Raw genomic sequence first — 230,686 nt, 5'->3', positions numbered from 1 at the left:
GAAGTATTCGATGAGGTTACTGATCCTGAATTCAAATACCGTCAACGTTATGTAGACCTGGTTATTAATCCGGATGTAAAACAGGTTTTCGTGAAACGCACGAAAATCATGCAAACCATTCGCGATTTCTACAATAACCTCGGCTATCTGGAAGTAGAAACACCTATCCTCCAGCCTATCCCTGGCGGCGCCGCTGCACGCCCGTTCGTTACACATCATAATGCACTGGATATGCCGCTGTATCTGCGTATCGCTAATGAGCTGTACCTGAAACGCCTTATCGTAGGAGGCTTTGAAGGAGTGTACGAATTTGCGAAAGACTTCCGTAACGAGGGTATGGATCGTACCCACAACCCGGAATTCACCGTAATGGAGATGTACGCTGCGTACAAAGATTACGAATGGATGATGACCACCACCGAAACCCTGCTCGAAAAAGTGGCAATTGCACTGCATGGTACCACCAAAGTACAGGTAGGTGACAAGGAAATCGACTTCAAAGCACCGTTCCGTCGTGTAACCATGTACGATGCCATTAAGGAGCATACCGGTTTCGATATTTCCGAAATGAATGAAGAGCAGCTGCGCGAAGTGTGCAAAAAACTGGATATCCACGTAGATCCTAAAATCGGCAAAGGCAAGCTGATCGATGAAATCTTCGGTGAAAAATGCGAAGGCCACTACATTCAGCCTACCTTCATCACAGATTATCCGGTGGAAATGAGCCCGCTGACTAAAAAGCACCGCAGCAAAGCCGGACTTGTAGAACGTTTTGAGCTGATGGTAAACGGTAAGGAAATTGCCAACGCCTACAGTGAGCTCAACGATCCAATTGATCAGCGCGAACGCTTTGAAGAGCAGATCCAGCTGATGGAGCGTGGTGATGATGAAGCGATGTATATCGATTACGATTTCCTCCGCGCCCTGGAATACGGTATGCCGCCAACCTCCGGTATAGGCATCGGTATCGACAGGCTCACCATGCTGATGACAAATCAGCCATCCATCCAGGATGTACTCTTCTTCCCGCAAATGAAGCAGGAGAAAATGGACTAACAAAAAATAACATTAAATAACATTTGTAAGAAGCTGGCCGGCATTAACTGGTCAGCTTTTTGCATTATATGCGTGGAACATTTTAGCGGCTACTTCGTTAAAGTAAATGTCATCCTTAAACTTACCCGACATGAAAACGATCCTCGTTCCTACCGACTTCTCCGACATTGCATACAATGCAGCTGCTTATGCAGTAGATCTCGCCCGCTCCATGGGAGCCGAAAGAGTGGTATTTTACCATGCTTACGAGCTTATAGTGCCCATCCCCGACGTACCTACAGCCGTGCCTATGGTAAATGCGGACGACCTGCGCGATGCCAGCCTGGAAGGACTCGATAAGATGAGGAAAGAATTACAGCCACTGGCAACGGAAAAGATATCCCTGCTTACCCGGGCAGACAATACCTTGCTGGCCGCCACCATCAATGATGTATGTAAACAGGAGGAAGTGGACCTGATCATTATGGGAATCACAGGAGGTAGTAAGCTGGAGGAAATCCTGGTGGGCTCCAATACGATAGATGTCGTAAAACAGACAACTACACCTGTCATGATCATCCCCGGTCAGGCTAAATTTAAACCCATCGAAAAAATCGTTTTCGCCTGCGACCTGCGCCAGGTGGTAGATACCACGCCAATGGAATTACTTAAAAAGCTCCTGAATCTGTTTAACGCGGAAATTCATGTAATCAACATTGACCACCAGAGCAAACATTTCACTACAGATACGCCTTTTGAAACGCTGATGCTGGATACCTTACTGGAAGGCTATAGCCCGGTGTATCATTTCATCGATAATCCGAATGTGGTGGATGGTATTGTGACATTTGCCGAAACTAACAAAGCCGACCTGATCCTGACCATTCCTAAAAAGCATGGCCTTTTTGAAAGTATTTTTAAAAGAAGCAGCACCAGCAAGCTCGCATTCAAAACTCACATACCTTTGCTCACAATACACGAATAAATTTATACTTTTGATTTATTATAGATAATCATCATAACACTATGCTAAAAAGATCACTGTTAGTAGTGCTGGGTGTACTCACCCTGCAGGCCAGCCAGGCGCAGATTTTGGATAAACTCAAAAAACTGAGCCAGCCAAAAACTACCACCACTTCTACTTCCTCTACCTCCACCTCATTGTCCGGCATTACCCAGGGAGATGCCGCTGCAGCTATCAAAGAAGCGCTGTCCAAAGGTGTAACTGCCGGTATACAGAAGCTGAACAAAACTGACGGTTTCTTTGGTAATGAAATCTATAAAATGCTGTTGCCGGAAGATGCAGTAAAAATAGGTAACACCCTGCGTCAACTGGGTATGGGTAGCCTGGTGGATAAGGCTATTCTGCAGATCAACCGCTCTGCTGAAAAAGCAGTAGGATTTGCAGCACCCATCTTTGTAGACGCTATTAAAGAAATGACCCTGACAGATGCGCTGAACCTGGTGAAAGGTGGTAACACCTCTGCAACAGATTATTTCAAAAGCAAAACAACAGAGAAGTTGAAAGCTGCTTTTTCACCTGTGGTTAAAAGCTCCCTTGACAGTACACTGGCTACCAAATATTATGGTGACGCTGTTACTACCTATAACAAGCTTCCTACTACCTTCAATAAAATTAATCCTGACCTGCAGGACTATGTAACTACAAGGGCAGTAGCAGCGCTGTTTGATCAGATTGGTAAGGAAGAGCAGAATATCCGTGCGAATCCTGTAGCAAGAACCACTGATATCCTGAAGAAAGTATTTGGTGCGAAGTAATTCAAATCTCTATAAACAAAAATCCCCGACAGTTCAGCTGTCGGGGATTTTTATTTTATACATTTCCGGAGAGTAGTACCTGCCAGGCCTCCTGCACTTTATTTTGTGCCAGTAGCCGTTGCGCGTAGGTATGTAGCTCTTTCTCCATTTCATCAGGCGTAATGCTGTAATACTGCACGATCTGCTTGAGGTGATCATCCTCAAAAGCAGGATCTATTACTGGAATCTCATGCACATTACCCAGTTGCCCGAGGTTGTTACCTGTGAGGATATTACTTTGGCGGATGGGTAACGGTAATGCATCAACGCCTATACCAAGTTGGGTATTTGGCTTTGCCACTTCAAACACGGCATCGCCGGAAGCGCGGCAATAGTAGTCGCCGCCCATACGCGCTACCAGATCTATTTTATGTGGGTCGATTTTACCCTGCGCGTCCAGTACACCTTCGTTAATGTGGATAAATACCGGTTCACAAATCACCAGGTTGCCGGCGCCACCTTCCTGTCCGGTGGCAATTACCTCTCTTACCACACATTCAAACTGTACCGGGCTTTCCTTTACCCGGAATGGCCTTACTTTTTCTGAAGCAAGAGCGGTAAATCCAGCTTTTTCAAATTCGTTTATGCCTGCGGGATATTCGCAACTGGCGAGGCTCGTTTGCTGTACCATGGCGTAGTTCACCACGTTGATCACCACCTGACCGGTAGCCTGTATGTTTTCCAGTGTATGCTTAACCGTATTATCACGCACACGGCGGGCAGGAGAAAATATCAGCGTAACCGGATTGCTGCCAAATACATTGAAAAAACTGAAGGGCGACAAATTAGGTACACCTTCCTTATTTACTGTACTGGCAAAGCAGATGGGCCGGGGCGAAATAGCCCCCAGCAGGTAGGCATGCAGCTCGCTGGTTTTGATGGACTTCGGATCGATCTGCATGCGATTATGGTTTTTTCTTTAAGGCGAGGATGGAGAAGTCGCTTTCTTCTTTCACGATGGTATTTTTCAATACACCCAGTCCGGCAATTTCCATTTCTACCACATCCCCTGGTTGCAGCCATTGCTCCTGGTAGGCAGGGTCATTGAGTTTGCCGGTGCCATTCAGCTCCAGGAAACAGCCCGTTCCTACGGTGCCGCTTCCAATTACATCTCCTGGGAGGATATTAGCACCATAAGCGCAACGTTCCAGGATTTCTGCAAAGGTCCAGTCCATATCTCCCATATTCCCTTCACTCACCTGGATGCCATTTACCTTACAGGTCATTTTCAGGTTGTAGTTATTGCCCGTATGACCTGGTTTGGCCGGTATCAGGAATGCTTCCAGTTCATCCGGTGTTACCAGCATAGGGCCGATAACGGTACTGAAATCTTTTCCTTTCGCAGGGCCCAGGTTGAGTTTCATTTCTTCCATCTGCAGGGTGCGGGCGCTCATGTCGTTCATGATCATGAAGCCACCGATATAGTAATCTGCTTCTGCAGCGGTGATATTGCGTCCCGGCTTACACACCACAATGGCGGCTTCCAGTTCAAAGTCGAGTTTGTCGAAGTGGTCCGGCATACAAGCCACTTTTCCAGGACCCTGAATCGCATTATGATTGGTGAAATAGAAGATCGGATATTCATCAAATTCCGGGATCATCTCTACTTTACGGTTCCTTCTGGCGGCCGCTACGTGCTGGCGAAAAGCGTATCCATCGCGGCAGGAAGTAGGGAATGGTATAGGTGCCAGTATCTGTACTGATTCCACCGGAATGCCGTTGGCCGGCTTGTTGCCTGCTTTCAAACGGGCGTCGGCATGTTTCGCAATGTCAATCACATCTTCCCAGACCATCAGAAACATCTGCATGTTGTTAGGTAATTCGGGGTGAAGATCCTGTGTGTTATACAGCAATCCGTCTACCAAAATGGCCAGCTGGTCGGTCTCTTCTCTTAAATAGGTTACGAGTTTCATGATTTTGTGTAAGTTCTGGTTGTATGATTTACAATGGTCAAATATAAGAAATGTGAAGAAGGGGCTTTAGCCGCCCGAATATTTTTTATAAATTCAGGTAGGGGAAAACTTCCCGGAGCACGTCTTTATTCAGAACCAACGGCTATATGCGCTATAAATTGTTGATAATCCTCAGTTGCTTACCATTGTTTCTCCTGGCCCAGGAGCGGACAGACAGTTTGCTGCAGCGCTTATTAACCGCTAAAGCCAGCCCTTTGCTGCAAAGGATTTTACAGCAACCGGACTCCTTTCGGTATCAATTAATTTATACAGAGATAAACAGGGACCGGCAGAACAAGCCCCATTTCAAAAACTATTATTTCCATGTCAACGCGGGCAGGTACTACAATCCTGCCAGTACGGTAAAACTGCCCGTAGCGGTGCTGGCATTGGAAAAGCTCAAAACGCTGAGAAGCAAAGGCATTGACCGCAACACCACCATGCTAACTGACAGTACTCGCACCGGCCAGGTTAATGTACATGCAGATACCAGCGCTGCCAACGGTTTGCCGTCTATAGGGCATTATATAAAGGAGATTTTTTTGATCAGCGACAACGATGCCTACAACCGGCTGTATGAATTCACCGGCCAGCAGCGGATTAATGAAAGGTTGCAGCAAATGGGGTATGAACATACCCGCATCGTACGGCGCTTTATGCCATCCACGGAAGAAGAAAACCGCTGCTCCCCCGCCATCCGCTTTGTAAATAAAGATAGTGTACTGCTTTACGCACAGGCGCCGGAATGCAGCACCATGCCATTCGACTACAGTAAATCCATTACTATCGGTAACGGCTACTTCGACAAAGATGATAAGCTGGTGCCACTGCCCATGGATTTTACCCGGCATAACATTTTTGCCCTGGAAGACCTGCAGCTGGTATTGCAATCCCTGCTCTTCCCCGCCTCTGTGCCCGCTGCCAGGCGTTTTGACCTGGATAGCGGCGACTATCGTTTTCTCTGTAAATATATGTCAGCATACCCCTCAGAAACCGATTACCCGAGGTACGATACCGCTGAGTACTATAATAGTTTTACAAAGTTTTTCTTTTTTAAAGCAGGGCATCAAAACATACCGGGGCATATACGTGTATTCAATAAGGCTGGTTGGTCGTATGGGTTTTTAACAGATGCGGCCTACATCATAGATTATAAAAATAAAGTGGAATTTATGCTTACGGCGAATATTTATGTTAATAGCGATGGAGTTTTGAATGATAATAAATATGAATACGAAGAAATAGGCTACCCTTTCTTCAGGGAAACAGGTGAAATAATTTATCAATATGAATTGGGGAGAAAACGTGCGTATACTCCTGATTTGAATGAGTTCAGAATAAATTATTCTCAGTAAATTTGCACCGCGTTTTTAATCAACCCTTAAAAGGGTAGTTAGGGGCAGTTTCCCAAATTGTATCACATAGATTAGATAGGTTTTATTCATTTCCCGTAATCCACTAAAAACTGGGGAGTCATGAAGTTTGAAAAGATCAAGAACAAAGGACAGGCAAGATTATTTGAGAGCCAATACCTCGAGATGCTCACTAAAACGCATCCACTGGTTATCTGGGGTATGTATTTGCCTATTATTGGCTACATGTTGTTTTATAGCCACGACACATTAGGATTCAAAGTAAGTACGGTAGCCATGGTATTTTTTGGGGCTATGTTTTTCTGGTCCTTTTTTGAGTACATCATGCACCGCTTTATTTTTCACTTTGCGAGCGACAGTCCTAAAGTACAGCGGTTTATTTATGTGATGCACGGTAACCACCATGAGTACCCGCGCGACAAACAGCGCTTATTCATGCCGCCGGTGCCCAGCCTGATACTGGCTTCTGTCATATTCGGTGCGCAGTATATTTTCCTGCGCCAGTGGACATTCATGTTTTTCCCGGGCTTTTTGTTGGGATACCTGATTTACGGTAGCATGCACTACGCCATTCATGCATGGAACCCGCCGTTCAGGTTCATGAAGCCGCTATGGCGTAACCACCACCTGCATCATTACAAAAGTGAGGACAAAGGCTTTGGCGTGAGCTCCTCCGTATGGGATGTAGTGTTTGGAACCTTCTTTGACCTGGATAAAGAGAAAGAGGACAAGGAAAAAGTAAAAGAACTGATGTTCAATAAGTAATTGACATCTTCATAAAAAAAGCCGGATAATCATATGATTATCCGGCTTTTTTGTTTACCATTTTTCTTCGTCATCTTCCGGCGGTTGCTGCCGGAAATGGGCCCTGGTGGCTATCTTTTGCAATTGCCGTTCAATGATGAGGGCGGCAATATCGTTATATGGTTCTGCCTGGGCAGCGTTGGCTTCACTGATGATGGCCTGTACCTTCTTTTCTGATACATCTATCCGGTACAGGAGAAATACGAACTGTTGAAAGTCGGTATTAATCAGTGTTTTAAGTCTTTCTGCGAGCAATTGCTGCAAAGTTTCGTAACTCACGTGGCCGGGTATACGCAGTTCAAATGTTTGCGACGCCCATTCCGCTGTTTCCTGTAGATGTACCGGCAATGCCATGGCTATTTCATTTGTTTGATCTTGTAGCTCGCGTTGGTAATGATTTTCACCGGAACAAGGATTTCTTTTTTAATACCTTTTGCTTTATTCACTTTGTACTTGTAAGTACCGTTTAATTCGGTGTTCTGTACGCAAATGCTGGGCAGGCCGGAGCTACGGTTAATCAGGTAGTTGGATTGTGTTTCCCCGTTAATTTCCGCAGTAGCTTTAATATCATCATCCAGTGTGAGCAGTTGTACTTTATCGGTTCTGATTTTTGAGGTACCGCTGATCTTGGCGGTTTGTGAATCCCAGGTTTGCAGGCTCCAGTAAAGGTCAATAGAGCCAATAAGCCCACCCCGCATTGGTACACTTTCTTCCCACTGGGTGCCGGATTTTATACCGTGTGCAGGATACATCACCAGCAGCTGCTCCAGCCAGCTTCTGAATGCTTCGGTACCAAACTGGTCCTTCATCAGCTTTTTATAGGCAGCCTGTTCGTCTTTTTTCAGTTTGTCGAAAGCCACGGAGGCATTGTCCAGGAGCTCATCCAGCCCTTCAATTTTATTGATCACGCCAAAGGAGTTGATCTCTACCGTAAATGGCTTCTTCAGAATCTGCTTCAGGCCTTCCTGGAAAGGTTCTTCAGAGGCCGGGCCTTTGGCATCTACTGCAATGTTGGTGTTTTTAGCGTTGAAGTTAAATTTCAGGTCTTTATAAGAAAATGTGAGTACAGATTTACCTGGGTTTACCTCTGTTACATCGATGGTGATAATGTTATTATAATCGCGGGTGGTACGCTGCTGTGCTTCGTTTACAGTCATGTACGTTTCGTTACGACTTTTCTGCTCCAGTTCAAACTGCTGACCTTTCTCGAACTTGTAGTTTAAGTCGGCGTATTCCTGTGCCTGCACCTGGAAGGTGGCAGCCATCATCGTAAGGGTAATGCCAAGTATTCTTTTCATCATTGCTGTATTTTATCAAACGTATTTTTCGATTACTCCAAGTCCAAACAGTGCGAAGTCATATTTCGCAGGGTCTTCCGGATCAAGCTTCTTCAGTTGGTGCGTCAGTGCCACGGCGGTTTTCCAGTCGGCCTTTGGGTCCTGGATGATGCCCAGCCTGGTGGCTACCCTGCTTACATGTACGTCCATCGGGCAAACAAGTTGAGCCGGAGATATGTGGTTCCACAGTCCAAAATCCACGCCATTTTCGTCTTTTCGCACCATCCAGCGAAGGTACATATTCAATCGTTTACAGGCACTGTTACGCGCCGGGGTGGAAATGTGCTTACCGGTTCTTTCCGGATGTTCGAGCGAAAAAAATACTTTGCGGAAACCGATCAGTCCTTTTTCCACGTTTTCATCGTTGGGCGACATATGACCGCTGAAGGCGAATTCTAAGGAAGTGACGTTTGTATAATAATGTTGCAGGAATTCAACGAAATAAAGCAGATCCAGTCCATTAAAAGTGCGGTGGCGGAAAGACATCAGTTTCATTCTTTCCCGCGGTTTATGGTGCCGTATATAATCGTACGGCGCATTGTCCATCATTTTCATCAGTTCCCGGCACTTGTTAATGATGGTGGTACGGTTACCCCAGGCGAGGATGGCGGCAAAGAGGCCGGAGATTTCAATATCCTGCAGCTTGGTAAAGCTGTGCGGTATAGTGATAGGATCGTTGGTAATAAAGTCCGGATGGTCGTACTGTTCGGCTTTGGCGTTCAGAAAATCCCGGAGCTGCTGAATCTTCATATTTTTTATAAATGTATCAACAGCCCGGCTGCATACACGCCCGTACGTATATACGTGCACGTATGCAGCTGGAAAACTGGCTGTGGATATGGTTTAGCAATCAGGTGTTGGTAAAGATAGTGCTAAACGCCTAACTTTTAACCCAGTGCCCGCTGCAGGTCTGCAATCAGGTCATCGGCATCTTCAATGCCTACGCTGAGGCGAATCAGGCTGTCGGCCAGGCCGTTTTTGATTCGTTCTTCTCTTGGAATGGAGGCGTGGGTCATCGTGGCTGGGTGACCGATGAGGGATTCTACACCGCCCAGTGATTCGGCGAGGCTGAACAGGTGCGTACTACTCAGGACCTTGTTAGCTGCCTCCACATTATCGTCTTTCAGTGTAAAGGAAATCATGCCTCCGAAGCCACGCATTTGTGCTTTGGCGATATCGTGGTTCACGTGGTCGGGGAATCCGGCCCAGTATACTTTATCCACTTTTGAGTGGTTGCGGAGATAATTGGCAATCACTGCACCGTTTTCGCAGTGGCGCTGCATGCGCACGTGCAGGGTTTTGATCCCGCGCAGCACCAAAAAGCAATCCTGAGGCCCCGGAACGGCACCGCAGCTGTTCTGGATAAAATACATTTGTTTGGCCAGCGCTTCGTTTTTCACAATAACGGCTCCATGAACCACATCGCTGTGACCTCCCAGGTATTTGGTCGCAGAGTGAACCACTATATCTGCCCCCAGGTCCAGTGGGTTTTGGAGGTAGGGAGATGCAAAGGTATTGTCAACAGCGAGGATTACTTCACTTTTGCGGGCTACCTGTGCAGCAGCCTGGATATCAATAATGTTGAGTAACGGATTGGTAGGGGTTTCTATCCATATCATCTTTGTTTGCGGGGTGATATGGGCTTCTATGTTTCGGGCGTCCTGCATATTGATGAAATTGAATTTGAGGCCGTAGCGCTCAAATACTTTCGTGAATATGCGATAGGTGCCGCCGTATAAATCGTTGGTTGCCAGTACCTCGTCACCCGGGTTTAGCAGTTTCAGCACCGCGTCGGTGGCGGCCAGGCCGCTGCCGAAGCAGATGCCATGGGTACCGTTTTCAATGGCTGCCAGTGCATTTTGCAGCGCATCGCGGGTTGGATTTTGCGTACGGGCATATTCGTAGCCCTTATGTTCCCCGGGGGCTGACTGCACAAAGGTAGAGGTTTGGAATATAGGAGTCATAATGGCCCCTGTGGACGGGTCGGGAGCTACACCTGCGTGTATGAGTTTGGTACCCAGCTTCATGTCTTAATTAATTTATAATGAACAATTCTGGTGGTTACCAAATATACATTCGTTTTGAGAAAGAGTAAGTAACAAAAACGAAGGGGTGAGCTGAGGTAAGGAGGGGTTTTACTTGTCCGTTTTAGCTAATATTATAATATTATCGTATTATTTTTTACGCTTACGAACTATTTTTTAGCGTTCACGGATTCGAAAGGAAGGCAAAAGATAATCGGATTAAATTTGTTTAGGTTTTTCATAGGATATGGTTAAAATTTTTAAGGCGGTATTCTTACCGCCTTTCTTTTTTTAAGTTGTTATTTGGATTTCTTCACCGTTGGTTTGGATGCATCTGTCCATTTAATCGGCATGTTTACGCTTACGCGGTCCCAGGCGATAATGAGGGTGGCACCTGCATCAGCTTTTTCGAAAGCCATGGTAAATGCATCAATCGGTGTATTGAGCGGGAGCACGGGCAGAGTTGTTCTTACCACGTCTTTGGCAGGGTCGTATTTGAAAGCGCCCCAGATATCTGTTTCCCTGTTGAGTATGATGGTCCAGTTCTTTTCTGTGGGGATAGCATACATAGTGTACCGGCCTTTAGGAATCGATTTGCCGGCAATTACTACAGGTCTGTAGAACTCGATTTCGGTGGCTTCGTTGGCACCTAATCTCCAGATTTTACCATACTCTTCGAGGTTACCGAAAATTTCACGGCCTTTGGTTTGAGGACGGCTGTAGATTACTCTTGCCACCAGCGGGCCGGCATTTTCACCTTTTACTTTTACTACATAAGGGTACATTACAGGGTAATAGGCCATGTCCATCGGGCTGGCGTCCATAGGAGGTAATTTCTTATCCTGTGCGCCTGCATTTAAACAAAACATGCCCATCATAAAGGCAACTACCATTGCTTTTTTCATCATCCGGATTACAATTTTTTCTTGATATGGAAATTGGGCCCAAACCTACCGCTTTTTGGCCAATCCAAAAAGTAGGACGATAGGGTGTTGGGATTCAGGACTTTGCATGGCCGCTAATGCCCCTTACATAACCTTCCAGTTCCGGGAAAAACGCTTCATAGCAGGCTTTCAGCCCGTCATAATGCTCCATAAATGCAGCGTAAATCACGTCCCCGGAGGTTTCCAGGTACTTTGCCCTACGGGCAATACCCCTCAGGGAACGGCCAATACCTTCTACATAACGGTAATTATATAACCAGTCGTATTCCTTCATGTAACCAAACATCTCCATAAATGCCGGTGGCAGCGTGCCCGCCCGTTCGCCTATCAGCTTATACACCTGCCGGCTGAAGGTATACAAGCTGTCGTCCGTAAACCTGGAAGTATCAGTGGCCAGGAAATGATCCATGACCAGGTCGGTAAACACGCCGCTGTAGAGTCGCGCCGCCGGCCTGAAATAAGCTTTGGCTTTCGCTGTTACCGGATGCTGGTCTGTAAAAGTGTCAATGGCCCGGTGGATTAATATTCCCTTTTGTACCGCTTTTTCCTGCAGTGCAAGTTGTCTTCTCCCTTTAACAAAATCCGCAATCAGGTTGCCGGTAATAATTTCAGGATCGCCAAAAGATAAATATGCGTGGGCCAGATGATTCATATAGTTAAGCTGCTGTTGAGTTCCAGCAAATGTAACACTCCTTCTTTTATTCTCATCTTATCCTATTTAACGTTCTTTTAACCTTAGGCCATGCAACTTTTTTTTAGTTCAGTCTACTTTATAAGTACAGAGGCTCCTGAAGGAAGCGGGTTACAGAAAACGCATTAGTTGTCGCAACATGTATCCAGCCACCCGCCTGAGTTCTGGCCGTTAATAAAGAATTATATCTGCGCGTATTTAGTAGATGTAGCTTTGAGTTATCGAACAAAAACCAATTATTAAAAATCAACTATTCGGAAACTAAAATTAATCTCCAAAAACCTCTAAAAGTAAGTACTATGAAAAAGTTCCTGATTGCAATCTTTGCAGCACTGACATTGACCTCAGCAAACCTATATGCTGTTTCTTACGAAACCACCGTTAACACGAAAGTGAAAACCGCATTCGACAACGCTTTCGCCAATGTAAGCGATGTGAAATGGTTTACTGATGATAATAAAACATTCACTGCGAAATTTACCCTTAACAATACCCGCGTGAATGCTTATTTCGATGCAAATGGTGAGTTGCTGGTTACCTCCCGCTGGATTGAAGCAGAAAGCTTACCGCTGGCCGTTGTGAATAAACTCATGAAAAAATATCCGGGTAATAGCATTCAGTCTATCGTGGAATTCGAATCTGCCGGAGGCACTATCTACATGATCATGCTGGAAGGCGAAAAAACCTGGATGAAAGTTAGGGCAGATGAGAACGGTAACCTCACCCTGAAAGAGAAGCTCCAGAAAGCTTAATACCACCACGCATGCCATCACCAGTAAATTTATCTTAACTTTGCCACCTGTTATGGCTTTATTAGCCAGGCTGTTAATGTATAAATGACTAAATGACATGAACAAGGGACCTGTTTCTCAATTTATCCAGCACCATTACCGCCACTTTAATGCCGCTGCATTGGTGGATGCTGCCAAAGGATATGAAACACACTTACTGGAAGGTGGTAAAATGATGGTGACTCTGGCTGGTGCCATGAGTACAGCTGAACTGGGCATTTCTTTCGCAGAGATGATCCGCCAGGGTAAAGTTGATATCATCTCCTGTACTGGTGCAAACCTGGAAGAGGATATCATGAACCTCGTAGCACATACACACTACAAACGTGTACCTAACTACCGCGATCTCAGCCCTCAGGAAGAGTGGGATTTGCTGGAACAGGGTTTCAACCGTGTAACAGATACCTGCATTCCGGAAGAAGAAGCTTTCCGCCGCATTCAAAAGCATATCTATAAAATCTGGAAAGATGCTGAAGAAGCCGGTGAGCGCTATTTCCCGCATGAATTCATGTACAAACTGCTGCTGAGCGGTGTGATGAAAGAACACTACGAGATCGATCCTAAAAATAGCTGGATGCTCGCTGCTGCTGAAAAAAATATTCCTATTATCGTTCCGGGATGGGAAGACAGCACCATGGGTAACATCTTTGCTTCTTACTGCATCAAAGGAGACCTCAAAACTTCTACCATGAAGTCAGGTATCGAATATATGATCTTCCTGTCTGAATGGTATCGTCAAAACTCCGGCGGTAAAGGCGTAGGTTTCTTCCAGATCGGTGGCGGTATCGCCGGTGATTTCCCGATCTGCGTGGTGCCTATGATGTACCAGGATCTGGAATGGACGGATGTTCCTTTCTGGGGTTACTTCTGCCAGATTTCTGACTCAACCACTTCTTACGGTTCTTACTCCGGCGCGGTTCCAAACGAAAAAATCACCTGGGGTAAACTGGATATTCACACGCCTAAGTTTATCGTAGAATCAGATGCTACCATCGTAGCGCCACTGATGTTTGCGTATATCCTTGGCTGGTAGTCAGTAAACAGATATTAAAGCGAAAAAGTCGTAACGCATGGGCGTCACGACTTTTTTTATTTTTTAGGGAGATATCAGATAAAGAGTTCGGCAGCTATCCCGTCCGCAAACAGTCGCCCGGCCTTGGTGAGCCGCAGGTGCGTATCCGCTTCTACCATCCAGCCCTTGAAAATAAATTCACGGCTGTTGGCCAGCAGCTGCCTGGCCAGGTCCACCCCAAACCGCTCTCCTACCCAACCGGTATCACATCCTGCACTGGTGCGCAGGGAAGTCATAATGTATTCGTTGAACTGCATTTCCGCAGTGAGGGTTTCTATTTCAAACGGAACCTCGCCGGCGTTGATGCGCTTGATGTACACCGCGTTGTTAGCCACATTCCATTGACGGGAATGCCCGTTGAAGCTGTGTGCCGATGGGCCCAGGCCCAGGTATGATAAGCCTTTCCAGTAGCTGCTGTTATGTCTGCTATGCCAGCCGGGAAGAGCGAAGTTGGAGATCTCATAATGTTCATAGCCGGCAGCTTCCACCCATTGCATCAGCAGCTCAAAATGCCTGGCCGCTTTTTCAGGGTCTACCGCTTCCATTTTCTTTTTGCGGATAAAGGAGTCCAGCGCTGTTCCGGGTTCTACGGTAAGCGCATAGCAGGAAAGATGTGGGACGCCCAGCCGGATGGCCTGCTGAACATTGTATTCCCAGCCTTCGTCGGAGAGGCCGGGGCCACCGTAAATCAGGTCGATGGTAATATTGCTGAACCCTGCGGCCTGCGCATTGGTGATACAATCTATCGCCTGCTGGCTGTTGTGCGCACGATTCATCCATTGCAGGTCCGCTTCATGAAAGGATTGCACGCCGATGCTGAGGCGGTTGATGCCGGATAGCTTCATCTCCAGCAGCTTTTCCATGCTCAGGTCATCAGGATTGGCTTCCAGTGTGATTTCTGCATCCGCTGCGATGGTGAAATAACGCCGGAGCTGTTCCAGAATGGCGTCTATATCTCCCTTAGCCAGTAAACTGGGCGTGCCTCCGCCAAAGTACACTGTGTGTACCGTATCTGTTCCCAGGTAATGCTGTTGCAGTTCAATTTCCCTGATGATGGCCGATACCATGGCATCTTTCTGAGAAACAGAAGTGGAGAAATGGAAGTTACAATAGTAACAAGCCTGCTTGCAGAATGGAATATGTATGTATATGCCCGACATGAATGCTTTCCTTATCCTTGGTGGCGCAGGGCCAACTATGGAGTATTTTAATATCTTTGCAAACATCAAAATTACGTTTCAATTTTGTTTTGTGAACAGGATGCCGTTATTTGCCATTCTTTCAATTCATTGAAAAATCATTTCCGGGTGCGCAACTGGTTATTGCTACTACTTACTATCTGTTATCTGCCGCTGATGGCCCAACAGGCAGACTCCGCGAAGGTGCCTGCTTCTACACATACTGCTGCCCGTCAGGCTGCGGATACGGTACGTCCGAAACCGAAGCCAAGGCCTCGTGTTGATTCCGCCACCAGAGCTGCTGCCATAAGGAGGGATACAGCGCATCGTGCTGCTGTGGCTGCTGCCGCACCTGCGGATACCGCCAAAAAAGCCGTTGACAGTACTGTGGTGGCTGCTCCCAAACCTAAACCCATCTCCTACTACGATCTGTACATGCAGAAGATCGCCGGCACCAATATGTTCCTGAAAGCCGGCAAGCCGGTATACAGGGATGTGAATATTGTACGGCCTTACAAAAACATGGACTGGCTGATATACGTGGTGGCTGGCGTGGTGCTGGTGATCAGTATCATACGGTTGTCGTACATGAAATATTTTACGGACCTGTTCAGGGCATTTTTAAACCCTACGCTGAGTCAGCGCCAGCTGAAGGATCAGTTGTCGCAGTCCCCGTTTCCGAACTTTTTGTTTAACGCCTTTTTTATCATTTCGCTGGGAATGTACCTGTACCTGGTGTTGTACCGCAAGCAGGTGTTTCCCCAGGCTGAGCCCTGGATGTTGATTCCGGGATTAATAGCCCTGGTGGGGATTGTGTATGGTACCAAGTATGTAGTGTTAAGATTTTGTGGCTGGTTGTTCGGAAATGCTGAGCTGGCGGATGCGTACATTTTTATTTTGTACCTGATTAACAAGATATTAGGTGTGTTACTGGTGCCCTTCGTGGTAATATTAGCCTTCTGTAGTGCTGAAATTGCGCAGACCTTTCTTTATATTTCAATATTTTTCATTATATTACTGGTTATCTATAGGTATATTAGGTCTTATTCATTGGTAAAGCAATACCTGTCCTTCAGTAAATTGCATTTTTTTCTTTACCTTTGCGCATTCGAAGTAGCACCGGTTTTAATACTAACAAAGGTGTTACTGAATATCTGGTTAACTGGTAATCCCTGATTACCGCCTATTGTTAACACTAGAGCATAAAAAAGTATGATTAAAGGCGGGCCAAAAAAAGATTTGCAAGGTAAACAAGTTCAGTCAATCCTAATTTCTCAACCTAAGCCTGAAACAGAAAAGTCTCCTTATTTTGATCTGGCCAGAAAGTTCAATGTAAAGTTGGATTTTTTACCGTTCATTCGAGTGGAAGGGTTACCTGCTAAGGAATTCAGGAAGCAGAAGATTGACATCCTGAATTATACGGCAGTAATTTTCACCAGTCGCAATGCCGTGGATCATTTTTTCCGCATTTGCGAGGAGATGAAGGTAAAGGTCTCTCAGGATTGTAAGTATTTCTGTATTACCGAAGCAGTAGCGTTGTACCTCCAAAAATTCATCCTGTACCGCAAGCGTAAGGTGTTTTATGGAGCGGATGGCTCTACCAAAGGTGTTCTTGAGGTGATGAACAAGCACAAGGACAATGAGAAGTTCCTCTTCCCTAGTGCGGATAGCCAAAAGAAGGACATTGAGGAATGGTTGAAGACAAACAAATGTGAGTATGCGACGGCCACACTTTACAAAACAGTTTCCAATGATGTAAAGGATGCGCTGTCGAATAACAAGTACGACATGATTGTTTTCTTCAGTCCGTATGGTGTTAAATCTCTCTTCGAAAATGTACCAGGTTTTGAACAGAACGGTACCCGTATCGGGGCGTTTGGTCCTACGACCTCTGCAGCAGTAGAAGAAGCTGGTTTAAGACTGGATGTTAAAGCTCCTGCTCCGCAGGCGCCCAGCATGGTAGCAGCCTTGGAACAGTACCTTGCTGCTGCAACTACCACTAAAAAATAAGCGCAGGACGCTTGAAATAACTGACTGGGACAGCCATAGTGCTGTCCCTTTTTTTATTGGCTGCAATTTTATTGCAGTTCTAACCCGGGCAGAGGTAAGGGCCTGCGGCCCTTACCTCTGCCCGGGTTTCAATCCCCTCGCCGCAGGCGAGGGGATTGAAACCCGCAACTTAAGTCAAAAAATAATTTCTATAAATCCCGAAAAGTAATTTCTTTGTACCACGTTACACTAACTAACTGTCAGATCCAATCTAAATCTAACCGGATTCCATGAATAAGTTGATAGGCGAAACCAGCCCTTATTTGCTGCAACATGCACATAACCCTGTTGAGTGGTATCCATGGGGGGAGGAAGCGCTCGAAAGGGCGGTGAAGGAGGATAAACCCATCCTGGTGAGCATTGGATATGCTGCCTGTCACTGGTGCCATGTGATGGAGCGCGAGAGTTTCGAAGATGAGGAAACGGCTCGTATCATGAATGAGCATTTCATTAATATTAAGATCGACCGCGAAGAGCGGCCGGATCTGGATCATATTTACATGGATGCCGTACAGGCGATGACCGGAGCCGGCGGCTGGCCGCTCAACGTGTTTCTGACCCCTGACAAAAAACCTTTCTATGGCGGTACCTATTACCCGCCGGTAAATGCCTATAACAGGCCTTCCTGGAAGGATGTACTCTTTTCTTTATCGGATGCTTTTGTGAATAAGCGCGATGAGATTGAGCAGCAGGCGACTACATTGACGCAGCACCTGGAACAGGCCAGCCAGTTTGGAATTCAGGCGGGTCTTAACCTGAAGGTGCCGGTGGACGAACTGTTTACCAAGGAACAGGCGGATACTATTTGTGAGAATATGCTACGGCAGGGAGATAAGGTATGGGGTGGTTTTGGTCGTGCACCTAAGTTTCCGCAGACTTTCACCATTGGTTATCTGCTTAGGTATCATCACTTTTATAAGCATCCGGAGTCATTGGAGCAGGCGTTATTATCGTTGGATAAAATGCTACAGGGCGGGATATACGATCACCTGGGTGGCGGGTTTGCCCGTTATTCCGTGGATGAAAAGTGGCTGGCACCGCATTTTGAGAAAATGTTGTACGACAATGCATTGCTGATCGATGTATTATGCGATGCCTACCAGCTCACAAAAAATGACGTATATGCGCAAACGATAAAGGATACACTGGATTTTATTTCCCGGGAGATGACAGCGCCGCAGGGAGGGTTTTACTCGGCTCTGGATGCTGATTCTGAAGGAGTAGAGGGAAAATTTTATACCTGGAGTAAAGCGGAGATCGCTCAGATTTTAGGGGAGCAGGCAGGCCTTTTTTGTGAGTATTATGACGTGAGTGAGCATGGCAACTGGGAGGAAACGAACATCCTGTGGGTGCAGCAGCCGCTGGTGCAGTTTGCAGCGGAAAAGGGCTATGATGCGGAAGTGCTGGGTGCGATGTTGCAGGGTTGCCGGGAAAAGCTGATGGCCGTAAGGGCCCGGAGGGTAAGGCCGGGGCTGGATGATAAGGTGTTGCTGGGATGGAATGCGCTGATGGTACATGCTTATTGCCGGGCCTATGCAGCCCTTGGGGTGGAGGCATACCGGGAAGCGGCTATACGGAATATGCAATTTTGTTTGCAGGAGTTCCGCATAAAAGAGGGAGGTTATGCGTTCTATCATACCTGGAAGGACGCAAAAGCGAAGTATCCGGCATTTCTGGACGACTATGCTTACCTGATCAGGGCGTTGATTGCCTTGTCGGAGATAACTGGTGACCAGGGTCATCTTTATACGGCCCGGGACCTTGCTACCTTTGTAATAGGGCATTTTTCCGATGAAAGTGGACAATATTTTTATTATACGATAGACGACCAAAAAGACGTTATAGTCAGGAAGAAGGAAGTATACGACGGAGCTACACCGAGCGGCAATGCGATAATGGCGCAGAACCTTTGGGCCCTTTCTGTTGTTTTCGGAGATAAAAGCATGGCTGACAAGGCCATAGGCGCGGTGTCCGGACTGTCACAAACCGCGGTAAGATACCCCACCTCATTTGGCGTATGGGCGTCTCAGTTATTACAGTTTGTACAAGGAACAGCCGAAATTGCGGTAGTTGGGCAAGACTACAGGGCCAGGTTATCTGAAGCAGGTAACTGGTTTATCCCCTATCGGGTTTTATTGGGAGCAGAAAAAAATAATGAGGAAATACCATTGTTGATGGATCGATATAAGGAAAATGAAACATTGGTCTACTTATGCAAAGATTACCATTGCATTAAGCCCGTTTTTTATATAAGCGAAATTATTAATTTAATATAATTATTATGTAACTTGCATGCTGTAAGGGATGCATATAAATTGAAAAATGTTATTATATGGATATAATAAAATGTTAAAAAATACGTTTAAATTAGTTACCGGGTCGCTGTGTGTAGAATTGAAAAAGTTGGATAAAAAGTAACTACGGATTAAAATTAATTATTACATTTGCTATCTTTCATATAAACGCAGCGGGTGACAATATGAGAAAAAGTGTTCCCTTGTTTACTGGCAAAAACACCTGGCTGGTTAATAGAAAAACATATTCTGATGAAAGCTACCCTTATGAAGCTTAACTATTTAAGAGGTCTGTTGGCAATTTTGCTGGTTTCCCTGCTTGCCAGCTGTGGTGGTAGTAAAACCCCCAAAAATGCGCAAGGGCAACTGATTGGCGTTAGTCCAAGGCCAAAGTATTATCCCCCTGTACCCTATGGAATGGTTTACGTACAACCAGGAACATTCCACATGGGACCTAGTGACGAGGATGTAAACTATGCGTTTACAGCCCGTAACAAGTCTATTTCCATTTCCGGCTTCTACATGGATGCTACGGAAATCACGAATAACGAATATCGCCAGTTTGTGAATTGGGTTCGTGATTCCATTGCGCACATCCTCCTGGGACACGTCAAGCAGGATGATGGTCAGGATGTGATTGACTGGAAGCAGAAGATCGACTGGAAGGATAAGGGTATCAATGAAAAACTTGACGCCATGATCTATTCTGAAGCAGATCGTTTATATGGCCGCAAGGATATTGATGTTGGAAAACTGATCTACCATCAGGAAACTTTTAACTGGGATAAAGCCAAACTGAGAGAAAATGCTGGTAAGCCACGTTCCCAGTTCATCGTGAAAAAAGACGTACCTATTTATCCGGACACTTTGTGCTGGATCAGGGACTTCTCATATGCCTACAACGAGCCGATGACACGTATGTACTTCTGGCACCCGGCGTTTGACAACTATCCGGTAGTAGGCGTAAACTGGCACCAGGCAACTGCTTTCTGCGAATGGAGAAGTAAGTTCTGGGAAGACTATCGTACCTCAAAGAAATTATTCACAGAAGATAAATTCCAGCTGCCTTCTGAAGCGCAGTGGGAATACGCCGCCCGCGGTGGTAGAGAACAAACCCCATACCCTTGGGGTGGTTACTATATCCGCAACAAAAAAGGATGTCTGCTGGCTAACTTTAAACCTGGCCGCGGTAACTATCCGGAAGATGGTGGATTCTACACCGTTCGTGCAGATGCCTACTGGCCTAATGATTACGGCCTGTATTGCATGGCAGGTAACGTAGCAGAATGGACTGCGGATATCTTCTATGAAAATGCTTATTCCTTTACCTCTGATATGAACCCGTATTTAAGAATGGACGTTCCGGATGATGCCCCGTTGAAAATGAAACGTAAGGCTATCAGAGGGGGCTCCTGGAAAGATATCGGCTATTTCCTTCAGACTGGTACCAGGACTTATGAGTATCAGGACAGTGCTAAGTCTTACGTAGGTTTTAGATGCACCATTGCCCTGAGCCGCAGAAGCAAAGGACGTCACTAAGGTAAAATGGCTCGTATTATTAAAACAAGAAAAGCCTTTTAGTTATGATGTACATTTTTCGCAAATCGTTGAGTATTAACTATTCCATACAGAAATTTAACACAAAACACTTTAACCAGATTAAATTTTAACCTATGGCTATGAATCCTAAGAAAGCTAGCTGGCTGAACTTTTTCGTATGTATTGCAGCCTCTATTGTTATTATAGGTGCACTTTTTAAATTACAGCACTGGCGCGGAGCTGATATCGCGCTGATCGTTGGTCTTAGCGTAGAGGCCCTGATCTTCTTTGTATACGCATTCGTACCAGACACCAGTGGTGGTCACGCAGAAGGTGGCGCTGTAGTAGTTGCTGGCAGCCCTGCTGTTGCCGGCCTCGACAAAATGCTCCAGGAAGCGGACATCACGCCTGCGAACCTGCAACGCCTGAGCGAAAACTTCCAGAAACTGGGTACTACCGTTGACAAAATGAGAGACATCAGCGATGTGGTAGCTGCAACCGGCGACTACACTGCTAAAACCCGTGAAGCTGCAGCTGCTATCGGTAACGTAGCAAATGCATACACACAGGCTGCTTCTGCTGTTTCTTCTTTCAACAGTGCTTCTGAATCAACTAAAGATTTCCATGTTCAGATGCAGGGTATGACCAAAAACCTGGCTTCCCTCAACGCTATCTACGAACTGGAAATGCAGGATACTAACAACCACCTCAAAGCAATGAACAAATTCTACAGCAACCTGCAGAATACTTCAGCTGCTATGAGCAACAGCATCGAAGATGCTAAGAAAGCCCAGGAACAAATCACGCTGCTTGCTAAAAACCTCAGCAACCTCAACACCGTTTACGGTAACATGCTGAGTGCTATGCACGGAGCGAGATAAGGAAATGCTATTAGTTTCGAATCAACATCATTCTTAAATTCTGAAAACAAACTATGGCACTACCTAAAGATCCCCGGCAGAAGATGATCAACATCATGTACCTGGTCTTGACGGCCATGCTGGCGTTGAACGTGTCTGCTGAAATATTGAACGCATTTACTATCGTTAATAACTCTATCAATACCTCCAACGGTTCCATTACTGAGAAAAACCAGGTTGTTTATGATCAGTTCGTGAAACAAATGGAGAAAGATGCTGCCAAAACAGGTCCTTTCAAACAGAAAGCAGATCTGGCTAAAGCAGCAGCTAAAGAAGCTTTTGATTATATCGAAGGCTTAAAGAAAACTATCATCACTGAAGCCGGTGGTTTAGATGAACATGGTGAAATCAAAGGTATGAGCGATCTCGATGCTCCTACCCGCGTAATGGAAAACAACAAAAAGGGCCCTGAGCTGGAAGCCAAATTGGTGGCGCTCCGCAATCAGCTCCTTAGCTACGTTACGCCAAAAGATAAAGCCGCTTTTGAAAAATCACTGCCGCTCAAAATTGAAGTTGGTAAATCCAGCAGCGGTCATGGGGACAGCAAAAAAACCTGGACAACCTATCACTTCAACATGGTACCAACTATCGCAGCTGTAACCATCCTGAGCAAATTCCAGAATGATATTAAAAACTCTGAAGCAGCTGTAATCGATAACCTGTTTGATCAGATCAGCGCTGACGACTTCAAATTCGATAAAATCAGACCTTTCATTTCCCTGAACTCCAAAAATCTGATGGATGGACAGGAACTGGTAGCAAGCATCGCAGTAGGTGCATACAGCTCTACTGTTAACCCTTCTATCACTGTAAACGGTCAGACAATTGAAGCACATGAAGGTTTGGGTACCTTCAGAGCAACAGCAAGCGGAATCGGCGAAAAATCTATCTCAGGTACTGTTACCCTGCCTAGCCCTAACGGCGGCGAACCACAGTCCTTCCCTTTTACCGAAACTTATAATGTAGGTGCTTCCAGCACTTCCATCTCTGCAGATAAAATGAACGTACTGTACATCGGTGTACAGAACCCGATTTCTATCTCCGCTGCTGGTGTACCAGCTGAAAGTGTTTCTGCTTCCCTCTCCGGTAGCGGTAGCATCACCAAAAAATCAGCAGGTACTTATGTAGTAAACGTTTCTTCTCCAGGTAAAGCTGTTATCAACGTTGTTGCTAACATCGACGGTAAAACCCGCTCCCTGGGCCAGAAAGAATTCCGCGTAAAACGTGTACCAGATCCTACCCTCCAGGTAGGTACCTATAAAGGTGGTAGCGTAAAAGCGGCTGAATTCAGAATCCAGCTCGGTGTACGCGCAGTACTCGAAGATTTTGAATTCGAAGGTGTTAAATACGATGTAGTTGGTTTCCGTGTAGGTATCGAGTCAAGAGGTAAAGAATACCAGGAAGGTGATGCTTCATCTCCTTACTTCCCTGCTAACCTCGCCGCTTCTATCCGTTCACTGCGACCAGGAGATATCGTTCACATCGATAACGTAAAAGTAAAAGGACCGGACGGCGTTGTTCGTACCATGCCTTCTACCATGTATAAATTAAACTAACGGATTTATTAATTGCTGAAATATGCGAGCAGTAATCTTTAACAGAATTGGTTGGTGCACAATGTTGCTGGTAATGCTGGCAACAGCAGCTGAAGCGCAGCGCCGCGGTGGTACTACCCGCCGCAGAACTGCAACCCAGGCTGCCCCCCCTCAACAAGATCCCAACGCACCGGTGGTGAACCCGGCAACTGGTAATGCTGTTGCTACACCCCCTCCTCCCCCTGCAGGCGCTGCTCCAACAGCTGCCGCCGCCCCAGTGGATACTCCGCGCAAGTCGCTGCGTATCGACGGCGTGGTAGAACGTAACCTCGCGAGAGAACGCGTACCTATCGTGTACGACTATATCCGCGAAGATGACCGCTTCTGGGAAAAACGCGTTTGGCAAATCATTGATGTGAGGGAAAAAATCAATCTGCCATTCCAATACAATGTAGAGGATGAAGCAGGTACCAATCAACTGTTTATCAGTATCCTGCTCAACGCAATTAAAAACAAGGAAGTAGAAGCCTTCAACCCAATCGACGATCGCTTTACTACCCTGATGCCGTACGAAGAGATCGAAAAGAAAATCTCCGGTGAAGAAAGACAGGTGCGTTCCATCGATCCTATTACCGGTGAGGAAAAACTGGTGTCTACCCGCGACGATTTCGATCCAAACACCATCAAGCAATACAAGATCAAAGAAGTATGGGTATTCGATAAAGAAGCCTCACAGCTGAAAGTTCGTATACTCGGTATCGCACCACTGATGTCCCGTATGAATGAAGACGGCTCCGTACGTGCCTCCATACCACTGTTCTGGGTTTACTACCCTGATATGCGCCCGGTACTGGCTAAATACGACGTGTATAACCAAAACAACGACGCATCTACCATCAGCTGGGAAGACCTCTTCGAAATGCGCTTCTTCGGCAGTTATGTAGTGAAGGAAAACAACACTTATAACCGCGAAATCAAAGATTACATCAAAGATGGTGTAATGCGCCTCCTCGAAGGTCAGGCCATCAAAGACCGCATCTTCAACAAAGAACAGGATCTCTGGCAATATTAATCGCTACATCTGACCTGATCATAAAAGAAAAGGCAATCAGTTTAAACTGATTGCCTTTTCTTTTATAGCTTTGTTGAAAATATTGTAGCAGATGGCCCCCGTTAATTCCCAGCAATTCCTGCAACAACTTAAAAATCAGGTCACCACAGCCCGTGCCCTCGCTGAAACTTACTTCGGCGGACAAACAGATGCTACCCTTCTGCAACAGCCGCAGCCAGACAGCTGGAGCGCCATCCAATGCCTCGAACATCTCAACTCCTATGGCCGTTTCTATCTTCCAGCATTGGGAAAAGCTATAGAACAGGCAGTGATTAAAGGAACAAGGGCAGATGCGGCCTTCCGCAGCGGCCTGGTAGGTGGCTGGTTTACCCGGCTTATGTTACCGGATGCCAGCGGTAAGCCTAAATCAAAAATGCAGGCCCCCAAAGATCATCAACCCACTCCCCGGCTTTCTGCCGATAAAGTATTGAAAGAATTTATTGAACAACAAATTGAAATGGAAAGTCTGCTGGTAGCGGCTACCCGTATCAATCTTGAAAAAGTAAAAGTCCCTACCTCCCTTTCTTCCTTTATTCGTATGTCCGCCGGCGATACCTTTGCCTTCCTCATCGCACACATGCAGCGCCACCTGCGCCAGGCAGAAAGGGCTATTGCGGCAGCGACACATTCGTAGTGCCTTCCTCCGGATGGAAATAATCCCAGATGATTTTGGCTTTCGCATTGCCAACCTCTTTCACCAGGTCATCCAAAGTAAGCTGCTTAATCTTATTCACCGAACGGAAGGTTTTCAGCAATTGGGTGGCAGTGGTTTGCCCTATGCCCTTTATGCCCTCCAATTCGTTTTTAAAGGTGCCTTTTGAGCGTTTATTTCTGTGGAAGGTGATACCGAAACGGTGTACCTCATCGCGGATGTGGCGTATCAGCTTCAGACTTTCACTGTTAAACGGTAACTTGATACTTTCCGAATCGCCAGGGAAAAAGATTTCTTCCTCGTTTTTCGCCAGGCCCACCACCGTCATGCTGCCTATCAGGTTGAGTGCACGAATACTGTCCATAGCGGCACCTAACTGTCCCTTACCACCATCAATGATCACCAGCTGCGGTAATGGTTCTCCTTCCGCCAGCAAGCGGCTATAACGGCGATGTACCACTTCCGTCATGGAAGCGAAGTCGTTGATACCCTGAACGGTTTTAATATTGAAATGCCGGTAATCTTTTTTAGAGGCCACCCCGTCTTTAAACACCACGCAGGCGGATACCGGGTAAGCCCCCTGGAAGTTGGAGTTATCGAAACACTCAATATGCAATGGCAGCACCGGCAATTCAAGGTCGGCCTGCAGCTGGTACAGCACCTGCTTTCTCTCCATATCACTCTTGCCTTCCAGGTGCAGGATCTTTTTGCGGTATAGTTCCTCTTTGAAATAGTTAACATTTTTCTCGGAGAGTTCCAGCAGCTTCTTCTTATCTCCGCTCTTTGGTACCGTCAGCGTTACTTCATGCTCGGGATACTCTACCGGAATCGGCACTACTATCTCCCTGTTAACACTTTTAAACACATCCCGCAGGTAAGCTATGGCATATACCAGCACCTCTTCCTCTGTTTCTTCCAGTTGCTTTTCCAGTGTAACGGTTTTTGTATCTGCAATGGTCCCATTCAGGATCCGCAGGTAGTTGACGTAGGCATGGTTGCCTTCACTGATAATGCTGAAAACATCCATATTCCCCAGGCGGGTATTCACAATGGTGGACTTGGCAGAGTACGCACGCAAACTCTCAATTTTCTTGCGCATGATTTCTGCCTTTTCGAACTCCATGTTAGTAGCGAAATGCATCATCTCTTCCTTAAAAAGATTCATCACAGGCGCCAGGTTTCCTTTCAGGATGTTTTTTACCTGGGAAAGGTTTTCCCGGTAATCTTCTTCCGTTTGCAGGCCTTCGCAGGGGCCTTTGCAGTTGCCCAGGTGATATTCCAGGCATACCTTGAATTTGCCTTTTCGTATATTCTGCTCCGATAGGTTCAGATTGCAGGTGCGCAGAGGAATATTGTATTTGATGATCTCCAGCAGCTCACGTACCCGGCCTACTGACGTAAATGGCCCCAGGTACTCACTCCCGTCCTTTACCACGTTCCTGGTAAGAAATACCCGCGGGTAAGGCTCGTGTTTGATGACGATATAGGGATAAGTTTTATCATCCTTAAGATTGATATTGTATTTGGGCTGGAACTGCTTGATGAGCGAGTTTTCCAGCAGAAACGCATCCTGCTCTGAGTCAACAATCGTAAACTCAATGTGATGGATATGTTCAACGAGTTTCCTCGTTTTATAATTATCGTGATTTTTTACAAAGTAGGAGCTGACTCTTTTGCGGAGGCTTTTGGCCTTTCCCACATACAATAAAGTGCCCTGCTCATCGTAGTATTTGTAAATACCTGCCTGTACCGGTATCGTGTGTGAAATGCTTTGAAATTCTGCTCCCGTCATGATTATAGCTGATTTTTGCCTGCCGCTTTTACTGATATTTCCAATTCTTTCGGTGAAAGAAAGGCAATTTTCTGATACGTATTAATGAGAATGGATTTCCCGCGCTGGTAAATCAAATGTTGCCGGTATTCATAAACCATGTTGGACGTGTAGGACTGTACGGTTACCTGTTGAATGGTACCATTTTTATCCAGTTCCATTGTAATTTCTTCCGGGCTCGTTTGTTCTCCTTTTGATTTGTAGATGACAGACTTGCGGCCTGAAAAAGGATCCGTCAGGCTGGTAGTGTCGTATGCATCACGCAGGGAGGGTTTATTCAGATCGATATCCAGAAATGGTTTCAGGAGGTGCTGTACTGCATTGGAGTCCTTACTGTCGAAAGTCGCTTCCGTAGATTGCCCATTCAGCAGTACTCTTTTTTCCATGGTGCTGCCTGACTGCACCAGCAGCTTTTCTTCTGATTTAAAGTAGCCGGGAAGATCTATGTATTTATCGGGTTGCCCTGTAACGGGCTTTTGAGTAATGTTGCTGCAGGCGGTAAAAGCCAGCAGAGATGCCAGTAAATAAAATGCCGGGTGGTTCCTCATACTGCAAAATTAATACTTATCAGGGGGCATAAAAAATGCGCCGTAAAAACGGCGCATCGATGCATGAGCAAATCTGTCGAGAGCACTAAAAATATGAATATCAGTCATGTAGACTGCATTATAATCAGTTTGGTAGATGTTAAACGTCAGTGAATGAGCAAAAGTTACAGGGCATCAGAAAAAAGGATCATTTATTTATCTAGTACCTTGTAAAGTTGGCCAGTACCGGGGTTTTGGAATAAAGAAAGGTTGTCACAAATGTATGCGACAACCTTCAGATTATGTGAAAAAAGCTAAAATATTACACCAATAAATTTCCGGTCATTTCAGCGGGAACAGGCAATCCCATGAAATGCAGAATTGTAGGGGCGATATCACCCAGTTTACCATCTTTTACCTTGCCCTGGAAGTCCTTGCTGATGATGAAGAACGGTACCAGGTTTAAGGTATGAGCGGTATTAGGTGTACCGTCCGAGTTGATCATATAGTCAGCGTTACCATGGTCGGCAGTGAGGAACACTACGTAATCGCTGGCGAGTGCTGCGGTCACAACGCGTTCTACACAGTGGTCAACGGTTTCTACCGCTTTCACGGCAGCTTCGAACACGCCGGTGTGGCCCACCATGTCAGCGTTGGCGAAGTTCAGTGCGATGAAGTCGGCCGATTTGCTTTCCAGCTCCGGCACGATCATATCGGTGATTTCGTTGGCGCTCATTTCCGGTTTCAGGTCGTAGGTGGCTACTTTGGGAGAAGGCACCATCAGTCTGCGTTCGCCGTCGAATTCTTTTTCCCGGCCGCCGGAGAAGAAGAAGGAAACGTGTGGGTATTTTTCGGTTTCGGCTATACGAATCTGTTTCAGACCGTTGTTGAATACTACTTCACCGAGGGTCATGTTCAGGTTATCGTTTTCGAAGATAACATGTACATTTTTAAAGGTTTTGTCGTATTCGGTCATGGTGGTATAGTACAAACTGAGCGGCTTCATACCGAATTCAGGAAACTCTTTCTGGGTGAGCACCTCGGTAATTTCGCGGCAGCGGTCAGTGCGGAAGTTGAAGCAAAGCACAGCGTCGCCTTCCCGGATGGTTGCCAGTGGCTGACCATCCGCATTGGTGGCGATGATAGGCTTGATAAATTCGTCGGTTACTCCTTCTGCGTAAGATGCTTTCACGGCGGTGATTACGTCCTGGGTAGGTGTACCGGTACCGTTTACCAGTGCATCGTAGGCGAGTTGCACACGTTCCCAGCGCTTGTCGCGGTCCATAGCGTAGTAGCGACCGGTAACACTGGCGATCTGGCCCACGGAAATTTTCAGGTGAGCGCTGAGGTCTTCCAGGTAGCCTAAGCCGCTTTTAGGATCCGTGTCCCTGCCATCGGTAAAGGCGTGTATAAATACTTTTTCAACACCGTTAGCTTTGGCAATGTCTGTCAGTGCTTTGAGGTGGCTGATATGAGAGTGTACACCACCGTCGCTCACGAGGCCGATGAGGTGTAACGCTTTGTTATTGTTTTTAGCATGTGCCAGGGTATCGAGCAGCACCTGGTTTTTCGCGAGCTCACCGTCGCGGGCTGCTACGTTGATGCGTTGGAGTTCCTGGTATACGATACGGCCGGCACCGATGTTGAGATGGCCTACTTCGGAGTTACCCATCTGCCCTTCCGGTAAACCAACGTCTTCGCCACAGGTGATCAGGTTACTGTGCGGGTATTTGTTATATAAACTACTTACAAATGGTGTCTTAGCGTTTGCAATGGCATCTGCTGAAGGTACTTTACCTTCGCCCCATCCATCCATGATGACGAGAATGGCTCTTTTCTTTTCCATATCCTAGTTAAGGTTATTTTTAAATTTGTTCCCGAGGGGTGAAAATACTCATAATGGATTGAAATACTTTCGAAATTTCGGAGCTGTTAGTATTTTCATGGCGGATAGAGGATGTCATTTGCAGGGTCGGGAGCTAAAACAGTTCGGCGCGAGGCACCAAGCGAACACTGGCAAAACCGAAGGTTTTGTATCTTTTTATATGTTTTAAAAAATAAATATAAAAAAGACGTGATGGCTATGCCTTTAAGTGCTACCACGATGGTGGGATTTTGTTGACTAACAGGGCCTTTGGCATAGTTTTCGCTTCTAATTTGAGTTAGAAAAATCACATTTTTAATTAAATAACTGACAATGAAAAAGCTTTTGATTGTGCTGGGGATATTGTTGGGAGGAGTTATTTCAGCATTTACGCTGTCGGCAAGCTCGTATGAAGTTTCAGTAGCAGGGCCTTTTGAAGATGTTGTAGGAGCTATCAAACAGGGAGATGTGAATGGCTTGTCCCGGTATATGGATTCTAACGTAGAGATTAACATGACGGGAAAATCCAATTCTTACAGCAAAGCTCAGGCTGAGATAATTTTGAAAGATTTCTTTTCCAAAAACTCGGTAAAAGGCTTCGAGCTGGTACACCAGGGTGGCGACGGTAGCCGCTTCGGCATTGGTAACCTGACTACCTCCGGTGGTAATTACCGCCTTTCCTTCTTTTTACAGAAGAAAGGTAATACCATGGTGCTCAATGAGCTCCGTTTCGAGAATAAATAGATGTACAACACATAAATTAGTTGAAAAACCCCGGTGCTCCGCATTTAATTGCGGGGCACTTTTTATTTTTGCGCAACTTGCGGGCAAGAAGCAACTAAAATAAACGCGTATGTTAGACCAAGCAGCGCTCAATGCATTTATCAGAAGTGCATTGGCGGAAGATATAGGAACAGGCGATCACTCCACCCTGGCGAGCATCCCTGCTGATACGAAAGGGAACGCCAGGCTCAAAATCAAGGAAGACGGTATACTGGCAGGTATGGAGGTGGCTGAAGCCATTTTCAAATGGCTGGATATGTTCACCGTATTCACCCCGTTTAAAAAAGACGGTGACGCCATGAAAGCCGGTGAAGTGGCCTTTGAAGTGAATGCAGCCGTACATACTCTCCTGATGGGCGAACGCCTTGTGCTCAACTGCATGCAGCGCATGAGCGGTATTGCCACCCTCACCCACCAATACACTGAAAAGCTTAAAGGCTATCATACACGCATACTTGATACCCGCAAAACCACGCCTAACTTCCGTATGCTGGAAAAAGAAGCCGTGCGCATAGGCGGTGGTGTAAACCACCGGATGGGACTGTACGACATGATCATGCTGAAGGATAATCACATCGATTTTTCCGGGGGGATCACCGCTGCGGTTACCAAAACAGTGGCCTACCTGAAGGAACGTAATCTCCCCCTGAAAATTGAGGTGGAAACCCGTAACCTGGAAGATGTAAGGGAAGCGCTTGCCGTAGGCCATGTAGATCGCATCATGCTTGATAACTTTACGCCCGATCAGATTGTTGAAGCTATGAAGCTGATCAATGGCAGGGTAGAAACAGAAGCCTCCGGTGGCATTAACCTCGATACCATCGAAGCATATGCAAAAACCGGGGTGGATTTCATCTCCGTTGGCGCTATCATTCACCACGCTGTGAGCCTGGACCTCAGCCTGAAAGCTATTATCCTATAAACCGCTATTTTGAAAAAGATTCTATTTATCATCAACCGGAAAGCCGGCACCGACAGGCAGAAGCGACTGGATGGCGCCATCAGCAGGTACTTCCCTGCCACTGAATACAGCGTGGAAATTACTCACCTGGCATATCTTGGCCATGGTAAAGATCTGGCAGCCGAAGCGGTGAAAAACGGCGTTCATACTGTGGTAGCCGTTGGTGGCGACGGTTCTATCAATGAAATTGCACAAGGCCTCGTAGGTACGGATACCGCCCTTGCCATCATTCCCCTGGGCAGTGGCAACGGCCTTGCCAGAGCACTTAAAATTCCACTGGACGTAAATAAAGCCCTGCAGCTGATTGTTGCTAACAAGCAAAAAACCATGGACGTAGGCTTTGCCAATGAACACCTTTTCCTCAGCAACGCCGGCGTAGGCTTCGATGCCCTGGTGGCCGAGGAATTCAGGCATACCACCAAACGAGGCCTGTATGGCTACGCCAAACTGGTGATACAACGCTTTAACAGCTATAGCCCCGAAGCCTATACGATCAATATCGATGGTAAGCAGCTGGAAGAAAAAGCATTCCTGCTCACCGTGGCCAACGGCAACCAATTTGGCTACGAATTTAAACTGGCTCCCGGCGCAAGCGTTTTCGACGGTATGCTCGACATATGCATCATGCCACCGGTAAAATTCCTGGAACTTATTCCGGTTAGTTTATATTCCCTGAAAGGAAATATTGATAAAACACGTTATCTTAAACATTATACAGGAAAAACAATTACCATCACCGGCAACAGCCTGGAGTTCCTGCAGGTAGACGGTGACGCAGTGCCTTTCACCGGCAATGAAGTAATGTTGCGGGTACAGGAAAAAGCGATCCGGGTAGTGGTAAATTCATAACTTTTAAATTGTTGGGAAGATGTCTAAAAAGAAAGCAAACAATAGTGGTATAGTATACTCAACAGATCCTAACTTCTCACTGGAGCCTGAGCCGCAGGAAGAACAGGAAACCCTGGCCCCTGCCAATCAGCTGCTGAAAGTTAAACTCGATACCAAACAGCGTGCAGGCAAAGTGGTAACCATTGTGGATGGATTTGTAGGAAAAGAGGAAGACCTGGAGAAACTGGGAAAAGAGCTGAAAACCAAATGCGGTACCGGTGGCAGCGTGAAAGACGGGATCATCCTGATTCAGGGAGATTACCGGGAAAAAGTACTGAAATGGTTGCAGGACTGGGGTTATAAAAAAACTAAATAAACAGAAGGGGCTGATAAACATCAGCCCCTTTTTCGTATTTGCTTTTTTAACTAAACCTTATCTGTTTGCCAGTTTCATACCGCCTTCCGAATACCGGTCGCCGGCTACCTGGTTGTTTTTCAGGATTTCATCAATGGATGCCAGATCCTGTGCATCTAACTTCACATCAGCAGCGGCAGCGTTCTCTTGCAGATACTTTCTGCGTTTGGTGCCTGGGATAGGGATGATATCATCACCCTGTGCCAGCAGCCAAGCCAGCGAGAGCTGTGCTGTTGTGATGCCTTTGTTTTTTGCGTAAGCGCCCAGCGCTTCTACTGTTTGCAGGTTCTGTTCGAAATTGCCATCCTGGAAGCGAGGCAGAATTCTTCTGAAATCGCTGGCATCCAGTTGGCTCGCGCTGGTAAGAGTGCCCGTACTCATACCGCGGCCGAGCGGACTGTATGCTACCAGGGAAACGCCCAGTTCCCGGGTGGTGTTCAGGATGTCGCCTTCCACATCTCTGGTGAAGAGAGAATATTCAGTTTGCAGCGCCGCAATTGGGTGTACAGCATAAGCCTTGCGGACAGAAGCGGCACTCGCTTCTGAAAGTCCGAGGTAGCGTACTTTTCCTTCTTTTACCAGTTCCGCCATGGCGCCCACCATGTCTTCCACCGGTACCTGATCATCGATGCGGTGTGCATAATATAAGTCGATCACATCTGTGCCCAGTCTCTTCAAACTGGCTTCACAGGCTTGTTTCACGTATTTAGGGGATCCGTCGAAGTAATAGGAATTATCCTCTTTAAAACGGAAACCAAATTTTGTAGCAAGAAATACTTTATCTCTTTTAGAGGCGAGGATTTTTGAAAGTAATATTTCGTTGGCGCCCTGGCCGTACATGTCGGCGGTGTCGAGGAAGTTAACACCTAATTCCAGTGCGAGTTCCAGTGTAGCCAGTGATTCCTGTTCATTGTCGGCAATGTCCTGTGGATTGCCGTAAGCAAATGACATTCCCATGCAACCCAGTCCGATAGCCGATACGGAGGCTTCTGTTTTTCCTAATTTTCTGTACTGCATAATCTTGAGGTTTTATGAATGCAAATTTAGTTGCAGGTACAGAGATATGGATTGTAGCCTTCAAAGTAAAAATTGTGAATTTCAAAGGTTAGTGCTGGCGAAATGCCTGGGGGGATTGCTGGCTATGATTTCTGAAGAAGTGGGTGAAGTTGCCGGGATCTTCAAAGCCAAGGCACCAGGCTATTTCAGCGATTTGCCAGTCGCTATGCATCAGGAGCAGCTTTGCTTCCAGCAGGATGCGCTGACGGATATGTTCGCTGATCGTGCGGCCGGTAGCTGTTTTTACGCAGGCGTTCAGGTGGTTGGGATGTGTATTTAATGCCGCAGCAAATTCTTTGGCGGTTTTAATACCGATCTGCTGGGTGGGATGCTCAATTGGAAACTGTTTTTCCAGTTTGTCCGTAAACCGGTAGGCCAGTTGCTGGGCGGCGGTTTGCGCACGTTCCGGTGCCGCTGTTTCCATCGCAATTCTTCTGCCTTCCAGTAAAAGTAATTTTATGTAGATCAGAATGGCTTCCTGTTTAAAAGCTGCATTTTCCTGAAACTCTCTTGCGAGTTGACGGAAGATGGAGCTCAGGTAGCCCGCCTGTTCATTAGTTATTGGGTAAATTGACTGGCTGCCGGCCTGGAGTAATGGATACGTTAATAGTTCCTGTGGTTGTTTGTAAAACAGTTCTTCCGTAAATAAACAATAGTAGCCATCCTGTTCTTTCGTAGTAGCAGTCCAGGTTTTAACGGTATGCGGGTTAATGAAAATGATGGTAGGTCCTTTCACTTCATGGCGCACACCGTCCATAGTGAAGATGCCTTCACCCGCGGTAACCAGTGATATCTTGTAGTAGTCACGCCGCGATGCTCCTATCTCTTCCTTTACCGGATGCTCCTGTCGGGAATACGCTGCAAAGGTACCGTTAACAGGTACTTTGGGTTGTACGTCGAAGTGCTGATAAAGGGAGAGGTTGTCCTGTATATCGGTCATTTTTAATGTCCGGATTTCATTGGAGCGGGTTATTCTTTTTGATGACATACTTCAAATTTACGCTAACTTCTTGTTAAAAAAACAATCAGGGAGAATGCGGGTGAAAAATTAAGATTGGCGGGAACGCCTGATTTTACTGGTGTTTTCATAAAAATGCAACTTCATTGCATTTTTATTTTTGATAATATTCAAAAGAATTCACAATTTGTTAACGCCTTTATCAACCAAAATCTTGTTATTGATAGAACAAGATAACTCATTCAACCAAATACAAAAAAGGACGCTGTTCAGCGTCCTTTTTCATTTATATTTTTTGTTATTCAGGAGAGAATAAATTCTATCTCACCGAAAGAAAATTCGTGACGAACGTTATCTATCTCCATCACCAGTACACCGGTTTCAAGTATATCGGTTATGGTGCCTGTAAATGCCACACCATCCTTACGGTAGCTGGCAGGGATGTTGATGCGGAAAAGCCGGCTTTTATATTCCTCCATAATAGCGGCGTAGTTGCCTGCTTCCAGCTGTTTAATCCTTTTATCCAGGCAGGCGCATAGTTCCTTTGCAAAAGCGGGGCCTTCCCAGGTTTTGCCGGTGATCTGGCGAAGGGACACGGCGTGTTTGAGTTCCTCCGGGAATTTAGCCTGGTTGAGGTTTACACCGATGCCTATGATGGCATATTGCCAGATAGTACCCCGAATGACGTTTTCGATGAGAATGCCGACTGCCTTTCTGTCACGCCAGTAAATATCATTGGGCCATTTAATAGTAGTTTCGTCGCCGGCGTATGTGCTGAAGAGGTCATAGGTTGCCAGGGCCGCTACGGCACTGAGTAAAAACTGCCGGGAAAGGGGCAAGGCAGCAGGTTGCAGGGCAACGGATAAAGCACTCACATCTCCGGGTTCTGCCAGCCATTTTTTACCTCTGGTTCCTTTGCCCGCAGTCTGGTACCCTGTAAACCAGGCTGATCCGGATGTCACCTCCCCGGAATTGACCTGTGCCATGGCATAGTTATTGGTGCTGTCTGTTTTTTCCAGGATATAAAACGGGTGTCCTATCACTTGAATCCTTTTTAAGTCTGTACAAAGGCCGGCAAAGTAGTTCATTTTATTGTTTTCTTAACATAATAGGAGGCCCTGAACGTATTTTTATCAGGCTGATATTAAGGCTTGTTTAGTAACTTTGACAATTAAAGATTATTTTTAACAAAAACGTGATTTATTGGCACCCTTAACCGTTCTGAGCACGAGGAAAAAAGCGCAGACGCGCTTAACCAGAGAAAGTGAAATTTTTACCACCATCATAAAGGCCATACAGGAGAAGAAGGGGGAAAATATCGTTTCCCTGGATCTGCGCCAGATTCCTGAAGCAGTGGCCGATTTCTTTATCATATGTGAAGGAAACTCCAATACACAGGTTCGGGCAATCGCCGACTTCGTGGCTGACGAAGTAGAAAAGAAGCTGGGGGAAGCGCCTTACAAGCATGAAGGCTTTACCGCCCAGCAATGGATATTGGTTGACTATGTGAATGTGGTGGTGCATGTTTTTCAGCCTGAAACAAGAGCTTTCTATAATCTGGAAGAAATGTGGAGCGACGCCGAGAGGATGGAGCACAATGACTAAACAAAATCAGTCGATTTCGTATTAATATAATTATAATTCTGATAGCAATAAACATCCGTTAAGGAGCGAAAGATTATGGAAAAAGGAGGCAATAACTTCAACAGAGGGTCAGACAAATCGCCTAAGAAAGGACCTAAGTTTACGATATACTGGGTGTATGCCTTTATTGGTATAGCCCTGCTTGCCATGAACTTACTCGATTTCGGCTCTCATCCTAAAGAAATCAGCTTCCAGGAATTCCAGGTTAACTACCTGAAACCTGGTGACGTAGAACAGCTGGTTGTAGTAAACAAGAAGTATGTAGAAGTCTACATAAAGAAAGACAAACTGAAAGATCCTCAATTCAAAGACGTTAATAAGAGCCGTTTGGGTGGTGATAACCCTGGCCCTCACTACCGTTTTACCATTGGTAGCGAAGAGAGCTTCAAAAAAGATATGGATAAAGCCCAGGAGGGCGTTGCACCTGAAAATCAGGTCAAAATCAAATACGACGAACGAACCAGCTGGTTCGAGCCTGTATTCCAGCTCCTGTTGCCTATTCTGTTGATCATCGGTTTGTGGGTACTGCTGATGCGCAAAGTTGGCGGCCCAGGCGGCGGCGGCAGTGGCGGCCCGGGTGGTATCTTCAACATCGGTAAATCTAAGGCTACCCTGTTCGACAAAGGCACCCGCGTAAACATCACCTTCAACGATGTGGCCGGCCTCGATGAAGCCAAAGTAGAAGTAATGGAAATCGTGGATTTCCTTAAGAATCCTAAAAAATATACTTCACTGGGTGGTAAGATCCCTAAAGGTGCATTGCTGGTAGGCCCTCCGGGTACGGGTAAAACCCTCCTCGCTAAAGCAATGGCCGGTGAAGCACAGGTGCCTTTCTTCTCTATGTCCGGTTCCGACTTCGTAGAACTGTTCGTAGGGGTAGGTGCCAGCCGTGTGCGTGACCTGTTTAAACAGGCCCGTGAAAAAGCACCATGTATCATCTTTATCGATGAAATTGATGCGATCGGTCGTGCCAGAGGTAAAAACGTAATGATGAGCAATGATGAGCGTGAAAACACCCTCAACCAGCTGCTCGTAGAAATGGATGGTTTCGGAACCGACAGCGGCATTATCATCCTGGCGGCTACCAACCGCCCGGATGTACTGGACAGCGCCCTGCTGCGCCCAGGCCGTTTCGACCGCCAGATCTCCATCGATAAGCCTGACCTGGCCGGAAGAGAACAAATCTTCCAGGTACACCTGAAGCCAATCAAAACATCTCCAAACCTGGACATCAAAAAACTGGCTTCCATGACGCCTGGTTTCGCCGGTGCCGATATCGCCAACGTATGTAACGAAGCCGCCCTCATCGCTGCCCGTAAAGGGAAAACAGAAGTGGAAATGGACGACTTCAACGATGCGGTTGACCGTGTAATCGGTGGGCTGGAGAAGAAAAACAAAATCATCTCTCCGGAAGAAAAAGAGGTGATTGCCTACCACGAAGCTGGTCACGCCATCTGTGGATGGTACCTTGAACATGCCAACCCGCTGGTAAAAGTAACCATTGTGCCACGAGGCGTAGCCGCTCTCGGATATGCACAATATCTCCCTAAAGAACAATACCTGTATAACACCGAACAACTGATGGATGATATCTGCATGACCCTCGGCGGCCGCGCAGTAGAAGAAATCGTATTCGGTAAAATCTCCACCGGCGCACAAAACGACCTGCAAGTAATCACCCGCATGGCCTACGCCATGGTGACCGTTTACGGTATGAACGATAAAGTAGGTAACGTATCCTTCTATGATCCAAACAACGATCAGGCATTTACGAAACCTTACTCCGAAGAAACTGCTAAACTCATCGATGAAGAAGTAAGAAAACTCATCGACAGCGCTTATATCAGAACTAAAAACCTGCTTACAGAAAGACTGGAACAGGTGAAAATCCTCGCTACCGAACTGCTGAAAAGCGAAGTGCTTTACCAGGCCGACCTGGAAAGACTGATCGGTAAACGTCCGTTCGATATAAACAGAGAACATCTTGCCAGTAAAGAAGGATTAACTACAGACGGAGTACATCCATCTGATATCATCAATCCATCACCATCACCTGCAAATGCGTAATTAGTCATATGAAGGTTTCTCCTGCCAAGGAAAATATTCTGAAGCGAGTACGAAATGCTTTAAGTCAGTCAGTACAGTTGCCCTTCCCTAACTCGGAGGGCAACACTGCTGTCTTTAAGACCGAGAGCGAAGGAATGGAGATCAGATTCGCTGAAGAGTTTACCCGCCTGCAGGGTAAATTTGTTTTTTGCGCAGGTAAAACTGAGCTGATCGAAAATTTACGCGCACTCTGCGACAACAAGGAATGGCATAATGTACATTGCCAGACCCCTTCCCTGCTTAAGCACCTGCATACCGACGAACTGCCCTGCCTCAACCAGGGTAACATGCACGATGCAGATGCTGCTATTACTGACGTAGAGTACCTGGTAGCACGCACCGGAACCGTAGTGCTCAGCGCAGCGCAGCCAAGTGGCAGAGCCCTGCCTGTATACGCGCCCGTGCATATCATGATTGCCTACACACACCAGCTGGTATTTGACCTGAAAGATGCCCTGCATAAACTCAAGGATAAATACGGTAACGACCTGCCTTCTGCCATTTCCTTTGCAACAGGGCCCAGCAGAACAGCAGATATCGAGAAAACACTGGTAGTAGGTATTCACGGACCAAAAGAAGTATACGTATTTTTAGTAGACGAATAGCATGGAGATCAATTTGCCCGCAGGCAGAAAAATATATTTCGCCTCAGATTTTCACCTGGGAGTGCCTGATGCCAACACCAGCAGAGAGCGTGAAAAGCTCATCATCAAATGGCTGGAAGAAGCTGAAAAAGACGCCGAACACATCTTCCTCGTCGGCGATATCTTCGATTTCTGGTTTGAATACAAACACGTAATTCCTAAAGGATATATCCGTATTCTTGGTAAACTCGCTGCTCTTCGCGATAAGGGTATCGGTATCTCCGTTTTTATCGGTAACCACGACATGTGGATGAATGGCTATTTTGAAGAAGAGTTGGACATTCCCGTGTACTATGAACCCCAAACCTATACCATCGCTGGAAAACGCTTTTATATCGGCCATGGCGACGGTCTCGGGCCGGGTGATCACGGGTATAAATTCCTCAAGAAAGTTTTCCGTAACCCCGTGTGCAGATGGCTGTTTTCGGCTTTACATCCCGCCATTGGGATAGGGATGGCCAATTACTTCAGTCGTAAGAGCAGAGCCGCTGTAGGTCAGGATTTAGAGAAATTCCTGGGCGAAGAAAATGAGTGGCTGGCGATCTACAGTAAAGAAATACTGCAAAAGGAACATTTCGATTATTTCATCTTCGGACACCGGCACCTGCCGCTGGATATCAAAGTGGGTGAAAACAGCCGCTATATTAACCTGGGCGACTGGCTGAACTATACTTCGTTTGCCGTTTTCGACGGACAGCAAACTACGCTGCAGTACTATACCGCCGCCGGTGAAAAAGCTGCAAAATCAGGCGTCAAGGATATCGTGTAGTATAGGAGGCGACTGCATCTCCACAAAATCCGGTAAGTGTAACCTGAAAAACTCCAGGTAGGCATACAATAGTTTCCTTCTTCTTTCTTTGTTCATCACAATACCTGCCAGTTCTTCCGTAGCTGTGCACTGGTAAAGTGCGTCCGTAAACTGACTGGCGTCCGGGTCCAGGTGGTGAATGTGGTGCGGCGGAAGATCCGTATAATGGCCCTCCTGGAGGTCCAGGTATGGCGTGTATTCTGAAAAGCGGCCGTTAATGCGGAAACCCAGGTACTCCCCTACTTTTAAAGTGAAAAACAGCGGCAGGTTGGCCACCACGGGCAAATCGGACTGGTCCAGTACCTGGAAGGCATTTTCCACGAAATAATACAATTCCAGGTGCTGCTCCGGCTGTTTCAGTGTTTTCTGCAACAGCTCGATCATATACAACGCTACGGTGTTCTTGACGATGTTGAAGTGCAGCGAGTTGAAGATATATGCCAGCTTAAATTCGGCTATCCTTTGCAGGTTTTTTATCTCCTGATGATAAACTACCAGATCGAGGATATTACCTGGCTGAAACAGATTGCCACGGGCAGCTTTGGGCTTGCTGGAGCGTACCCCGTTGACAATATAGGACTGCATACCGAACAGTTCTGTAAAAATGCTTACAATCATGCTCGTGTCGCCGTATTTGACGGTTCTTAGTACTATCCCTCTTGTCTTGTGTAACATATAATCAGCCTGCAATTTAGCTAAAAGCGGCGGTTAACAGCCAATAGCAATTTTAATTACCTTTACGCCCTTACTAAATTGAAAAATCCACATGTGGCAACGCTTAGCCAGCTTTGTGCTCAAATTTCGCCTAACACTATTATTGTTATTACTGGTTACAACTGGCGTGATGGCCTGGTTTGCCAGTAAAGTGCAGATGTCCTATGATTATGTGGCCACTATTCCGCATGATAACCCTAAGTATCTTGAATTTCAGCAGTTTAAGAAAAAGTTTGGGGAAGATGGGAACATGATGGTGCTGGGGGTACAAACCGACAAGTTCTTTCAGAAAGACTTCTTTCACGATTACATTCAGCTCAATAAGGATATCAAAAGTATCCATGCAGTGGAAAATATCCTGAGCGTACCTTCCGCTATCAACCTGGTGAAGAATGACAGCACCAGAAAGCTGGAAGCAGGGCTTTTGTTTAAAGGGGATTTATCGGGGCAGCAGGAGATTGATAGTCTTGCCAATGTGTTTAACACTTTACTGTTTTATAAAGGGTTGTTATATAATGCCGAAAGCCATGCTTATCTCATGGCTATTTATGTAAACAAGGATGTGTTCAATTCGCCGAAACGTACGGCTGTAGTGGATTCTATCTATAAGATTACCAAAGCATTTGAAGAAAAGCAAAAAACAACAGTGCGTTTGAGCGGACTGCCGCTGATTCGTACAGTCATGGCCGTTAAGGTGGCGGATGAGCTGAAATTGTTTTTGAAGATATCATTCCTGCTTACGGGATTAATTCTCTTTTTATTTTTCAGATCCTTCGGGGCAGTACTGATGTCGATGGTGGTGGTAGCCATTGGCGTGATCTGGTCTGTTGCCACCATCGTATTGATGGGGTATAAGATCACGTTGCTGACTGGTTTGATTCCATCATTAATTGTGGTAATTGGGATTCCTAACTGTGTTTATTTTATCAGTAAATATCATACGGAGTACGCGAAGCATAATAACAAAACGAGAGCGTTGGTACGCATGATTCAGCGGATGGGTATTGTAACGTTGTTTACCAATATTACTGCTGCTATTGGGTTTGGGGTGTTTTGCTTTACGAACAGTGCTATTCTGAAAGAGTTTGGTGTGGTAGCCGGTGTGAACATCATGCTGATATTCATGATTTCTTTTGTGTTTTTGCCGAGTGTATTGAGTTATTTGCCAGCGCCTAAAACGAAACATATTTCCTATCGTGAAAATGGGTTCTTCACTAAAGTGCTGAACCTGTTGGAAACGTTGGTGTTCAAATACCGCAAATTGGTATACGCGGTGAGTGCAGTGCTGGTAATTTTATCCATTGTGGGCATGATGCGTTTGCAATCGGTAGGTTACATGTTAGATGATATTCCGCATACGGACAGGTTATACACGGACTTAAAGTTTTTTGAGAAGAATTTTAAAGGGGTGATGCCATTGGAGATAGCAGTGGACACGAAGCGTAAGAATGGCGTGGTGAATTTGCAGACGCTGGGGAAGCTGGATCAGCTTACGCTGCTGATAGCGGCGCAGCCGGACTTTGCAAGGCCGTTGTCGGTGGTGGAAGGTATCAAGTTTGCAAAGCAGGCGTATTATAGTGGCGACAGCAGTAACTATGCCGTACCTAATCAGTTTGACCTGGGTTTCCTGGCGCCGTACCTGCGGATGAAGGCACCAACAGGAGCTGGTGCGAATACTACATTTTCGAAGCTGGTGAATTCGTTTATGGATAGTACGAAGCAGGTGGCCAGGGTAAGTGTGAATATGGCTGATGTTGGGTCGAGGCGTTTGCCGGAGTTGCTGGATTCGCTGCGGCCTAAGGTCAATGAAATTTTTGATAGCAGTAAGTATAACGTAACGTTTACCGGTACAAGTGTAATTTTCCAGGAGGGGACGCGATTTATCATCAGTGGTTTGACGGAGAGTATTGTGCTGGCGTTTGTGTTGATAATGGTGTGTATGCTGTATTTGTTCCGTTCGTGGAGGATGGTGATTATATCGTTGATTCCGAATTTAATTCCGCTGGTAGTAACGGCTGGTGTGATGGGCTGGGTAGGTGTGCCGCTGAAGCCTTCTACGGTGTTGGTATTTAGTGTGGCATTGGGTATTGCGATAGATGTGACGATCCGTTTCCTGGTGAATTTTAAGCAGGAGTTGCCGCATCATGATTTAAATATCAGTGCTACTGTAAAGCAGACGATTCATGAAACCGGGTTGAGTATCATTTATACTTCGTTGATTTTGTTTGCCGGCTTCATGATCTTCAGTTTTTCAGAGTTTGGTGGTACGAAGGCGTTAGGATGGTTAACCTCTTTAACCTTGATTGTGGCGATGATTACGAACCTTACAATTCTGCCGGCACTGTTGTTGTGGATGGAGAAGGCTTTGTTGAAACAGGCGAAGAAGAAAGCGTTATGGAAACCGCTGGATGAGGAGGAGGATATTGCTATAGATCAATTGGGTGTGGGCGATAAGGACTAGGAAAGTCTGGTCATATAACTAATCTGCTGAATGCAGTGATTACCGTTGGTAGTCACTGCATTTTTCGTTTTTGGGGATGTTTTTCTACAGGCCATGCTAAACTTTTAGCTAAAGCGGACAAAAAAAGTGCTTAAACTAATCTAGTAAAAATCGCTTATCCGTTTTAATTACCGTTCATCATAAAACTGTATATATCCACATAAAAAAATGAGAGGTTTATAATGCCATTCTAACCACTAGTTCATGAAAAACAAATACTTAAAGGGCGCTCACCTGAGTGAGCGGAAATTTAAGGAGATCCTACGGCTGTTCGCCGATGATCTGACAGCCACGCAGATAGCGAATATCAGTGGCGTAAGTCGGGTAACGATCAATAGTTACCTCAAAAAGTTAAGAGGCCAGATCGCGCGTTATTGTGAAACGTTGCATCCTGTGTCTATCCCTGTTGCTGCATTGTTTGAACGGGAGGATTCCCGTTTGGACCAGGATGATGATACCCTGGTCGCAGTGCAGTCCGATGTTGACAAGGCTGTAAGGCCTGTTATTTTCGGCATTGTCAAAATTGCTGACCGGTTACACACCGAATTACTACCTGATGTCAGCCGTTCCATGATTCATGCTGCCACCCGTGGCAGGTCTGTATTGGAGAAGATTAACACGACGGAGCGTTTGCGCAATTATTCCGGCGTGGTTGATCTGGGGCAGTATCGCCTGTACAGATTAAGCAGCAAGCCTACTGATGCATCCGGAACCCCTCAGATGGATGAGGTGGATGCTTTCTGGGGCCTAACTAAGCATCGTTTAGCCAAGTTCAAGGGGCTGAACAGGAATACTGCTTATTTACATTTAAAAGAATGTGAGTTCAGATTTAATTATCGTGGAGATGATTTGTTCACGGTTTTATTAGAGATGCTGAAATCATATCCACTCACTTTATCCTGATTTTTTCACCTAATGGCATTGACCCGGCCGAGCGTTTCGGCCGGGTTTTTTTGTTTAACCCTGTTTGTTAACTGTTTAACAGTTGTAAATTCTTCTATTTTTCAGGTTATCTTTTTTCAACATACTTTCCTTGAGTATTTATAAATATTTAATTATCAAGATATAAATGTAAAGTGATTAATATTTATATGTTAATGAAAAGTTAAAGCCTTGTTATCGGGTTGTTATTTGCAAGTTGCAACCTTTAAATTTTTGTTAATAAAGTCTATATTTACAGTCTGATTGGAAAATTATTAAGGAAACTGCTTGTGAGAAAAAGGATAACTACTTCTTTGTGTGATTTATTGAAATAATCACAACAAAGAAGTAATATTCTTGGTAATTGTCAACTTTGTGAACTCGACCATGCCATAGAAACCTGTGCATTCTCCACAACAATTTATTCAGTAAAAACCGAACCTGCTATTTAACCAGGGGTACTGTATCATTTGGCTCTTTTTAGAGCTCAGACGTAGCTTTTTATTTTAAAAAGATAGATAACAACAACGGAAACAAAACATGCTTATGAGGAAAGTATTAGTTCTCCTCCTGGCCGTGTTGTCCCTTGCCGGAAATGTATTCGCACAGGGTCGCACAGTTACGGGGAAAGTTACTGATGCTCGGGACGGCTCTCCTATCCCGGGTGTAACCATTCAAATTAAAGGTACCAACAAGGGTACTACTTCTTCTGTGGATGGTACTTACAAAATTGCAGTTGATGCTAATGCCGTATTGGTATTCTCTTTCGTGGGATATGCCAACCAGGAAAAGCCAGCTGCCAGCGACGTGTTGAACGTGAAACTTGGTGCTGACGACAAGCAACTGAGCGAAGTGGTGGTAACAGGTTATACGGTAGTAGACCGTAAAAAACTGGTAAGCTCCATTTCTGAAGTAGGTTCCAAGCAACTGGAAAACGTACCTATGCCGGATGTAAACCAGCTGCTGCAAGGCCGCGCCCCTGGTGTGGTATCTTCTTCTGGATCTGGTCAGCCAGGTGCTAAACAAAGCATCAGCATTCGTGGTATCGGGTCCCTGAGTGCGAGCGCTGATCCTATTTATGTGATCGATGGGGTGATTATTAATGCTGGTCAGGTGAATGAGGTAACTCAGACACAGAGTACTGATATCATGGCCAACATCAATCCAAATGATATCGAAAGCATCAACGTATTGAAAGATGCATCCGCTCTGGCGCTGTATGGTGCCCGTGGTGGGAACGGTGTGATCGTCATCACTACCAAAAAAGGTAAAGCGGGTCAGTCTAAAGTAGGCTTTAAAGCGCAGTATGGTTTCAATATGCCTAGCTTTGGCAACTGGAAGCAAATGGATGCCCAGCAGGCTTTTAACTATAAACGTGATGTGTATCGATTGAATGGCTTCTCTCAGGAAGATATTGAGGCTGCTGTTCCGGATTCATTATTGAAATACGCAACTGATTGGAGAGATCTTGCTTTCCAAAATGGTAAAACTCAGAATTACGAAATCAACTCCAGCGGTGGTAACGAGAAAACACAATACTACCTCTCTGGTGGTTATTTCAGCCAGGATGGGGCTATGATCAACTCTGGCCTGAAGCGTTATTCCGTTGTATCCAATGTGCAAAGTAAAGTTAGCGACAGACTGGATGTAGGTTTGAACCTGAACCTGTCTTATGCTGATATCAATAATGCCGGTGCCGGTAACCGTTACAGCAGCCCGCTGCTCGGAAGCTTCGCAAATAGTCCGCTGTTGCCTGCTTACAAGCCTGACGGCAGTCTGTACACCGGTCTGGAAGACTTGTGGCAGAATACCTCCAATACTGGAGACAACTTTGTGTACTCTTCTGCACTGAACACTAACCGCGTAGAAAACCTGCGTATACTGGGTAAAATGTACCTGAACTACAAAATTTTTGACTGGATGAAATTTGGTCAGAACATATCTGTAGACTATGTAAGCGCACAGCAGAAATCTTTCCAGGATCCGACTACCGGTGATGGTTATAACTTCTCTGATCCTAATCAGAGTGGTAGTGTGTACCAGGCACAGCGTAATCAGAGAACAATCACTTCTCAGACTTCTTTGAGCGGTAAGTTCAACGTGGGTCAAAAGCACCTGTTTGATTATCTGGCATTAATGGAATATGCTCCAACCCACTTTAACTCATTTAATGCGGAAGGTGTAGGATTTGCTACTCCTAAAACCCCGGTATTGGACGCTGCTGCAGTTCCACTCGGTGTTGGTGGTACGCAAACTGACAGTCGATTCCTGTCTTACCTGGGTCAGTTGAACTATACTTTCAATGGTAAGTATTATTTCACCGGATCATTAAGAAGAGATGGCAGCAGCCGTTTTGCACCGGGTCATAAATGGTCTAATTTCTACTCTCTGGGTGGTTCCTGGCGTATTATCGACGAGAACTTCATGAAGGATCAGCATATCTTCTCCGATGCAAAACTGCGTGTGAGCCATGGTACCTCTGGTATTGCGGGTGGAATCAGTGATTTTGGATGGATGTCTATTTATGGTTACGATGTGGCGTATGGTGGATCTCCTGCCAGTCGTCCAACTGAGCCAGGTACCCCTGACCTCACCTGGGAAAAGAGTATTTCCACCAACGTGGGTCTGGATATGGGATTCCTGAAAAACAGACTGACTGCTTCTGTGGATCTTTACTACAGAAAATCAGTTGACCTGTTGCTGAGGAACCCTTTGCCGCCGACAAGCGGATATCCTGATCGTCTCGTAAACTTGGGAACTATGGCCAATAAAGGGGTTGAAGCAAGTATTTCTTCCCGCAATATCGATCATAAAGACTTTCAATGGTCTACTGACGTGACTTTTGCTTATAACAAAAACAAAATTCTGTCAATGGGTGGTGCTGCTGATGTGAATCCTCCTACCAACTCTGACGGGACTACTTACACAGGAACTATTCACCGTGAAGGTTTGCCTGCATACAGCTGGTACCTGAAAGAGTGGGCTGGTGTTGATCCAAACAATGGCGATCCATTGTGGTACAAAGCAGATGGTACAACTACCAACAATATCAATCTGGCTAATTACAGAGTTTTTGGTACTACCATGCCCAAAATTACTCTTGGCTTCAATAATACCTTTAATTATAAAAACTTCACACTGTCTGCATTTATATATGCCTCACAGGGTAATCAGGTAATTAATGGTACTGCAAGATATGGTGATGCTGATGGCGGTCGCCTGAACTGGAATTATAATGTGGAAGCCGGCGAAAACTACTGGACTACCCCAGGTCAGAACGCCAGCAGACCTAAACCAATTCCTGGAGGTAACAAGAACTCTGCGGCATTGTCTACCCGTTATCTGGAAGATGGTTCCTACATCCGACTGCGTAACGTAGTACTGGGTTATAATGTGCCTAAATCCTGGCTCAATGCTGCTAAGATTCAGAATGTTCGCCTGTATGTGCAAGCACAGAACCTGCTGACTATCACTGGCTATTCTGGTGTTGATCCGGAAATCGACAATACCGGTTATGAGTTCTTCAAATACCCGGTTAACAAAACTGTAAGTTTTGGTGTGGATATCACTTTGTAAAAATTAATGGAGTTAACAATTATGAAAAAATTAATTATAGCAATAGCTGCAGCAGGGGTGTTTATGCAGGCCTGCAACAGCAAACTTGATATAAACCCATCTGATTCGGTTTCGTCAGACGAGGCACTTTCAGATTATTCTGGCATTACCGCTGCACTCAACGGGGTATATGATGTATTGCAGCAAACTGAATACTATGGTCGTAACTATCTGGTGATGACTGAAGCTAATGCGGACAATATCTACATTGCGGCTAGCAACAGTAACAGGTTTCTGAGCAGCTTCAGACATGATTATGCTAGCGTGGATGCGGATGTAAGAGATTTCTGGTCAGCGGCTTATACCGGTATTATGCGTGCTAACAGAGTACTTGAAGCAGTAGATGGTATTTCCGCTACGCAGGAGCAGAAAAATATAGCCAAAGGCGAGGCCTTATTTTTACGTGCCTTGATGCATTTTGACCTGGTGAATGTATTCGCCCGTCCGTATGCGCAGGGGGGTGGCAGTCAGCCTGGTGTTCCGCTGAAATTGAAATATGTGATTGATCAGCCTGCCCGCGCTACCGTTAAGGAAGTGTATGATCAGGTTATTGCTGATCTGGTTCAGGCGAAGGAGCTGCTGAGTGGCGTTGGTGAAGCCACAAAAAATCACGCCAGTAAATATGCTGCTGAGGCGCTGTTAGCCAGAGTGTACCTGCAGAAAGGTGACAAAGCTAATGCGATTGTGGAAGCGACTAATGTGATCAATGCAGGATTTACCCTGCAGCCATCTGGTGTGGACTATTATAATGTTCCAAATAGTAATGAGGAAATCTTCACACTGATTTACCAGGATGCAGAAACAACAGGTTCTGATAACCTCGGTAACATGTATCAGAAACCTGGTTATGGTGATTTTCGCGTGTCTCCGGATTTGATGAGTACTTTTGATGCTGCTGACAGCCGTAGGGTTTACTTTGATAAGCTTGGTGATGAGGATGTAAACAGGAAGTTCTCTGGTCAATCTGGTAAGCAGGGAATGACCAGTCCTAAACTGCTGCGTTTGGCTGAAATGTACCTGATTCGCGCTGAAGCGAACAGTACCGCTAATCCTGCTGCAGCCATTGAGGACGTGAATGTTATCAGGGAAAAAAGAAACCTGGATAAGCTGACCGGTGTAGCACCGGCTGCTGTGCTGGATTCTGTACTGGCTGAAAGCCGTAGAGAGTTCATGTTCGAAGGACATCGTTATTTTGACCTGATCAGAAATGGCAGAGGAGTGAACCGTAATTTCTGCGGCAGCATTCTGGCAATTAAGGCGCCATGTACTATTGAAGCGAACGCTTTTAACATAATCTGGCCAATTCCTGAAAAAGAGAGGAACACCAATCCAGGCATCGAGCAGAACCAGGGTTACGAATAACTAGACAAGCATGTTGTAACTATAAAGAGTGCTTCGCTACGGCGGGGCACTCTTTTTTAATGCCTATTTAACAGAACTTTATAATCAAATAGTTTGTTTGTTTAAATAAAAATTGTAGGCAATTTGATATTCTGATAAGGATTTATTTTATATTTGGTTAAAGGAAACAAAGTTTGAATTTTTCTGTTATTAACCTGTTATTTAACATTTATTTATTTCAAATCATATGATAAAATAATTAAACCTGTATAACTGCTAGTCACAGTTATATAGGTTCTAATGGTTAATGTTTATGAGAGCTTAACCCTGTTAGCTTATGAATATTTTGTAACTACTAGTCACAGTTATGAAAGAGTTAATGTGGTTATGCCTTGATAAGTTTCTAGCCTGCAATCTTCTTTTTATTAGTCAATCAAAACCAAGTCGCTTATGAAAAAAGGGCTACTACTTTGGCTGCTCCTGTTTGGCTGCATAGTAAACGCAGTCGCACAGCGAACGATCAGCGGAAAAGTTAGTGATGCAAAAGATGGCTCTGCTATTCCCGGAGTTACTGTTGTGATTAAGGGTACAACAAAAGGAGTGTTCACCTCTGGTGACGGTACTTACAAACTTAATGGAGTAGAAAATGGAGCCACACTGGTGTTTTCTTTCGTGGGTTATCTTACCAAAGAAGTACCAGTTGGTGCCGGCAACAGCGTTGATGTAGCGCTGGAAGCCGACAAGAAACAACTCGGAGAAGTTGTTGTGACCGCCGTCGGTCTGAAAAAGAATGAGGCAGCACTGGGATATTCTGTATCCACAGTAAAACCTGATCAGATTCTTCAGAAATCTGAACCTGATATGTTAAAAGGCCTGCAAGGTAAAGTTGCAGGTGTGGACATCAGGACCTCTCAGGGTACGCCAGGTGCGGCTACCCGTATCCAGATCCGTGGTAATACCTCGTTTTTTGGAAACAACCAGCCACTCATCGTTGTAGACGGCATCCCGTACAACAATGACCAGGTAACCACTTCTTCCCAAACCTCCGGTGGTGGTGCCTATGGTAGCGGTCTCTCTGCACTCGATCCAAATGACATTGCTTCCATGACTGTACTGAAAGGTGCTGCTGCTGCGGCACTGTACGGATCAAGAGCATCAAACGGTGCGGTAGTAATTACTACCAAATCTGGTTCTTCTAGCCTCTCTAAACGGAAAACAGAAGTAACCTATTCTTCTTCTATTGCATTTGAAACTGTAGCCAGTTACCCTAAATACCAAAATACATATGGTGCAGGTAGTAACTTTAACTACTCTGGTGTTTCGAATGGTTCCTGGGGTGCTAAATTTGGTTCCATTGACTCAGTTACTGTATGGGCGCCATACTCCGACGCCTATCCTGAGTTATATCCTCCAGGGTCTAAAATTCCTTACAGGGCTGTACCGAATAACGTAAAAGACCTGTTTCGTACTGGCTTTATCTCTGAAAATTCTATCAGTGTAAACGGCGGAAATGAGAAGTCTTCTGTAAGTGCAACTGCCTCTTATATGAGTCAGGATGGTTATGTACCACACTCTGACTTCAACCGGGCCAGCCTCGCGGTAGGTGGTATCACCAGGCTTACAAATGGCCTGAATGTAAGCGGTAACTTCAGTTACAGCACTACCAACCAGTTGGGTTCACAGTTCGGCGAAAACCAGATCGATGGTGCGGCTTCTTCCTTTGCCCGTAACCTCTTCCTGGCCAGAAACTGGGATATTGCCGGTTATCCATATGAGGATAAAAACGGTTACCCTGTTCAACCGCTCTATTCCCAGTTCGATAACCCGCTTTGGTCATTCATTCATAATACCGTTAGCACAAGAACCGACAGGTATGTTGCTGGTTTGAAACTGAACTACGATATTCTGCCATGGTTCAATGCCAGCTATCAGATTGGTACTAACGTAAACAACCTGACACGTAAAGAAATCATTGACCTTGGTTCCCGTGGTGCAGAAGGTTTAGGTCAGATCACCGAACAAAACTATCGTTTTGCAGAAATCGAGTCCAACCTCATTGGAACCTTCACGCCGAAGCTTAAAAATGAAGATTTTGGATTCAAGGCTATCATTGGTCATAACGTGAATCAACGTACCACCAACTCGGTTGTTAACATCGGTAAAGGTATTGTTGCACCTGGTATCTATAATCTCACTAATACCAAAAGCGTACTTCCAAATGAAGATGTCCTGATTCAAAGAAGGCTCTGGGGTATATTTGGAGAAATTGACCTCGACTATAAGAAGTGGTTGTTCCTGACTTTGACAGGTCGTAACGACTGGTCTTCTACCTTGCCCAAAGCAAATCGTAGCTACTTCTATCCAAGTGCTGCTGTTTCCTGGTTATTCACGGACGCGCTCAAAATTCAGAGCAGTTGGTTTGACTTCGGTAAACTTCGTGCGAGCTGGGCTAAAGTGGGCCGCGATGCAGATCCATACAGCCTGCAAAACATCCTGTCAGTTAACGTGCCATTCCTGGGTCAGTCAGGTGTAATTCAGAACCCTGGTGCCGGTAATCCAAACTTGAAACCAGAGTTCACTCAGGATATCGAAGTAGGTGCTACCTTGGAATTCCTCAGCAGAAGAATTGCTTTAGACTTTGCCTGGTATTCCAGAAAGTCCACCAACCTGATTGCACCAATTACCCTCGCTCCAACCTCTGGTTATACCACTTTCGTGGATAACTATGGTGAGATTACCAACAAAGGTTTTGAAATTGACCTGAACCTGGTTCCGGTTAAAACAGAAAGCTTTACCTGGAATCTCCACTGGGTATTCGCAAGAAACGTAAACATGGTTACAAAGCTGAGAGAAGGTGTTGATCGTCTTCGTTTGGCAGGTGTACTGGATGGTATCAGCCCATACCTGGAAGCAGGTAAGCCTTATGGTTATCTTAGAGGTACATACGATGCACGCGATGCCCAAGGCAATCTCCTGATTGACCCTAGTAGTGGATTACTCATCCCGGCTGGTGATCAGAGAATGATTGGTAATCCAAATCCTGATTTCAAAACAGGTTTGACAACCAGCTTCAATTACAAAGGCGTTTTCCTGAATGCTTTATTTGACCTCACAAGAGGTGGCGATATTTACTCCGTAACCGTGAGCAGCCTGCTGGGGCGTGGTGTAACCAAAGACACAGAAGATCGCGAAAAAATGATCATTCTGCCAGGTTACTACGGTAATGTGAATAATCCCGGCGAAGTGCTTAAAGATGATAAAGGTGCGCCAATCCCTAATAGTACACCAATATCTGTATTTGATGCTTATTTCGGAGAAAGTTTCGCTATTAACTCTGCTACCGAATGGAACGTTTACGATGCGACAGTGTACACACTGCGCGAAGTAACTTTAGGATATGATTTTCCTAAGTCCATGTTCAATAAAACATTTATCGGCGGTTTAACAGTGACACTGACTGGCCGTAACCTGTGGTACGTAGCACCTGGTATGCCAAAATATTCCAGGTTCAACCCAGAAGTTGGTAGCTTCGGTTCTACCAATACACAGGGTATTGAACTGTCTGGTGCACCAACTACACGTCGCTTTGGTTTCAACGTGAGAGTGACTTTCTAGTATTCATGAAAAAAAGACTATCGATGAAAAGAATTTGCATAATACTGTTAGGAGGACTTTTAGCAACGGTTAGTTGTAAGAAAGGCTTCCTTGACATAAACACAGACCCGAATAACCCGTCGAAGGCGACTTCAAGCCAGCTGCTGACTGCAAGTGAGCAGGGCCTCGCCTATGCTATGGGGTTCAGTAACCAAGGCCGAGGTGCAATAGGTTTCACCGAAGTGCTGTCAGTTTATATGCATCAGGTAACGGTGCGCGAATCTCAGGACCAATATGGAGCATTGGGTGATCAGTTTGATATCAATAATGCCTGGACGCAATTTTACAGTGCGCAGAGTAGCGGGTTTGGCTATGTAGGTTTTCTGGAGAATACCAATGTGTTAATCCGTCAGGCAGATGCTGAAGAAAACCACGTTTTTGCCGGTATCGGTCGTATTATGAAGGCGTATGGTATGAGCCAGATGGTGGACCTCTTCGGTAACGTACCCTACACTGAGGCAAACCTGTTCTATCTCACTAAAAACGGTTATCCTAAATTCGATGACGGTGCAACCATTTATCCGGAATTATTAAAAATGCTTGATACAGCTATTAATAATCTCGCACAACCTGGTGGAAACTCACTGTTACCAGATGGGGATGATCTTTTTTACGGTGGTGATGTGGACAAATGGACGCGCCTGGCATATAGTATCAAGTTGAAATTGTTGGTGCAGCAACGTTTAATCAAAGACGTATCAGCAGATGTAACAGCATTATTGAACAGCGGGAAACTGCTTGGAGAACTGGCGGATGGCTTTATGATGTCTTATGGCCCAAGCAATTCGCCTGATGATAGAAATCCAGGTTTCAACGATTACTATGCTACACAGCGTTCTCATTACGTGAGCCCTTGGTTTTATTCTATCTTGAAAGGCTATAACCCAAGACTGTTCACTGGTATTGAGGACCCTCGTATTCCGTATTACTTCTATAATCAGATTAAGACTACTGATACCACAACTGCTGGTGTAGGTAATACCGATTACAGAGACAGTGCTTTCGTTTCTATTCTCTTTGGTTCTGTAGGACCAAACAGAGACAGATCCAATGATAACAGTATTACTGTTTTCGGGATCTATCCTGTTGGTGGCCGTTACGACGATAACTACAAGAACTATAATATGAACGCTCAGACGAACGTGAGAGGAGTATCTTCTGCAAGCGCCACTGGTGCTGCTCCTCTGCGCTTACTGACTTACGCAGACGTATTATTCCTGAAAGCGGAATGTATGAATGCAGGATTATATCCTGATGACGGAGGTGCAACCTTGAAAAAGGCAATGGAAGAATCTTTCCTGCAGGTAGATTATGTTGCTGGCAGAGCGAATAAAAACCAGAATATTCCTAAGCTCGCTGGAGCAACTGCGGTAAACAATTATATCAACCAGATCATGGCGTTGTATAGTGGTGCATCAGCTACTGGCAAACTTGAGATTATTATGACACAAAAATGGATACAGAGTTATGGTTTCAGTTGTGATCAATATACTGATTATCGTCGTACTGGTTATCCTGTTCTGTTTGATCCAAATGATCCTACTCAGGCGCCTGGTGGAAGATATCAGCCTCCTATCCATGGTGATCCTACTCGCGGCGCCGCTAGTCAGCCTTCCGTAAGAGTTGTGTTAGGTAGAAAATATCCTGTTTCATTGCCTTACCCAGCTGATGAATTAAACGTAAACAGAAACGCCCCGCCGCAGAAACAGCCTGATGCTGCTTATGTTTTCTGGGATAAATAGCACCATTTAAGCATTAAAAAATTGTAAGTATGAAGAATTCAGTAACATTGATATTAATGCTTCTTACGGTCTGCATATTTAGTTCCTGCCGTAAGAACGATAATCCAAAGCTGCCGGATAATATTCGGGAAGGTGTATTGCCACTGTTTACTCAGACAGCAGGCAGTGCTAATCTCAATAACATCAGCACATTTACAGCAACATTTGATCTGGACTACTATTTTAGGAATGCTTTAAAAGCTACAAAAGTGGATATATATGCTGCTTACGATGGTGATTACGAGCATACTCACCTTATCCAGGCAAATGTTACGTTACCAGCTAAAAACATCACTGTAACAGGTGCACAGTTAATAGAATGGTTTGGTATTAATCCTGCGCAACTTGTTAAGGGTGAGTTTATCGAAATAGGTGCAGATATGACGCTGCCTGATGGTACATTAGTAAAAGCATTTCCATTCTACATAGATAGTGATGGTAATATGCAGGCAATTGCACCATATAGTAGTAACTCATATGGGATGGCAGGTTCTAACCCATCTTTGTATTGGGAGAAAAAGAATTAGTCCTTCACTAAGCTTAGCAATAATAATTAAAAATCCCGGCTGTAAGACACAGCCGGGATTTTTGTATTTTACCGTTCCTAAAAATTATTTAACGGCATACTACATTCTCATAGGGGATTCTTTAAGATTTTTCAGCACACATTAATCTTTGTAAACTGATTATAAATCAATATGTTGTTTATATTAACATTTCTTTAAGTTAAATTATGTTAAATTTTTACCACTAAAATGTTAGGGAATACAAAACCATTTACATTATATTTGTTTGATCATTGCGAGATGATACTCCTTTGATGTCGAAATCTAATATTGCTTATTAAGGGAATAGTTTAGTAGTCTAAAATGCTTATGAGGAAACGAATCGCCAACGAGTTCTCCATTACTTTATAGCAACCATAGTCCTTCAAACCTGACGCGAGGCTTGTTAATTCTTTTATTTGCTTAAAAGAAATACAAGGTCCGGGAGTTAATGGTATTGTTATGTGCTTATGTCAGCAAATAACCACTAGAAGTAGCGAAGTAAGTTTAGCTTAAGATGATAGAAGATTCAACCGAATTTGAACACAGTAGTATTTAATCACTGTTAAGGAAACATGATGGTAAATGTTATGCTTGTTTAGTATTCCAATGTAGCCCGCAGTAGCAGGGTTTGCAGTTACATGATATTGTATTTGGTGACAGTAACAAAAAAGACACGCGGAGTGTCTAAGGGCCATGCCATGCCTATACCACAACCAATTACGGACGTTTTACTTTTTATTGTCTAATCAAAATTGCTTATGAAGAAAGGATTATTCCTCGGGCTGCTCGCGGTCCTCAGTGTCTTCCAGGCACTGGCGCAATCCAGAACGATCACAGGTAAGGTAACCGATGCAAAAGATGGTTCACCACTTCCTGGCGTTACTGTAAAAATCCCTGGTACCAATATCGGTACATTAACCTCTCCTACTGGTGAGTTCAAGATTCCTGTAGATGCAAAAGTTGGAACATTGGAGTTTTCCTTTGTTGGTTATTTATTGCAGAAGGTAAACGTGACTGGTAAAGCTACCGTAAACGTGTTACTGGAAGGCGATCAGAAAGCATTAAGCGAAGTAGTGGTGGTAGGTTATGGTACACAGGAGCGTAAAAACGTTACTGCTTCCATCGCCTCTATCAATGGCTCTGCGTTGAAAAATACAGCAGCTCCCGCAATCGACCGTCAGCTGGCGGGTCAGGTAGCAGGTGTACAAGCCACTGTAGCAAGCGGTGTGTTAGGGCAACCTGCACGTATACGCATCCGTGGTACAAACTCCCTCAGTTCTGGTACAGATCCTCTGTATGTTATTGACGGAGTACCTATCATGACCGGCGACCAGAGTGGTGTTACCCCGTATAACCCACTGGGCGATATCAACCCTAACGATATCGAAAGCATGGAAGTTCTGAAAGATGGTTCTGCAACTGCCATCTACGGTTCTCGCGCTGCAAACGGTGTAATCCTCATCACTACCAAAAAAGGTAAACAAGGTAAAGCAAAACTGAATTATGATTCATGGTTTGCCTCTGCCTCCCCATCTAAAAAATTCGATCTGCTGAATGCTGATGAATTCATCACTATCGCAAACGAAAAATATACTAACGCAGGTAAAGCTGCTCCGGCAAAGCCTACTCCCATCCCTGGTGGTAACGGTAACTACGATACAGATTGGCAGGATGTTGTAACCAGAACCGGTTTCCAGCAAAATCACAACCTCTCTATCAGTGGCGCTAACGAAAACACTAACTACTACGTGTCTCTCGGATATGCAGATATGAAAGGTATGCTGGTTGGTAACGACCAGACGAAATACCAGGTGCGCATGAAAGTGGAGCAGAAAGCACTGGATATCGTAACCCTGGGTGTTAACTCTGCGGTTTCTTACGTTACCAACAACGGTTTCAATACCAGCGCTACAGGCCTGTCCGGTAGTATCACCAACTCACTGCGTGCACTGCCTAACGTACCTGTAATGTGGCCTGACGGCACCTACAATATCAACCAGCCAGCGAACCTGCTCGGTGCCGGCGCTAACCTGGTGAACATTGCAGACAACTACACTAACATCAAATATGTACTGGACAATAACATCTACCGAAATAAAAACCTGAACTTCACTGGTAATACTTTCGTAAACGTAGAAGTTATCAAAGGACTGAACGTGAAATCACTCGTAGGTATCAACCTGCTGAGCGGTGAAGATTACCAATACTGGAATCCAATCCATGGTGATGGTAAAAGCAGCGGTGGTTATGCATTCCAGCAACAAATCCCCAGCTTCCGTTACAACTGGGTAAACACTATCTCCTATAATAAAACATTCGGTAAACACAACATCAATGCGGTTGCCGGTATGGAGATTCAGAAGAGCAGAGAAAGATACTTCTATGGCCAGGCAAATGGCCTGAGCAGTACTTTCTTCGGTGAAAATAACCTGATCTCTAACAGTTACACTACACAGAAATCTGGTGGTGGAATCGTGGAAAGAGCATTCAGATCTACTTTTGCACGCGTAGGTTATTCCTATAAAGATCGTTACATCTTATCCGGAACCTTCCGTAGAGATGCGATTTCTGCACTGCCTCCGGGCCACCAGAATGCAAACCTGCCAGGTGTATCCGCCGGTTGGAGACTGTCTGAAGAAGACTTTTTCAAAGGTGGCAGCATCAGCAATATTGTCAGCAACCTGAAAATCCGTGGTGGATGGGCTAAAGTGGGTAACGTAGACATTGGTGCATATCCATATGTTGGTTCTTACAAAGCATCCGTATACGGCGCTAACGGTGGTTTGACTTACAACAACGTGTACAATCCTAACCTGACTTTTGAAACCAGTAAGAAAGTTAACATCGGTTTCGACCTCGGCCTGCTGAGAGATCGTATCACTGTAACTGCTGACTATTTCAAAAATAATATCGATAACATGGTATTGTCTGCTCCTGTTGCACCTTCTCTGGGTGTTCCAAGTGCCGGCGCTCCTAACCAGATCAACCTCAACGTAGGTAAGATGTACAACCAGGGTTATGAGTTCTCTGTAAATTCTACCAACATTCAGAAAGGTGACTTTACCTGGACTACTTCCTTCAACGTAACCTTTGTGCAGAACAGAGTTGAGGCACTGGTTAACAACCAGGACATCACTAAGAACTACAACGTAACCAGCGTGGGTCGTACCATCGGTGAGTTCTACGGTTATGTTTCTCAGGGTGTAAACCCTGCAAATGGTAACCCACTGTGGCTGAAAGCTGACGGTACTACCATTCAGGGCGATATCGCTACCAGCAAGTACAAGAAATACGATCCAACCCATCCTGAAGACGTATCACAGGCTGCAGCTGCATTAACTGCAACGGATAAACGTTTCCTGGGTAAATCTACTCCTACTTACTATGGCGGTTTGAATAACACTGTTTCTTACAAAGGATTTGATTTCAACGTATTCTTCTCCTTCGCAGGTGGTAACAAAGTGTACAACATCACTCGTCAGGAAGCACTGAACAACCAGAAATTCCTAAACAACGGTAAAGAGATCCTGAATCGTTGGACTACTCCTGGTCAGCAAACAGATGTACCAAAACTGTGGCAGGGTTCTGACAACTTCGTTCTGCAGAATGGTAACCTGAACAGCCGCTTCCTGGAGAAAGGTGACTTCATCCGCGCACAGAACATCGGCCTGGGTTATACCTTCCCTAAAGAGTGGATACAGCACGCAAAACTGAACAATGTTCGTATCTACGCACAGGTACAGAATGCGTTCGTTATCACTAAATACACTGGTGTGGATCCTGAGTTGAACTACAACGTTTCCGGTCAGGCAGGTAACATCGAGCCAGGTCTGGATTACAATACTTCTCCTGTTCCTCGTACCTATACAGTTGGTGTAAACATTGGTCTGTAATCTTCTGAAAAAAACTAATTATGAGAAATATATTCAAGTATCAATATAAAAGATATGTAGGTCTGGCGCTTGCTGCGGGTATTGTGGCTGGCTTGACTTCCTGCTCCAAATTCACAGAGCTGAAGCCTAAAAACCAGGTGGATGAAAATGTGGTGTTCACAGATTCTTCTTATATCGAGCTGGCATTAAACGGGGTGTACAACGCTGCTACCGTAGGTAGCTACAATGATACCTATTCAGGTCGTGGTTATCCTTTTGGTGCTGCTGCCATTGAGCAGGATGAAATGCGTGGCGAAGACATGGTGAACCTCGCTACTTTCTACGAGATCACTTACAAGGCACAATATTCTACTACCTCCGCCAACAACGTGGCCATGTGGGTAAACCTTTACTCGCTGATTAACCAGGCTAACGTGTTTATTGAAGGTATCCAGGCTGCGGCTGCGAAAGGCATTATCAGCGCTGGTAAAGAACTTCAACTGGAAGGTGAGGCAAGATTCCTCCGTGCCCTGGCGCACCACGAGCTCCTGATTCATTTCTGCCGCCCTTATGCTGACGGAAATGGTGCTAAAGCAGGTGTTCCTTATCGCACGCTTGCTACCAATACAGTGGATAAAATTCAGAAAAACCTGAGTATGCCAAGAGGTACAGTAGCTGAAGACTATACTCAGATTCTGACTGATCTGGATTTTGCTGAAAAGAATCTGAGCGCTACCAGCAGAGCATTCTCTAAAGCTACCCAGGGTGCTGCCATTGCACTGAAAACAAGGATCAAACTGCACATGCAGGATTATGCAGGTGTTATTGCGGAAGCTGCCAAACTGGGTGCTGATAAACCTGCTCCTACCAGCAGCATCAATTCCTATGCATTGGCTGCTGATGTAACTGCGCCTTTCGCCAGCTATGGTAATAACAACAACACGGAATCAGTATTTTCTATCGCCAACAGCGTAGCTGCTAACGGTGATGTGAACGGTGCATTGGCTCCAATGTTCGGACCAACCAGTACCAGCGGCCGTGGCCTTGTTGGTATGAGTCCTAACCTGTATAACGCTAAGTTCTTTGCGGCGGATGATGATCGCAGAAAACTGATGATCAGACAAACAGGTGCTGCTGATGTGGCGAAATATGTATTTTCTGCTAAATACACCGATTATGCAAACAGAAGCGACTGGGCGCCAATCCTCCGTTATGCAGAGGTATTGCTGAACGCTGCGGAAGCGTATAGCCGTACAGGTAATAATGTTCAGGCCTATAACCTGCTGAAGGTAGTACACAACAGATCCAATGCAAAAGCTGATCAAACCTCTCATCTGCCGGATGTGATGCCTGGTACAATTACTGACCTGACACTGGCTATCCTGAATGAGCGTCGTGTGGAATTCTTTGCCGAAGGTCGTCGTTGGCCTGATCTCCACCGCCTGGCGCTGGATGCAAAATATGGTAAAGGTGGTATCCCTGCGAAAGTGGATCCTGCTGCGCTGAAAATTGACGGTTCTGACTACGATGTAAATAAAACAACACCAGTAGCTACCGGTATTGCTGCCATCGAGTACTCAGATTACCGTTTCCTGTGGCCTTTCCCAGCTACAGAAACTGCTTCCAACCCTACGTTGAAAGCTGCTCAAAATCCTGGTTACTAATGGTTACACTGTATTTAATAGTGAATTAATAGATAATAATCAGTAAACGAGAAAGGGTGTACCGTGATAAGCGGTACACCCTTCTTGCTTTAATAGAGCAACACGTAACAACTTCGCTTCGTGTGCTTTCCTATCTCCATAAAAAAACTCCCGGTGGTAATTTCCACCGGGAGTTTTACATCTCTATATAAAAAATTTATTTCAGTACTTCCCTGAGTTTAGCTTCCAGTGCAGGACCGCGGAGATTAGCCGCAATAATTTTACCCTGCGGATCAATCAGGAAGTTAGCAGGAATGGCGTTGATACCAAAGGTAGTCACCACTGCAGACTCCCAGAATTTCAGGTCACTCACCTGGGTCCAGGCCAGGCCATCCTGTTTGATCGCTTCTACCCATTTATCTTTGTCCTTATCCAGGGAAACACCCAGGATGGTGAAGTTCTTATTTTTATACTGTTGGAAAGCCTTTACCACATTAGGGTTTTCGCCACGGCAAGGTCCGCACCAGCTGGCCCAGAAGTCCACCAGCACATACTTTCCACGGAATGAGCTCAGGCTCACCATTTTACCATTTGTATCGGGCAGTGTGAAATCAGTAGCGGTTTCACCGATTTTAACAGCGATTGACGGTTCTTCACCACCTGCGGCATCGCCACCGGCGCCCTGCATTTTCTCCATTTCATCCACTTTCCCTACCAGGCTTTTCACCAGTGTGTTCTCAGGGAAACGTTTCTGCATATTGGTAAGCACCTGCCTGTGACCGAGGATTTCGCCGGCGTCACGCACCTGGCTGATCGCAAACACTGCATTTGCAGGATATTTGGTTTTATCGGCAGTAATAAAGAAGTATTCTTCGAACTCTTTCTCTTTACGTTGCAGCTCTTCCACTTTCGGATGGAGGATACTATCCGGAGTTTTGATGCTATGGAGGCTATCCAGCGTGCGCATTTCTTCCGTGAGCGCGATGGACTGCTTGCTGATGCTGGCCAGGAACTGGTGCAGTTCAGCAGTAGATTCAGAACCTTCTACTTTCAGGTTGTCGAGGTTATCCAGGTCACCTTCCAGTTTCATATCACCGGCATCCAGGGAAAGGATGATGAACTTGCCGTTGCTGAAGCGGATGCGGTAAAGGCCCTGCTCCGGCACCATGCCTTTGAGACTGAATTTACCACCGGCATCTTTAACATTGGTGGAGTCCACCACTTTAATATCTGTGAGGCTAAGCTGCTCCAGTACTACAGGTCCAACAGGCAGGTTGGTCAGTTGCCCGTCAATCTTGAATTCTCCCTTTTCCTGCTGCTGACCGGCGCAACCTGCAAGGAAAGCGGCGGCAGACAGCCATAAGAAGTATTTTTTCATGCAATCAGTTTTTAAGTTTCATTATCTGCAAGCCCTCAAATTAGGTTAAATTCATGGATTGGCCTTAACCCTTCAATTTTTCGGCCAGCAGTTCATTGGTCAGGCGCGGGTCAGCCTTGCCTTTGGAGGCCTTCATGACCTCTCCCACAAACAATGCCAGTAATCCTTTTTTACCACCGCGGTAGGCGGCTACCTTGTCAGGGTATTTCGCCAGCACTTCATCGATGATAGGCGCAATGTTATCGGCATTGTTATCCTGGATGAGATTGAGTCTGGTAGCGATTTCCAGTGGCTCGGCAGGATCGCTGATCATTTCCGGTAAGATACGGGAGGAAGCAATGGAGAAGCTTACTTTTCCACTGTCTACCAGCGCGATCAAGCTGGCCAGGGCAGCTGGTTGCAGCGGGAACGCGGAGATGTCGGCCCCCTTTTCGTTGAGGTAAGACTTTACGGGTCCCAGGAGCCAGTTGGCCGCCGCTTTGTACTGGCTGGTGGTGGCGATCAATGCCTCAAAATAATCCGCCGTGGACTTATCATCACAAATCACGCGGGCGTCATATTCAGGCAGGTTATACTGTGTGATATATTTTTGAATCAGTTCCTCCGGTAAAGCCGGTAAAGTGGCTCTGATAGCGTTGATGAAATCATCGCTGAGGTGAAATGGCGCCAGGTCAGGCTCGGGGAAATAGCGGTAATCATTGGCTTCTTCCTTGGAGCGCATGCTGAAAGAGGTGCCGGTAGCGGCATCAAAGCTCCTGGTTTCCTGCACAATGGTGCCGCCGGTTTCCAGCAGTTCCACCTGTCGCTTTACTTCCAGCTCAATCGCACGTTTCACGTTGCGGATGGAGTTCATATTTTTCACTTCCACCTTGGTACCCAGTGTGGTAGCTCCTTTCAGGCGGATGGAAATGTTGGCATCGCAGCGCATACTGCCTTCTTCCATGTTGCCGTCGCAAACGCCGAGGTAGCGCACGAGGCGGCGTAATTCGGTAAGGTACTGATAGGCTTCTTCGCTGGTATGCATATCCGGCTCACTTACAATTTCTACAAGGGGCACGCCGGCGCGGTTCAGGTCTACATAGCTGTAGGCAGGGTCCTGGTCGTGCAGGAGCTTACCAGCATCCTCTTCGAGGTGGATGCGATTGAGTTTGATATCGCGTGTGCCCGCATCGGTGGTGATACGTACGTATCCGCCGTTGCAGATAGGCGCTGTATGTTGGGAAACCTGGTAACCTTTGGGGAGATCAGGGTAAAAGTAGTTTTTGCGTGCGAAGTAGTTATCTTTTTCTATTGCGCAATGGCAGGCCAGGCCCAGCTTAATAGCATACTCGGCGGCTTTTTTGTTCATACGGGGTAATGTACCCGGATGAGCCATGGTAATAGGACTGATATGCGTATTAGGGGCTCCGCCAAAAGCGGCACTGTCGCTGCAGAATAGTTTGCTTTCTGTCAGCAGCTGGGCATGCACTTCAAGCCCTATCACGGTTTCGTATTTACTGTAATCCAAGAGGTGACATTTTAAAAATTCCAATAAAATAAAATCGAAAGCAAATCACCACTATAATTGCTTGCTGATTAACGCAAATATATTCAAATAATGCTGTGTTTTCGGGCAAATTCCTGCCCGGAAAATGGTAAATTCGGCTATATCAAAAAGTTTAAATTCATCCCTATGATCAGTAATACCCAGGCCGGTGAGTTGTATGAAGCCCAGAAAGCATATTTTGATTCGGGGGCTACCCTGCCATATAATTTCCGGAAAGCCCAGCTGAAGCGGTTAAAGAAGGCCATTGAGCAGTACGAAACCCGCATCCTGGACGCGTTACATCAGGATTTACACAAGCATCCGATGGAAGCCTATTCCAGCGAGGTGGGGTTTTTATATGAAGAAATCAGTTTTATCCTGGAACACCTCAAAGAGTGGATGCAACCAGAAGTGGTGACCAGTCCGCTGGTGACGTATCCGAGTAGCAGCAGGGTATACCGGGAGCCGCTGGGCCTTACGCTAATTATAGCCCCGTGGAATTACCCCTTTATGCTGTTAATCAGCCCGCTGCTGGGCGCCATTGCCGGGGGAAATTGCGCGATACTCAAGCCTTCTGAACTGGCTCCGGCAACATCTGCCCTGCTAACAGCACTGATAAAGGAAACATTTGATCCAGCCTATATAGCCATTGTGGAGGGAGATGGCGGTGTGGTGATTCCAATGCTGATGTCGTACCGGTTTGATCATGTTTTTTTCACCGGTAGCATACCGGTGGGTAAAAAGATTATGGAGATGGCGGTGCCGCACCTGACGCCTGTAACGCTGGAATTAGGTGGAAAATCGCCCTGCGTAGTGGATGAAAAGGTAAATGTAACGGTAGCGGCTAAACGGATTGCCTGGGGGAAATTCTGGAATGCCGGCCAAACCTGCGTGGCACCTGATTATATACTGGTACATGAAAATGTGCAGGCAGCCTTTACGGATGCCCTTAAGCAGGCTATCAGGGAGTTTTTTGGAGATGACCCTGCTGCCAGCGCCGACTATGCCCGGATGATCAATGAAAAACGTTTCGACGTGGTGGCAAAGTACCTGGAACAGGGCCATATTGCCCATGGTGGCCAAACGGACCGCAACAGCAAATACATAGCCCCTACCCTGCTGACAGATGTGGAATGGGATGCCCCGGTAATGCAGGAAGAGATCTTTGGGCCGGTATTACCCATCCTGCCTTATAAAACGCTGGATCAGGCGATAGCAGCTATCCGTAAGCTTCCTTATCCGTTGGCATTATATGTATTTACAAAAAGTAAGAAAACGGAAAGGGCTTTAATTGAGCAGGTACGCTTTGGCGGTGGCTGTATCAACAATGCACTGGTGCATTTAACCAATCCTGAAATGCCGTTTGGAGGCACCGGATATAGTGGGATGGGGCAATATCATGGCAGGTACAGCTTTGAAACGTTTACACATCCGAAGAGTGTGTTGAAAACGGGTACCTGGCTGGATGTGCCAACGAAGTATCCGCCGTTTAAGAATAAGTTGAAGTTGCTGAAGAAGATTATGTAGATGGAGATGCGACCTTGGGTGTCATCTGGGCGGTTACGCCCTGCGCGCGGGGCCACTTTAGAAATTAATGCAGGGAATCAACAAACTTTAAATAAGAAAGGCTGCCAACCGGCAGCCTTTCCCTTTGCACACTATAAATTAACCTTGTTAATTTTCTTAGGAATCTTCACCTCTAACGTTTGAGATGCACCATTTCGTATAACCTTGGCCGTTATATTTGCCTTTTGCTGGTTAAAACGATAGGCATTTGCCACGTCGCGGGCTGATTTTACAGCTGTTCCGCCAAACTCAGTCACGATATCATCGTTTTGGAACCCTGCTTTTTCAGCAGCAGAGCCTTCCTCCACATCTGAAACCTTAGCACCTTTGCCATCTTCGGTATCTTCTACCTGCAAGCCTAAACGAAGATTGCTGCCTCCGCGGCGGAAGGAGAAATTATCATTCATTTCCGGTCCCTGGAAGTTAAAGAACCCGCCGCGGTTGCGATCAGGGGAAGGCATCAGCAGCTCCATGCCGCCTTGCTCCTTACGTTCGTCGAGGGTAACGGTTGCCTGCGTTTCTTTTTTATTTCGTGTGTACGTGATGGTTATTTTGTCGCCCGGGTCGTAAGTACCGATGGTTTCATACAACTCTTTAGGCTCGGCAATTTTTTTTGCGTCAACGCGGGTGATGACATCACCTGCTTTGATACCTGCTTTGGCGGCAGGACTGTTAGGAGAAACTGTTTTCACCGTAACGCCGGCTGCTTCTTCCTTTTCAGTTATTACGCCTAATAATGCTTTATTAGGTTTGATGTTGAATACCTGGGGTCCATCTCCTTCCTCCGCGTCATCATTATCGTTGAAGAAGTTGAATCCGTTCATGGAACCGCCCATCCCCAGGGAGTTGCCGTCCATTGGAGTGACCTTACGTTTGAAAACGGAAATGTCAGGGCTATTGTACTGGTCTACTTTTTTCCCGTCTACCAATACTTCCCCGTTTTTGATTTCTACGGTTACTTTGCCGTCGTTATTCCCTTTGCGTTTGATGATGATTTCATCAAATTCTCCCAGCTTGTCTTTTGACTGTTGTGCATGCACGGTGGTAGTCAAGAGGCTGAAGCAGGTGAAACCTGCAATAGATAATGTTTGCAGTAACTTGCTCATATGCTGTTCTATTTAAATTTAATTTACGCCAACAAATTTAATAAGCCAGTAAACTAAGGAAAAGTTAAAACCGCTGAATCAGCGGATTCATGCGACCAAAAGTAAACAGGGCGGACGTTTGTTACGCGTCCGCCCTGCATTATAAGGTAAATGTTAAAATCAGTTAATGAGCTGCTGGATAGCTTTGATCACCTGGTCGAGCTTATCAGTTTCCTGGCCACCTGCGGTAGCGAAGGATTTCTGACCACCCCCGCCGCCTTTGATCAGCGGAGCAACGTGTTCCTTGATCAGCTTAGGTGCTTCCCATCCTTTGCCGGCAACGAGACTTTCATCGATGGCGAGGGCCACACTTGCTTTGCCGGCGATGTTGGCAGCAAATACAAGCAGGTGATCCGGCAGGTCAGCTTTCAGTTGGGTGATCAGTTGTTTCAGGCCTTCGGCGTTGTTTACGCTTACTACCTGGCCGAGGAAGTTGATACCATTGATGGACTGAACTTTTGATTTCAGCTCATTACCCAGCTGGCGTACTTTCTCTGCTTCCAGGGCTTCCACCTGTTTTTCGAGGGAAGCTTTGTCCTGCACCAGTGTTTCCGCTGCCTTCACAATCTCTTTAGGATTTTTCAGGGCAGCTTTTACTTCTTTCAGTTGCTGGAGCTGGTTGTTAACGAATGCCAGGGCTTCAGCGCCGGTAACTGCTTCTACGCGGCGTACACCTGCGGCTACAGCACCTTCGGATACGAATTTGAATAAGCCCAGTTCGCCGGTAGCGCCTACATGCGTACCACCGCAAAGCTCTACGCTATAGGCAGGGTCTATCACCACCACGCGTACCACATCTCCGTATTTTTCGCCGAAGAGGGCCATTGCGCCGAGTTGCAGGGCTTCTTCCTTAGGCAGTTCCTTAATAACTACCGGAATGTTGGCGCGGATCTTTTCATTGACGATTGCTTCGATCTGTGCCAGTTCTTCGTCCGTTACTTTAGCAAAGTGGGAGAAGTCGAAGCGCAGACCTTCTGCATTTACGAGGGAGCCTTTCTGCGCTACGTGTGTACCCAGTACCTGGCGGAGGGCAGCATGCAGGAGGTGGGTAGCAGAGTGATGGCGCGCGGTGTCGCGGCGTTTTTCTTTTGCTACCACAGCTTTTACATGTGCCGCCGGGTTTGCAGGCAGTTTATCAGTAAAGTGAATGATCAGGTTATTCTCTTTTTTGGTGTCGGTCACGTGAATGATCTCGTCATCAAAGTAGAGGGTACCGGTATCGCCTACCTGTCCGCCGCTTTCAGCGTAGAAAGGCGTTTTGCTGAGTACCAGCTGGTATTGGTCTTTTCCTTTGGCACTTACGCTGCGGTATTTCAGCAGTTTGGTATTTGCTTCCAGGTTTTCGTAGCCAACGAAGATCACATCAGGCGTTTCGTCGAGTACTACCCAGTCGCTGGTATCCAGTTTGGTAGCAGCACGGGAGCGCTCTTTCTGCTGTTGCATGGCCACTTCAAAACCTTTCTCGTCCACGGAGAATTTGTTTTCCGCAGCAATCAGGCTGGTGAGGTCGAATGGAAACCCGTAGGTATCGTACAGTTCAAAGGCAGTTTGTCCGTCGATGGCTTTGCTGGCAGCTTGCTGCATAAAGTCTTCGATGCGGCGGATACCACTGTCGAGCGTACGGAGGAAGTTACTTTCTTCTTCAAACACTACTTTTTTCACGAAGTCCACCTGTTTTTCTAGTTCAGGGAACACGTGGGAGAACTGGGCAGCCAGTACGGGTACCAGTTCGGCGAGCAGTGGTTTTTTCACATCCAGGAAGGAGAAGTAATATCTTACTGCCCTGCGGAGGATGCGGCGGATCACGTAGCCGGCGCCGGTGTTGGAAGGCAGCTGGCCATCAGCGATGGTGAAGGAGATGGCGCGGATGTGATCGGCGATTACGCGGAAAGCGACGTCGGACTTATCATCGGTGCCTTTATATGTTTTGCCGGTGAGCTTTTCGGTGGTATGGATGGTACCCATGAAAAGGTCGGTATCGTAGTTGGAGGTTTTACCCTGGAGTACGCGTACGAGGCGTTCGAGGCCCATACCGGTATCCACATGTTTGGCAGGCAGTGGCACGAGGGACTTGTCTTTCATACGGTTAAACTGCATGAATACGTTGTTCCAGATCTCGATCACCTGCGGGTCGTCGTTGTTTACGCGGGTTTTACCGTCTACGGCCTGTCTTTCATTGTCCGGACGGCAGTCCACATGGATTTCAGAGCAGGGACCGCAAGGGCCGGTATCGCCCATTTCCCAGAAGTTATCCTTTTTGTTACCAAGGAGGATGCGGTCTTCCGCAATATGTTGTTTCCAGAAATCGTATGCTTCCTGGTCTTTTGGCAGGTTTTCGCTCGCATCACCTTCAAATACGGTTACGTATATACGATCCACCGGTATCTTGTAAACTTCGGTCAACAGTTCCCAGCTCCAGGCGATAGCTTCTTTTTTGAAGTAGTCGCCGAAACTCCAGTTGCCCAGCATCTCGAACATGGTGTGGTGGTAGGTATCGATCCCTACTTCTTCCAGGTCGTTGTGCTTACCACTTACGCGGAGGCACTTTTGCGTATCTGCCACCCTGGTGTGCGCCGGTACCTTATTGCCGAGGAAGTAGTCCTTAAACTGGTTCATACCCGCGTTGGTGAACATTAAGGTCGGATCGTCTTTCAGTACGATAGGGGCAGAAGGCACGATGGTGTGCCCTTTTGACGCAAAAAAGTCCAGGAATTGCTGTCTTATTTCAGATGCTGTCATAAAATATTGATGCGAATTAATATATATTTTATATCTTATTGCTATGTCGGCCAGCGCCAGACTTACGTCTGTATATCAACTAGTTATAAATTTGAACATCAAAAGGTTGATGTTTTAATCTAATTACATTAGGTTTGTGCGCCTTATTTCCCGTCGTGAAACAGGGAGTGCAAAAATATTGAAACCTGTAGGATTATTCAAAACAGGATAGCCTGGCCGGTAAAAAAGTTGGGGGAAAAGGCTGAAAAATATGCCAATTTATTCATCCGTTTTAACTCTAGTGTAATAAAATCTGCTGTCGCAGCGTATAGCTGTGGTAAGAAACGTACACCATTGGTGCAATGAAGAAGGTTAAATATTTCTACAATACTCAAACGTTAAAATATGAGAAGCTCGTAGTATCGCTGCGGGTGAAGGTGCTGCGCATCCTTGGTTTTGTATCGGCGGCTATTGTTACCGGGGCAATATTTCTCTCCTTTGCTTATCGTTTTTTTGCTTCTCCAAAGGAAAAGCTGTTGCAGCGTGATCTGGACGGGATGAAGGAGCGTTACGAAGCGCTGCAGGGCCGTATGAAAGAGGTAAGAACCAAGCTGACGGCGCTGGAAGAAAGGGATAATGATATTTATCGTGTGATATTTGAAGCAGAGCCTATTCCTGACAGCACCCGTATGGGTAAGGTGGTAGCGGATGAAGAGGCGGCACAGCTGCAATCATTTGCCAGCAGTGAAATCATTGCTTCCACCTCGGTATTGCTGAATGAAATTACCAATCGCATCAAGTCACAGGAAAAGTCGTTTGATGAAATTGACAAGCTGGTAAAAAATAAACAGGAGATGTTGGCGGCTATTCCGGCCATCCAGCCTGTATCCAATAAAGATCTTAAACATATCGCTTCCGGTTTTGGATACCGTATCGATCCTATATATAAGATGATGAAGTATCACTCCGGGCTCGATTTCGCGGCCCCGAGCGGCACGCCTATCTATGCTACCGGTAACGGTGTGGTGGAAGAGGCCAGCCTGAGTGATGTAGGTTATGGTAACCACGTGGTGGTGCGCCATGGCTATGGCTATAAAACACTCTACGGCCACATGCTCCGTATGAAAGTAAGGGCCGGCCAGGCAGTAAAGCGCGGCGACGTACTCGGATGGGTAGGTAGCACGGGTAAATCCACCGGACCTCACTGCCATTACGAGGTAATCAAGAACGGAACTAAGGTTGACCCGGTATACTTTTTCTTCAGCGATCTTACTGCTGAACAGTTCGAAACCCTCGTTAAGATGGCCAGATCAGGAAATCAGTCGTTCGACTAATTGTTGCTGATTGCATCCAGATCAATTGTAATATGATTGTTAATGAACTATAAATAGACGAAAGCTGGAGTATTTTGGCTAAATTCATGCTTGTAAAAGATATTTTTCAACGTGTTTTTTACTGCCATGCACCAATTAGACCTTTTCTCCGCAACAGGAAGTCCCCCTCCTTTGCCTTCGGCAAATAAGGCGGCACCCAAGTCTAAAGTAAAAGTGAAGGCGGTGGCCCCCTCCGCAACCGCACTCCCTGCCAATGGCAATGGCCGGAAGCGAGGGCGTAAATCATTGAAAGAATTTTCGGAAGACCCGGATCTGATTATGGAATTGGACAAACTGGCACTGGACAAACAATACTATTCCATCAGTGAAGTAGCTGCCATGTTTAAGGTAAATACTTCGCTGATTCGTTATTGGGAGAATGAATTCGATATACTCCAACCCAAAAAGAACCGCAAAGGTGATCGCCTGTTCCGCCAGGAGGATATTCAGCACCTGAAACTTATCTACCATCTCCTGAGGGAAAGGAAGTACACCATCGAAGGTGCCAAGCAAAAGCTGAAGGAAGACCGTAAGCTGGCAGCCCGCAATTTCGAAATGGTACAAGCTTTGCTAAAGGTTAGAGGTTTTTTGACCGAACTGAAAGATCAATTATAAAATACAAGGTTATGCGATTAAAAATGTTACTATTAGGTGGTGGCTTGCTGCTTTCCTCCCTGACATGGGCTCAATCCAACAGCAACGATAAGGTGCTGAAAGGAAAGATCGACATGAAAACGCTCATGAACGGTAGCGACTACACCTGGTTCTATAAAGGAGTAAACGACTACCAGCCTAATGATAATATGCTCAACTATATCAAATCAAACCGCAGCAACTTCAACGTGGTAGCGGTGCTCGGTACCTGGGATCAAACCAGCCGCGATGTAGTTCCTCAACTCTACAAAGTAATGATCATGGGTGGTAGCCCTGAAGAACAGGTTACCATGTTTGGCGCTGACCAGAAAATGAATACCGACGCGCCTACTGATTACAAAGTAAAAAAAGTACCTACCATCATCGTTTTTAAAGATGGAAAAGAAGAAGGCCGCATTGTAGGTGCACCTAAAGAATCCATCGAGGCGGACCTCTCCCGTATCCTGCTGAAAAGCAGCAAAGGAGATAAGCCTGCGAAAAGCGAAGAATAGATCACTCACCTGACGATATAAAAAAAGGCTGTATCATACTATGATACAGCCTTTTTTATGCAGTTACTTCCGGAAATACTACGATGCATTGTGCAACACCACATTGGTACTGCTGCCCGGCAGCTTGATGCCTTGCTTGTCAAGCGCCTGCATAATCGCCAGGTTTACTTCCTCGCGAAGTGCCGCATACTGTTGCCCATCGATAATGTAAGTGTTGAAAATTACCTGGATCAGTACAGTGTCCTTGTTAAAGTCGTGCAGGTTCACGGTATAGCCCTGCAGCACTTTTTCATTGTTGGACAAAATCGCACGGATATCTTTTAAAATAGCCATAATGCGCTCTGGTGGCGTATCTCCGCTTAGCTCCAGTTTCATGTTTACCCGTTGTTGGGTACGCAGGGAAAGATTATCCAGTATACTGTCCACCATTTTTTTATTCGGCACCGTCACAAAAGTCTTTTCCAGTGTACGTATGCGCGTGCTACGCAGCCCTATCTTCTCCACAGCACCCTGGTAGGAATCCACTTTAACGCTATCCCCTACCCGGAACGGTTTATCAAAGAAAATGATAAATGAGCCGATCAGGTTTTCAATGCTTTCCTTGGCAGCCAACGCCAGGGCGGCCGCACCGATACCAAGACCCGCAATGATCTTTTCCACCAGCGCCACCCCGAATAATATCCGTATAAACGCGATGGCCCCCATGATAAAAATGATGGCCTTGAAGAAGTCCCGGAAAAATATCACAAACTGGTTGTCCGTCATATCCGGGGTTTGATCCGCCTTCTTTTCCAGCACCAGGGCTATGAAATCGATCAGTCGCAGCACGATCCATATGATACTCATGGTCAGCGCCAGTTCCAGCAGCGTGTCAGTCACATGTTGCAGGGTGGCCTTGCCGTATACGTTTACATTCAGGACCGACGGGAACTTGAACCGGTCGATGGTAAACATAAAAGTTACCAGCAGGAAAAAGAATTCCAGTGGCTTCAGCAGCAATTCAACAAAGCTTTTTTGTTCTATCAGCGGCGACCACCGTTTCACCAGCTTGAACAACAAAGCAGCCACTATTTTAGACAGGTAGCGCTTTATAAAGGTCACAAAGAGTAATACCCCTATCAAAATCAGGTAGTCCCTGATCGGGTTATCGAGGATAATGGTATCCAAAAAATTCTTCATAGTCACGAGAGGAGAATGTTATAACCGGGCAATTTCCGGAAATTCTGGTGTATTTAGATCAGCCTGGTAATGTTTTCGGTGAGCAGGAGCACGCCGGGCCTGGTGCCAGGCGTAAAGCTGCCGTAGGTGTTGCCAATGCCCAATGCGGCGGCGCCATTGCTGGTGGCCCATTGGAGTACTTCTTCCAGTGGAATATCGGGGAAATGTTCCCGGATGGTTTTGACTTCTTCCCAAACAGACAACTGGTGATTAGACGCCAGGCTATCCGTGCCAATGGCAATATTGCATTGCATTTTCCGCAGCAGTGCAATGTCCGGAAGGCGATTTTCTATGTACAGGTTGGCGTTGGGGCACAGGCACCACCAGGTTTCCAGCGGTTGCGACTGTGCAAAGCGGATGTCCTGCTCATTGGAAAAAGTATTGTGCACCAGCAGTATTTTCTGGCCGGAAAAATAAGGCAGATAAGCTTCCAGGCTGTTGGTGCCGCTGGCCTGGAACCCGGAAATGTCCATTTTAAAAGTTTCGTAAAACGCCATAAAATCCCCTGATTTGCTGTTATACAGCTGGTTTTCGGCGGCTGATTCCTGGTTATGTATGCTTACCGGGGTATTTTTTGGGGTAGATGCCAGTTTCGCAAATAAAGTTTTACTCACAGAATAGGGTGCGTGCGGTACCAGTGAGCATTGGTGCAGGCGGCCGTTGATCTGCCGGAAAGCTTCCAATACGCCCATGCTGTAGTCATAGCGACTATCCGCGCCTGCATCTGCCACGCCCATGCATTCCACGAAAGTGTGGAAATAGAGGGGGCTGTTTTGTTTTTGTTCCAGGGAGATGTTACCGTTGCTGATATCGCCTACCGCGCTGATGCCGGCTTCCCACATGGCCTTTGCGGCGGAGGCCATGGCCGCTTCCTGGTTGTTGGCGCCATTACCCCTGAGCTGCATCACCTGCGTCAGGAAAGATGGCAGCCCTGTTTTTTCAGGAATCACCCCTTTCATGTGGGATAATTCCAGGTGACAATGAGTATTTACAAATCCGGGGAGGAGAATTCCGTCTACTTCCTGTACGTTTTCACCAGCGCTTGAATCGTCGGGAATGCCAGTCACCACGCCGGTTTCGTCGAGTATAAGCACTTTATTTTCCCCTAAAAAACGGTGCCCGTCAAATATGTCTTTTCCCTTTAATTTGATCTGTTTCAACAACCCTGGTGTTTAATTACGTGAATGATGTTAATTTTGCATCCCGATTGAGTAGCGTTTCTACCCCATTGGGTGGTATACTCAAAAGTCAAAGATAATTATGATAGACAAACTGGAAGCTATAAAAGGCCGATTTGAGCAGGTATCATTGGCCCTTACCAACCCTGAGGTGGTAAGTGATAACAAAAAGTTTGGCCAGCTGAGTAAGGAATACCGTCAGTTGGAGAAGATTGTGAAGGCGTATGATGCCTATCGTAATCTGCTGGACAATATTGCGTTTAATAAAGAAGTACTGGATAGCGGTGATGAGGAGATGCGGGAACTCGCAAAAGCCGAAACCGAGGAGCTCCAGGAGCAGAAAACGGCTCAGGAAGAGCTGATCCGCAACCTGCTGATTCCAAAAGACCCGCAGGATGAGAAGAACGCGATGCTGGAGATCCGTGCAGGTACCGGTGGTGATGAGGCCAGCCTGTTTGCAGGGGACCTGCTGCGTATGTACCTCCGTTTCTGCGAGCTGAAAGGCTGGAGTACCAGCGTGATCACTGAAAACCCCGGTTCTGCCGGCGGTTATAAGGAGGTAGTGCTGGAAGTAACCGGCGACGATGTATATGGTACCTTGAAATTTGAATCAGGCGTACACCGTGTACAGCGTGTACCAGCTACCGAGGCTTCCGGCCGTGTGCATACCTCAGCGGCAACCGTAGCGGTACTGCCTGAGGCGGAAGAGGTAGACGTGGAGATCCGTGATGCGGATATCAAAATGGATACTTTCCGTTCCAGTGGTGCAGGTGGTCAGCACGTAAACAAAACTGAATCTGCCGTACGTTTAACGCACATTCCTACCGGTGTGGTAGTAGAGTGCCAGGAAGGCCGTAGCCAGCACTCCAACCGTGATCTGGCGATGAAAATGTTGCGTACCCGTATCTATGAAGCAGCGGTACGCAAGCATGAAGATGCGATTGCCAGCCAGCGTAAGAGCCTTGTATCTACCGGCGACCGCTCAGCAAAAATCAGAACGTATAACTATCCACAGGGCCGTGTAACGGATCACAGGATCGGGATGACCGTATATAACCTGGATGCGTTTATGAACGGCGATATTAAAGATATGGTGGAGGCGCTTGCCTTTGCTGAGAATGCCGAAAAGCTGAAGCAGGGTTCCTGATAACCAGGCTGCTGCAGTTTTTGCCGGTGCCTGCGGCACCGGCAAAAACTGCGAGGGATAAAGTGCCGCAGGCACTTTATCCCTCGCAGTTTATTAACACAAATCTTTTCACTGATCTGTCCGTATCTACTGGAAAAATCCTACATTTAATCTAGTTCGTGAAACCATATTTTCTCCCCTACTTTTAAATCAAACTATCATGTTCGAGCAATTACTGCAACTGGTTCAGGAGCACGCGCAAACTGCCGTGGTGAATAATCCTGCTGTTCCTAATGAGCAAAACCAGGCGGTGGTGCAGGCCGCCACTGAATCAATTACTTCCAGTCTGCAACAGGAGCTGGCCAACGGAAATACTGCCGGCGTACTCAGCTTACTCGGCGGACAGTCGGACACCAATGCTAATCCGTTAGTAAACAACATTTCCAACAATTTCCTGGATACACTGTTAAAGAAATTTAACCTCGATAAAGGTGCGGCCACACAAATTGCCGGCAGCCTGATTCCGGCGGTGCTGGGTTCCCTGGTAAATAAAACAAATGACCCTTCCAATAAAGGTTTCAGCCTGGATGGAATCCTGGGTTCCTTAACCGGTGGTGCCTCCTCCGGCCTGGATCTGAATGGTATCCTGGGTAAGCTGAAAGGTGGCCTGGATAAAGACGGCGATGGTGATGTGGATTTCAACGACCTGAAAAATGTGCTGAGCAACGGTGCGAAGCAACAGCAGGGAGGAAACAGCGGAGCTGGTTTTGGTGATGTGCTGAAGAATCTGTTTGGGTAATCCCGGAGGTATATCGTTTATAATTGTTGATTTTTCTATATTTTTTAATACCTGTTAAACAGGTATTTGCCAGGTTGTTTGGACTTTGGCAGTATATTTGTTTAGCTGGAAAATGACGGAGAGCCGTCATCTTCATAATTACATAATACCTTCATATTTAAAATTACTATGATGAAAAAATTGAATGTTCTGGTAGCAGTGGTCTTATCCGTAACAATGCTGTTTAGTTGTAAAACCTGGCAGAGCATGGACAATACTAAGAAAGGTGCTGCGATTGGTGTAGGTGGCGGTGCTGCTGCAGGTGCCGTAATCGGTAAAGTAGCTGGTAACACTGCATTAGGAGCTATCCTCGGTGCTGTTATTGGTGGTGCCGGTGGTGCTATTATCGGTAAGAAGATGGATAAGCAGGCACAGGAAATTCAGAACGAAGTTCCAAATGCGACAGTAGAGCGTGTAGGTGAAGGTATTAACGTGAAATTTGATGCTGGCGTACTGTTTGGATTCGATAAATCCGACTTGTCTCCTGCTGCACAAACCAGCATTACTCAGCTGGCTGAAGTACTCAATAAGTATCCTGATACTTATGTTCGTGTGGAAGGACATACCGATTCAAAAGGTACAGATGAGTATAATATGGGTCTGTCACAGCGCAGGGTTAACAGCGTAACCGCATTCCTGACCAAACAGGGTGTAGCTGCTTCCCGTATTCAGGGTTTTGCATATGGTGAATCACAGCCAATTGCAGACAACGAAACGGAGGAAGGCCGCGCTAAAAACCGCCGTGTTGAATTCTCCATCTTTGCGAACGACAAAATGAAAGCTGACGCGAAGAAAGAAGCAGGCCAGCAATAAGAAAGCATTTTAAGTACACTTATTTCTCATAAGCTGAAAATACATTCCCTCCTGGTTTCAGGAGGGATTTTTATTTTCCGGGAGTTTGTTCTTTTTTGTTATCAGGGAGATGAAGAGCTTAAATACGAACACCCCTGCGATAGCGCCAATGGTATCGGCTACAGCGTCCACCATGTCGAAGCTGCGGCCTTCCGCATAATATTTTTGTATGAACTCGATTGCCAGGCCGTAAGCGGCCGCAAAAAGCACAAACAGGACCTGCAGGCCAGTGGAGACCTTCTTTTTCTGCCAATAGATCGCGAGGTTGAAAAAAAATACGATTCCGCCGAAAAGGCCGAAGTGCACGATTTTATCGAAATGGATTTTTTCAAGAAAGGAGTTGGACGGAACGTCCTTACCTGGCATTGTGCAAAGTACCATAATCAATATCACCCAGAAGGTAACAGGCAGGAAATATCTTTTCTTCATTTACCGTTGGCTCCTTTATGTATTTATGCACGAAGGACAACGAGGCGCATATGATAACGCGGCCTGTTGTCCTTCGTAAGTATAGTTAGTATGATTATCGTGGCTTATTCAGCTACCAGCTTAGCGTAAGCAGCAGCAGTCAGCAGACCTTCAACGTCTTTTGGATTCTTAACGGTAACTTTTACCATCCAGCCTTCTCCGTATGGATCTTCGTTAACCAGTTCTGGACTACCTTCCAGTTCTTCGTTAACCTCGTTGATAGTGGCTGCTACAGGCAGGAACAGATCGGAAACAGTTTTCACTGCTTCTACGGTGCCAAATACCTCTTCCGCTTCGAGGGATTTACCCACGGTTGGAATATCAACAAAAACGATGTCACCCAATTCACGTTGAGCAAATTCAGTGATACCGATGATAGCTGTGTTACCCTCTAACAGAACCCATTCATGGTCTTTGGTGTAGCGCAGATTGTCCGGAAAATTCATACAAGTTTGATTTTTGAGCCGTAAAAATACAGAAAGTTATTTTACAACGAGTTTAATACTAAAAGAATAGCCATTTTTTCTTGAGCCTTATTTTCATCGGGATATCTGTTACCGGGCGGTCGTTTTTATCAGTTTTGTTTGCTGCAATCTTGTCGATAATATCGATGCCTTTGATCACCTGTCCGAACACGGTATAGCTTTGATCCAGGTGTGGGGTGCCGCCCTGGGTTTTGTAAACTTCCCGTTGATCCACGGGGATTTTGCGGCCTCCCAGCCGGGTTCTTTCGAGGGTGTCCAGTTGCCCGTCAGTGAAAACTTTGCCCTGTACGAGGTAGAACTGGCAGCCGGAAGATGCTTTATCAGGCCGGTTTTCCCTGGCAGCAGCCAAAGCTCCTTTCCTGTGAAACAGGTCCAGTTCAAATTCCGCAGGCACCGTATAACCAACATCTCCTTCGCCTAATTGTTGACCAGGCTTAGCATGTTTTGAGTCCGGGTCGCCACCCTGGATCATAAAATCTTTGATCACCCGGTGAAACAGGGTACTGTCGTAGAAGTGACGGCGGGTAAGTTTGATGAAGTTATCCCGGTGCTGGGGCGTTTGGTCATAGAGCTTTACAATCATGGTACCGTAAGGGGTAATTATCTTTACTTTACGGTTTTTGGCGAAAGCTACAGCTACCAGTAACAGCAGGGTGCCAAGGAGTAACAGTTTTTTCATAAATAGCGGTTAGTCTTCGTGTTCGTTAAAGTAAACAATGATGTGTTCTTTTAAAAACTGCTCCTGTTCGGCCATTTCCATTTTCGGAACGGGCTGTACTTCCCTGAAGTGCGGCCATCCGTCCTTGTCGTAGCCTTCCAGCTCAAAGTAGCCACTCTGGCTGAGCAAGGTGCATACGGCTACATGCATCAGGTCCTGTTTCTGTTCTTTAGAATATTTCTTCTTAAGATTATTTAACTCGTTCATGCCTATGAGAAAAAGGATCGCTTCCATATTCGGGGTTTTACCGAATCTTTCTGTGAGCATTTCTTCTATAGGTTTCCAGCGTTGCGCAAAGTCCTCCATAGTCTATATATTTAGCTTGAGCAGCAAATGTACATCAAGCTAAAAATATTATGATAAAATGGGGTGCTTTATTAATTTGAGCGGCTTTAAGGGGGCAAATATGAGCAAGAACCGCCACGGTGGCAAGTTTAACAGCACTTTAACGGGGTATTCACATAGTGATAAGTTTTATTTGTTCTAAGAATGATTATTTTAGCACACCTGAAAAATAATTAGCATGGAAAATACATCATCCGACATCCGACAACTGAATGAGAAGATCCATCAGGCCAGCGCCTTTGTGGATCTGTTAAACATGGAGCTGGGTAAAGTAATCGTAGGGCAGAAATACATGGTAGAGCGCCTGCTCATCGGCCTGCTGGCCCAGGGCCACGTGCTGCTGGAAGGTGTGCCGGGTTTGGCTAAAACCCTGTCCATCAAATCCCTGTCATCTGCCATCAATGGTAAATTCAGCCGTATTCAGTTTACGCCGGACCTGTTGCCAGCGGATGTAATCGGTACAATGATCTATAATCAGCAACGCAATGAATTCATGGTGCGCCGTGGTCCTATCTTCGCCAACTTTATCCTGGCGGATGAGATCAACCGTGCCCCGGCAAAAGTTCAGAGCGCCCTGCTGGAAGCCATGCAGGAAAGACAGATCACCATTGGTGACAGCACCTTTAAACTGGATGAGCCTTTCCTGGTACTGGCTACCCAAAACCCTATCGAGCAGGAAGGTACCTATATGCTCCCGGAAGCACAGGTAGACCGTTTCATGCTCAAAGTGGTGATCGGTTACCCAACCAAAGAAGAAGAGCGTCATATCATCCGTCAGAACCTGAATCCACAGGCTACACCGGAAATCCGCCCTGTGATCCAGCCTTCCGACATCATGGAAGCCCGTAAACTGGTGCGTGAAGTGTATATGGATGAGAAGATCGAAAAATATATTATCGATATTGTTTTTGCTACCCGTAATCCGGAAGATTATAAACTGCAGAAACTGAAGCCACTCATCGCCTACGGTGGTTCCCCAAGGGCCAGCATTAACCTGGCACTGGCCGCCAAAGCCTATGCCTTCATGAAACGCAGAGGTTATGTGATTCCGGAGGATGTACGCAGCATCTGTTTCGACGTAATGCGCCACCGTGTGGGCCTGACCTACGAAGCAGAAGCCGAGAACGTAACCAGCGAAAATATCCTCAGCGAAATCCTTAACGCGGTAGAAGTGCCTTAATAACTGCACCCCTATCGGCTAATCAATTTCGTCACACAAATACTTATCAGGTGGATACTGCTGAAATACTTAAGAAAGTCCGACAGATTGAGATCAAAACAAAAGGTCTTACCAATCACATATTTGCAGGCGAATATCACAGCGCCTTCAAAGGCCGTGGTATGTCGTTCAGCGAAGTACGTGAATACCACTTCGGTGATGATGTGCGCTCTATCGACTGGAACGTAACCGCCCGCTTCAACACTCCTTTTATCAAAGTATTTGAGGAAGAAAGAGAGCTGACCGTTATGCTCCTGGTAGACGTGAGTGAAAGCTCCGCCTTTGGCACAAAGAAACAGGACAAACGTCATCTTATTACCGAACTATGCGCTGTGCTCGCCTTCTCCGCTATCAACAACAATGATAAGGTAGGCGTGATCTTCTTCAGCGATGGTATGGAAAGATATATACCTCCTAAAAAAGGTAAATCCCATATCCTTTTCATTATTCGTGAACTACTATCGTTTACGCCTAAACGTAAAGGAACCAACCTGAAAGAAACACTGCGTTTCTTCAATAATGCAACTAAAAAAAGAAGTATCGTTTTCGTACTGAGCGACTTCCTCTCCGGCGATTATCAGGATGCACTCAACATCGCTTCCAAAAGGCATGATGTAGTGGGCGTGCATGTGTACGACCAGCGGGATAAGGAGCTTCCTCCTGTAGGGCTCATACAGGTATCCGATGCTGAAACAGGAGATGTGCAGTGGATTGATACCAATGACAGACAGGTACGGCAGTACTACGAGCGGCAGTTTGCCCAGCACGCGCAATACTGTAAAAATGCATTTCTGAAAAGTGGTGCTGAACTCGTATCCGTACGAACAGACGAGGATTATGTAAAGGCATTGCAAACATTTTTCCTCAACAGAGCATAAAGCGGAGCAAAGAAATCATGTACAGACAAAAAATAATTATCCGTCTTCTTTTATGTCTTTTACCGGGCCTGATATTACCCGGCACGCTACTGGCGCAAACAGCGCCGGAAGTACATGCAGGCGTGGATACCACCAATATCAGAATCGGTGAACAGGTAAAACTCCGGTTGACGGCCACCATTCCGGCAGCACAGTTTAAGGACATCCGACTGGGATTCCCGGTACTGCCTGATTCGCTGGACCATTTTGAAGTAGTTTCCCGTTCTTCCATAGATACCAGCGGGGACGATCAGCTAAAAGTACTGGGGCAAACCTTTGTACTCACCAGCTTCGACTCCGGCCACTGGGAAATTCCTGCCGCACGTTTTGAAGTGCTGCAAAGCAACAGTGCCCTTGCCGACACCCTGTTTACCCTGCCGGTAGGCATCGATGTAGGCACCGTAGCGGTGGATACTACCAAGGCATTTAAACCGATCAAATCCGTTGTATCCGCCCCATGGAGAATATGGGACTACTGGATGGAAATTACCGGGGGCATGCTCCTGGTGCTGATCATTATCGGTATCATCTGGTTCCTGCGCACCCGCAAAAAAAGCGTACCGGAAGTACCAACGCCAACGGTTACACCGTATGAGCTGGCAACCCAGCAGCTGAAAGCGCTGAAGGCCGAAAAAGTATGGGAAAGCGGAGATATCAAAGGCTATTACACCCGCCTCACCGATATTTTGCGTACCTATTTTGAACATCAGTTCGGTATTGCTGCACTGGAACAAACTTCAGAGGAGTTATTACAGAATATCAAGCCGGTTACCAAACTCAATCAGCAACGCGATAAACTGCGTAGCATCTTATCCGTAGCTGACCTGGCTAAATTCGCGAAACTGCAGCCGAGTGCAGATGAACATCTCTCCAGCATGCAAAAAGCAGAGGAAATACTGGAATGGACACGTCCAAAATCAGAAGAAACCTCCGGCGAAGGCGTGGTAACACAGGAAGCATAACATTAACAGAAAGGATATAATCAGATATTAATGGATCTATCTACTTGGAAAAATATTGAATTTGCCCATCCGGCATTTTTCTGGCTGCTACTGCTGGTGCCGGTGATGGTCTATTGGTATATATCCAGGCGTAAAAAACAGCAGGGGGTAATGATGCTCTCCTCGTTACAGGGGCTTAAAGGCTTCCCTGTATCCTGGAAAGTACGATTCCGGCCATTGCTGCTAGTGTTTCGCTTGCTGGCTTTCACCGCCCTGGTAGCAGCGCTGGCACGCCCGCAAACAAGCAATACTTCAGAGAATATCGACAGTGAAGGTATTGACATCGTAATGGCGATTGATATCTCCGGGAGTATGCTGGCACAGGACCTGCAACCCAACAGGCTGGAAGCGGCAAAAAATGTGGCGATGGACTTTGTGGATAAACGCATCAGTGATCGTATAGGCCTGGTAGTGTTTTCTGGTGAAAGTTTTACCCAATGTCCTATTACTACGGATCACGGCGTATTAAAGAGCCAGATCATGCAGGTAAAAAGCGGCATGCTGCAAGACGGTACCGCCATCGGTATGGGACTGGCCACCTCGGTGGACAGGCTGCGCGGCAGCAATGCTAAAAGTAAAGTGATCATCCTGCTGACAGATGGGGTAAACAACACCGGATTGGTAGACCCGCTCACCGCGCTGGAAATCGCTAAGGCATTCAAGATCCGCGTATATACGATCGGGGTAGGTACCATCGGTAAGGCACCATTCCCAATGCCAATGCCGGATGGTTCCGTACAAACGGTGATGCAGGATGTACAGATCGATGAGCCGCTGATGAAGAAAATTTCCAAAGAAACCGGTGGTCAATACTTCCGCGCCACCAATACCGACGATCTGAAACATGTATACGACGAGATCGATCAGATGGAGAAAACCAAGGTAGAAATCACCTCCTACAAGAAGTTTGCAGAGCATTTCTTCCTGTTTGCCTTCATTGCGCTGGCTTGTATCCTCATTGAAGTCGTACTCAGATACACCCTCTTCCGTAGTTTACCATAAGAGGATTAACTTATACAGCAATGCCCTGCCCTACCCGGCAGGGCATTTTTTTTATTCTTACCTTTGAGCATCAATTATTAAACACGAGGCATTGCAAGCTACAATATACAAGTCCACAGGCAGCTGGTATGTGGTAAAAACCAACGACGGCGAGATTTACCAGGCGAGAATGAAGGGTATCTTCAAAAAGAATGAAGATATCACTTCCACTAACCCCGTGGCCGTGGGCGACCTGGTAGAAATTGAACCGGAAGAGGGTGACGCCGCCAATGCCATGATTACGGAGATCGGGGAACGCAGGAACTACATTGTGCGCAGCTCTCCGCACGGGCGACTAAAAAAGCATATTGTAGCAGCTAATGTGGATCAGGCGGTGCTGATCTGTACTTTGAAGGAGCCTAAAACGTCCCAGGGCTTTATCGATCGTTTTCTGGTAACGGCTGCGGCGTACCATGTTCCCGTTATTCTCATCTTTAATAAAAAAGATATTTACAGGGAGAAGGAACTGGAGCGCTTTGCAGAACTGGAGGAACTCTATACCGGTATTGGTTACCAGGTAATGCTGATTTCTGCGAAGGAAGAAGATGGTATCGACGAAGTGAGGGCCCTGCTGAAAGATAAAACTACCCTGGCTTCCGGCCACTCGGGGGTGGGCAAATCCTCGTTGATCAACGACCTCTTACCCGGCCTTGACCTGCGAACCACCGCTGTTAGCGGTTGGAGCGGTAAGGGCTTGCATACCACCACTTCTGCAGAAATGTATGACCTGCCTGACGGCGGCCGACTGATAGATACGCCCGGTGTACGCGAGTTTGGTATCGTGGATATCCCGAAAGCAGAGTTATCCCACTATTTCCTGGAAATGGTGCCTTACCTGAGCGAATGCCAGTTTAATAACTGTCTGCATATTAACGAACCCGGATGTGCCGTAAAACAGGCTGTAAACGACGGGGAAATTAATGTGGACAGGTATGTCAGTTATGCTACCATTCTGGAAACCATCAACGAAAAGGAATACTAATCACTACTACCTTCTTTTGGAGGGCGAGCTGAGCTCGTCCAGCACTTTTTCAGCACCCCAGTTGCGGCGTGGCTGCGGGCAGCCTTTTTTCTGTGTACGGCATGCGGTAGCGGCTGCGGTGAGCAGCAGGAGGATAAACAGGGTCTTTTTCATAGCAGATAAGGTTTAGAATAATCTCCCCATCTGCTTACCGGCTTTACGGTTGTGGGTTTTAATCTCTTTTGTATAGTAGTTGGAAGATGGGCATCCCTTTTCTTGCGAAGCACAACTTACCAGCAGGATACAACCCAATAAAAGCAGGCAAATATGAGATTTCATAGGAGGATATTTGCCTGCAATATAATGAATTTATTTAAAGCGTTTTTTCTTTAGGGATGACCTCCTCATACCAGGAGGCGTACATGGCATAATTCTTTGAAATACGGTTGATTTCGCCGTTGATCAGGGCCATATCGATGTCCTTTACCTTTTTAGCCGGTACGCCAGCCCAGATGGTACCTGGTTCTACATGCGTATCAGCGAGAATCACAGCACCTGCTGCAATGATAGAGTTGCTGCTGATGCGGGCATTATCCATTACGATGGCGCCCATGCCAATGAGTACATTGTCTTCTACCTTACAACCATGTAAAATAGCGTTATGACCGATGGACACGTTGTTACCAACGATAGTCTGTGATTTCTGATAGGTACAGTGAATAACGGCACCGTCCTGGATATTTACGTTTTCGCCTATACGTATGCTGTTTACGTCACCGCGCACAACGGCGTTGAACCATACGGTGCAGCCTTTTCCCATTACTACGTCGCCTACGATAGTGGCGTTGGGAGCGATAAAAATGTCGTCAGCAAGTTGTGGTGTGTGACCATTTAAGGGCAGAATATGAGCCATATATAAGAGTTTTAGCGCTTGGTGTACAAATATAACAATAAGTAATTAGCAGTTGTTTTCTAACTTCGCAGGTAATAGTGTGAATGAGATATGAACAACAGGCAACTTTTTTTGCAGCACGTAGCGCAAACAACAGACGCTCCGCTGGCATTGGAAATAGTGAAGGCAGCAGGCATGTATATGTGGGATGCAGACGGGAAGCAATATCTCGATCTGATAGCCGGCATCAGTGTATGTAACGTTGGTCATTGCCATCCGGCAGTGGTAACGGCAATACAGGAGCAGGCGCAGCAATACATGCATCTGCTGGTATATGGAGAGTTTGTGCAATCGCCCCAGGTATCCTATGCTAAACTGCTCACGGATCATCTGCCGGATCATCTCAATTGTGTATACTTTACCAACTCTGGTGCCGAGGCGGTAGAAGGTGCGATGAAGCTGGCCAAACGCTATACGGGCCGTCCGGAAATAGCGGCGTTTAACCGCAGCTACCATGGCTCTACACAGGGTGCACTCAGCATCCTCGGGGATGAATACTTCCGGAATGCCTACAGACCTTTACTACCGGGTATTCAACACCTGGAATATAACAATTTTGAATCCCTGGAGCTGATCACCGTCAACACGGCTGCCGTGATTGCGGAAAGTGTGCAGGCAGAAGGCGGTGTAATTGTGCCACAACGGGAATGGATACACGCACTTCGTAATAAATGTACCGCTACGGGTACTTTGCTGATCCTGGATGAGGTGCAGTGTGGACTGGGCCGTAATGGTACTCTCTGGGCATTTCAGCAACATGGTATCGAACCGGATATTCTTATACTAGGTAAAGCCTTAGGTGGCGGTATGCCGCTGGGTGCTTTTATATCTTCCAAAGAAATTATGTGGAGCCTCACCCATGCACCTATACTCGGCCATATCACAACGTTTGGCGGGCACCCGGTGAACTGTGCTGCGGGTAAAGCTGCGTTTCAGGCTTTGCTGAATGAAAATCTGGTGAAGGATGTGAATGCAAAAGGAGCACTTTTTTTACAACACCTGAAACACCCGCGGATCAAAGCAGTGCGCTCGCTCGGGCTCATGATGGCGGTGCAGCTTGAAAGCTTTGAGGTGAATAAGAAAACGATTGATTATTGTATTGCGCATGGCGTGCTGACGGACTGGTTCCTGTTTGCATCGGATTGTATGCGGATAGCGCCGCCATTGTTGATTACGGAAGAGCAGATTATTGAGGCTTGTAAAGTCATTTGCGAAGCATTAGATCAGATTTAATTATTTCGGAAAGCCCGTCGCCAAAGGCGACCTCCGACAATGGTTTAAAGCTGATGGGAGGGCCGGCTGGTCCTCCCATCAGTACTATTTAGAAGGTAAGTTTGAAAGAACCAAACACCCCGAACCGCTTACTCTTCGGCTCATCCGGTAAAGCCGCCGGCGCCACTCTCCATACAAAATCCACCCGCAGGAATTTGAAGATATTCTCAATACCGGTACCCACTTCCGCATATGGATTTTTTTCCAGCGTTTTAAACGGATAACCGTTGTAGAGGTTCAGTTGTTTATTGGCGGTAGATAGTGAACCTACCACCCCTTTGGCCGTCCAGAACTGGCGCCATTTCAATTTCTTGATCAGCGGGATATATGCAAAAATACCGTTACCGATGGTGTGCTCCACGTTGAATCCGGCGTATTGATCGCTGAGGAATTCGAAGCGGTTCATCATGTTAAAGGCATACTTGTTATAGTAATAGATCTCGTTACCGGGGTGTACTTCGAGAGAGGTATACGGCAGCGTTCCGAATATTTTACCACCGTACACGTTGTAGTAGAGCGTTCCGAATGGCGGCAGTTTAACGTAGTCGCTTACACTGAGTGCTACTTTATTATACTGCTGGCTGCTGCTGGCGATACCTGGGATACCGAGGGCGTATTTCAGTTCTACGATCGGGTATTTACTGCCCAGGCTATACCTGTAGAAATCCCCTTCCAGGAACTCTTCCTGGAAAGCGTACCGCAGCTTCAGCTCTACTTCCATGCTGGTCATCGGATCGCCTTTGGTACTGAAGTTTTTATACGCATCAATGGTAGGCAGTGGTTCGTATGGTCGTAAGCGTTTATGCGCCAGGGATATCTGGTGGGAGAAACCGCTGTAGTATTCCTTGAAAAACTCTACGCGTTTTTCATCGGCCATGAGGAATTTTTGTGGCACACCGTTTTTACGAATGGCAAGAGTGAAGATGTTGTCGGAGCCTACTTCATCGTAGTAGTGCGAGCCATTGTCGAGATCGCGGGCGTAGGCGCCGTACAGGTACATGCGCGGGTGGCGTTTCAGCAGCCACAGGGCCGACATCTTTCCTTTCCAGGCTTCATCCTTAAAGCCGTAGGCCAGGTAACCGTAGAGGTAAAGATCTTTGTTGAATTTGGTGGTGGTACCGAGGTCGAATCGCATACGGAAGCCTTCCAGCCTGTTCTGTGAAAATGCATACCAGTAAGGACCCCATTCTAACATGCCGAAGGGTTTGTAGCCGGTGGCGAGGAACTTAATGGTATTGGAATACTTCTGAAACAGCGGCATGTTTTGCAGGCTATCCACCATTTTGTAGATGCCAGCTTCGTTTTTGCTCAGCAGTTCCGGCCGGTTGTTATCCCAGAAGGTATCCTTGCGGAACCGGGCGCTGTCCAGCAGTGTGACCGCCTCAGGGTATCGTTTATCCCCGAAAATATTGGTGGCAGCGGTGTCGTTTGTAATAACGTCTGTATAGGTAGTTGTTTTACGGCCAATGAAGTCCAGCGTTTTACCGGGTTTTGGACTGGGCGCCCAGAAGTCGGCCACAAATTTATCTTTATATAAAAACCAGGTACTGTCTTCCAGCTGCCTGAATTCCTGTACCAGGCTGATTTTCCTGACGAAGTTGATATTGGCTGCTGATGGTACCGACAGGGTGGTTTTTTGTACCGCGTAGGTAGTATCGTGTACCCAGAGGTCGCCCACAAACACGTTTTCCCCTTTACGTTTAGGCGTGAAGTTAAGTTTGATGAAACGTTGGTTATTGACGTATTGGGTATCTGCAATTTTATAATCGTAGTAGAAGGCGCCGTTATTATTGATGGGGCTTACGAACTGTTTATCGAATACCGGGATGAAGTTATCGTAGATATTGATGTTCTGATACATGCCCCCGAGGAACTTATGTACGCTTTCGTTATCGATACCGGAGGTGCGGGCAGCCTTAATGACTTCTTTGGTTTTATGTGGTTTGGCCTGGTAGAAGTAATCGGATAAAGATTCGGTGAGGAAGATGGGCAGAAAGGGTTTGTCTTCCGAGGTGCTGTCTATATTTTCCAGTATGAATGCAAAAGGCTTGGTGAATCTGTTTTTGGATAATTTTTCTTTGTTAAGATTTTTCATATCCAGTTCCAGTTTATTATACACCTGGTACTTATAGTTATCTAGCCTGTTATAATTGTTTTCAGGTTTATGTTTTATGATCTGGCGCAGGAGGATCAGCGCAAAGTTAACGTTAGCCTTGATTTCATGAGTTTTGAGTGAAACGTCGGACCGGGTAATTTCGAAGTTGATTACCTGTTCCTTAAGGCTGCGGTCCACCTTCATTTTAGTGAGGTTATAGCCCATTACGCGCACCTGTAGTGAATCGGAGGGGATTACATTCAGCTCGAAGAGGTAGGTACCTTCTGCGTTGCTGACCATGCCTGTTTGAGTATTTGAAAACTGTAGGGTAGCAAAGGGAATAATTTCCTGGGAGTGGGCATCTCTGACAACTCCGCTTACCTTGTACTGTTGGGCCATTAAGCCTGAGGACCAGGCACATACGATAAAAATGATTGCTATAATTCTTTTCCAGTCTACCATATCAGAGAACAATATTAGCGCAATTTCACGTCTCCTGTACACCTGCCGGTTTCCTTAACGCTGGGATGACAAAAAAATATATTTTGATATATTGAAATTTAAGTTAGCTTTGTATTGCAAAGTGCTTTTTATCATGACAGATCATGAACATCTCAAGACATTAACGGACATCAGGAACATCATGGATCGCAGCAGCCGCTTCCGGGCGCTGAGCGGGTTAAGTGGTGTATCGGCGGGTATTATAGGCCTGGTAGGTGCGTATATTGCTCATTCCTGGATAGGGGATTATTATGATCGTTGGAATATGCGTGGGGGTTATGATGACTATGACTTCGCAGGCCTGCGTGGTAACCTGATTGTATTGGGATTTGTAGTGATGGCAGCGGCATTTTTATCAGGTTTCCTTTTTACTTACCGGAAGGCAAAACAAAATAACCTGCCGGTATGGGATCATACTGCAAAGAAGGTGTTGGTGAATTGTGCCATTCCTTTTTTGACCGGGGGCGTTTTTATACTGGCTTTGATATATAATAATGTCACGCAGATAATAGCACCCTGCTGCCTTATTTTTTACGGGCTGGCGTTAGTGAATGGTAGTAAGTATACCTTGCAGGATGTGCGTTACCTGGGCATTACTGAGATAGCATTAGGCTTAATCAACATGTTCTTTTTACGTAAGGGCATCATTTTTTGGGCCATTGGCTTTGGCTTTTGTCATATAATTTATGGAGCTTTGATGTGGTGGAAGTATGAACGTAAAGGAAGTCTTCAAACATGAGCATGAATCCGATAGGAAATTTAAATAAGATATTTGAAAGCCGTATACGCCTGGGAGTGATGAGTGTGTTGATGGTGAACGAGGAGATCAATTTCAATGATCTCAAGCAGATGTTGGAAGTAACAGATGGAAACCTGGCCTCTCACCTCAATACCCTGGAAGAAAACGGCTATATCAAAGTGCATAAGGGGTTTATTGGGCGTAAAACCAATACTACCTATGCGATAACTCCGGTGGGCGAAAAGGCCTTCAAAGGCCACCTCGCTGCGCTCGAGCACATGATCCGGTTTACGAAATAATTTTTTTTGTCTTTTTACTTTGAAATACAAAGCACTTTTAAATATTAGATTATGGAAAACTCCTCCGCTCCTCTTTCTTTCTTTGATCGATTTGCCTACGCCATCAAAGCGGCATTCATCTTTTTTTTAATGATCATTCTGCTGGTGCCTACCTTTAACATCGGCTCCCTTGTGGACGAGCGTAACCAGCTGCGCCAGGGCGCAGCCACTGAAATAGCCCGTACCTGGGGCGGTGAGCAACGGGTATTGTTGCCACAATTGAGCATTCCTTATCAAACAAGGGATAGCATCGTACATGATTATGTTTTTACCCTTAACCCCAGGTCTGTTAAGGTAGATGGTAACGTAAAGCCATCAGAACTCAAGCGTGGTATCTATACCGTTACCGTGTATGATACTAAAATGCAGATCAGCGGCAGCTTCTCCCTGGCCGACCTCAAAAAATCAGATAACTCTCCTTCCGCCATTTTCCTGGAGAAAACTAAGCTGTACCTAAGCCTCGAAGATATTGGTGGCGTTTATTCTCAACCTAAAATAACCTGGAATGGACAGCCCCTCACCACAGAGCCGAATGTTACCGGAGAAACTGCACCTGCCAAAGAGCATGCAGATGAATATCGGTCCACCAGCAACCCGGGTATTGTGGAAATAGCCATTCCGGTAGCAGCTATCAAGGAAGATGTAAACACTTTTACTATTGATATGGACCTGAAAGGCAGCACAGCACTCAGCTTTATACCTACCTCAAAAAATACGGAGGTAAACCTGCAGTCGACCTGGGATAGTCCTAACTTTTACGGCGACATCCCTCCGCACAGCCGCGAAGTATCCAAAAACGGATTTACTGCTAAATGGATCGTACAGAACATGAACTGGAATGCGCTGAAGCCAATGTCCTTCAACGTTAACACCAAACAGTTTGGCGTCAAGCTGATTACCCCGGTGGACATTTATCAGCAAAGCGCCAGGGCCATTAAATATGCCTTCCTCATCATCGGCATTACCTTCTTCCTGTATTATTTTGTGGAAATTGCACAGCGCCGCACCGTTCATCCCATCCAGTATGGCCTCATAGGTATTGCATTGAGCGTATTCTACATCCTGCTGCTGTCCTTATCGGAGCACACCAGCTTCCTCATCGCCTACATCACTGCCAGCGCTATGACTATCGGCCTGATTGTACTGTACACCTGTGCCGTGCTTAACCGTAGAATAGGGTTCACCATCGGTGGGCTGCTCACGCTGTTCTATACTTTCATTTACGTGATCATCAGTGCGGAAGATTATGCATTACTCATGGGTAGCTTTGGACTGTTCTTTACACTGGCAGGCATCATGTACTACAGCCGGAAGATTAACTGGAGCAGGACACAGCCGGCAGCGGTAAATGCCTAAATTCTAAAATTACTTTTATGTATGACGATAACACTTCTTTCGGATCATTCATATGGTATTTCATCACGCAGTGGCTCGGCCGCAACCCCTTGCTACTGCTAATGATATCTATCCCGGCGCTCGTACTCTTCTGTATGATGAAAGCAGAACAAAGGAGCAGTAAAAACTAATTTGCTACAATCAATGCAACGGCCCCTATGGTTGATATGACAAGCTTTATAATATGGTTCCGGGGCCGTTTTTTATCAGTAAATTTGATAACAGTCTTTTTAACAATTTCATCAAGCGCAGTGCCGGTAATATGCACTGCCAACGAATAGCTTTGACATGCCCGGATCTTATTTTAAAAATCGGTTAGCCAGTTTCGGATACGCATTTGCAGGCTTTATAGCCTTCGTAAAATCGGAACCACATGCACGCATACACGCAGTTGCTACCCTGGTGGTGGTGGCCGCCGGCTGCTGGTTTCATGTGACTAAGAGCGACTGGCTCTGGCTGATATGGGCGATGGCATTAGTATGGATAACTGAAATGCTCAATACCGTGATTGAAAAAATGATGGATCATTTGTCGCCGGCCATTCATCCAAAGGTGAAGTTCATCAAAGACCTGGCCGCTGCCGCTGTGCTGGTAGCCGCTATCGCTGCTGCTATTACCGGCGGCTGCATCTTTTGGCCTTACCTGCTTAGTTAACCGCTTTATCCCTATGCTATTCACTGTTTAATAGCTACATCATGAAACTGTTTAAAAGAAGACTGGCTGCCATTGGCAGTATACTCGAAAAGCCACAGGTACATCATATCCTGTATGCCTCCATTATTTTCAGCCTGGCACTGATTCTCTTTCGTATATACTATACCGGTAGTATGCTCCGGGCTTCGCTGGTATGGAATCTTTTCCTCGCCTATATTCCGTTTGCACTTACCCGCTGGATGGAGAAACATCCTGCTGATATGCAGCAGCGGCTCAACTGGTATGCCTGCTTTATCGTGTGGCTGCTCTTTATCCCCAATGCACCCTACATCATCACCGATCTGTTTCACCTTTTTGACGGTGGGGTGCCGGTGTGGTTTGAGTTGTTTCTGATCTCTTCCTTCGCATTTAATGGCATGATGCTCGGTTACTTATCCATTCGCAGTATGGAAAAAATGTGGAGCAGCAGGTACTCCCGCTGGCCGGCATGGCTGTTTTCCATACCGGTGATGTTCCTGTGCAGCATGGGCGTTTATATAGGCCGGTATCTGCGCTATAACAGCTGGGATGTGGTGAAAGACCCCATGACCCTCTCAAAAGATATGATCGCATTATTTATCCATCCCTGGGAAAACCGTCACGCCTGGGCCTTTACCATCTGCATGGGCGTGTTTTTGAGCCTGATATATCCGCTGGTAAAGCAGTTGCGAAGGGCCTGATATCAAACCATAAAAAAAGCCTGCGGAAAAGATCCGCAGGCTTTTTTGTATGTTAACTAAATACTGATTTAGAAGTCAACACCCATACCGAAGTACCAGATAGGCTTGCTCTTGAAGAAGTCAACCATTGGCCAGCCGGCATCCACGCGGAGGAAATAGCCCGCAATGGTGGTGCGTGCACCAAAGCCGTAACCACCGATGAATGGTCCGAGGAAGCCTTCCTTAATACGGGTTACTACTCCCGGCGCCTGGCCGTAGTTGCCATAGTTGGCATCTTTAAACGACAGCTTCTTATTCCATGCAGTACCGATATCCATAAAGGTGGTCAGCTGGAAGTTGCGGATCATGGCGGAGTTGATCGGCTTATCGATGAAGGTGGCAAATACCGGCAGTCGCAGCTCTGTATTCAGCAACATCACATTGTTACCGTTTTTAGCGTTCTGCTTGTAACCGCGGAGGTTTTCGGCCAGGGTTTGATAAGCATAGTTTACTGTTGGGTCCACAGGGTTGTTGCCGTGGATCTGAGGGTTCAGCCAGTTGTCGATACCACCGAGGTAGTAAATCATTTTGCGGCTGCCCCACGACATATCCATAGCAAACCTGGTAGCCCAGATGAAGTTGCGGTAGATTTTTTCGCAGTGGCGGATATCCACACCCATGTTATAGGTAAACCTGCCTTTGGCAGCTATAGCATTTGGATTAAAGAACTCATTGAGGCCACCGTTGGTTACCTGAGAATTGATATCGCCATAGATTTTATACCGCGTCCCATTCCAGATGTTAATAGCCGGGTTGATGGTGTTATCGTAAACATACTCGATACGACCGAGGATATAGCTTTCTTTACGATCCGGCTCGTCGAGACTGATACGTTTATCCGCCTGGAATACCATTTTATCCATACGGTAGCCAACGGAGAGGCGTACACTCCTTACCTGGTCAAAAGGATAGCGCATTTCAGCCTGGTAGAGGTTGGTCATCAGTTTTACCGGGTTCCAGTAAATCTGGTTATCCTGTGTAATCGGAACGGCGCCACTTTTATCCACTTTACGGTAGTAAGTGAATTTATAGTCGAACCGGCGTTTCAGGTAAGAGCCGGAAATGAAGTATTCAGAACCTTGCAGGTCAAAAGGAATACGGAAACCACCGTTGATCTTCACATCTTCAAACAGATCGCTCACGCCTATACGAATCAGTCCGTTTACCGGGTCTGTGAGTCGGATGGGTGAGGTAGGCTGTCCGGTAAAGATCTGGTATCTGTTGATCAGGATTGAGTTATCGATCTGGAGGATCAGGTAGTCGGAAGCAAACTTCCATTTATACGGCATCAGCCGGGTTTGCTTGAGTATCGACGGGGTAGCCGGTTTTTTATCGAACATGGAAAGGCCGCCTTCCTGTGCTGCCTCGTTTACCAGCTTGATTTCTGAACCGGAAGTAGCCTTGGCTGTATCGGCCGGCTCGTTGGCAAACTCGTTCTGGAAGAAGTTAGGCTGCGTGGAAGTATCCTTACGGGGAGCCATAAACGTAGGCAGCCCGAGGCGAACGCTGTCTGCATGCATCTGATCCTGGCGGAAGTGGGTATTGCGCGCAGTAACATTTCTTTTCTTCAGGGTGGTGGTATCCACTTTGAGTTTCATGAGGCGTTTGATGTCCGCATAGGCTACTACCTCGGATACTTCGCCTTTCTCACCGGTAACGCGTGATTCCAGGATACCATATGGGTAGTTGGAGATCGGGAACGTATAGGTGGAGTCGTTAGTGATTACCACTGCTTCTACTGAATCCGGTGCGCTGGTGCCGTAGGCTGCCAGGGCGGAGTCCAGCTCTTCTTTTTCAGGGTTATGGAGGATTTCAGATCCTACATAGAACAGGGAATCCACACCTACGTTCTGGGATTTGAAGAATCCGGCATAACGGTTACGGATACCGTTTGCGTCCGAAACGAAGGTGAAGTGGGTGGTGTTATACTGCATCGGCAGGCGTGCATCACCGTATTTGAGGTCGGTCAGCTGGGTAATCTGCCTGTCGGCACTCTTGGTCCAGTTGTCGACCATAAAGATGTTGTAGCTGTTGCGCAGCAGCGAGGTATCCGAGCCGCGGCCTTTAGGTGCCGGGCGGTTGGAGGCGTAGATAATACCGCTTTTACCAGGGAATGCTGCAAAGGATGGTTCCAGGTCATCATACACGTCGTTGGTGATCTGGTCGGTTTTGGAATTGCTGATGTTATAGGTGAAAATGTCTGTGTGTCCGTTTTTCACTGCAGACAGCAGCAGGGTATTTTCCATTACCGGCATGTATTTGAAGTCGATCACACGGTCGAACTGCGGCAGGTCCTGGCGTAGCGTGATGCGGGTAACCAGGTCATAAATCATCAGTTTGGTTTTGCCTTCGTGTTCATAGATCACTGCCAGGCGGTTACCTTTTGTATTCCAGGCCATCTGTGGATAGTTAGGGTCCATCTGGTTGGCCAGCTGCATAACGCCGCTTCTGAGGAGCACTTTAGGTTTATTCCATCCCAGCTGGATCTGTACTTTATACAGGCCTTTTTTGAATTCTACTACCGCGTACGAATTATTTTTAGGATTAGGGTTGAAGCGGAAGTAATCGGCCTTTTGGGTGATTTCCTGGGCTACGATGGTGCGACCTTTGGCAGATGTTTTTCTACGTTTGTTATCGTCAGCAAAGCGTTTGGTATAAAACAGCATAAAGTCCTGCGTAGCCTTTTTAGGGGTCATACTCAGCACCTGTTCGAAACCTTTTTTGAGGCCTCTGTTGATACGGGTGATGTACATCAGGTACGGAACGGCATCCTTCCCGTATTTAGCTTCTACATAATACCAGAAGGCATGACCTGCCAGCAGGGGATGGTCATAGGCCAGTTGGTTGTAGTTATTGTATTTTCCGGAGAGGATAATAGCTTTCAGCTGTTCATCTTCGCGGGCAGTCCAGTTTTCAGCGGCATAAGCGATAAAGCCATCGGTAAACCATTTCGGGAAGTCGATGAGGGCGGCGTTGCCGGCAAATTCCCCGATATCTTCTCCGAAGAGCAATGTTTCGAGCATAATGCGGGCAATCCCCTGGCGTATCTGGCGGCGCAGGTTTTCATGGTTGCCGTCAAAGTACACAATCATTTTGTTGCCTACCAGTTTGGTAACGCCACCGGTGTTCTGCCATTCTACGCCAATGCCTATATTGGATTGTTTCATTTCACCAAAGCTGTTGTACACAACGATGTTGATACGTTGGCGAGGGGTGGTTTCCATGAACTGTTCCAGCTGGGGCAACTCTTTTTCCGCGATTTGTACCACGTATTTTCCCAGCTCGAGGCCATTTTGGGCGAAGTAGGTGTTGAAATGCCGACTTTGGTAATACCGCCACTTAAAATTCTTGAACTGCACGCGATTCTGGCCGAATTCTACGGTATTGGTCTGAGCAAACGACACCGTCGTTCCAAGTAATAGGGCTCCGTGGAATAATAACCTGGTAATAAATCTGTTCATACAGAAAGTATTGATAATATTGTGATCTGTTTACAAATTAGCTAAAAATCGGGTAACATGATCGAACTTCACCATTTCACCTTCAGTCCTATGCAGGAAAACACGTACCTGCTTATTAACGAAAAAAAGGAATGCATAATTATAGACCCGGGCTGTTATTTTGAGAACGAAAGAAAAGAATTATTACAATATATACAAACGGAGGGGCTAATTGTTACGAGGCTGCTGAACACTCACTGCCATCTGGATCACATCTTCGGTAACAAACTTGTGTCAGAAACCTATAAGGTCAGACCGGAGATTCACCCCAACGAACAAACGATTTTGGACCTTTCCCAGCAGGTGGGGAATATGTACAATATGCCTTTTCCGCCCTCTCCCATGCCTGGCGCTTATCTGACGGCTGGTGAAATCTTTGATTTCGGGGATAATAAAATTGAGATTCTGCTGGTACCGGGGCATTCTCCGGGCAGTGTGGCTTTTTATTGTGCGGCTCAAAAAATTATTATAGGGGGAGATGTATTGTTCCGTGATAGTATAGGGCGTACGGATTTGCCTGGTGGCGACCACGAAACATTGCTGAACAGCATTCGTACCCAACTGTTTGTGTTGCCGGACGATGTGGTGGTGTATCCGGGGCACGGGCCTGCTACTACTATTGGGTATGAGAAGCAGCATAATCCTTTTCTGAACTAACCTCTTTCGACCCCATACCTTCGGTATGGGGTCGAAAGAGGTTGCCGGGACCTGCGGTCCCGGCAACCTCTTTTTTTTATTTAATGAATTTCCCTATCACCGGCAGTTTTGCAAACTCCCGCTTTTCCATCCGGAAGATAAACAACAGGTACCCCAGGAAGAAGACGGTAGCTACTGCCAGCGACGATCCCCTGATCGCATAAATGTTATTAGGCGAAAGGAAGGTGACATTGATCCAGTTATAGATGTAATACAGACCTATAGCGGATACCATGTAGGTAATTATTTTAGGGAGATGGTAAGGCACCGGATAATACTTTTGCCCCCACAGGTAGCAGATTACCATTTGTGCGAGGTAGCATACCATGGTGGCCAGGGCCGCCCCGAAGTAACCCATGATCGGGATCCACCACCAGTTGAGCAAAATGGCCATACCTGCTGAGATCAGGGTGATGATGGCGCCCGCTTTGGTATTATTGGTGAGTTTAAACCAGATGGTGAGATTGTAATATACCCCCAGGAACATGTATCCCATCAGGAGCAGTGGCACGATGGTAAGGCCTTCGTAGTACTCCGGCTTGCGGAGGAAGATCTTCCAGATATTCAGGTAAAGACTTACAAACAGGAACATACAGCATAGCAGCACCACAAAGATTTTCATGATACGGGCATAGGTTTTCTGCGGGTTACTGTCCGATTCCGCCTGCTTAAAGAAAAACGGCTCGGCGCCCAGTTTAAAGGCCTGGATAAACATATTGATGAGGATCGACAGCTTGTAGTTGGCGCTGTAGATTCCGATCAGGTATTTCTTTTTTTCTTCACTGTCCACCGGCAGGAAGGTAGGCAGAAACCACGCACGGTCAAAGGTTTCGTTTACCATTCCCGCCATTCCTACGATGATCAGCGGGAGGGAATAGGTGATCATTTCCTTCCACAGTGTTTTATCAAACTGCCATTTGAGGCCTTTGATCTGTGGGAAAAACATGAGCAGGGTGAGGCCGCTGGCCAGCAGGTTACTGAGGTAAACGTAGCCCAGGGTGGCGCCTCCTCCCATCACATCCGGCAGCCAGTGGTGGCCGGCGTCATAGAGTTTTGGGCAGAGGTAAAGGAAAAAAACATTGAAAAATACGTTGGTAACGATATTGGATATACGAATAAATGCATACTTCAATGGTCTGTTTTCCAGTCGCAGTTGTGCATAAGGGATGGCGGTGAGCGCGTCAAACGCCATGATCAGCACGATATAAAAATAAAACGAGGGATGCCCTGCTACCCCGGCCATTTCAGCGGAATGGGTGTTGAGAATGGGTCCCTGCAGCAGAAAGAGTAGTATGGTGGCTCCTATGGTGGAAAAGATCAGCGAAATCATAGAGGTGCTGAGCACCAGGTTTTCATTGTCTTTTTTGGCAAACCGGAAAAAAGCGGTTTCCATGCCATAGGTAAGTACGATGTTGGCAAAAGGGATATAGGCGTAGGCGGTATTCATTTCGCCGTAGGATACGGCGGTGAGTATGCCCAGGTAAAAGGGGGTCAGAAAATAATTGAGCAGTTTGCTCACTATATTACTGAGGCCGTAGAAGATCGTTTGTCCTGCCAGATTCTTTATGCTCAAAGCCTGTGATTTTTGTAAAGTTATTCAAAGTTTCTGCCCCTGCGTTGCTGCTTTTTATCCGACAGCCGCTTTTTAAACTGGATGCGTTTTTCGACCATGGCCTTGGTGGGCTTGGTAGCAATTCGTTTTTTGCGGGGAATGAGCGCTTTGTAAATCAGCTCGTTTATTTTGCGGATTACTTCCTGCTTATTTCCCAGCTGGGTGCGGGCTGTCTGGGATTTTACCAGCAGCATGCCTTCAGCGTTAATGCGGTTGGCGAGTTTTTCTTTCAGTGTGGCCTTTTGCTCGTCTGTGAGCAGTGTGGAGGCGGATATATCGAAATACCCTTCCACCATTGTTTCCACCTTATTCACATTCTGGCCACCTTTCCCTCCGCTCCTTGCAGTGCGGAAACTGAGTTCGGCCGTTACATCTATAGTCATTATGTATTATATCTCTCTGTAATATAAATTATATACTTAGCGGAGCAAGTTATTAAAAACTGTGCGTAATTTCCGGGCTGCAAAAATACACAATAATGAGAGCTGTAATACAAAGAGTAAGCAAGGCATCGGTAACGGTAGAGGGAACGGTAACAGGTGCCATACAAACCGGGCTGCTGGTATTGCTGGGGATAGAGGATGCGGACACCCACGAAGATATCCAGTGGCTAAGCAGTAAAATTGTGAATCTGCGCATATTTAATGACGATGCCGGTGTAATGAACGTGTCGGTAAAGGATGCCCATGGGGACGTTCTCCTGGTGAGCCAGTTTACATTACATGCCTCTACGAAAAAAGGCAACCGTCCATCTTACCTGAAAGCCAGCAAACCTGATGTAGCTATTCCCTTATATGAAAAAATGATCGCCCAGCTGGAGCAGGACATGGAAACCACGATCCAGCGCGGGATTTTTGGGGCCGATATGAAAGTGGAGCTGCTCAATGATGGCCCGGTGACTATAATTATTGATACGAAAAACAGGGAGTAAGTAACTATTTTTTGACCATGGACGTTTAACCAGGAAACCAGGAAAAGATGGGATGGTGGAAATACCAGTAACCATTTAAATATCCCACGTACAGGTGGGTGTCGCTCAGTTATTCTCCTGCACCATTTTCATCGTCGCTCATTAATCTTATCCTGTAACTCCTGCGCGCCAGGGACGTTTTATGAAAATACCGATGTATGAATAACTGATTAAAATACCCCTTTATGAAAGTAAATTTTTTATTCCTGCTGTTGTGTATCCTGGCTGTAAGCTCCTGTCGCAGAAGTGATAATAAAAAAGATTGTGCAGGCATTATTTGTGACTATTCCGGAATGGATTTCCGTTTCCGTCTGGTTGATGCTGCCGGTAAAAACCTGGTATATGGCCCTGATGCCCGCATCCAGGTGGAAAATATTTCATTGTCGTATAATGACATTAAGTTTGAACTGAAATCATCCCCGGATTCGGCTAAGGCCAGTGCTTATATCAGTACTTCCGTGCAACAGGTTTTGAGTGTTATGCAGATGCGCCCTGACACAAAAGAGTTTACTGTTCCGGTAGTAATGAAAATTAACACGGCCGGTGTGGAATCAAGTTATCTGCTGACCATTAAATACGGCCTGAATTGTTGTGGATACTCACTGTTGGGACTATATATGGACAAGGCAGGTACTTTTTACAAGCCCGTTAATGACTCTATCAGCCCTTATTTAATTAATATTCCTATAGGTTTATAACTTTAACGGATACACGAATTATACAAATGTTCAGGCCGGAAAAATCTTTCTGGCCTGAACATTGTTTTTACTCTTTCGTTATCTTTAGGACAATTAATAATTTTTGTAAAGATGACGATCAAAGAAGCACAGGAGCAGATTGACCAGTGGATTAACACTACCGGAGTACGCTATTTCAGCGAACTCACCAATATGGCTATACTGACTGAAGAAGTGGGGGAAGTAGCGCGGCTCATGGCCCGTAAGTACGGAGAGCAGTCTTTTAAGGAGTCGGATTCAAAAAAAGAACTGGCGGATGAACTGGCTGATGTGATGTGGGTGTTGCTTTGTATCGCCAATCAAACCGGTGTGGACATGACTGCCGCATTGGAGAAAAATTTCAACAAAAAGAATATCCGGGATGCAGACCGGCATATTAATAATCCCAAATTAAAGTAAGCGAAGTTATGCGGTTTTTAAACAGACTTAAAATCATCTGGCAGGTCCTGAAGCAATCGGGCGGCGAGTTTATTGATGATAAAGTACTGAAGTTGAGTGCCGCACTCTCCTACTATACCATATTTTCCATTGCCCCGATGCTGATCATCATTATTTTTCTCTGTGATATTTTCCTGAGTAAGGAATCCATAGAAGGCAGTATCTATACACAGATCCGTTCGATGGTGGGCGATGAGGCCACAGTGCAGATTCAGAATATGATCCAGAACGCTTCTTTGTCCGGCGATGTAAGCTGGGCAACCATCGTAGGGGTGGTGACGCTTATCATTGGTGCCACCGGGGTGTTTGCGGAAATTCAGGACAGCATTAACTTCATCTGGAAGCTGAAGGCTAAGCCTAAAAAGAGTGGTATTGTGAAGATGATATTAAACCGGTTATTGTCGTTTTCATTGGTGATCAGTATGGGTTTCATCCTGCTGGTGTCCCTGGCGTTAAACGGTTTAATGGAGGTATTGAATCACCGGTTACTTTCTTTATTTCCTGAGATAGAATATTTTACCCTGTATGTGGCTAACCTGGCGATCACGTTTCTGGTGATCACTTCCTTGTTTGCCATTATTTTCAAGGTGCTGCCGGATGCGCGCATCCGCTGGAAGGATGTGATGGTGGGCGCTATCGCCACAGCTGTGTTGTTTATGATCGGGAAGTTTGCGATTGGCTATTACCTGGGCGCCAGTAAAGTGTCTTCAGCCTATGGGGCCGCCGGCTCCATTGTTATTATACTCCTGTGGGTTTACTATTCCGCCGCTATATTGTATTTCGGCGCGGTATTCACCAGGGTTTGGGTACAATACTTCGGGTCCCGTATATACCCCAATGATTACGCCATCTGGATACGGGAAGTGGAAGACGGAAATACACCGGTTACACCCCTCTCAAAAAAATAATTTTATTTAATTACTAATTGATTACAGATGTAATAATAATTGCATCCGTATTTTCAATTTTGCCAATTATCTTTGCGCAACTATGTCTACAGATCAGAATACATTCCAGGCGATTATATCGCACTGTAAAGAATACGGTTTTATCTTTCAGTCCAGCGAAATTTACGATGGACTTAGCGCTGTGTATGACTATGGTCAGAACGGTGCCCAGTTGAAAAAGAATATCAGGGACTACTGGTGGAAGAGCATGACTCAGCTCCACGATAACATCGTGGGTATTGATGCTGCCATATTCATGCATCCTACCACCTGGAAGGCATCCGGTCACGTGGATAACTTCAGTGATCCGATGATCGACAACAAGGATAGCAAAAAACGCTACCGTGTGGACCACCTGATTGAGGCTTATGCAGCTACTTTGCCCGAAGAGCAGGGTAAGGCGCTCGTGGCTACCATGGAGCAACTGGAAGCAGCGCAGGACTACGCCGGCCTGAAAGCATTGATTGAAGAAAACAAAATTGCCTGCTCCGTGAGCGGTACTGTTAACTGGACAGATGTGCGTCAGTTCAACCTGATGTTCTCTACGCAGTTGGGTAGCGTTACCGATGAGGCAAGTGAAATATACCTCCGCCCTGAAACAGCCCAGGGTATTTTCGTTAACTTCCTGAACGTGCAGAAAACGGGCAGGATGAAGATACCTTTTGGTATTGCGCAGGTGGGTAAAGCCTTCCGTAACGAAATTGTGGCCCGTCAGTTCATTTTCCGTATGCGTGAATTTGAGCAGATGGAGATGCAGTTCTTTATCCGCCCTGGTTCTCAGAAGGAGTGGTATGAGAAATGGAAAGAAACCCGTATGCAATGGCACCTGAGCCTGGGTATTGATCCTGCTAAATACCGCTTCAAAAATCACGTGAAGCTGGCGCACTATGCTGATGCTGCGGTGGATATCGAATTCGAATTCCCGATCGGTTTCAAAGAGGTGGAAGGTATTCACTCCCGCACTGATTTCGATCTGAAACAGCACCAGGAATATAGCAAAAAGAAAATCCAGTACTTTGATACGGAGATCAACCAGAACTATGTACCGTACGTAATTGAAACCTCCATTGGTTTGGACCGTATGTTCCTACTGGTAATCTGTGCTGCTTATGCTGAGGAAGACCTGAGCACACCTGAAAAACAGGATAGTCGCGTAGTACTGCGTTTACCAGCTAAGCTGGCGCCTACCAAACTGGCTATCTTCCCGCTCACCAAAAAAGATGGCTTGCCTGAACTGGCACAGCAGCTGATGGATGAGTGCAAGCAGCATTTCTATTGTTTTTATGAAGAGAAAGATGCGATCGGTAAGCGCTACCGCCGCCAGGATGCGGTGGGTACGCCATTCTGCGTAACTATCGACCATCAGACTAAGGAAGACGGTACTGTTACCATTCGCCATCGCGATACCATGGAGCAGGAACGCGTTCCGATGTCGGAAGTCAGAAATCTCGTACTCAACAAGATTTTATAAATCGAAAGGTCCGGTAACTACCGGACCTTTTTTATTTTATGGCTAGCCGTATAATTCCTGGTGAATTTGTTTCCGGTCGTACCCCATAGCCAGTATGCGTTGTTTGGCTTCATCAATCATGTTTTTCCAGCCACAGAGATAGAAGTTGGCAGGCCTTTTATCCTGCAGCATTTCCTCGTAAATACTGTGTACATAACCCTTGCGGCCGTTCCAGTCCTCCTGGCGCGATAAAGTAGGTATGTAATGAAATCCCGGAAAGGACTGTTCCAGCTGTCGCATTTCATCTGCATACAACAGATCTTTTTCATACCTGCTGCCGAAGAGGAGATGGATGCCATTGTGTGGAATAGCATGATTTTTCAGGTAATGGCTCATAGCCCGGAAAGGAGCAATGCCGGTACCGGTGCAGATAAAGAAAATCTCCGTTTCTAACGTTTCCGGTAGAACGAAAACGCCAAGTGGTCCCCTGAGTGTGAGCTCACTCCCTTCCCTGATTTCATTAAAGAGATAGGTGCTGCCGGCACCACCTTCCAGGAGTACAATTACCAGCTCTATTTCATTGCTGCCATCCGGATGTGAGGCGATGGAATAGCTGCGCCAGCGTTTGTTTTTCTTTTCATGAATGGGCAGGTCGAGTGTCACAAACTGGCCCGGCTTGAAGTCGAACCGCTCCAGCTCAGGTATTTTAATCCAGAAACGACGGGTGTTGTGTGTGGCATCCACAATTTTTGTAACGATGCCGGTATACCAGTTTTCGACCATGTGGAATCAGGATTTTCTCATACTGAATATACCAAATATTCCCGTGGCAACGTATCGCATGTGCAATTAAATCTCTCCCCTTAATTTTATCATGTTTAATTATAAATGAGTTAGATATTTAATATTTATTAATTTTATATAATTATTGATGTATTTAATCCCGGTAAAAATTAACCTATGAATAAGAAATCATTGCTTGTAACAGGAACCATGTTTTCCCTGTTAGCCTTATCATTATTTTCTTGTAAAAAGTCGGACGATGCTACACCTGATCCTGAGCCACCGTTGGTAGTGGAATCTCGTCCCCTGTTGGACTCAGTTGTTACGATTGCTGCTGACCCAATTGGAAATGAGGCAACCGCTTTTAGGTATAACACGGATAGCACACAGGCTGCCGATATCTACATCGGATCTGAGGGAAACCAAAGCGGGAATTTTTTCCTTTACATCAATAAACAAATGACGAGATACGTCTTTTCTCCGACTGCTAACATCAAGGATTCGACGGATGGCTATGCGTGCAGCTACGATACGAAAGGCAGGCTGGTAATCATCAATCCTGATAACTGGGCGAATCGCGACTCTTTTGTGTACAATGATGCGAATCAACTGATAAGGAAGTATAAATTTTATGCGGGCGATATTCAGAATTCAGATACACTCACCTGGACAGGTAAAAACCTGACTAAATATACCGCTGCTACCCGCTATTACGGCGGAACGGAGAATGATGTGTACCTGGAAACCTATACATTTAAGTACGACGAAAAAAAGAATCCATATTTATGCGTTCCAGCCAGCACGCTGTTTTACGCTCAGGATAAATCCAGGCTGAGTGAAAACAATGTGGTTGAAATGAATTATGAGGTTAGAAATGGTCCTACCCGCAATACAAAATACACGTATACTTATAATGATAAAAATTATCCAACCAGTGCGACTTATGTAAAAACGGGTGAAGGGGTGGCCGACAATGGGACTATCCGGTTTGTGTATAAGAAGTAAAAACAGAATGATTACTTATCAGAGAAATCCTGCAAGCAGTTGATCTCTGATATTAAAAACAACTCATCATTATTTCCATTTACTATGAAAATGTCTAAAATCCTATTGGGATCCTTGCCAGCTTTATTGGCCCTTTGTATTGTTTCCTGCAGTAAGTCTGACGACCCAACACCTGATCCTGGTAATCCAGGCGGAGGGCAGCCTGGCGTTATTTCCGGTGCTCCATTGCTGGACTCTGTAATAGAAACAGAAGATAAAGGTGCTATAAACTGGTTGTTTAAATACAATGCAGACAGTACATTGAATGCACAACTTATTACCAACGATGCCGCAGATATTCCGAATGGCTACTACTTTACGTACGCCAGCGGAAAGCTTAGCAGGATCAATTATTCAGAAACCGGTAATATCAACGATACATTGTCTACCGACAGACAGCTGATCACCTACGATGCTAAAGGCCGTCCGGCGTTGATTTATAAAGTTGAAAACGTGTACAATACCAAAGACTCCCTGGTATATAACGACAATAATCAACTTATCCGCACCTTTTCGTTTGAAAATGGTAAGTTGACGTACCAGGATACGCTGACCTGGACCGGTAACAACGTAACCAAAATTGTTAGCCGTGAAAATATCAGTGGCAGCACCGAAACTTTCCTGAGGACAATGACCTACAGATACGACGATAAGAAAAATCCATTTGTAAGCGTACGTGCAGCCATGTTCACAGAGGGAGAGGTCAACTGGTTAAGTGAAAACAATGTGGTGGAATTAGTGGAAAAAACCTCGCAGGAAAACATAGAATGGAAAACAACGTATAGCTACGTATACAACGACAAGAACTACCCGGTTAGCGGTACATGGAAAGGGTCGTCAGATCTCCAAACAGGAAGCATCAGATTTGTATATAAAAAGTAAACGATATCTATCTATTTATTATAAAAAATCAATAATTGTAAAGGAGGCCTGATGGCCTCCTTTTATTTTAACATTCTCCCCGTTTCTGAAATTTTTTTTCTTTGTATCTTTGCATCCTTCATGAATTTACAAGGCGTATTACATCAGTTTCAGCGAGATAGCCGCCTCCATGCCCTGGTGAAAGGGATGCAATCCCCTACCCCACAGTACTTCCAGCTATCATCCCTTGCAGGGAGTGCCATTAACTTTGTGGCGGTAAGTGCATGGTCACAGGCAGAGGCCAATCACCTCTTTATCCTCAACGATAAAGAAGAGGCAGCCTATTTTCAAAACGACCTGGAACAGCTGTCGCAAGCGCTTGATATTTTCTATTTCCCCGACTCTTTCAAAAAAACAGGGCTCTTTGCCGACCTCAACAGTAGCCATAGCATGCTGCGCACTGAGGCGCTGATGAAATTCTCCGGCCCGGCCATTCATAAAAAGATCCTGGTAACTTACCCTGAAGCTTTGTGGGAAAAAGTAGCCGCCATCCAGGCCTTTAATACCAACATGGTACAGCTCAAAGTGGGCGATGTACTTAAGGTGGATGAGCTCCTGGAAAAACTGGTAACCTGGGGATTCCACTTTACCGATTTTGTATACGAACCCGGTCAATATGCACTCCGCGGTGGTATTCTCGATATTTATTCCTTCGGAAACGATAAGCCTTACCGTATTGAACTGTTTGGTGAGGATATCGACTCCATCCGCCTCTTCGACCCGGAAAGCCAGCTGAGTGAACGTAAACTCAACCAGGTTACGCTTATCGCCAACATGGACACCCGAGGTGTAGACCACCAGAAAACCTCCCTGCTCGAATTTCTTCCTGCCAATACCATCGTATGGATGAAAGATCCTGAATACGTTCGTGGTGTCATTGAACAAATGGAACAACGGCTGGACGATTTTCTGCAAACCGGCAATAAAGTTCGGGTAGACGAAGATGAAGAAATGGTGCTCAAAGAAGATGACTTTGTAAAAGCGGGTGTCATCATGGAACAGCTGACCAAGCGCACCTCCGTCATCTTCGGCAATAAAGACTGGTTACAGGAAAATGGCCTAGAACACCAGACAATCGCCTTTGACACGCAGGAACAGCCAGTGTTTAACAGGCAGTTCGATATGCTGCTCAAAGACCTCTCCACACATAACAAAAATAAATACGCGCTCTTCATATTCGCCGACAATCCCCGCCAGCTGGAACGTTTGCGCAGCATCTTCGAGGATCTGAAAGCCGATTTTGTATTTTATCCCATCCCGGTTCCAATCAGTAAAGGGTTTATCGACCATTCACTGAAACTGGTTTGCTATACTGACCATCAGATCTTCCAGCGTTTTCATAAATCCAAGGTAAGACAAGCCTATAACAAGAATAAGGCAATTACCATGAAAACCCTGCGGGAGCTGCAACCGGGCGACTACGTTACACACATCGATCATGGGGTGGGCGTATACAGCGGTTTGCAGAAAATTGAAGTAGGTGGTAAAATGCAGGAAGCCATCAGGATCATTTACAAGAACAATGATCTGTTGTATGTCAACATCAACTCCCTGCATAAAATCAGCAAACATACCGGCAAGGAAGGTGTGGAACCGCGCGTTAACAAACTCGGTAGCGATGCATGGGACAAGCTGAAAGAAAAAGCTAAAACACAGGTTAAGGATATCGCCAAAGACCTGATTCAACTATACGCTGTACGTAAGGCACAGCAAGGGTTCTCCCATACACCGGATACTTACCTTCAAACGGAACTGGAAGCCTCCTTCCTTTACGAGGATACGCCTGACCAAAGTAAGGCCACTGCAGATGTTAAACGGGATATGGAAGCTCCCGCTCCTATGGACCGCCTCGTTTGCGGCGACGTAGGTTTCGGGAAAACAGAAGTGGCCATCCGCGCCGCATTCAAATCAATTGTGGATGGAAAACAAGCCGCCGTACTGGTACCCACCACGATTCTCGCATTCCAGCATTATAAAACGTTCGCTGACCGCCTCAAAGATTTTCCGTGCACAGTGGACTACCTGAACCGGTTCAAATCTGCCAAAGAGAAAAAAGAAACACTCAAACGCCTGGAAGAAGGTAAGATCGATATCATCATCGGTACGCATGCACTGCTGGGTAAAGATGTTAAATTCAAAGATCTGGGCGTGCTCGTGGTGGATGAAGAACAAAAGTTTGGTGTAAGCGCGAAAGAAAAACTCAAACAGATTAAGCATAATGTAGATACACTCACGTTAACGGCCACGCCTATCCCAAGAACCTTACAGTTCTCCCTGATGGGCGCCCGCGACCTCTCCATCATCAATACACCACCGCCTAACAGGCAGCCTATTGAAACGGAAGTACACGTGTTTGATCACGACCTTATCCGCGACGCCATCTACTACGAAACCGAACGTGGTGGCCAGGTATACTTCGTATATAACCGCGTAAAAGGCCTCGGTGAAATGTCGGCCCTTATCCAGGGCCTCTGCCCTGACCTTTCCATCGCTACGGCCCACGGCCAGATGGAAGGCCATCAGCTGGAAGAAGTCATCCTCGATTTTATTGATCGGAAATATGACGTACTGGTATGTACCAACATCGTGGAAAGCGGTGTGGATATCCCTAACGCCAACACGATCATCATCAACAACGCACACCACTTCGGACTGAGTGACCTGCACCAGCTCCGTGGCCGCGTAGGACGTAGTAATAAAAAAGCCTTCTGTTACCTGCTCGCTCCTCCTATGAGCACGCTGCCCGGCGATAGCCGTAAACGCCTCCAAACACTGGAGCAACACAGCGAATTAGGCAGCGGTTTCCAGATTGCCATGCGCGACCTCGATATCCGCGGCGCCGGTAACCTCCTTGGTGGGGAACAAAGCGGATTTATGGCGGAAATTGGCTTCGATATGTACCAGAAAATCCTGGACGAAGCTATCCGCGAACTCAAACAAAACGAATTCCGTGAACTCTTTAAAGAGCAACTGGAAGAGAAAAAGGACTTCGTGAGCGACTGTACCATCGACACGGACCTCGAAATCCTGATCCCGGATACCTACATAGAAAGTATCCAGGAACGCCTGAACCTTTACCAGGAACTGGATAACATTGTGGAGGAAACCAAACTGAAAGCATTTGAAGCGGAACTGATCGACCGTTTCGGGCCTATGCCGGAACCGGTAAAAGACCTGCTGACCATGATCCGCTGCCGTTGGATGGCCATACAGCTGGGCTTCGAGAAGATGATGCTCAAAGAAGAAAACCTCCGCTGCTACTTTATCAATAACCCGGATTCACCTTACTTCGAATCCCCTACGTTCAATCACTTATTAACGTATATCCAAACCCGTACTAACAACGCCAAGCTCAAACAGGTAGGTAAAAACTTCATGCTGGTAGCCAGTCGAATCAAAAATATGAACGACCTGTACGACTTCCTCAAAGGCATGACCGACAGCAGAAACTGATAATTTCCTGTTAATGTTGATGGAGGGTGGATGAGGATCAGCCGAAAAAGCTAATTTTTCGCTGACTTAAATCTCTGTACATGAACAAATTCATACTGTTTGTAGCTGCAATGCTGCTGACTTTCAGCACGTTTGCCCAAAAAAACAACGAAAGAAAAATTTCCGTTAATGGCACCGCCGAAATAGAAGTCACTCCTGATGAGTTCTACTTTACTATCTCCCTAAAAGAATATATGAAGGGAAAAACCAAAGTAGAAATAACCCAGCTGGAAAAGGAACTGATTCAAGCAGTAACAAATGCCGGCATACCCAAAGAAAACCTGAACGTACAGGACCTGGCCGGCATGAGCTACACCAGGCGAAAGAAAGATGCAGCAGAGTTATTTACCACCAAAGACTTCCGGCTTAAACTTACGCAGCCTAATAAGTTAATCGCCATCCTGGATGCCATGGATAATGACGGTATAGTAGCCGCCAGACTAGCGCAATATACTTCCAGCAAAATGAAGGAATACCGCAAAAAAGTAAGGATAATGGCATTTGAAGCTGCCAATGAGAAAGCGGTGTACCTGGCAGAAGTTGCAAAGCAACAATTGGGAGAAGTACTGGAAATTGATGAAACCAAAAGTGATCAGTTTCCCGGACTATATTCACAGGTTAATACCAACGATTTCATGGTAAGTAAATATAATGCCATTGAACAGGCTTCTTTTACAACTATAAAAGTACAGGCTACCATCCAGGCGATATTCGCTATAAAATAACTGTGGGTGGAAACCCACCACGCGTTGCGCGGAAACTCATTTAAAGACACCATCGGTGTCTTTTTTTATGCCCAAATAAAAAATTCCTGTAACCTTTTATTGCCATAACCGTTTAAGAACCAATCTTAAACAGATTATCACATAACCTAAATCCAAATTTTTTTTATGCCTTTTATGGAAACATGTGGAAACACCGCATCATGTTGCTGTAAAACATAAAGAACAATCACTTTCAAACAAATAAAACTCAGAAACATGAAAAAGGTAATGTTATTAGCAGCAGGATTATTCTTAGCGATGAGCACATTTGCACAAACTGCAAACAACAAGACAACAGAAAAGAAAATTGAAGTAACCGGCTCCGCAGAAATTGAAATCACTCCGGATGAAATATATTTTAACATCTCCCTGAAAGAATACCTGAAAGGAAAATCAAAAGTAGAAATCACTACGCTGGAAAAACAATTACAGAAAGCAGTAGTGGATGCTGGTATTCCAAAAGAAAATCTGACAGTGGAAAATGTTTCAGGTTATAACTACGATTACCTGAACAAAAAGAAAAATCCTCAGGAATTTATGGCCAGCAAACAATTCCGTTTGAAACTGAACAAGCTGGATAAAATCAATATCATCCTCGGCGCAGTAGATGCAGAAGGTATTGAAAGCACCCGCATCACCGGCTATTCCTCCAGCAAAATGGAAGAATACCGTAAAGAAACTAAAATAAAAGCTTTACAGGCTGCCAAAGCCAAAGCTGGTTATATGGTTGGCGCCATTGGTGAGCAACTGGGGGGTATCATCGAAATCCAGGAAATCAATACCGACAGTTATTCTGACGTGCGTCCGATGGCTGTAAACTATATGGCCAAATCCGCTGATATGGCTGGTGGTATTTCAGATGTAGAATCTAAAACCATCAAAGTACGTGCAGAAGTAAGAACCGTATTCGGAATTAAATAAGTATTACCCGCCGCACCTTTTCTCCATGAAATAGCCGCCGGTGCGCGCAGTGCATCACCTCCCCGAATGACACCGAAGGTGTCATTCAAAATAAAACAAAACATACTTAAAAAGAGAAAGGCTCGCATACCGCGAGCCTTTCTCTTTTGCTTGTTATTTAGTTGTCTTAGAAGCTGTATCTCAGACCCAGCTGCATCTGGTAACGGGATGCAAAGAAGTCTGTTGCATACGGTACACCAGGGTTAGACCAGGTATAGATCGGATAACCATTTACAGGAGCATTCTTCGTTGCTTTCAGACCCACTGAAGAAGTAGAGTTGAAAGTGTTTGGAGAGAAGGTTTGTATACCCCAGTTTTTATTCAGGAGGTTGGTCAGGTTCACGATATCATAAGTAAACGTAATAGTGTGTGTACGTTTTGCTGTTTTGATATTCAGGTCCTGAGAGAAACGGAAGTCAGCCTGATAGTTCCATGGCGTGCGCCCACCATTACGCTCGGTGAAATCACCTTTACGACCACTCAGGTATTTATTGCCATCTACATAAGTCATGAACTCAGCGGCCTGCTGTGCAGCTGTTTTGCCACCTGCGATGTCCACAAAGAATTTCTGCGCTTCTGCCAGATCTTTAGGGATGTAAGCAAGGCTAACTTGCTGTGGTGTACCCTGGATGGTAGCATTTACGAAACCATAGGAGTAAGGCGTACCGGATTGGGCAGAGAAGAACAGGCTGAAGTTAGATACCCATTTGCCCTTGGAACCCCAATCCTGTCTGTAGTTAGCAGTTGCTACGATACGATGACGAACGTCGAAGTTAGAGTAGGCCAGTCCAGGGTTATTTGGATTCAGCGCCTGGTTCAGCTGCCAGTTAGACTCCATTGAGTTACGGATACCGTTGGTAATATCTTTCGCCTGACCATAAGTATAAGCAGTCATGAAGTTAAAGCCCCAAGGGAAGGTTTTCTGAATCTGACCAGTGATGCTGTAACGGTAGCCTTTGTTGGTGTTAGACAGCAGGTAAGCGTTTGTATACAGGCTGTTGATCTTTTTACCACTGTAGATAGGCTGTTGCTTATTAACATCATATGCATAATAAGTTGGATTATCTACCAGGTTGATCTGCTGGAACATCAGGTCGTGCACTACTTTGGTGTAAATACCTTCTACTGTGAATTTCCACTGGTCGTTGGTAGTGTAATCAAAGGCCAGACTGCTTCTCCATACCTGTGGCATTTTGAAGTTATTGTCGATCAGATCTACCTGCGTTGCACCGGCAGCGTTAGTAACGTCTACACCGTTTTGTTGCGCGAAGTCAGCGATACCATTTGGAGATGGTTTAGCTGCAGGCAGCGGACCATTTACGAAAGGTTTGTCGGAAGATTTCTGATCGTAAGCACCGTAAGTTACACCGTTGTTGTAGTATGCGTAACCCAGCCATGCGAAAGGAATACGACCGGTGAATAAGCCGCTACCACCACGCAGTACCATGGTGTTGTCACCTTTGATATCCCAGTTGAAACCGAGGCGTGGAGAGATCTGTACGTTATTCAGGAAGTTATTTTTGATATCCTGTGGTTTAGTATACGTGTAGGTGTTACCGTAGTTTGCATCTACCGGTGCTTTGGTAGTTTTATCGCTCAGTGGTTGTTTGTTAGGAATACCTGCGTAGTCTAAACGTACACCCGGAGTGATTTTGAAACGGTCTGTCAGTTGAATTTCATCCTGACCGTAGAGGCTCAGCAAGTTTACTTTGAACTGTGCCGGCGGGTTAGCCATGATGAAATCGCGGGAGTTATTCGCGTAGTTATAGTTACCGCGCACACGACTAGGATTGTTGTTCAGGAAGTCAGCAACGGAATTATAGTCCAGTCGGCCATTCCAGGAGTTTACAAAACCATAGGTGATGTTGTAAAACTCGTTGTGTGTACCAATGGTGAAAGTATTTTTTCCTTTGAAGATGGTAACGTTATCGGTTACTTCAAAGGTTTTCTGTTTCATGTTAAAGATACTTGCTTCACGGTCGGTACCGAGGAAGATAGTGGTACCAGGCGTTTTACCGGCAATCTGGATCTGCGGTGTCGCAGGGTCAGAAGCGGGATCACGGTAATCATGTACATAGGAGTAACCCAGAATCAGGCTGTTGGAAACAGTTGGATTGAAGTTACTTTTCAGTTCAGCTACTGTAGAAGTCTGGTTGTTCACCTGTTTGAAGTCAATACCGCCAAAACGGAAGTTCTGCTGGTCACGCTCCAGGTTAGTAGCTTCTGAGGTAATAGTGTTATTACGTACCGACAGGCTGTGTTTGGAATTGATGTGCCAGTCGAGGCGGTTAAAGAATTTATTGGAGTTGGAATAAATGCTGGTGTTTTTATAAGTACCTGCATCTACGCCGTATTCTTTCATTTTAGCGGTGATGTCCATCGCATCCTGTTCGCTGAGGATGTTGGCTACATCTTTAGAGCCGGCAGCGAGGATGATTGGATCTACGCGGCGGGTGATTTCTTCGTTGGTGAAGAAGAAGAGTTTGTTTTTGATGATAGGGAAACCGAGGCGAACACCAGCCTGGTAATCATGGAAGTCAGAAGGCAGTTTAGAACCGTCACCTGCATTGTTTTTACCAACCAGGCCTGCGGTACGGCCATAACCGTATACGGAACCATGGAATTCGTTGGTACCGCTGCGGGTTACCGCGTTGATGGAACCTCCGAGGAAGTTACCCACTTTCACATCGAATGGTGCAAGTAATACCTGTACATCCTGGATCGCATCGAGTGATACCGGGTTAGTACGGGTACTGCTACCTGGCTGACCGCTGGAGTTGGACTGACCGCCCATGGACGGACTGAAGCCAATTGCATCGTTGTTGATAGCACCATCCAGTGTTACGTTGTTGTAACGGTAGTTAGTACCGAGAAAAGAGTTGTTGCTGCTTTGTGGAGTCACTTTCGTCATATCCTGCAGGCTGCGGCTGATGGAAGGAATACGCTTCATCTGCTCCTGGCCTACGCGGGTGCCTTCTTTTTTACCTGCACTACCGGTGATCACAACTTCGCTCAGGGCTTTGGACTCTTCGCCCAGTTTAAAAGTAAAGGAAGAAGAACCTAAAGGAAGATTTACATCTGGTCTTACTTCTGATTTATAACCGATGAAAGAAACGGTAATCGTATAAGGACCGCCGGGATTGAGGTTGTTAATGATATAACGACCATCGGCATTTGTCTGAGTACCACTTTTGATGCCTGTAGAAACGTTGAGTATTACTACCGTTGCTCCGGGAATAGCGCCCCCTTTGGGATCGGCTACCTTACCGGTAATAGAGGAGGTGGTTACCTGGGCCATTGTATTCAAACTGAATAATACAATGACGCTAGCTAATAACGCAATAAACGATTTCATAAAAGTTGCTGTCTGTATTTACACCGCAAAGGTGAAATCCCAAAGCAACCAGAATGTTAACAGAACATTACGGAATTGTTAAGACCTTTCGGGTATTAACGCGTTTTGGCGGATTGGACCGCAAGAAGCGTTAATCCACTATCAGAATTTGGCGGGAGGCGTAAAGTGAATGTTAAATTTGGTGGCCGTTTACCACCAAAAAGGCCCCGCTTATATAAGCAGGGCCGCTGAAGAACTTAAAACGATGATTTACTTAATATTGACTATAAAAGTCCCGTCCGTTAAAGGTTTTTCAATTTCACCATTGGTTAAAGTGCCGGAGAAAGTCCCTTCGGCATGTTTACTATTGATGCTAGTTAAATTCACTTTTAAACCCTTGCCCATCGCGTAGGCGGTAACCTTGTTTTGCTGGATGTCAGACAAAACCATGGTAACAGAAGCCTCGTAGGTGCCCGGTTGTACAATGTTTTCCGGAAACCCTATCACCAGTTCCATATGATGGGACAGGTTGTTGGTAACCCCGTTGATGGAAAATAATTTCTCCCCGGTGGTGCTGTCCACTTCCATGAACGCATCTGTTTGGGAGGAATGATATGTTTGACCGTCCAGCGTGAAAACGAAAGTGCTGGCTGGTGTGGTGTCCTTTTTGGATTCACAGGATGATAATGCAGTTATAGCAGCAAATAAGGCTGCGAACCATAATTTAAAGCGCATAATGCAGATATTTTGAATGATAATATATGCACGGAGAAACCGCCATCATCAGGTGGCGTCAATTCATAGGTATGGAAAGCTGCTGGCCTGCGCTTATCCGGCAGGCCAGCAATCTTTTTAAATCGACATAGGTTGTCGGTTAGCTTCGTGGCATAGGGATAAAATACATTCGCAATATATGTAGATTTTTATAAATTATATAAATTTTTCATAAGAAATTTGTTTTCGGGAGATATCAGGGCACCTGGGATAGCGGCTACGGCTGATTAGCAAAGGCCCCCGGCTCCGCTCCTCCCCTTTTTCCCCTTCCATCAACGGTGGACGAGGAAACAGGAGCATCCTTCATTACTTTTAACAATATATTTGTGATAGCAAATCCCTATTATTACGATCTTACGCCATCATTTAACAAAGCGCATTATGTCATCGGAAGTGATTAAACAATTACAGGAAGCCGTGCAGTTTTCACCGGAGAACGTGCCCCTGCGCCTTCACCTGGCCCAGGTGCTGCTACAGGATTTTCAGTACCAGCAGGCAGAAGAACAATACAGAAAGGTGCTGGAATTATCGCATGACAATATCGCTGCCCAGCTGGGGCTCGCGCGTACCTTTTACCATCAGCAAAAATATTCTGTTGCCATCGTTGTATTGGAACAACTCGAGCACCAGGAGCCGGATAATTTCGATGCCCTCCTCCTCCATTGCCGTATTCTGGTAAAAGAAAACAGCATGGAAGGCGCACGTGACATCTACCAACACCTGCTGCAACTGAATCCAGGCTTCCGCGACGAAGCCCTGGACGGCTACTTCAGAGCACCTCAACAACAATATAATCCTGCATCTGACGAAGATGGTGAAGATATAGAGAAGATATTTACGCTGGAAAAACCAGAAATTAACTTCAACGATGTAGGTGGAATGGAACGGGAAAAACAGGAAATAGACCTGAAAATAATTAAGCCGCTTCAATTCCCCGACCTCTACAAAGCATATGGTAAAAAGGCTGGTGGTGGTATCCTGCTCTACGGTCCTCCGGGATGTGGAAAAACCTACCTTGCCAGGGCCACTGCCGGGCAAATACAAGCCGAATTCATCAACGTGGGCATCCACGACGTGCTCGACATGTGGATCGGCAACAGCGAAAAAAACTTACATAGTCTCTTTGAACTTGCCCGCGAATCCAAGCCCTGCGTCCTCTTCTTCGACGAAGTAGATGCGCTCGGTGCCAACCGCACCTCCATGCGCAACAGCGGAGCCAGTCACCTCATCAATCAGTTCCTTTCTGAAATGGACGGTATCGCCGCCAACAACGAAAATGTACTGATCATAGGTGCTACCAACGCGCCATGGAGCCTGGATCCGGCTTTCCGCCGGCCCGGCCGTTTCGACAGAATTATTTTCGTAGCACCTCCCGACCAGGAAGGCCGCGAAGAAATTCTGAAAATACAGCTGCGCAATAAACCGGTGGACAGCATCGATTACCGCGCTATCGCCAAAGCTACACCCGGTTACTCCGGCGCTGACCTGAAAGCGATCGTGGACCTGGCCATAGAAGATAAGCTGATGGAAGCACTACAGAAAGGCATTCCACAGCCCATCACGCAAAAAGACCTGCTGAAGGCTACCAAATTGCACCGCGCCACTACAAGAGAGTGGTTCAATACCGCACGCAACTACGCCCTGTACTCTAATGAGGCAGGCCTGTACGATGAGGTGCTGAAATACCTGGATATTAAGAAATAGATTATGGCTTTTTTGATTCAACGTGCTCACCTGTTGCTACAACAAGGCCGTTATAAGGATGCTGTTACCGCCTTGCGGCAGCATCTCAGCACTTATGCCAATGATATCGACGGACTTTATCTACTGGCATTGTGCTACCTCAATCTGAAAAACACGGAAGAGGCAGAACATATTATCAGTAACGCGCTGAGTCTCGCTCCGGCTGATGACCGGTTCTTTTACCTGCGCGCTAATATTGCTTTTCACAAAAGCCAGTATAACGCAGCTATCATCGCCATCGGTGAGGCGGTAGCGATCAATCCCCACGATGCGGCTTACTTCGCCCTGTGGAGTCAGATACTGCTGTTTAAGAAAGAATATAGTCAGGCCCTGACAAAGGCAGAGGAAGGCCTGGCCATAGACCCGGAAAACGAGGCCTGTTTAAACCTCCGCTCCAACGCCCTGTTCAACCTCGGCAAAAAAGAAGAAGCCTTCTCCAACTTGCACGAAGCGCTGGAACATAACCCTGAAAATGCGTATACTCACGCCAATATTGGCTGGAAATGGCTACAGGCGGGCGATCACAAACAGGCACTTGAACATTTCCGTGAATCCCTGAAGCTGGACCCAAATCAGCAATGGGCGAAAAGCGGCATGGTGCAGGCTATGCAGGCACGCTACTGGCTGTACCGCATGTTCCTGAAATATGCCTTTTTCATGAGCCGGCAGAAAGCAGGTGTGCAATGGGCAGTGATCATCGGTATTTTCGTGCTTTCCCGTATAGCCAGTACCGTATTTTTCCCGCTGTACGTGGTGCTGGCGCTGGCTGCTATCTCCACCTGGCTGATTGGTCCGGTGAGTAACCTTTTCCTGCGACTCAACCCATACGGCAGGTACGCGCTCACGCCGGAACAAACGAAGGTATCCACGCTGGTGGGCATCTTTATGCTGATCGGACTCCTGGCTGCCGGCGGCTATTGGCTTACGTCATTTGCTGCACTGCTGGCGCTGGCCATAGGTTCGGGAGTACTGCTGCTGCCGCTTTCCAGCTTATATACTCCTGATAGTCCCAAATGGAGAAAGGTATTCCTTATATATACAGTGGCGGTAGGTATACTGGGTGTTTGCGGCGTAGCCGAAGCCTGGTACGACGGTGATCCGTTTAATACCTTTATGACCATCATGCTGCTGGGTGTATTTGCCTACCAGTTCTTAGCGAATTATGTGATTACAAGGGAGAGCTAGGAAGGTTGCTGGCTCCGCTGGCAACTGTATTTGCCCCATATTGTTAATAACTGCACTTTAGCCGGCTCCGCGCGCAGCGCGGAATCGCGCCGGATGACACCGAAGGTGTCATCCCTTTCAAAAAAAATAAAGCCGGTAGATGTCAAATCTACCGGCTTTTCTATATCTCTAAAATAATATTAAGCATCGATCTTCGCATACTTCGCATGTGACTCGATGAACTCACGACGTGGAGGCACCTCGTCGCCCATCAGCATGCTAAACACGCGATCAGCTTCCGCAGCACTTTCAATAGTCACCTGTTTCAGTGTACGGTTATCAGGGTTCATGGTGGTATCCCACAGTTGCTCTGCGTTCATCTCACCCAAACCTTTATATCGCTGAACGTTCACACTGTCTTCACGGCCATTACCCGCAATACGTGCGATGGCTGCTTTACGTTGTGCTTCTGTCCAGCAGTATTCCTGCTCTTTACCTTTTTTCACGAGGTACAGTGGCGGTTGCGCAATGTACACATAACCCTGTTCTACCATCGCTTTCATATACCGGAATACGAAGGTGAGGATCAGGGTGGCAATGTGGCTACCATCCACGTCGGCATCCGTCATGATGATGAGCTTGTGGTAGCGCAGTTTTGAAAGGTTCAGTGCTTTATCGTCTTCTTCGGTACCGATGGTTACTCCCAATGCGGTGAAGATGTTCTTGATCTCTTCGTTTTCGTAGATCTTGTGTTCCATGGCTTTCTCCACGTTCAGGATTTTACCCCTGAGTGGCAGGATGGCCTGGAAGGAACGGTTACGGCCTTGTTTTGCTGTACCACCTGCGGAGTCACCCTCTACCAGGTACAGTTCACATTTTTCCGGATCGTTATCGGAGCAATCTGCCAGTTTACCAGGCAGGCCACTACCGGTCATCACGCTCTTGCGCTGAACCAGCTGGCGTGCTTTACGTGCAGCTTCGCGGGCCTGGGCAGCCAGTACCACTTTATTGATTACCAGTTTGGCTTCACGCGGATGCTCTTCCAGGTAGGCATCCAGTACAGTAGCTACAGAACTGTCTACCACACCCATTACATCGGAGTTACCGAGTTTGGTTTTGGTCTGACCTTCGAACTGAGGCTCAGGTACTTTTACGCTGATGATGGCGCTCAATCCTTCACGGAAGTCATCCCCGGTTACTTCCACTTTTGATTTCTCAAACAGTTTGTTCTTGTCACCGTAGGATTTAAACACACGGGTGATGGCGCGGCGGAAACCAGAAACGTGGGTACCACCTTCAATGGTGTTGATATTATTTACGTAGGAGAAGATGCTTTCACTGAATGAATCATTATACATCAGTGCAACTTCTACGGTTACATTAGAATCTTTATCGAACGCTTCGATGAAGATAGGTGCAGGCAGGAGGCTGCTTCTGCGACCATTCTTATCCAGCATCTGTACAAACTCCACGATACCGCCTTCACTGTAGAAAGTTTCCCTGAAAGGCTGACCATGTTCGTCTTTTTCACGGTCGTCAGTGAGGGTGATACGGATTTGTTTGTTCAGGTATGACAGCTCGCGTAAACGGCCTGCCAGGATTTCCCTGTTATAGGTAGTTTCCTTAAAAATCTCTCCGTCTGGTTTGAAGTGTACGGTAGTACCGGTAGTATCGGCAACACCGATCTCACGTACGGCATACTGGGGAACACCGCGGTGGTACTCCTGTTCAAATATTTTACCTTCACGGCGTACGGTAACGACCTGGCGGGAGCTCAATGCGTTTACGCAGCTCACACCCACCCCGTGCAAACCACCGGATACTTTATAGGTGTTTTTGTCGAACTTACCACCGGCGTGTAATACTGTCATTACAACTTCCAGTGCCGAACGTCCTTCCTTAGGGATAATACCGGTAGGAATACCACGTCCGTCATCCACTACACGGATGGAATTATCTTCACAGATAGTTACATCAATGTTTTTGCAATATCCGGCGAGGGCCTCATCAATGGAGTTATCCACCACCTCATATACCAGGTGATGTAAACCCTTGATTCCGATATCGCCAATGTACATGGCCGGGCGCTTGCGCACGGCTTCCAGACCTTCCAGTACCTGGATGCTGCCTGCATCATAGCCGTTGCTGGGGCTGGTTGCTTGCACTAATTCTTCGCTCATATGTTGGTGTAAAATCTATTAGAAATAAAAACAGTCGACAATCATGCAAAAATACGAAAAATAAGCCTGATTTCAATAAAAAAACTACTGTTTTTAAGTGGGATGGATGTGTGATTTTACTGCTATATTTTGTCGGCCCCCACGGTCTCTTTAACTCCCTGGAAAATAGTTTTCCACACCAGATTAAAAAACGACTTCTGAATGTCCCTTTGCAGGGCTGGGTGGGTGACCCGGGTTTTTTCACCGGGCAGCGGGTTGCTGTCGCGCACTACCATCAAATTGGCCAGGAGGCTGATCAGCCCTTTTCTTTCAAACTCTTTACTTTCCTTGTTCTGCTTCAGGATGGCAATTTTCAGGTGATCGTACAGTAGCTTTACCTCCCCGGCGGCCTTGCGCTCGTCGCCACGGATACGGAACGATAATTCATGAATATTGCAGCTCCTGATTTCTACCTTGCCCAGCGGCTTGGTAACCGGGTTAAGTTCGCGGCCATTCAGGTCTTTCAGTTCACCGGCTACGCTAAAGTTACCATTTTTACTGCCCAGAATGAAGTCGAAATGAGCGGTTAGCTTACCGCTGCTCATCAGGATAGCGTCCAGCCTGGCGGTAAGATGGTTATTCTTTTTCACCAGGGAGTCCACATTGGTAAGGTTGTGGAAATGTCCGTTCACGTTCCCGAATCGCAGAGTGCCTGTGCGGTCTGATTCGGGGCTGGTTTCCATATAATGGATGCTGAATCGCCTGCCTATCAGGGTGTCGATGGCAATCGGCACCCGGAGCTTTGCCAGCATCTGGTTGGGATATTGCCCCAGTTTGTTACCCGGCGGCATAGGCAGCCTGCGGTCGCGGTAAACTTCCAGTTTCCCGCCATTGATGATCAGTTTATGGGCCCAAACCTGCTGGTCCTGCAATAAACGCTTGGGGTTTAGATTTTTGAGATTAACATCTTCCAAAACTACATGGTAGTAATCCTGCTGATGCCCGAGTTTGCGGTTAAAAGCCTCTTTTTCATAGCGGGGATTAAGTTCTACCTGCTTGATTTCCAACGTTTGTTCCGCCGCCACATAGCGGATGCCTTTTACATTGAGGTAATACAGACTGTCTTTCGTGCGATGGACGTAGTCTTTCATCCCGATTTCGTAATTCCGTGCATACAAAAAGCGGGTAGGATCATCCAGGGCCAGGGAGTCGATCAGAAAATCGTTCACGCGTACGCTCAGGTCTTTAAACTGGTGAATCACCGTAGAAGAGTCCTTTTTGGTGAACTTGTACCTGAAATTGGTGCTGTCCAGGACCAGTTTACCTATGAGTATGGATTTTAATTTCGGGGAGATGTTTTGATACGCTGTTTTAGGCTGACTAGTATCTATTACGTTTGCGTCCTGCTCCATTACTATGCTTGGTGCCGTCACCCTCAGCAGGCCGGCGTTGATCTCGTTATTGCGGAAATAACGCCAGGGTTTGAAATATTTCAGTTCCAGTTTTTCCACACTAACGAGGTAGATTTCGGAGGGGGCAGTTTGGTTTGCCAACTTTTTCCGATATACGGCAGTGTCGAGTATCATGCTGGCTTTATCTACGGTAACGCTGCCGGAAAGAACGTCCAGCTTCACATCTTTGTATTCTATTCTGTACAGGCTGTCGGACAGGTCCTGGACATAAGATTTAAGCTCCGCGCGGATCAGTTTATTCCAATGATGATTCAGGTACCATGCTGTGCCTAATACAAGGATCACAAGCCCGCCGAGTACAATCCCGATCACTTTCAATGCCTTGATAATATGAAATTTCCTTTCCATGTATATAGCTGTAAACGAAAATTACGCCAAATGGTTGTATCTGTATAGCAGATCACCTATTGACGTATTGAAAAATTTCGATGAATTGTAACCTGTGTGTCAAAACCATTTTGAATTAATTCTGAATGCCTAAATTTGTGAGGTTTTTAACACATTAGCGCGATGAAAGAAGTACAGGAAATATTAGCACTGGCCATTCCGCAGCCAGCCATGAGCGATCAGCTACAGCTGGTGGAGCAGGATCAGGTGTCTGTGCCTGACTGTCTGGATTTCACTTTGCAGCGCTTTTCGTATGAAGCGGCATTGCCGGTAGAGGATGTTGCGATGGTGGTGTATCAGCCTGCCAAGCGCGGACATGCTGCTGCCATAGAATTGCGCTATTGTGTGGCAGGTAATAAATATTGCAAGAACCCAGGTTGTACCGATCAGCTTTGTGTGGAAGGTAAGAAAGGGGAATGCAATGAGAAGGCGCCCTCTGTGGACCTGATTACAGTTAGATTCCAACCATCATTTATACAGTCGTTACAAAAAGGCAGTACTACCGTTTCCTTCCTGGAAATGCAGTCCCGCAAGCCTTTTGTAAAAACCATTCAGCCCTGTACCAAGTCCAAGTCAGTATTGGAAACAATGGTGCATCATAACTACGAGGGGATGTTGAAAAACATTTTCCTGCAGAGTAAAGCGCTGGAGCTGTTATTATTCAGCTCTGATCAGTTTATTCAGAATGATACTGATGAGCGATATGGCTGCCGCTTCCTGACGCAAATGGAGGACCGGGAAAAGATTGAGAAGGCCAGGGCTATCCTGCTGGAGCAGTTGGACTCTCCTGTAACTATCCGTGACCTGGCGCGCAGGGTGGCGATGAATGAGTGTTACCTGAAAAAGGGTTTCAAGGCGATGTACGGCACCACCATCTACGATTATTTCCAGAAAGAGCGCATGGAGAAGGCCAAAGGTCTCCTGTATGAAAAAGGAATGTCGGTTTCAGAGGTGGCAATGTTGATGGGATACTCCTGCATCTCTCACTTTTCTACTGCATTTAAGAAGCATACCGGTTTAAAACCGTGCGAATTACTTCTTCGCTAGCCCTTATCTGTAAAGGGTTTGCAGTATTTTCCCAATTCGATCATTACTTTTCCCGATTCGATATAGTGAAGAATAAATATCGTTGCATCTTTGTATCACGATAAGCGGATATCTATTCGCACTTCCTATAAGCTTCCTTATCAGATTTGACCATGGAAGAAAATTTACTGGCAGAAAGTAAGTAAAGCCATAAATCTACTTGCATTCAATATCAAACACCATTTGAAAAAGTGCAAAATTTTGCCAGAAAGGTTTTCGACCACATTATAAAGTCGCCTTGCATCCGCGGGGCGACTTTTTTTGTTGCTCGCGGGGGGCCTTCGGCCGTTTTTCTTGCATGCAAAGTGGCGTAAGGTGAATAAGCCGCAAAGGATTGTGTTTTGTCTTTTTTTCTCGCAAAGTGGCAAAGCAGGTAAGCAGCTAAGGATTGTGTTTTGTTATTTTAAGGGAGATGTTTTGTTGGGATTATGCAGAAATTAGGTCAGAGATTATGTTGGAGTGATACTACATAATACGAAGGTTCTTTATCAAAATATGGTTAGTAGGTGTAGTATTAAGATTCATAATGGTTGGGCAACCGCCTATCAAATAAGAAAAATAAATAATGCTCGTTTAAAAGTATCAGGATCCAACGCTTAATACAACAAACCGTAACCTTTAAATCCTTAAAACAACAAAACACAATCCTTTGCTGCTTATGCTGCTTGGCGAGAAAAAGTCCGCGTCAGGGCCGAAGGCCCAAAAGTCCCCAAAACCCAAAAATGAAAAAACCCCGCCCAAAAGAGCAGGGTCTGTCCTATTTATCCCTATACCTATGAAATACGAATTTAATGTTATTCAGTGATGGTGCCTGCGTCGTTCAGTAGCACTGCCTTATCTGCACCATTGTCCTGAATATTAACCTTATAGTAGGCAGCAACATCTGCCCTTTCTATTTTCCAACCATCTTTGATAGTTGCTTCCGGATATTTTGTCTTTAGTGTTGTTGACACTGACTCCGGTAATGACTGTGCGTTGTATTCACTTCTGGTGCTTATCCAGCCACCGTCTGCATTGTACTGCGCAACAGTTTTAATATTTTCTTTCAGGAAACTAACGTTCCAAAATCCGGCACTAGTCTTTGTCCATTTGGCGTCAGTTGTACCTGCAAAATTCTGTTCAAAAGAGCTTTTTACTGCCACTGGTGCTTCCACCTTATGCGTAACAGTTTTTGTTTTCTTAACTGATTTTTTTTGCTGTGCAAAAGTTATGCCGGAAGAGACCAAGACCGCGCAAAAAATTAACGTCAACTTTTTCATAATAAGATATGGTTTTGTCGTTGGGTTAAATTAATTACTAGGTTTCTCAATTCTTCCTAATTGACACCAAAACAATGCCAAAAACGCAAAATAACCATACTTTATTGTAAATTACTAAAATATCTACAAAAAAAGTTCGAAATCCGGTAATTTATGTAAACTAACGTCTTTCGGTCCCAGCCTATTTTATTAACTTCGCACAATTTTAATCAATTATTGTATCATATAACATCAAAGGGCGGGGAATTGTTTTATGTCCAGCAAATATCAGGAATATAACCAACTGAATTTACCTCAGATAGAGAAAGATATACTCCAGCAGTGGGAGCTCCACCAGGCTTTTGAGAAAAGCGTGGAAGTTCGTGATGGAGCTACTCCGTTTGTATTTTATGAAGGCCCACCAAGCGCCAATGGCCTGCCTGGTATTCACCACGTGATTTCACGTACCCTGAAAGATCTTGTTTGCCGCTATAAAACCATGCAGGGCTTCCAGGTGAAACGTAAAGGCGGATGGGATACCCATGGTTTGCCAGTAGAACTGGGCGTGGAAAAAATGCTGGGCATTACCAAGGAAGATATTGGTAAAAAGATTTCCATCGCTGAATACAACGACACCTGTCGCAAAGAAGTATTAAAATATAAGGATAAGTGGGACGAACTGACCCGGAAGATGGGTTATTGGGTAGATCTCCAGCATCCTTACATCACCTTCGACAACAACTATATCGAATCCCTCTGGTGGGCCTTGCAAACCCTCTATAAGAAAGGATTTTTATATAAAAGCGTAAGTATCCAGCCCTACTCTCCTGCTGCCGGTACCGGTTTGAGTTCAGCAGAGCTGAACATGCCAGGCACCTATAAGGATGTAAAGGATACCACCGTTGTGGCCATGTTCAAAGCGCTGAAAGCAGCGAACTCCCAGTTCCTGTTTGATGCAGCCGGTAACGATGAAGTCTACTTCCTCGCATGGACCACCACCCCATGGACTTTACCTTCCAACCTCGGTTTGACCGTTGGTGGTAATATTGAATACGTATTGGTAAAAACCTTTAATCAGTACACCCACCTGCCTATTAACGTAGTAATGGCAAAAGTGCTGATGCCTAAATATTTTAAGGCAGAAGGGGAAAATGCTGACTTCGATGCCTATAAAGAAGGAGATAAAATTATTCCATGGCAGATACTTTCCAGCTTTAAAGGTAAAGAGCTGGAGAATATCCGCTACGAACAGTTGCTGCCTTATACCCAACCTGAGGAAGGTGATCCTTTCCGCGTTATCGTGGGCGACTTCGTTACCACCGAAGATGGTACCGGTATCGTACACACAGCTCCTGCTTTTGGTGCGGATGATAATCGCGTCGGTAAGAAATATGGCCTGGGCATCCTGACACTCGTGGATAAACAGGGTAAATTCACTGACAACGTCGGTGAATTCTCCGGTAGATATGTAAAAAATTACAAAGATGATCCTGACTACAAGGATGTAGACGTGGACATCGCGGTGAAGCTGAAGAAAGAAAACCGCGCTTTCAAGGTGGAAAAGTATGAGCATACCTATCCGCATTGCTGGCGTACAGATAAACCAGTACTGTATTATCCGCTGGATGCATGGTTCATTAAAACCACTGCAGTAAAGGACAGGATGATAGAGCTGAATAAAACTATTAACTGGAAACCTGCCTTCACGGGTACCGGGCGTTTCGGTAACTGGCTGGAGAATATGGTGGACTGGAACCTGAGCCGCAGCCGTTACTGGGGTACTCCATTGCCAATCTGGCGCACAGAAGATGGTACGGAGGAAAAATGCATCGGCAGCATCGAGGAGCTGAATACCGAGATCCGCAAAGCCAACGAAGTGCTGGGCGGAGATGTGAATAAGTCGTACCTGCACGAAGGTATCCTGGACCTGCATAAACCATATGTGGACGACATCATCCTGGTGAGCGATGCTGGCCAGCCTATGCGGAGGGAGCCGGATCTGGTGGACGTATGGTTTGATTCAGGCGCCATGCCTTTTGCCCAGCAGCATTATCCTTTTGAAAATAAAGAGGCGGTTGACGGTCGTCAAGCGTTCCCTGCGGATTTCATTGCTGAAGGTGTGGACCAGACTCGTGGATGGTTCTACACATTGCACGCACTTGGCGTGATGTTGTTCGACAGCGTAGCTTACAAAACGGTAGTTTCCAACGGCCTTGTGCTGGATGCAAATGGCATGAAAATGAGTAAACGCCTCGGTAACGTGGTGAACCCATTTGAAACGATAGCCCAGTATGGAGCGGACGCTACACGCTGGTACCTCATCACCAACGCATCCCCATGGGACAGTCTGAAGTTCGATGTGAAAGGTGTGGGAGAAGCGCAGAGAAAATTATTTGGCACACTTTATAATACATACAACTTCTTCGCAATGTATGCTAACCTGGATAATTTCACTTTCAAGGAAGCATATATACCGCTGGAAGAACGTCCGGAAATTGATCGTTGGATCATTTCTGTACTGAACTCACTGGTGAAAGATGCCACCGCTTACTTCGACGATTACGAGCCTACTCAGGCAGGCCGTGCAGTTGAACGCTTTGTGGATGAGCACCTTAGTAACTGGTACGTTCGTTTGTGCCGCCGCAGATTCTGGAAAGGGGACTATGAACATGATAAGATTAGTGCCTACCAGACGCTGTATGAATGCCTGGAAAAAGTGATTCAGCTGATGGCTCCGGTATCTCCATTCTTTACCGACTGGATGTTTAACAACCTGAACAAGGTTACCGGACGCAACAGTGCCGCTTCTATCCATCATACTAACTTCCCTGTGGTTCAACCGGAGGCGATCGATCCGGACCTGGAAGAGAGAATGCAGCTGGCCCAGGACATTTCTTCCCTGGTATTGTCTTTACGTAAGAAAGTGAATATCAAGGTGCGTCAGCCATTGCAGAAGATCCTGATTCCGATAGCAAGCGCTCACATGCAGGAACAAATCGCCAAAGTGGCGGACCTGATAAAAAGTGAAGTAAATGTTAAAGGGATTGATTATCTTACGGAAACGGAAGGTTTCATCAAGAAAAAGATTAAACCTAACTTCAAATCTCTCGGCGCTAAAATGGGAGCCAGAATGAAAGCGGTAGCCGCGGCAATCACTGCCTTTACGGATGCTGACATTGCTGCCCTGGAAAGAGAGGGTCATTATACTTTAACAGTGGATGGCGAGCAGGTGCAGATACAACTCTCTGACGTTGAGATCATTTCCGAAGATATTCCTGGATGGACAGTAGCCAATAAAGGTGCACTTACCGTAGCACTGGATATAACTATTACTCCACAACTGCAGGATGAAGGTAACGCCAGGGAACTGGTTAACCGTATTCAGAAGATACGGAAAGACAGCGGCTTCGAACTAACTGACAGAATTGATGTTAAAGTAGCTGCGGTAGATTCCCTGAAATCAGCGATTATTAACTATAATGACTATATTTGCACGGAAATTTTGGCAGATAGCTTGGATGTAGTAGCAGCACTACAAGAAGGTACAGAAGTAGAGGTGAACGACCTTAAATTCAATGTATTAGTTAACAAAAAAAGCTAATCCCCCATGGCAACAAAAAAGAAGGTTGCTAGCAAATCGACCCAAAAGGCAGCTTCGGCGAAGGACGTCAAAAAGAAGGCATCACCAGCAAAGAAAGCTGCACCAGCTCCGGCTAAGAAAACGACGCCCGCTCCTAAAAAAGCGGCAGCGAAACCGGCCGCGACCAAAGTTGTAAAGCCAGCTGCTTCTAAAGCCGTGGTAGCGAAATCTTCCGCAAAAAAGGCCGCTCCGGCGGCCGCCAAGCCAGTTGCTAAGAAGGCTACTGCCCTCCAAAGCAAAACACCGTCCGTTAAAGCAAAAGTTGCTGTACCTGCAAAATCGACCGTAAAAAAAGAACCTGCTGCAAAGCAGCTAGTGGTGACCAAAAGCGTTTCCGCTGAAACACAGAAACCATTAATTTCTAAGTCAGAAGAAAAAGAACTTAAAACGATGGCAGTAAAGAAAGCAGAAAAGGAACAAGTTGCTAAGGAGAAAGAATCCGCAAAAAAAGCAGCGGAGAAACCAGTTGTAAAGGTGGAAAAATCAGCCAAAGCGGAAAAAGCCGCCAAACCTGAAAAGGCTGAGAAAACCGAGAAAAAAGGTGTAAAAGCCGGCGCAACTGTAGCTTACCAACCTGAATTTACCAAATCCGTACTGGATCAACCCGATGCTCCGGTTGGACCCGTATTCAGGTATAGTGATGCTGACCTGCAGGAATTCAAAGACCTTATCCTCAAAAAGTTAGAGGCAGCTAAAAAAGAACTGATCTACCTGCAAGGCCTGATCACCCGCAAGGATGAAGCCGGTACCGATGATACTGAAAACAAATATATGAGCATGGAAGATGGTAGCGGTTCTCAGGAAAGAGAACAACTTAACCAGATGGCCAGTCGCCAGATTCAGTTTATCGATCACCTGGAAAAAGCTTTGGTACGTATCGAAAACAAAACCTACGGTATTTGCCGCGTAACCGGTAAACTCATCGATAAGGCACGTTTGAAAGCAGTACCTCACGCTACCCTTAGCATCGAAGCCAAATTGGCTAAAAGCAAATAAGCTTTACACGCACAAGCGTAAAAATAAAGCGCCCTCTCATATTACGTGAGAGGGCGCATTGTTTTTTATGTACTGCTTTACCGTTTCAGTTTTAACAGGCTTCCTTCACTTTTTTGTCCTTACTCCGGTACCGGAGTGCTAAATATAGTAACCCCGCGGCACCCAGGCCTACCAGACTCCCAATTCCAATCCGGGTAGCCTGACGCTTATCCAGCTTAATCGGCGGAATTTTTATACCTTTTTTAACAGGTGTTACATCTGGTACAATCTCCAGCAATGGTTGCAGTGACAGACCCGTGATGATTTTATCAGCAATCTTTTCTACAGCTGAGCGCTGATATTGTGGACAAAAGGCAACACCTATCCCCGCATTTACCAGCAGCTGTTCGTCGTGCTTACCATCTCCCACATAAATGATGTTCTGAGTGGCAATGCCATATTCTTTGGAAATATGCGCCAGTAAATGTTGCTTACTATAGGTGCCTAACTGCATGAAATGATTGCCAGGCGTAAACTCACCGGTAGACACACTGTTGATCAGCTGGATCTTATTGGCAAATACGAAATCCATTCCCAGCTTGTTTTTGATGTGACGTGCTACGCAGCCATAACTCTCCGTTACAAGGCCGCAAACATAGCCCCTGCGCTTTAACTCATATACCACCGCTTCAATTCCGGGAATGATTGGAATGGCATCCGCCACTTCCAGTAACTCCGCCAGGTTGCGGCCTTCAAACAAAGCAGTGATCTTTTTCAGTCGCTCTATCGGTGAAAGCTCAGCAGCCTGAATAGCCAGGTAGCGTTGTTCCTCATCAAACGCGATGGCTGCCCAATGAAGGTAGTCCTGTGTGAATACAGCATGATCCAGGTTGAAGATGACCATCTTCTCCATTTTCTCAATGGATTCGAGGATAGAATACTCCATCTGCTCCCTGATCACATTAATATTACCGAGTGTTTCCAGGTTTTCCGAAGGAATATTTTCTGCCTTCCGAAGAATTGTGCGGGACACCTCCCGGGACATTTTACTAAGCTGTTCCCACGTTTGCATGGCATTTTCGATGCGACCAATGTTCGCTTCCCTGATGCGTGCACCTTGCAGGTGCACATCTATCAATAACCCAATATCAACGCCGTAATCATTTTCAAAATGAACCGTGGTAAGCAGGTTTTTTCTGGCTGCAATCATACCGCTGAGTGGCTGCTGAAAATGTGCAAGTTCCGGATAGAGAATACTCAGCAGCGGCTTGGCCACCAGTTGTGTGACCCTGCCCGCCTGCCTTTCAAAGTAGGATTTAACGAAATCAGCTTCGTCACTTTCAATAGGAATGGTTAATAAGTCAATAATATTGTCGGGGTAAGTAAGAATATCACCATCTACATAGGCAATAATATCTCCTTTTGCTGCCATCATTCCTTCCCTCATGGAAATACCTTTGCCGCGCTGGCTACTGGTAATGACACGCACTTCTTCTTTCATCGCTTCAGCTACTGTATTGTCTGTAGAGTTATCATCTACCACAATTATTTCTATCTGTCGGGATGTCTTCTTTATCGTTTTTATAACCTGGCGAATAGTTGCGCCTTCGTTTAATACAGGAATTACGACTGATATCATAGGGTTCGCTATGTTAAAGGTTAAAAAAATAAAGCTGCAAAGAGCTGGTTGGCATTATCAGCAGGCCTTATAACAAAAACGATACCACAAAACCCGCTACTGCGGCCCAAAAAAAGGCGGCACCCTCGTGAAGGTGCCGCCAATCGTATATTCTATGACGTTATATTATTGTTACTTGAACTCCTGCATCTCTACCAGACGCTTATAAATACCATCGTTGGCCAGCAGTTCCTGGTGATTACCTCTTTCCACGATTTCGCCTTGCTCCATCACGATAATTTCGGTGGCATGCTGGATGGTGCTGAGTCGGTGGGCAATTACCACAGTGGTACGATTTTCCATCAGTTTATCCAGTGCTTCCTGTACGAGTTTTTCAGATTCGGTATCTAATGCGGAGGTAGCCTCGTCCAGGATCATGATAGGTGGATTTTTGAATACAGCCCTTGCAATGGTGAGGCGCTGACGTTGTCCCCCACTGAGTTTCATACCACTATCACCGATAGATGTTTCATAGCCATTTTCCAGGCGTTCGATAAATTCATGTGCATTGGCAATTTTTGCTGCGCGAATCACATCTTCCAGTTTTGCATCCGGGTAGCCGAAGGCAATATTGTTAAACACCGTATCATTAAACAGGATCGCCTGCTGAGATACCACTCCCATGAGCCCACGAAGATCATCGAGCTTCAAATCCTTTACATCTTTACCGTCAATACTTACCGAACCTCCTTTTACATCGTAGAAGCGCGGGAGGATGTCGGCCATGGTAGATTTACCCGCGCCACTACGTCCAACAAGTGCTATGATCTGGCCTTTAGCGATGGTGAGATTTACATTTTTAAGTACAGGTGTTTGACCATAAGAGAAATCGACATCTTTATAAACAATACTATTCTCAAATGTTTTAATCGGTTCGGCACCCGGTTTTTCTGTGATTTCAACCGGGGCATCCAGGATATCGAAAATACGTTCGCTGGATACCAGGCCTTTCTGCAGGTTGGTAATGGCGGTGGAAATATTTTTTGCCGGCTGTAGGATCTGAGAATAGAAAATCAGATAGGTCATAAATTCAGCTCCCTGCATGGTTGGATTAGCGCCGATAACGAGGCTGCCGCCATAAATAATGAGTATCAGAATCACTGCCACCCCCAGTATTTCAGAAATTGGGGAAGCCAGCTCCCGCTGGTTGTACATAGAGCGGCTGATACCAATAAATTGATGGTTAATATTACCAAACTTGCGCTGCATAAACCTGGTAGCGCTGAAAGACTGAATAATTCTGACACCGCTGATACTTTCTTCAAATACGCTAATGGTTTTAGACAACCATTCCTGGCTGAAATGGCCTTTCTGCTTCAGTTTTTTGCTGATAAAGGAGATGATCAGGCCAGATACCGGGAAAAAGAAAATGGTAAACAAGGTAAGTTTGGTGGACAGGTAAAACAAGCCGGCGAAGTAAACCAGGATAATAAAGGGATCGCGCAGCAATACCTGTACGCCATTTACTACGTTGGATTCAATTTCCTGCACATCTGAAGAGATCACGGTCAGCAGTTCTCCCTTTTTGCGGTTGTGAAAGAAAGAGAGAGATTGCTCCGTCAATCTTTTATAGAGGTCGTTACGTACCTTTTCCAGCATATTCATTCTCAGCCGTGTAATCACGCGTGCGCTCATGTACCGGCCTACATTGGCGATGGTAGTGGTAGCTCCGATGAATAACCCCACAAAAATCAGGGCACGCATTTTATCTTCTAAAATATAACCACTTAGGTAGAATTTAAATAATCCGATGAAGTAGTCTATTGAAAGGCTGAATGTTGGTTTAATCAGATTTTTTGCTGCTTCTTCCGGTGATACCTGGTCAAACAGCAGGTTTAATAGCGGAATTAATGCTGAAAAATTCACCAGACCGAATATAATACCGATGATGGTATAAATCACATATTCAGGCAGGTAATGATGCAGCGGCGTTGCATATCTTAATAATCGCTTGAAAGTCTTCATCCCTGTTTCTTTAGTCTTGATTGTAAGAACAGGCAAAAATAGGTTAATTTCGCACCGGTGCCCGTATTTATTAACGAAAAAACTGAACGACATGCAGGAAACTAAGAGGCAAAAACAAATTGGACAGTTAATTCAGGAGGAATTAAGTGATATATTCCAGCGGATGGGTTTCAACGTACTGGAAGGAGGAATGATTTCCATTGCTGCCGTGAAGATGACGCCGGACCTGCTGGAGGCGAAGGTATACCTGAGTATGTTCCAGATCAAAGATCAGGATGGTATGCTGGGCCGTATCAACGAGCGTATGGGTGAAATCAAGAAAGCGCTGGGACAGCGGGTGGGCAAGCAGCTGCGCCGGGTACCGGAACTGACTTTCTTCCTGGATGAAACCCTGGATTATGTGTTCAAAATGGAGGAGTTATTCAAGAAGATTAAGGAAGATGACTCCAATATCAAAGGAAATTCTGATATCAATAAAGACACAAAATAATAAAAGTCCCGCTACTGGCGGGGCTTTTGGCTTATCCATATGATCTGGCAATTTGCATCCCGATATTTCTGGGCCAAGAAGTCGACCAATGCCATTAACATCATCGCCTGGGTGAGTGTGGGAGCGATTGCGGTGGGTGCTGGTGCGTTGATTGTAATCCTGAGTGTATTCAACGGATTTGAAGGCCTTGTAAAATCTCTTTATTCTTCTTTTTACCCATCTGTTAAGGTGGCGCCGGTGAGCGGTAAAACGATCCGGCTGAATGCAGTGCAGCTAAAGCATATCGCCGAAGTGCCTGGTGTGGCGGCCTATACGGCTGTTATTGAGGAGAAGGCGGTGCTCCGTTACGGAGACGAGCCTACGATTGCCGTATTGAAAGGGGTAGACAGTAATTATACCAGGGTAGCTGATTTACAGGGTAAAATTGTCAGGGGAGACTTTAATACCGGCGATGAAGATGGTTACGGCGCTGTTTTGGGACTGGAGCTGGAAGGTGCGCTGGGGGTAGATGTAAAGCATAGTCTGACGCCTATTACGGTGTACGTGCCGCGGCGCAGTGCTACATCCTTCACCATTCCGGAGGAGGCGCTCAACAGCGGAATTGTATATCCCCGGGGGACATTTGCCATTCAGCAGGAGTTTAACAGCAAGTATGTGATTACCCATATCGATTTCCTTAGAAAGCTGTTGGAGATGGGGCCGGATGAGATGTCGGCCCTGGAAGTGGCGGCAGTACCGGGTTTGAGCGAAGATCAGCTTAAGAAGCGAATCGTGGCAGTTTTGGGACCTGACTATAAAGTACAGACCCGCTTTGAGCAGAATCAGTCGCTCTATGCCATCATGGAAACGGAGAAGTGGGTGGTATATGTGATCCTGAGTTTTATCCTGGTGATAGCAGCCTTTAACATGGTAGGTTCGCTATATATGCTGGTGATAGAGAAGCAGAAGGATATCACCATTCTGAAGGCTATGGGGGCAAGAAATTCACTGATTATGCGGATTTTCCTGGCGGAGGGGTTGATTATTGCAGGGATTGGCGGAGGGCTGGGATGCGGGCTGGGAGTAGTTTTCTGTTTATTGCAGCAGCATTTCGGGTTAATTAAGCTGGATGGGCAGTCCTTTCTCGTAGATGCGTACCCGGTAATCATGTATTGGGGAGATTTTGTGCTGGTGTTGATCACTATTCTTGTTATAGGAACGGCTGCGAGCTGGATACCGGCCAGGCGGGCATCCAGGGAACTGATGGCGTTGAAGGCGACATAAAAATCTTTTAAAAAAATTAGCCCGGCCATCGGCCGGGCTAATTTTTTTAAAAGGAAAAGGAGGCCAGTGGCCTCCTTTTCCTTTTATGGATAGATATCTTGATTTAGTAATCGCCCAGTGTTTCAGGGAGTTGTGCAAGTGCTTTGGCCAGTTGCTCGTCGTTCGGAGCGATACCGTGCCATTCGTGGTGGCCTTCCATGAAGTCGACCCCTTCGCCCATTACTGTTTTCATAATGATGCAGATAGGTTTGCCTTGTCCGGTGAGGGATTTGGCTTTCTCCAGGGTAGCTACTACTTCGTCCATATTGTTACCATCCATGTGGATAACGTGCCATCCGAATACTTCGAACTTAGCGCCGATATCACCGAGGCCTGCCACATCAGCGGTGGTACCATCGATTTGCTGACCATTGGCATCGATGGTGATGATGAGGTTATCTACTTTATGGTGAGGGGCAAACATGGCAGCTTCCCAGATCTGGCCTTCTTCCAGTTCACCATCACCGTGGAGGGAGAACACGATATGTTTATCGCCATTGAGTTTTTTGCTCAGTGCGGCACCGATGGCAACGCTCATACCCTGGCCGAGAGAGCCGGAGGCAATACGTACACCTGGCAGGTGTTCGTGGGTGGTAGGGTGACCTTGCAGGCGGGAGTTGAGTTTGCGGAAAGTGCTCAGCTCAGTTACCGGGAAGTATCCGGAACGTGCCAGTACGCTGTAGAATACCGGGGAGATATGACCATTTGATAAGAAAAACAGATCCTGGTCTTTGCCATCCATGTCAAACGGCGTAGGCTTATGATCCATAATCTTAAAGTAAAGGGCGGTCAGGAAATCGGCGCAGCCGAGCGAACCACCTGGGTGTCCACTTTGAACACCATGTACCATTCGTACTATATCTCTTCTTACCTGTGAAGCTATATCCTGGAGCTGTGGCATGATACTTGTGATTTTTAGAGCCGCAAAACTATAAGAATTTCATAGAATTGTAGCGTTTGAATGTTTTTTTGCGGGTCCAAAATATCACAAAATCTTTATTTTTTCAGCGAATATTTACACATTTCATTGAAATTAATATCTTTGCACTCTAACCCCCCGATAAATGGAGAATGTATTAATTGCTACCGTCCTAAGTTTTGTTGTGACCTATTTTTCAATTCCAATACTCATTAAAGTTGCGGAGTTAAAGCACCTTTACGACGAACCGGATGAAAGAAAGGCTCATAAAAAGCGGATTCCAACCCTTGGTGGAATGGGCTTTTTCTCAGGTTTCATTATTGCAGCTGCGGTATGCGTACCCGTGCTGCAGAACTCTCCTTTCCAATACATGATGGCCGCATTTTTCATCATTTTTATGGTGGGAATGAAAGATGACATCGTTGGGTTGTCCCCGCTTAAAAAGCTGATCGGCCAATTACTGGCTTCTTTCGCTATCATCTACCTGGGAAATCTGCAGATTTCAAATATGTACGGATTTCTGGGTATTTATGAATTGCCGACCAGTATCAGCCTGATGCTCACTTACTTTACCTTCATCGTGGTTATCAATGCATTTAACCTGATAGACGGGGTGGATGGTCAGGCAGGTAGTATCGGATTGCTGGTGAGTGCCATCCTGGGAGCTTACTTCCTGCATGTGGGCGAAATCACCTATGCGGTGCTGGGCTTCTCCCTGGCGGGTGGACTGGCCAGTTTCCTGATTTATAATATCTCTCCTGCAAAAATATTTATGGGTGATACCGGCTCTTTACTGATTGGATTGGTAAACGCCGTGCTTGTTATCAAGTTTATTGACGTGGCTGGTAATCCTGTTGGGAAAATGCCAGTAACCGCAACACCAGGTGTGGCTATTGCCATCCTGATTGTGCCTTTATTTGATACCCTGCGTGTATTTGCGGTAAGAATGCTGCAAGGCCGCTCTCCTTTTTCTGCCGACAGAAATCACATCCACCATTACCTGCTGGATCTGAAACTGAACCATAAACAAACCACCCTTGTATCTGTAACCGTGAATGCTATCTACATAGCAGCAGCGTTTGCTTTACAGGGAATTGGAACTACCGCTATGATCATTGTGGTAGGTACCTCCGCCATGGGTCTTACCGGGGTCTTGTATTTAGCGCGTAAGCGTAAGCTGGCAGCTGTTGCAGCTGCTCAGGCAGCATTGAATCTGCAGGTGGCTGTACCAGAAAATGCGGCCCCTCAGCATCCACCGAAGATTTTAAGAGTGACAAACGACGGGGTCTTACAAGATAAGTAAACGCAAAACATACTTTAAAAGGGTAGCAAGGCATTGCTACCCTTTTTTAATCGGTATAAATAGAAGCTATACTTTGACGATTAAAAGAAATCCTGTAGGTTTGCAGGCACTTAACTATTTATGTTATGCAAGACGATCTAACGCTTATCCTTGATGATGCAGCGGACTCGATGAAAAAAGCCATCGGGCACCTGGAAGTGGAATTGACTAAAGTCAGAGCTGGTAAAGCTAATCCACAAATTTTGGATGGTATTTATGTTGATTATTACGGTGCTCCCACTGCACTGAATCAGGTGGCCAATGTTGCTGTAGCTGATGCGCGTACGCTGACTATTCAACCTTGGGAAAAAAATATGCTTCAGCCGATCGAAAGAGCGATCATCGCATCTAACATTGGTCTGAACCCACAGAACGACGGTGTAATCATCCGTTTATTCCTGCCCCCACTCACAGAAGAGCGGAGAAAGGAATTTGTGAAAAGAGTGAACGGTGAAGGGGAACAGGCGAAAGTTGCCATCCGTAATATCCGTCGTGATGCCATTGAAGGTATCAAAAAGCTGCAGAAAGATGGTTTGAGTGAGGACACCGCCAAGGATGCAGAAGCTGATGTACAACAACTGACTGATAAAAATATTGTCCTGATCGACAAACATTGTGAAGCCAAAGAGAAAGAAATCATGGCTATCTAATCAGATCAGCAATAATATTATTTAAAAAAGCTTCGGATCACCATCCGGAGCTTTTTTTATGCCTTTTTTGCTTTGTTGACCAGGTATACTCCAAATAGTATGATAAACATACAGGCCACCTGCATCCAGGTAATGGGCTCATGGGCGAGGAAGCCCCAGCCCATTGCTACTATTGGCAGCGCATAAGTGACCATTGAAGCAGCCATCCCCCCTGCCCTTCTGATGAGGAGGTAAAACAGTACTGCTGCTACGCCGGTGCCCATTACTCCCAGCACCAACCCCGCGCCCAGGGAGCGCCAGGGTGCATGCGCTCCTGCAAACTGGGGAAAGAAATCAGTATAAAGCAGTATCGGTAGCGTAAATAAACCACAGAAGAACATGGCAATAGATCCCAACTGTAAGGACCCGAAACCTTTCAGGTGATGGCCTACCAGACTGATATTGGCACCGTAACTCACCGTGGCTACTATGACCAGTAAGCCATAGTACCAGTATTTGTCTGTTGCAACGCCTTTACTGGAAAACAGCAGTACAACACCCAGTAACCCCACGCATACGCCTGTCAGCTGTTCTTTTTTCACCGGAACCTTAAAAATCAGGAAGCCGGTGATTAGCGCCATCAACGGTGTAAGTGAATTCAGGATGCCCGCCAGTGAGCTATCGATACGCGTTTCCGCGAGGCAGAAGAGGAAAGCGGGGATACCGTTGCCCAGCAAACCGGAGAGAATAATCACCGGCAGTTTGCGTATAGGCGTAGCCTTCAGTGCCTTGGGCAGGAATGGAAGTAAGGCCACGCCGGCGGCCACCAGTCGCAAACTGGCAACCTGGTAAGGGCTAAATGCTTCCAGACCTATCTTCATTAGAATAAAGGAGCTTCCCCATGTAAGAGATAATAGCAGAAATATGCTCCAGTTGACAACTCGCTGGTTCAATTGGCAGGATTTTATGGGTGCAAAGGTCAGATTATACAGCCAGATATCAAAAAGAATAGCGTGTTAAGTCAACACTACTGGCTACATTTTGTTACATTTAAAATAAGAACCAATTAGCTATGGGCAAAATCAAGTTAGCAGATATCAGTACCTCAGCTCCCAAAAAATTTGATAAAGAAAAAACCAAAGCAGTTACGAGAGAGATTCTGGAAGAATTGGATGAGTTGCAGAACTTAATGTATGCAGAACATAAGCACAGCGTATTACTGATTGTGCAGGGGATGGATGCCAGCGGCAAAGATGGTGTGATCAAGAATGTGACCGGTACATTAAACCCGCAGGGCGTTACCGTATATTCCTTTAAGGCACCTTCTCCGGAGGAAACAGATCACGACTTCCTGTGGCGTGTGCATAAGCAGGCGCCAGGTAAAGGAATGATCCAGGTGTTTAACAGGTCGCATTATGAAGACATTCTCATCCAGCGGGTACATAAATGGATTGACGATAAAACAGCCTACAAGCGCATGGATGCCATCAATGATTTTGAAAAGTTGCTGGCAGTACACGGGAATACACAGATACTTAAATTTTACCTGCATGTATCGCATGAAGCACAGCAACAGCGGCTCATTGAACGTACGGAAGATCCCCGGAAAATGTGGAAGTATAATGAACAGGACCTTGCCGAATCCAAACTCTGGGATAAGTATATGAATGCCTACGAAGATGCCATCAACAACTGTAATTATATTCCCTGGATGGTAGTGCCGGCAGATCAGAACTGGTATAAGGAATACGTAATCGCATTAACGTTAAGGGATACACTGAAATCATTGAAGATGAAATACCCCCGGTTAAGGAAATAATAAATTGTCAATGAATGTGTTCCGTCAATAAATAGTAATTTTGTTCACAGAAAATTTAACCACTAAAACCTTTCATTATGTCGTTCATTAAGGAGTTTAAAGAATTTGCTTTAAAGGGCAATGTAATGGATCTTGCTGTGGGTGTGATTATTGGAGGTGCTTTTGGAAAGATCGTTACATCACTCGTGGATAATTTATTAATGCCTATCGTTAGTATTTTCTTAAACGGTGTGAACTTTAAAGATAAATTCACTGTGTTATCTTTCAATAACACCACTGACTTCAAAACGCTGGAAGAAGCCAAGGCCGCGGGTGTGAACGTGCTGGCCTGGGGAGCATTTCTGCAAAGTGTACTAGACTTCGTGATTATTGCCTTTTGTATTTTCCTCCTGGTGAAATTTATGAACCGCCTCACCCGTAAGAAGGAAGAAGCCCCTGCTCCTGCTGAGCTTACCACACAGGAGAAGCTGCTCATCGAAATCCGCGATGCTATCAAATCCAAATAACCTTATCGCATATACGCTATAATAATGTAAGAAAAGGATCATGCAACATCATGGTTCTTTTCTTTTACGTTTTGTATTATCCTAACTAAAAATTGAAATTGATGAGAAAATTTACTTTATCCATTGCATGCCTCTTGTGCGTGTTTTGTACAACTGTGCAGGCGCAGAATGACTGGATGAAGACCGACAGAGAGGAAGCTGCCAAAAAGCTGAAAAAAAGAGATGATAAGGATACTATTCCCAAGCTCTGGTTTAAGGGTATGAACATAAACGTGAATATCAACCAGGGATCACTGAGCAACTGGGCTGCGGGTGGTGATAACTTCTCTTTCTCTCTGGGTTCCACCATTTTTGCATGGGCCAACTATAAAAAAGGCCGTAGAGAATGGAGTAATGTGGCTGATCTGGCCTATGGGTATATCAATACTACCAGCTTGGGCAGCCGCAAAAGCGACGACCGTATAGACCTTACCTCCAAATATGGGTACGACATTGGCAGAAACTGGTATGTAAGCGGCCTGGTGAACCTGAGAACACAATTTACTGATGGTTATTCATATCCGTCTGACACCACGCCACAGTATAACTCTACCTTTTTTGCGCCGGCCTACGTGTTGGTATCACCGGGTTTTGATTACAAGCCCAATAAAGAATTTTCACTGTTTCTTTCGCCGGTTACGGCACGCTTCGTGGTGGTAATGGATCAGTACCTGGCTAACCAGGGCGCATACGGTGTGGATACCGGCAAGCACATGAAGTATGAGATGGGGGCTTACCTTTCTGCCAACTACATTAAGACGTTCGCTAAAAATATGACCTACAAGGGCCGGTTAGATCTTTTCTCTGATTACCGCAATAATCCGCAAAACGTGGATGTTTTTTTCACTAATGCCCTGGAACTCAAGGTGAATAAATGGATTTCCGCCCTGCTGACGCTGGATATGATCTATGATGATGATACCAAGATCAAAGACAGCAAAACAGGTGTTGAGGGCGCCAGATTACAGATCAAGCAGGTGATTGGGATCGGGTTTGCCGCCAAGTTTTGATTCGTCGGATTTTTGTTACTTTTGATAGGATTTATTATAGTTTTTGGAGCAGGAGGACCACCGGCTCTCCTGCTCCGGAGATTGAGTGACGCATCTCAAGCATAAAATAAAACTTTATCATTGGCAGAGCAATCCACATACAAAATAGTACTACCACAGTTCGAAGGACCGTTTGACCTGTTGTTGTTTTTCATCGAACGTGATGAACTGGATATTTACAATATCCCGATCAACAAGCTTACACAGGACTTCCTGGATTATATCCATCATATTGAGTCCCTCAATATTGAACTGGCAAGTGAGTTTATCTTGTTTGTATCCACGCTGATGCGTATTAAGGCCAAGATGTTGTTGCCGCGCAAGGAGTTAGATGAGCAGGGAAATGAGATTGATCCGCGACTGGAATTGATTGATAAGATACTGGAATACAAGCGATACAAGCAGGCTGCCATGGAGTTGGCTGAAATGGAGGCCGACAGGTTGCTGGCGCTGAAACGTGGAAATATCCAGAAGGAGCTTGCCGAAATTGGTGAGGCTACCAGCGAAGGTACGGAGGTGCAGACGCTGACTCTTTTTAAGCTGGCGAAAACCTTTGAGAAGGTGATGCAGCGCATGAAAGAGCGGGATAACAAGCCGCAGCATGTAGTGTATAAGTACGATTATACCATGGAAGGGTCCAGGATGTACATGGAAGAACTGGCCCGCGCAGAAAGAACGCTTTCGTTTGAGAAAATCTTTGACCACTGTAAAGACAGGGTGCATGCTATTTTCCTGTTCCTCAGTATGCTGGAGCTGGTACAGATGAAGCACCTGGGAATTATGGTGGGCGAAGGAAGAAATAATTTTATTATTGAATACGTAGATCCTTCCGACAGGGAGGAAGAACCTGCAGGAGTAGTAATCGATGGCTGAGAAACGTGGTAATATTGAAATTGTGTCCTTGCCGGACTATGCACATACGAACCCCACCTTTATTGTGTCTGGTTTGTGTGAGTTGGGAAATACTTTTTTCCAGCAGATAGGAGTGCCGCACAGGCATGATTTCTATACCATTTATTGGATTAAAAGTGGAAAACTTACCCAAACTATCGATTCTGTCATTCATGAAGTAAAGGATAACACCTTGTTTTTCCTGGCGCCGGGGCAGGTACATAATATCCGCTCCAGCGAGAAGATTGAAGGATATATGATTGCCTTCCAGGATTCGTTCATGTGCCTGCGGGATCAGGACCAGGTTTCAGCGATTAAATCCAGCCTTTTTTTCAATAATCAGTTTAGTTCCATCATTACCCTCAGCGCAGAAGAATCCGTGGATTTTGAAGCGGTTATTGGCCTGATGATGAAGGAGCTGAGCTTGCAGGAGCCTGATTACGATACTGCCCTGCATGGACTCCTGCGTTATTTCCTCGTACTGGCTTCACGTATTAAGGGAGAAAGTGTACTTTCCACGCCAGAGCAAACCAGTGCGCATAATAGCTCGATCTTCCTCAAATTCAAGAATTTAATAGAAGAGAAGTACGTAGATTTGAAGAATGTTTCAGATTATGCGAGTCTCTTATACATAAAGCCAGTGTTGCTGAATGAAATCAGTAAGCAGTTGTCTGGAATTACCGCAGGGGAGCATATCCGCAACCGTGTAATTCTGGAAGCGCAGCGTTATCTTCATTTTACTGACCTCACGGCTAAGGAAATTGCCTATAAGCTTGGTTTTGAAGATCCTCATTACTTCAGCCGCTTCTTTAAAAAGTATACGAATCAGAGCCCTTCTGAGTTTAAAGAGGCTTCAAGGGCGGTGAATCCACAGCCATAAGACTTTAACTCAACTGAATGATATTTATAAAGCCGGGTGTACCCGGCTTTTATTGTTTATTGCCATTTTCTCCTCGTCTGCCTTCGGCAGACGAGGAGAAAATGGGGCGGGGACGGCTGTCCCCGCCCCCCCGGCATTACTTCTGATGTTGGTGGCCAAAAAAAGTCCATTACTCAATGAGTTTTATCCATTTCACATCGGTGTTGCAACGCGTAATTTTGTATTGTCTTAATGGAGGACAACAATATGAAAACAGTAAAACATGTAACAGACATTTATAAAGCACCTGCCCCTCATATGGTGGGTGATGGATTCAGGGTACACAGCGTACTGCCTGGAGGAACCAGAAATGAGCATAACCGGGTAAGCCCATTTATCTTAATGGACTACGGCGCTCCTTCCTACTTCCCTCCTACCAACAGACCTCGTGGTGTAGACCAGCATCCGCACAAAGGTTTTGAAACTGTTACCGTGGTATACCAGGGAGCCCTGGAACACCGCGACTCCACCGGAAGCTATGGTAAACTGGCGCCCGGGGATGTACAGTGGATGACCGCTGCAAATGGTATTGTGCATGAAGAAAAACATGAAACGGAATTCAGCACAAAAGGTGGAAAGGTAGAAATGGCGCAGTTGTGGGTAAACCTGCCAAAGGAATACAAATCACATCAGCCGCATTATCAAAACCTCACCAAAGCAGAGATACCGGTAGTTCAGTTATCCGATAATAGTTACCTCCGCGTAATCGCCGGAGAGTTTAACGGCCAGAAAGGCGCCGCCAGCACCTATTCCCCGGTAAACGTACTGGATGTACAACTGAAACAGGGTGACACCGTAACCGCTTCGTTTCCCGCTCATTTTAATACCATGGCGGTAGTGATGCAGGGAAAAGCTGACTTCGACGGGACTGCCGGCACAGCCGTAGAAACATTATTCTTTGATAAGAATGGTACTGATATTACCATCACAGCTAATGAAGACGCCAGCATCCTCCTGCTCAGCGGTGAGCCTATTGATGAGCCGATCTTCGCTTATGGTCCTTTTGTGATGAATAATGAAGAAGAAATTGTACAGGCCATCGAAGACTATAATGCTGGTAAGATGGGCTTCCTGTAACAGCATTAACATCTCCCGAAAAATAAAAAGAATTAAAAAACAATTTATAACACTCAATACATAGTTTATGACAACCTGGAAAATAGATCCTACTCACAGTGATGTTCAGTTTAAAGTAAAACACCTGATGATCACTACTGTTACCGGTCAATTCGGCGCTTTTGATGCTACCATGCAAACAAATGGCAACGACTTCTCCAATGCACAAATCGCTTTCGAAGCAGATGTAAACAGCATCACCACACAAAATGCACAGCGTGATCAGCACCTGCTGCAGGGCGACTTCTTCGAAGTTGAAAAGTATCCTAAACTGAAATTCGTTTCCAAAGAAGTGAAAAAAGTGGACGACGAAAATTATAAACTGATTGGCGACCTCACCATCCGCGATAATACCCGCCCGGTAGAACTGAAAGTAGAATTTGGTGGCGAAGTAGTGGACCCATGGGGCCAGACGAAAGCAGGTTTTGAACTGAGCGGTAAAATCAACCGTAAGGATTTCGGCCTTACTTTCCACGCAGTAACCGAAACCGGTGGCGTAATGCTGAGCGACGAGGTGAAATTACTGGCAAGTGTACAAATGGTAAAACAACAAGCATAAATCACTACCAAAAAATACGACGAAATATTAGGACTTAAAGAAAGGGGACTGTCTGCCACAGTGATTGCAGTAGTTGGATTCCGAGCAGATGATGATGCGATGCAACATGCTAAAAAAGTACGTAAGCCACTGGAAGAATTCGTAGAAGTAATTTAAAGCCAATAGAAAGGAACAGAAAAGGGCTTTCATGCATTATTATGTATGATAGCCCTTTTTAGCTTCCGTTAAAATCCCGGAATTAATTTGTAATTTGGCGGCCTACACTGCTATTTTCACCGCAAAAAAGTAAAATATTAAACATGAAAAGATTTGCATCTGCCAATTGGCAAGGAACAGGTAAAGAAGGTAAAGGTACACTGACTTCCCAGGCCGGCGCCCTCAATAACACGCCATATTCTTTCAGCAGCCGCTTCGAAGATGGCGCAGGTACAAACCCTGAAGAACTGATCGCAGCCGCACACGCTGGCTGCTTCACCATGAAACTGAGCTTCATCATTTCTGGTGCAGGTCTGACCCCAGGTAACATCGATACCAAATGTACCATCACTTTCGAAAACGGTGCAATCGTTGAAAGTCACCTCGAAGTAAAGGCAAGCGTAGCGGGTCTGGATGCTGAGAAATTTGCTGAGTTCGCAAAAGATGCGGAAGCAAATTGCCCTATTTCCAAACTGCTGAATACCAAGATTACAATGGATGCTACCCTGGTGTAAGCATTACTGTGATATAATGTTGAAAGAGGCTGCCAGTGGCGGCCTCTTTTTTCTTATCCGTGGCCTTCGGCCACGGAAAGTGGGTGTGAAGGGCGCTGTGTGCGGCCACCCACACCATGGAGTACCTGGAAAAGTATTGCCTTCGGCTTGTGTAAAGACTGGAACCGTTGCGGGTTAGCACACAAAAAGTCCACACTTTACAGCCTATAATCCATTCTGTACCACCTGTGTATGTACGATATTTGTATTGTAAAAAAATAAAGGAGCAATTATGAACAAGATCATACATCGTGCGGCAGACAGAGGATTCGCAGATCACGGCTGGCTTAAATCACATCATACCTTTAGCTTCGCAAACTACTATAATCCCGAATCAATACACTTCGGTGCCTTACGCGTATTAAACGACGATCAGGTGAAAGGTGGAATGGGCTTTGGTGCTCACCCACATGATAATATGGAAATTGTATCCATCGTACTGGATGGTGCGCTTGCACATAAAGACAATACAGGAAGAGATAAGATCATCAATAAGAATGATGTGCAGATCATGAGTGCTGGTACCGGTATTGTGCATTCTGAATTCAATGCTTCAAAAACCGAAGAGGTGAAATTCCTGCAGATATGGGTATTCCCTAAGTATAGAAACGTGCAGCCACGCTACGATCAGCAGACGTTTGACCCTGCGCAGCGGTATAACAAATGGCAGGTGGTAGTATCACCTGAGCAGTCAGGTGGTAAATTATGGTTGAACCAGGATGCCTGGTTTTCTCTCGGGAATTTTGATGCGGGCGAAAAAATTACTATCACGCCAAAGCAGCAGGGACAAGGTTCTTACCTGTTTCTGATAAGTGGTGAAGCAAAGGTTGGCGATGAAATACTACATGAAAGGGATGCTATAGGTGTATCTGAATACGAGCAATTGGACATCGAAGTAAACAAAGCGGCAGAGTTTTTGTTAATAGATGTGCCTATGTTGCAATAATATTCGATACTATATACTAACCCATTCAATAAGGGTGACCGCTTACCGGTCGCCCTTTTTATTTTCTTTCTCTGCGATGAATTTTTATTTTAGTCGCATGAAACAAACCACCCTGTTGCTGCTGGCTGGCTTATTTGCGGCGCTTGCCACCTCAGCTAAGAACAATGATAAAAAAGATTCCGTTACCGCATGCGACCGATGTATTGTGGCCGCCGAACAATCACAGCATCGTATCATTATTGCCGATACTAAAACCGGTAATATCATCTGGGAATGGAAACCGGAAAACTCTAACGTACGACCTTCCGATGTGAAATGGTTCAGTAATCCCAGCGAAGCAAAAATGGTGTACGATCGCAGGTATGTGCTGATGGCAGCCTCTGGTGGCGGCGTAGCGCTGATCCGTGTGGCAGATAAGAAAACTGTTTTTTATGCCTACGCCGGTGGAAATACCCACTCCGCAGAAATATTGCCGGATGGAAATATTGTAAGTGCATCCAGCACCGGAAATTTTCTGACCGTATTTAAAACCGATACTACTCATTTTCCGGAACATGTATATGCAAAAAAGATATGGGCACACTTTGCACACAACGTAGTGTGGGATGCTGCCGGCAAGAAGCTCTACAGCGCTGCCATGGACTCTATATTGGTGTTTTCCTACAATAACAACTGTAATGCCCCGGATCTGCAACCGGAAGTCCGTGTAAAGCTGCCGGGCACTGAAGCGCATGACCTGTATCCCGTGTATGGCAAAAGGTTATTATGGTTAAGCAATAGCACCAACGTATGGTACTTTGATGTGAAAACCAATAAAACCATTCCTGCAAAAGACATTATTCAGGAAAATGTCAAGAGTGTTTCCTCAGGTCCCGGGGGATATCCGACCATATGTGCCTTGCCAAAGGAATCCTGGTGGACGGACGAGGTCATTGATGCCAAAGGCCATACCGTCTTCCTGAAAAAAGGATTGAAAATATATAAAGCAAGGTGGGTATTACCGGATACGTTTGGCAATCCTGACAAAAAAGATTTACAATATTGCAGGTAACAGATAAAACCACGGGTAGCAGGCACTCTGCCTGCTACCTGCGTGGAAAGTTGAGCCGTACTGAACAACCATTTCAGCTATTTTGGCTACCTTCACCGGAGATAAACTATTAGATTTCTATGCTGCTGGCGACAGATCTTGATGGTACCTTTTTAGGGGGGACCGATGCGGACAGAACTTTACTGTATGATATCATTCGCGAAAACAAAGATTTACGATTAGTATTTGTGACCGGAAGAGGGGTGAACAGTGTATTGCAATTGCTGGAAGAATCCCGGTTGCCGTTACCCCGCCCGGAATACATTATTTGTGATGTAGGCGCTACCGTTACCCACCTGGAAACGATGCAGATGGTGGAACCAATACAGTCACGCATTGCAGCCTTATGGCCCGGTGAACAGGTGCGGGAAAGGATGGCTATCGTAAACGGACTGATTCAGGAAGATACGCATCAGCAATTTCGCTGTACTTTCCGCTATGATGAAGGGACGGATATTGCGCACGCAAAGGCACTTACGACTGAATTATCCTGCGATCTGCTGCTATCTGCCGGTACTTACCTCGATATTATGCCCAAGGGAGTAAATAAAGGCTATACGCTGCAAAAGTTACTGGCGCACCTGGGAGTTCCGGAAGAGGATGTGCTGATTGCGGGTGATACCATGAATGATTTCGCGATGTATGAAACCGGTATCACTGGTGTGGTGGTTGGCGGAGCAGAGGAAGAGCTGGTAAACCTGACTGCCCATATGCCCCACGTGTTACAGACACAGAGAGAAGGCGCAGCCGGCATCCTCGAAGCAATGAGCATGCACCGTGCATTTGCTGCAATCGTTGAAAATCTGACAATAAAATAGTGCATTTAGCTGTTATCAGTTAATCGTGATAAAGTGTGTAACTTAGAAAAACAAAACGTGTAGCGTAACAATAGACTGGTGTAAACTGTTAATTGGATAATGGAATGCTTAGCTGATAAATCATATTCAGTCATCATTAAATCCATACACCATGGGTACAACCACGCAACCAACTGAGCTGCATGAGCAGATTAATTCCTGGAAGGAAGAGGTGAGAGAAGTAAGGGAAGAAGTAGTGTTGATGAGGGAAAGATTGGAACAGATTGCATTAAGTAAGGCGCCTAAGGATATCATGCACCGGGTAGAACACTTTGAAAACCGATTATTAAGGCAGCGGGAAGTTGCCGATGAAATGTTCCACGATATTAAGCAGTGCGCAAAAAGTTTATCTGATACGCCCGCGCAGGTGCATCACGACGACCGTCCGATCGATAATTACGACACGATGCAGGATCGGATGGAAACTTTCCAGAAGCTCTACGGAGAGTTAAAAAGCGAGTTTAATAATTTTATGACAGCCCACGCGTAGGCGGATCGTCGTTGATCTGACGGGCTTTGCGTTCAATTTTATGTATGATTTCATCCAGCTGGAGGGTGGACTGATGCAGCCATTCCATTAGCTGGGAATTGAGTTGTATATCCTTATTTTCCTTGTCGAACAGCTGGGTAATACTCAGTATAGATACTACGGGGCGGCGGATTTCATGGGAATTGATCCAGGTGATTTCCTTGAGTGTTTTGTTTTGCTCTTCGAGCAGTTGTGCCTGGCGGATGTGTTGATCTATATCCTGCATCATACCGATCATACGAACGGCCATATGACCTTCATAGGAAATATTTGCCCTGTCTGAAATATACTTAAAGCTGCCATCGGCGCAACGGAAGCGGTATTCGGCGGACCAGTAGCGTTTGTTGGCCAGCAGTGTATTTTCCAGCGAGTTCATGACCAGTTGTTTGTCATCCGGGTGGATGTTATTTTTCCACCATTGCAGCACTTCCGTAAACTTGTTATTGTCGTATTGAAAAATGCTGGAAAGGCCGTGGTTCCAGGCAATAACGCCTGTCACGAGGTTCCGGTCGTACACCGCATCATTAGTAGCCTGCGCCAGTAGTTCATAGCGGACTCCTTCTGCGGAGGCTCGCTGTGCGGCCCTTACCTGATCGTCCACATCTTTGGCCATAATAAACCTGGCTTCCTTGCCGCGATAGGTAACAGAATGCGCGTAAATTTCCACGAAGAAGTTGGAACCGTTTTTCTTGCGGTGCTTCCAGATGCCGCGGTACTCTACGCCGTTGCAGCGCTCCTCGATATTGCGCATGAGAAATGGTACTTCCTCTTTATCACGTATATCCTTTAACGTTAGGTTGTAGAATTCTTTCCGGCTGTAGCCGTATTTGCTGATGGCGGCATTATTAACAGACATGAACCGGAGGGTGTTCTTGTCGTATATCCACATGGGAATTGGATGATCGAAGAAGAGCCGTTCGTATTGCAGACTATGGTTGTTTTTCCGTATAGTCATGACTGTTAGTACTGTAATGACGGCAATGAGTAATAATTCATTACAGAGCAGCAGGTATTGAGAATGAACTGCTATATTAAGTGTGCCAGACTGAGCTGCTATCAGGAAGTATCCGTTGATGCCTGCTACAATTAACAACAGGCACACTATGACAATCTTTAGCGAAGCCTTTTGCATTCCTGAAGTTCATTAATTTTTCACAAAAAACTGCTGATCCCATCAGATATTTTTATAATTCCAATTCAGCGGGCCCATCCTTTACATAACCGGTGCAGGTAAGCACGAGGCCCTGGTTCAGTTCCTTTTCCGTCAGTACCTCATTTACGGACATCCAGATATTGCCTTTATTGCATTGGGCGGTGCAGGAGCCGCAAACCCCTCCTTTGCAGCTGTAAGGCAGTGCTATGCCCTGTTCCAGGGCATATTGCAGGATAGGCTGGTTGCCGGGAATGTTTAGTTGGTACTCCTCTCCTTTTATACGCAGGGTTAGTGCCCGTGGGCTGTCATCTTCCGGTACACCGGTTTTCTCAATTTTTGCGGCGGTATTTACCACGAAGTTTTCTTTATGGAGCTGACTATCTTTAAAGCCGATGAAAGTGAGGGTCATGATGATCATCCGCATGTAGTCGAAAGGGCCGCAGAGAAAGAATTGTGCGTTTGTGGGCTCATAGCGGAGGTGGTCTTTTACCAGCATTTCCAGCAGGGTATTGCTCAGGCGCCTGTAGGCATGGTGTGCGTCCGGGTCGTTACTATATAGGTAGATGACATGGAACTGGGTGGGAAATTGCTTTTCCAGTTCCTGGATCTGCCGGAGGAATATGGTTCTTTCCGGTGTTGAGTTGCTATAGATCAGTTTTATGTGCGCGGTAGGTTCGGTGTGGAGGAGGTGTCGCAGGATGGCGTATACCGGTGAAATACCGCTGCCGGCGGCCAGGAGGAAGATATCCCGTACCTGAGTGCTGGCTGGGCCGGGTGTGAATCGGCCGGTGGGTTCCAGGGCGGTCACGATGGTACCGGGTTGCCAGTGTTGCAGGATATGCCGGGAGATTTCACCGTTTTCTTTTCTCCGTACGGTTACGGCCAGGTGGGTGTCCAGCCCGGGTGTGGTGGAGAGGGAATAAGACCTCCTGTGTTCAATACCGTGGAGGTTTACCAGGAAGGTGAGGAATTGTCCGGGGAGGTAGTCAATTTTTGCTGCGGCTACATTTTCCAGTGCGTAGGTGCGGGTGTCTTCTGTTTCCCTGGTGATGGCTGTGATGCGTAGTTGGAGATACATGGGTTTGCCGGGTAAAAAAAGAGTTACAGGCGGGGCCTGTAACTCTGGTCTTAAAATATATGCTGGTTGGGCGTTTTAGGCCGTCACAGTGATTTTATTTTTCATCATTTCGCGTACGGTGCGGGCGATACCGGCGGCATCGTAACCACATTCGCGGAAGAGTTCCTCCGGTTTGCCGTGTTCGATGATTTTGTCGGGTACGCCGAGCATGCGGAGTTCAGCTTTATACTGGTGGCGGGCCATGAATTCGAGGATGGCGCTGCCAAAACCGCCGGTGATGGTACCGTCTTCTATGGTGATGACTTTATCGTAATTGGTGAACACTTCGTGGAGCATTGCTTCGTCGAGTGGTTTCACGAAGCGCATATCGTAGTGTGCTGGCTGCAGTCCGTCGGCCAGGAGTTCGCGGATGGCTTCGGTGGCGAAGTTACCCGGGTGACCGAGGGTGAGGATGGCGATATCTTTACCATCGCGGAGTTTGCGCCCGGTACCAGGTTTGATGGCTTTGAACGGTGTGCGCCATTCAGGCATAACACCCTGGCCGCGTGGGTAGCGGATTACATACGGCATGTTATTATCCGGTAATTGGGCGCTGTACATGAGGTTGCGGAGTTCTTCCTCGTTCATGGGGGCGCTGATAATTACGTTAGGGATACCGCGCATGTAGGCGATATCGTACACGCCGTGGTGGGTAGGACCGTCTTCTCCGACGAGGCCGGCTCTGTCGAGGCAGAAGATGACCGGTAATTTCTGTATGCACACGTCGTGCACGGCCTGGTCAAAGGCGCGCTGGAAGAAGGAGGAATAGATGTTACAGAACACCCGCATTCCCTGGGTGGCCATACCTGCGGAGAGGGTAACGGCGTGTTGTTCACAGATACCTACGTCGAAGGCGCGTTCAGGCATTTTCTCCATCATAAATTTGAGGGAGGAGCCGGAAGGCATGGCCGGGGTGATACCGAGTATTTTATCGTTTTTCTCTGCCAGTTCGATGATGGTATGACCAAAAACGTCCTGGTATTTGGGTGGCTGAGGTCTTTCAGGAACTTTCTTAAAGATCTCGCCGGTGATTTTATCGAACAGGCCTGGTGCGTGCCAGGTGGTTTGATCCTTTTCTGCGAGGGCATAGCCTTTACCTTTGGTGGTAACGATATGCAGCAGTTTAGGGCCTGGAATATCTTTCAGGTCCTGGAGGGTATCCGTCAGTTTGGTGATATTATGGCCATCGATGGGGCCGAAGTATCGCATACCGAAGGATTCGAACAGGTTGCTGGACTTGGATACCACCCCTTTTAGGCTGGCTTCCAGTTTGGAGGCCATGTCGCGGGTGAAGTTTTTCCCTACCGGCAGTTTGCCCAACAGGTTCCAGACGTCGTCACGGAGTTTGTTGTAGGTAGGAGAAGTGGTGATATCGGTCAGGTATTCTTTGAGTGCGCCTACGTTTGGATCGATAGACATGCAGTTATCATTGAGGATAATCAGCACGTTAGCGTTGGCTACGCCGGCGTGGTTGAGTGCTTCGAAGGCCATACCGGCAGTCATGGCGCCATCGCCGATAACGGCGATATGCTGGCGGTCGAACTCCCCTTTGTAATGGGAGGCCATGGCCATGCCGAGTGCTGCGGAAATGGAGGTGGAGGAGTGTCCTACACCGAAAGTATCGTATTCGCTTTCGTCTCTTTTAGGAAAACCGCTGATGCCTTTGTATTTCCTGTTGGTAGGGAATACCTCTCTTCTTCCGGTAAGAATTTTATGGCCGTAAGCCTGGTGACCAACGTCCCATACCAGTTGATCGTAAGGCGTATTAAAAACGTAATGCAATGCCACTGTCAGTTCCACCACTCCCAGGCTGGCAGCAAAATGGCCACCATGCACGCTTACAACGTCAATGATGTATTGACGTAGTTCTTCACAAACCTGGTGAAGCTGTTCCTTGCTTAGCTTTTTAAGATCAGCAGGATTCTGTATTTGGCTCAACAGTTGACCAGCCGTAATATTCATAATAATGGCTCAGGGTTTTTATTAAAGAACAAAAATACGTAAAAAAGCGGTTCTGGTTGACGGTTTGTTGACAAGCTGATAGTTTCCTAAATTTACGGAACTTCGGTGAAACTGCCGCATCAGGCTTTATTACCTGCGATCCGAACCAGTTAACCAGCCTACGGGCCATTGGTAACATTTAGGTTTTACGCTGGATACCCGAAAAGTATATTTGGATATACGGGAAGTACTCTAACTTATATAAATGTTTAAGCATATTTCGAAATATTGGTGGTGCCAGATTGTAGGGTGGTTAGCGTATTTTCTGACAAATACTTACGCTTCTCAGGGCAGGAATACAGACATATATCTTCAGCGTTTATATACCATCATGCTATCGGGGTTCATAGCTACTCACCTGTTCCGGTTGCTGGTGCGCAGGTGGGACTGGCAGTCCTATCCGCTGGAAAAGCAGTTATTGCTTTTTTTCGCCATGTGGATTGGTTCCGGAACATTGATGTATGGGGTGTACTACCTGCTGGTGCTGTATGTGTTGGCAGATGAGGTGACGGATGTGCTGGGTGGTTTAATGACTTTTTACCTGGTACTGGCGCCCTGGTGGGGGATTTATTTCCTTTACCATTATGTGGAAAAGTCGAGAATGGCGAAGCTGGACCAGCTGACGTTGCAGGCCACAGTAAAGGAACTGGAGTTGAAAACGATTAAGGCGCAGCTGAATCCGCACTTTATATTCAACGCGTTGAACAGTATCCGGGCGTTGGTGGACGAGAATCCACAGCGTGCCAGGACGGCGATAACGGAGCTTTCCAACATCCTGCGCAGCTCTATGGCGGCGGAGAAGTCGGAAACGGTGAGTATGGAGAAGGAATTAAACATTGTAAAAGATTACCTGGCGCTGGAAACCATCCGTTTTGAGGAGCGTTTGCGGGTAACATATGATATAGATCCTGATACGTTAGGATTACAGGTGCCACCGATGATGTTACAAACTTTGGTGGAAAATGCCATAAAACACGGGATTTCCAAAGAAATCAGCGGTGGATATGTGTATATCAGCTCAAAATTGAAGGGTTTACAACATGAGATCATGATTGAAAACACCGGTCAGTTTGTGGAGAAAACCAAAAACGGGCATGGTTTTGGGCTGGAAAGCACCCGTCAGCGACTGAGTTTGCTATTTGGGAACCGGGCTTCTTTCGAGATTCGGAATAAGACCGGTGACCTGGTAGAAGCCAGGGTGCTGATGCCAATTTTGTAAACAAAAAGGTAATAAACCGCTGTAATTGGAGATATCCGGTTACGGCATATTTATATTAACAAAATTATTCATCAACCAAACTTCATATTGCCAATGAAAAAAGCATTGATAATTGATGATGAACGCCTGGCCAGGAGTGAGTTAAAAAAGCTGCTTGCTGACCATCCGGAGATTGTTGTGGTAGGAGAAGCCGTGAATGCGAAGGATGGTATCGAGAAGATTGAGACCTTACATCCTGACCTGCTGTTTCTGGACATACAGATGCCGGATAAAACCGGGTTTGAGTTGCTTGCAGAGCTGGAAAAGACGCCTCAGGTTATTTTCACGACTGCCTATGATGAGTATGCTTTGAAAGCATTTGAGTACAATGCGCTGGACTACCTGCTGAAGCCGGTGGAGCCTAAGCGTTTGGCGGATGCTATTCACAAGCTGCATCAGCAGGACGAGAAGGAACGTATGGCTGCTACCGGTGCGGTACGCACGATGTTGTCTGAAAGCGACCAGGTGTTTGTTAAAGACGGGGACCGTTGCTGGTTTGTAAAGCTGCAGGAAATCCGCCTGTTTGAGAGTGTGGGAAACTATGCGAGGGTGTATTTTGAGGCTAACAAGCCATTGATTTTAAAGTCGCTTAATGCGCTGGAAGAGCGCCTGGATGAGCGCGTGTTTTTCCGTGCCAACCGTAAGCATATTGTAAACCTGCGCATGATCGAAAAAATAGACACCTATTTCAATGGGGGCTTATTACTGGAGATGCGCGGAGGTGAAAAAATTGAAGTAAGCCGCAGACAGGCGGTGAAATTTAAGGAGATGATGAGTCTCTGATCTAATCTAAAGTGTGTTGTAAATAACACGGCGAGGGCCGTGCTTGTAAAGTTGCTAACAAAATATTAGGGCTGCCGGTTTCCCGGCGGCCCTTTTTAATTATTTGATTTATAGGAGATTGTGTGTTTTTAGAATGACACCTTCGGTGTCATTCTGAGGAGTTTCGCGCTTAGCGCGGAAATTTTTTTAGAAATCTGTCACGTTTAGCTTTTGAAGTTGGTCTTATAAGCGTACAACGACTTAATAACATTAACTATAAAAAATTAAACACCATGGAAGCAAGAATCAAATTTGAAGATGTTAATAAAGGAGCACTCGACGGACTGTTCAAAACCGGTATGTATGTGAAAAAATCGGGTCTGGACCCGATTCTGGGGGAACTGATTAAGTTCCGTGCTTCCCAGATCAATGACTGTGCATTTTGTTTGGATATGCATTGGAAAGATGCTATTCAGCTCGGTGAAAAAGAGCAGCGTTTATACTCACTGAGCGCCTGGAGGGAGTGCCCGTACTATACGGAGGAAGAGCGTGCGGTACTGGCTTACACGGAGGAAACCACGGCCATGAACGTGTCGGACGAAACATTCAACAACCTGGCAAAGTACTTCGATAAAGCGCAGATTGCCGACATTACGCTGGCGATTGTTACCATTAATTCCTGGAATATGCTGAATCGTGCCTTCCATACGGTGCCGGGTGGATATGTACCAGGAAGTTTAGGTTAAGTTGAAGCCAATATAGCACAAATGTGAAAGGGCTACGGAGTACGTAGCCCTTTTCTTTGCGTTTTAGATCAGATCTTAATATTATGCTTTAACGGGAGCTGTTACGGAGTGAACAGCATCTGCGAGTTCTTTGATCAGGGAGAGGTCGTTTTCTATGGCGTTACCCACCACGATGATATCGGCACCGGCTTTGCAGTTCAGATAAGCTTTTTCAGCATCTCTGATACCTCCGCCAACAATGATAGGGGCGCTTACCTGGCTGGAAACCCTGCTTATCATGCTTTCAGAAATCGGGATACGGGCACCGCTGCCTGCATCCATATAGATCACCTTCATGCCCAGCATTTCGCCGGCCATGGCGGTACACATTGCAATATCTGCCTTATCAGAAGGAATGGGTGTTGCGTTGCTGATGTAGGAAACAGTAGTAGGCGCGCCACCATCGATCACCATATACCCGGTGGAGATGACTTCCAGGCCACTCTTTTTCACAGCAGCAGCGGATACCACATGCTGACCGATCAATAATTCAGGGTTTCTGCCTGAGATCATGGATAAGTACAACAGCGCATCGGCGTAGCGTGATACCTGTGACGGGCTTCCCGGGAATAGTACAACCGGGATATCGCAACTGGCTTTTAGTTGTTGAACACATTCATCCAAATGATCGGTAATAACAAGGCTGCCGCCAAGGAAGATATAGTCTACTTTAGCAGCGGTGCATTTAGCGGCCAGTTCAATGATCCCGGCAGGCGTTACCTTATCAGGATCTACAAGAACCGCGAATGCTTTTTCCTTCTTAGCCTTTCTTTCGATGAACGAATTGTATATTTTATTGTACATCAATAGCGCATTGTTCCGGTTGTCGCAAATGTATAATTTTTTTATTAATAACCTACATTGATAAATAAATATGCATGACATTCATTTTTTATTCATGAATAGCTTGATAAATACATGCATATAAGTAACATATTCCTAATGCGTTTTTTACGGCAAATTTTAAGCCGGAAAAACCCGTGGAAAGTAGATCTTTAATAACAATTCAGCCCCTGAAAGAGTTTGTGGAATTATCCACAAGTTGTGCAAAATAAATGCGTTGTCCTCCGCAATTAAAAAATTAATTTAGTAAAGCCCACACGCAGTAACCAAGTATTGTATAATCCTAAGAAATGTACCAGCATGAAAAATCCAGCAAACAGAGAAGCCGGTCTTGAGTTTACACGTCAGTTTACCAAGGCGGGGAAGAGCCCTTATGAGCAGTTTGAATATGACTTTCGGTCTTCTGTTATCAGGAACCCCGGTGGTGATATTGTATTTGAAATGAATAATGTGGAGGTTCCGGCCGGATGGTCGCAGATAGCCACGGATATTCTTGCCCAGAAATATTTCAGGAAGGCGGGGGTGCCCCAGCCCGATGGTAGTCTTGGCAGGGAGACTTCCGTGAAGCAGGTAGTGCACCGGATGGCTAACTGCTGGCGCGTATGGGGTGAAAAGTACGGGTACTTTGCATCTCCCCGGGATGCCCAGGTATTTTATGATGAACTGGTGTATTGTATGCTCAATCAGGGTTGCGTCCCTAATTCGCCGCAATGGTTTAATACCGGCTTACATGAGAGTTATGGTATAAAAGGTAAGCCACAGGGTCACTATTATGTGGAGCAAAATACGGGTAAACTGGAGCAATCCACTTCCGCATATGAACGTCCGCAGCCGCATGCCTGCTTCATTCTCAGTGTTTCCGATGACCTGGTAAATGACGGGGGGATCATGGATTTGTGGATGCGGGAAGCCCGGATTTTTAAATATGGTTCCGGCGTAGGTACCAACTTTTCGCAGATTCGCGGAGAGGGCGAAAAGCTCAGTGGTGGTGGTACCAGTAGCGGGTTAATGAGCTTTCTCAAAATCGGCGACCGCGCTGCGGGGGCGATAAAGTCAGGCGGTACCACACGCCGCGCTGCTAAAATGGTGTGCCTGGACCTGGATCACCCGGAAATCATGGACTTCATCAACTGGAAAGTAGAAGAAGAAAAGAAAGTGGGTGCACTGATTGCGGCAGGTTATTCTTCCGACTATGAAGGAGAAGCTTACCGTACTGTTTCCGGTCAGAACTCCAATAACTCTGTTAGAATTCCTAATGAATTTTTTCGCCGGCTGGAAGAGGATACCGACTGGGATCTTATGAGTCGCACTACCGGCAAACCGGTGAAATCGGTGAAGGCCCGCGAGCTGTGGGACCAGATTGCCTATGCCGCCTGGCGTTGCGCTGATCCCGGTACGCAATACGATACGACAATCAACGAATGGCATACCTGTCCGCAGGGAGGGCGCATCAATGCATCCAATCCCTGCTCTGAATATATGTTTCTGGATAATACCGCGTGTAACCTGGCATCGGTAAACCTGCGCCGCTTTTACGATGAGGGCAGCAATTTATTTGATGTGAGCGGGTTTGAGTATACCGTGCGGTTATGGACGGTGGTGCTGGAGATATCAGTGCTGATGGCGCAGTTTCCGTCAAAAGAAGTAGCGCAGTTAAGCTACGATTATCGTACGTTGGGCCTGGGGTATGCCAACCTGGGTTCCATGCTGATGGTAAGTGGTATTGCGTACGACAGTGAGGAGGCACGTGGTATAGCGGGGGCCATCACTGCGATTATGACGGGTATTGCGTATAAAACCTCCGCGGAGATGGCGGCGCACCTGGGAGCGTTTGCAAAATATGAGGAAAACAGGGCGGACATGATGCGTGTGATGCGTAATCACCGTGCGGCTGCTTATGATGCTGTGGAAGCCTATGAAGGACTTGAAATAAGGCCCAAAGGTATCAATGCCCTCTATTGTCCGGATTACCTGCTGAAAGCAGCCACCAAGGCCTGGGATGAAGCGGTTAAGTTGGGAGAGATTTATGGGTATCGTAATGCGCAGGCTACCGTTATTGCGCCAACCGGCACTATCGGGTTGGTGATGGATTGTGATACTACCGGTGTGGAACCTGATTTTGCTCTTGTTAAATTTAAGAAGTTATCAGGTGGTGGATATTTTAAGATTATAAATCAGTCTATTCCTTCTGCGCTGGAGCACCTGGGGTATGCCTCTGCTGAAATCAAGGCTATTGTGGATTATGCAAAGGGCACCGGTTCATTTGCGGGCGCTCCTTACATCAACCATCAAACGCTTTCTGAGAAAGGATTTATAGCCGAGGAGCTGAAGAAGCTGGATAATGCGGTCATCTCCTCTTTTGATATATCTTTTGTATTCAATGTGCATACATTGGGAGAAGAATGTTTACAAAGGTTAGGTTTCAAGCCCGAGGAATATTTTAACCTGGAGTTCAGTTTACTCCATGCGTTAGGCTTTAGCGACGAGGAAATTGAGGCGGCCAATGATTATGTATGTGGTACGATGACGGTGGAAGGAGCGCCATATCTGAAAGCGGAGCATTTGCCGATATTTGACTGTGCGAATAAATGTGGAAAAATCGGGAAGAGATATATACATCCGCACGGGCATATCCGTATGATGGCGGCGGCACAACCGTTTATATCGGGGGCTATTTCCAAAACCATCAATTTACCGCACGAGGCGGAGGTAGCGGATATTGCGGATTCCTATATGCTAAGCTGGCAGCTGGGGCTGAAAGCCTGTGCTTTATACAGGGACGGCAGTAAATTAAGTCAGCCGCTGAGCAATAAAACTGATAAAAAGAAGAAGGGGGATGCGCCGGTGGCAGAAGGATCACAGATGATCAACCTGGATCAGCTGAGTATTGATGAGTTGCTGGAGGAGGTGAATAAGCGGATGCTGGCTAGTAAGGATACCACCCTAAAACGTCAGTTATCCCGCATTGTGGAGCGTAAAACTTTGCCTACCAAGCGGAGTGGGTTTACGCAGAAGGCGAATGTGGGTGGGCAAACGATTTTTGTGCGTACCGGGGAGTACAATGATGGTACGCTGGGTGAGATTTTCGTGGACCTGGCGAAGGAGGGCTCTACCTTGCGCAGTTTAATGAACTGCTTTGCCATAGCGGTTTCCATTGGCTTGCAGTATGGGGTGCCGCTGGAGGAATTTGTGGACAAGTTTGTGTTTACGCGCTTTGAGCCGGCGGGTATGGTGGATCATCCGAATATCAAATCAGCAACATCTTTAATTGATTATATATTCCGTGTTTTAGGATATGAATATTTGGGCCGGACTGACCTGGTGCATGTGCTGGATGGTCCGGGAAATACAGGAGAGGATGACGAGGAGGAGTTACCTGCTGCGGGGCCGCAATTATCGAGTATACGGGTGACTGCGGCGGCGTCGCAGCCGGCGTCTCCCCAAAAGCCTGTAAAGCAGGCTGTGACTGCGGTACACAAAGGTGAAAATAGTACGCAAGATTACCTGCGGAGTATGCAGAGTGATGCGCCTGCGTGTAATACCTGTGGTCATATTACGGTGAGGTCAGGAACCTGTTATAAATGCCTGAATTGCGGTAACAGCATGGGTTGTAGCTGATTCAATGTTGTAACTCTTGTTAACGATATGTTATTGTGCCTCTAAAATTTCAAAGAAAAATAACATGCACTTACCTTTGTATTCAAATAGGGTTTTCATAGGATAGTAACAAATTGAGGGCGCTTTTCTAGGCGCCCTTTTATTTTTTTATAGAACACCTGTTTTTGGGGAATTACCCCACTCCTACTTTCACATTTATATCCACTGGTTATCGGGTCCGATGACCGGGTTTTAATTTTCATTTTAAAATCAGGCTTTTTTTTCGCTAAATCGAAAAATGAACGGCCTATTTTTCTTTTTCGTCAATATTTGGCGTTTATGTACCGTCATGATATAATTTTTATATATTTGTTATTGTATTAATTTTTATTATGGTTACTGTCCTATGAAAAACCAAATATTCCTACACCGCGTGAATCTTCACGCACTGTAAATGACTCTCGAAAGCAATGGTTCGCCCATTGCTTTTGTTTTTATATGAAAATGTGTGTTTTTCCGACTTTTTGCCCAATTTTCCCGAAAAAATTTTAACATAACTTAATCCCAAAATAAATTGTATTTTTAAGTCCGTAAATTTTGCGCCTTATGAAGAAGCTGTTGTTTATGCTGTTGGTAATTTTGGCCGCAGCCGCATCAGCAAATGCCAACACTGGGTTTAAAGACGGAGGCAACAATGGAGATAAAAACGGTGGAGACAACAACGATAACCGCAATAACTCTAAGACCGTCAACAATAACAAACCACTCCGGGTAGAAGAATTTGTTTTATTGTTTCCCAGGGCTGATGCTCCTGAACGGGTAGATGAAGCCGAGTTGGAAAAAGCGATTGTGGATCTGTACAAATGGTACCTTCAGAATGAAAGTAAAGTGAATGCCGGCGACTTTTTAAAGTCGAGCGGTAAGGAGCTGCTGTTTCCATTCAAGGTGGATCCTAAGGTGCTGCAACAATATTTTCTCTTCGTAAAAAAGAACTTTCCTGGCTTCAGTGAGGATGACCTCAGTAATGTGAAGCGCTCACGTAAAAAAGAAGCAGTTACTGTACGTGATGATATGGATAACCCTTTATCTATTTCAGTTAACAGATAAACCTGGTGGCATTCGGTAATGCATGTAGAATTTAATTACAATAAGGGCGAGGTGTTGAGTGCATTACGGTACCATTTTATGCATCGTGGCGAAATCAAGGTTTTTCGCAACACCATTATCATCTTTCTGCTGGCAACTTTCGCCGGCTATTTCTTCAGCTTAGTTACAATCGGCGCCTTAACAGGCATTACCATCATGATCCTGGTGCTCACCTGGATATTCTGGTACCTGCTGCCGGTATCTATTTATAATCGTGCTGCTACTTTCAAAGACGATATCCGTCTGAAATTTGGCGACGACGGTATGCTCATCTCTACCGGTGGCTCCTACCATGAGCGCACCATCAGCTGGAATAAATTTTCTAAAGTAGTAGATACCAAGAAATTTATATACCTCTATCGTGATAAGAAAACGTTTTTCTTAATTCCTGCCAGTGCTTTTAATTCGGAAGAGCAGTATGAAGGGTGTGTGAGGTTGCTGAAAGAGAAGATTGAGTAGTTTTTCTGCAGGCCGGGGTTCTTTCGGCTGATTCATTTTCCTGAGTTTTTTTAGCGATTTGCAGATGATGCCTTCGGCATCATCTGAGGGAGGTCCGCGCTGCGCGCGGAGGGCGCTTTATTTTCTGTTATAGCGTTAAAAAGGGAGTCGCCGCAGGTGACTCCCTTTTTAACTCAGAGTTTAAAATTATGAAAAACCGCAAAGTGTAGGATGTGATTCATCGTTTTTGCGCCTGAATTCACCTGTACCAGCTGGTTCATATAACCGATATCCACCCGCAGATCTGGCTTGAACTGGTAGCCGATGGCTGCCAGGAAACGGTTTTGATCAAAAAAGATATTATTGATCTCATTTCCCCAAAGGTTCAGGAAAATTTCTTCCTGGAGTGCTACATACGGCGTAGCAGGTTTTTTCCTGAAAGGCAGGACGGTACGGTTAAAGTACCTGGTTCTGTTGCCGTATTTCCAGTCGTCCACGGGTTTGTAAGGTGCAGTGGCATTGGGCTGTCCTACCCAGCGTTGCTCCAGGCGGAAGCGGTGTGTCATATCCAGCCTGGGGGCTTTGTAGATGTACTGCTGGTAGATGCGGTGCTCCGGCAGCCAGGAGTCGGCCGTACCATTGTAAGTAGGCACATAGGCATACCCCAGCAGGATATGGTGCTGTTTGTTCAGCGAATACTGTAATCCGCCACGGATCAGCAGCTGGCCTTTGTCGCTGAAACCATCACGGAGGCGAAGTTGAACATCAAAAGGAATGGCAAATTTACTGTTGAGCTTAGCGGTACCAAAATACGTATACCAGTTCTGATAAGCATGTGTCATGTCCTGTGCAGTGGCGGTTTGGCATAAAAATGCCACCATCAGCAGGCACGAAATTTTTCTAATCATGGCTTCTAATGAATATAGGTTGGGGCTAAAGATAAATCATAGCTGCCTTTCAGAAAAGCGGGAGTAGATAAATGGTAAAAAAGAGAAACGCCCGGAGCAGCTGTGAGCTGCATCCGGGCGCCGTTGATTGTAGTTGTGTTAGTTATTAGTTGTTTAGTATTTATTATACCAGAGTTGCGTTCCTTTTTTATCACCACCGATCGCCTGCGCAGCTGTTGTATAGTTTTCCGCGTTTTGCGTGGTTTCTGATACCAGGTAGGTGAGGCGGAAAGGTACCATGGTTACGCTTGGATCAACAGAGCCGGATACCGGTTTGATGAACAGTGCTGCGCCGCCAGGTTTGGCAAAATGCAGCCTGGTACGTTCAAACCATGCCTGGAAGCCTTGTGGATAAAGCGACAACCATTTCTGCGTACCTATCACATTGCGCCAGTCGGACGCATTATAAGGTACGCGGGTGAGGTAGTCGTTAATAGCAGCATCGCTGATATCCGCTTTGGCGAGTAAGCGCCAGTAGTCGATGGATGCTCTCACACCGTTTTCGTAGTGCGTTTTAGCATCGCCTACATTCCAGCCTCTTGCTGCCGCTTCTGCCAGGATGAATTCCACTTCGGAATAAGTCATCAGGATACCCGGCATGGTAGCACTATACACCTGTGTGCCGGGGAAGGAATATTCATTCGGTGTTAAACGTCCGGGATCAGAGCTGGAAGTGCCGTATGGCATGCCTTTGATGGTATCTGAATTCCTGGCAGGACGTGCAAAAATGTTCAGTCGCGGATCGTTTACGCTCTTCATATAATCCGTTAAGGTGGATGTTACGAAGAACTCGCTGATCTCTCTTTCTGAGTCGTTGTACGGAAATTTGTTTGGCGCAGCATTCAGATACGTAAACTGAGCATTATCGATGTTTCCGGTAAATGCATCTTTATAATGCTTTTCGATGATTTGCTGTGCCAGTTGTGGATTAGCGTCGGCCATGCGGATAGCGAGGCGGAGCAACAGGGAGTGTCCCAGTTTTTTCCACAGCCCTACTTTACCATTATAAATGATATCTCCTGAATTGAAGCTGCTCTGTGATTCATCGAGTATGGTCAGTTGTTGTTCGACTGAATCTACCAGTGATTTATAAATCGTTTGTGCGTCATCGTATGCTGGTGTAATATCCGTAGTGATATTGAATGCCGCTGAATAAGGCACATTACCATAAGTATCGGCCAGTATCTGGAAGAGCCAGGCTTTCATGATCATGGCGATGGCGTTCTGGTTAGGTACGCCTGTTTTGTCGGTTTTGGAATTATTTTGTTTGATCAGGTCGTCCAGGTTGTGGAGTGACTGACTATACAACGTATTCCATAAGGCCGCGTTATTACCTTCATCCAGCTGGAACTGTGCATCGTTGGTGCGTGAGTTACCCGTCCAGAACTGTGCATACTCCATGGCGATATATCCGTTTTGGAGGCCGCTGTACAAGATGTCCATTGCCGTTTTCTGTGCACCGGTGAGCAGGTATTGCGGCTGTGTGGTGGTGGGTTTGGTGGGATCACGATTCATTTCGTCCAGTTTTTTACAGCCGGAGAAAATCATCGCGCTTACTACCAAAGCTATGCTGCTATACTTAAAAAGCTTGTTCATCATCTTCACAAAAATTTAGAATGAAACATTCAGGTTAACACCGAGTGATCTGAGAGAAGGTAATGCACCACCTTCAATACCCTGCACGTTAGAGGAGGAATTGATGATGTTGGATGGATCCACGTTTGGTGCATTAGATTTGATCAGCCACAGGTTACGGCCGTAGAATGACAGACGGGCAGCCTGTGCCTTGATCTTCTTATACCATGCTTCCGGCAGGTTATAACCGATTTTTACTTCACGGAGGTAAATGTAGCTTGCATCATAGAGGTTAGCCTTACTGATTACGTTACCGCCGTTGAAGTTGAAATGATCTTTGGCCGTGATCACTTTCTCATTTGGCTTACCATCTTCCGTAACTCCAGGTACGATGATACCGGTTTCACGAATATTATTTGCGACCGTGCTTTCCAGCAGCCCTGATTTCTCCCCATATAAATTAGTATAGGAGAAGAAGTTGCCGCCTTTCTGGAAATCAACCAGTGCCGACAGGTAAATACCTTTATAGCTGAAGCTGTTGGTTACACCACCAACATAATCCGGATAGGCGTTACCAATAGGTTTGATGGCACTCACTTTATAGTAGCCTGTTGCAGCGTCTACCACTCTGTTACCGTTGCCATCATATACATAGTCCGTGCCCATGATGGTACCCAGCGGCTCTCCTACTTTGGCTACCACAGATACTTTCTGGGTACGTCTGTCCGTACCGATGTTGAGCATTGGCAGCGACAGGTTATACTGTTCCACATCCATGTTCAGCAGTTTGTTTCTGTTGCGGGCTACGTTAGCATTGATATCCCAGCGGAATCCGTTTTTAAGGCGGATTGGGTTGAGGTTCACGCCTACTTCTATACCTCTGTTCTGCACGCTACCACCGTTTACGAAAGTGCTGGTGTAGCCGGTTGCAGCAGGTACCTGCAATGGCAGCAGCTGATCTTTGGTGGTTTTGTCGTAGTAGGTAAAGTCAACGCCTATACGATTATCGAGGAACTTGAGTTCGATACCTGTTTCAAATTCTGTAGTACGTTCAGGTTTGAGGTCCAGGTTATTTTTAGTGGGATTGAAAGTGTTGATTGGGTTGCTACCAAATGGCTGTACGAACTGGTAGGTATCGTACAGGCGGTAGGGATCAGCATCGTTACCAACGGCGGCCACACTACCTCTCAGTTTACCAAAGCTAAGCCAGGTCCAGTCTTTCAGCAGATCGGAGAACACGAACGACAGGGAAGTTGACGGATAGAAATACTGGTTATTTCCTTTTAGCAGCGTGGAGCTCCAGTCGCTACGGCCGGTCAGGTCCAGGAACAGGAAGTTCTTGTAGCCGAGGTTAGCGGTGGCGAATGCGGAGTTGATTTGTTTTTCGAAGTAATCATCGATTGGAGTGGCTGGCGCCACGCTGTTGGCGAGATTATATACGCCAGGTGTGATCAGTCCGCCATTGGTAGAACCGCCTGTGGTAGTCCATTTGCGGTGCATGACGTTACCACCTACGGTAGCGTTGAGCATGAAGTCCTCACCCAATTCTTTATGTGCATTAGCGGTTACTTCGTAGTTCATTTCTCTTGAGGTGCGGATACGTTTGATATATCCACCTACTACGTAGTCTTTCGCGGTTCTTTCTTCTTCGAGTTGATTATAGTCATCGATGTATACGCGGCCGCGGAGGGTGAGCCATTTGGTGGCGTCGAGGTCGAGGCCGGCATAACCGAACATACGGTTACGGCTATCCGTTTCGTAGTCCATATAGCGGTTCCAGTAAGGGCCGTTGCTGGAAGACATGGTATCGTTGTTCCATGCACGGCGGTTCCAGGTCATTTGTGAACCATCAGGATACTGGTAGATTTTTTCTTTATCCAGTTCCAGCTGGCGTTGGCCGTACATGGTAAACTGGAGGGTGGGGTTAGGGCCTGTAAAGCCTGTACCCGGGCGGCCTTTCGCCTGCAGCGAGCTATAGTTTACTGCAGCAGTAGCGGTGAGGCCTTTTGCCAGTTTATAGTTACCGTTGAAGGAGAGGTTATTACGTTTGAGTGTAGAATTAGGCAGTACAAATTTCTGGTCCATGTTACCGTAAGAGAGGCGGAAAGCGCCTTTATCGTTAGCGCCGCTCATGGCGATATTGTTGGTGATGGTAACGCCGGTTTTATAAAAGTCCTTTACGTTGTTAGGCTGTGCCACCCAGGGAGTAGTTTGGCCGAAGAAAGGATTGTTTTTGTCTTTGCCCCATGACCAGTAAGGGCGGATGATCTGGCCTTGCAGCTTGGGACCCCAAGATTGGTCTTCGTAGTACTGTGGCATGAGATCATAGCGGCCTTTACCGTTGTTGTCGTCATAGGTTGCGCTTTGTTCGTTGAGGAATCCTTCCGGATGTTGATTATAGTATAGCGTATCGAATAAGCCGTTACCGCCACCGCCGTAGGTGTTTTGGTATTTAGGCAGTACGTATACCTGGTCCATCTGTGCGTTGAGGGAATAGGTAACGCCGATACCACCTTCTGCATCCGGGCGTTTTTTGGTAGAGAGCAGGAGTACACCATTCGCTCCGCGGCTGCCATAGAGGGCTGTAGCGGCGGCGCCTTTGAGTACGGAGATGTTATCGATATCTTCCGGGTTGATGTCCTGCAGGGGGCTACCATAGTCATAACCACCGCCACCATTGAGCTGGCCGCCCTGGTTGGTGTTGGTATTCATGATAGGAATGCCGTCGACCACGAAGAAGGCGTTATTATCACCGAGGATAGATTTAACCCCGCGGATAGTGATTTTAGAGGAGCCTCCCATAGAGCCGGTGTTGGTATTAACCTGCAGGCCGGGTACTTTACCGCTGAGGGCATTTACGAAGTTAACTTCTTTTGCTTCCTGTACGGCATTGCCGGTTACTTCAGACATGGCGAAACCTACGCTGCGTGGGTTCTTTTTGATACCGAGGGCGGTTACTACTACTTCGTTGAGTACTTTTTTTCCTGCACTGGCGGGTGTCAGTTGTATATTGATTTCACCGCGTTTGGTTACAGGGATGGTTTGTTCAGCAAAGGTAGGAGCACTAACAAGGATGGTGTCGTTGATGCCGGCTTTGATGGAGTAAGTACCAGCGGGGGTAGACTGAGCTACGGCGCCGGATTTCTTATTCTTGATCATCGCACCGGGAATGGCAGTGCCTGCATCATCTTTGATGGTGCCTATCAGATTGAATTTGTTTACTTCTTCCTTAGCTGTTTTTTCGTCCGGAGGAAGGATTAGTCCGGTATCCTGCTTAGGTTGCTGAGTTGTGCCGGAGTCCTTTACGGGAGCGGTTTTGCTGGTGTCTTTCGCTGGTGCGGACGTATCCTTTACGGGTTTTACAGGAGTAGTATCAGCGGCTGGTTTTACGACTACGGGGGTAGTGGTATCCTTTTGCTGCCGGATATGCAGGTACCCATGCGGGAGTGTGTATGCGCTGCTGGAGGTATAGCAGAAAAGGGCATAGCACAGCCCCAACCAGGCTAGTACTTGGCTTCTCATTGTATAATGCACGATTTGGTTACAAATTTTTTTGACACTAAGGATAACCTTAGCTGCCTACAGTTATATTGGCATTTGATCTATCAATATAACTATACAATCAAGTGGCCCTTGACAATGGGTTTAAGGGCAAAAAAAATTAAATCAGGTTTTTCCGCATTTCAAAGTGAGGTATGCCTACTTCTGTAAATTCTTGTCCAATGCGTGTGTAGCCAAGTTTCTGATAGAAGCCGGTGGCTTCTTGTCGTGCATGCATCATTAATACTTTAAAACCATCGTTGCGTGCAAGATCTTCGGCGTAGGAGATGATATCGCTGCCGATACCTTTTCTCTGAACATTGGAGGCTACAGCCATCTGGCGGAGTTGCACCACATCTTCTTCTTCGTAAGGAGTGAGTATGCAACAACCTACGATGGATGTTGAATCGTTATCAGTGTAGAAAGCGCCAATCAGTACATCATTGATTTCCTGTTGCAGATAATCTTCCGAGAATGTTAATCCCAGTGGTTTCCGTAATATTTCATCACGTAAGGCTACCATGTTGTGGTAGTCGCAGCTACCGTACTCGATTATACGAAAATTCAGCATGAGCAATAGTCAGGATGATTAAATGCATGGTATTTCTCTGCAATTGATTACGTTATGCATGATTCCCTCTGCAAACGATTGTTTACAAATAGCCTGCCAACAGATTTATATGCCAAATGTGTTGCTTTCGAAAAAGTTGACGATGAGGTGATCTACGGAGCGTACTTCGAGGAGTTCGTCCTGAATGGTGAGTGCGTTGGGATGCGTATCGGTACAGATTACCTTTTTGATGATGCCACTGTCTTTAATACGTTGAAAGCCGTTTCCTGCGAAGATGCCGTGGGTCGTGATGACGAAGATTTCGCGGGCGCCGGCGTCGCGGTAGGCTTCTGCGGCGTGGATGAGGGAGCCGCCGGTGCGGATCATATCATCGTAGATGATGACGGTTTTATCTTTTACATCAGCGCTGATGGCGGTGATGGCGGTTTCTTCGCCGGAGAGGCGGCGTTTGAACACGAATGCTGCGGGCACGTGCAGGTCGTTAGCGAGGGATTCCACCCATTTGGCGCGACCGGCGTCGGTGCTGGCCAGTACAAAGGGTTTGCCGTCGGCCAGTTCGCGGGCAGCATCTTTAACAAAATCTTTAGCGTACAGGTGGGTGGGGCGCACATTGCTTTCGAAATAGTGTGTAATCCCGTCCACATGTAGGTCAATCATGACCACTTGTGTACCCTGTGCCGTGAGTGGCAGGGAGGAGAACAGGAGGGCTCTGGTTTTGGCCTTTACGATTTCGCCGTATTTCACGGCTCTTTCCATGGTGGAATAGCCGAAATAGGGGATTACGATGGTGATGGAGCAGGCGCCGAGCTGGATGCAGCCGCTGGCGAGATCGTATAATTCCAGGGTTTCTTTATCGTCGATGGTGCCACCTAACAGGATAACTTCGCGGTTTCTTACGTTGGTAAGTATGCGGTGATAGTGTTCGCCATCGGGGAAATCGCGGATATCGAGTTCACCGTTTTCCCATTGTGGAACGGAGATGGCGAGGAGTCTGTCTTTTAGGTATTGATAGTGTTGTGTAGCGAAAATGACTTTCTGGGACATAAAAAATATCACTGGATTATGGTAAAAATAGCTAATAATATGGACAGGTAGGATATTTATACGGTTGAGAATTAATAATTTTGTTAAAGAGCACTGTCGTATTTAGAAAATTTTAAGATTTGGCGCAGGTCATTTTAACGTTTCTTTTGCGGGTGGAAGTTTAATTTTGGTTGATAACGTCGTTCATGATTCGTTTTTACGCATATATCGGAGCATTATTTCTTTTCTTTTTCATCAACCTGCAGGATACGGTCGCACAAGTTAGATTATCTGGTATGGTGGCGGATCAGGATACTAAAGTGGGGATTCCCTTTGTTTCCATTTTAAATAAGCGGGCAATGACCGGTACGCTCAGTACCGAGAATGGTCGTTTTTATATAGAGGCGATGCCCGGGGATACCCTTGAATTCTCCATGGTTAGTTATGCAACAAAAATTATAGTGACGCCGGGCATGAATGCCACCTTTGATGTGTTGATGGAAAAGCGGCTGTATGAGTTGGGTGGTGTAAATGTGCAGGGGAAGAGTCACTATAAGGATTCACTGGCAATGCGGGCTGAATATGACCGTTATTTCAACTACAAGAAGCCGGGGGCTATGGATGTATTAAAAACGTTGCCGGCAAATCCTATCACGGCCCTCACCTACCTGGTGCCCAGTAAAGCGCGTCAGCGGAAAGAGCAGTTTAAAGAGCAGCTGCAATACTGGGAAAAAGAAAAGTTTATTGATTACCGTTATTCGCCGGAAGTGGTGGGTCGTATGACCAAGCTGCAAAGTCCGGAGCTGGACTCGTTTATGTACAAATATCGTCCGAGTTATCAGTTTTTAAATGATGCCTCGGAATACGACCTGTTGCTGTATATCAAGAACAGTTTTGAGCAGTGGAAAAAGGCGAATCCTTCTGTTTCTGTAGATTCTTCCCGTTAATAGATATATTCTACCAGGAAAGGTATGGTGGCGAGTTTAAGTGTGCCGCCATTTTGGAGCTGTACGAGTGAAGTACATGCTATATCTTCTCCATCTACTTCTACAAATGTGCCATAGGTAGATCCTACGTCTACCACCCAATAGTCGTCCTTGATCAGTTTGATCATGCAATGGTTGCGGCTGATGCTATTGTCATTGAAAATACTTTTTCCCATTTTTTCACGGCCGAAGTGAGCGGCGTTAAAAAATTTCAGTTCGAAGTACCGGTTGGTAACTTTATTGGTGAGTCGTATGCCGATGGGTGTTGCGATTTTTTCCATGATAAGTTCATTGATGGGTAAATATCAGGGAAGGGACTGAATGGAGGCAGCAGTGTGGCGGAAGTGGGGATGTTTTGCTTCCCTTTACAGGTGCACGTGAGGCAATATTGGGAGAATCATATATTGCTACATAAATATCTGATAATGTGATTGCTAATTGAATTAATCACAAATTATGGATAGTAAAAAAGATCGAGGTTAAAGTTGTCAAGTCAGATAAAGTACTTTCATTTTAAAATAATTTTTAGTTGAATTGCGTATAGTTTGTTAGCATAAAAAATTGTTGTGTATAGATATCAACCAGGATAATGAAAAGCCATAGCAATATTATGTAACCAGATCGACATCATATTCCCTATTAGTATCACATGGTAAGAAAACTCTTTTATGCTTTTCTTGCATTGTGGCCAGCTACCTATGCGTTGGCCCAACAAAAGAAAGGACCTATGGATCCACATAAGTTTCCTGTAACTGCAAATGCTTTACAAGGAGCTATGTTAGACTCGATTATGAAAAAGCAGCCGACAATTCCCTGGAAGGACTCTGGTATGTTGAGTGCTGCTTTTCAATCTAACTTTCACCGTTTTGTATCACAGAATTATGGCAATGAAGAGTGGACAAAGCTAAAAGGTGCCAATAGCCTGATGCGGGACTCCTCAGCCCTTAAAAAGTATGTGGATACACGTCTGCGTGGACTTTACTCACTGCGGGAAGGCATGGATGCGGGAATATATTTTAAGCAAGGTGCTGTTGCCAACAAATTTGGTGGGGCTCAAGCTGGCGTGATAGTGAATAATGCTCCTGGAAGTGTAATGCCTGTTCAGTTTACAGCTGCAGTGAATGATCAGGTTACGTTGATGAATATTCCTTTTGATCTGAATTACACACAGCTGGCAGGGCAGCCATGGGACTACAGCAGGGCGTTTGGCAGAGGATTAAAGCATATTAATTTCAATAAGGATGTATATATGGAGCGGCTCAGTAAAAGTGTGGGTAAATCCTTTGATGTAGATAAATATTTTCTTAAAGATTTAGATGTTGGTAAGGCTGTCAAAGGCTACCTGCAAAATCAGTTGGATAATATCCGGTCCGCTGTTACACAAATTTCCGGCGATAGTAGTTTAAGGAATTTAATCAGCCCGGAGGAGTTGGTTTACCTGGATTCGGCTCAGATAAAGCAGGTGGTTGCTAATGGGAATACTTCGCTGCCAGATTCCATTACCGGTAGGTATCTGGATAAATTGTATAGCCTGAAGGCACAAATCGCTAAAGATAAGGCGATCCAACGGCTCCTTTCATCTCAACACAAACTGAATAACATCATTACAGCTGATGTAAACAGTCCTGAAAACCAGAAGGAAGCCATCAAATCACTACTACCATTGAATTTTGTTCAAAGATTATTTTTAGAAATGCGTGGCTTACAACTCGGAAACGTAACTGGTGAAGGCCGTGGGCTTACAAAAGATTTATTTATGTCTGGTTTGCAGAGTTCATTGCTATCTAATAACAAATTTGCTATGGTGGGTATTGGTACCAGGAATGATGCGCGTGATATAAAAAATATTGGGTTGAGCAGCAATTTAGATGGAAGTAATTACGCCATGCAATTTCTGCAATTGGGGACTGGAGATATCAACGGTGCGCATACCCATGTAGGGGCATTGAATGCCAACACTAAGCAGCAGCCAAACTCCTTTAATATGCCGGTGTTACCTAAAAATATTTTTGTAGGTGCTGTTTCGGAGCAAATCGATTTCGGAGCCTATGGTACGCTTGCTGCCGAATTGGAAAAATCAAACACCAGCTATAAAAATGTGGCGAATGATAATAGCGGTTTATTAGCATCCAAAGCGGCTGCAGCCGGGATGTTTAATGACTTTATGGAAACGGTTTCCATAGGACTTGATTACAATGGGGAAGTGAAGTCATTATCCATGAACCAGCGGGTTTATGCTAAATTTAGTGGAATGGCTTACAGCAATCCCGGGTCGCCCAGTACTACCAGGGGGGCTATAAAATATGGGTTAAAGATAGATAAGCAATTTCAAAAGAATCGTGTAGCAATAGGCTTTAGGATGGACAGGCAAGATACGCGTATCGCTGCTATGGGGGATTCAAGGTGGAAGAACAGCCAGTATGCGGTGGACTTCCGGATGCGTGTAAAAAAGAACCTTACCTTAACTAGCCGGATCGGGCAATCGATGATGAAGGGAGCGACGGATAGTACGAATACTACTGCTTATGTAAACCGAAATCTGAGTATATCTTCCCTGGTGAGTGGACGGTTGCTGGCAATTCCAACCAGCACCAATATGCTGTTAAGTCTTCAGCAGGTGAATGTAATGCCTGTCAAGAGTGTACTTGTGAACGTTAACCTGAATCATAATTTTATATTAGTCTCCCACTTGTTGTCCTTTAATGTGCTTTATAACAAGGATTTGCGTAATGAGGCGTTGTATGGTAACCTTATCACAGTTGAAACAGCTTACAGTTATCAGCTGGTTAAGTTGTTAAACTGTAGTTCCGGCATTACCTACCTGGATAATAAATCTGTCGTGCAACAGGCCGGGCTGCGGCAAACGGTTTCCGCAGGTTTGACGAAACGGTTGCAGGCCAATTTGTATGTGGATTGCCGTAAAAATCTGTTAAATACAGCACAGAATTACCTGTTTGGAACATTTACTACCTCGCTTGTACTACAATATCAACTGAAATAATATATGCGTAAGATATTTTTTGGAATATGCCTGCTGCTGGTATGTGTACCTGTATTTATGATGGCGCAGGTAACTACCATTTTTATTCCGGAGCTACAGGGACGGACGCTGGACGGACTATTACAAGCAAAGTTCAATAGTACAGCTACGGCCAGGCAGCGGGCATCTGTAACTATTACTGTAACAGCAGCTTCGGTAGGGAAAGTTGTAACGGTTAAGATTCCGGCGTTGGATTTACAGCCAGGTGTGAATGCTTTTCCTGCGGGTATTTTAAATAATGCCAGCCTGCAGTTCGGGGACAATAAAATAGCTACGGTATTGCGACAGGCGGGCTTTTTTGCAGAGGCTGAGTATGAATACTGTTTTGAAGTTACGGATGGAAATGGACATATAGGAGGAATGCCTTTGGGGCAGCAATGCTTTGATTATTCCTTAAAGCCCTTTTCGCCATTGGTGCTGACTAGTCCCATGGATGAGGATAAGATATGCGAAAAACGGCCTAACTTCTTTTGGCAGCCTTTACTACCAGCTATTCCCGGGGTGCAATATCGTTTGATTCTGACCAGTATAAAGCCCGATCAGCGTAAGGCGGAGGCAATTCGTTACAATATGCCGATAATAAACCAATCATTTATAAATGGTCCGATGTTGTACTTCCCTCCTACACTTCCTGAATTAACGGAAGGCCAGAAATACGTATGGCAGGTTACTGCCTACAGGGCTGACATGTTGCTGGCTTCTTCCGAGATGTGGGAGTTTACGGTGAAATGCAAGGACAATAGTGTGGCAGTTACGCCGGAAAGTTACCGGGATATAGATGATCTGGCAAAGGGTAACTTTTATTTATCTAATGGGTATATACGATTTGCGGTCAAAAATATTTATGCCAGCAGTCGGTTACGCTATGAAATAGCCAGCCTCACAACCCCTGATAAGGTTGTTAAACATTTGCCGGTAATAGAATTGCGGAATGGTCAAAATCATATTGAAATTGACCTAACTGAAAACAGATATATGCAGGATGGTGCTTATTACATCATTACTGTTCATTTACCTGATGGATCGCATAAACAATTAAGATTTCTATTTAAAAAATAGCCATGTTGATAAAAAATGCAATAATGATTTTGGTATATACCATACTGGTGTCCTGCCATGAAAATGGGGCAGCATTGCGAAAGGCAATCACGGCGGAAGGATCTGGTTTATTGCAAACCAGGCAGGTACATGATGTAACCGTGAGAATGTCCTATCTGCCAAGCGGATGGCTTGCCAGTGTTCATCCAAATGATGGTCGTGAGTATAACCAGGAGTTGACATTTAAAGTGAATGTAAACTGTAAGGATATTGATAAGTTAAAGAAACTTGGTGAGCAAAAAGAGGCCTCTTTTGGGTTGGATTCATTGTTTCAACTGGTTGTGAAAGGTGATACTATCGTTCCATTACTGGCAGAGCGGGAAGCCAATGGTAACATAGGCGGAATTACTTATCTCATCACATTTGCACGGCCTGCAATTAATACGGCAATTCCCTTACAGTTGATTTATAAAGATTGGATTTATACCAGTACCCGGCTAGTATTCCCTATTGATTATTTATCCGTTTCAGCATCAGATTCTCTTAGTCAACACCTATGATATTACAAAGAAAAACCACTAAAAAGTCGCTTGCAGCACTTTTTCTATTTTTGTGGGCTTCAGAGTTGCTCCTTCCATTGTACGCATCCGCCCTTACTTCCGGCCCCAAGCAGCCGGAGCACACGCAGTTTCAACCGGCTGGTACTGCCGATATGGTGAATTTGTTTACCGGTGCATTTAAATACAATGTTCCGCTATTAGATGTGGATGGTTTTCCAGTGAATCTCAATTATGCATCCGGAGCAGGAATTGATGAGGAGGCTAGTTGGGTGGGGCTTGGATGGAATTTGAGTACTGGCGCTATTAATCGGCAATTAAGAGGGGTACCGGACGATATGAACGGAGATAATATTTTGACAGATCATTACACAGCTGATAATATTACAGTTGGCGGGCGAGTGACTGCGAGAGTGGAGGTGGTAGGTGGAGATATTGGAAAACTCAGTGGTTCCCTTAGCATTGGCATCTTCTGTAATAACTACACAGGTTTTGGAGCTGAAGTAGGGGCTAATTCGGGGCTTACCCTGGGTGGTGCCGCCTCCGGTGGTTTAACCGCAGGACTTAAGTATGGTGTGACGTCGAGTACAAGTGACGGCGTAACCATTGATGCAGGAACCTCCCTTCAATTACAATTAGACAAGTATGCTCGTACGAGTGCCGGTATGGGACTATCATCCAATCTTTCATATAATACACGGGAAGGATTGAAGTCAATGACATTAGGGAAGAGTTTTTCATTATTGACCTTACCACTTTCAGCTACAGATACAAGGATTTTTAATACTCCGCCTTTCAGCCCCAAAATTAATATGGAGTATCAGAATACCAGTGCCAGCTTTTCGTCGGAGGTGGGGGGTGTATATTATGCCATTTACGGCAGTCAGGGAATGACAGGCTTTATGAATAAACAATCGCTCATCAGCCGTTACAAATCTTCGCCTTCTTTTGGTTTTTTATATGCAGACAAGGGCAGTAAAAAGAAAAATGCGGTGATGGATTTTTTCAGAGAGAAAGATAATCCTGTGATACCCAAGTTACCCAATCTGCCGGTTACTTCACTTACACCTGATGTGTTTTCTTTCGAGAGCCAGGGAGGCAGCGGGCAATTCAGGTTGCACGGTGGTGGTTCGGCGGTGGTGTTTGATGCTTACGCTGAAGACCGGTCGGCGGATTACAGCTCTGGAAGTGATGTTGGTATAGGGGGATATGCACATGGCGGTGTCAGCATCTACAATCAACAGGTTTCTAATAAATCAGGTAAATGGATAAATGAAAATAATTTTCTCAATATTGGCGACTATAAGAATGATGCAGCTAACCCCGGTGAAGAAGCTGCCTATTTTAAGGTGGATGGTGAGTTAGTTGCCTCTGAGGCTGCCTGGGATAATAAGGTGCAGGGAGATGATGTAGTGTCAGTACCTTTAAACGGAAATGGCACTTTTGCACAGTTAAAGAATCCCAAAACCTATGCTACCAGTGCCGGAACGCTCAAGAAAGAAACTCGTCAGATTAGGAATACCGCCGTATCCTTTCTTACAAACAAGGAAGCATATGCATCTCCGGTTAATCGGGTTATTCCAAATTATCCATTACTGGAAGATGGCTTTAAACCTGTTACGTGCTCACCGGCACCCGCGCAGTCCATTAGTCGCCTGGGTGGTTACAGGCAGGGGCACCATATCTCCATGTTTACTGTTACTTCCTCTGCAGGAGCGAGGTCCGTATATGGCATCCCTGTATATAATATTTCGCAGGATGAATATACTGTAGCGGCAGACCCTTCCCGTGAAGATCACAGTCAGGGTCTTGTTGGGATCAGTACTACTGGTGACAAAGAAGATATATTGGCATATAGTAAAGCGACAGATCAATTTTACCACCATGACAAACAGCCTGCATATGCGGCAACTTACCTGTTGTCTGCTATGTATAGCCCTGATTATGTTGATGTAACCAATAATGGTATTACAGATGATGATCCAGGGAATGCGGTGAAATTTAATTATTCCCGACTGACGGATAAATTCCGCTGGCGAACACCGATGAGTCCCGGAAATGCCACACTGCACAGAGGATTAAATGCGGATCCGGAAGACGATCGAGCAAATATTGTAACGGGAACAAAAGAGTTGTGGTATTTGCATTCTATTGAAACTAAAACAAAGATTGCTTATTTCATCACTGCTGACAGAAACGATGCTTTAGGCGTAAAAAATCTTTATGGAGATGTAGATGCATCTTTAAAACAGCGGTATCTGAAAAAAATTGTGTTGTATTCAAAATCAGATCTTACAAAGCCAATCAAGACGGTAGTGCTGGAATATGATCAAAATTATCCTGTTTGCCCTGGTACGCCTAATTCTATGGAAAATAAGGGTAAGCTTACCTTGCAACGGGTGTATTTTCAGTATGCTTCTTCTACAAAAGGGAAATATCATAAATACGAATTTGAGTATAACAATAGCGGTGGATACGGTTTCTTGCAGTCGGACAAATGGGGAAACTATAAACCACTCTCGGATAATCAGAATACGCCATTCTCACAGATGCGGAATGATGAATTTCCATATGTTATTCAGGATGCCAGTAAAGCAAACAGCAATGCGAAGGGATGGAATCTTAAGAGAATATCCTTGCCATCAGGCGGAGTGGTGGATATAGATTATGAATCGGGTGATTATGCCTACGTACAGGACAGAAAGGCGATGGCTATGGTGAAGGTATTAGGTTTCATCCAGCATATTAATGATAATTTGAACAGGTGGACGTTGCAGGGTAGTCATGGCGTTAGGGTAGCAGCGACGGGCACTTTACGTGGAACTACGGATCAGGAAAGACTAAGATATTTTATAGCTGATTATTTAGGGGGAAGGAATGAATTTTATACAAGGTTAAAAATAAACGTGACGGATAAACCAAATACTTATGAGGATAGTCGTTGCGAAATCATTCCCTCGTATTCAGAAGTGACAGCAGTAAAAGACAACGGTGATGGCTCCTTTAATATCATAGTAAAAGATGTTACTGCCGGCGGGGTTACGGCGAGCCCATTTCAGGTGGCAGCCTGGCAGCGAATGCGACTAGATTATCCCATGTATGCCTATCCGGGATATAAGAATCGTATTAAAAGTTCTATACCCATAATTCCTGCACTTTCCGCCCTTGTAAATGCTATTGGTAACCTGGCGGAGATCAGGATGAACTTCAATGAGCGGGCAAAGAAACGTGGGTTTTGTAACGACGTGGATTTGAGTCGAAGTTTTGCCAGACTGGTCAAGGCAGACGGACATAAATATGGCGGCGCTGCACGTGTAAAAAGTATTCGGATATCTGATGAGTGGAATACTATGACAGGTAACAATGGTGCCAATGCCGCCTATGGTCAGGCCTATTCGTATACAATTAATGAAGATGGAAAGGAAATCAGTAGCGGTGTAGCCGCTTACGAGCCGTATGTTGGTGGAGATGAGAATCCACTTCGGATGCCAGTGCCATACAATCAGGCTTCACGCGGAGCATTGACTAACTATTACTACCTGGAGGAACCGTTTGGAGAGTCGCTGTATCCCGGCGCATCTGTAGGTTACAGATGTGTCAGCGTACGTGACCTGGATGCAAATGGGGCTCCGGATCCGGCTATGCTGACAGGGCGGGTGCAGCATGAATTTTATACAGCGAAGGATTACCCGGTAATAGTGAAGCAACAGGAGCGTCCTGAAGTAAGACAGGTAGGACCATCAGGTAAGGCTTCTTTTGCCAAGGGATCACAGATTTATCAGTTAGTGATGTCGCAGGGATATGTTGTAATGGTCAATGATATGCATGGTAAGCCCAAGGCAGAAAGAGTATTTAATCGTGCCGGTGCTGAAATATCATCTGTTGTCAGTTACTATAAGTCTGATCCCCTGGATGGGGATAAATTGCAGCTCAATAATAAGGTCACTACTGTAGATGAAAATGGTAGCCTCCACACGGCAGAAGTACTCGGACGGGAGGTGGAACTGGTTACAGACGTACGTGAGGCGGAAACGAGTAACATAGGTACCAGTATTCAGATAGGGATGGACGTTATACCCATTTTATGGTTTGCTATCCCTATTCCCCACTGGCCGCGTAATGAAAATGATAGTTATCGTTTATTCAGGTCAGCCTCCACCTTGAAGGTTATAGAACAAACAGGCATATTGGATCACGTTGTTAAAACGATTAATGGATCTTCCGCTACTACTACCAATCTGGTATTCGACCGAAACACAGGTGCGCCAATAGTTACCTCAACTACAAATGAATTCAATGATCCGGTTTACAGTATTACTATGCCGGCCTATTGGAAGTACGCATCTATGGGTGGAGCCTATAAAAATATAAATACAGTCATTACAAACTTTCAAACAAATGCAAATGGGGTAATTACCAGTACCGGTACTGGTATATTAAAATCAGGAGATGAGTTGTTGAGTCTATCGGATGGGCAACGCTATTGGGTAATTAATACGGCATTAAATGGCAGCGGGGTTCCGGCTTTAAGATTGATAAATGCTACGGGTAATATAGTCGCAAGCTATAACGGTAGCATAAAAATAGTGAGATCTGGTTACAGGAATCTGACTGATGCCGGTGCAGAGTCCATCGTCTGTCTCAAAAATCCAGTTGCTGGTAATAGGTTGCAGGTATTGACAGGTGGAGATTTGTCAGCTTATAAAGTTATAAATGCCTCCGCAGTTTTATATGAAGAGGAATGGGGAGCCAAACAGTGCAACTGCCCGGAAGGCTATATACCATCATCCGATGGTACCACCTGTTATAAGCTGGCTGATTTTGACTCTGATAGTTTGCTGGAGCTTAGGCCCGGCGCCCAAAGTACGGCGTATGGGCAAAATGGGGTAATATGGGACGGTTCTGGACTTGATATTCAGAATGATTATTGGGGAGGTGCCTGTACATCAACTCCATATTGTGGTAAACTTAATAACGTGGGTATATGGATAAAGGAGCCACCCGGAAATCCGAATGTAAATAAATGGATGGTGATAGAAACCTGCATAGACTTGCCATATGCAGGGACTTATGGATTGGGATTCGGGTTTGACGATATTGGCAGTATATCCATAGATGGCACGGTCTTGCTTGATACTGCTGCTGTAGTTGTGCCTAATGCAGACACCTACAATTACTGGCATCTTCAATTTGTCAACATTCCTGCAGGGAAGCATACCCTTCGGATTGCCACGCTGAATGGGACAGGCAATGGCACATGCGGGGTGGAATTGTATCAAGCGACTCCGGAGGAGCTACTTACTTCCATCCTTGACATTAATAGCACAATAGTTTTCAGTACAGCAGATTTACTCCGGGGAAAGCCATATAATACCATGATATACAGTCGCGGTTGGGTGCTGGAAAGAGCCCGTTACCGTTGTGGTCCGCTACCTGCAGCTATTTGTGGTGACCTCATATGTGATAGTACAAGTTATACCCCTGCTCTCAATCCATACGTTGCCGGTATGTTAGGAAACTGGCGTGTTGCTGCTGAAAAAACTTATTTAGTAAACAGAAATGACCAGGGAATCGCCGGAGCTAAGCAGGAAACAGGGTGGCTCCGTACAGGAGGGTACTATAATTCTTTTCAGCCGTACTGGTACTTTGATATAGTGAATGGTGGATGGATTGGGAATAACACAGATAGCCATTGGATTACGAGCCGTTATGTTACGTCATATGACAAGTATGGGCAGGAGCAGGAAAACAAGGACGCCTTACTCCGTTATAGCAGTGCGTTATATGGGTACAAAGGAAGCATGTCTACAGCCGTAGCCTCGAATGCCATGAGAAGAGAGGTTTTTTATGATGGGTTCGAAGATTATAATTATAACACACTTTGTAGTGTTGGTGGTAACTGTGCAAAAGATAACTTCAGTATTCCCGAAGTTATGCCGGATTATTCCAACTGCCTGAATAGCAGTGACGCTCATTCCGGAAACTACTGCTTCAAGTTGAACAGGCGAATATCACTATCTGCTCCTATTCATAGCAGGGAGCATGAACCTGGATATGGTAAGTATATGGACATTGATGCGCAGGGGCAATACCGGGTTAAGGTAGATAAAAATCTTTACCCTGCTGGGTTTCAGCCGATGCCAAATAAGAGTTATGTATTCAGTGTTTGGGTGAAGGATAATCAGCCGGCTGCTGATATTCCTTATTTACCGGTTTATATAAATGATGAGCAACAACCAATTTCCCACAAGGCCACAGTTGAAGGTTGGAAACTGGTAGAGATTGAATTTAAAACTGATGCTACGGGGATTTTCAATTTGGTAATCGGCCCTGCCGGAAATATGCTTATAGATGATATACGTATTTATCCAGTGGATGCCGTTGTACAAACTTATGCCTATGATGCTAAAACGCTTCGGCTTATGGGTACGATGGACGAAAATAATTTCGCCACTTTTTATGAGTATGACGATGAAGGTGTGCTTATTCGTGTAAAGAAAGAAACTGACCGGGGAATTATGACACTAAAAGAAACACGTACTGTTCTGAAGAAAAATTAAGGTATTATGTTCAAAAAGATAAGGTTAATATTTCTGGTTCCTATATTGCTGTTGATGGCGGCTGCAATTGCATTTGCTGCAAGAAGACCATGGTACTCGCTGACTGTACGTGACACTGTAAAAAGTGATCAACCAGCTTTCTCATATAATCCCAAGGAGAAGCAAGTGTTGAAGCAGCTGACTACTTTATTCAAGCGTGCCCTGGCCAGCGATCGCATGATTATCTCCGGAAATATAAATTATACAGACCCAGCTGACTCTGCATCATCCGGCAGTCTGCCATTTTACTATTGCCGGAGAAACAATGAGTGTTATTACGCCGCAGATGGAACTGAAATGATTGCGCTAAAGGATGTTTATATTCTAATAGATCATCCTGGCAAACAAATTATTGTTTCAGGACCCAAAAAGATTGAGGTGCCTACAGGATTTCCCGATTATGCTATTGTGGGTAGCTGGGAGAAAGATAACTATTTATTCCATATGGATACTTTGGCTCAGGGTACAAGGGTTCGGTTGGAATGCAGTAATCACGTGTATTGCAAATTATACGAATACCAGGCAGATTTTTCTACGGGCATAATTACCGCAATTAAAATGCGTCTTACTGATCTGGATCGACCCCTGGACACTCTTACGGATAAGATCTATGAATGCTCTATTAAGGAATGGACCTATGATCAGGCAGATAATCAGCTTTTTAAGAAAAATAAGTATCTGACCGGTACGAAAAATAATTACAGGCCATCACCTGAATACGAGAATTATCAGTTGATTGACAAAAATTAGCAACTCCAAATTTTTCCTGTGAAAAAATCTGCACTATACCTGTTCAATTTAATTATGCTGGCCTGCCTTCTTTTGTTTGTAACGAAAGGCCATGCGGCTATAGAACCCTATCAGCAAAAAATTCAGGGAACTATCCGGAAGGGTGATACACTGATAGTCAAAGATGAAAAATTTCAAAACCCGGGGTATGACTGGAAACTAATTCGCAATAAAAGTGTGTTAAATGTAGTCACATTGGGGTTGCGGAAGGACACTACATTCAGAAATCTTAAATCCTTTTCTTGTGAGGCCGATATTAAGATTGAGTATTGGAGTGGGCCTGATCAGGATTTGCCGATTACGTTGCCACATACCAAACTCCGGATCAATTATGATTCGGTTGCAGGTAATATTTATCAGGATTTTGATCAATATCGTTTTGCAAATGCTTACAAAGTTAAGGTGACAGTCAATGATTTTACCTGCAAAGAGCTGGAAGAGGTGCCCCCCTTGTTTTACCTAAATGCTGAAATTGTGGTGGTAAGGGACTATCTACCTGATGAGAAAACCTCTCTCTCTCCTAAACTGGTGAATACAACTGGTAACTCCAGTCAGTCTTTGAAGATGGCAACAGCCAGTAGTTTTCAAAATACGTTGGCGCCATCCAATACCATTACTGTAGTATGGGATGGTGTTGTAAGTTCGCAGCTGGTAGATTTGGAATGGACTTTTGTAGATGAGGAATCAGATAATGGCGCGATACTCCAGGCAGCCGGAGCTTCACCTGCTGATGCTGTACTGGCTGCAATGTTTAAGAATAACAGTACCCGTATTACAACTCAGGGTAATACGTATACTATACCGCTTATCCAGGCGCATCAATACCTGCTTACCCGTGTACGAACCGTGGATGAGAGTAGTGGTTACCGGGAGGAAGGGCCGTGGATTTATAAGCTTAATATCAATAGCGCTATAGTACCTGCAGTACTTACTGCTGCCAATGGCGTCACCTGGTTTGAACCTGCATTTAACTGGCAATATTCGGCCACATATGCAGAAGAAGGCAAACGGAAAGAGGTGGTGACATTTTTGGATGGAACACTTCGGAATAGGCAGGCAGTAACTTTAAATACTTCAGATCAGAAAGCAGTTGTGCAGGAAAGTGTTTATGATGCATACGGACGAGAAGTGGCAAAAATATTGCCTGCACCGACTACAGATGGTAATTTGCATTACTATCCGAAATTTAATCTGAATCAATCTTTACAGCCTTATTCCTGGCAGAATGTACTGAAAGGCGAAACAGGGACCTGTATTGTAAAACCTGATCCACTCAGTAGCAGTAGCGGAGCGGCCCGGTATTACTCGGTAAATAATGATATAACAACCGATATGTTCAGGAAAAGTATTCCGGATGCGGAGGGTTATCCGATAGCTGTAAGCACTTATACAGCTGATAATACCGGAAGGGTGAGTATGCAGGGAAGCACCGGTTTCACATTACAGCCTGATAATACTAATCCACTTACTAATCGCAGCACACGGATGTATTATGGAAAGCCAGCCCAATGGGAATTGGACATGCTCTTTGGAAATGATGCCGGTTATGCTGATCACTATTTAAAGAACATGACAATTGACCCAAACGGGCAGGTGTCTATATCTTATTTGAATAGTGCCGGTAAAGTAGTTGCTACCGCGTTGGCAGGAACTAATCCGGATACTTCCCTTCTGCCGTTGGTTGACAGACCTGCACCTAAAAGAATCCGGTTTTCAATGTTTTCTCCACAGCAATTCCGGTTTGAACCACAATTGCTGAAACTGAGCGCTCATGCTACGCATCTGGCTGCAATCCCTTTTATTACAGATACAATTTTAGTGAATGTACCCGACCTGGTAAAGAAGTACCAGGAAAATAATGTTACAATATGTAGTAATTGCTACTATGACTTAAGTGTAAAGGTTACCGATGATTGTGGTAATGTGATAGTAAACCAGTCTAACGTATCTATTGGTAGTAAGTTATCAGATTGCAGCAAAACAGGGGTTACGGACAAAATTATAACTGTACCCGTTAATAAGGTAGGAGAATATGACATTACTGTAGAGCTGGCGCTTAATAAAAATGTAATCGAAGATTATACGGATGATTTTATTGCGCGTAACACTAACCTGAAAACACAGTTGCAATTTGTAATAGAGCAATTAAAGCGGGAAAACTTTGCAGGCTGTTTTTCTCAATGTACTACCTGTAGAGAGGCGTTGGGCAGCATGGCGGAATTTACAACAGCTCTTAGCATGCGTGTACAGCGGAATGGAGTAAGTTTTGGTGGACAAGAGGCTGCTTTTAATTCATGGGCACAGGGTTTATATAGTGCATTACTGGATAATTGTCAGGCTTTGCAGTTGTCCTGTATGCCATCGCCATGTGAGCGACTACGTCAATTGCTGATTGCTGATGTAACTCCGGGCGGACAATATGCGCTGTTTGATAACGCTGGTGTGGCAATAGATCCTTCTGTAAACGTTGTCAATACATACTGGCGCACAGTATTTCCAACTTCGGCTTCGCAGGCCGAATATGAACAGAATAAAATCCAGCTGAACGATACAGTAACATTATATCCCAACAGTCCTGATTTTACGCTTTTGATGTTACAGCAATACTGGCAGCCACAATGGGGGGACAAGTTTGTGGTTTATCACCCCGAGTATTGTGAGTACCAGTTTTGCAATGTAGTAAGCAGTGATAAAGCCTGGGATCAGCGATTGTCGGAAGTGTATACGACTGTAAATGATTTGCAGGGGGCGCTGAAGGATATCCAGTATAGCAATACTGATCCCTTATGGCTTTTTAGTGCCGATCCGTTTTTTACGGGAGCTGGTGCACCATGGGCTAATGAGTTCATGGATGACCTGACTAATTATTCTTCAAAGGTATTACAGTTAACCAATAGTGGAGGTGTTGACAAAAACATTTCTGCTTTTGTGGATTATATGCTGTATTGTGCGGATACTACTGCTACTACAAACAGCAATCCTGCTCCTACTGCCATTGAAGCCTGGAATGATTGTTTTCCGTCGGATGAATGCCGGATACCAGATATGGAGTACCAGCAGTACTTAAATTATTACCTGGAGAGGAAACAGTATTATTATGATAAGCTGAAAGTTTCTTTAGGCTTTTGCGTTGGAAAGTGTAAAGTAGGTGGCGGCAATGAAACAGTGGCAGATGCCGGAGGATTACAATGTAATGACTTACAGGACAGCTATTTTACTGCTAACTATAATGCTGATCAGAATAACTATACTGTTACCGTAACCAAGGCCTTACCAGGCAATCTCAGACCGGGAGTACGTGTATTAATAAAGGTGTCACCTGATCCCGGATCAGGATATGATTTTCCGTTGAATCTTGCTGAATTTACCTGGCAATCGCCTGGTACACTCACGTTTACAGGCCCCAGAATCGCACCTGCTCCGGAAGGCGGTATACCCTTAATTTGCTCGATTGCCTATTGTAAAAGTACGCCTCAGCCAATGGCAGAAAGTTGTGACCCGGTTTTATTACGTAAGCAATCAAGAGTAGGTAACCTGGGCACGCCATTATTACAGGTTACAGATCCGGAAGAGTATAATCTGATTGTGGCAGATACATTGCAGAGGCAGCTTTCACGTGTGTGTGAAGTAAATGTGGATTCATTTATTTCCAAGCTTTCTTCTTCGGACAGGTATCTAAATATGAGTGCTCAGGTGCGGGCGGACCTGCGTGCTAAATTGCTGGAAGTGTGTGTTAAGGGGGGCGATCTGGAGCATGCATTTGGATCGTCGACTACAAAACCTGGTTTGGCTACAGCAGATGGGGACGAATCGATGGCACAGGTATTAAAGCGTATGACTAATGGTGATCCCTTTACAATTGATTATAATCCGTGGCTAACGGATGCATTTTATACCTATGCATTGCCGGGTCAAACGGTGCGGCGGTCCATTGTAAAGACAAATTCTTCTATATGTGACAAGCTGGAGGTATTGAAAAATGCCGCCGGAACAGATGATCCCGATAAATTGTATGACTATCTGGATGGTATGTACAAGGAGGCGATGACAATAACCCCTGCGGAGCTGGCTGTGTTAATGAAAGGATGTGGAAACTGCCGGTTTATGCTGGATCGTGAAATAGAACTGCCGGTATTTCTTGATGGGCCGGCGATTGGCTGCGTAACTGGCGCAGATTTGCAAGTAGCGATGGATGATTTAACGAATCAAATTTCTGGTTCGTTGGATCCGTCAGATGAGAATTATGAATTAGTAGTGACGAATTATTTGAATCAGCTTTGGGGATTTTCCTTATCAGCTACTGATTACCTGGATTATATCCAAAACTCTCTTGGAGATCCCAATGTCAGTATTTGCAATAAACCAGTATATGATGCAGTAAAGGTGAGCCCTTACCAATGTATGTTTGATCTGGTAGATGGAGCAGTGGAAGGTGCCAAGCGGCAATATGCTGTTTATATTGATTCTGTCCGAAAGGATTTCCGTAACAGGTATGTGTCTGTTTGTAGTGCCGTGAAGGCAAATGCGGCCTATGCTACTACTTTTCAAAATTATCATTTTACACTTTATTACTATGACCAGGCGGGATCATTAGTAAGAACGGTTCCTCCTGCCGGGGTGCAATTAATAGAGGATCAGGTACAGCTGGACTACATTCGCAATGCAAGGGATGCAGGTGCGAATTGTAATTACGGAGGACCTTTGCAGAATACGGATCAAACAGTTGCCCTGAATGCGCTTGGGAATGCGGTTACCAATAATAATCAATCGTTGGAGATGTGGGTAACGGGGTCAAAGGACCCGATTCAGTTTGCTACTGTGGCAGGAAATAAGGCTTATGTTACCATGGTGATGTATGGAAATTACATGGATGTTACCATTTACAGGCTTTCCTTTCCTAATGCAAACGAAGTAGAAATCATTAATGGTAGTACAATAACGGTTGGGCTTGGGCCGGACTTCGCAGCAAGACCTTTCAATCATGTTGTGTTACAGGGAAGCAATCTGTCTGATGGAAGTAGCATATCCGTGTACATGAATGGAGTGCTCTTACAGGCTGTGAACAATGCCCCTCCCCCTCCGCTTGGATTTGAGGTTACACCTGATCCGGCTACGTTTACTACTGACCTCGGCATGCTACGGCAGATGAGGGTGTATAACCGTTTGCTCGCTGCTAACGAGATCGCCGCTAATGCAGATGAAATCTGTATGGGATTGGCGCCGTCTTATGTTGCCGCACTCAGTAATAATCTGGTGCAATGGAGCAGGTTAAACACTACCAGTACGGATGGTTTGCCTACTCAACAGCCTGATGGATCTGTAACCGGGTACACAGGTGGTATTTATCCAGCGCACAGGCTTAAGTCTGACTATGTATTTAATTCCCTGGGGCAGGTTTCAAGGCAGTTTACACCCGATGCGCATGAGAGCCGGTTTTGGTATGATTATACCGGGCGCCTTGTATTTTCAGCAAATGCGGAACAGCAGCAGTTTCCGGGTAAATATAGCTATACCACCTATGACAACCTGAGCAGGGTAATGGAGGTAGGTGAACGATCCGGAGGAAGTGTACTGGCATCGCCAGACTTCCTGTCAGGGATGGCTATTGCCGCTGTAGGAGGAACAAATGCGCAGATCACACACACCTATTACGATTTTCCCGTATTGCCGGATCAAACAACCTACCCCCAGGATAACCTGCGTAAAAGAGTTTCAGCAACCAGCTTCCGTGAGTCGGCCGGTAGTGAGGAATCTGTTACCTATTATAGCTATGATATAGCTGGTAATGTTAAAACGCTGTGGCAGAAAGTATTTGGTTTAGGAGAGATGAAGAAGCTGGAGTATAATTATGACCTCGTAAGTGGAAAGGTAAATAGTTTGCGTTACCAGTTTGGCAAGCCGGATCAGTTTTTCTACAATTACAAATACGACGCTGAAAATCGGCTTATCGCTGCTATCACAGGTGTTTCACACAAAGGAGATGGCTGGGAGATAGAGTCAGGAGCTACGGATGCGACTTACAGGTACTATCTCCATGGTCCACTCGCCAGAACTATTATTGGTGAGAATGGGGTGCAGGGTATGGATTATGTTTATACTATACAGGGTTGGCTGAAGATGATTAACGGTGCTGTGCTGGATCCGCAGCAGGATGCAGGAGGAGATGGTGGAAATGGGCTGACCAGTCCGATTTCAAAGGATGTAATGGGTTATACGCTGGACTATTTCACTGGTGATTATAAGTCTATTACCGGGCTGAATCCGGAGCTTAGTTACCAGTCGGCGCCAGGTGATATAACTGGTTATAATTTGTTTAATGGAAATATCAGCAGAATCACCAGTGCACTGAGCAATATCAGCGGAGGTTCGCCGGTGGGATACTCTTACAGATATGATGTATTAAACAGAATTCGTGCAATGCGCCGGCATAATTTGTCGGGAGGTATCAGCAATTGGGGCGCTAGTCAGATCGGCAGTAACCGTAACGGGGAAGACTACACTTATGACGGTAATGGAAATATTCTTACGCTTAGCCGTAATGGTGCGGATGATGCACACCTGGCAATGGACAGGCTGACCTATGTATATGAGAAAGAGGGGAATAATCTGTTGTCTAATAAGCTATTGCGTGTTACGGATGAAGTTGCGGACAATGACTATGCCACGGACGTGGATAACATGACCGGTAACTTTGTGTATGATAAGATTGGTAATCTTACCCTTGATCCGTCGAATGGATTAAATACTACTATTCAATGGAATGCATACGGTAAGATAAAAACGCTGGTATCCGCTAACGGCACGGTAAATTATAAATACGATGCAGCTGGTAACAGGATATATAAGGAGTTTTATCCTGCTACCTCCGGTGGAGTACAACGTACCTGGTACCTCCGGGATGCACAGGGCCAACTATTGGCTACATATGGGAATCAGAATGGCGATAACAATACATATTGGAAAGAGCAGTATCTTTATGGTAGTAGTCGTTTAGGCGTGTGGAAGCCGGATATGCAGGTAGGTAGCGGTGTTGCTGGTAATGCACCGTTATTATGGGGCCAGGCGAACAGAAAGCGCTATGAGCTAACGAATCATTTGGGCAATGTGCTGGCTACCATTTCAGATACCAAGAATGGTGCTGATGCAATTGTATATAACCAGAATGATTACACACCGTTTGGAGCGCAGATGGATGGTGCAGCGTGGAATTTGGGAGGAGAAAGGTATAGATATGGGTTTAATGGGAAGGAGAATGATAATGAGGTGAAGGGTGAAGGGAACAGTTTGGATTTTGGGGCAAGACTATATGATCCTAGGATTGGAAAGTGGTTGAGTACGGACCTTGCATTTAAAGAGTATCCATCATTGTCTCCATATACGGGGTTTGGCAACAATCCAATAATTTTTGTAGACCCTGATGGTAAGAGAATTTATTTTGTTCCTGGTTTAGGATACAATGCTTCAAAAGGAGATGATGGTAATAGCCGTTATGCTAGGGAGTCTGAAGGTATTCCTTCATCCCTTAAACCTTATTTACAGGCATATAATACCTATTCAAAAACAATTCAAGGTTCTATGGGAGGGCGCTTGGCAGACATGGGATATGTTGCTTGGCATGGGCAGCGCCCGGCCCTCAATGTTACGAAGGACAAACGAGCTATGATGATGATAAAATCAATCGTAGCAGATTTGCAGCAAAATCCTTTAAAAGAAGGTGAGCAAATGAATATACTGGCAACAAGTCAAGGGAGTGTTACTGCAGGACAAGCTGCAATTGCTATGGTGGAAGACCCTACCAAATTTGGGTTAGAGGAGGGGTTCAAAATTGATAATTTGGTGTTGGCAGGATCGCCTCTTTCGCCAAAATCAAAACTCTATAAAAAATTGGAAGCATTACAAGCTGCAGGTAAAATTGGGAATATAGAATATGAAAAATATCAGGCAGAAGGTGATGCTGTATCAGGACTTGCTAGTACATCAAGGATCGGAGCTATAGGTAAAGGGTTTAGTTTCTTAGGAAAGATAATGCAGGCACTGAAACAAAATAAACGAGGAGAGGAGTTTACGGACCCTCACATAAGAGCAGCGGAAAATCTACCTGTAACTCAAGATTCAAAACAAAAATTCAGCGATGAGCTTAAAACTAAACTTGAAAAAGATCAGATTCACTAAGTCATTTTGTTTTCTTATCTTTTGGAGTTGTCAAACTCCTAATTCTGCAAGTTTTACAAATAGAAAATTTAAGGACTTGATTGATTATAAAAAAATGGCGCAATACATAGTAATGCACAACTACCATTATGGGTTTACAAAAAATGATACCTATGTGTTAAGTAATGCGCCTGATTCGACGGTATCAAAATTTATACGAGAGAAGAAAATTATAGGAATTTATTTTAATAGAGATAGTCTCATAAGATTCAGCATCGGATTTAAATCAATACTAAGTAAAGGAAAGGAACTAAGTTTTGACTATTCCTCTTGCTCACCAACTAAAAGTGAAAAAAGAAATGGATACAAAAAAATAGTATTAGAGAAAGGGATTTATTATGTTGAATATTAAAAAGGGATAGCGATGCAGTAATTAGTTTGGGGTACGCTACAAAATTCCATTACTGAGGCTTGATAAGGTACAGCAGTTATGTTGACAAATGCGGATGGTAGTATTTGGCAAAGATAAAATGCATATCTCGTCATTTGTTGAAGTGTGTTGTAAATTGTTTGATAAAAATGCACTTGATAGCTTTGTAGATACTGAGGCAATTAAAATTGGCTTCACTAATGATATTGTTAGTGCAATGAAGATTCTAAGAGATTCACTTGGTGCATATAATCAAAAAAGCACAGATGTGGGTATTTGGGCAGATCCAGAATGGCTAGTGGTGCTAGGTGCTGCAAAAAAAGTACTTCAACTTTTGGGAAATATTAAAATTTTCCAACTAAAATTTGGGAGTGAATGAGCATACTTTTGAAGGAGGACAGAAAATGGGCTAATGTCTTATACCGTAATAGTTCACTTAATCTCAGCATTTTTTTTCGTTCTAATTAAAATGGCCTTCATCCTGAATTGAGTGACTGGTATAAGCAGTAATGCATGCCCTTATCTGTTGTTCATCGGTAGCAAGGGCAAATAGAGAAATAGTTTTTTTTCTGGAATCATATAGGGTTATTACGAGATTTAGGGAATCAATCGTGTCAGTTGCATAATATTTTGTCCTGAAGCTTTTGATTTCCTGCCATGCTATGAGTTTTTTATCATAGATAATCCCTTCTGTATTAAATGTGATTTTGCTTGTGGGATTAAGAAAATTATACCAGCTTGAAATGGTAGAACCAACAAATAAGAGAATTAAAATGGCTGATACATAAGGATTTATTGTAAAAATTATCCTGGTTTTATTGTATGCTCCAAGGCAGATGTATAATAGTGTGCCTGTAAATCCTAAGGCTAATACCAGGTATAACGATCTTGACTTTTTCAAGGTAATTTCGGGAGGCGGCATATTGGTTGCTATTACATTTTAAATATAATATGATTTAAGTGATTGCGTATAAATATCACAGAAGATGCTACTTACGAACGAATGAATTTAGTATCTTTCTAATATCAAAATCTGGTAATGGAAATAAGTTATTTCGAAGCAATTTTTGATTCCCTATATCATGGTCCACAAGACTTGCAACCGGCATTAGCAGCCATGAAAGAGGCCGGAGCAAGCCAAATTAAAACAGTAATGGTTTTGATTAGAAAGCTCGGGCTTACCTTGCCCGAAGCAGATGATGTCATTCTGGAGGCCGAAGCATGGAAGGACGAAAGAGAAGCGACGTTGCGGTTAAGAAACGGCTTTTGGGAAGTCTGCAATGGGGAAGATGAAATTGAAGAGGATCAAGATAAATTGCAGGCTTAAAGTGTTCCAAAATTTATTTATTCATAGCTATCCATGATCGAGATAAAAAGCACCGACGATATTATTAAGACCAAGATGCAGGTAACAGTATTACTGATCGTTGGATCCGTAGTTGCTACTTTAATCAAGCCTTCCTCTGTGATCATAACTATAATCCTATTATTGTATTTGGTGCTGTTCTGCCTGCTGGAAAAATTTACCGTTGCAATTAGGGTGGATGATGCCTTTATTGTAGTTACATACTATAAGCTGTTTCAACGGAAGGAAAAATTTTTTCCCATTCAAAAAGTTGAGTTAGAAATTGCTAAGCAAATCAAATTCCGTTCTTTAACTCCACTTTATATTTTAACTATAGTAGATAGAGAGGAAAAAAAGTGGCAAATAGATAGTCAAGATGGATTTACTGAATACGATTTTGCGCAGGTTGTCAGGTACTTTAATAAAATGAGGTTGGAACAAGTGTAATGGCTGATATAAGTCAAATGAAGATCCATATACTTTAAAGAATACCAGAGGGATAAGAATGTTAAGGGTATATCAGGATGATTATTTATGTAGAACATAATTAATTGATCTAATGAAAACAATTATCGAAGATGCCAATTTTAAAGCTGTTTTGGAGCAGTTTCGTGGCTCTTACGCTCAAATTTGGATATTTAGTCCATCACTGAAACGTCTTGTGATCCGATTGACAAAAAAAGGTTTTAAGGACGCCTTATATATTTTGGGTGCAAGTTGTGTACACATAAATGGGCCATTTTCATGGAAAAATGCACATTTAACTATTTATGAAGCGGAATCTGCTTTTCCGGGTGAATTGATAACAAAGGTTGTTGATGAGAAGAATGGTTTTGAACTTGTTACGGAGTCCGGAGTAGTATTGTCGACAGGTTTGGAAATTGATCCCTGGTTATCTTTTGATGATCCTATTTGATGAAAAGTTGACGATCTTATTACCAGTGTAATAGAAATTGAAGAATCCCTGAATCCCCTAAAAGCTTAAAATGATGAAACTCATTGCTGCAATCGCTCTCATTATCTTTTTCTGCCTGTATGTCAACCTGCAGGCAGGAAATGTGTTTGTACCTAAGGTTAGTAAGTCGCTGGAACTGGATACCATTAATGGTGATTTTCTATATGAGTTAAATGTTGGATATTCCTGCTATTCAAGATTTGACCAGATTGAGCAGATGGAGGATGTCATAACGTATGATTCTTTTCTTGTCAGGAATAATCTGGCACAACTATACAAAAGAGGGATGTTTTTACTGTTTCCAGATAAAACTATATACAGCTCACTATCTCAGCGGGAGATAATGAAATTTCGAAAGGATTCATCCATTATTCATTTTATCCAACCCTTTTATTCCATGAAACATCCGTATGATTCTTCTGGATTTACAGGAGTGGTAAGTGATAGCACAGGGAATCTATTATTTAAGAGATTCCATGCGATAATGGTTTGCGCAAGGATTGGTCCTGCTCAAATGTTGGTGCCAAATATGAAAGACTATAAGTGTTGCTATGCTAATACAAAGGAGTTTGTAAATGCATGGTATGTTTTGGAGCTCATCCAGGGAGCATGGTATTAGTAATTAAAAATTTTTGACCTTGAATTTCACTGGATATTTCTATATTTCGCTTTTGCCGCTGCTTGCATATGGGTATAACCAAGGTGCTAAGCAGGATGTCAAGGCCACTAGTGTATTGCCTGAGTTTACAACTCATTTACAGAATAGTGCTGCTTTATCAACTGGTAGTCCGCTTGATTTAAGAAACCGCATACTACTTACTGTGATTGACTCGGATACAATGGATTTTGATTCAGATGCAACTTATGGGATTGGCGATGATGATGCGTTTACGGCTGAAGATTTTAAAGTATACAAGGTTTTTAACGGTGTTTCGTATGAAATAAGTGATAAATTAAATGATTATTATTTAACTATTTCCATTAGCAACAGATTTAGTCGGCGGGATATATTTTTGCTAGTAATTTATTTTCTGGGATTAAGTAATAAAATGCAACGAGACACGAACATTATTGCCCGGAAGTTAATAGTATTCAATGGCAATAGAAGGGTTATGACGATTGGAAAAATAAAATCTAACAAAAGCTCAGCAGTTACATAAACTGAGAGATAATGGTAAATGAATATAAATGTAGCTTGCTCATTTTATTACTATAAATCAATAGTCAATATGAAGATGCACTATTTGCTTCTGGTTTTAGTTTTAGCTGCTTTGAGTTGTAAGAGTGATACGAGCACCGCTGAAAAAAAGGAAGTAAGAAAGGAGCAAAAAGGCCTTTTGGAATTAACAGATTTGGATCAGCTTGAAATAAATGATTCTTCTATTTATTTGAAAGCGTCAAAGGGTAACCCTGGAGAAATTTGCTTGCAGTATCGATTTGTTAACCAAATTTTTTTTCAAAATTGTTGTTTTAAATATTTTGATTATTCCAATGTAGTATTTCCTGATACTTCCATTGGAATAATCAATGAATCTTCATTCATCGTATCAAACTACTTTCTATTCCAGGATAGTATATTAGTATTGCCTTTGATTGGAATGAATGATTGCTTATCGATCTATATTATAAATTTGCGATCCAAGCAAGTAATTGTAAACGATATCAGGACTGCATTTAGTTTAGTATGGATGGATAAAAATAGCGCTTCCTTTGTGATTACAGATACGCCGAGGTACATAAATGATTCCACCTTATTGTATAGGCTTAATAAATACAGCATTCATGGGGCGGAGGTTTCAATTATGAAAACCGATATGTCATATTTGAAATATCGACTTAAGGATGATTTGAAAACTCAGTATAATATAGTAAGGAGGATCTGTATTGATAGGTAGTGGTATAACGCCATAGATAAATCAATTAAAATACAAGAAGACAATCCGAGCAGAAATGCGAAGAATTAAGCAAACTTTTACAGCATGGCCACTCTCTTACTTTGCAGATACACTAATCCTTAATACTGGCCTGACTAAGGACTTGAAAAAGTTAATACTCACTCCAAGTGCGATTTACAAAATGGCATTGGAAGCTAATTTGGATACCCAATTTCTTGAAATAGAATACTGGGAAGATTTTGAAAATGGGCGACTCGACTTTGGTATTCAAGACTTTTTTATTTTGATCAAGAAATTTGAATGTTTTGGGCACAGGGATATGATATTAATCGTCACCAACGAGCTTTTTATGCGAAATCAATGTCTGGAATTTTACCTCGATGAGTTTAATGAGTTTGCCCAATGGTATGAGTCTTAATTTGGGATGGAATTTTTTCAACCGGCTGATTATATCTTGTTCTCAATAGAATCAAAATCAATCATTTTGATACATCATAATGGTAAGCAAATATTGATAAAACCTCCTAATTAGATAATATTAATTAAGGTTGTAAGTAAAGGATTATGTCCTGAGAAATGCATTTAATATGTTTATAGTTTATTTGGCACTGAAATGTGGGTAGATGGAATGGTGGCCTGAATGGGTAGAGTTAAGGTATACTTCTTACCTCAAATTCTCTACAAGTTCTTAATATATGATTAAACTTGCCTTATCTTAGAGCCTCCTAACCTATGAAAATACACGAAATATGAACTCATATCGAATTGAACGATACGGTGATGATTTAGTTGTCTGGAGTAATAATAAGCAGGTAATCAAGGTAATACGTCGGCATAATTGGCTGGGAAAGCTCAAATCAAGATTTTTTATTGATGGAACCTGCGTTCTTACCACTACTTACGATCAAGCATGGTTTCGTAAGTATTTAACCATTAAAGAGCAGCACTTACCCGTGCCTGTTTCCCTCATTAAAATGGAAGATAATTATTTGCTTAACATTGGTCAAAACCTGATAAGTTTTGAAAATAGAATTCCTGGTAACCCTTTATTTGTCTTAACTAATAACGGCAGCGATATTGGAGAGGTAAATGTGGTGTCTCGTGGCTTCATTAAAAATCCGGTAATCTATCAACTGGAATTTAAAGAAGAGTGTGATGTCAATTATTATGCAATGTTGTTTCTTTTGATGAATATGCCAACGTCTTATAGTTAATTTGTAACTGAGTATGCATGGTAGATACTTTAACCTACATCCATTCACTTCTTCTGGCTATCAATAAAATCGACCAGGCATTCAAGGCACATTTTCAAACAAACAATGTGCTCCGTGCAGTTAGAGACAAAGTAATTCCTAAACAGGGGGTGTTTCAAATCAATGGTAAACGAGGAAGTTACCATTTCCATGGTATAGGCTGCAAGGTAACCATGGGAAACCTTATCGTTAACTATGACTATACACCACCCGGCGTTTGTGGAGGTTTTAGTCTGTATGATCTTCACCAATATATTCAGGGCAGGCAAGGGAAATGTGACTTGGCGCTTTTGGAAAATGAGTTAAAACAAATGGTGATACAAGGATTACTCGTTTATCCGGAAGCAGCGCCCAATCGCACCTTATACTTTGAAACTGCATTTTGGAAATCAATTATATAAGGCCATTGAATGAAGCTATTAAAACACCTGATCTACTGCGGCTTTTTGCTCTCCCTCGCGTTTTTCCTCACTGCAATGTATTCCGTCAGTTTTTTGGATGGCACTATCTATGATTACTTCGGCCATGCACTCGTAGCCGTTGGAGTTTGCTATATCCTGATAAGTTTGTGGCATTGGTACAAAAAGATGCCATATATGTTCATTACCTTCCACACCGGATTGGCATTGCTTTTATCAGGACTATATATCTCCGTTTATTACTACGGCTATTCCACCATGCTGGCTGAAAATCCGGATTATATTTGGCCCAAGCCACACTTGTTTATATTCAGATAGTTAAGTACGTTACTTTACTCTCCCACTAAATTGGTATTTCCAAAGAAACGTGCGCGCCTTAAATTTGCACAGTCTTATAATTTATTCTTATACATATGAAGAGATGTTTAGCCCTCCTGAGCCTGGTGCTTTCAGGATATTTGAGTTTTGCGCAAACTACCATTACCTGGGGCTTGGAAGATACCAGAACAGAGTTTAAAGATGATGCAAGTGAAAAAGGAAGTATGTCCGGTTTTTTCCAGTCGCATACACCAGTAAATTATCCTGTTAATAACACGGTTACACCTTTTGGCGATTGGTGGCATTTGCTGGATGTGCGTCACACAAATAAAAATTACAATCTGGCCATGCAATTTGCCAGCAAATTTGCAGATCAAAAATTATACTTCCGAAATATTGGTGATGTGGCCTCTCAATCATGGTCCAAAATTCTCATGTCAACCAATGGACGAGTGGGTGTGCACACCGATAATCCGCGGGCATTATTTGATGTAGGTCTATCCACCACCGAGCAAAATCCTAATATACTCACCACTGTCCTCGGCCGCCTTTATGAAGGAGATAATGTTGGAGATGGAACCTTTGTCGGAGTTCGAGCTGTATCATCGCAAAACCTGCTTGGTCCTTCCTTTAGCCTTGAGCACAGGTTTTACAATAACCTGAACAGTGCCATTAATTTTTGTCGCGGTTACGGTGATTTTGATGGATTTCTCACCTTTTCTACTTCAAATAATACCGAAAGATTGAGAATTGATGCCTTTGGCAATGTTTTAATCGGCACTACCAAACCCCGTTCATTACTTACCGTTGCAGGAACTATAACTGCCCAGAAAATTAAAGTTACCGCTACTGAATGGGCGGATTTCGTATTCGAAGATTCCTACACCCTTCCATCGCTATATGAACTTGAAAACTATATCAGAGCAAATAAACATCTCCCCGAAATACCTACCGCTAAGCAGGTAGAACAGGATGGTGTGGACCTGGCTGACATGAATAAGAAACTACTGCAGAAAGTAGAAGAACTCACGCTGTATGTTATTGAGCTGAAAAAGCAGGTGGACGCACTGGAGGCTACAAAGGAGAATAAGAAATAATTGATACTCTCATATCAGGACAGCAAAAAGCAGGCTAACCTATTTTACCATTCAATAAATAATAAACATGAGAGTAGCTTATGCTATCTGTTTTACTGTCCTATTCTGGACAAGTTGTAGTTTTAATACCCGTGGCACGAAGGCGCTCAATCCCGGCGAATTACTACTGGATAGTATTTTGGGCCAAAAATTGGAAATAGTAAAACGAAATGCATTTCTCCATACAAAATACCGTTTGACAGATACTGTTTTAGAGGATGAAGGTGTGGAATGGAAAGCATTGGCAGTACATGACAAAGTTAATAACGCATTGCTGGCATTGCTGGAGGCAAACTGGCAGGATTCAATGCATATTTCCAGGATTACAATTGTTGATAGTAGTATTTCAATTGGTGCCTTTTATGTTGGTGCGACTTTTAAAGATATCAAAGCCATTGTAGACACAAGTAAATTGAATAATTCGCCGGATGGAGAACTATCATTTACATGTGTAAATGATAGCCGCATCCACTTCCTGATGGAGCTGCCGGATTCATCTCCTTTAGCTATGGGTGTTGGTAGTTTGGCAGAGATTCCGGATGAGTTGTTAGTTAATGGTATTGTATTGCAGGAGTAGGACGAATCGTAACACGTTTGATCTAAACTGATTTCTAGTTCTGGTTTCGCTCACTTAATTAACCATGAATTAATTATGTTCGAATCTCAAAAAAACCAGAGATGATAATTTAAGGAAAGGTAAAATTCTGGCAATAGTAGTAATTGTTTTTATTGGCTATTTACTTATCAGAAGCTTGATATGGGAACAAGACCTTATAAAACATAGACGTTTCACTGTTTGCAGAGTTACCAGGTATGACTATGTAATTAGGCGATCTGAATTATTGCTGTATTATGACTATCAAGTTAACGGTATAAAGTATTCAGGACGTTACAGCACTTATAGACTTAAATGGGATTCATTAGGTGTAGTGATCGGGCATAAGTTTCCTATGGTTTATTCCGCTAAAAATCCCTTTCATAGCCAAATGTTGTTATTTCCTGAGGATTTTAATAAGTTGGCATGCGATTTTCCTGATTACATGAAACCGTATTTACGTTTAAGAAAATAAGCAACTTATAATTGATATACCTATGAACATCACCGTAAAACCTTACTCCGAAATCTGGCCGGAATCTTTTGCGATAAGCGGCCTGTTTGTATTATTAATATTTGCATTTTCAACATCCTTCTTAATTGTTTTATTTTTCGTAGTTATCGGATGGCTGTATTGGCGGTTAAACAAAAAACGAATTTATAAACTGGCTACTATTGATAATGAGCTCCAGGTTTATTTTACAAACCCTTTCAAAATGGAAACCATAGCCAGTTATCCTTTAAATACACTTGACTATAAGCTGGAAGAAAAAAAAGTACAACGCGGCTATGAAAAAGATAAAGTACTAACGCTTTACAGCGACGGTCGTAAAGCTGCCACCATGATAAGCCGTATGGATGGCTGGACTAAAGAGGATATTCTCGAAATTGCCAAAGGATTGAATGAAGCAGGGGTAAGCGGGAAAGTTAAATAAACAGGTCCTACAAAATACACATTATAAACGTATAATTATTCTCGTGTGGTTGGCAGGTGCTCCACCACCGGAAGGCTGGCCTCACCTCCCGTATTAAAGTTATCAATTTTTACAGAGAGACATAAACCCCTCCCTGCTTTAAAGTACAGGCCCGGCACCACCTGCACTGCTGCCGGGCACACCATTTAAACCCGCTACCATACGCATTAGCGTCCCCCTACATCTCCCTGAAATACCTCCCCGGTATTACCAAATTGTTAACTCACCCTCCCCCACTCATCCTTCCTCTTCCGGCAAACGTACTCTCTATGTATGCACATCAACCGAGCCATATTAGAAAAGTACTTCCAGGGCGACTGCTCCGAACAAGAGCGCCTGCTCGTGGAAGCCTACCTGGAGCAAACAGCAACTCCTGAATTGGATGCCCTGCTCACAGATACCTGGCACGTTGCAAACAAACCCGAAAAGAAAGTACACCGCCTCTGGTGGACAGCCGCTGCCGCCGCTGTAGTAGCCGGCCTGATAGTACTGGCCGGGCAGAATGTACAACATAAGTCAGCTATTGCCGCCACGCTGGATACGATCTATAACAACACCAATCGCATGCAGGTCTACAACCTGTCCGACGGATCACAGGTATGGCTAAACGCACATAGCCGGCTGGGTTACTCGTCCGACTACAACATCCACGGCCGCGACCTTTGGCTGGAAGGCGAAGCCCTGTTTAAAGTAGTCAGCAACGCCAAACAGCCTTTTAATGTACATACCCGCTTCCTGACCACCCGTGTACTGGGCACCACCTTTCATATATCCACCGTAAGCCGCGCCGATAGCAGCATCCAGATCAGCCTGCTCGAAGGAAAGATCGCAGTTTCCGGCACCAACGGCTATACGAAAGTGCTGATGCCAGGCGAAATGCTCACCAGCAAAGGAGAACAGGACCCACCTACCACCGGATTTGACGCGAAAGAAATACTCGACTGGAAGGAGAACAGAATCGTATTTAACAGAACCACGTTAGCTGATGTGCTTATCCGGCTACAACAGCGCGAAGGATGCAAAATAACCCTGACAGATAATAAACTGGCAGCCAAAAGAATATCAGGCGATTTCAGCGCGAACACCCCTATCGGTGAAATTCTCGCAACCCTGGCCTATGTGCATGAACTGAAGTGTATCCGTGCGAAAGATGGCACCTACCTGATATCGTCGAAAAAATAGCATCATCATCAATTATTAATAGCTAAGAAGTATGCAAAATTCTTTACACAGATTTTGTACAGGCGCCGCTATGCCTGTAAAAATGCTGTCGCTGTGTATGCTCACCTGCACAGTAGGGACTGCTCAGGCACAGTCGTACAAAGCGCTGCACGACAAAGTATCCCTTCAGTTCAACCATGCGAATGCCGGAGAAATTGTGAAATCTCTCCAGCAACAAACCCCCTATACCTTCGTATATGACCCTGAATATTTGCAGCAATGCCAGATCAGCGCGGTCAAGTTTGCAGGAACACCACTCAATACCGTACTGGAATACCTGGACTATAACAGCCCGGTAGACATCGAAATGACCGGTGCCAGCACCATCGCTATTAAAAGAGGCCGCGCGGAACGCCCAGCCAACCGCGCACAAGGCCGCCTAACCGGGAAAGTACTCGATACTAAAAATGAACCTATTCCCGGTGTAACCGTTGCCGTTAACACCGGCGCAGGCACGGTTACTAATATCGATGGTACCTTCGACCTGCCACTGGAAGCCGGTACCTACGACATCACCTTCTCCTTTATATCTTACGATTCCCACAAAATAACCGGCGTAGAGGTGACTCCCAAAAGCGCCACCCCCATTAATGTAGTCCTCAAAACCAGCAACGCCACCCTGAAAGGCGTTACGGTAACGGGCACGTATAAACGCGCTTCCGTGGAAGGCCTGTACGCCATCAAAAAGAACAGTGCCGGCATGATCGACGGTATCAGCGCCGAACAAATTGGCCGTACCCCTGATAAAAACGTAGGCGAAGTGCTGAAACGCGTAACCGGCTTATCCACCATCGACAACCGATTCGTAGTTGTGCGCGGCCTCAGCGAACGCTACAACCAGGCCATACTCAACGGCCAGGTAATGCCCAGCACCGAAATGAACCGTAAAAATTTCAATTACGAAATCATCCCTTCCAACGTAATCGAAAATGTTACCGTCGTTAAAACCCTCACACCCGATCGCAGCGCGGAGTTTGGCGGTGGACTCGTGGAGGTAAACACCCTGGACATCCCTACGGAAACCTTCTTCAACATCAACGTGGGCGCCAGCTATAACGACAAAACTACCGGCAAAACATTTGTAACACTGCCACTGGAAGGAAAGGAATACATGGCCCGCATCTCTGATCATAGGGCGTGGATGGGAAAAACAGACTGGAACTCAAAAAAAGAACTGGCAGATGCCGCCGCCACCTGGGATAAAAGCAAACCCTATTTTCAAAATAACTGGAAGCTGACCAGCATGAATGCACCGGTATCCCCCAACTTCCAGATTGCCGGTGGAAAGGTATTCAACAGTCACTTTGGTATGGTGGCCTCAGTTGGCTATCGCAATACCCTGGCTACGCAGGAAATCGTGTATGCAAGAGATGGATTCTCCAACTACGAAGCAGGCGGTGTAGATGCGGATGGTTATGCCAAAGGATACCGCTATGGCTTTACTACCAATATCAACGGTGTGGTGGGTATAGGGTACCGCAATGCAAAAAATAAAGTGAGCTACCAAACGCTGTATATGCAATCGCTGGATCAGCAGCTGATCCTGATACGTGGCAATCACGATGATTCCGGCCCTAATACTACCGGCGTGCGTGACCTGGCAGTACAAAACAAATTATTCCAGCACCAGCTGAAAGGTGAACACGCCCTCGGTAACCGCGGCATAAAAGTAAAATGGAATGCCAGCTACATGACGCTGGATAAAATCCGCCCGGATAACCGCGTAGTCACAGGTGCTGCTGTATATGATTCTACTACACCTATCAACCAGGTAAGTCTCCTCGGCGCTTCCGGTGTAAGTTCTGATGGTACGCTTCGTTGGTGGAGCCGCGTGAAAGAAAAAAACTTTTCCTGGGACCTTGCAGTATCAGCACCCTTCAAACTGGGTCCTTCACAAAACCTTGCCAGGATTGGATATGCCGGCTGGAACAAAGACCGTAGCTTTTATGTGGTGAACTCCGGTAGCATCAGAAAAGCACCGGTAGAACTGCCTCAGCCACTGTCTCACTTTTTTGACGATTCAACCGTTGCCATAAATATGGCTTATGACGGTGATGAGTTTGCCGCCAATGTATCGCTTAATGCATTGTACGCCATGCTGGACAACCAGTTTGGTAAGTTCCGCCTGGTATGGGGCGTGCGCGCTGAAAACCTGCCGCTCAACGATGTGAACCAGCTGTTGAAGGTAAACCTGGCTACACTAACCCAAAACGAGCCGGACGCTGATGTGAGTGAATTGATGAACAGGGAATCCGACTGGCACATCTTCCCATCGGCCAACCTGATTTACAGCATCACACCGGCCATGAACTTCCGGCTGGCCTACGCAGAAAGCATTATCCGGCCGGACATCCGCGAGCTCTCTTACTTCCGGGAGTACGACTGGGAACTGGGTGGGGAATATTTATCCTTAAATGCCATCCGATCCAGCAGGATAAAGAATTTCGACTTCCGCTATGAATGGTATCCTGCTCCTGGCGACATCATTTCCGGATCGCTGTTCATGAAAAAAATCGCCTATCCAATGGAAATCGTGAAGATGGGTACCAACAGGATCTATAACCTGAAGAACAACAAATCAGCGGATAACTACGGCCTGGAGCTGGAGGTACGCAAGTCGTTTGCCTTTACACGGGTGCCGGTGCTCAAAAATTTTTCCATCTACGGAAACTTTACTTACCTCGATTCCTGGGTGCGTAATATGGAAGAATCCATTGAGCGCTATGCCGATAACCTGAAGAAGTATCACGTGGTGGAAAAAGAAGCCCAATGGCTGGATCACCGCCCCCAGTCCGGCGCCAGCACTTACATGCTCAACGCAGGTTTGTACTATGATATGCCGGTGTTCTCCGTTAGTATGAATTACAATTACATTTCCAACAAACTGTTCAGAGCGTCAGATGATGCAAGAGCGCTGTATGAACAACCACTGAATGGATTAGATGGGCAGATAGCCATCCGTTTGCTGAGGAATAAGGCGGAAATCAGGCTGGGTGTTGCAAATATCCTGAACGCCTACAGTGTCATCTACCAGAATATATATGAACAAAGTGCTACTGATCCTGGCTTTAAACCCACTAACACGGATCAGCAGTACCAGGATGGAAAGGACTTTATTGACTTAAAAGTGAAGCCAGGCCGTACTTACAACGCTTCCATCCTTTACCGGTTTTAAAATGACTCAAGATATTTTACGCGTAAAACAGAAACCCTGATCAGGTACTTCATTTAAAATTACCCGAAACGAAAACTCTCAAAAAAAAATCCATGAACAAGAAACCCTTATTAGTAGCTGCTTTGTCAGTAATGACTGTTGCTGGTGCAATCCTGGCTACGTCCTGTAAAAAAGAAAACCAGGCTAATCGCCCTGTACTGGCTGGTACACCAGGTACCTGCCCCGACAGTACTATCAGTGGTGTCATTACTTCTGATATCTACCTGCAGTCATGCCGCATCTACACGCTGAGCGGACTGGTATACGTTACCAATGGTGCAAAAATTACCATCGAAAAAGGTACCCGTATCCTTGGCGCTGTAGGCGATCACCAGGTAGGTGGTACTCCGGGAGGTGGTCTGGTTATTACCCGTGGTTCTAAAATTATTGCAGAAGGTACTGCTGCTGAGCCTATCGTATTCACTTCCGCTTCAGCCACTCCACAGTCAGGTGACTGGGCTGGTGTGGTGATCCTGGGTAAGGCTAAAACAAACTGGCAGACTTCCAAAATTGTGGAAGGTATCAGCGATCCAAGTGCAACTTATGCCACTGCCGGTGATACTATCAATACCGATAACTCCGGTATCCTGAAATATGTGCGTATTGAGTATCCTGGTTATCAGCTGTCCGCTAACAACGAAATCAACGGTCTTACACTCGCCGGCGTTGGTAACGGTACTGTACTGGATTACATTGAAGTATACAAATCAAACGACGACTCTTTCGAGTTCTTCGGTGGTTGTGTAAACGCTTCTCACCTGATTTCCGTAGATGCGCTGGATGACATGTTCGATACCGACAATGGTTACACTGGTGCTATTACTTATGCTTTAGGTCTTGCTGATGGCAACCGCGCCGACTTCAGCCAGGCTAACGGTTTCGAGAGTGATAACGATGCGGATGGTTCTAACAACACTCCTGTTACCCGTCCTAAATACAACTATGTAACCATCGTAGGTGTAGAAGATAAAACCAAAGCTTCCACTCAAAACCAGGCACCAAGCGGAACCGGTATTTATGGCCGTGCTGCGCACCTGAGAAGAAATACTGAGTTCGAAATCACTAACTCTGTATTTATCGGTTACAGATGGGGTACTTCTCTGGATAACCAGAAAGGAAGTCCGCTGAATACAGTGACCAAATACCAGGCGGGTGTGGATGTATTCTGCAACAACTACGCTGAAGGTTTCAACATTCCATTTGCTTACGAAACTAATTTCAGTGGTTTCAACGCGCTGGCTATGACGGTGGGTTGCACCAGCAATCAGGGCTTCCTGGTAGCTTCCGGCAACGAATCAAGCCTGCTGGAATCTCCATTTGATCGTTCTTTTGTGTACAATTTCTACCTGGGTGCATTCTCTCCTGCTGCTGATGCAGGTGCATTTGCAACCAACTCTACCTGGGCTAACACCTGGAGCAGATTCTAATTCTTAGCTATCAATACCTCAGGAGCCGGCGGTTAGCCGGCTCCATTCTTTAAAAAATCAAATACTATGTTTTTAAGGCCATTAGCGATTTTTGCTGTTTTATTTTTACTTATTACTGGTTGCCGTAAAGGAAATGATCCCGAAGAACTTTACTTTGGAAAAATCGCGTTTAATGCAGTGCAACTGCCTGGTACACCGAAAATGGATGTGAAGTATGATGGTAGATTCCTGGATTCCCTGGTTGATATCTCCGGGAAAGCCTCCGTGTTCCAGGCTGGTAAAACCGGTAAGCTCAGTTTTTATAAAGCAGGTACCGACTCGCTGATAGTTGATACCCTTGTTACTATCCTTCCAAATACAACACAGTCCTTCAGTGTAATGGCCAGTACCACTTTAGGGATGGCCGGTTTCCTGACACCATCTCCCGTTATACAGGATACGCTTTCCATTACTTTGTTTTTAAACCTGAGTCCATATTACAAGTACGATGTGGTAGACCTTCAACTGTCCTATCTAAAAAAGCCGGGAAATATTATTACCGATATCGCATTGTTAAAAAATGTGAAGAATAAATCATTTTATCCGCAACTGCTTAAGTTAGGACAAAGAGACCCTAATACAGGCGCGCTCTCCGTTAACTATGTACTTACCTTAAAAGATCCGGCTACTGGTAATGTGATACCCGGACCTAAAACACCTTATTATTTCCTGATGTCAAACTTGTCTTCTTCAGGGAATTTTATATTTAATGTAAACGATAAGGCTGGTGCAATGAATACACAAATTATACGTCTTTAACATTGTTGAATTACTGTGTGCAATTCGCATTCCCTGGAATCAGCCGCTTCTGTTTGGAAGCGGCTCTATTTATTTTATACGGGGTATAATTATTTCATGCAATACAGGCGTAGTCTCATATAACACAGGTACGCGGGGCCGGTTAAGTGCTTCTCTTGCGCTGCCACTGATCAACGCCAGCGCTTTCGCTATGAGTACATCATTGCTGGTGCCAAGCGCCGGTAATGGTTGTACGGACATTTCATCTACTGCATATTGAGGAGTAATACCACTGGTGTACCCGCCCTGACCATTTGCATTACCCAACCGGTAGATAATAGGCTGCATCACCCATGGTATGCGCTTCGGCGTCCGCTGATCCCGGATTATGATAGCACCCTTATCCTTACCATAAGTAGTAGCGCCAATCTGAATCACATTCGTATAGGGCTTCAGGTTATTCACTACCAGCTCCGCTGCTGAAATAGTTTGATGGCCAGTGAGTACGTATACCCGCTTCAGTCGCAGCCTGGCAGCCACCAGGCTGCTAAAGCTGATGGCGCTGCCACTCTCAGGTACCGCCAGCGTTTCGCCAAACGACATTTTATAACTCCCCAGGTTGTTGTTACCGGTCAGTTGAATAAATGCGCTGCTTTCAGTAACTCCATCCGCAATCAGGCTGGTCATCAAGGCGGCGGCTGCAATGCTCCCGCCGGTATTATAGCGCAAATCCAGTATCAGTTCAGTTACACCACTGCCTATAAAGTTTTTGAAGATGTTAATCAAATCCAGGTTGTATTTATCCGCAAATGCATTGTAGTAAAGGTATCCCACTTTTTTACCCGCTACACTGAACTGCTGCACATTTACAGGGGATTCAGCCGGATAGGCGAAACTTAATTCCACTGGTTGCCCTTCTGTGAATACGCCATCAGACAGCGTGGCCGGTGTAAAGCTGCCTCTTTTATCTCCCAAAACCTGCGCAAATAGCTCAGCTGCATTATCAGGTGTCAGGGAGATGTTATTTACGCGGGTGATATAACTGCCACGGCTAAACTTAGATTGCGCCAGGGTAGCCCCACTGGCTACCAGCTTTACCACCCCGACAGGCTTAGTAGTACCCGGTAACTGTACCACACTGATATCCAGACCGTAATTACGGTACAGGGAAGTGGCAACGGTAGTAGCGTCATCCGGGTTATATATATACGAAAACGGATCAGCGATATTAAGTAAGCCGTAAAAATATTTTTGTGCAGTCAGCGATGTATCCGCCGTTGCCGGCAACCCCTGGTTCCATAAATAGAAGTAGCGCATACTATCCAGCATCCAGCTATTTATCTCTGCCTGTGTTACAGGCCCGGTAGGTACGGCGGGTGCAACAGGAGTATCTTTCCGGCAGGCAGCTGCCATGAGCAACACACCTGCAGTAAGCAATAAGTTTTTGGGTCGCATCATTATTTGGTATTATCAATATCGAAGTGGGATTGCAATTGCTGACGCAGCGTTTGCAGGGCGCTGCCCAGGTGGCTTTTAACTGTAGCCACTGAAATCGATAATTTATCGGCTATCTCCTTGTTGTTATAGCCATGGTAGCGGCTCAGTTCATATACGTTCCGGCGCTGCTCTGGCATAGCGCCCACTACTTTGTATACCTGCAGGTCAAACTCTTTACGCATCATATACCGATCGCCGCCTTCTTCTGATTGTGGCTGCGATTTCTCTTCCGTGGCGGCTTTGCTGATCATTTCCTTTTCCCGGTAATATTTCCGGGCTTCGTCTATCACCAGGTTTTTGATGTATACAAACAGGAGCGGGAAAATATCCTGTCCTTCCTTCACTTTATCCATGTTTTCCCACAGGCGGATAAAGCACTGCTGGGTGAGCTCCTGCGCACGGGAATCATCGCCGGTAAGCTTGCGTGCAAACCGGTATATTTTATCTTTGTTGGCGGCAAAGAGTTGTTCAAATTTGATCTTAACAGGGCTATCAGACATAATTGCGTTTGGCTGATATAAACTTACTATTTCAATGTTATAACAATGTTAAGGAATGCCCTGCCAGCATAGCTTTACAGATAAATGCCCCGCCGCATAAGGGAGGCAGTGTACGTTAATTAATTTTTATGATTTTCATATGGTGCCTTCGGGCTTACCAGCGCAACCTGAAATATGTATCTTCGTCGTTCAACAACAATGAATTAGCAATCACATGAAAACTTTAGTACCATTCTTACTAGGTGCTGCACTGATTACCACCAGTGCACACGCACAATACAAACCTGATGTGCAGGCACACCGCGGTGGTATGGGCCTGATGCCGGAAAATACCATTCCCGCCATGATCAATGCTGTTAAGCTCGGCGCCCGCACGCTGGAACTGGATTGCATCATCACGGCGGACAACCAGGTGGTGGTATCCCACGATGCCTATATGTCATCCACGTTTATGCGTAAACCTGATGGCACCGACATCTCCAAAGAAGAACAAAAGAAACTGACCCTCTTTTCCATGCCATACGACAGCATCCGCAAATACGACGCTGGTACTAAACCGCATGAAAGATTTCCACAACAGCAAAAATTCAAGACTTATCGTCCACTGCTGTCAGAGCTGATCGACAGTGTGGAAGCATACGTGAAACAGCATCGTCTCAAACCGGTATACTATAACATGGAAACCAAATCGGACCCTACAGCCGATGGTCGCCTCAATCCAACACCGGATGTATTTGTAGCACGTGTGATGGAGGTGATTAATGAAAAGAAAATTGCTTCACGCGTTACCATTCAGTCGTTCGATAAACGCACCCTTCAGGAGCTGCATAAGAAATATCCTAAGCAAACCACTGCATGGCTGATCGCCAATAAGCAAAGCTTCGCGGAAAATATCAAAGACCTTGGTTTTACCCCGGACATATACAGTCCTGCATTTCAGCTGGTTACGCCCGAGCTGATTGCCGAAGCACATGCCATGAAAGTAAAAGTATTGCCATGGACGGTAGATGAAACTGCCGACCTGCAAAAGATGCTGGATATGAAAGTGGATGGGATAATTACAAATTACCCGGATAGGTTGATTAAGCTGACGGGGAGTTATCAGTAAAATTGCTTTTCCCAGTATTGCGATAGTAAAGGCGAAATCCGTTTCATACGATGAAACGGATTTTTTTATATCACTAATTCAAAAAGCGGGCTTGACAAGGTGGTTGTAAATAGTTTTGCTTGATAAGAATGAGTGATGATGCCATATGATAATGAATAATATAAGTCCATTATGGGAGTAGGCTTATAGCGAATTATTCATTCTTAAATTTACATACAGGCAAGCTTTTAATATTTTGCACCTCAACAAAAGCTCTTGTAGTGCCTGATCCCTATCTTGACTGGAAAGTCAAGGCACAAGCAGCATATTATTATTGATTATCTCTATACCATTTAATCTCGCAAAGATGTTGAAGATTCGATCCCTGATAAAAATGGGATACTTAAGTATGGGAATTCTGGTTTTGCCACAGTTATTGCCCGCCCAGGTAAATTATGCAACAGGAGCAGTTCAAGCAAATATCCCAATCTATCAATTTAGCAATAATAGCCGGTTAAACATGTCTGTGAGCCTTGACTATACCGGCGCCAACGGTATCAGGGTGAATGAAATTGCTCCCCCGACAGGATTGGGCTGGAGCTTGAATGCAGGTGGCGTAGTTTCCAGAGTTGTAAACAATAAACCAGATGACCAGTATGGAAATATTGCCGGTAAAACTTCAATGTTAGGAAGGCTGTATTCGGGTCAAACAGATGTAACAGACTGCTTTAGTGATGTTACCTCTTCCATAATTGATGATGCCAACTTGTTAGACAGGCAGGCTGATTACTTCAGCTTTGATCTAAACGGTAGAACAGGCACATTTGTAATTAAAACCAAAGCAAATGGTGAAACTGAATTTTCTGTTGCCGGGTTGGAAGATAATAAGTTAAAGGTGCAGGTAGTAGAAGAGGATATGTCGGCTTCCAATATTATTACCAGGATATCAAAATTTATAATTACGACAGAGGAAGGTATCCAATATGTGTTTAGTGAAAAAGAGTTGACGGAGTTAATGACTTCTAATAAAGCAATTTCTACCGAATATGTGCCAGGTGAGAGTCTTATTCCTACTGGATATGCGCTCTTCATAGATCCAAATAATCCTCCACCTCCACCGGAAAAGATATCTATCAATCTATGGAAAACAGGGAAGTATGTCATTAATAACTGGTACCTGAGTGAAATCCGGAATCCACTCAATCAACAAAATATTTCATTTACCTATAATACTTATGATAAAGATTTTATCCTGCTATCACAACCAGTAATGAATGCTATCGTAAATAGTGATGGCACTACTTCCCAAACGTCTTACACTATCGTCAATCAGCGGTTTGTAGGAAAGCTAAAGCGACTGATGCAAATAGATCTTCCTGAGAATAAGAAAGTAAAGTTTAGCTATAATATGAACCGTATCGATATGCCTGAAGATGGTATGTTGTCGTCAATTGATATTTATAGTAACGATGCGAAGATGAATGGGTTTGGGTTCCAATATGCATATACGCATTTATATTCCATGGCTACTCCTGAGGTGGCAGCAACAAGGCCCGCTTCTGAAATACAGTACATGAAGTTATTACTGGTAGGTATTACGAGGACGGCAGGGCCGGTAACTCCTTTTTTGGACCTACAATATAAACTTGGCACAGGTACTCCTCCCAGGTCGAGCGTATGGCAAGATCAGTATGGATATTATACCGGAAGTATGGTGGGACTGAACAATACTTATGCTAACTGTTTCAATTATGAAGCCCGAAAGATGGCTATAAATCATACTGAATGGTCTGATCTTTTACGTATGAGTGCCCAGAATGGCATGCTGTCACGAATGACTTATCCAACAGGCGGTTATACAGAATATACCTATGAGCCTAATGACGTGATGGCAGGTAGTTCTTTTCAATATACGGGAGGGGTAAGAGTAAGTAAAATACTGATACATGATGGTATAAACCATGCCAATGATCAGATCACCACCTATAAATATAAGCTCACCAATGGTAATTCTTCAGGTACAGGGTTTGAAACGCCGGTTTATAGTTTGGATATGAATACTTTCTATGCTAAAACTTCGATACATGGGGCCAGCAGAGTGATCTTTGTTGCGGCTAATGTTGCATTGGGATTTGGTGGAACCTACTGTAATATGGCATCAGCCTTTACATCAACTACAGGCTTTTTAAAAATAATCGATGATATAGTATCAGTATTCGCTGGAGGAAGAAGCATATCTACTGAAACTGTTACCACCCGTACCTGGTCAATGCAGCCATTGCAGTCCACAAATCCGCTACCTGCAGTTTATAGCAGAGTCGAAATCATTAATGGAACGGAAAGTCAGAACCTGGGGAAATCAGTCGTTGATTTAACAAGTTATATTGATAGAGCAGCAATTGTACCAGCACTTGCGACACCTTTTTCTGCCAGACAACGTTTGGAGCAATGGGCAATCGGGCTTCCTAAAAGAGTGGCAACATTCAATGCTGCGGGTGAGTTGGTGAAAGAAGAAGTAAAGCAATATGCATTTACAACTAATACTTTGACAGATAATGGTTTGCTTTCATGTAAGTGTGGTCTTACTAACACTTACAGTAATATAGTTGTACCAAATAGTTACTTACCCCAGTTTATGACCTTCATAAAGGATGTTTATTCTCCGGTTACTGGAAGAGCAGAGGTGTCAAAATATATTGTACGGAATTATTATCCCGATAACACCTTTCAGGCAGAGGAACAATCTTATGAGTATGATCCGTTTTATTATAACCTGAAAGTGGTGAGGTCAACAACGAGCAAAGGAGAAACCATCGAAAGAAGGATTTATTACCCTTATAACTATACGACTTCGGCAGGAATTGCCATGATGATGTCTGCAAATTATATAAATGCCCCAGTTGGAGCAGAGATATTCCTGTTAAGAAATGGCCAAGAACCCAAAATGATAGATGGCTATTTTTCAAATTTTGAGCTGGTAGGAGACGGAGATATTCGTCCCACATCAAAATATATATTTCAGAGCGCCAAAGCAGTCCCAGAAAGCGAAGTAGGACCGTTTAACCAGCAACTTTACAGGAACCCGGCCTATTTCAAAAAAGCTATCGATTATACATATGATAACGCCGGCAATATGATTCAGGCAAATGAGGGTGGGATCATTCGCAATTATCTGTACAACGACAGAGGATTTCCGGTAGCAGCCATCACAAATGCCTCTTTATTTGAGGTGGCATTTACTGGTTTTGAATCTACCTTGAATAAAGGTGGATGGATCTACAGTGGTCAACCTTCCGCTGCAATAAAGCCAACGCCACAATTCCCGTATGTAATTGAGCAAAATCCTGCGAGCGGGCTTTACTTCTATTATATTGCAGGTTACCCAATTACCAGGTCAGCTGCCGGCTTGGTTGCAGGAAAGAAATACAGGATATCCTACTGGAAAAAGAAGGAGGGCGCAACAGCAGCCACTCCATTAGATATTAATTACCCCAATACTGTTAAGCAAACGAATAATTTTGAAACATATACCTGTTTTGAACATGAGTTTACTGCCGGATCGGCGGATATAGTCATTTCAGGAGTTGGAGCCCTGGATAACTTGCGACTCTACCCTGCAGATGCTTTTATGACTACCTATGATTATGATGCCAAAGGTAATGTTACCTCCATCATTGATTTAAATGACATCGTTACGCAATATCAATATGATAACTCTTCCAGGGTTAACAGGATATTGGATATGAAAGGTTCGATACTGAAGGCTGTAGATTATACTTTTTAGTTTCAACCATTTTTGTGGATTATTTAGTTAAAAATTATGCGATTATCCCTAAGCAATTATATATTCTTTATCCTTAGCATCAGTGGTATTGGCCTTTTATCTCAGCGTGCCAGTGCACAATATACCGACCTGAATCCTGGTACCATAAGTATTGAAAAAAGTATGTTGGTAGCAAATACCAGTGATGTGGTCAATATTATAAATACGCAGACAGCAACGTATAAGAGAGGTCTTTTAATAACAGCATCTGCGCAGATTCTTATGGAGGTTTCCACGGACAATGTCAATTGGGTTCCGGATTATAGCTTTAATGGTTATCAACGCGTAGTGCCTCCTGTTGGAACTTACTTCTACAGGAGGAGAGCGATAGCTCCAACGCTGCCTTTTGCTTATTCCAATACAGTACAATTGAAAGTAAGTGCACCTTATACTGGGGGGGCAATTGCTGCCTCCCAGGAAGTTGCGCCTGGGGCTATACCGCAGGCTTTAAGTAGTATAAGTAATCCTCAGGGTGGTAATAACACGTTTACCTATATATGGGAGTCTTCAGTTGATGAGATGACCTGGACAGTAATTCAGGGAGCAACTGCTAGTGGATACCAACCTCCTGCCCTTTCTAAAACTACCTATTTTCGCCGCAAAGCTACTTCAGATAATATATCAGTATATGCCAATACTGTAAAAGTAGCTGTGGTACGGAATGAAGTAAATATGCCAGCTTTAACTGCATTAACAGGTACGGAAGCTGTGGTCGCGATTTCTCCCTTTACAGATATGGTGCCAGGCAATATAAAAGGAATGTCGGAGGTGTTGTTTCTCAAGCCCGGAGTTAATACCTGGAATCCCGATCAGACAAGCCTAGTTCCCAATCAGGATTTTATGCGTACTAATACTTATGTGGATGGCATTCTGAGGCCATTGCAACAAGTCAGTGTAAAAGTGAGTAAGAGCGGGAAAGACCTGGTTACTCCTTATGAGCATGATCAATATGGCAGGCGTCTGATTCAGTTTTTGCCCTATCTGACAACAGCAGATGGAACTACTGCCGGCACCTTAAAGACAGACGTTGCAACACAACAACCAGCCTTTTATGCCAATTTAACTGGCAATAACGATAATTACTTTTATTCAAAGATCGTCACTGAAGCATCGTCAGCACCAAGATTTATGAAGTCTATGAGTCCGGGTATAGGTCAGGTTGGGAGCAATGTAGGTGGTCGTTCGGCAAGCAGACTTAATAAAGTGGAAGATGAAGTAAGGATATGGGCCATCGGAGACAACCAGGATGACCTACCCTTTAGTACAGGACTTTATAATCCCGGTGAACTTGTTGTTTCAGTTATAACAGATGCGCACGATAATAAGAACTATACTTATACAGATCGTACTGGTAATGTTATCATGACGGCAACACAGGTGCAGGGAGCGGATATGCCTGCTAACAATGCACGCACTTATTTTGTATATGATGACATGCAGGAATTACGTGCAATTGTTACACCCAAAGCGGTAGATTATTGTACTACTACAGGTAGTTGGGATTTTACCGGAAATGGGATTAAAGTATTTGATGAGCTCTGCTACAGATATTGTAAAGATGACAAAGGGAATGTAATATATAGCCGCACACCTGGAGCTACCTTGCCTACTGAATGGGTGTATGATTTCAGAAACAGGCCGGTTTTCTACCAGACGCCTGCTTTAAAAGAAGAGGGTAAGGGTGAATGGGTTTACCTGCAATATGATAATATTGATCGCCCGGTCATGCGCGGTATTTATACAGATCCGGCTGCAACCAGAACCTCACTGCAAACATTGGTAAATGCCAATACCACCACAAGGATCGTCAACCAAAGCATAACACTGCCTCCGCAAGCTGAGTTGAATATTAATAAGCGTGATCCTTCAATTCCTGGGTACAGCGCCGGATTAAACATCAATCTGTTTCCCGGATTTGAAACAGAAGAAAATGCTACGATCGAATTTGTGGTGGATCCGAATTTGCCCGGGCAGGTACAACAATATACTGTTTCATACATTTCAGGTTTTACCCCCGCTGTATATGATCCGCAGGTCTTCTATTATTATGATAATTACTCCTGGAATGGGGCGCATCTGTTTAACACCGATTTTCAGCTTAATCCAGGTGCAGCACTGTATCCAGTACCAGTGGCTCCCACTCCTAATACTAAAGGCCAGATCACCGGGTATAAGGTAAAGTTGAATGATAAGGCACAGTGGTTAACCACTACGCTGTTTTATGATGAATACGACAGGTGTATACAGCAACAATCTGACAACATCACCGGGGGGACGGATATCCTTACAGGTCAATACGATTTTGGAGGAAATATTCTATCTGCATATAGTGTTCGTCGTAATAATAAATCATTGGATTTTCCGGAATTAAAGACACAAATTCGATACGAGTATACCAGCAATGCGCTCACCGGGGTGTATCACACTATTTATAATGGGACAACAGCTACTACCAAAAAGGTAACAGGCTATGATTATAACGATTTGTATCAATTAACACAAACCCAGCTTGGTGATCTGGAAACGCTTGATTATGAATATGATCTGCTTGGTCGGTTAACCGGTATAAACAGCGCCTACGCTAAGAATAAGTCAGGTAATCATTATTTTGGTATGGAGATTTCGTACGATAAAGGCTTCACCAATGCAAGAAAAGACGGGAAAATATCTGGTGTTACCTGGAGAAGGAAAGGAAATGAAGATGAGTGGCATGCATACGGATATGACTACTACTCCGGAGGGAACCTGAAAAAGGCGGACTATACACAGTACAGTGGAGGCAACTGGAATAATGCGGTAACTGATTTTCAGCTAAGTGACCTTGCATATGATAAAAATGGAAACATGCTACAGTTGAAACAGCACAGCATGCTCCCAGGTAGCTATAAAACAGTATTGGATAATTTGCAATATTCCTATGGGTTTGATGGCAGCGCCTGGTCAAATAAAATTCAGTCGATAGCAGATGCAGCTGGTAATCAACAGCAAGGCGATTTCAGCGACGGTGCACACAATTCTACAGAATATCAATATGATGCAGATGGTAACATGACCCGTGACCTGAATAGAGGTATAACCATTAAATATAACAGGTTTAATGCGAAGCCGGAGCTGATTACCTTTGATGCCGACCCCGCCAAAAGCATTCAGTATGTTTACGATGCCAATGGCAATAAGTTACAGAAAATAGTGAAATCCGGCAACACCTCAGCAACCTATACTTACCTATCTGACCTGGTATTTAAAGACGATGTCCTGATGCTATTTTCCCATCCTTCCGGAAGAGTAAGGAAGAATGCGCAAGGTGAATTGAAGTATGATTATTTTATTAGTGATCAGGCGGATAATACACGTACCGTTCTTACGGAAGAAACTACAGAAATGGCCTATAGGGCATCTCATGAAGATAATCCTTCACCTGCACCACCAGCTCCTGAAAGAGAGATGTTCAGCTTTCCTCAACAGGTGGATGTTATTCCGGCTGGCAACCCTTTTTATGATTATAACGGTACAAACCGCAAATTTGTGAAACTGAATCATGTGGATGCATCAAGGAGAGTAGGAACTTCTAAGGTACTTCGCGTAATGGCCGGTGATAAAGTAGAACTTGGTGTATATGCTTATTATGCGGAGAATAATTCTTCAAATAATACTCCCGATAACCTTCCTTCTGAAATAGTAAACCAGTTGGTAAATGCTATGTTAGGCCCTGTAACTGCCCTGGCAGGTCATAGTTCCGTTGTAACTGGTATTAATAATGGTATTACCTTAAATAAAGAGGATTTTGAAACCTTTGTTCAGAATAGTAACAGCAGTAACCCGCCTTCTACGGTACCTAAAGCATATCTGAATTATGTACTTTTTGATGAAAACTTCAAATTGGTAGATGGTTCCTCCAAAAGAGTAACCAGTCCGGGAGTTATTAACGAATTAACCGGTTCAATGGACATCAGCAAGAATGGTTACCTGTATATATATGTTAATAACGAAAGCGATGTAGATGTTTGTTTTGATGACCTGATTATTAAACATACCAGTGGGCACTTGCTACAGGAAGATACCTATTTCCCTTTTGGAATGGGAATAAGGGCCCTGAGCAGTATGGCAGGGAACAGACTTACCAACAATTATCTGTATAACGGTATGGAGAATACAGCTGACTTCGACCTGGATGTATATGACGTTGCCTACCGGAATTACGATCCCCAGACTGGCAGATGGTGGCAGCGTGATCCGGAGCTGAATAGCCTGGTGTCCTATTCTCCTTATGCAGCAAACTTTAATGATCCAGTTAATTTTGGGGACCCGGAAGGTAATTATCCATTTAATCTGACTGGTCCCGAATTTTGGGCTTCCGCGGCAGGTATGGCGGCCGGAACTGCTGTTGGGTATTTGTATGCTGCCAATAACGGTAAGGATAAAGGAGCGTATGCCCTTGGAGGAGCCGCTATTGGGGCTGGCCTCGGATTCCTCAGTTCCAGGATAAGCATCAATGTGAACATGAACGTATTAGAGGGGGCTGGTAGTACTGCCTGTGCTATTACTAACAATACTATCTTTAATGAAATGTTGCGCATTACCGGCTTGTTATTAAGTCGGCCTAAACAGCTGGATGCCAGCTATCATGGCAAAAGTAACTGGACAGATCACTATGTATCTATTATGCCGAAAGGTCCTGGTCCTAAACCTAAACCCAATCCCAGAAAGAAGCGGTACATCCATGAAGTGAAAACAAAGCCAACTCCTGATTTAGAAATTGATTATCCAGGCAGTGATTTGGAGAGTGAATTTCCAGGCGCAAACATACCTACAATAGATATCGATTATTCCAAAATTCATCCAGGCAATGGGGGCGATGGTGCAAGACCTCATCCGGTGCCACCTCCACCTAAACCACCGGTACCAACGCCACCGATAGCTATCCTCTTTTATGGGAGAGGGCGCTATACGGACATCAATATATATCATGATGTACTCATTAAGATTAGACAGGCAGCTGTCACTGCTTTGATTACGCCAACGAGATCCCTTGTGTTACTCTTTGAGAACAGATCACCTACTTATATCATACCACGAAATAGAGAGCCGAATGTTGTTTTTGATGACAATGATAAAATGGTGGTGACAACAAAAGGTACTGCCATTGAAAGATACGCTGTTAAGCTATTACGTGAAAGGATAAAGAATTTAAATAAAGTGATATCAAGAATGTTTGGAGTACAAGCCAGCATCCGGTATATTGACAAAACCCCATATATATGGATAGATTCTAAATAGCATTTTTTCAATCAGGTCCGTCTAAACTCAGATTAGACGGACCTGCTACACAACCGCACTAACGACAGTGCTTTGCCACCATCTCCTCATAATATCTTACAAGGCGATTCGTATTACTGCCGGCAGGGGATGAACTTGATACCGTTCCTACCTTTGCACTCAAACCTGTTGCCCCGCCCGCCTGCTGTATAAATTTTTCAAAATTTTCCGGAGAAGAGAGCTGAAGTTGTAATGACAGATTATTCGTATAGTCGGTAACGAAGCTGGTATGCCCAAAGTAAAACTCCTTTTTATCCGGATCTTCTGCAATCGCAAATATATACGCAGGTGCTCGTTGTGGTAGATATACTGTGCTGTCGGTCCCGTAAAAACCGTATGACACGCCATCACTCAGCAGTCCACCAGGAGAAAGTATCTTATCCTGTGGAATCACCAGGTAAATATGCATCGAAGGCAAGGATGGCCCGTTTACCTGAACACTTAATTTACTGGGTGCTGCCATCGCCATATTGCGGGTTTCCTCATCCACATTTTTCCATCCGAAGTTGTCGATTTTAACAGTGTAGTAAGAGGCTTTCGCCTGCTTGCCGTTTTGGGTACCTGCTTCAGTGACCTTATAGTCACCTGGAATGGTATCGGCAGTACGTGTGTCCGTTCGCGTTACAAAGTCTTCCTGCGCGATATCACTGGTGTCCAGTCTTTTTAAATTGTTAAGATGATATTGATAGTATTCGCAGCTGTCGCAAGGTGTAGCAGGTTCCGGGATTGGATGCTTTTTTCTGCCATCTGACTCAATGAAATCGAATATGGCGGTAAGATCTCCATTGCTCATCCCCATGCATATACTAACATCATGTGGTGAGAGGTAGCGGCACCCCAAATGCATTTTACCTGATGCCAGATACCGATCCTTACACCGCACAAATTCAAATATTGCTGCGGTGTCATATCTCCAGTCGGCAATGACGCCATATAATGGCTTTGCGCGGTATTTTTGGTCATTATCTACCAATGCCAACCCCACCGAAGTCATGGGAGGATAGGTGCCATCCGTGTTTTGCGGTACGTGGCAGTCTTTACAATAAGTGTTATACAATTCCTCCCCTAATTTATTCGGTTCCCCGGCGCTATCATTCAACGGCCTTGGGTTTTCCCAATTGACCACTCCATCTCTCTCCACCCCATCATACAATTGCATACCGGCAGATATCTTTTTTGCAGGTACGCGCACCGTTATCGGCTTATTAATACTCACTTTGGTATCGGATGCCGGCGCTATCTTAAACATACCACCACTGCTGAGCAGTTTTCCATCACTTTTAGTGACCAGGCCGCCTTTGATCATGGTACTGATATCCAACGCCTCCCTAACCTCCAGCCTGGCGGAATTCCCCGGCGCAGCCAGTGCGTTAGCCGGAATGATAATCTCCAGACCATCTTTCATTTTTAACGTGGTATCCCTGCGGGTATCAATGGTGATAAACTGGGCAGCGATTTTTTCCCTGGAAGGCAGTACCGAACGGGTAGTGCAGGCTGCAAGGCCTGTCAGCATAAGGATGGAAACAAGTTTTCTGTTCATAGGTGATTTAAAAGTAATCAAATATGCCACATCCTGTTACTAGATAAAAAAAGAGGCTATATCATGCCGATATAGCCTCCTTCCTTTCAACTCAACTAACCTACTGAATAATCGATCCGTTGAGTCTTCTCAATTCAGTTTCCGCAAGTTTAGTGTTGTACCGCGCCTGAATCAGCCTGTAGTAAGAATCTTCCAGACTTTGTTGTGCTTGTTTAACCTCTATTGTAGTGGACACGCCTTGTTTAAATCTTTCCAAAGCTACCATCATATTTTCCTTTGCGAGATCCAGGTTCTCCTCTTCCAGCGCCAGCGCCTGTTTGTAATAGTCGTAGTCTTTATAAGCATTAATCAGTGATACTTCCACCTGCGATTTCACATTCTCCATCGTAATTTTCTGGAAGTCGTAATTCAGCTGTGCATTCTTTACCTGACGTTTTACATTAAAGCCGTTGAAAATCGGAATAGCTGCCGTGAAACCATAGTTGAAAGCATTATTCCGGTTGAATTTCGGGCTGAAGTTGTTGGTGGCGGCATTGGCCACATTCCTGTTGAAGGAGTAAATGGAGTTAAAAGAAATGGTCGGGTAATAATCCGCGCGACTTTCTTTAATCGCCAGTGCTGAAATGGCAATATTCTGCTGCTGTACCTTTAAGGTGGTATTGTTCTTATTTACATTCTCCTGTAGTTCTCCAAGGGAGATGTTAGCCGTCACGGGGATGGAGTCCGTGACATCGTAAAAGGTAGCATTGGTAGGTACTGCCATCAGTTGGTTCAGCAACGCCTTACTTTGTTCAATCACCGTTTGCTGACGGAGATAGAGCGCTTTCTGTGCATTCAGGTCCACCTTCGATTGCAGCAGGTCGGTCTTCGGTCCGAGCCCGGTCTGGAATTTGGCATCCGATAACGTTACTCTTTCCTGGGAGATGGACATCTGCTCTGCTAACGCTTTCAGCTGTTGTTTTTGCTGTACAATGTTATAATAACCACCAATCACCGTGGCGATCGTATTCTGAATCTGGTCTTTAATGGCCAGCTCACCGAGGTCTTTTATCGCCGAAATTTTATCGCGGGTGGCAAACATTTTCAACCCGTCAAATAAAGTCCAGTTGAGCGTGGCACTGGCGTTTAACACCCGGCTTTTAATACCGCTGGTATCACGTTTGGTGCCATTGGCAAATTCCTGTTTAAGTGCAGTGCTGCTCCAGTTAGTGCCGGCAGTGGCATTCAGGCGCGGCGCAAAGGCGAAGTTCGCATAGGCGTAATCGTTAGCCGCTACTTCCGCATTATTTTTTGCCAGCCTGATATCGTAGTTGTTTTTCAACGCCACATCTATTGCCTGCTCCAGGGTAAGCACTTCCCGCTGTGCCATAGCCACTGTGGTAGTGGCTATGATACAGCAAACAGACAAACAAATTTTAGCTATATATCTTTTCATATTAATTCCAGACAAATAAATTATGCATGCGTTGCCATCATGGTTTCGGATTCCTGCGCTTCTTCTTCCTCCGGATTACCCGACTTACGACGGCTCAGGAAAGTGTACATCGCAGGGATCACATACAAGGTGAGTACCAGTGAAAACACGATACCACCTACGATAACGATACCCAGCGGGATACGGCTGGTAGCCGCCGCACCGAGCGACATGGCAATCGGCAACGCGCCCAGCGCCATGGCCAGACTCGTCATCAAAATCGGACGCAAACGCAGCGAAGAGGCCAGTACCACCGCATCGGACTTAGCCAGTCCTTCATCACGCTTCTGGTTTGCAAACTCCACGATGAGGATACCGTTTTTCGTAACCAGACCTATCAGCATGATTACACCAATCTGAGAGAAGATATTCCAGGTTTGGCCAAAAATCCAGAGCGACAACAACGCACCGGCAAAGGCCAATGGCACCGTGATCATGATGATCAGCGGATCAATCCAGCTTTCAAACTGTGCGGCCAGTACCAGGTAAATGAGTACCAGCGCCAGTGTAAGCGCAAACATGGTGTTGGAGCCACTTTCCGCATAGTCGCGTGATGCGCCTGACAAAGCAGTACTATAGTTATCATTCAGCACATGCTCTTTTTTCAGCTTGTCATAAATGCGGTTCATTTCCTTGATACCGTCACCAATGGTTCTGCCGGGAGCAAGGCCCGCAGAGATAGTAGCCGATTTAAAACGGTTGAAGTGATAGATGATAGGCGGACTGGTTTCTTCCTCAATACTTACCACGTTATCGAGCTGAATGGCTTCACCACGACTGTTACGCACGTATAGGTTCTGCAGGTCCATTGGGTCGTCCCTGTCGCTGCGGAACACCTGGCCCATTACCTGGTATTGCTTACCGTTACGGATAAAGTAGCCATAGCGGAGGTTACTCAGCGCCAGTTGCAGTGTTTGTGAAATATCCTGTACAGACACACCCAGCTGGGTAGCCTTATTACGATCGATGTGTATACGTAATTCCGGTTTGTTAAACTTCAGGTCCACGTCCGTTCCCTGGAACACCGGGCTGTTGCCCACTTCTTCCATAAACACAGGCAGTACAGCAGAGAGGGAGTCGAAGTTAATATGCTCGAGTACGAATGCAATAGGTAAACCGCCACGGCGGCCCACCTGAATCGTTTGTTGCTCGATGGCAAACACTTTACCCATCGGGAAGTGGCTCATATTACGGTTCACCATGTTCACGATCTCTTTCTGTGAACGGTGACGTTCGTTGGGTTCGGTAAGCATCACGTTAACGAATGCACTATTTACCGCACCTGCACCACTGAAGCCGGGAGAAGTTACACTCAGTACAATTTTGCGCTCCGGTACGGAGTCGGCCATGAACTGCGTGAGTTTATCCACATAGTTATCCATGTAATCAAACGATGTACCCTCCGGTGCAGAAACCTGCAGGCGGTAAGAGCTGCGGTCTTCCAGCGGCGCCAGCTCCGATTGCAGCGTTTTAAACAGACCATAGATCATACCCAGGCATACCAGCACTATTACCACCGCTGTCCAACGGAAACGCATAAACGCATCGAGGGAGTTTTTGTAACCATCTTCCATCCACCGGAAGAAGGGTTCTGTTTTGGTATAGAACCAGGAATGGGTGTGGGTATCGCGGCCCAGTTTTACGTTTAATACAGGAGTCAGGGTGAGAGATACAAATGCGGAAATTAATACCGCACCGGCCACCACTATACCGAATTCACGGAACAGCTGCCCCACAAAGCCCTGCAGGAATATGATGGGAAGGAATACGAATGCCAGCGTAATGGAAGTGGCGATAACCGCAAAAAAGATCTCTTCAGAGCCTTCGCGGGCGGCGCGCATACGTGGCATCCCGGCCTCTATCTTCTTATATATATTCTCCGTTACCACGATACCGTCATCCACTACCAGCCCGGTAGCCAGTACAATGGCCAGGAGGGTGAGGATGTTAATGGTAAAGCCGCAGGCGTACATAATAAAGAAGGCGCCTATGAGCGATACCGGGATATCTATCAGTGGGCGGAAGGCCATGAGCCAGTCGCGGAAGAACAGGTATACAATAATAATTACGAGTACCAGCGCCACGATTAAAGTTTCCTCTACTTCTTCAATTGATTTTTTGATGAAGCGGGTATTATCCATGGCGATGTTGAGGGAAATATCTTCCGGCACCTCATGTTTCAGCTGTTCGTAGCGTTTGAAGAATTCATCGGCAATGGCTACGTAGTTGGAACCTGGCTGTGGGATGAGGGCTAGTGCGATCATTGGGACGCCGGATTCTTTCAACACGGTTTCTTCATTTTCCGGGCCGAGTACGGCCTGGCCGATGTCGCGGATACGTATTTCGCTGCCGTTTACATTTTTAATAATCAGGTTATTGAAATCCTCTTCACTAACGAGGCGGCCAAAGGTGCGCACGGTGAAGTCGGTGGCGTTACCGGCGATTTTACCGGATGGCAGCTCTACGTTTTCCCGTTGGAGGGCGGCCTGCACATCCGAGGGGGTGAGGCTATACGAAGAAAGTTTGGCCGGGTTCATCCAGATGCGCATGGCGTAGCGTTTTTCGCCCCATATCTGTATCTGGCTTACGCCGGGGATGGTTTGCAATTTTTCCAGGAGTACGTTGGTGCCGTATTCTGTTACTTCCAGCTGGTTGCGGGTGTTGCTCTGCACCGTCATGGAGATGATGGCGTCCGAGTTAGCATCCTGCTTGGATACTACCGGCGGCGCGTCCAGGTCGGGCGGCAGGCTGCGCTGTGCCTGGGATACTTTGTCGCGCACGTCGTTGGTGGCGGCTTCAAGGTCCTGGCCCAGTTCAAACTCCACGGTAATATTACTGCTACCCTGGCTGCTGCTGGAAGATATGTTTTTGATCCCTGCGATACCATTGATTTGTTTTTCCAGTGGTTCGGTGATCTGTGTTTCGATGATATCGGAGTTGGCACCTGCATAGGAGGTGCGCACGTTAACGATTGGCGGGTCGATGGCAGGAAAGTCCCGCACGCCCAGGAAGGTAAAGCCCACAAGACCGAATATCACGATAATGATATTCATCACAATTGCCAGAACGGGCCGTTTAAGCGATAAGGACGGCAGACTCATATATAAATAATCAGGTTATTGGATCTTATTGTATTTCAGCGGCATGCCCTGCTTCAGTTGCAGGATGCCGGTGGTGATAACGGTATCGCCTGGTTTAAGGCCACTTACGATCTGAACACTGCTCTGGTCGCGGATACCTGTTTCCACTACTACAAATTTGGCTTTACCGCTATCGGCAACGATTACACGTTTATCGCGGGTTCCTGGAATAACGGCCTGGGAAGGGATCATGATGGCTTCCGGCAGGTCTTTTAAGTTGATGCGTACCTGGGCAAAGGAACCCGGGAAGAGGGTAGCGCTGCTGTTAGGTACGATGGCACGGAGTTTTACGGTGCGGGTGGCCAGGTCGATTTTCGGGTCGATGGCGTAGATGCTGCCGTTATGGTCGTCCTGGTCGCCGGCAACGGTAAATTTCACTTTATCGCCGTTTTTGATCAGGTTCCGGTATTTTTCAGGTACGGTGAAGTCTACCTTGAGTGGGTCTATCTGTTGTAAAGTGGTGATTACCACGGCAGATGACACGATGGCGCCTTCGCTCACGTTACGTAAGCCGAGGCGGCCGCTGAAGGGTGCGCGCAGTTCTGTTTTCTGTAACTGCGTTTGTGTATAATCGATATCGGCGGCGTAGGCGCTTACCTGGTTACGGGTAACATCTACATCCTGGCGACTGATACCATTGATTTTAAGGAGGTTTTCCTGGCGTTCCAGGGTTGTTTTGGCCAGCTGCTGCTGTAATTTGAGTTTAGTGAGCTGCGCTTTCAGGTCTTCGTCATAGATCTTTACCAGCAGGTCCCCTTTTTTAACATTGGTACCTTCTTTAAAATAAAGGTGTGTGATCCGGCCGTTGATTTCCGGTTTGATTTCTACTTCCTCGTTACTCTGAAGTGTTCCGCTGGCGTCGATAAACTGGTCAATAGGAGCGGTTTTTACCACCCATGCATCGATGATCACCTGGGATTTGCCGGGGCCTCCTTTTGGTGCGGCGGCGGCTGGTTCTGCTGCTTTTTTGCCCGTTACCTTCTGAAATACAAGAAAGGCAGCTATACCAGCAATCCCTACAATTGCAATGGTGCGGAACGTACGTTTGGTGTTGGCCATTAAATGATTAGCGTTTAGAATTTCGATTATACCATGAGGGATCTGAAGAACCACAGCGTGTTCACATCACAGGTCTCCGGAGGTCATCCGCGTAAGCATGGGCCAACGACGATAACATTCCTCACAAGCCTGACAAATTTAATAAATGGATGAGGCACTAGCACCCCCGCAACTGTTAATTAGCGTTAAGGGTTTAGATAAGTGGCCAAAAATACGTTTGAGTGGAAATAATAGGCTTCTTATTTTATAAGTGGTAAGAATAAGGGGTGTTTTTGGGTGTTCAAATCATTAAATCTTAAAATCAGGAAATCCGTAAAGTATTCACTGTATTGGCTTTGCAGCGATTTTGGCGGCCGGTGGGCCCACAAAATTTCCCCTTCTTGTTGGCAATTCAATAAAAATTATATTTTTGCAGTCAAGTTTTAAACCAAAAACACTTAAAATTATGTCAGACATTGCATCAAGAGTTAAAAAGATCATCATTGACAAATTGGGCGTTGACGAAGCCGAGGTAACTCCTGAAGCCAGCTTCACCAACGACTTAGGCGCTGACTCTTTGGATACGGTAGAACTGATTATGGAATTCGAAAAAGAATTCAACATCTCCATTCCTGACGAACAAGCTGAAACTATTACTACTGTTGGCCAGGCAGTTGCTTACCTGGAAGAACACGTAAAATAATCCTACTAATCAGAATTGTTTTAATGCAACCAAGACGAGTTGTCGTTACAGGTTTAGGCGCTCTTACACCGCTCGGCAATACTGTGGCCGATTATTGGCACGGTTTGGCGAACGGTGTATCCGGCGCGGATTATATCAGGCAATTTGACGCTTCCAAGTTCAAAACCCGTTTTGCTTGCGAACTGAAGAATTTCGATCCTACTAACTACCTGGACAAAAAGGAGGCCCGTAAAATGGACCCCTTTACCCAAACAGCGGTAATATCCGCGGATCAGGCAATCCTTGATGCCAAGATAGATGCTTCTAAGATCAATGCTGACCGTGTCGGCGTGATCTGGGGTACCGGTGTGGGTGGTATGATCAATTACAGCAACGAGCTGAAAGAATTTTATACTGGTGACGGGACTCCCCGTTTCAGCCCTTTCCTTATTACCAGGCTTATTACTGACATCGCAGCGGGTTCTATTTCTATCCGCCACGGTTTCAGGGGGCCAAATTTCTCTGTAGCTTCTGCCTGCGCATCAGCCACCAATGCTATCATTGAGGCGATGTACAATATCCGTTACGGTAAAGCGGATATGGTGATCACTGGCGGCTCAGAAAACGTCATCAATGAGCCTTGTGTTGGCGGTTTTAACGCCATGAAGGCCCTATCCGAAAGAAATGATGATCCTAAAACTGCTTCCCGTCCTTTCGACCTCGATCGCGATGGTTTCGTAATGGGCGAAGGCGCCGGTGCACTGGTACTGGAATCCCTGGATCACGCGTTGGAAAGAGGAGCTAAAATTTATGCAGAACTCGCCGGTGGCGCAGCTACCGCCGATGCATATCACATCACCGCTCCACACCCCGAAGGTTTAGGCGCCCGCAATGTAATGACCCAGGCCCTCCTGGATGCAGGCATGCAGGCCAGCGATCTCGACTATATCAACGTACACGGTACTTCCACCCCGCTGGGAGACGTGGCCGAAATCAAAGCTGTCCAGCACGTATTTGGCGAACATGCATATAACATGAATATCTCGTCCACCAAATCCATGACAGGACACCTCCTCGGCGCAGCCGGTGCGGTTGAATCCATCGCTGTGATCTTGTCCATCATACATGGCATTGTCCCTCCAACCATCAACCACTTTACCGACGATCCTCAGCTGGATCCAAGATTAAACTTTACCTTTAACACCGCACAACATAGAGAAGTAAGAGCCGGACTCTCCAATACCTTCGGGTTTGGCGGGCATAACGCCTCTGTTATTTTCAAAAAATTTGTTCCTTGATCTGATCTTGATTGTGTGAAATTACTGCCAGGATTTTTATATCGACTTATATCCAACAAAAGGCACTTGTATAAAGAGCTGCATAATTTACTTGGATTCGCACCAGGTAATTTCGCTCTCTACGAGGTAGCCCTGAGCCACCGTTCCAGCAAAGAGAAGTTTCTCGAAAGCAATGAACGGCTGGAATACCTCGGTGACGCCATCCTGGGAGCAATTGTAGGCGACTACCTCTTCAAAAAGTATCCGTACAAAACTGAAGGGTACCTCACTGAAATGCGCTCTAAAATCGTAAACCGCCAGCAACTCAATGATATCGCTATCAAAATGGGGCTGCGCAAACTCACCATCTACGATAAATACAACAGCTTCCTCAAAATTTCCCAGATCTTCGGAAATACCCTGGAAGCCCTCGTTGGCGCCGTATATCTCGATAAAGGCTATAACAAAACACAACAGTTCGTTCATCGCAGGATCATTATGCCGTACATCGACCTCGAACAGCTCGAATCGGTAGAAATGAACCATAAAAACAAACTCTATGGCTGGGCCAATAAAAATGGTAAAGCCCTTGAGTTTGAACTCCTGGAAGAACAAATGGACAACGGCCGCCGCATCTTCACCGTAGGCGCCGTGGTAGACGGCCAGCTCATCTGCAGCGGCAAAGCCTTTAATAAAAAAGACGCCAGCCAGATAGCCGCCGCACAGGCCATCCAGATACTAGGCCTCGGCGACGAGAACTAAGCCTCCTTTCCGTATAGCCATTCGTGCTATTCCTGCTTACACATTCTTTACAGTGCTTTTTTTTGTTTTAGGGAGATGCTAATGCTGTTGCTGACCATTGCAAAGCAAGGGGTAAGTTACCCGGGGCCAACTGCCAAAGCAAGGCTTATTGCCTTACACTATGCCGTAAAATAGTCTTCAGCTTTGCCGGCTCTGTTTTCCGGAAGTCCGACAGGTATATTTCATGATGACGGCCATGGAACTTCAAATGACGGGCACGCATAAACGCATCCAGCTGTTGCAAACTGGCAGGTTCCTCGCTGAAAGGCCCCGTGTGCATAATCTGCACTGCCATACCTCCTTCTATCTCCTTCAGGTCCACCGCACGAAGCCTGGGGTTACTCTTCTTCTTTTCGGTGGTAGTTACCGCCTGCACAAACTGCTGATGAGTCACATAGTCCGGCAAACGCAACACCAGCTCATAATTCCATAAATGCCGCGGTACCTTCAGCGGGTCAGTGGCAGTATCGTCCACCCACCAGTAGCCTTCCAGCTTGGTGACTACGAAATCCTGCCCAGCCGCCTTGTTAATAAATTTGATCGCATAGGCAATGCTGTATAAGGCCTCCACATCCTGGGCGAAGGCAGGGCCGTCGGGGTCGCCTTTCCCGGGGATAGCCAGGAACAGGGCATCTTCAATGTTCACCAGTTCTACTGCTTTGCCGGCAGTATAGTAGCTTTTGTACGCTTTGGTAAGATCCAGTTTTTCCATTTTTCAGTCGTTTTAGTGAAGCAATGGGTTAAATGATATTACAAAGCAACGAAGCAGGTGTGACAACCTTATGTCAGGAGGTTTTTTGCGGGTATTTTTCGATATAGTGCCCATGTAATTCCATAGCGAGCTGATACATGGAATCACGCATGTGGTCGGGAGATATCACCTCCACATATTTCCCAAAGGTAATCAGCCAGCGCCGGAAGTACTCATGGGACGTTTGCATAAACGTCATTTCCGTTTTATCGCCCAGGTTTTTCTCAGACACCAGGCCGAAATAATACTTCTGTTCAGAGATGTAACGGAGCATTTCATTGTCCATCAGTACTTTATATTCTTGCAGTTCCTCGGCATGGTCGCGGTGCTGCTGTTCCAGGTACTCCTTGAGCGTCACGTGTTTGGACTTATCATACCGCTCACTCATCAGCTGCAGTTTGCGGATTCGGTCGGCCCGGAAGTCGCGGTAGCCCTTACGCAGCCTGCACCAGGCAATCAAATGCCAGCTGTTGCCGCTGTGGAATATGCCTACCGGCTCCACCTCTCTGCGGGTGGCAGCCTCATCTTTGATGGAAAAGTATTCCATGCTGAGCGCCTGCTGGTTGCCCAGGGCGGCCTGTATGTCGCTGAGGAAGCGGTTCGGGAAGGCGTCGTCCTGGAGATGCAGCGGGGTAAACCGCAGCACGGCTATATTATCATCCAGGTTCTCCAGGTAGTCCTTATCCCCGCCCCTCAGCACGGAACGGATCTTTTGCATGGCAAAGCCAAACTGCTTTTCGTTGGAGTGGTCGCTGTATTTCTCCATCAGTTTTTCAGCTGTAAGGAGTGCCGCGGCCTCCTCTCTGGAAAACATTACCGGTGGCAGATGGTATCCGTCCACTATATAATAGCCCGTGCCGGCCTCTGCACCTATCGGTACACCGGCCTCCTGCAAGGCTTTCACATCTCTGTAAACAGTTCTTAAACTGATATTGAAACGGTCAGAAATCTCTGCGGCCTTCACTATCCGCTTGCCCTGAAGCTGGATTAGGATGGCTGTAAGTCGGTCAATACGGTTCATGGGAGTAGAATATTACCACTAAGGTCGGGCACGTCGCAATTATTTTTAAATTTTTTTTCTATTGCATTAAACTTTCTGGAAAGTAAAGGGTCTTATTATTGAAACAAATCTTTCAGGGAACGTAAGAATTTGAGAATGAAAGAACTAGTGGATTCCTGAAAGATCATTAAATCGATGCTACAGTACAGAATATAGGTTAAATGGTAAGCCCCTGCAATTTCTTGCGGGGGCCTGTTTTTTTTAGCAAACTTTGTTTCAGGCCTTCGGCCTGGCGATCTTTTTTTCTTGCAAAGCAGGTAAGCAGGTGTTTGTTTTAGGAGAGACCTTCGGTCTCTCCTAAAACGGATTCAGGTCCGCCGAAGGCGGACCTGAATCCGACCTAACCAACATAACAGAATTCTTTGCGGCTTACATGCTTTGCGAGAAAATATACTCGCGTGGGAAAAAGGCCTTAGGCCTTTAATAACTCATCTCGTTTAATTTGACCTTCCCTCTGAAAGTCCAAAACACAAATACGGTATACGAAATCACCAGCGGTGTTCCAATCGCGGCAATCAGCAGCATGATCTTTAATGACTTATTGGAAGAGGCCGCTGCATAAATACTGATGCTGTTTGCCGGGGCAGTGGAAGAAATGATGATATTCGGGTAGAGCCCTATTGCAAACAATATCAGCAGGCACGACATAATAATACAGCTAAACATAAACGCCCGGAAATACTTCCTGCTGTCAATATTCCGCTTGATGTTCAGCAGCGTAAGCACGGCAATCAACGGTAAAACAAATAACTCCGGATGATGCTTAAACGCCTGTGTCATATGCGGTACATAAATCAGTGTGGCCATAGACGTTAGTATGAAGCAAAGGATAAAAAATTTGCTGCAATTGTTCACCAGTACGGTGAGTTTGGCATATAGCCGGTTTTCCGTCTTCATAACCAAATATATAGCCCCGTGCAACATAAATAAGGACAGTGTGGTAAATGCAATCAGGATGGCATAGGGATTAAAGAAGGTAAGCAGGTTGCCGGTAAATTCATGTTGTTTATTGATTGGTAAGCCGTGGATCAGGTTGCCCAGCACAAGACCCAGCAGAAAGGTGATGAAGATGCTGGATACGCAGTAGCTGA

Annotated in this window: 185 protein-coding genes (2 of these 185 only partly in view); 121 read left to right on the top strand and 64 right to left on the bottom strand. The window is 45.4% G+C overall.

Translation table 11 applies throughout. The features are described 5' to 3' along the window. The 3 genes from lysS to BUB18_RS14095 form a co-directional block, all read left to right on the top strand. Positions 1-1,056, top strand: partial view of a lysine--tRNA ligase gene (gene lysS, locus BUB18_RS14105; protein WP_073082008.1) — the 3' portion only. 459 nt of this gene lie to the left of the window's left edge; 1,056 of the gene's 1,515 nt are visible here — the last part of the coding sequence; its start codon lies off the left edge, out of view; the stop codon is at positions 1,054-1,056. A 130-nt stretch (positions 1,057-1,186) separates the two neighbouring features. Further along, on the top strand, positions 1,187-2,020 hold the full coding sequence (locus BUB18_RS14100) for a universal stress protein (protein WP_073082005.1): 834 nt from the start codon (positions 1,187-1,189) through the stop codon (positions 2,018-2,020). Positions 2,021-2,061: 41 nt separating this feature from the next. After that, positions 2,062-2,814 carry a DUF4197 domain-containing protein gene (locus BUB18_RS14095; protein ID WP_073082002.1) on the top strand — a complete coding sequence of 251 codons (753 nt, stop codon included), beginning with the start codon at positions 2,062-2,064 and terminating at the stop codon, positions 2,812-2,814. A 55-nt stretch (positions 2,815-2,869) separates the two neighbouring features. Here BUB18_RS14095 and BUB18_RS14090 read toward each other — a convergent pair whose 3' ends face one another. Together BUB18_RS14090 and BUB18_RS14085 are read right to left on the bottom strand one after the other, a co-directional pair. Continuing rightward, the gene (locus BUB18_RS14090) at positions 2,870-3,754 is read right to left on the bottom strand and encodes a flavin reductase family protein (RefSeq protein WP_073081999.1); all 885 of its coding nucleotides are present in this window, start codon (positions 3,752-3,754) and stop codon (positions 2,870-2,872) included. Positions 3,755-3,758: 4 nt separating this feature from the next. Then, a complete protein-coding gene (locus BUB18_RS14085) occupies positions 3,759-4,766 on the bottom strand; it encodes a fumarylacetoacetate hydrolase family protein (RefSeq protein WP_073081996.1) in 1,008 nt (335 codons plus the stop codon). A 146-nt stretch (positions 4,767-4,912) separates the two neighbouring features. Between BUB18_RS14085 and BUB18_RS14080 the strand changes: the two genes are divergently transcribed. Continuing rightward, the gene (locus tag BUB18_RS14080) at positions 4,913-6,160 is read left to right on the top strand and encodes a serine hydrolase (protein ID WP_073081993.1); all 1,248 of its coding nucleotides are present in this window, start codon (positions 4,913-4,915) and stop codon (positions 6,158-6,160) included. A 120-nt stretch (positions 6,161-6,280) separates the two neighbouring features. Continuing rightward, a complete protein-coding gene (locus BUB18_RS14075) occupies positions 6,281-6,943 on the top strand; it encodes a sterol desaturase family protein (protein ID WP_073081990.1) in 663 nt (220 codons plus the stop codon). Positions 6,944-6,997: 54 nt separating this feature from the next. On the opposite strand, the gene BUB18_RS14070 is transcribed toward BUB18_RS14075, so the two are convergent. From BUB18_RS14070 to BUB18_RS14060, 3 genes are read right to left on the bottom strand one after another with little or no spacing between them, the layout of a single operon-like run. After that, on the bottom strand, positions 6,998-7,336 hold the full coding sequence (locus BUB18_RS14070) for a hypothetical protein (RefSeq protein WP_073081987.1): 339 nt from the start codon (positions 7,334-7,336) through the stop codon (positions 6,998-7,000). A 2-nt stretch (positions 7,337-7,338) separates the two neighbouring features. Next, positions 7,339-8,283 carry a DUF6263 family protein gene (locus tag BUB18_RS14065; protein ID WP_178372141.1) on the bottom strand — a complete coding sequence of 315 codons (945 nt, stop codon included), beginning with the start codon at positions 8,281-8,283 and terminating at the stop codon, positions 7,339-7,341. A 12-nt stretch (positions 8,284-8,295) separates the two neighbouring features. Then, a complete protein-coding gene (locus BUB18_RS14060) occupies positions 8,296-9,069 on the bottom strand; it encodes a TIGR02757 family protein (protein WP_073081981.1) in 774 nt (257 codons plus the stop codon). A gap of 11 nt (positions 9,070-9,080) precedes the next feature. Between BUB18_RS14060 and BUB18_RS30100 the strand changes: the two genes are divergently transcribed. Then, positions 9,081-9,203, top strand: coding sequence for a hypothetical protein (locus BUB18_RS30100; RefSeq protein ID WP_262487685.1), 123 nt, complete (start codon positions 9,081-9,083; stop codon positions 9,201-9,203). Positions 9,204-9,206: 3 nt separating this feature from the next. On the opposite strand, the gene BUB18_RS14055 is transcribed toward BUB18_RS30100, so the two are convergent. The 3 genes from BUB18_RS14055 to BUB18_RS14045 form a co-directional block, all read right to left on the bottom strand. Continuing rightward, positions 9,207-10,346: a cystathionine gamma-synthase gene (locus BUB18_RS14055; protein WP_073081979.1), complete on the bottom strand. Its 1,140-nt coding sequence runs from the start codon at positions 10,344-10,346 to the stop codon at positions 9,207-9,209. A gap of 296 nt (positions 10,347-10,642) precedes the next feature. Then, positions 10,643-11,251, bottom strand: coding sequence for a DUF2911 domain-containing protein (locus BUB18_RS14050; protein ID WP_245805670.1), 609 nt, complete (start codon positions 11,249-11,251; stop codon positions 10,643-10,645). A 91-nt stretch (positions 11,252-11,342) separates the two neighbouring features. After that, complete coding sequence (locus BUB18_RS14045; RefSeq protein WP_073081976.1) at positions 11,343-11,939, bottom strand: acyl carrier protein phosphodiesterase; 597 nt, start codon at positions 11,937-11,939, stop codon at positions 11,343-11,345. Positions 11,940-12,277: 338 nt separating this feature from the next. On the opposite strand from BUB18_RS14045, the gene BUB18_RS14040 reads away from it, so the two are divergent. Further along, positions 12,278-12,730 carry a PepSY-like domain-containing protein gene (locus tag BUB18_RS14040; RefSeq protein WP_073081974.1) on the top strand — a complete coding sequence of 151 codons (453 nt, stop codon included), beginning with the start codon at positions 12,278-12,280 and terminating at the stop codon, positions 12,728-12,730. A gap of 97 nt (positions 12,731-12,827) precedes the next feature. Beyond that, a complete protein-coding gene (locus BUB18_RS14035; protein ID WP_073081971.1) occupies positions 12,828-13,802 on the top strand; it encodes a deoxyhypusine synthase family protein in 975 nt (324 codons plus the stop codon). A 74-nt stretch (positions 13,803-13,876) separates the two neighbouring features. On the opposite strand, the gene hemW is transcribed toward BUB18_RS14035, so the two are convergent. Then, complete coding sequence (gene hemW, locus BUB18_RS14030) at positions 13,877-15,001, bottom strand: radical SAM family heme chaperone HemW (protein ID WP_073081968.1); 1,125 nt, start codon at positions 14,999-15,001, stop codon at positions 13,877-13,879. Between the two features lie 129 nt (positions 15,002-15,130). Here hemW and BUB18_RS14025 point away from each other — a divergent pair, with 129 nt between their 5' ends. The 8 genes from BUB18_RS14025 to BUB18_RS13990 all read left to right on the top strand — a co-directional run bounded on the left by BUB18_RS14025 (position 15,131) and on the right by BUB18_RS13990 (position 25,101). Continuing rightward, positions 15,131-16,195: a DUF4271 domain-containing protein gene (locus BUB18_RS14025; protein WP_073081965.1), complete on the top strand. Its 1,065-nt coding sequence runs from the start codon at positions 15,131-15,133 to the stop codon at positions 16,193-16,195. Between the two features lie 36 nt (positions 16,196-16,231). Beyond that, positions 16,232-17,029, top strand: a complete 798-nt coding sequence (locus BUB18_RS14020) for a uroporphyrinogen-III synthase (protein WP_073081963.1) — start codon at positions 16,232-16,234, stop codon at positions 17,027-17,029. Between the two features lie 269 nt (positions 17,030-17,298). Further along, positions 17,299-19,344, top strand: coding sequence for a thioredoxin domain-containing protein (locus tag BUB18_RS14015; RefSeq protein ID WP_073081960.1), 2,046 nt, complete (start codon positions 17,299-17,301; stop codon positions 19,342-19,344). Between the two features lie 270 nt (positions 19,345-19,614). Beyond that, positions 19,615-20,901, top strand: a complete 1,287-nt coding sequence (gene porK / locus BUB18_RS14010; RefSeq protein ID WP_245805668.1) for a T9SS ring complex lipoprotein PorK/GldK — start codon at positions 19,615-19,617, stop codon at positions 20,899-20,901. Between the two features lie 134 nt (positions 20,902-21,035). Further along, positions 21,036-21,782 carry a type IX secretion system motor protein PorL/GldL gene (porL, locus tag BUB18_RS14005; RefSeq protein WP_073081957.1) on the top strand — a complete coding sequence of 249 codons (747 nt, stop codon included), beginning with the start codon at positions 21,036-21,038 and terminating at the stop codon, positions 21,780-21,782. A gap of 53 nt (positions 21,783-21,835) precedes the next feature. After that, the gene (gene porM, locus BUB18_RS14000; protein ID WP_073081954.1) at positions 21,836-23,377 is read left to right on the top strand and encodes a type IX secretion system motor protein PorM/GldM; all 1,542 of its coding nucleotides are present in this window, start codon (positions 21,836-21,838) and stop codon (positions 23,375-23,377) included. Between the two features lie 22 nt (positions 23,378-23,399). After that, a complete protein-coding gene (porN, locus tag BUB18_RS13995; RefSeq protein ID WP_083549982.1) occupies positions 23,400-24,428 on the top strand; it encodes a type IX secretion system ring subunit PorN/GldN in 1,029 nt (342 codons plus the stop codon). A gap of 91 nt (positions 24,429-24,519) precedes the next feature. Beyond that, positions 24,520-25,101: a DinB family protein gene (locus BUB18_RS13990; protein ID WP_073081951.1), complete on the top strand. Its 582-nt coding sequence runs from the start codon at positions 24,520-24,522 to the stop codon at positions 25,099-25,101. Here BUB18_RS13990 and uvrC read toward each other — a convergent pair. From uvrC to gpmI, 3 genes are all read right to left on the bottom strand, one after another. After that, positions 25,076-26,911: an excinuclease ABC subunit UvrC gene (gene uvrC, locus BUB18_RS13985; RefSeq protein ID WP_073081949.1), complete on the bottom strand. Its 1,836-nt coding sequence runs from the start codon at positions 26,909-26,911 to the stop codon at positions 25,076-25,078. The two genes, BUB18_RS13990 and uvrC, sit on opposite strands and share 26 nt — an antisense overlap. A 2-nt stretch (positions 26,912-26,913) precedes the next feature. Further along, entirely contained in the window at positions 26,914-27,498 is a 585-nt protein-coding gene (locus BUB18_RS13980; protein WP_073081946.1) for a hypothetical protein, read from the bottom strand. Positions 27,499-27,799: 301 nt separating this feature from the next. Then, positions 27,800-29,323: a 2,3-bisphosphoglycerate-independent phosphoglycerate mutase gene (gpmI, locus tag BUB18_RS13975; RefSeq protein ID WP_073081943.1), complete on the bottom strand. Its 1,524-nt coding sequence runs from the start codon at positions 29,321-29,323 to the stop codon at positions 27,800-27,802. A 351-nt stretch (positions 29,324-29,674) separates the two neighbouring features. Between gpmI and BUB18_RS13970 the strand changes: the two genes are divergently transcribed. The 4 genes from BUB18_RS13970 to BUB18_RS13955 all read left to right on the top strand — a co-directional run bounded on the left by BUB18_RS13970 (position 29,675) and on the right by BUB18_RS13955 (position 32,289). Next, positions 29,675-30,085 carry a DUF4783 domain-containing protein gene (locus tag BUB18_RS13970; RefSeq protein ID WP_083549979.1) on the top strand — a complete coding sequence of 137 codons (411 nt, stop codon included), beginning with the start codon at positions 29,675-29,677 and terminating at the stop codon, positions 30,083-30,085. A 109-nt stretch (positions 30,086-30,194) separates the two neighbouring features. Then, positions 30,195-31,046: a carboxylating nicotinate-nucleotide diphosphorylase gene (nadC, locus tag BUB18_RS13965; protein WP_073081941.1), complete on the top strand. Its 852-nt coding sequence runs from the start codon at positions 30,195-30,197 to the stop codon at positions 31,044-31,046. A 9-nt stretch (positions 31,047-31,055) separates the two neighbouring features. Next, entirely contained in the window at positions 31,056-31,934 is an 879-nt protein-coding gene (locus BUB18_RS13960) for a diacylglycerol/lipid kinase family protein (RefSeq protein WP_073081938.1), read from the top strand. 19 nt (positions 31,935-31,953) lie between these two features. After that, on the top strand, positions 31,954-32,289 hold the full coding sequence (locus BUB18_RS13955) for a translation initiation factor (protein ID WP_073081935.1): 336 nt from the start codon (positions 31,954-31,956) through the stop codon (positions 32,287-32,289). 57 nt (positions 32,290-32,346) lie between these two features. Here BUB18_RS13955 and BUB18_RS13950 read toward each other — a convergent pair whose 3' ends face one another. From BUB18_RS13950 to BUB18_RS13940, 3 genes are all read right to left on the bottom strand, one after another. After that, positions 32,347-33,345 (bottom strand): aldo/keto reductase, encoded by a 999-nt coding sequence (locus BUB18_RS13950; protein WP_073081932.1) that lies wholly within the window; start codon positions 33,343-33,345, stop codon positions 32,347-32,349. 88 nt (positions 33,346-33,433) lie between these two features. Beyond that, complete coding sequence (locus tag BUB18_RS13945; RefSeq protein ID WP_083549973.1) at positions 33,434-34,372, bottom strand: AraC family transcriptional regulator; 939 nt, start codon at positions 34,370-34,372, stop codon at positions 33,434-33,436. A 272-nt stretch (positions 34,373-34,644) separates the two neighbouring features. Continuing rightward, positions 34,645-35,385, bottom strand: a complete 741-nt coding sequence (locus BUB18_RS13940) for a biotin--[acetyl-CoA-carboxylase] ligase (RefSeq protein ID WP_073082749.1) — start codon at positions 35,383-35,385, stop codon at positions 34,645-34,647. 160 nt (positions 35,386-35,545) lie between these two features. Here BUB18_RS13940 and rsfS point away from each other — a divergent pair, with 160 nt between their 5' ends. The 4 genes from rsfS (at position 35,546) to BUB18_RS13920 (ending at position 39,505) form a co-directional block, all read left to right on the top strand. Further along, complete coding sequence (gene rsfS, locus BUB18_RS13935) at positions 35,546-35,947, top strand: ribosome silencing factor (protein ID WP_073081926.1); 402 nt, start codon at positions 35,546-35,548, stop codon at positions 35,945-35,947. A gap of 75 nt (positions 35,948-36,022) precedes the next feature. Beyond that, positions 36,023-38,053 carry an ATP-dependent zinc metalloprotease FtsH gene (ftsH, locus tag BUB18_RS13930; protein WP_073081923.1) on the top strand — a complete coding sequence of 677 codons (2,031 nt, stop codon included), beginning with the start codon at positions 36,023-36,025 and terminating at the stop codon, positions 38,051-38,053. Positions 38,054-38,187: 134 nt separating this feature from the next. Then, positions 38,188-38,697 carry a LutC/YkgG family protein gene (locus BUB18_RS13925; protein ID WP_245805667.1) on the top strand — a complete coding sequence of 170 codons (510 nt, stop codon included), beginning with the start codon at positions 38,188-38,190 and terminating at the stop codon, positions 38,695-38,697. Between the two features lies 1 nt (position 38,698). After that, a complete protein-coding gene (locus BUB18_RS13920; RefSeq protein WP_073081918.1) occupies positions 38,699-39,505 on the top strand; it encodes a UDP-2,3-diacylglucosamine diphosphatase in 807 nt (268 codons plus the stop codon). Here the strand turns inward: BUB18_RS13920 and recO are convergent. Then, a complete protein-coding gene (gene recO / locus BUB18_RS13915; protein WP_073081916.1) occupies positions 39,482-40,219 on the bottom strand; it encodes a DNA repair protein RecO in 738 nt (245 codons plus the stop codon). The two genes, BUB18_RS13920 and recO, sit on opposite strands and share 24 nt — an antisense overlap. Positions 40,220-40,310: 91 nt before the next feature. Between recO and BUB18_RS13910 the strand changes: the two genes are divergently transcribed. The 9 genes from BUB18_RS13910 to BUB18_RS13870 all read left to right on the top strand — a co-directional run bounded on the left by BUB18_RS13910 (position 40,311) and on the right by BUB18_RS13870 (position 60,154). Further along, positions 40,311-42,719, top strand: coding sequence for an efflux RND transporter permease subunit (locus tag BUB18_RS13910; protein ID WP_073081913.1), 2,409 nt, complete (start codon positions 40,311-40,313; stop codon positions 42,717-42,719). A 243-nt stretch (positions 42,720-42,962) separates the two neighbouring features. Continuing rightward, a complete protein-coding gene (locus BUB18_RS13905; protein WP_073081910.1) occupies positions 42,963-43,661 on the top strand; it encodes a hypothetical protein in 699 nt (232 codons plus the stop codon). A gap of 564 nt (positions 43,662-44,225) precedes the next feature. Further along, complete coding sequence (locus BUB18_RS13900; RefSeq protein WP_073081907.1) at positions 44,226-47,255, top strand: SusC/RagA family TonB-linked outer membrane protein; 3,030 nt, start codon at positions 44,226-44,228, stop codon at positions 47,253-47,255. Between the two features lie 21 nt (positions 47,256-47,276). Next, entirely contained in the window at positions 47,277-48,656 is a 1,380-nt protein-coding gene (locus BUB18_RS13895) for a RagB/SusD family nutrient uptake outer membrane protein (RefSeq protein WP_073081904.1), read from the top strand. A 429-nt stretch (positions 48,657-49,085) separates the two neighbouring features. Continuing rightward, positions 49,086-52,250 carry a SusC/RagA family TonB-linked outer membrane protein gene (locus tag BUB18_RS13890; RefSeq protein WP_073081901.1) on the top strand — a complete coding sequence of 1,055 codons (3,165 nt, stop codon included), beginning with the start codon at positions 49,086-49,088 and terminating at the stop codon, positions 52,248-52,250. A 23-nt stretch (positions 52,251-52,273) separates the two neighbouring features. Then, positions 52,274-54,031, top strand: coding sequence for a SusD/RagB family nutrient-binding outer membrane lipoprotein (locus BUB18_RS13885; RefSeq protein ID WP_178372140.1), 1,758 nt, complete (start codon positions 52,274-52,276; stop codon positions 54,029-54,031). Positions 54,032-54,060: 29 nt separating this feature from the next. Further along, positions 54,061-54,597: a hypothetical protein gene (locus BUB18_RS13880; protein ID WP_073081897.1), complete on the top strand. Its 537-nt coding sequence runs from the start codon at positions 54,061-54,063 to the stop codon at positions 54,595-54,597. 779 nt (positions 54,598-55,376) lie between these two features. Next, positions 55,377-58,511, top strand: coding sequence for a SusC/RagA family TonB-linked outer membrane protein (locus BUB18_RS13875; RefSeq protein ID WP_073081895.1), 3,135 nt, complete (start codon positions 55,377-55,379; stop codon positions 58,509-58,511). Positions 58,512-58,531: 20 nt separating this feature from the next. Next, the gene (locus BUB18_RS13870; RefSeq protein ID WP_073081894.1) at positions 58,532-60,154 is read left to right on the top strand and encodes a RagB/SusD family nutrient uptake outer membrane protein; all 1,623 of its coding nucleotides are present in this window, start codon (positions 58,532-58,534) and stop codon (positions 60,152-60,154) included. Positions 60,155-60,350: 196 nt separating this feature from the next. On the opposite strand, the gene BUB18_RS13865 is transcribed toward BUB18_RS13870, so the two are convergent. Next, positions 60,351-61,511, bottom strand: a complete 1,161-nt coding sequence (locus BUB18_RS13865; RefSeq protein ID WP_073081892.1) for a TlpA disulfide reductase family protein — start codon at positions 61,509-61,511, stop codon at positions 60,351-60,353. Positions 61,512-61,575: 64 nt separating this feature from the next. Beyond that, a complete protein-coding gene (gene gatB, locus BUB18_RS13860) occupies positions 61,576-63,018 on the bottom strand; it encodes an Asp-tRNA(Asn)/Glu-tRNA(Gln) amidotransferase subunit GatB (RefSeq protein WP_073081890.1) in 1,443 nt (480 codons plus the stop codon). A gap of 165 nt (positions 63,019-63,183) precedes the next feature. On the opposite strand from gatB, the gene BUB18_RS13855 reads away from it, so the two are divergent. After that, positions 63,184-64,563 carry an aldehyde dehydrogenase gene (locus tag BUB18_RS13855; protein ID WP_073082746.1) on the top strand — a complete coding sequence of 460 codons (1,380 nt, stop codon included), beginning with the start codon at positions 63,184-63,186 and terminating at the stop codon, positions 64,561-64,563. Between the two features lie 131 nt (positions 64,564-64,694). Here the strand turns inward: BUB18_RS13855 and BUB18_RS13850 are convergent, their stop codons facing one another. After that, entirely contained in the window at positions 64,695-65,708 is a 1,014-nt protein-coding gene (locus BUB18_RS13850; protein WP_073081888.1) for a PDZ domain-containing protein, read from the bottom strand. A 159-nt stretch (positions 65,709-65,867) separates the two neighbouring features. Then, positions 65,868-68,486: an alanine--tRNA ligase gene (alaS, locus tag BUB18_RS13845; RefSeq protein WP_073081886.1), complete on the bottom strand. Its 2,619-nt coding sequence runs from the start codon at positions 68,484-68,486 to the stop codon at positions 65,868-65,870. Positions 68,487-68,827: 341 nt separating this feature from the next. Between alaS and BUB18_RS13840 the strand changes: the two genes are divergently transcribed. From BUB18_RS13840 to BUB18_RS13830, 3 genes are all read left to right on the top strand, one after another. After that, positions 68,828-69,799 (top strand): M23 family metallopeptidase, encoded by a 972-nt coding sequence (locus BUB18_RS13840; protein WP_073081884.1) that lies wholly within the window; start codon positions 68,828-68,830, stop codon positions 69,797-69,799. Between the two features lie 126 nt (positions 69,800-69,925). Then, positions 69,926-70,453, top strand: coding sequence for a MerR family transcriptional regulator (locus tag BUB18_RS29985; RefSeq protein ID WP_245805666.1), 528 nt, complete (start codon positions 69,926-69,928; stop codon positions 70,451-70,453). A gap of 11 nt (positions 70,454-70,464) precedes the next feature. Beyond that, the gene (locus BUB18_RS13830) at positions 70,465-70,983 is read left to right on the top strand and encodes a thioredoxin family protein (protein WP_083549963.1); all 519 of its coding nucleotides are present in this window, start codon (positions 70,465-70,467) and stop codon (positions 70,981-70,983) included. Positions 70,984-71,061: 78 nt separating this feature from the next. Here BUB18_RS13830 and BUB18_RS13825 read toward each other — a convergent pair whose 3' ends face one another. Next, positions 71,062-72,162 (bottom strand): mechanosensitive ion channel family protein, encoded by a 1,101-nt coding sequence (locus BUB18_RS13825; protein ID WP_073081878.1) that lies wholly within the window; start codon positions 72,160-72,162, stop codon positions 71,062-71,064. A 53-nt stretch (positions 72,163-72,215) separates the two neighbouring features. Continuing rightward, a complete protein-coding gene (locus tag BUB18_RS13820) occupies positions 72,216-73,361 on the bottom strand; it encodes an amidohydrolase family protein (RefSeq protein WP_178372139.1) in 1,146 nt (381 codons plus the stop codon). 100 nt (positions 73,362-73,461) lie between these two features. Between BUB18_RS13820 and prfA the strand changes: the two genes are divergently transcribed. The 3 genes from prfA to BUB18_RS13805 all read left to right on the top strand — a co-directional run bounded on the left by prfA (position 73,462) and on the right by BUB18_RS13805 (position 76,156). Continuing rightward, positions 73,462-74,526, top strand: a complete 1,065-nt coding sequence (prfA, locus tag BUB18_RS13815; protein WP_073081875.1) for a peptide chain release factor 1 — start codon at positions 73,462-73,464, stop codon at positions 74,524-74,526. 199 nt (positions 74,527-74,725) lie between these two features. After that, positions 74,726-75,304 (top strand): hypothetical protein, encoded by a 579-nt coding sequence (locus BUB18_RS13810; protein ID WP_073081872.1) that lies wholly within the window; start codon positions 74,726-74,728, stop codon positions 75,302-75,304. A 246-nt stretch (positions 75,305-75,550) separates the two neighbouring features. Then, a complete protein-coding gene (locus tag BUB18_RS13805; RefSeq protein ID WP_245805665.1) occupies positions 75,551-76,156 on the top strand; it encodes a YiaD family glycine zipper/OmpA-like lipoprotein in 606 nt (201 codons plus the stop codon). A 57-nt stretch (positions 76,157-76,213) separates the two neighbouring features. Here the strand turns inward: BUB18_RS13805 and BUB18_RS13800 are convergent, their stop codons facing one another. The 4 genes from BUB18_RS13800 to BUB18_RS13785 all read right to left on the bottom strand — a co-directional run bounded on the left by BUB18_RS13800 (position 76,214) and on the right by BUB18_RS13785 (position 78,172). Next, on the bottom strand, positions 76,214-76,624 hold the full coding sequence (locus BUB18_RS13800; RefSeq protein ID WP_073081857.1) for a VanZ family protein: 411 nt from the start codon (positions 76,622-76,624) through the stop codon (positions 76,214-76,216). A 104-nt stretch (positions 76,625-76,728) separates the two neighbouring features. Beyond that, positions 76,729-77,109 carry a glycine cleavage system protein GcvH gene (gene gcvH / locus BUB18_RS13795; protein ID WP_073081854.1) on the bottom strand — a complete coding sequence of 127 codons (381 nt, stop codon included), beginning with the start codon at positions 77,107-77,109 and terminating at the stop codon, positions 76,729-76,731. A 58-nt stretch (positions 77,110-77,167) separates the two neighbouring features. Beyond that, the gene (locus tag BUB18_RS13790) at positions 77,168-77,827 is read right to left on the bottom strand and encodes a peptidylprolyl isomerase (RefSeq protein WP_073081851.1); all 660 of its coding nucleotides are present in this window, start codon (positions 77,825-77,827) and stop codon (positions 77,168-77,170) included. A 9-nt stretch (positions 77,828-77,836) separates the two neighbouring features. Beyond that, complete coding sequence (locus tag BUB18_RS13785; RefSeq protein WP_073081849.1) at positions 77,837-78,172, bottom strand: hypothetical protein; 336 nt, start codon at positions 78,170-78,172, stop codon at positions 77,837-77,839. 217 nt (positions 78,173-78,389) lie between these two features. On the opposite strand from BUB18_RS13785, the gene BUB18_RS13780 reads away from it, so the two are divergent. The 5 genes from BUB18_RS13780 (at position 78,390) to rsgA (ending at position 83,371) form a co-directional block, all read left to right on the top strand. Next, positions 78,390-79,391: an AAA family ATPase gene (locus tag BUB18_RS13780; RefSeq protein WP_073081847.1), complete on the top strand. Its 1,002-nt coding sequence runs from the start codon at positions 78,390-78,392 to the stop codon at positions 79,389-79,391. Between the two features lie 50 nt (positions 79,392-79,441). Continuing rightward, positions 79,442-80,308, top strand: a complete 867-nt coding sequence (locus BUB18_RS13775) for a DUF58 domain-containing protein (protein WP_073081845.1) — start codon at positions 79,442-79,444, stop codon at positions 80,306-80,308. A gap of 17 nt (positions 80,309-80,325) precedes the next feature. Continuing rightward, positions 80,326-81,309, top strand: a complete 984-nt coding sequence (locus BUB18_RS13770) for a hypothetical protein (protein ID WP_073081843.1) — start codon at positions 80,326-80,328, stop codon at positions 81,307-81,309. A 30-nt stretch (positions 81,310-81,339) separates the two neighbouring features. Continuing rightward, positions 81,340-82,350, top strand: a complete 1,011-nt coding sequence (locus tag BUB18_RS13765) for a vWA domain-containing protein (protein ID WP_073081841.1) — start codon at positions 81,340-81,342, stop codon at positions 82,348-82,350. Positions 82,351-82,441: 91 nt separating this feature from the next. Continuing rightward, on the top strand, positions 82,442-83,371 hold the full coding sequence (gene rsgA / locus BUB18_RS13760; protein WP_073081839.1) for a ribosome small subunit-dependent GTPase A: 930 nt from the start codon (positions 82,442-82,444) through the stop codon (positions 83,369-83,371). Between the two features lie 6 nt (positions 83,372-83,377). Here the strand turns inward: rsgA and BUB18_RS29665 are convergent, their stop codons facing one another. Genes BUB18_RS29665 through BUB18_RS13755 form a run of 3 tightly spaced genes read right to left on the bottom strand, consistent with a single transcriptional unit; the run spans position 83,378 to position 84,263 of the window. After that, the gene (locus tag BUB18_RS29665; RefSeq protein ID WP_178372138.1) at positions 83,378-83,524 is read right to left on the bottom strand and encodes a hypothetical protein; all 147 of its coding nucleotides are present in this window, start codon (positions 83,522-83,524) and stop codon (positions 83,378-83,380) included. Between the two features lie 12 nt (positions 83,525-83,536). Continuing rightward, positions 83,537-83,689: a hypothetical protein gene (locus BUB18_RS29660; RefSeq protein WP_178372137.1), complete on the bottom strand. Its 153-nt coding sequence runs from the start codon at positions 83,687-83,689 to the stop codon at positions 83,537-83,539. Between the two features lie 34 nt (positions 83,690-83,723). Then, the gene (locus BUB18_RS13755) at positions 83,724-84,263 is read right to left on the bottom strand and encodes a gamma carbonic anhydrase family protein (protein ID WP_073081837.1); all 540 of its coding nucleotides are present in this window, start codon (positions 84,261-84,263) and stop codon (positions 83,724-83,726) included. Between the two features lie 90 nt (positions 84,264-84,353). Here BUB18_RS13755 and BUB18_RS13750 point away from each other — a divergent pair, with 90 nt between their 5' ends. After that, the gene (locus BUB18_RS13750) at positions 84,354-85,535 is read left to right on the top strand and encodes an aspartate aminotransferase family protein (protein ID WP_073081835.1); all 1,182 of its coding nucleotides are present in this window, start codon (positions 84,354-84,356) and stop codon (positions 85,533-85,535) included. 88 nt (positions 85,536-85,623) lie between these two features. Here the strand turns inward: BUB18_RS13750 and BUB18_RS13745 are convergent, their stop codons facing one another. Continuing rightward, positions 85,624-88,131 carry a DUF5686 family protein gene (locus BUB18_RS13745; protein WP_083549955.1) on the bottom strand — a complete coding sequence of 836 codons (2,508 nt, stop codon included), beginning with the start codon at positions 88,129-88,131 and terminating at the stop codon, positions 85,624-85,626. Between the two features lie 133 nt (positions 88,132-88,264). On the opposite strand from BUB18_RS13745, the gene BUB18_RS13740 reads away from it, so the two are divergent. The 6 genes from BUB18_RS13740 to BUB18_RS13720 all read left to right on the top strand — a co-directional run bounded on the left by BUB18_RS13740 (position 88,265) and on the right by BUB18_RS13720 (position 92,015). Then, a complete protein-coding gene (locus tag BUB18_RS13740; protein ID WP_073081833.1) occupies positions 88,265-88,909 on the top strand; it encodes a hypothetical protein in 645 nt (214 codons plus the stop codon). 2 nt (positions 88,910-88,911) lie between these two features. Then, a complete protein-coding gene (locus BUB18_RS13735) occupies positions 88,912-89,208 on the top strand; it encodes a winged helix-turn-helix domain-containing protein (protein WP_143159948.1) in 297 nt (98 codons plus the stop codon). Positions 89,209-89,259: 51 nt separating this feature from the next. Further along, positions 89,260-90,603, top strand: coding sequence for a cell envelope integrity protein CreD (gene creD, locus BUB18_RS13730; RefSeq protein WP_073081828.1), 1,344 nt, complete (start codon positions 89,260-89,262; stop codon positions 90,601-90,603). Between the two features lie 17 nt (positions 90,604-90,620). After that, positions 90,621-90,773 carry a hypothetical protein gene (locus BUB18_RS29655; RefSeq protein ID WP_178372136.1) on the top strand — a complete coding sequence of 51 codons (153 nt, stop codon included), beginning with the start codon at positions 90,621-90,623 and terminating at the stop codon, positions 90,771-90,773. Between the two features lie 157 nt (positions 90,774-90,930). Beyond that, the gene (locus BUB18_RS13725) at positions 90,931-91,296 is read left to right on the top strand and encodes a diacylglycerol kinase (RefSeq protein ID WP_073081826.1); all 366 of its coding nucleotides are present in this window, start codon (positions 90,931-90,933) and stop codon (positions 91,294-91,296) included. A 41-nt stretch (positions 91,297-91,337) separates the two neighbouring features. Beyond that, positions 91,338-92,015: a DUF1361 domain-containing protein gene (locus BUB18_RS13720; protein ID WP_073081823.1), complete on the top strand. Its 678-nt coding sequence runs from the start codon at positions 91,338-91,340 to the stop codon at positions 92,013-92,015. Between the two features lie 68 nt (positions 92,016-92,083). On the opposite strand, the gene BUB18_RS13715 is transcribed toward BUB18_RS13720, so the two are convergent. Next, positions 92,084-95,515, bottom strand: a complete 3,432-nt coding sequence (locus BUB18_RS13715; protein WP_073081820.1) for a hypothetical protein — start codon at positions 95,513-95,515, stop codon at positions 92,084-92,086. A gap of 57 nt (positions 95,516-95,572) precedes the next feature. On the opposite strand from BUB18_RS13715, the gene BUB18_RS13710 reads away from it, so the two are divergent. Next, positions 95,573-96,211 (top strand): MBL fold metallo-hydrolase, encoded by a 639-nt coding sequence (locus tag BUB18_RS13710; protein ID WP_073081817.1) that lies wholly within the window; start codon positions 95,573-95,575, stop codon positions 96,209-96,211. A gap of 76 nt (positions 96,212-96,287) precedes the next feature. Here the strand turns inward: BUB18_RS13710 and BUB18_RS13705 are convergent, their stop codons facing one another. Together BUB18_RS13705 and arfB are read right to left on the bottom strand one after the other, a co-directional pair. Then, positions 96,288-97,823 carry an oligosaccharide flippase family protein gene (locus BUB18_RS13705; RefSeq protein ID WP_083549952.1) on the bottom strand — a complete coding sequence of 512 codons (1,536 nt, stop codon included), beginning with the start codon at positions 97,821-97,823 and terminating at the stop codon, positions 96,288-96,290. A 20-nt stretch (positions 97,824-97,843) separates the two neighbouring features. Then, on the bottom strand, positions 97,844-98,245 hold the full coding sequence (gene arfB / locus BUB18_RS13700) for an alternative ribosome rescue aminoacyl-tRNA hydrolase ArfB (protein WP_073081814.1): 402 nt from the start codon (positions 98,243-98,245) through the stop codon (positions 97,844-97,846). A 95-nt stretch (positions 98,246-98,340) separates the two neighbouring features. Here arfB and dtd point away from each other — a divergent pair, with 95 nt between their 5' ends. From dtd to BUB18_RS13675, 5 genes are all read left to right on the top strand, one after another. Continuing rightward, the gene (dtd, locus tag BUB18_RS13695) at positions 98,341-98,793 is read left to right on the top strand and encodes a D-aminoacyl-tRNA deacylase (protein WP_073081811.1); all 453 of its coding nucleotides are present in this window, start codon (positions 98,341-98,343) and stop codon (positions 98,791-98,793) included. A gap of 224 nt (positions 98,794-99,017) precedes the next feature. Next, entirely contained in the window at positions 99,018-99,530 is a 513-nt protein-coding gene (locus tag BUB18_RS13690) for a hypothetical protein (protein WP_073081808.1), read from the top strand. A gap of 111 nt (positions 99,531-99,641) precedes the next feature. Next, positions 99,642-99,968: a nucleotide pyrophosphohydrolase gene (locus BUB18_RS13685; protein WP_073081805.1), complete on the top strand. Its 327-nt coding sequence runs from the start codon at positions 99,642-99,644 to the stop codon at positions 99,966-99,968. An 8-nt stretch (positions 99,969-99,976) separates the two neighbouring features. Beyond that, positions 99,977-100,915 carry a YihY/virulence factor BrkB family protein gene (locus BUB18_RS13680; protein WP_073081802.1) on the top strand — a complete coding sequence of 313 codons (939 nt, stop codon included), beginning with the start codon at positions 99,977-99,979 and terminating at the stop codon, positions 100,913-100,915. Positions 100,916-100,997: 82 nt separating this feature from the next. Next, positions 100,998-102,425: a glycine--tRNA ligase gene (locus tag BUB18_RS13675; protein ID WP_073081799.1), complete on the top strand. Its 1,428-nt coding sequence runs from the start codon at positions 100,998-101,000 to the stop codon at positions 102,423-102,425. Between the two features lie 42 nt (positions 102,426-102,467). Here BUB18_RS13675 and BUB18_RS13670 read toward each other — a convergent pair whose 3' ends face one another. Then, positions 102,468-103,187, bottom strand: coding sequence for a ferredoxin--NADP reductase (locus BUB18_RS13670; protein ID WP_073081796.1), 720 nt, complete (start codon positions 103,185-103,187; stop codon positions 102,468-102,470). A gap of 177 nt (positions 103,188-103,364) precedes the next feature. On the opposite strand from BUB18_RS13670, the gene BUB18_RS13665 reads away from it, so the two are divergent. The 5 genes from BUB18_RS13665 (at position 103,365) to BUB18_RS13645 (ending at position 110,329) form a co-directional block, all read left to right on the top strand. Then, the gene (locus tag BUB18_RS13665; RefSeq protein WP_073081793.1) at positions 103,365-104,192 is read left to right on the top strand and encodes a hypothetical protein; all 828 of its coding nucleotides are present in this window, start codon (positions 103,365-103,367) and stop codon (positions 104,190-104,192) included. Between the two features lie 114 nt (positions 104,193-104,306). Then, on the top strand, positions 104,307-105,113 hold the full coding sequence (locus BUB18_RS13660; RefSeq protein WP_143159947.1) for a hypothetical protein: 807 nt from the start codon (positions 104,307-104,309) through the stop codon (positions 105,111-105,113). Between the two features lie 120 nt (positions 105,114-105,233). Next, on the top strand, positions 105,234-108,605 hold the full coding sequence (mfd, locus tag BUB18_RS13655; RefSeq protein WP_073082733.1) for a transcription-repair coupling factor: 3,372 nt from the start codon (positions 105,234-105,236) through the stop codon (positions 108,603-108,605). 80 nt (positions 108,606-108,685) lie between these two features. Next, a complete protein-coding gene (locus BUB18_RS13650; RefSeq protein WP_073081787.1) occupies positions 108,686-109,369 on the top strand; it encodes an SIMPL domain-containing protein in 684 nt (227 codons plus the stop codon). A gap of 255 nt (positions 109,370-109,624) precedes the next feature. Further along, positions 109,625-110,329 (top strand): SIMPL domain-containing protein, encoded by a 705-nt coding sequence (locus tag BUB18_RS13645; RefSeq protein WP_073081784.1) that lies wholly within the window; start codon positions 109,625-109,627, stop codon positions 110,327-110,329. Positions 110,330-110,495: 166 nt separating this feature from the next. On the opposite strand, the gene BUB18_RS13640 is transcribed toward BUB18_RS13645, so the two are convergent. Next, positions 110,496-113,723 (bottom strand): TonB-dependent receptor, encoded by a 3,228-nt coding sequence (locus tag BUB18_RS13640; RefSeq protein ID WP_073081782.1) that lies wholly within the window; start codon positions 113,721-113,723, stop codon positions 110,496-110,498. 249 nt (positions 113,724-113,972) lie between these two features. Next, complete coding sequence (locus tag BUB18_RS13635; RefSeq protein WP_073081779.1) at positions 113,973-114,437, bottom strand: hypothetical protein; 465 nt, start codon at positions 114,435-114,437, stop codon at positions 113,973-113,975. Between the two features lie 420 nt (positions 114,438-114,857). Here BUB18_RS13635 and BUB18_RS13630 point away from each other — a divergent pair, with 420 nt between their 5' ends. Together BUB18_RS13630 and BUB18_RS13625 are read left to right on the top strand one after the other, a co-directional pair. Continuing rightward, entirely contained in the window at positions 114,858-116,180 is a 1,323-nt protein-coding gene (locus tag BUB18_RS13630) for an ATP-binding protein (RefSeq protein ID WP_073081776.1), read from the top strand. Between the two features lie 3 nt (positions 116,181-116,183). Beyond that, a complete protein-coding gene (locus BUB18_RS13625; RefSeq protein WP_073081773.1) occupies positions 116,184-117,404 on the top strand; it encodes a tetratricopeptide repeat protein in 1,221 nt (406 codons plus the stop codon). Between the two features lie 179 nt (positions 117,405-117,583). On the opposite strand, the gene gyrB is transcribed toward BUB18_RS13625, so the two are convergent. Together gyrB and BUB18_RS13615 are read right to left on the bottom strand one after the other, a co-directional pair. Beyond that, positions 117,584-119,563 carry a DNA topoisomerase (ATP-hydrolyzing) subunit B gene (gene gyrB / locus BUB18_RS13620; protein WP_073081770.1) on the bottom strand — a complete coding sequence of 660 codons (1,980 nt, stop codon included), beginning with the start codon at positions 119,561-119,563 and terminating at the stop codon, positions 117,584-117,586. Between the two features lie 122 nt (positions 119,564-119,685). Continuing rightward, the gene (locus BUB18_RS13615; protein ID WP_073081767.1) at positions 119,686-121,362 is read right to left on the bottom strand and encodes an AsmA family protein; all 1,677 of its coding nucleotides are present in this window, start codon (positions 121,360-121,362) and stop codon (positions 119,686-119,688) included. 162 nt (positions 121,363-121,524) lie between these two features. On the opposite strand from BUB18_RS13615, the gene BUB18_RS13610 reads away from it, so the two are divergent. Beyond that, positions 121,525-122,448 carry a helix-turn-helix domain-containing protein gene (locus BUB18_RS13610; protein ID WP_073081764.1) on the top strand — a complete coding sequence of 308 codons (924 nt, stop codon included), beginning with the start codon at positions 121,525-121,527 and terminating at the stop codon, positions 122,446-122,448. A gap of 833 nt (positions 122,449-123,281) precedes the next feature. On the opposite strand, the gene BUB18_RS13605 is transcribed toward BUB18_RS13610, so the two are convergent. Next, positions 123,282-123,746 carry a PepSY-like domain-containing protein gene (locus BUB18_RS13605; protein ID WP_073081761.1) on the bottom strand — a complete coding sequence of 155 codons (465 nt, stop codon included), beginning with the start codon at positions 123,744-123,746 and terminating at the stop codon, positions 123,282-123,284. A 253-nt stretch (positions 123,747-123,999) separates the two neighbouring features. Here BUB18_RS13605 and ileS point away from each other — a divergent pair, with 253 nt between their 5' ends. Then, positions 124,000-127,326, top strand: a complete 3,327-nt coding sequence (gene ileS / locus BUB18_RS13600) for an isoleucine--tRNA ligase (protein ID WP_073081758.1) — start codon at positions 124,000-124,002, stop codon at positions 127,324-127,326. Here the strand turns inward: ileS and BUB18_RS29980 are convergent. Next, a complete protein-coding gene (locus BUB18_RS29980; RefSeq protein WP_245805664.1) occupies positions 127,323-127,856 on the bottom strand; it encodes a hypothetical protein in 534 nt (177 codons plus the stop codon). The two genes, ileS and BUB18_RS29980, sit on opposite strands and share 4 nt — an antisense overlap. Here BUB18_RS29980 and BUB18_RS29975 point away from each other — a divergent pair. Then, positions 127,840-128,361 (top strand): TraR/DksA family transcriptional regulator, encoded by a 522-nt coding sequence (locus BUB18_RS29975; protein WP_245805663.1) that lies wholly within the window; start codon positions 127,840-127,842, stop codon positions 128,359-128,361. The two genes, BUB18_RS29980 and BUB18_RS29975, sit on opposite strands and share 17 nt — an antisense overlap. Positions 128,362-128,452: 91 nt before the next feature. On the opposite strand, the gene BUB18_RS13590 is transcribed toward BUB18_RS29975, so the two are convergent. Then, positions 128,453-129,979, bottom strand: a complete 1,527-nt coding sequence (locus tag BUB18_RS13590) for a glycosyltransferase (RefSeq protein ID WP_073081755.1) — start codon at positions 129,977-129,979, stop codon at positions 128,453-128,455. A gap of 171 nt (positions 129,980-130,150) precedes the next feature. After that, the gene (locus tag BUB18_RS13585; protein ID WP_073081752.1) at positions 130,151-131,983 is read right to left on the bottom strand and encodes an ABC transporter ATP-binding protein; all 1,833 of its coding nucleotides are present in this window, start codon (positions 131,981-131,983) and stop codon (positions 130,151-130,153) included. Between the two features lie 91 nt (positions 131,984-132,074). Here BUB18_RS13585 and rbfA point away from each other — a divergent pair, with 91 nt between their 5' ends. Then, complete coding sequence (rbfA, locus tag BUB18_RS13580) at positions 132,075-132,473, top strand: 30S ribosome-binding factor RbfA (RefSeq protein ID WP_073081750.1); 399 nt, start codon at positions 132,075-132,077, stop codon at positions 132,471-132,473. A 39-nt stretch (positions 132,474-132,512) separates the two neighbouring features. Continuing rightward, positions 132,513-133,736, top strand: coding sequence for an FtsX-like permease family protein (locus tag BUB18_RS13575; protein WP_073081748.1), 1,224 nt, complete (start codon positions 132,513-132,515; stop codon positions 133,734-133,736). Positions 133,737-133,839: 103 nt separating this feature from the next. Here the strand turns inward: BUB18_RS13575 and BUB18_RS13570 are convergent, their stop codons facing one another. Further along, complete coding sequence (locus BUB18_RS13570; protein ID WP_073081745.1) at positions 133,840-134,676, bottom strand: transketolase; 837 nt, start codon at positions 134,674-134,676, stop codon at positions 133,840-133,842. A gap of 163 nt (positions 134,677-134,839) precedes the next feature. Here BUB18_RS13570 and BUB18_RS13565 point away from each other — a divergent pair, with 163 nt between their 5' ends. Both BUB18_RS13565 and frr read left to right on the top strand, forming a co-directional pair. Continuing rightward, positions 134,840-135,997, top strand: coding sequence for a glycosyltransferase family 4 protein (locus tag BUB18_RS13565; protein ID WP_073081742.1), 1,158 nt, complete (start codon positions 134,840-134,842; stop codon positions 135,995-135,997). A gap of 125 nt (positions 135,998-136,122) precedes the next feature. Continuing rightward, positions 136,123-136,686: a ribosome recycling factor gene (gene frr / locus BUB18_RS13560; RefSeq protein ID WP_073081739.1), complete on the top strand. Its 564-nt coding sequence runs from the start codon at positions 136,123-136,125 to the stop codon at positions 136,684-136,686. A 56-nt stretch (positions 136,687-136,742) separates the two neighbouring features. On the opposite strand, the gene BUB18_RS13555 is transcribed toward frr, so the two are convergent. Then, the gene (locus BUB18_RS13555; RefSeq protein ID WP_073081736.1) at positions 136,743-137,618 is read right to left on the bottom strand and encodes a DMT family transporter; all 876 of its coding nucleotides are present in this window, start codon (positions 137,616-137,618) and stop codon (positions 136,743-136,745) included. A gap of 119 nt (positions 137,619-137,737) precedes the next feature. On the opposite strand from BUB18_RS13555, the gene BUB18_RS13550 reads away from it, so the two are divergent. The 12 genes from BUB18_RS13550 (at position 137,738) to BUB18_RS13495 (ending at position 147,695) form a co-directional block, all read left to right on the top strand. Continuing rightward, positions 137,738-138,484: a PPK2 family polyphosphate kinase gene (locus BUB18_RS13550; protein ID WP_073081733.1), complete on the top strand. Its 747-nt coding sequence runs from the start codon at positions 137,738-137,740 to the stop codon at positions 138,482-138,484. Positions 138,485-138,561: 77 nt separating this feature from the next. After that, positions 138,562-138,990: a large conductance mechanosensitive channel protein MscL gene (gene mscL, locus BUB18_RS13545; protein ID WP_073081730.1), complete on the top strand. Its 429-nt coding sequence runs from the start codon at positions 138,562-138,564 to the stop codon at positions 138,988-138,990. A gap of 101 nt (positions 138,991-139,091) precedes the next feature. Further along, positions 139,092-140,039, top strand: coding sequence for a DUF3078 domain-containing protein (locus BUB18_RS13540; protein ID WP_073081728.1), 948 nt, complete (start codon positions 139,092-139,094; stop codon positions 140,037-140,039). A 120-nt stretch (positions 140,040-140,159) separates the two neighbouring features. Further along, the gene (locus BUB18_RS13535) at positions 140,160-140,951 is read left to right on the top strand and encodes a segregation and condensation protein A (protein WP_073081725.1); all 792 of its coding nucleotides are present in this window, start codon (positions 140,160-140,162) and stop codon (positions 140,949-140,951) included. After that, entirely contained in the window at positions 140,944-141,849 is a 906-nt protein-coding gene (locus tag BUB18_RS13530) for a helix-turn-helix domain-containing protein (protein ID WP_073081722.1), read from the top strand. The genes BUB18_RS13535 and BUB18_RS13530 overlap by 8 nt, the downstream gene beginning before the upstream one ends. Positions 141,850-142,095: 246 nt before the next feature. Then, positions 142,096-142,965 (top strand): pirin family protein, encoded by an 870-nt coding sequence (locus tag BUB18_RS13525; protein ID WP_073082729.1) that lies wholly within the window; start codon positions 142,096-142,098, stop codon positions 142,963-142,965. A gap of 67 nt (positions 142,966-143,032) precedes the next feature. After that, on the top strand, positions 143,033-143,563 hold the full coding sequence (locus BUB18_RS13520) for a YceI family protein (RefSeq protein ID WP_073081719.1): 531 nt from the start codon (positions 143,033-143,035) through the stop codon (positions 143,561-143,563). 299 nt (positions 143,564-143,862) lie between these two features. Then, entirely contained in the window at positions 143,863-144,273 is a 411-nt protein-coding gene (locus tag BUB18_RS13515; protein WP_073081717.1) for an OsmC family protein, read from the top strand. Positions 144,274-144,544: 271 nt separating this feature from the next. Then, positions 144,545-145,258: a pirin family protein gene (locus BUB18_RS13510; RefSeq protein ID WP_178372135.1), complete on the top strand. Its 714-nt coding sequence runs from the start codon at positions 144,545-144,547 to the stop codon at positions 145,256-145,258. A gap of 97 nt (positions 145,259-145,355) precedes the next feature. Next, positions 145,356-146,309, top strand: coding sequence for a DUF6528 family protein (locus BUB18_RS13505; protein WP_073081711.1), 954 nt, complete (start codon positions 145,356-145,358; stop codon positions 146,307-146,309). Positions 146,310-146,428: 119 nt separating this feature from the next. Then, positions 146,429-147,166 (top strand): HAD-IIB family hydrolase, encoded by a 738-nt coding sequence (locus BUB18_RS13500; protein WP_073081708.1) that lies wholly within the window; start codon positions 146,429-146,431, stop codon positions 147,164-147,166. Between the two features lie 151 nt (positions 147,167-147,317). Further along, the gene (locus tag BUB18_RS13495; protein ID WP_073081705.1) at positions 147,318-147,695 is read left to right on the top strand and encodes a hypothetical protein; all 378 of its coding nucleotides are present in this window, start codon (positions 147,318-147,320) and stop codon (positions 147,693-147,695) included. Here the strand turns inward: BUB18_RS13495 and BUB18_RS13490 are convergent. The 3 genes from BUB18_RS13490 to dxs form a co-directional block, all read right to left on the bottom strand. After that, the gene (locus tag BUB18_RS13490) at positions 147,676-148,866 is read right to left on the bottom strand and encodes a PAS domain-containing protein (protein WP_083549945.1); all 1,191 of its coding nucleotides are present in this window, start codon (positions 148,864-148,866) and stop codon (positions 147,676-147,678) included. The two genes, BUB18_RS13495 and BUB18_RS13490, sit on opposite strands and share 20 nt — an antisense overlap. Positions 148,867-148,918: 52 nt before the next feature. Continuing rightward, positions 148,919-149,965, bottom strand: a complete 1,047-nt coding sequence (locus BUB18_RS13485) for a ferredoxin--NADP reductase (RefSeq protein WP_073081699.1) — start codon at positions 149,963-149,965, stop codon at positions 148,919-148,921. 75 nt (positions 149,966-150,040) lie between these two features. After that, the gene (gene dxs, locus BUB18_RS13480) at positions 150,041-151,966 is read right to left on the bottom strand and encodes a 1-deoxy-D-xylulose-5-phosphate synthase (RefSeq protein WP_073081697.1); all 1,926 of its coding nucleotides are present in this window, start codon (positions 151,964-151,966) and stop codon (positions 150,041-150,043) included. Positions 151,967-152,336: 370 nt separating this feature from the next. Between dxs and BUB18_RS13475 the strand changes: the two genes are divergently transcribed. The 3 genes from BUB18_RS13475 to BUB18_RS13465 all read left to right on the top strand — a co-directional run bounded on the left by BUB18_RS13475 (position 152,337) and on the right by BUB18_RS13465 (position 154,771). Further along, on the top strand, positions 152,337-153,224 hold the full coding sequence (locus tag BUB18_RS13475; RefSeq protein WP_245805662.1) for a sensor histidine kinase: 888 nt from the start codon (positions 152,337-152,339) through the stop codon (positions 153,222-153,224). 93 nt (positions 153,225-153,317) lie between these two features. After that, complete coding sequence (locus BUB18_RS13470) at positions 153,318-154,046, top strand: LytR/AlgR family response regulator transcription factor (protein ID WP_073081691.1); 729 nt, start codon at positions 153,318-153,320, stop codon at positions 154,044-154,046. A gap of 272 nt (positions 154,047-154,318) precedes the next feature. Continuing rightward, a complete protein-coding gene (locus BUB18_RS13465) occupies positions 154,319-154,771 on the top strand; it encodes a carboxymuconolactone decarboxylase family protein (RefSeq protein WP_073081688.1) in 453 nt (150 codons plus the stop codon). Positions 154,772-154,852: 81 nt separating this feature from the next. Here the strand turns inward: BUB18_RS13465 and BUB18_RS13460 are convergent, their stop codons facing one another. After that, on the bottom strand, positions 154,853-155,614 hold the full coding sequence (locus BUB18_RS13460) for a phosphoglycerol geranylgeranyltransferase (RefSeq protein ID WP_073081685.1): 762 nt from the start codon (positions 155,612-155,614) through the stop codon (positions 154,853-154,855). Between the two features lie 312 nt (positions 155,615-155,926). Between BUB18_RS13460 and BUB18_RS13455 the strand changes: the two genes are divergently transcribed. The 3 genes from BUB18_RS13455 to BUB18_RS13445 all read left to right on the top strand — a co-directional run bounded on the left by BUB18_RS13455 (position 155,927) and on the right by BUB18_RS13445 (position 160,855). Then, positions 155,927-159,271: a vitamin B12-dependent ribonucleotide reductase gene (locus BUB18_RS13455; RefSeq protein ID WP_262487682.1), complete on the top strand. Its 3,345-nt coding sequence runs from the start codon at positions 155,927-155,929 to the stop codon at positions 159,269-159,271. A gap of 585 nt (positions 159,272-159,856) precedes the next feature. Further along, positions 159,857-160,357 (top strand): hypothetical protein, encoded by a 501-nt coding sequence (locus tag BUB18_RS13450; protein WP_073081679.1) that lies wholly within the window; start codon positions 159,857-159,859, stop codon positions 160,355-160,357. A gap of 18 nt (positions 160,358-160,375) precedes the next feature. Next, positions 160,376-160,855 carry a YcxB family protein gene (locus tag BUB18_RS13445; RefSeq protein ID WP_073081676.1) on the top strand — a complete coding sequence of 160 codons (480 nt, stop codon included), beginning with the start codon at positions 160,376-160,378 and terminating at the stop codon, positions 160,853-160,855. 173 nt (positions 160,856-161,028) lie between these two features. On the opposite strand, the gene BUB18_RS13440 is transcribed toward BUB18_RS13445, so the two are convergent. The 5 genes from BUB18_RS13440 to BUB18_RS13420 all read right to left on the bottom strand — a co-directional run bounded on the left by BUB18_RS13440 (position 161,029) and on the right by BUB18_RS13420 (position 168,511). Beyond that, a complete protein-coding gene (locus BUB18_RS13440; RefSeq protein WP_083549940.1) occupies positions 161,029-161,742 on the bottom strand; it encodes a DUF2490 domain-containing protein in 714 nt (237 codons plus the stop codon). 153 nt (positions 161,743-161,895) lie between these two features. Beyond that, on the bottom strand, positions 161,896-163,380 hold the full coding sequence (locus BUB18_RS13435; protein WP_073081671.1) for a SusD/RagB family nutrient-binding outer membrane lipoprotein: 1,485 nt from the start codon (positions 163,378-163,380) through the stop codon (positions 161,896-161,898). Positions 163,381-163,392: 12 nt separating this feature from the next. Then, positions 163,393-166,878 carry a SusC/RagA family TonB-linked outer membrane protein gene (locus tag BUB18_RS13430; RefSeq protein ID WP_083549936.1) on the bottom strand — a complete coding sequence of 1,162 codons (3,486 nt, stop codon included), beginning with the start codon at positions 166,876-166,878 and terminating at the stop codon, positions 163,393-163,395. 139 nt (positions 166,879-167,017) lie between these two features. Next, on the bottom strand, positions 167,018-167,467 hold the full coding sequence (locus BUB18_RS13425) for a GNAT family N-acetyltransferase (protein ID WP_073081669.1): 450 nt from the start codon (positions 167,465-167,467) through the stop codon (positions 167,018-167,020). 105 nt (positions 167,468-167,572) lie between these two features. Next, positions 167,573-168,511: a ribose-phosphate diphosphokinase gene (locus tag BUB18_RS13420; protein WP_073081667.1), complete on the bottom strand. Its 939-nt coding sequence runs from the start codon at positions 168,509-168,511 to the stop codon at positions 167,573-167,575. A gap of 185 nt (positions 168,512-168,696) precedes the next feature. On the opposite strand from BUB18_RS13420, the gene BUB18_RS13415 reads away from it, so the two are divergent. Next, the gene (locus BUB18_RS13415) at positions 168,697-169,437 is read left to right on the top strand and encodes a carboxypeptidase-like regulatory domain-containing protein (protein ID WP_073081665.1); all 741 of its coding nucleotides are present in this window, start codon (positions 168,697-168,699) and stop codon (positions 169,435-169,437) included. Here the strand turns inward: BUB18_RS13415 and BUB18_RS13410 are convergent. Beyond that, complete coding sequence (locus BUB18_RS13410; protein ID WP_073081663.1) at positions 169,434-169,757, bottom strand: FHA domain-containing protein; 324 nt, start codon at positions 169,755-169,757, stop codon at positions 169,434-169,436. The genes BUB18_RS13415 and BUB18_RS13410 overlap by 4 nt on opposite strands. A 368-nt stretch (positions 169,758-170,125) precedes the next feature. On the opposite strand from BUB18_RS13410, the gene BUB18_RS13405 reads away from it, so the two are divergent. From BUB18_RS13405 to BUB18_RS13370, 7 genes are all read left to right on the top strand, one after another. Then, entirely contained in the window at positions 170,126-172,477 is a 2,352-nt protein-coding gene (locus BUB18_RS13405) for a hypothetical protein (protein ID WP_143159945.1), read from the top strand. 57 nt (positions 172,478-172,534) lie between these two features. Next, a complete protein-coding gene (locus BUB18_RS13400) occupies positions 172,535-173,575 on the top strand; it encodes a DUF928 domain-containing protein (RefSeq protein WP_143159944.1) in 1,041 nt (346 codons plus the stop codon). A gap of 2 nt (positions 173,576-173,577) precedes the next feature. Continuing rightward, positions 173,578-174,114, top strand: a complete 537-nt coding sequence (locus BUB18_RS13395) for a hypothetical protein (RefSeq protein WP_073081656.1) — start codon at positions 173,578-173,580, stop codon at positions 174,112-174,114. After that, on the top strand, positions 174,111-180,671 hold the full coding sequence (locus tag BUB18_RS13390; protein WP_073081654.1) for a hypothetical protein: 6,561 nt from the start codon (positions 174,111-174,113) through the stop codon (positions 180,669-180,671). Before BUB18_RS13395 ends, BUB18_RS13390 begins: the two co-directional genes overlap by 4 nt. A 6-nt stretch (positions 180,672-180,677) precedes the next feature. Then, positions 180,678-181,460: a hypothetical protein gene (locus tag BUB18_RS13385; RefSeq protein ID WP_073081651.1), complete on the top strand. Its 783-nt coding sequence runs from the start codon at positions 180,678-180,680 to the stop codon at positions 181,458-181,460. 18 nt (positions 181,461-181,478) lie between these two features. Continuing rightward, entirely contained in the window at positions 181,479-189,671 is an 8,193-nt protein-coding gene (locus tag BUB18_RS13380) for an RHS repeat-associated core domain-containing protein (RefSeq protein WP_143159943.1), read from the top strand. A 485-nt stretch (positions 189,672-190,156) separates the two neighbouring features. Beyond that, positions 190,157-190,459: a hypothetical protein gene (locus BUB18_RS13370; protein ID WP_073081642.1), complete on the top strand. Its 303-nt coding sequence runs from the start codon at positions 190,157-190,159 to the stop codon at positions 190,457-190,459. Positions 190,460-190,540: 81 nt separating this feature from the next. On the opposite strand, the gene BUB18_RS13365 is transcribed toward BUB18_RS13370, so the two are convergent. Next, on the bottom strand, positions 190,541-191,002 hold the full coding sequence (locus BUB18_RS13365) for a hypothetical protein (RefSeq protein WP_073081639.1): 462 nt from the start codon (positions 191,000-191,002) through the stop codon (positions 190,541-190,543). A gap of 117 nt (positions 191,003-191,119) precedes the next feature. On the opposite strand from BUB18_RS13365, the gene BUB18_RS13360 reads away from it, so the two are divergent. The 17 genes from BUB18_RS13360 to BUB18_RS13280 all read left to right on the top strand — a co-directional run bounded on the left by BUB18_RS13360 (position 191,120) and on the right by BUB18_RS13280 (position 205,630). After that, the gene (locus BUB18_RS13360; RefSeq protein ID WP_073081637.1) at positions 191,120-191,407 is read left to right on the top strand and encodes a hypothetical protein; all 288 of its coding nucleotides are present in this window, start codon (positions 191,120-191,122) and stop codon (positions 191,405-191,407) included. 33 nt (positions 191,408-191,440) lie between these two features. Next, positions 191,441-191,872 (top strand): hypothetical protein, encoded by a 432-nt coding sequence (locus tag BUB18_RS13355; protein WP_073081634.1) that lies wholly within the window; start codon positions 191,441-191,443, stop codon positions 191,870-191,872. 112 nt (positions 191,873-191,984) lie between these two features. Continuing rightward, entirely contained in the window at positions 191,985-192,341 is a 357-nt protein-coding gene (locus BUB18_RS13350) for a hypothetical protein (RefSeq protein ID WP_073081631.1), read from the top strand. 70 nt (positions 192,342-192,411) lie between these two features. Continuing rightward, entirely contained in the window at positions 192,412-192,999 is a 588-nt protein-coding gene (locus BUB18_RS13345) for a hypothetical protein (RefSeq protein WP_143159942.1), read from the top strand. Between the two features lie 19 nt (positions 193,000-193,018). Continuing rightward, complete coding sequence (locus tag BUB18_RS13340) at positions 193,019-193,540, top strand: hypothetical protein (protein ID WP_073081626.1); 522 nt, start codon at positions 193,019-193,021, stop codon at positions 193,538-193,540. A 69-nt stretch (positions 193,541-193,609) separates the two neighbouring features. Beyond that, positions 193,610-194,275 carry a hypothetical protein gene (locus tag BUB18_RS13335; protein ID WP_073081623.1) on the top strand — a complete coding sequence of 222 codons (666 nt, stop codon included), beginning with the start codon at positions 193,610-193,612 and terminating at the stop codon, positions 194,273-194,275. 55 nt (positions 194,276-194,330) lie between these two features. Next, complete coding sequence (locus BUB18_RS13330; RefSeq protein ID WP_073081621.1) at positions 194,331-194,693, top strand: hypothetical protein; 363 nt, start codon at positions 194,331-194,333, stop codon at positions 194,691-194,693. 331 nt (positions 194,694-195,024) lie between these two features. Continuing rightward, positions 195,025-195,489 (top strand): hypothetical protein, encoded by a 465-nt coding sequence (locus tag BUB18_RS13325; RefSeq protein ID WP_073081618.1) that lies wholly within the window; start codon positions 195,025-195,027, stop codon positions 195,487-195,489. Positions 195,490-195,506: 17 nt separating this feature from the next. Beyond that, positions 195,507-195,929, top strand: a complete 423-nt coding sequence (locus BUB18_RS13320; protein ID WP_073081615.1) for a DUF6896 domain-containing protein — start codon at positions 195,507-195,509, stop codon at positions 195,927-195,929. A gap of 9 nt (positions 195,930-195,938) precedes the next feature. After that, a complete protein-coding gene (locus BUB18_RS13315) occupies positions 195,939-196,265 on the top strand; it encodes a hypothetical protein (protein ID WP_073081612.1) in 327 nt (108 codons plus the stop codon). A 95-nt stretch (positions 196,266-196,360) separates the two neighbouring features. Then, positions 196,361-197,362 (top strand): hypothetical protein, encoded by a 1,002-nt coding sequence (locus tag BUB18_RS13310; protein WP_073081610.1) that lies wholly within the window; start codon positions 196,361-196,363, stop codon positions 197,360-197,362. Positions 197,363-197,429: 67 nt separating this feature from the next. Beyond that, positions 197,430-197,978 carry a hypothetical protein gene (locus BUB18_RS13305; RefSeq protein ID WP_073081607.1) on the top strand — a complete coding sequence of 183 codons (549 nt, stop codon included), beginning with the start codon at positions 197,430-197,432 and terminating at the stop codon, positions 197,976-197,978. A 734-nt stretch (positions 197,979-198,712) separates the two neighbouring features. Beyond that, entirely contained in the window at positions 198,713-198,931 is a 219-nt protein-coding gene (locus BUB18_RS29370) for a hypothetical protein (RefSeq protein WP_143159941.1), read from the top strand. Positions 198,932-199,243: 312 nt separating this feature from the next. Further along, positions 199,244-200,152: a FecR family protein gene (locus tag BUB18_RS13295; RefSeq protein WP_073081601.1), complete on the top strand. Its 909-nt coding sequence runs from the start codon at positions 199,244-199,246 to the stop codon at positions 200,150-200,152. Between the two features lie 31 nt (positions 200,153-200,183). Continuing rightward, positions 200,184-203,366, top strand: coding sequence for a TonB-dependent receptor (locus tag BUB18_RS13290; RefSeq protein WP_073081598.1), 3,183 nt, complete (start codon positions 200,184-200,186; stop codon positions 203,364-203,366). 92 nt (positions 203,367-203,458) lie between these two features. After that, positions 203,459-204,832: a hypothetical protein gene (locus BUB18_RS13285; protein WP_073081595.1), complete on the top strand. Its 1,374-nt coding sequence runs from the start codon at positions 203,459-203,461 to the stop codon at positions 204,830-204,832. Between the two features lie 66 nt (positions 204,833-204,898). Beyond that, complete coding sequence (locus BUB18_RS13280) at positions 204,899-205,630, top strand: hypothetical protein (protein ID WP_073081593.1); 732 nt, start codon at positions 204,899-204,901, stop codon at positions 205,628-205,630. A gap of 69 nt (positions 205,631-205,699) precedes the next feature. Here BUB18_RS13280 and BUB18_RS13275 read toward each other — a convergent pair whose 3' ends face one another. Both BUB18_RS13275 and BUB18_RS13270 read right to left on the bottom strand, forming a co-directional pair. After that, on the bottom strand, positions 205,700-207,067 hold the full coding sequence (locus BUB18_RS13275; RefSeq protein ID WP_073081590.1) for a S41 family peptidase: 1,368 nt from the start codon (positions 207,065-207,067) through the stop codon (positions 205,700-205,702). Further along, positions 207,067-207,606, bottom strand: a complete 540-nt coding sequence (locus tag BUB18_RS13270; RefSeq protein ID WP_073081587.1) for an RNA polymerase sigma factor — start codon at positions 207,604-207,606, stop codon at positions 207,067-207,069. Before BUB18_RS13270 ends, BUB18_RS13275 begins: the two co-directional genes overlap by 1 nt. Before the next feature lie 214 nt (positions 207,607-207,820). Here BUB18_RS13270 and BUB18_RS13265 point away from each other — a divergent pair, with 214 nt between their 5' ends. From BUB18_RS13265 to BUB18_RS13255, 3 genes are all read left to right on the top strand, one after another. Next, a complete protein-coding gene (locus tag BUB18_RS13265; RefSeq protein ID WP_073081584.1) occupies positions 207,821-208,714 on the top strand; it encodes a glycerophosphodiester phosphodiesterase family protein in 894 nt (297 codons plus the stop codon). Between the two features lie 346 nt (positions 208,715-209,060). Continuing rightward, positions 209,061-212,477 carry an RHS repeat domain-containing protein gene (locus BUB18_RS13260; protein WP_143159940.1) on the top strand — a complete coding sequence of 1,139 codons (3,417 nt, stop codon included), beginning with the start codon at positions 209,061-209,063 and terminating at the stop codon, positions 212,475-212,477. 36 nt (positions 212,478-212,513) lie between these two features. Then, complete coding sequence (locus BUB18_RS13255; RefSeq protein ID WP_073081578.1) at positions 212,514-217,793, top strand: DUF6443 domain-containing protein; 5,280 nt, start codon at positions 212,514-212,516, stop codon at positions 217,791-217,793. Between the two features lie 58 nt (positions 217,794-217,851). Here the strand turns inward: BUB18_RS13255 and BUB18_RS13250 are convergent, their stop codons facing one another. From BUB18_RS13250 to BUB18_RS13235, 4 genes are all read right to left on the bottom strand, one after another. Continuing rightward, complete coding sequence (locus BUB18_RS13250; RefSeq protein WP_073081575.1) at positions 217,852-219,372, bottom strand: hypothetical protein; 1,521 nt, start codon at positions 219,370-219,372, stop codon at positions 217,852-217,854. 100 nt (positions 219,373-219,472) lie between these two features. Beyond that, on the bottom strand, positions 219,473-220,807 hold the full coding sequence (locus BUB18_RS13245; protein ID WP_073081572.1) for a TolC family protein: 1,335 nt from the start codon (positions 220,805-220,807) through the stop codon (positions 219,473-219,475). A gap of 20 nt (positions 220,808-220,827) precedes the next feature. Further along, the gene (locus BUB18_RS13240) at positions 220,828-223,947 is read right to left on the bottom strand and encodes an efflux RND transporter permease subunit (RefSeq protein ID WP_073081570.1); all 3,120 of its coding nucleotides are present in this window, start codon (positions 223,945-223,947) and stop codon (positions 220,828-220,830) included. A 15-nt stretch (positions 223,948-223,962) separates the two neighbouring features. Next, the gene (locus BUB18_RS13235; protein ID WP_073081567.1) at positions 223,963-225,045 is read right to left on the bottom strand and encodes an efflux RND transporter periplasmic adaptor subunit; all 1,083 of its coding nucleotides are present in this window, start codon (positions 225,043-225,045) and stop codon (positions 223,963-223,965) included. A 445-nt stretch (positions 225,046-225,490) separates the two neighbouring features. Here BUB18_RS13235 and BUB18_RS13230 point away from each other — a divergent pair, with 445 nt between their 5' ends. From BUB18_RS13230 to rnc, 3 genes are all read left to right on the top strand, one after another. Next, positions 225,491-225,727 carry an acyl carrier protein gene (locus BUB18_RS13230; protein WP_012788038.1) on the top strand — a complete coding sequence of 79 codons (237 nt, stop codon included), beginning with the start codon at positions 225,491-225,493 and terminating at the stop codon, positions 225,725-225,727. Positions 225,728-225,750: 23 nt separating this feature from the next. Then, a complete protein-coding gene (fabF, locus tag BUB18_RS13225; RefSeq protein WP_073081564.1) occupies positions 225,751-227,004 on the top strand; it encodes a beta-ketoacyl-ACP synthase II in 1,254 nt (417 codons plus the stop codon). A gap of 66 nt (positions 227,005-227,070) precedes the next feature. Then, entirely contained in the window at positions 227,071-227,745 is a 675-nt protein-coding gene (rnc, locus tag BUB18_RS13220; protein WP_245805661.1) for a ribonuclease III, read from the top strand. Between the two features lie 145 nt (positions 227,746-227,890). Here rnc and BUB18_RS13215 read toward each other — a convergent pair whose 3' ends face one another. The 3 genes from BUB18_RS13215 to cydB all read right to left on the bottom strand — a co-directional run. Then, on the bottom strand, positions 227,891-228,496 hold the full coding sequence (locus BUB18_RS13215; protein ID WP_073081561.1) for a GyrI-like domain-containing protein: 606 nt from the start codon (positions 228,494-228,496) through the stop codon (positions 227,891-227,893). A 73-nt stretch (positions 228,497-228,569) separates the two neighbouring features. Continuing rightward, positions 228,570-229,556 carry a helix-turn-helix transcriptional regulator gene (locus BUB18_RS13210; protein ID WP_073081558.1) on the bottom strand — a complete coding sequence of 329 codons (987 nt, stop codon included), beginning with the start codon at positions 229,554-229,556 and terminating at the stop codon, positions 228,570-228,572. A gap of 459 nt (positions 229,557-230,015) precedes the next feature. After that, positions 230,016-230,686, bottom strand: the 3' portion of a protein-coding gene (cydB, locus tag BUB18_RS13205) for a cytochrome d ubiquinol oxidase subunit II (protein WP_073081555.1). It continues 364 nt past the right edge of the window; 671 of the gene's 1,035 nt are visible here — the last part of the coding sequence; its start codon lies off the right edge, out of view; its stop codon occupies positions 230,016-230,018.

It is taken from the genome of Chitinophaga jiangningensis (genome assembly GCF_900142605.1).
Classification (GTDB): domain Bacteria; phylum Bacteroidota; class Bacteroidia; order Chitinophagales; family Chitinophagaceae; genus Chitinophaga; species Chitinophaga jiangningensis.
The sequence above is the reverse complement of the archived record's forward strand: the minus strand, read 5'-3'. Positions and strand labels throughout refer to the sequence as shown.

Bases quoted from the DNA above. Each gene is read 5' to 3' on its own strand.
- BUB18_RS14100 (WP_073082005.1), top strand. From the start codon at position 1,187: ATGAAAACGATCCTCGTTCCTACCGACTTCTCCGACATTGCATACAAT.
- BUB18_RS14095 (WP_073082002.1), top strand. From the start codon at position 2,062: ATGCTAAAAAGATCACTGTTAGTAGTGCTGGGTGTACTCACCCTGCAG.
- BUB18_RS14090 (WP_073081999.1), bottom strand. From the start codon at position 3,754: ATGCAGATCGATCCGAAGTCCATCAAAACCAGCGAGCTGCATGCCTAC.
- BUB18_RS14085 (WP_073081996.1), bottom strand. From the start codon at position 4,766: ATGAAACTCGTAACCTATTTAAGAGAAGAGACCGACCAGCTGGCCATT.
- BUB18_RS14080 (WP_073081993.1), top strand. From the start codon at position 4,913: ATGCGCTATAAATTGTTGATAATCCTCAGTTGCTTACCATTGTTTCTC.
- BUB18_RS14075 (WP_073081990.1), top strand. From the start codon at position 6,281: ATGAAGTTTGAAAAGATCAAGAACAAAGGACAGGCAAGATTATTTGAG.
- BUB18_RS14070 (WP_073081987.1), bottom strand. From the start codon at position 7,336: ATGGCATTGCCGGTACATCTACAGGAAACAGCGGAATGGGCGTCGCAA.
- BUB18_RS14065 (WP_178372141.1), bottom strand. From the start codon at position 8,283: ATGATGAAAAGAATACTTGGCATTACCCTTACGATGATGGCTGCCACC.
- BUB18_RS14060 (WP_073081981.1), bottom strand. From the start codon at position 9,069: ATGAAGATTCAGCAGCTCCGGGATTTTCTGAACGCCAAAGCCGAACAG.
- BUB18_RS30100 (WP_262487685.1), top strand. From the start codon at position 9,081: ATGTATCAACAGCCCGGCTGCATACACGCCCGTACGTATATACGTGCA.
- BUB18_RS14055 (WP_073081979.1), bottom strand. From the start codon at position 10,346: ATGAAGCTGGGTACCAAACTCATACACGCAGGTGTAGCTCCCGACCCG.
- BUB18_RS14050 (WP_245805670.1), bottom strand. From the start codon at position 11,251: ATGATGAAAAAAGCAATGGTAGTTGCCTTTATGATGGGCATGTTTTGT.
- BUB18_RS14045 (WP_073081976.1), bottom strand. From the start codon at position 11,939: ATGAATCATCTGGCCCACGCATATTTATCTTTTGGCGATCCTGAAATT.
- BUB18_RS14040 (WP_073081974.1), top strand. From the start codon at position 12,278: ATGAAAAAGTTCCTGATTGCAATCTTTGCAGCACTGACATTGACCTCA.
- BUB18_RS14035 (WP_073081971.1), top strand. From the start codon at position 12,828: ATGAACAAGGGACCTGTTTCTCAATTTATCCAGCACCATTACCGCCAC.
- hemW (WP_073081968.1), bottom strand. From the start codon at position 15,001: ATGTCGGGCATATACATACATATTCCATTCTGCAAGCAGGCTTGTTAC.
- BUB18_RS14020 (WP_073081963.1), top strand. From the start codon at position 16,232: ATGATTAAAGGCGGGCCAAAAAAAGATTTGCAAGGTAAACAAGTTCAG.
- BUB18_RS14015 (WP_073081960.1), top strand. From the start codon at position 17,299: ATGAATAAGTTGATAGGCGAAACCAGCCCTTATTTGCTGCAACATGCA.
- porK (WP_245805668.1), top strand. From the start codon at position 19,615: ATGAAAGCTACCCTTATGAAGCTTAACTATTTAAGAGGTCTGTTGGCA.
- porL (WP_073081957.1), top strand. From the start codon at position 21,036: ATGGCTATGAATCCTAAGAAAGCTAGCTGGCTGAACTTTTTCGTATGT.
- porM (WP_073081954.1), top strand. From the start codon at position 21,836: ATGGCACTACCTAAAGATCCCCGGCAGAAGATGATCAACATCATGTAC.
- porN (WP_083549982.1), top strand. From the start codon at position 23,400: ATGCGAGCAGTAATCTTTAACAGAATTGGTTGGTGCACAATGTTGCTG.
- BUB18_RS13990 (WP_073081951.1), top strand. From the start codon at position 24,520: ATGGCCCCCGTTAATTCCCAGCAATTCCTGCAACAACTTAAAAATCAG.
- uvrC (WP_073081949.1), bottom strand. From the start codon at position 26,911: ATGACGGGAGCAGAATTTCAAAGCATTTCACACACGATACCGGTACAG.
- BUB18_RS13980 (WP_073081946.1), bottom strand. From the start codon at position 27,498: ATGAGGAACCACCCGGCATTTTATTTACTGGCATCTCTGCTGGCTTTT.
- gpmI (WP_073081943.1), bottom strand. From the start codon at position 29,323: ATGGAAAAGAAAAGAGCCATTCTCGTCATCATGGATGGATGGGGCGAA.
- BUB18_RS13970 (WP_083549979.1), top strand. From the start codon at position 29,675: ATGAAAAAGCTTTTGATTGTGCTGGGGATATTGTTGGGAGGAGTTATT.
- nadC (WP_073081941.1), top strand. From the start codon at position 30,195: ATGTTAGACCAAGCAGCGCTCAATGCATTTATCAGAAGTGCATTGGCG.
- BUB18_RS13955 (WP_073081935.1), top strand. From the start codon at position 31,954: ATGTCTAAAAAGAAAGCAAACAATAGTGGTATAGTATACTCAACAGAT.
- BUB18_RS13950 (WP_073081932.1), bottom strand. From the start codon at position 33,345: ATGCAGTACAGAAAATTAGGAAAAACAGAAGCCTCCGTATCGGCTATC.
- BUB18_RS13945 (WP_083549973.1), bottom strand. From the start codon at position 34,372: ATGTCATCAAAAAGAATAACCCGCTCCAATGAAATCCGGACATTAAAA.
- ftsH (WP_073081923.1), top strand. From the start codon at position 36,023: ATGGAAAAAGGAGGCAATAACTTCAACAGAGGGTCAGACAAATCGCCT.
- BUB18_RS13925 (WP_245805667.1), top strand. From the start codon at position 38,188: ATGGAGATCAGATTCGCTGAAGAGTTTACCCGCCTGCAGGGTAAATTT.
- BUB18_RS13920 (WP_073081918.1), top strand. From the start codon at position 38,699: ATGGAGATCAATTTGCCCGCAGGCAGAAAAATATATTTCGCCTCAGAT.
- recO (WP_073081916.1), bottom strand. From the start codon at position 40,219: ATGTTACACAAGACAAGAGGGATAGTACTAAGAACCGTCAAATACGGC.
- BUB18_RS13910 (WP_073081913.1), top strand. From the start codon at position 40,311: ATGTGGCAACGCTTAGCCAGCTTTGTGCTCAAATTTCGCCTAACACTA.
- BUB18_RS13905 (WP_073081910.1), top strand. From the start codon at position 42,963: ATGAAAAACAAATACTTAAAGGGCGCTCACCTGAGTGAGCGGAAATTT.
- BUB18_RS13900 (WP_073081907.1), top strand. From the start codon at position 44,226: ATGAGGAAAGTATTAGTTCTCCTCCTGGCCGTGTTGTCCCTTGCCGGA.
- BUB18_RS13895 (WP_073081904.1), top strand. From the start codon at position 47,277: ATGAAAAAATTAATTATAGCAATAGCTGCAGCAGGGGTGTTTATGCAG.
- BUB18_RS13890 (WP_073081901.1), top strand. From the start codon at position 49,086: ATGAAAAAAGGGCTACTACTTTGGCTGCTCCTGTTTGGCTGCATAGTA.
- BUB18_RS13885 (WP_178372140.1), top strand. From the start codon at position 52,274: ATGAAAAGAATTTGCATAATACTGTTAGGAGGACTTTTAGCAACGGTT.
- BUB18_RS13880 (WP_073081897.1), top strand. From the start codon at position 54,061: ATGAAGAATTCAGTAACATTGATATTAATGCTTCTTACGGTCTGCATA.
- BUB18_RS13875 (WP_073081895.1), top strand. From the start codon at position 55,377: ATGAAGAAAGGATTATTCCTCGGGCTGCTCGCGGTCCTCAGTGTCTTC.
- BUB18_RS13870 (WP_073081894.1), top strand. From the start codon at position 58,532: ATGAGAAATATATTCAAGTATCAATATAAAAGATATGTAGGTCTGGCG.
- BUB18_RS13865 (WP_073081892.1), bottom strand. From the start codon at position 61,511: ATGAAAAAATACTTCTTATGGCTGTCTGCCGCCGCTTTCCTTGCAGGT.
- BUB18_RS13855 (WP_073082746.1), top strand. From the start codon at position 63,184: ATGATCAGTAATACCCAGGCCGGTGAGTTGTATGAAGCCCAGAAAGCA.
- BUB18_RS13850 (WP_073081888.1), bottom strand. From the start codon at position 65,708: ATGAGCAAGTTACTGCAAACATTATCTATTGCAGGTTTCACCTGCTTC.
- alaS (WP_073081886.1), bottom strand. From the start codon at position 68,486: ATGACAGCATCTGAAATAAGACAGCAATTCCTGGACTTTTTTGCGTCA.
- BUB18_RS13840 (WP_073081884.1), top strand. From the start codon at position 68,828: ATGAAGAAGGTTAAATATTTCTACAATACTCAAACGTTAAAATATGAG.
- BUB18_RS29985 (WP_245805666.1), top strand. From the start codon at position 69,926: ATGCACCAATTAGACCTTTTCTCCGCAACAGGAAGTCCCCCTCCTTTG.
- BUB18_RS13830 (WP_083549963.1), top strand. From the start codon at position 70,465: ATGCGATTAAAAATGTTACTATTAGGTGGTGGCTTGCTGCTTTCCTCC.
- BUB18_RS13825 (WP_073081878.1), bottom strand. From the start codon at position 72,162: ATGAAGAATTTTTTGGATACCATTATCCTCGATAACCCGATCAGGGAC.
- prfA (WP_073081875.1), top strand. From the start codon at position 73,462: ATGATAGACAAACTGGAAGCTATAAAAGGCCGATTTGAGCAGGTATCA.
- BUB18_RS13810 (WP_073081872.1), top strand. From the start codon at position 74,726: ATGTTCGAGCAATTACTGCAACTGGTTCAGGAGCACGCGCAAACTGCC.
- BUB18_RS13805 (WP_245805665.1), top strand. From the start codon at position 75,551: ATGGACAATACTAAGAAAGGTGCTGCGATTGGTGTAGGTGGCGGTGCT.
- BUB18_RS13800 (WP_073081857.1), bottom strand. From the start codon at position 76,624: ATGAAGAAAAGATATTTCCTGCCTGTTACCTTCTGGGTGATATTGATT.
- gcvH (WP_073081854.1), bottom strand. From the start codon at position 77,109: ATGAATTTTCCGGACAATCTGCGCTACACCAAAGACCATGAATGGGTT.
- BUB18_RS13790 (WP_073081851.1), bottom strand. From the start codon at position 77,827: ATGAAAAAACTGTTACTCCTTGGCACCCTGCTGTTACTGGTAGCTGTA.
- BUB18_RS13785 (WP_073081849.1), bottom strand. From the start codon at position 78,172: ATGGAGGACTTTGCGCAACGCTGGAAACCTATAGAAGAAATGCTCACA.
- BUB18_RS13780 (WP_073081847.1), top strand. From the start codon at position 78,390: ATGGAAAATACATCATCCGACATCCGACAACTGAATGAGAAGATCCAT.
- BUB18_RS13770 (WP_073081843.1), top strand. From the start codon at position 80,326: ATGTACAGACAAAAAATAATTATCCGTCTTCTTTTATGTCTTTTACCG.
- BUB18_RS13765 (WP_073081841.1), top strand. From the start codon at position 81,340: ATGGATCTATCTACTTGGAAAAATATTGAATTTGCCCATCCGGCATTT.
- BUB18_RS29665 (WP_178372138.1), bottom strand. From the start codon at position 83,524: ATGAAAAAGACCCTGTTTATCCTCCTGCTGCTCACCGCAGCCGCTACC.
- BUB18_RS29660 (WP_178372137.1), bottom strand. From the start codon at position 83,689: ATGAAATCTCATATTTGCCTGCTTTTATTGGGTTGTATCCTGCTGGTA.
- BUB18_RS13755 (WP_073081837.1), bottom strand. From the start codon at position 84,263: ATGGCTCATATTCTGCCCTTAAATGGTCACACACCACAACTTGCTGAC.
- BUB18_RS13750 (WP_073081835.1), top strand. From the start codon at position 84,354: ATGAACAACAGGCAACTTTTTTTGCAGCACGTAGCGCAAACAACAGAC.
- BUB18_RS13745 (WP_083549955.1), bottom strand. From the start codon at position 88,131: ATGGTAGACTGGAAAAGAATTATAGCAATCATTTTTATCGTATGTGCC.
- BUB18_RS13740 (WP_073081833.1), top strand. From the start codon at position 88,265: ATGACAGATCATGAACATCTCAAGACATTAACGGACATCAGGAACATC.
- BUB18_RS13735 (WP_143159948.1), top strand. From the start codon at position 88,912: ATGAATCCGATAGGAAATTTAAATAAGATATTTGAAAGCCGTATACGC.
- creD (WP_073081828.1), top strand. From the start codon at position 89,260: ATGGAAAACTCCTCCGCTCCTCTTTCTTTCTTTGATCGATTTGCCTAC.
- BUB18_RS29655 (WP_178372136.1), top strand. From the start codon at position 90,621: ATGTATGACGATAACACTTCTTTCGGATCATTCATATGGTATTTCATC.
- BUB18_RS13725 (WP_073081826.1), top strand. From the start codon at position 90,931: ATGCCCGGATCTTATTTTAAAAATCGGTTAGCCAGTTTCGGATACGCA.
- BUB18_RS13720 (WP_073081823.1), top strand. From the start codon at position 91,338: ATGAAACTGTTTAAAAGAAGACTGGCTGCCATTGGCAGTATACTCGAA.
- BUB18_RS13715 (WP_073081820.1), bottom strand. From the start codon at position 95,515: ATGAACAGATTTATTACCAGGTTATTATTCCACGGAGCCCTATTACTT.
- BUB18_RS13710 (WP_073081817.1), top strand. From the start codon at position 95,573: ATGATCGAACTTCACCATTTCACCTTCAGTCCTATGCAGGAAAACACG.
- arfB (WP_073081814.1), bottom strand. From the start codon at position 98,245: ATGACTATAGATGTAACGGCCGAACTCAGTTTCCGCACTGCAAGGAGC.
- dtd (WP_073081811.1), top strand. From the start codon at position 98,341: ATGAGAGCTGTAATACAAAGAGTAAGCAAGGCATCGGTAACGGTAGAG.
- BUB18_RS13690 (WP_073081808.1), top strand. From the start codon at position 99,018: ATGAAAGTAAATTTTTTATTCCTGCTGTTGTGTATCCTGGCTGTAAGC.
- BUB18_RS13685 (WP_073081805.1), top strand. From the start codon at position 99,642: ATGACGATCAAAGAAGCACAGGAGCAGATTGACCAGTGGATTAACACT.
- BUB18_RS13680 (WP_073081802.1), top strand. From the start codon at position 99,977: ATGCGGTTTTTAAACAGACTTAAAATCATCTGGCAGGTCCTGAAGCAA.
- BUB18_RS13675 (WP_073081799.1), top strand. From the start codon at position 100,998: ATGTCTACAGATCAGAATACATTCCAGGCGATTATATCGCACTGTAAA.
- BUB18_RS13670 (WP_073081796.1), bottom strand. From the start codon at position 103,187: ATGGTCGAAAACTGGTATACCGGCATCGTTACAAAAATTGTGGATGCC.
- BUB18_RS13665 (WP_073081793.1), top strand. From the start codon at position 103,365: ATGAATAAGAAATCATTGCTTGTAACAGGAACCATGTTTTCCCTGTTA.
- mfd (WP_073082733.1), top strand. From the start codon at position 105,234: ATGAATTTACAAGGCGTATTACATCAGTTTCAGCGAGATAGCCGCCTC.
- BUB18_RS13650 (WP_073081787.1), top strand. From the start codon at position 108,686: ATGAACAAATTCATACTGTTTGTAGCTGCAATGCTGCTGACTTTCAGC.
- BUB18_RS13645 (WP_073081784.1), top strand. From the start codon at position 109,625: ATGAAAAAGGTAATGTTATTAGCAGCAGGATTATTCTTAGCGATGAGC.
- BUB18_RS13640 (WP_073081782.1), bottom strand. From the start codon at position 113,723: ATGAAATCGTTTATTGCGTTATTAGCTAGCGTCATTGTATTATTCAGT.
- BUB18_RS13635 (WP_073081779.1), bottom strand. From the start codon at position 114,437: ATGCGCTTTAAATTATGGTTCGCAGCCTTATTTGCTGCTATAACTGCA.
- BUB18_RS13630 (WP_073081776.1), top strand. From the start codon at position 114,858: ATGTCATCGGAAGTGATTAAACAATTACAGGAAGCCGTGCAGTTTTCA.
- BUB18_RS13625 (WP_073081773.1), top strand. From the start codon at position 116,184: ATGGCTTTTTTGATTCAACGTGCTCACCTGTTGCTACAACAAGGCCGT.
- gyrB (WP_073081770.1), bottom strand. From the start codon at position 119,563: ATGAGCGAAGAATTAGTGCAAGCAACCAGCCCCAGCAACGGCTATGAT.
- BUB18_RS13615 (WP_073081767.1), bottom strand. From the start codon at position 121,362: ATGGAAAGGAAATTTCATATTATCAAGGCATTGAAAGTGATCGGGATT.
- BUB18_RS13610 (WP_073081764.1), top strand. From the start codon at position 121,525: ATGAAAGAAGTACAGGAAATATTAGCACTGGCCATTCCGCAGCCAGCC.
- BUB18_RS13605 (WP_073081761.1), bottom strand. From the start codon at position 123,746: ATGAAAAAGTTGACGTTAATTTTTTGCGCGGTCTTGGTCTCTTCCGGC.
- ileS (WP_073081758.1), top strand. From the start codon at position 124,000: ATGTCCAGCAAATATCAGGAATATAACCAACTGAATTTACCTCAGATA.
- BUB18_RS13590 (WP_073081755.1), bottom strand. From the start codon at position 129,979: ATGATATCAGTCGTAATTCCTGTATTAAACGAAGGCGCAACTATTCGC.
- BUB18_RS13585 (WP_073081752.1), bottom strand. From the start codon at position 131,983: ATGAAGACTTTCAAGCGATTATTAAGATATGCAACGCCGCTGCATCAT.
- rbfA (WP_073081750.1), top strand. From the start codon at position 132,075: ATGCAGGAAACTAAGAGGCAAAAACAAATTGGACAGTTAATTCAGGAG.
- BUB18_RS13575 (WP_073081748.1), top strand. From the start codon at position 132,513: ATGATCTGGCAATTTGCATCCCGATATTTCTGGGCCAAGAAGTCGACC.
- BUB18_RS13570 (WP_073081745.1), bottom strand. From the start codon at position 134,676: ATGCCACAGCTCCAGGATATAGCTTCACAGGTAAGAAGAGATATAGTA.
- BUB18_RS13565 (WP_073081742.1), top strand. From the start codon at position 134,840: ATGGAGAATGTATTAATTGCTACCGTCCTAAGTTTTGTTGTGACCTAT.
- frr (WP_073081739.1), top strand. From the start codon at position 136,123: ATGCAAGACGATCTAACGCTTATCCTTGATGATGCAGCGGACTCGATG.
- BUB18_RS13550 (WP_073081733.1), top strand. From the start codon at position 137,738: ATGGGCAAAATCAAGTTAGCAGATATCAGTACCTCAGCTCCCAAAAAA.
- mscL (WP_073081730.1), top strand. From the start codon at position 138,562: ATGTCGTTCATTAAGGAGTTTAAAGAATTTGCTTTAAAGGGCAATGTA.
- BUB18_RS13540 (WP_073081728.1), top strand. From the start codon at position 139,092: ATGAGAAAATTTACTTTATCCATTGCATGCCTCTTGTGCGTGTTTTGT.
- BUB18_RS13530 (WP_073081722.1), top strand. From the start codon at position 140,944: ATGGCTGAGAAACGTGGTAATATTGAAATTGTGTCCTTGCCGGACTAT.
- BUB18_RS13525 (WP_073082729.1), top strand. From the start codon at position 142,096: ATGAAAACAGTAAAACATGTAACAGACATTTATAAAGCACCTGCCCCT.
- BUB18_RS13520 (WP_073081719.1), top strand. From the start codon at position 143,033: ATGACAACCTGGAAAATAGATCCTACTCACAGTGATGTTCAGTTTAAA.
- BUB18_RS13515 (WP_073081717.1), top strand. From the start codon at position 143,863: ATGAAAAGATTTGCATCTGCCAATTGGCAAGGAACAGGTAAAGAAGGT.
- BUB18_RS13510 (WP_178372135.1), top strand. From the start codon at position 144,545: ATGAACAAGATCATACATCGTGCGGCAGACAGAGGATTCGCAGATCAC.
- BUB18_RS13505 (WP_073081711.1), top strand. From the start codon at position 145,356: ATGAAACAAACCACCCTGTTGCTGCTGGCTGGCTTATTTGCGGCGCTT.
- BUB18_RS13500 (WP_073081708.1), top strand. From the start codon at position 146,429: ATGCTGCTGGCGACAGATCTTGATGGTACCTTTTTAGGGGGGACCGAT.
- BUB18_RS13495 (WP_073081705.1), top strand. From the start codon at position 147,318: ATGGGTACAACCACGCAACCAACTGAGCTGCATGAGCAGATTAATTCC.
- BUB18_RS13490 (WP_083549945.1), bottom strand. From the start codon at position 148,866: ATGCAAAAGGCTTCGCTAAAGATTGTCATAGTGTGCCTGTTGTTAATT.
- BUB18_RS13485 (WP_073081699.1), bottom strand. From the start codon at position 149,965: ATGTATCTCCAACTACGCATCACAGCCATCACCAGGGAAACAGAAGAC.
- dxs (WP_073081697.1), bottom strand. From the start codon at position 151,966: ATGAATATTACGGCTGGTCAACTGTTGAGCCAAATACAGAATCCTGCT.
- BUB18_RS13475 (WP_245805662.1), top strand. From the start codon at position 152,337: ATGCTATCGGGGTTCATAGCTACTCACCTGTTCCGGTTGCTGGTGCGC.
- BUB18_RS13470 (WP_073081691.1), top strand. From the start codon at position 153,318: ATGAAAAAAGCATTGATAATTGATGATGAACGCCTGGCCAGGAGTGAG.
- BUB18_RS13465 (WP_073081688.1), top strand. From the start codon at position 154,319: ATGGAAGCAAGAATCAAATTTGAAGATGTTAATAAAGGAGCACTCGAC.
- BUB18_RS13460 (WP_073081685.1), bottom strand. From the start codon at position 155,614: ATGTACAATAAAATATACAATTCGTTCATCGAAAGAAAGGCTAAGAAG.
- BUB18_RS13450 (WP_073081679.1), top strand. From the start codon at position 159,857: ATGAAGAAGCTGTTGTTTATGCTGTTGGTAATTTTGGCCGCAGCCGCA.
- BUB18_RS13445 (WP_073081676.1), top strand. From the start codon at position 160,376: ATGCATGTAGAATTTAATTACAATAAGGGCGAGGTGTTGAGTGCATTA.
- BUB18_RS13440 (WP_083549940.1), bottom strand. From the start codon at position 161,742: ATGATTAGAAAAATTTCGTGCCTGCTGATGGTGGCATTTTTATGCCAA.
- BUB18_RS13435 (WP_073081671.1), bottom strand. From the start codon at position 163,380: ATGATGAACAAGCTTTTTAAGTATAGCAGCATAGCTTTGGTAGTAAGC.
- BUB18_RS13430 (WP_083549936.1), bottom strand. From the start codon at position 166,878: ATGAGAAGCCAAGTACTAGCCTGGTTGGGGCTGTGCTATGCCCTTTTC.
- BUB18_RS13425 (WP_073081669.1), bottom strand. From the start codon at position 167,467: ATGCTGAATTTTCGTATAATCGAGTACGGTAGCTGCGACTACCACAAC.
- BUB18_RS13420 (WP_073081667.1), bottom strand. From the start codon at position 168,511: ATGTCCCAGAAAGTCATTTTCGCTACACAACACTATCAATACCTAAAA.
- BUB18_RS13415 (WP_073081665.1), top strand. From the start codon at position 168,697: ATGATTCGTTTTTACGCATATATCGGAGCATTATTTCTTTTCTTTTTC.
- BUB18_RS13410 (WP_073081663.1), bottom strand. From the start codon at position 169,757: ATGGAAAAAATCGCAACACCCATCGGCATACGACTCACCAATAAAGTT.
- BUB18_RS13405 (WP_143159945.1), top strand. From the start codon at position 170,126: ATGGTAAGAAAACTCTTTTATGCTTTTCTTGCATTGTGGCCAGCTACC.
- BUB18_RS13400 (WP_143159944.1), top strand. From the start codon at position 172,535: ATGATGGCGCAGGTAACTACCATTTTTATTCCGGAGCTACAGGGACGG.
- BUB18_RS13395 (WP_073081656.1), top strand. From the start codon at position 173,578: ATGTTGATAAAAAATGCAATAATGATTTTGGTATATACCATACTGGTG.
- BUB18_RS13390 (WP_073081654.1), top strand. From the start codon at position 174,111: ATGATATTACAAAGAAAAACCACTAAAAAGTCGCTTGCAGCACTTTTT.
- BUB18_RS13385 (WP_073081651.1), top strand. From the start codon at position 180,678: ATGTTCAAAAAGATAAGGTTAATATTTCTGGTTCCTATATTGCTGTTG.
- BUB18_RS13370 (WP_073081642.1), top strand. From the start codon at position 190,157: ATGGTAGTATTTGGCAAAGATAAAATGCATATCTCGTCATTTGTTGAA.
- BUB18_RS13365 (WP_073081639.1), bottom strand. From the start codon at position 191,002: ATGCCGCCTCCCGAAATTACCTTGAAAAAGTCAAGATCGTTATACCTG.
- BUB18_RS13360 (WP_073081637.1), top strand. From the start codon at position 191,120: ATGGAAATAAGTTATTTCGAAGCAATTTTTGATTCCCTATATCATGGT.
- BUB18_RS13355 (WP_073081634.1), top strand. From the start codon at position 191,441: ATGATCGAGATAAAAAGCACCGACGATATTATTAAGACCAAGATGCAG.
- BUB18_RS13350 (WP_073081631.1), top strand. From the start codon at position 191,985: ATGAAAACAATTATCGAAGATGCCAATTTTAAAGCTGTTTTGGAGCAG.
- BUB18_RS13345 (WP_143159942.1), top strand. From the start codon at position 192,412: ATGATGAAACTCATTGCTGCAATCGCTCTCATTATCTTTTTCTGCCTG.
- BUB18_RS13335 (WP_073081623.1), top strand. From the start codon at position 193,610: ATGAAGATGCACTATTTGCTTCTGGTTTTAGTTTTAGCTGCTTTGAGT.
- BUB18_RS13330 (WP_073081621.1), top strand. From the start codon at position 194,331: ATGCGAAGAATTAAGCAAACTTTTACAGCATGGCCACTCTCTTACTTT.
- BUB18_RS13325 (WP_073081618.1), top strand. From the start codon at position 195,025: ATGAACTCATATCGAATTGAACGATACGGTGATGATTTAGTTGTCTGG.
- BUB18_RS13320 (WP_073081615.1), top strand. From the start codon at position 195,507: ATGGTAGATACTTTAACCTACATCCATTCACTTCTTCTGGCTATCAAT.
- BUB18_RS13315 (WP_073081612.1), top strand. From the start codon at position 195,939: ATGAAGCTATTAAAACACCTGATCTACTGCGGCTTTTTGCTCTCCCTC.
- BUB18_RS13310 (WP_073081610.1), top strand. From the start codon at position 196,361: ATGAAGAGATGTTTAGCCCTCCTGAGCCTGGTGCTTTCAGGATATTTG.
- BUB18_RS13305 (WP_073081607.1), top strand. From the start codon at position 197,430: ATGAGAGTAGCTTATGCTATCTGTTTTACTGTCCTATTCTGGACAAGT.
- BUB18_RS29370 (WP_143159941.1), top strand. From the start codon at position 198,713: ATGGAAACCATAGCCAGTTATCCTTTAAATACACTTGACTATAAGCTG.
- BUB18_RS13295 (WP_073081601.1), top strand. From the start codon at position 199,244: ATGCACATCAACCGAGCCATATTAGAAAAGTACTTCCAGGGCGACTGC.
- BUB18_RS13290 (WP_073081598.1), top strand. From the start codon at position 200,184: ATGCAAAATTCTTTACACAGATTTTGTACAGGCGCCGCTATGCCTGTA.
- BUB18_RS13285 (WP_073081595.1), top strand. From the start codon at position 203,459: ATGAACAAGAAACCCTTATTAGTAGCTGCTTTGTCAGTAATGACTGTT.
- BUB18_RS13280 (WP_073081593.1), top strand. From the start codon at position 204,899: ATGTTTTTAAGGCCATTAGCGATTTTTGCTGTTTTATTTTTACTTATT.
- BUB18_RS13275 (WP_073081590.1), bottom strand. From the start codon at position 207,067: ATGATGCGACCCAAAAACTTATTGCTTACTGCAGGTGTGTTGCTCATG.
- BUB18_RS13270 (WP_073081587.1), bottom strand. From the start codon at position 207,606: ATGTCTGATAGCCCTGTTAAGATCAAATTTGAACAACTCTTTGCCGCC.
- BUB18_RS13265 (WP_073081584.1), top strand. From the start codon at position 207,821: ATGAAAACTTTAGTACCATTCTTACTAGGTGCTGCACTGATTACCACC.
- BUB18_RS13260 (WP_143159940.1), top strand. From the start codon at position 209,061: ATGTTGAAGATTCGATCCCTGATAAAAATGGGATACTTAAGTATGGGA.
- BUB18_RS13255 (WP_073081578.1), top strand. From the start codon at position 212,514: ATGCGATTATCCCTAAGCAATTATATATTCTTTATCCTTAGCATCAGT.
- BUB18_RS13250 (WP_073081575.1), bottom strand. From the start codon at position 219,372: ATGAACAGAAAACTTGTTTCCATCCTTATGCTGACAGGCCTTGCAGCC.
- BUB18_RS13245 (WP_073081572.1), bottom strand. From the start codon at position 220,807: ATGAAAAGATATATAGCTAAAATTTGTTTGTCTGTTTGCTGTATCATA.
- BUB18_RS13240 (WP_073081570.1), bottom strand. From the start codon at position 223,947: ATGAGTCTGCCGTCCTTATCGCTTAAACGGCCCGTTCTGGCAATTGTG.
- BUB18_RS13235 (WP_073081567.1), bottom strand. From the start codon at position 225,045: ATGGCCAACACCAAACGTACGTTCCGCACCATTGCAATTGTAGGGATT.
- BUB18_RS13230 (WP_012788038.1), top strand. From the start codon at position 225,491: ATGTCAGACATTGCATCAAGAGTTAAAAAGATCATCATTGACAAATTG.
- fabF (WP_073081564.1), top strand. From the start codon at position 225,751: ATGCAACCAAGACGAGTTGTCGTTACAGGTTTAGGCGCTCTTACACCG.
- BUB18_RS13215 (WP_073081561.1), bottom strand. From the start codon at position 228,496: ATGGAAAAACTGGATCTTACCAAAGCGTACAAAAGCTACTATACTGCC.
- BUB18_RS13210 (WP_073081558.1), bottom strand. From the start codon at position 229,556: ATGAACCGTATTGACCGACTTACAGCCATCCTAATCCAGCTTCAGGGC.